Below are 230,686 nucleotides of genomic sequence, written 5' to 3'. Positions count from 1 at the left end.
GCGTCCTCCTCGTTCATCTCCAGAATCACCGCGAAGGACTGCCTGGTGCCTGCGGGTACCGGCATGCCCTCGATCGCGAAGACAGCGCCGTCCTCGGTGTCGGCGAGCCTCGTCTGACCGTTGGGGTTCACGAACGTCGGGCGCACGAGGGAGTTGGACGACTCGTCCATCCCTGGAAGGAGAATGCTGTGAACCTCGACGTCCGACCACCCGTCGTTGACGACGTGGAGACGAAGCACGCAGGTCATCCCGGGGACGACCTCGATCACGGGCGAGTAGAAATCCTCGTCCCACGCGAATCCGTTCTCGCCGGTGAAAGAGTCGGACGGCGACGGCGGATCGAGGCTCACCTTCGCCCCCTCACACGCGGTCGGACGCGCGTCATAGACGATGCGGACGCCGTCCACAGCCGACCGGGCAGCGACCTGCCACCCGGCGACCACGACCGCGGCCGCCACGAGCGCGATGCCCGCCGTGAACCACACCCTGCGTCGCCACCTCGGGCGCTCACCACCCGGAACCGGCTCGGGTCTCGTTGTGGTCGTTGGTTCCCCCATCCGTCGATCATGACAGAGGCGGTGTTTCCCCTACCTTCCCGGTGAATCGCCGTCCACCCCTTCCTAGATCCGGTGCCGGCGGGTCATGGTGATCGTGTGCGATTCGACGATGACCTCAGCGCCTGGGTGGCGCAGCAGCGCTGGTACGCGGGCAAAAGTCACGATCCACGGTTCCGCGTGCTCGATGCGCGGCCGGCGCCCGGTGGCGCCACCACATATCTCCTGATGGACGACGCCGGCGCCCTGCCGACGCTCTACAACGTCCCCCTCGCCGAGGTGAGCGAGCCGCCGGCCGAGGGCGCCGTCACCACGACGGACGACGGACGTCACGTGGTCGATGCCACGCGGCATCCCGCCTTCACGGTCGGACTCCTCGCCGAGATGGGCGTCGACACGAGCCGGGTGACCGGGTCGCGGGTGCTGACCGGCGAGCAGTCGAACACGTCGATCGTCTACGACGTCGACGGGTCGCCCGCGATCATCCTCAAGCTGTTCCGCACGCTGCACCACGGCGAGAACCCCGACGTCACCGTGCAGCGCGTGCTGAGCGATGCCGGATCCCCCTACGTGCCGCAGTTCTATGGCAGCGCGGATGCCGAATGGCCCGACATCGGCCGCGAATCCGGCTCCGCACACGGCACGCTCGGCTTCGCGCAGGAGTTCCTCCCCGGCGTCCGCGACGGCTGGGCCATCGCCCTCGACGCGGCCCGCGAGGGACGCGACTTCACCGACGCCGCCCGCGACCTCGGTGTCGCGGTCGCCGGCGTTCACGGCGCATTGAGCGACGCCCTCGAGTCCATGGATGCGGCGGCTGAACAGCTCGAGGCGGTGGGGCGCGCGTGGCGTCGCCGTCTGGCGATCGCCTCGGCGGAGGTCCCCGCCGTCGCCGACCGCCTCGCAGCGATCGATGCGCTCTACGCCGAGGCGCTCGACCGGCCGTGGCCCAGGCTCCAGCGGATCCACGGCGACCTTCACCTCGGACAGGTGCTCGCCGTGCCGCACGGCGGCTGGCGCATCGTCGACTTCGAGGGTGAACCGCTCCGCCCCATGGCCGAGCGCGCCATCCCCGACCTGCCGCCGCGCGATGTGGCCGGGATGCTTCGATCGTTCGACTACGCGGGCGCCGTGGGTGCGGGCCCGGATGCCGCGGCCTGGGCGGCATCCTGCCGTGAGGCCTTCCTGTCGGCCTACGAGACCGCCCCTGGTGCGATCGAACTCGACCCCGCGCTCCTGAGAGCCCTCGTGCTCGATAAGGCCGTCTACGAGTCGATCTATGAAGCACGGAACCGTCCGGACTGGCTGCCCGTGCCGCTCGCCGGGATCGACGCCGCGCTGTCCTGAGTCCCCGGGGGCCGCACATCGCGCTCCCGTCATACTGAAGTCATGGACTCCCGCAGACGAACGCGCGTTTCGTCTCCACTCCGGGCCCCGTTCACGCCGTCCGGCTCTCGGGTCGCTGCGACGGTGGCGATCATTGTCTTCCTTGCGGGGCTCCCGGTGGCGATCGTCGCTTTCGTCGCCGGCGCCATTCCCGTCGATGTCCTGGTGCTCTGGGTGGTCGGCGGTGGCGCGATGGTCGCGATCTTCATCGGCACTGCCGTCTTGGCACGCAAATACAACGCCGACACCGTCCCGACGCCCTCCGGCGACACCGACTAGACGCGACGACGCCGCGCCCGCCCGGAGGGGGCGAACGCGGCGTCGGATTCGTCAGCTCGTCGCGCCGCGCCCGGTCGCCTGCTGCAGACGGTCGATGTGCTCGGAGGCCTCGGCCTTCGTCAGGGTGGCGGGGATCTCCTCGCCCGCCTCGCGAGCCAGGGTGTCGAGGTAGCTGCGCTGCGCGCCGGTCATCGGCTCATCGCCGGTGACCCACTCCTCGGGGTCCTTCACCGCGGTGTCACCGCTCTGCCCGCCGAGCATCTCGGGCGCGTCAGCGTCGGTGGTGTCGGCCGGGTCGTTCTCGGGGATGCTGCTCTGATCGGTCATGATGCGACGGTACGCACCTCCCCCGACATCACGAGGGGGCTTGCGTACCGGCATCCGACCGGTCAGTCCTCCTCGGCCTGCGGGTGCAGGATGAGAAATCGCGCGCCGTACCCGGGGAGCGACACCGAGAAGCTCTGCAGGTCGTCGACGCGGCCGATGACCTCGTCGCTCGCGGCGTCGAGCACGTCGCTCTGCGGGGTGAGGTGCTCCGATCGCACGGTTCCCTCGATGGCGTCGGACGAGAAGTTCAGCACCGTCACCTGCAGCGGGGCGTCGGCGTCCGGGATCCCGTCGTCGAGGCGGTGGACGAGCACGAGCATGGCCGCGTGCGCGACTTCGGGGATGTCGACGGCCGTCGCCGTCGCGATGCCCGACTCGCGTCGCAGGTCGAGAATGGCCGACAGCCGCGACGCGAACGAATCGGGGTCGTCGAGCTGTGCCGGGAGCGGCCCGTAGAGCGCACGACCGCGCGGCATGCCCGACGTCGAGCGCGTCGCACCGGGGTCGGCGTCGAGCAGGTCGTGCGCGCCGCGCTCGATCCAGCGGGTGTCGCCGACGCGGATGAGGTCGGCGACCTCGTCGCCCGGGAGGGTCAGCATGCCGACGAGGTCCCAGCCCGACAGGGCGAAGACGCCGGGCTGCCAGGCGTTGTAGGCGCAGAGCAGCAGGTGGGCGTCGCGGATGGCGGGGATCTCGTCCTCGGTGATCGCATCGAGGGTCGGGATGCCTCGGGTCGCCGCGATGAGCGACGTCGCCGTGCAGGCGATGCCGTTCTGCGTGAAGACGCGGTTGTAGTCACCGGCATCCACCAGCTTCTCGGTCAGCTCCGCACGCACGATCTCGGCGAGCTCGCCGCCGGTGATCGTGCCGCCGCGGAAGCCGTACTCCTCGTCGGCGTGCCGCGTCGCCCAGTGCACGAGCTCGTAGGTGAGCTCGTCGTGGTTCTGCAGGCCGTGCACGAGCTGCACCGGCGCGACACCGAGAGCGAGCGACGATGTCAGCGCGAGGCGCAGGAACTCCGTCTGACCCGTCGCCAGGGCGTGGTGGTATCCCGGACGCCCGATGAAGTCGTACGACAGATCGGCGCCGACGGCGCCCGTGTCGCGGATGTCCTCCATCGTGAGGTTCAGCTCCTGGAACGTGAACCCGCCGACCTTGCGGACCATGCCCGCGATGATGTGGTTCGCGGCGTGGGAGAGCGGATGCCCCTCCGACCACGCGGGCAGCCCTTCGGCGCTCTTCTCGACGCCGAGGAAGCCGTTCGCGTCGAGGCGCAGCGCGCTGGTGCCGAGCTCGCCGAGCGAGTGCAGCGCATCGCCGATCACGAGCCGCATGCCCGCGAAGGTCGGGTCGAGCCAGTTGATCGAGGGCTGACCCTGCTTGAAATAGTGGAGGTAGACCCAGCGGCGCGTGACCCCGTCGGGGCCGATCGCGGGAGCGGTCGCGCTCCAGTTCGTCTCCTTCACGCCCGGCGTGTAGAAGATGACGCGCTGCAGCGCACCGATGATGTACCCGTGCTCGGCGAGCGTGTGCTCGGTCGCCGGGTCGAGATTGACGCTGTCGTACCCCTCGGGGACGTCAGGCAGCAGGTGCCAGTCGTCCGGCGGGATCGCGACCATGTGGTAGATCCCGGGGTAGTCCTTGAAGCCCATCTCGGCGAGGCGGAAGTCGGCGCCCTTGCCGGTGTGACCCGGCACGATGTCGTCGATGATGCTGCCGCCGTGCGACTCGGCGACGTCGCAGAGCGCGCGGAACTCGTCCTCCGTGCCGAAGGCGGGGTCGATTGCGGTGCTGATGCGGTCGAAGTGACCGTCGACACTGGGGGTCTCGCCCCAGCCTTCGATGCCACCGGCCCGCTTCACCGGGCCGGTGTGGACCGCCGTGATGCCGATCCGCTCGAACACCGACCACAGCTCGTCGTCGCCGAGGGCGGAGAGGAACGACTGTCCCGGCCGCGTGATGAGCGAGATGGGGTACGCGGTGAACCACACGTCACTCGTCGCGATCGCGCGGCGGGCGTCGGGGCGGGCGTAGGCGTTCCGCCACATCGTCGGCTGTCCCGACAGCTGGCGGGCCAGGACGTCGGCATCCTTCAGCATCGACTGACGCACCAGCCACTCGACGTACGACGGGTTCGTGCCGTTCGCCGTCCGCGGGTCGGTACGGATGCGGCGCACGCTGCTGCCGCGCAGGTTGTCCTTCGGGCGGAGCCGACGTGGCCGCGCGGGATAGCGCTGCTCGTCGTAGCTGATCTCGGGCATCTCGAGGTCCCCGTCCTCGGCCGCGGCGAGCGCAGCGAGGTCGATGGGTCCGGTGTAGAGATCTTCGGGTCGATCGTCGTCACGCGCCATGGAGTCCACGCTACGAAGTCGGAGCGGTCGGCAGGAAGGGGTGGTGCCGAGATTCTCGAACCGTTATGGGATGTCGCACTGCCACGCCATCGGATGCGCGTCAACCCGCGGCCCCGCGATGGATTCACGTGCATAGGCTGGAGGCATCCCTACGGCCACACCGCCGCACGGGCGCGTATCGAAAGGACCATCACCCATGACCACGACCGCCCACGCCGCCGTCCTCCACGACCAGGACGCTCCGTTCACCTTCGAGGACGTCACCCTCGACGACATCCGTCCCACAGAGATGCTCGTCAAGGTCGCCGCGACCGGCCTCTGCCACACCGATCTCGCCGTCCAGCATGGCGACATCCCCGCCCCCTTCCCCTACGTCCTCGGGCACGAGGGCGCCGGTGTCGTCGAGCAGGTCGGCGACGCCGTCACCGGTTACGCCGTCGGCGACAAGGTCGCCGTGTCGTTCGCTTCGTGCGGTCACTGCGCCAAGTGCGTCAGCGGCGAAGAGGCCTACTGCCGCAACTTCATGGCGCTGAACTTTGCCGGTGCTCGCGAAGACGGCTCGTCGACGATCACCGCAGCCGATGGCTCGGCCGTGCACGGCGCGTTCTTCGGGCAGTCCTCGTTCGCGAGCCACCTCATCGTCGAGGCACGCAACGCCGTCAAGCTCCCCGAGGACGCGGACGTCGAGATCGCCGGCCCCCTCGGCTGCGGCGTGCAGACGGGCGCAGGAACCGTGCTGAACTCGCTCGACGTCCCGGCCGGCGCATCGATCATCGTCAGCGGAACGGGCGCCGTCGGTCTCTCGGCCATCATGGGCGCCAAGGTCGCCGGCGCGACCACGATCATTGCGGTCGACATCCTCCCCGAGCGCCTCGCGTTCGCCGAGAAGCTCGGCGCGACCCACACGGTCAACAGCAAGGAAGAAGACGCGGTCGCCCGCATCCACGAGATCACCGGCGGCATCGGCGCGGACTATGCGGTCGACACGACCGCCGTGCCGGCCGTCGTCGAGATGCTCGCCGCTGCCACTGCCTTCGGCGCGAAGATCGCCCTCGTCGGCGTCCCGAAGCCCGGCGTCACGATCTCGCTCGGGTCGATCTCGGGTGCCGGCAAGAGCTACATCGGCGCGATCGAGGGCGACGCCGTGCCGCAGAAGTTCATCCCCGAGATGCTCGCCCTGCACGCCGAGGGCCGCTTCCCGTTCGACCAGCTGATCACGAAGTACGCCTTCGCCGACATCGAGCAGGCGATCGCCGACACTCAGTCCGGTGCCGCCGTGAAGGCCGTCCTGGTGATGCCCTGACACCTGTCCCCCGCGTCGAGCCGTCGCGGATGGTCGCTTTCCTCCGCCGAAATCGACCATCTGAGACGGCTCGACGGCGTTGATCCCGTGCGCGCGCGTCGACCCGACGCGAAGTCGGGTCGACGTCGTTGCTGGCTTACAGGCGCGGGTCGATCGGGTCGGACTCCAGGGCGAGCACGCCGAAGACCGCCTCGTGCACGCGCCAGAGCGGCTCCCCGGCGGTGAAGCGGTGGAGGGCTTCGACCCCGAGGGCGTACTCGCGCGCCGCGAGCGAGCGCTTGTGTCCGACGTTGCGGTCGCGCAGGCGCGCGAGGTTCGCGGGGTCGGTGTAGTCCGGGCCGTAGATGATCCGCAGGTACTCGCGCCCGCGCACCTTGATGCCCGGCTGCACGAGTCCCTTCTCGGTGCGCGTGAGGTTGGCGAACGGCTTGACGACCATCCCCTCGCCGCCCGCCGCGGTGAGTTCCTCCCACCACGCGACGGCGGCCGCGACGGATGCCTCGTCCCCGAGGTCCACGCGCCGTCGCCGCGTCGGCGCCACGAGGTCGGGTGCGGCGTCGACCAGGCGGTCGGCGACCCCCAGGTGCCAGCCGTGATCGCGGGTCTCGAACGTGGCATCCCCTGCGGCGAGCACCTGGAACGGCGCCACCCGCACCTCGTCGTCGCCGCCGACGTAGCGGCGATACGCAGCGCGGAACCCCCGCGCGCCCTCGGCGCGTGCCCGGTTCCGTGAGGCGAGGGCGCTGACGTCGATCCCGGATGCCGCGGCCCGAGCGAGCACCGCACCGGCGGCATCCGTCGCGGTCTCCGCCGCGGTCGCGACCGACGCGTACAGGTCGCGGACGAGCGCGCCGGCCTTGAGCGACCAGGGCAGGATCTCGGCGTCGAGGAGCACCCAGGACGCGCCGAGCTCCTCCCAGACGCCGGCCCGCTCGAGCGCCTCGTCGAGGCGAGCGAGCATGTCGGCTTCGACGTCGGGGGCGAAGAAGGGGCGACCCGTCCGCGTGTGGATCGCGCCCCGCCATCCCTCGGGCGCGGTGAACCGTGCCGGGTCGCGCGACACGAGCACGAGGGCGCGCGAGCCCATGTGCTTCTCTTCGGCGATGAGGTCGGTCACGCCGTTTCCGCGGTAGGTCGCGAACGCCTCGTCGGGGTGCTCGAGGTACCCCTCGCGCGCCGAGGTGTTCGGCGGCGACATGGTGGGCGGCAGGTGGATCAGCCAGCGCGGGTCGGTCGCCCAGCGGCTGATCGTCTCGAGGCCGCCCGCGGACTGCTCCTCCTGAATGCCGACCCGGCCGTGCAGGCTCGTCTGCACGATGAGCCTGCCCCGCACGTCGGCGAGGTCGAGGACCCCCGGCGCGCGCGTCGGCGCAGTGGGGACGAGCGGGCGTATCGGGTCGTACCAGACCTGCTCGGCCAGCACCGAGACGACCTCGCGCTCCGGGTAGCGCATCGCTGAGAGCGCTCCGCCGAACACGCACCCGGTGTCGAGGCACGCGGTGTTGTTCACCCATTCGACGGTCGGCACCGGCGTGTGCCCGTAGAGGACGACGGCCTTGCCCCGGTAAACCTGCGCCCACGGATGCCGCACCGGAAGGCCGTACTCGTCGGTCTCCCCCGTCGTCTCGCCGTACAGCGCGAAGGCGCGGACCCGTCCGGACGCCCGGCCGTGGTACTGCTCCTTGAGCCCGGCGTGGGCGACGACAAGGCGCCCCTCGTCAAGGATCAGGTGCGACACGAGGTCATGGCAGAACGCCTCGACCTGCTCGCGGAACTCCTCGCTCTCGCCCGACAGCTGAGCGAGCGTCTCCTCGAGGCCGTGCGAGACGGTCACCTTCGCGCCGCGGAGCGCGCGGACGAGCTTCGCCTCATGGTTGCCCGGCACGGCGAGCGCGCTGCCCGAGGCGACCATCCCCATCGCGAGGCGCAGCACCCCGACGACGTCGGGTCCGCGGTCGATGAGGTCGCCGAGGAACACGACACGACGCTGTTCGGGATGCCGCGCGTCGATCGCCCGGCCCTGCTCGTCGCGCACGAGCGCGTAGCCGAGCCTGCCGAGCAGAGTCTCGAGCTCGCTGCGGCATCCGTGCACGTCGCCGATCACGTCGAACGGTCCGCGCTCGTCGGTGCGGTCGGTGAGCAGACGCGTGCGTTCGATCGTCGCGTCCTCATCGGCCGTGCGGAGGACGTGTACCTTGCGGAAACCCTCGCGTCCGAGGTGGCGCAGCCCGCGGCGGAGCTGGTCGTTCTGCCGCTTCACGACGTGGGCGGGAATGCGACGGTCGGTGCGCACCGCGTTCCGCTCGACGGACACGGATTCGGGCACGTCGAACACGATCGCGACCGGCAGCACGTCGTGCGCCTTCGCGAGTTCGACCAGCGCGCGTCGGGCCTCGGGCTGCACGCTCGTCGCGTCGACGACGGTGAGCAGTCCCGCGTCGAGACGCTTACCCGCCACGTACTGCAGCGCGTCGAACGCGGCCGCGGTGGCGGACTGGTTGGACTCGTCGTTCGAGACGAGCCCCCGGAACGCGTCGCTTGAGAGCGTTTCGTAGGCGCCGAAGTGCTCCCGCGCGAACGTGGACTTGCCCGAACCGGATGCCCCGACGAGGACGACGAGCGACAGGGCGGGGATGTCGAGGACGGTCATGCCGCGACCTCCTTCCGGAACAGGGCGAGTTGGGTGGGCGCGCCGAGGTCGGCATCCGCGTCACCGACGGGGCGGAACTCGACCGCGTAACCGTGCCGGCCGGCGACCCCCTCGGCCCACGCGCGGAACTCGTCGCGCGTCCACTCGAAGCGGTGGTCGTCGTGGCGGAACGTGCCCGCCGGCAGATCGGGGTAGAGCGCGTTGTACTCGGCGTTGGGCGTCGTGACGACGACGGACCCGGGCGAGGCCGAAGCGAAGACGGCGTCTTCGAGCGCACCGAGTCGCGACGGGTCGACGTGTTCGATGACCTCCATGAGCACCATCGCGTCGAACCCGTGCAGGCGCTCGTCGCGGTAGACGACCGAGCCGTGGAGAAGGTCGATGCGTTCGCGTTCGGCGTCGGATGCCTCGGCGAGCTGCAGCATCCGCGCGGCCTGCTCGAGCGAGCGGGCCGACACGTCGACGCCGACGATCTTCGAGAACGCCCGGTCCTTCACCAGGCGTGCGAGGAGCGCGCCGGGCCCGCAGCCCATGTCGACGACTCGGTGCGCGCCGACGTCGGCGAGCGCGGCGAGGACCGCGTCGGCCCGGTGCTGGCTGAGCGGGGTGGGGCGTTCGTCGAGCACCGCGTCGGCCGTCTCGAGCAGAGCCCGCTGGTGCAGGAGGTACCGGCGGGTGATGAGCTCGCGCTCCGGGTGGGCGGGGAGCCAGCCTTCGCCCGCGCGTTCGAGCTTGCCGATCTCGTCGTCGCCGACCCAGTAGTGCTTGGCATCATCGAGGACGGGCAGGAGGACGTACAGCTGCCGGAGCGCCTCGGCCAGACGCACCTCGCCGGTGAGGACGACGGAACTGAAGCGGGAATCGCCCCACTCGGGGTGCGCGTCGTCGAGCGCGATGCGCTGCTCCTCGACCGTCCATCCGCACGGCTCGAACAGCCGACGCACGAGGCCGTCACCCCCGCCGCGAGCCGACACGACGGGGACCTCGATGCGAAGGGGCAGAGCGGATGCCGCCAGCTCCGGGTACGAGTCGCTCCGCCCGGTCATCGCGGTGCGGAACACCGTCCCGATCGCGACGGCGAGCATGCTCGAGGCGACGTACGGGCGGTCGTTGACGTAATGGCCGAGGGCCCCGGCATCCCCTCGGAACCGCTTGTTGCGGACGAGTGCGATCGGATCGACCTCGAGCATCATCGCGACGGTGCACCGCTCGGGCGTCGCCTCGGGGTAGAAGACGTGGATGTCACCCACCGGCGCCGAGAACGTCTGCACCTTCGCGGGGTGCTTGTACATGAGGAAGCCGAGGGCGGTCGCGTCCTGACCGTCCGTCGGCGTGTAGGTGATCGTTACGAGCATGATTGCCTCCCCCGTCGTGGCATCCGACTCACTCTAGGGTGGGCTGCGGCGGGGATGAAGGCCACGGCGTTCGGACCGACGCGGGGTCAGCCGGGCCGGGCGGCGAGCTGCGAGCGCAAACCGACGAGCAGGGCGTCGAGGCCGAGCGTGAAGGCGAGGTCGGCCGGCGCGACGCCGTCGCGGGCCGCAGTCTCCCGTCGCGCCTCGTATGCGGCCGCGAACACGGGCACATCGGTGCGTCCGCCGGGGTCGAGCATGTCCTGCGGCGCGGACGAGTCCAGCGCGGAGCCGAGGATGAACGACTCGACGGCGACGATGATGTTCATCGACTCGGCGGGGGTCCAGCCCGCGCTGACCAGCTGAGTCACGAGGTCGTTGTAGGCGACGCTGACCATCGAGCTCTCGCCGACGGGCAGCACGGCCAGCACTGCGACGGTGGAGGGATGCGCCGCGAAGGCCGCGCGGTAGGCGCGAGCCCAGTCGCGGAGCGCGACATCCCAGTGCGGTGACGGCGCGGCATCCTCACCGATGCGTTCGCTCAGGATCTCCCGGATCTCCGCGTAGACGGCGGACTTGCCCGACACGTGGTTGTAGAGCGACGAGACGCGGACGCCCAGCACTCGCGCGAGGTCCGTCATGCGGAACCCGGCGTCCTCGCCCTCGTCCAGGAGGCGCAGCGCCGTCTCTGCGATGAGGCGACGTGACAAGACGGAAACACGGGGGCGACCGACCGAGCGAGTCGTGGAAACCATTGGCCGCTATTGTACCCATCAATAAAAAGAACTACGTTCGTTTCCAATCCGGTCACCGACGACCGCGCTCGCCCAAGGAGCCCGCATGTCCCAGCGTTCCCAGACCCGACTCCCGCGCTCCATGGGTGTGGTCGGCCTGACCCTCTTCGGCATCTCGTACATGGCCATCGGCACCGTGTTCACCACGTACGGCATCGTCAACCAGCTGACCCAGGGCCATCTGGTCGCGTCGTACGTCGTCGCCCTCATCGTGATGCTGTTCACCGCGTCGAGCTACGCCGCGATGGTCCGTCGCTATCCCGTCGCCGGGTCGGCGTACACGTACTCGCAGCAGTCGTTCGGCGGCGGTGTGGGCTTCCTCACCGGCTGGGTGCTGATGCTCGACTACCTCTTCATCCCGATGATCAACTTCCTGATCCTCGGTCTCTACGCAAACGCTCAGTTCCCGTCGGTGCCCGCGTGGGCGTTCACCCTCGGGGCGATCATCGTCGCACTGGTGCTCAACCTCCTCGGCATCTCGATCGTGAGCAGAGTCAACACGGCCGTCGTGCTCGTGTCGTTCGCCGCAGTCGTGGTGTTCGCGTTCTTCGCGATCAAGATGGCCGTCGGCAACCCCGACGCTCCCGGCGTCTTCGACCCGTTCCTGCCGGGGAGCGACATGTTCAACCCGGTCCTCACGGGCGCGGCCGTCCTGTCGCTGTCGTTCCTCGGCTTCGATGCGGTGTCGACGCTCTCCGAAGAGGCGAAGCGCCCGCGGCGCGACATCCCGATCGCCATCATGGTCACGACGATCGTCGGCGGACTCCTCTTCGTCGTCACGGCGTGGGTGGGCGCCTTGGCGTACCACCTGGACGACTGGAGCAAAGCCCCCCAGGCGCTCCTCGACGCAGCCGGGTCGGTGCTGTTCTCGCACGTCGGCGGCGATGTCTTGGGCGTCGTGTTCGTCTACATCACCGTCGTGGGCACCCTGGGAGCCGGCCTCGCGGGGCAAGCCGCGGTCTCCCGCATCCTCTTCTCCATGGGCCGCGACGGGGTGCTGCCGCGCCCCCTCGGAACGCTCTCGAAGAGGTTCGGCACCCCGATCGTCGCGACGATCCTGGTCTCGGCCTTCGCGCTCGTCGGCCTGTTCATCACGCTCGCGCAGGCGGCGTTCATGATCAGCTTCGGAGCGCTCGTCGCGTTCGCGATGGTCAACCTGTCCGTCATCCGGACCTACCTGTTCCTGTCCCCCGCGAGGCAGGGGCCACTGACGGCAGGGCGCGTCGTGCGGTTCGGCGTCATGCCCGCGATCGGCTTCCTCTTGACGGTGTGGCTGCTGACCTCGCTCGAGGGGACGACCTGGATCGTCGGCGGCATCTGGGTGCTCGTGGGTGTGGCGATCCTTGCGATCAAGACCAAGCTGTTCCGCCGCCCCGTCCCCACGCTCGACTTCAGCGAGGTCGAGCCGACGACCGCCGCGATCGACCAACTGCCGCGAGACACGCTCTTCGAACGCCGCCCGTGACCGGCGCCCCGGCATCCCCCACCCGTATGTATGAAAGTGAGACCCTCTGTGCCTGACACCGTCGACCTGCTGATCCTCGCCGGGACGATCCTGACCCCGGAAACCGTCGAGGGGGATGCCGCGGGCCCGCGATTCGTGGCCGTCCAGGACGGCGTGATCGTCGGGGTCGGCGGCGCCGACGAGGCGAAGGCGTGGCGCGCGCGCGCGGAGCGTGTGATCGATCTCGGCGACGCGACGCTCTCGGCGGGAATCGTCGATGCCCACATCCATCCCGTGTCGGGCATCGGCCTGACCCGCGGGGTCGATCTGACCGGCGTGACCACGCTCGAGGACACCCAGCAGGCGCTCGCGCGCGAAGCCGCGGCGACGGACGACTGGGTGCTCGGTTGGGGGCTCGACCCCAACGTGTTCGGCGACGCGAGCCCGTCGGCGCACCTGTTCGACAACCTCCCGGCTGACCGTCTCGCGTTCGTGCAGCTGTTCGACGCACACTCAGCCGTGGCGTCGCGCGCCGCTCTCGAGCGCGCCGGCGTCACCGGCCGCGAGACGTTCGGAGATTCCTCATCGATCCCCGTCGACGCATCGGGCGCTCCGACGGGGTATCTGCTCGAGCACAGCGCGCTCGGGCTCGTGCAACGCCTCGTGCCGCCCCTCACCTTCGCCGCCCGCACAGACGCGCTGTTCGGCATCCTGCAGGGGATGGCGCAGACAGGTGTGACGATCGGCCAGATGCTGGATGCCTCCGACCCCGACGCGTTCGACCTGTTCGAAGCGCTCGAGGCGAGGGGTGAGCTGCCGATGCGCGTGCGGGTCTCGCCCATGGCGGTCCCCGGTTCGACCGAGGCGGACTGGGCGCGTCTCGTCGACCTGCAGGGTCGTGGCGGTCGGCGCTGGGAGATCCAGGGCATCAAGCTGATGATCGACGGCACGATCGACAACGGCACCGCGTGGCTGCGGGAGCCCGACACGCATGGCGAATCGACCGAATCGCTGTGGTTGAAGCCCGACGAGTACGCGGCGGCGATCGCGTACTTCCACGCTCGCGGCATCCGCACGACGACGCACGCGATCGGCGACCGCGGGATCGAGTTCGTCGCGAGGACTCTGCACGGTCTCGAGCGGACCGGCGTCACCCATCGCATCGAGCACATCGAGACACTGCCCGACGACGTGCTCGAGCTCATCTCCGAGGCGGGTCTCGCGGTGAGTATGCAGCCGACGCACTGCACGCACTTCACCCGCGCCGACCACACCGACAACTGGTCACGCCGTCTGGGTGACGAGCGTGCCGACCAGGGGTGGCGCATTCGCGATCTGCACGAGCGCGTGGTCGTCGCGCTCGGCTCGGATTGGCCAGTGGCACCTTACGACGCCCGCGGCACGCTCGCCGCTGCCGTCCTGCGTCGCCCTGCGGGCCGCGACGAGGTCACGCCCGTCGGGCCTGACCAGGCGCTCACCGCTGCCGCGGCCCTCGACGCGCACACCCGCGGCTGGTGGCGATCGGTCGGCGAGGCCGGCGGCACGATCGAGGTCGGGATGCCGGCCTATCTCACCGCGTTCGCCGCCAACCCGCTCACCGCGGAGCCCGACGCGTTCGCCGAGACCGAGGTGCTGCTGACCGTCGTCGGTGGTGAGGTGTCGGTCGACCGCACCTGAGCTCGAGCCGTCGCAGATGGTCGGCTCCCGGCATCCGGAACGACCATCTGCGACGCTTCGCGTGCGCTCGGGGGGCGCAGGGCCGGGGGGGACGCTAGGGTCTGGACTGTGACCGCAGACACCGTCCCCGCCGTGCGCCCGACCGCCCGTCGACGTGGGCTGAGCCGCGGGACGGTCATGGTCGTCGGCGCGGTCCTCGTCCCGCTGGCCCTGACGGTCATCTTCAACAGCTGGGGTCCCCTCACCGACGAGTCGGCCGTGCAGATGGCCTTCGCACGTGTCGCCGGACTGACGATCGCGATCCTCAGCTCCGTGACCATCGTCGTCATGACGGTTCGTCGACGTTCGCAGTGGCCGGCCGTCGCCGGCGCGCTCCTCGTCGCATCCCTCGTCGTCGCATGGTCGACCATGGGGCTGCAGAGCACGGCCGACGACCTCCTGAATCGCCTCGAGCTGGTCGAGAGCGTGCCGTCACCGGGCCGCTGACAACCCGCACGGAAAACAGAAAACCCCCGCATCAGCAGGGGTTTTCATGGCGGTGACGGTGGGATTTGAACCCACGGTAGGGGGTTACCCTACACAACTTTTCGAGAGTTGCACCTTCGGCCGCTCGGACACGTCACCGTCGTCCAGCTTACGACACGAGAGCGGATGCCGCGAACCGGGGCTCGTGGCGGCTCACCGAGGGGTCGCAGATGGTCGGTTTCCACTCGGAACGGCGACCATCGGCGACGTCTCGACGAGAGGGTGGGCGGGTAGCGTCGCGGTGTGATCACCACCGGAGTCGACCTCGCGGCGCAGCCGGCGCGCACAGCGGTCGCCGTCATCGACTGGCGAGACGGCGCAGCGGAGCTCCTGCACCTCAGCCTCGGCAACGACGACGACACCATCGTCCGACTGGCTGTCGACTCGACGCACGTCGGCGTCGACTGCGCGTTCGGCTGGCCCGACGACTTCGTCGCCTACGTCGCGGCGAATGCGCGGGGCGAGGCGCCCGCCCCGGACCTCCGCGGCATCGAGGGACGCCGCCGGCTCGCCTACCGCGAGACCGACCGCGCCACGCACCGGATCGCCGGGCGCCTCCCCCTCAGCGTCTCGACCGACCGCCTGGGACTCACCGCGATGCGGTGCGCCGACCTGCTCACCGCGTTCGCCGATGCGGGAGACGACGTCGACCGGTCGGGCGCGACGGGACGACTCGTCGAGGTCTACCCCGCGGCATCCCTCCGCCTCTGGGGGGTAAAGGTGTCTGGATACAAGACGGATACCGCGGCCCGGCTCGCGGCGACGTCGAACCTCCTCGCCGCAGCTCCGTGGCTCGCCGTCACCCCCGACCAGCGCGCACTGTTGGACGCATCCGACGACGCGTTCGACGCCGTCGTCGCCGCGCTCATCGCCCGCGCACACGCGCTTCACGCAACGCACCCCGTCCCGCCCGCCGAACAGGACCGCGCCCGCCGAGAAGGCTGGATCGCCCTCCCCTCCACCTCCCTCGCCGGCCTCGACCCGACGCGACCTGTCGCTTCACTGCCCGAATGACGACCGTTCCCATCGGCTCGAGCCCCGCCCGCCCCTGCCCGGCGTAACGTGAGCCTGTGAGCGCACCGACCACCTCCCCGCGGTTCGGCCTCGTCGTCGCCATCGCGGCGCTCGCGTCGGCCGTCGCGTTCCTCGACGGCACCGTGGTCAACGTCGCACTCCCCGCCATCCGCGACGAACTCGGCGGCGGTCTGTCGACGCAGCAGTGGGCGGTGGATGCCTACCTCCTCACCCTGAGCTCCCTCATCCTCTTCGCGGGGTCGGTGAGCGATGCGTTCGGGCGCGTGTTCGTCCTCCGCATCGGACTGATCGGCTTCGGCATCGCCTCGATCGGCGTGGGGCTCGCCCCCGACCCGGTCGTCCTCATCATCGCCCGGGCGCTGCAGGGCGCCGCCGGCGCGTTCCTGGTGCCGAGCTCGCTCGCGCTCATCACCTCTCTCCTCACCGGCCCCGCCCAGGCGCGGGCGATCGGTCAGTGGACCGCGTGGACGACGGGGGCGAACCTCGCCGGCCCCCTCATCGGCGGGCTGTTCGTCGACCTCTTGTCATGGCGATTCGCCTTCCTCGTCAACATCCTCCCGATCGCGGCGACCTTCTACCTCCTGTCGCGCCTCGGCCACATCGACCACCGGCGCGACGATGCGCGTATCGATCTCGTGAGCGCCGCGCTCTGCACGCTCGGGCTCGGCGGGGTGGTCTTCGCGCTGATCGAACAGCCCAACCTCGGGTGGGCACATCCGGCGATCTGGATGCCGCTGGCCGCCGGCATCCTCATGTTCACGGCGTTCCTCTGGCGTCAGCGCACCGTGCGCTCCCCGATCCTGCCGCTGGGGATCTTCCGCGTCCGGAACTTCTGGACAGGAAACCTCGCGACCTTCTTCATCTACGCGGCGCTCTCGCTGAACGGGTTCGTCGTCGGGGTCTACCTCCAGCAGGGCGCGGGCCTGAGCGCGACGCTCGCCGGCCTTTCGAGCCTGCCGACGACGCTGGCGCTCATCGCGTTGAGCTCGGTGGTCGGCGGATGGGTGAACAGGTTCGGACCCCGGCTGTTCATGACGGCCGGTCCGCTCGTCATGGCGGCGGGCGCGCTGATGCTGCTCGCCGTCCAGAAGGACTTCGACTACTGGACGCAGGTCCTCCCCGGACTGATCGTGTTCGGCCTGGGGCTGGGCGTCACGGTGTCGCCGCTGACGTCGACCATCCTCGGCTCGATCGGCGGCGAGCGGTCGGGCATCGCGTCAGCGACGAACAATGCGGTGTCGCGCATCGCCGGACTCGTCGTCATCGCGATCCTCGCCGTCATCATCGGCGGCGCGCTCGACCTCGACGGGTTCCACCGTGCAGCACTGGTCACAGCGGTCCTGATGGTCGCGGGCGCGCTGGTCTCGTTCCTCGGCATCCGCAGGCCTGCCACGGCTGACGCGCAGTCCATCTGATTTGCACGGCTGGATGCGGGCCGGCGGCATCCGTCGACTGCCACACTGACGGTATGAGCGTCATCGAGAACTCGAAACTCACCGTCGTCGGGGCGGGCGCCGTCGGATCGAGCGTCGCCTACGCCGCCCTCATCCGTGGGTCGGCGCGGCACGTCGCCCTGTACGACATCGCCGCCGAGAAGGTCGAAGCCGAAGTGCTCGACCTCGCCCACGGCTCGCAGTTCACGAACTCGAGCGACATCTCGGGCGGATCCGACGTGTCGGTCGCCGCAGGCTCGCACGTCGTCGTGATCACGGCCGGTGCCAAGCAGAATCCGGGGCAGACCCGCACCGAGCTCGCGGGGGTGAACGCGGGCATCCTCCGCCGGATGCTGCCCGAGCTTCTCGAGGTCGCCCCGAACGCCGTCTACGTCATCGTCACGAACCCGTGCGACGTGCTCACCGTCATCGGGCAGGAGGTCACCGGGCTGCCACCCGAGCGCATCTTCGCCTCGGGCACCGTGCTCGACACCTCGCGCCTGCGGTGGAAGCTCGCGCAGCGCGCGGGTGTGTCGACCTCGAGCGTGCACGCGTACATCGTCGGTGAGCACGGCGACACCGAGTTCCCGCACTGGTCGCGGGCGACGATCGGTACGGTTCCGATCCTCGATTGGCAGCCGCTCGACGGGCAGCCGAAGTTCACCGTCGAAGAACTCGACCGCATCGCCGTCGATGTGCGGGATGCCGCCTACACGGTCATCCGGGGCAAGGGGGCGACGAACTACGCCATCGGACTGTCGAGCGCTCGCATCGTCGAAGCGATCCTCAGCGACCAGCACGCCGTCATGCCGGTCTCCACGGTGTTGAGCGACTTCCAGGGCGTCGACGGCGTGGCCCTGTCGGTGCCGTCGGTCGTCAGCAGCCGCGGCGCCCGTCCGATCCTCGAGACGTCGTTCTCCACCGACGAGCTCGAGCTCTTCCACCGCTCCGCAGACGCCCTGAAGTCGGTAGCCGCGTCGCTCCGCTGACCCGAGCGGGTCAGACAGCGCGCCGGCGCCGCAGCGACCTCGGCTCGGGAAAGGTCCACCCGAACACGACCGCCACGACCCGAACGGCGACCGTCACCGCGATGCAGACCACGCCCGCGACGAGGATCGGGACGGCGAGGGCGTTCAGGACGACGAGCACCGCGACTCCCGAGGCTGCGGCGACCGCGTAGAGCAGCGCACCCTGCAGCCCACCCAGCCCCGCGGCGAGCAGCTCGACCCACAGGGGGACGGCGAACAGGGCGACGCTCATCTCGGCCTCTCCTCGTGTCGTCGGATGCCGGTCAGCGAGCAGACCCGGCGGCGTCGGCGATCACCTGAGCGACCGTCTCGGCCTGCGAGATGAACAGCGCGTGGCTGCCGGGGACGTTCGTGATCTGAGCTCCGACGCGCTCGGCCATGTGCTGCAGCATCGCTTGGTCGAACGCCTTGTCCTCGGTGGCGATGACGGCCCAGCTCGGCTTGTCGCGCCACGCCGCCGCCGTGACGGGCTCGGCGAAGACCGACATGTTGACGGGCACCTGGCTGTCGGCGAGGAAGGCGGCATCCGCTTCGTCGATGTCGGCGGCGAATCCGGCGCGGAAGTGGTCGCGGGCGAGGGAGCCGTAGCCGTCCTCGCGTACGTCGATCACGAACTCGGGGGTGGCGGCGAAGCCCCCGTACTGCTGGCCGCTCGACTCACCCATGTCGGGGATCAGTGCCGAGACGTAGACGAGCCCCGCCACGTTCGGGTGGGTGCCTGCCTGAGTGATGACCGTTCCGCCCCACGAGTGGCCGACGAGGATCGCGGGTCCGTCCTGCTGGTCGAGGATGCGCGTCGTGGCGGCGACGTCGGCCTCGAGTGAGGTGAGCGGGTTCTGCACGATCGAGACGCGGAAACCGCGCGCGGTGAGCAGGTCGTAGACGCGACGCCATCCCGAGCCGTCGGCGAAGGCGCCGTGGACGAGGACGACGTTGGTGATGTCTGCAGTGTTCATGGATCTCTTCCTTCTCGTGGGGCTCGGACCGAGCCGGTGTGTGATGCCTGTAACGCTCGCGATACGCAATATATTGCATACCCGTTGACGATGGCAATGGTGTCACCGAAGGGCTCGCGAGCGATGTCGGATGCCGCGATTAGCCTGAGGGCATGGCATCACGACGACCCGCCCCCACTGCGGCCTTCCGCTGCACCGAGTGCGGGTGGACGACCGCGAAGTGGGTCGGCCGTTGCGGCGAGTGCCAGCAGTGGGGCACCGTCGTCGAGGCCGGCACAGCGACCGGGATCACCGCATCGATCACGCCGATCACTCCCACGCGGAGCGCGCGCCCGATCACGCAGATCGACACGCGCGAGACGCCGCGCCGCTCGACCGGCGTCGGCGAGTTCGACCGCGTGCTCGGCGGCGGCATCGTCCCGGGGGCGGCGATCCTGCTCTCGGGCGAACCGGGCGTCGGCAAATCCACGCTGCTGCTCGAGGTCGCGGCGCAGAGCGCACGATCGGGGCGCCGCGTCCTCTACGTCAGCGCCGAGGAATCCCTCGGCCAGGTGCGCCTCCGCGCTGAGCGAACCGGAGCGCTGCACGACGAGCTCTACCTCGCGAGCGAGACCGACCTCGCGACGACGCTCGGTCACGTCGACGAAGTGCGCCCCGACCTCCTCATCGTCGACTCCGTGCAGACGGTCTCCTCAGGGCTCATCGACGGGGCCGCCGGGCAGCCGAGTCAGGTGCGGGAGGTGGCATCCACCCTCATCCGTATCGCCAAGGAACGCGACCTGCCGGTCGTACTCGTCGGGCACGTCACGAAAGACGGTCAGGTCGCCGGCCCGCGCATCCTCGAGCACCTCGTCGACGTCGTCTGCCACTTCGAAGGCGATCGCCAGACGTCGCTCCGCTTCGTACGCGCGCTCAAGAACCGATTCGGCGCGACCGATGAGGTCGGCTGCTTCGACATGGCCGGTGACGGCATAGCCGAGGTCCCCGATCCCAGCACCCTCTTCCTCAGCACGCGGCCGAGCGAACCCGGTACCTGCGTGACGGTCGCCCTCGAGGGCCGGCGGGCGCTGCCCGTCGAGGTGCAGGCGCTGACACTGCACACGACGGCTCCGAACCCCCGCCGGATCGTGAGCGGAGTCGACAGCGCGCGCGTTGCGATGGTGCTCGCCGTGCTCGAGAAGCGCGCCGGGATCAAGCTGTCCGACCAAGACGTCTACGTCTCTACTGTCGGCGGGGTGCGCCTCACCGAGCCCGCTGCCGACCTGGCCATCGCCCTCGCCATCGCCAGCGCCAGCGCGGCGACCGAACGCCCGAACCCGACGAAGTTCGCCGCGATCGGCGAGTTGAGCCTGTCAGGCGAGATCCGCAAGGTCACGCAGCACGACCAGCGTCGATCCGAAGCCGCTCGACTGGGCTACAAGGCCGTCATCGATGCGAGCGCCGGCACGCTGCGGGACGCCCTGAATCAGCGGGCACGGCACCACACCCCGCGGCACGACGACCGTCCCGACTTCTGAGCCAGGTGCACTCAGGCGTCGAGCGCGGCGATGAGATCGGCCGGCGACGCCTGCATGGCATGCGGCCCGGCGATGTCGAAGAACACCGTGGTGATCTCCTCGCCATACGTGCCGAGGAACGCCCGCAGCCAGCCCGGTGACTGCAGACCGACGCCCGGCGGCAATGTGGCGGGCTTGTTGGCCGCGTCGCTGAACAGCAGCAGTGCGACGTCGCCGGTGGCGGGGTCACGGTAGGTCCAGACCTCTCCCGAGTCGCGGGGGTCATCCCTCGCGCCGGGACGGAGGAGCGGCACGACGGTCGGCCCGTGTCGCAGCGCGAACGCGAGGGCTGCCATGTCCTGCGTCTGCAGCGCGTCCGCGAGTGCGGTGTTGCGGAACTCGAGCGGCTGCTTCTCGCGCTTCTTCCCGGCCATCCCCCCAGCCTAGGCCGGATGCGGGGGCGTACCGATCCTGCGGTCCCGGAACATAAGGGGGCCCTCTCGAACTCCCCATTGGGGACTGGAGAAGTCGAGAGGGCCCATCACTCACCGGCAGCCGGGGGAACCGAAATCCCACTTCTTGGGGGGGGTGGCGGGATTCCGTTGCTGGGGAACAACGGCGGTTGACCGCCGGGAGCTGACCCCAGGGTACGCACAGAGGGATCCCGCGGGACACCCCCGCAGGCGCGATGTCGGATGAGAAAGTTCTCAGAATGCGCTGAACGCGGCGGTGATTTTCAGCGCAACGTGAAAGACGCGGGCTCCGCGGAGCCTATTCCTCCGATCGTCACCGACAGGTTGTACCAGCCAGGAAGGGCCTTCTGACGGTCGCCGTCACAGGTGTCGACCGAGGAGCGCGTGCGGTCCCAGACGATCGGGGCGGCGCTCTTCACGGTCTTCCCCGCGTCGAGCGTGACGATCTGGTCGCTCGGCTTCGTCTGGCAGTCGGTCGAGCGCCACCAGGTGTCGCTTCCGCTGGTGACCTCGAACGTCTGGGCAGCAGTGCCGACGTTGATGAGACACGGCGAGTCGGTGTCGTTGACGAGCGTGATGGAGAGGTTCGGCAACTCACCCGTGCCGTAGGAGCTCTTGTCCGTGGTGGCGGTCACCGTCACGTCGCCGGTCGTACACGCCGCGATGTCGTTGTCATCCGACGCGCCGCCGTCACCGTCGGCCGACGACGTCACCCGGGGGGTCGGCGTCGCCGAGGGCGTCGGGGCTTCGCTCGGCGCTGCCGACGGCGATACCGACGAGGTCGGAGCGGGGCTCGCGGATGCCGGGGATCCGCCCGCGGGCTGCGACGTGGCATCCGTCATCGCCCGCCAGGGCTGCCAGACGACGAGGGCGACGATGCCGCCGACGACGAGGAGGGCGAGGAGCAGCACGGCGAGCCGACGGCGTCGATAGACAGCCGGCGACGGCCGACGGCGGGGGCTCTGGCTGCTCACGCGTCCAGGGTAAGCGCGGGCTCCACGCTCGCCCGCCCGGCGCGCCTACAACTGCTTCAGCATGCGGGTGTTCCCCAGAGTGTTGGGCTTCACGTGCGCGAGGTCGAGGAACTCGGCGACGCCCTCGTCGGCGCTGCGGAGCAGCTGCGAGTAGACGTCGGGGTCGACGACCTGCTCGCCGATCTCGGCGAACCCGCGGCGGGAGAAGAACGGCACCTCGAACGTGAGGCAGAAGAGGCGGCTGAGCCCCAGCTCCCGCGCGTTCTGCTCGAGCAGATCGACGACGGCGCCACCGACGCCGCGGTGCAGCCAGTCGTCGGCGACGATGAGCGTGCGGATCTCGCCGAGGTCCTCCCACATGACATGGAGCGCGCCGCACCCGACGAGGCGCTCCCCCGCTTCGGCGACGACGAACTCCTGCACGGTCTCGTAGAGGGTGACACGTTCCTTGCCGAGGAGGATGCGACGCTGCACCCACGGCTCGAGGAGTTCCTGGATGCGGGGAACGTCGGAGGTCTTCGCGCGCCGCACGGTGAAGGTGGCGTCCGGTCCCGTCATGCGTTCCACTGTATTCGCCCTGCACCCCGCTACTCGCGCGGATCGGCCGTCGCCTACCCCTACGCTGGACGAAGGAAGGTGACCCCGTGAGTGTGCTCCGTGACTATGCCGCGGCCGTGTCGCAACCGACGCTGTCGTTTTCGTCGACGGCGCCGCGCTACGACGAGGTCGTCGACCCCGACGGCACCCTCCGCCCCGCCTGGCAGGGACTCGCCTCACTCGCCCTCGGTCTGACCCGCGACGAGCTCGAGCGCGTCGACGGCGAGATCGCCCGCTTCCTCGCCGACGACGGCGTCTCGTACGCGCGCGCGGGCGACGACCTGCAGCCGTGGCAGCTCGACCCGATGCCGTTCGTCCTGGATGCCGCGGGATGGGCTCGCCTCGACGTCGGACTCGCGCAGCGCGCCGAACTGCTGAACGCCCTGCTCGCCGACCTGTACGGCCCGCAGGTCGTCCTTCGCGAGCGGATCGTGCCGGCCGCCGTCATCCTCGGTCACGCGGGATTCGTGCGCGCGATGGCGCGCCCCGCGGGCGACAGCCTGCCGCCCGATCTACTGCTCTCGGCGACCGACCTGGGCCGCGATGCGGCCGGGGAATGGCATGTGCTCGCCGACCGCGTGCAGGCACCCTCGGGCCTGGGGTACGCGGCCGAGAACCGTCGCGTCATCTCGCAGGTGCTGCCCGACCTCCTCGACGAGGGCACGCTGCACCGCATGGACCCCTACTTCGCCGCGCTCCGCGCTGCCCTGATCGCGGCGGCCCCCGAGGGAGCGAGTGCGCCGCGCATCGTCGTCCTCTCCCCCGGCCCGCTGTCCGAGACGGCGTTCGATCAGGCGTTCATCGCCAACGCACTGGGATTCCCGCTCGTGCAGGGCAGCGACCTCGTCGTCCGTGACGGTGCGGTCTGGATGAAACCCGCCGGCTGGCCGCAGCGCGCTCCACGCGAGCGCGTCGATGTCATCCTCCGCCGAGTGGACGCCGAGTGGTGCGACCCGCTGGAACTGCGCTCGGGATCTCGGCTCGGCGTCGCGGGCCTCGCCGAAGCGGTCCGACGTGGCCGCGTGCGCGTCGTGAACGGCCTGGGCGCCGGCGTGCTCGAGAACCCCGCGCTCCTCCCCTACCTGCCCGCCGTCTGCGAGCGGCTCCTCGGCGAGCAGCTGCGACTGCCGTCCGTGCCGTCGTGGTGGCTCGGCGACCCCGACTCGCGCGCGGAGGTGCTCCCGCGACTGAGCGCCGGTGACCCGACTCTCGAGGTGCGGCACATCGACGACCCTCGCCGCCGCCTCGGCACCGCTGACGCCGAGCTGCTCGCCCGCGTCGACCGCGAGCCGCACCGGTTCGCCGCCGTCGAGCAGCTGCCCCTCTCGCAGGTTCCCGTGTGGGATGCCGGGGGCGCGGCATCCGCTCTGCCCGTCACGCTGCGGGGCTTCGCGATCCGCTTCGGGTCGACCTACCGGCCGCTCGTGGGCGGTCTCGCCACGGTGCGGAGCGCGCAGGACGGTGCACCGCGAACGAAGGACGTGTGGGTCCTGAAATCCGACGAGGCCGAGGCGGACCAGGGGATCGTCGACGTGGCGACCCTCCCCACGACCCGGAGCGACCCGACCCTCGCGCCGCGCGCCCTGTCGGACCTCTTCTGGACCGGCAGATACGCCGAACGCGCCGAGGACCTGCTGCGCCTCGTGATCGCGACGCAAGCGGCGCTCGACCAGCCGGGAGCGCACCGGGCGACCAGTGCGGGTGAGAGCGTGCGTGTGCTGCTCGCGGCGCTCCATTCTCTGGCCGGTACGCGGGCGACGGATCCCGAGCAGGAGTTCCGATCGCTGCTGCTGGATGCGGCGCGCCCCGGATCCGCGGCGCACTCGATCGCCCGCCTCCGCGACGCGATGGAGGGTGTGCGCGACCAGCTGTCGGGCGACACCTGGCGCGTGTTCGCGAACATCGAGCGGGCCGTGCGAGCACTCCGGAGCGCACCGCGACCGCACCGCACGGCCGAGTCGGCCGGGCGCATGCTCGCCTCGATGCTGTCGCTCTACGGCGTGACGGCGAACATGATCCGCGACCCCGGCTGGCACATGATGGAAGCGGGTCGCTACCTCGAGCGCGGATTGCAGCTGACCGCCCTGCTGTCGTCGGCGCTCTCCGCGAGCCGCGGTCCCCGCACCGACCGCGAGGTTCTCGAGTCGCTGCTGTTGTCTGCCGAGAGTGTCGTCACGCACCGTCGGCGCTACCGCGGGGCCATGCGCGCGGCGGACGTCGCCGAGCTGCTGCTGCTCGACCGCGGCAACCCGCGTTCGCTGGCTTTCTCGCTGCAGACGCTGCGTGGCCACCTGGCCGCGATGCCCGCTTCGACCGGATCGTCGCGCGCCGAGCGCCTGCTCGACCAGCTCGAGACCGAGCTCGCCGAGATCGAGGTGCTCGAGATGACCGCGGTCGTCGGGGGTCGCCGCGAGCGGCTCGTCGAGGGCCTCGAGGGCGTGCGGGCGCAGCTCGAGCAGCTGTCGGACGCGATCGGCGACCTGCACTTCGAGGCCGGTCCGCCCGCGGTGTCGATGACCGAGCTGTCGCTCGTCGAGCTGATGGGCGCGCGGGCATGATGCGCTACCGCGTGTGGCACCGCACCGCCTACACCTACAGCGACGCCGTGCAGGACAGCATCGGCCAATTCCACTTGCGACCGCGCGAGCTGCCGTGGCAGCGGATCGCGGACTCCGGGGTGACGGTCGATCCCGTGCCGGGGGACCTCTCGCCGCGCACCGACTGGTTCGGCAACTCGTCGACGTACTTCCATGTGACCGATCCGCATGAAGCGCTGACGATCGAAGCGACGAGCGAAGTGACGGTGGCAGCTCCCGAGTACGACGCCGGGGCGCTCGCGCAGCCGTGGGAGCTCGCGCGGCCGCTGCGGCATCCCGACATCGAGGGCGCCGTCGAAGCCACCGAGTACGCGCTCGAATCTGCGCGGGTCGCCCACGATGCGGCGGCGATCGCCTACGGCGCCGAGTCGCTCACGCCAGGCCGGCCGGTCGGCGAGGCAGCGACCGATCTGATGCAGCGGATCTTCCGCGACTTCGATTACGACAAGACGGCGACGACGGTGACGAGCACGGTCGGCGACGCGATGACGAAGCGCGCCGGCGTCTGCCAGGACTTCGCGCACGTCGCCCTCGCGTGCCTCCGCGGTCACGGGGTCGCGGCCCGGTACGTGTCGGGGTACCTCGCGACGCAGCCGCCGCCCGGTAAGGAGCGCGTGTTCGGGGCTGATGCCTCGCACGCGTGGCTCGCGGTGTGGCTGCCCGGGACCGACCAGTGGCTCGCGATCGATCCGACGAACAACCAGTGGGCGAACGACCGGTACGTCACCGTCGCGTGGGGCCGCGACTACGGCGACGTCTCACCCGTGACCGGGATCATCTTCACCGAAGCGAAGACCTCGACCCTTCGTGTGCAGGTCGACGTCGCACCGCTCGACTGATTCGCGGTCGCGGGCGCAAGGGATCCGAGCCGACACGCCGGTCACAGAGCCTTGGATGCCGCGTGCCGCCCGGCATCCCTTGCATCCGTTACCGGCGCCGCCAGGCCACCGGCGCCCGGCACCGTCAGCCGAGGAAGCCTCGCAGCAGGGCTTCCGAGCCAGCGAGGTGGTCGAGCACGGCGGCTTCGGCGGCATCAGGTTTGCCGGCGAGGATCGCGGCGACGATCCGGTCGTGCTGCGCGTCGGAGTGCTCGATATTGCGCGGCAGCAGCGGGAACGTATCGAGCCAGGCGTTGATGCGGGCCCGGTTCTCGACGACGAGGGGAAGGAGCGACGGGATGCCGCTGGCTTCCGCGATCGCGACGTGCAGCAACGAGTCGAGCCGCCGATACTCCCCCTCGGCGGCCCCTACGGTCGCCTGGTGGCGTTCCGCGAGGGCGGCGCGGACGGCATCTGCCAACTCCCTCGATGCCGCGGCGCGGGCGGCTCCCGCTTCGAGTACGCGCCGGAGGCCCAGGATGTCCTCGAGCTCGGCGGCATCGATAGGACCCGCGTGCACCGGCAGCGGGTCGGCGACGAACGTCCCGCCGTACCGGCCGCGGCGCCGGACGACGTAGCCCGCGTCGGCGAGCTCGCCGATCGCCTGGCGCACGGTGTCTCGGCTCACGCCGTACCGCTCGGCGAGGTCGCGCTCCGAGGGCAGGGACTCCCCCGGCGCGACCACGCCGAGCCGCACGGTCTGCACCAGCCGCGCGACGGTGTCTTCGAGCGCGTTGCCGCCGCGCACCGGTCGGTAGACGGTGCGGCCGAGATCCGGCGACGACGCGGCGCGGGTCACAGCGGCGTCACGTAGGCGTTGGTGATGCCGCCGTCGACGACGAACGCGTTCGCGGTGATGAACGAGGAGTCGTCCGAGGCGAGGAACGCGACCGCGGCCGCCAGCTCCTCGGGCTCGGCGAAGCGGCCCATCGGCACGTGCACGAGGCGGCGCTGCGCGCGCTCGGGGTCCTTCGCGAACAGCTCCTGAAGAAGCGGCGTGTTCACCGGTCCCGGGCAGAGCGCGTTGACGCGGATGCCCTGCCGGGCGAACTGCACGCCGAGCTCGCGGGTCATCGCGAGGACGCCGCCCTTCGAGGCGGTGTACGAGATCTGCGACGTGGCCGAGCCCAGGAGCGCGACGAACGACGCCGTATTGATGATCGAGCCCTTGCCCGCCGGCACCATGTGGCGGAGCGCGGCGCGCGAGCAGAGGTAGACGCTCTTCAGGTTGACGTCCTGCACCTTGTCCCACGCGGGCAGCTCGGTCGTCTCGATCGAGTCGTCGTCGGCGGGCGAGATGCCGGCGTTGTTGAAGGCGATGTCGACCGAGCCCAGGTCGACGGCGACACCGTCGAAGAGCGCGTCGACGGATGCCTGGTCTGCGACGTTGACCTGGCGGAAGACACCGCCCACCTCGTCGGCGGCCTTCTGACCTGTCTCTGGATCGAGGTCCGCGATGACGACGCGGGCTCCTTCGGCGGCGAACCGGCGCGCGGTCGCGAGGCCGATGCCGCTGGCACCGCCGGTGATGATGGCGACGCGGTCGCGGAGGCGCTGGGTGAGGTCCATGGGGGTCCTTCCGGGTCAGGAGGTGGCGTAGAAGACGTTCTTGGTCTGGGTGAAGTGCTCGGCGGCGTCGGGGCCGAGCTCACGCCCGAGTCCCGAGGCCTTCATGCCGCCGAAGGGGGTCGTGTAGCGGACCGACGAGTGCGAGTTGACCGACAGCACACCGCTCTGCACGCCGCGGGACACTCGGATGCCGCGGCCCAGGTCGCGCGTCCAGATCGATCCGGCGAGCCCGTAGACGGTGTCGTTGGCGAGCGCGATCGCGTCGGCCTCGTCGTCGAACGGCAGCACCGCGACGACGGGTCCGAAGACCTCTTCCTTCGCGATACGGTCGCCGCGGTCGGCGAGCACGACGGTCGGCGCGAACCAGAACCCCTCGCCCTCGGGCGCCGATCCGCGGAACGCGACGTTCGCCCCGTCGACGTGAGAGGCGACCCGGTCGCGCTGGCCCGCGGAGATCAGCGGTCCCATCTCGGTCGTCTCGTCGTTCGGGTCGCCCACGCGCCACGCGGAGACCGCGGGCTCGACGAGTTCGAGGAACCGGTCGAACACCGAGCGCTCGACGAGCAGTCGGCTGCGGGCGCAACAGTCCTGGCCCGCGTTGTCGAAGACCGAGCCGGGGACGGCCGCGGCGGCCGCCTCGAGATCGGCGTCGGCGAACACGATGTTGGCGCTCTTGCCGCCGAGCTCGAGCGTCACGGGCTTCAGCTCGCGTGCGCACCCCGCAGCGACCTCGGTGCCAACGCGGGTCGACCCGGTGAAGACGACCTTGCGGACATCGGGATGCGTCACGAACCGCTCGCCGACGACGGGTCCGGCGCCGGGGATGACGGTGAAGACGCCGTCGGGAAGGCCCGCCTCGAGAGCGAGGTCGCCGAGCCGCATCGCGGTCAGCGGGGTCATCTCGGCGGGCTTCAGCACGACGGAGTTGCCGGCGGCGAGCGCGGGCGCGAAGCCCCACGCGGCGATCGTCATGGGGAAGTTCCACGGCACGATGACCCCGACCACGCCGTACGGCTCGTGGTAGGTGACGTCGAGTCCGCCCGCGACGGGGATCTGACTCCCGATCAGGCGTTCCGGTGCACCGGCGTAGTAGTTCAGCACCTGCGCGACGTGGGATGCCTCCCACCGGGCGGACGAGATCGGATGCCCCGCCTCGAGCACCTCGAGCTGGGCGAGCTCCTCGACGTGGTCCTCGACGACGCGCGCGAAGCGGCGGAGCGCGTCGGCCCGGGCGACGGGAGCGAGCTGAGCCCAGGTGCGCTGCGCACGGACGGCGCGGGCGATCGCGGCATCCGTCTCGTCGATCGACGCGAGCTCGACGTCACGGAGGGCGGCGCCGGTGGCGGGGTTGAGGACGGTGAAGACGCTCATGCGGAGACCCCCCGGTGCGAGACGGCGTAGGCGTCGGCTGCGGCGACGAGCCCGAGGAAAAGGCGGCGGTCGGCGGAGTTCTCCTCGGGGTGCCACTGCACCGCGACGAGGTAGTCGTCACCCGGCGCCTCGAACGCCTGCACGAGTCCGTCGTCGGTGCGGGCGGTCACGACGAGTCCCTCACCGAGACGGTCGACGCCCTGGTGGTGGTAGCTGTGGACGCCGTAGGGACCGGCGCCGATCAGGCCCGCGAGCTTCGTCGAGGCATCCACATCGACGGTGTTCTCGGCGAAGACGCCGCCGCCGATCTTGTACCGTTCGGTCCCGAGCGCCTCGGGCAGGTGCTGGTGCAGCGTGCCACCGTACGCGACGTTTATCAGCTGCAGACCGCGACAGATGCCGAAGACCGGGATGCCGCGCTCCCGCGCACCGGCCAGCAGGGCGAGCTCCCACTCGTCGCGGTCCGCACGGGCCGGGTCGGTGAGCGGATGCCGCGCCGCGCCGTAGAGCTCGGGCTGCACGTCGAGCCCGCCGGTCAGGATCAACCCGTCGAGACCATCGAGCACGACGGAGGCCGCGGCCTGCGCGGCCGGCTGCGGCGGGAGGAGCACGGCGACGCCGCCCGACGCGGTCACGGCGTCGAAGTACTGCTGCGGGAGGAAGCTGGCACGGACGTCCCAGACGCCCTGCGTCGCCCGTTCGAGGTAGGTGGTGAGTCCGATGACGGGGCGGCGGGCGCCCGCGGGATCAGAGACGTTCGAAGCCACGGATGCGCTCCCAGTCGGTCACGGCGGCGTCGTAGGCGAGGACCTCGACGCGCGCCTGGTGCAGGTAGTGGGCCACGACGTCATCGCCGAACGCCGCGCGCGCGATCTCGGACGTCTCGAAGAGGTCCGCCGCCTCGCGGAGGGTCGTCGGCAGGTGCTCGACGTCGGAGTCGTAGGCGTTGCCCTTCAGCGGCGGCGGTAGCTCGAGCTCGTTCTCGACGCCGTAGAGGCCTCCCGCGATGATCGCGGAGATCGCGAGGTACGGGTTCACGTCGCCGCCGGGAACGCGGTTCTCGACGCGCAGCGACTGTCCCTGGCCGACGACACGCAGCGCGCACGTGCGGTTGTCGACGCCCCACGCGATGCCGGTCGGGGCGAACGAGCCCTTCGCGAAGCGCTTGTACGAGTTGATCGTGGGCGCGTAGAGCAGCGTGAACTCCTTCAGCGTCGCGAGGATGCCGGCGATCCAGTGCTCCATCAGCGGGCTGAAGCCGTGCTCGCGGTCGCCGGCCATGACGGGGGTGCCGTCGTCGCTTCGGACGGAGAGGTGGATGTGGCAGCTGTTGCCCTCGCGCTGGTCGAACTTCGCCATGAAGGTCAGCGACTTGCCGTGGGCGTCGGCGATCTCCTTCGCCCCGTTCTTGTAGATCGTGTGCTGGTCGGCGGTCTCGAGGACCTCCGCGAATCGGAACGCGATCTCCTGCTGGCCGTCGTGACACTCGCCCTTGACGCCTTCGCAGTAGAGACCGGCGCCCTCCATACCCCGGCGGATGTCGCGGAGCAACGGCTCGAGCCGGGTGGTGGCGAGCAGGTTGTAGTCGACGTTGTAGTCGGTGGAGGCCTGCAGTCCCACGTATCCCTTGGCCCAGGCATCCCGGAACGAGTCGTCGAACACGATGAACTCGAGCTCGGTGCCCGAGTAGGCGACGAGGCCGCGGTCGGCGAGGCGCTGACGCTGCGCGTTCAGGATGCCGCGGGGCGACTGCGCGACCGGGTCGCCGCTCGTGTAGTCGAGCTCGGCCATGACGAGCGCGGTGGCCGGTTGCCACGGGATGCGGCGAAGCGTCGCCATGTCGGGGCGGAGGACGAGGTCGCCGTAGCCCTTGTCCCAGCCCGACATCGCGTACCCGTCGATCGTGTTCACGTCGACGTCGACCGAGAGGAGGTAGTCACAGACCTCGGCGCCGTGGCCGGCGACCTCGTCGAGCCAGAACCGGGCCGACACGCGCTTGCCGACGAGGCGTCCCTGGGCATCGGGGAACGCGACGATCACCGTGTCGATCTCGTCGGCCGCGATGGCATCCGCGAGCTCATTCACCGTCAGATTGCCGGGCATCGGTCGTCCTTCCGTCGTCCTGCGTGGGGGATCGTCGTGGGTCTGTAACGAGAACGCTACATGCCAAAGGTAGACATGGCATACCAATAGACGCCACACTCTTCCGCAAGGCGTGAGCCAGCGCGCCGACCCGACGACGCGCTCCGCGCCGACCCGCAGCCAGGAGGTCTCATGACGAATCCGAGCACCACTCCCCCCGCCACCGGCGGTGTCCGCTATGCACGAGCCGAGGAGGGCTACTTCGAGAAACGGACCCTGAAGAGGTCGGCCGGAGTCTGGGGGCTCTGGGGCCTCGCCGTCGCCGCCGTCATTTCGGGTGATTTCTCGGGCTGGAACTTCGGCATCGACTTCGCCGGGTTCGGCGGGATGCTGATCGCCTTCGCGATCCTCGTGCTCATGTACTACGGCCTCACCTTCTCGATCGGCGAGATGGCGGCCGCCATGCCGCACACCGGTGGCGCCTACTCGTTCTCGCGCTCGGCGATGGGGCCCTGGGGAGGGCTCGCAACCGGTCTCGCCGAGACGATCGAGTACGTCGCGACCACCGCCGTCGTCGTCTACTTCTCCGGCTCCTACGCCGATAAAGCCCTGAACCTGCTCACCGGTGTGAGCCTGCCGCCGTGGCTGTGGTGGGTCATCCTCTACGCGCTCTTCATCGGCCTGAACGCGGCCGGCGCGGCCGTCTCGTTCGGCTTCGCGATCGTCGTCTCGATCATCTCGATCGGCATCATCGTCGTCTTCGGTGTGATGGCCCTCGCCTCCGGCGCGTTCAGCTGGGACGCCCTGTGGGACATCCCCGCCGATCCGGCAGCGTTCGGAGCGTCGACCTTCCTGCCGCATGGCATCGGCGCCGTCCTCCTCGCCCTGCCCTTCGCGATGTGGTTCTTCCTCGGCATCGAGGAGCTTCCACTGGCGGCCGAGGAATCGCACAACCCGGCCCGCGACATCCCCCGCGCCGGGCTCTGGGCGCGCGGCACCCTCATCGTGACGGGCCTCATCGTCCTCTTCATCAACACGGGCGTGCTGGGTGCGAAGGCGACCGGCCCGTCGACTGAGCCGCTACTCGAAGGCTTCCAGGCGTTCCTGCCCGACCAGGCGGCGGCCATCCTGTCGCTGCTCGCCCTCATCGGACTGTTCGCCTCGCTGATGGGCATCATGTTCGCCTACGGGCGCAACATGTACTCGCTGTCGCGGGCCGGCTACTACCCGCGCTGGCTCTCGCTGACCGGCAAGCGTCAGACCCCGTGGGTCGCGCTGACCTTCGGCGCCGTGCTCGGCTTCATCGCACTCGTCATCCTGCAGGCCGCCGGCGGCGACACCAGCCCGGCCGGCGCGATCGTCCTGAACATCGCCGTGTGGGGCGCGGTGCTCGCCTACTTCCTGCAGATGGTGTCGTTCATCATCCTGCGCAAGAAGTTCCCGAACGCGAACCGCCCCTACAAGAGCCCGTGGGGCCTGTTCGGTGCCTACTCGGCCGGAATCATCGCCGCGATCGTGTTCGTCGGGCTGCTGTTCAACCCGGCGTACTTGCTCGCGATCGTCGCGATCATCATCGTGTACGTCGTGATCTTCATCGGCTTCGCCGTCTACGGCCGTACGCGGCTCGTCCTCTCGCCCGAAGAGGAGTACGCGCTCTCCGGCGGCCTCCACGGCGACCCGCAGAGCGAGGGCTACGACGCCATGGAGAAGGACGTGTTCGGAGACACGCGCTCCTGAAAGACCCGGACGGGCCGGGTGCTGCTGAGGGCGCACCCGGTCCGTTCGCACGTTCTGGCCGTGCGCGGATGCAAGAGATCGCGCGCGACACCCCTCGAAACCGACTCCGGATGCCGGGTGTCCCCCGGCATCCATTGCATCGGGCGACGGCGGCTCAGACCTCGCGGCGCAGGCAGACGAGTCGCTCGCGCGACTCCCACGACGGAGCTGGTTCGAAACCCTGACGCCCGTAGAGAGCGAGCGCCCCGATTCGCCAGTCCCACACCGACAATCGGAGCCCTGTCGCCCCGCCAGCGCGGGCGCGGGATGCGGCATCCGTCAGCAACGCCGACCCGGCGCCGGAGCGTCGACCCGCGGGCCCGACCCACAGGCGCTTGATCTCGGCATCCGAACCCGCGCGGTGCAGCACTGCCATCCCGATGAGCTCGGCGCCACGCTCGGCGACCAGAACCTCGGCCCCGGCGAACGCCGACGCGGGATCGCGCGCCTCGGCCGCGTACCGCTCCGGCAGCGGACCAGGTTCGGTGAGCCCGTTCTCCGCCTTCTCCGCCTCGGTCTGCGCGTGGTAGTCCGCGAGCATCGCGGCGACCGCATCTGCGTCGCGCTCGAATCGGGCCACGCGGACGGAGAGGGATGCGGCGACGGTCACCCCTCCATCCTTACCCGTGCGCGGGCCGGGCCACCGCGGTTGAATGGACGGATGCGCTGGACCACCCGCCCCTCGACGCCCGACGACGCCATCTGGATCGCGGAGCTCCGCGCGGTCGTCATGCGCCCCGACCTCGAGCGCCTCGGCGTCTTCAGTCCCGAGCGGGTGCGACAGCGGTTCCTCGACGCGTTCGACCCCGCGCTCACCCGCGTGATCGTGGTCGACGGGACGGATGCCGGTTCGATCGCCATCCGCCCCGCTTCGGACGACACCTGGATCGAGCACTTCTACCTCGACGAACGCGTGCAGGGCGCCGGCATCGGCACGCAGGTGCTGACTGCGATCCTCACCGAGGACCACCCCCTCCCCTGGCGCATCAACGTCCTACAGCAGAGCCCGGCCCGCCGCCTCTATGAGCGGCACGGCTTCGTCTTCGACAGCGAGGACGAGGTCGACGTCTTCCTGGTGCGCCGCGCCTGAACGACGACAGGGGTCGGATGCCCCTCGGCATCCGACCCCTGTCGTTCGTGTCGCTTACGACCCGGCGATGATGTCCGGGCTCGCGGTGATCTCACCTGCGGCGCCGACACCGACCGGCTCGCGGCCTTCCTGGCGCATCGTCTCGAAGACGAAGCTGTTGTTCTCGAGGTCGACCTTCACGTGGTCGCCCGAGTTCAGCTCGCCGCGGAGGATGCGCTCGGAGAGCTGATCCTCGATCTCGCGCTGCATGGCGCGGCGCAGCGGCCGGGCACCCAGCGTCGGGTCGAAACCGATCTCGATGAGGCGGTCCTTCGCCGCATCCGACAGCTCCACCGTCATGTCGCGGTCGAGCAGACGCTCGCTGAGGCGCTTGGTGAACAGGGTCACGATCTGGCGCAGTTCGGCCTTGTTCAGCTGCGGGAAGACGATGACGTCATCGACGCGGTTGAGGAACTCGGGCTTGAAGTGGCGCTTCAGCTCCTCGTCGACCTTGCCCTTCATCCGCTCGTAGGTCGTCTGCGAGTTGCCCTCGACCTGGAAGCCGACCGGACCACCGGCGATCGCCGACGAACCGAGGTTCGTCGTCATGATGATGACGGTGTTCTTGAAGTCGACGACGCGGCCCTGACCATCGGTCAGGCGACCCTCTTCGAGGATCTGCAGCAGCGAGTTGAAGATGTCGGGGTGAGCCTTCTCGATCTCGTCGAAGAGGACCACGGAGAACGGCTTGCGGCGCACCTTCTCGGTGAGCTGGCCGCCCTCTTCGAAGCCGACGAACCCGGGAGGGGCACCGAACAGTCGCGAGACCGTGTGCTTCTCACCGAACTCCGACATGTCGAGGGAGATCAGCGCGCCCTCGTCATCGAAGAGGAACTCGGCGAGCGCCTTGGCCAGCTCGGTCTTACCGACACCCGTGGGGCCGGCGAAGATGAACGAGCCCGACGGACGGTTCGGGTCCTTGAGACCGGCACGCTGGCGGCGGATCGTGCGGGAGAGGGCCGCGATGGCCTCCTCCTGACCGATGACGCGCTGGTGCAGAGCCTTCTCCATGAAGACGAGACGGCTCGTCTCCTCCTCGGTGAGCTTGAAGACCGGGATGCCGGTGGCCTGAGCCAGGACCTCGGCGATCAGACCCTCGTCGACGACCGCATGGGTCGCGACGTCGCCCGAACGCCACTGCTTCTCGAGGCGCAGACGCTCGGCCAGGAGCGACTTCTCCTCGTCGCGCAGAGAGGCGGCCTTCTCGAAGTCCTGCTCCTCGCTGGCGGCTTCCTTGTCCTCGCGGACCTTCGCGATCTTCTCGTCGAATTCGCGGAGTTCCGGCGGGCTGGACAGGATCGACAGACGCAGGCGGGCGCCGGCCTCGTCGATCAGGTCGATGGCCTTGTCGGGCAGGAAGCGGTCGGAGACGTACCGGTCGGAGAGGTTCGCCGCGGCCACGATGGCACCGTCGGTGATCTGCACCTTGTGGTGCGCCTCGTAGCGGTCGCGCAGGCCCTTCAGGATGTTGATCGCGTGGGGCAGGCTCGGCTCCGCCACCTGGATCGGCTGGAAGCGTCGCTCGAGCGCGGCATCCTTCTCGAAGTGCTTGCGGTACTCGTCGAGAGTCGTCGCACCGATCGTCTGCAGCTCGCCTCGGGCGAGCAGCGGCTTCAGGATGCTGGCCGCGTCGATCGCGCCCTCGGCGGCACCCGCACCCACGAGGGTGTGGATCTCGTCGATGAAGACGATGATGTCGCCGCGCGTGCGGATCTCCTTGGTGACCTTCTTCAGACGCTCTTCGAAGTCACCGCGGTAGCGGGAACCGGCGATGAGCGAGCCGAGGTCGAGCGAGTAGACCTGCTTGTCCTTGAGCGTCTCGGGCACCTCGCCCTTGACGATCGCCTGCGCGAGGCCTTCGACGACGGCGGTCTTGCCGACGCCGGGCTCGCCGATGAGGACGGGGTTGTTCTTGGAGCGGCGCGACAGGATCTGCATCACGCGCTCGATCTCCTTCTCGCGCCCGATGACGGGGTCGAGCTTGTTGTCGCGCGCGGCCTGGGTCAGGTTGCGGCCGAACTGGTCGAGGACGGCCGAGCCGCCCTGGGCCGTGGCCTGTGCCTGCTCGCCAGCGCCGGATGCGACGCCCGCGGGCTCCTTGCCCTGGTAGCCGCTGAGGAGCTGAATGACCTGCTGGCGGACCTTGTTCAGGTCGGCGCCGAGCTTGACGAGCACCTGCGCGGCGACGCCCTCGCCCTCGCGGATGAGCCCGAGCAGGATGTGCTCGGTGCCGATGTAGTTGTGGCCCAGCTGCAGCGCTTCGCGCAGTGACAGCTCGAGCACCTTCTTGGCGCGCGGCGTGAACGGGATGTGCCCCGTCGGCTGCTGCTGCCCCTGTCCGATGATGTCCTGGACCTGCTCGCGCACGGCGTCGAGCGAGATGCCGAGGCTCTCGAGGGCCTTGGCGGCGACGCCTTCACCCTCGTGGATCAGGCCGAGGAGGATGTGCTCCGTGCCGATGTAATTGTGGTTCAGCATCTTCGCCTCTTCTTGGGCGAGCACCACCACACGACGTGCACGGTCTGTGAATCTCTCGAACATCGTCTCCACCTCCACTCGACGCACTGGCGGCGTCTTACGTAGAGGCTAACCAGGGGCGGATGCCGGTATGCCCGTGTTCGCCGTGGGCATACCGGATCTGGGGCTTGTGGTCGCGGCATCCGTGGGCATAACGTTTTTCGATAACAACGAATGTCGTTATGGGGGAACAGGAATGTCTACGGGAACCGATACAGCGAGCGAGCGCGACACCGAAGGGCCGGTGTGACGTGGCGCGGTGGATGCTGATCGCGGGGGCGGTACTCGTCGTCATCCTCATCGTGGGGACGATCCTCGCGTTCGCTTTGGCGACGGCGAAGAAGCAGCGGGCGGGACAGGACCCCACGACTCTGGTTCGCGTCACCCGCGTCGTCGCAGTCGTCTGGGCAGTGGTCGCCGTGATCGGGGCCGCGGTCGCATTGTTGACCGGGCTGCTCGCTCCGGGTGTCGCCATCACGATGCCCATTCGCGAGTTCTGGCCGCAGCTGCCCGACACAGTGACCCTCGACGTGGATACGGCTCGTCGAGTGTCGGGCGGCTTCACAGAGGTGACCCTGACGGTCGAGGGCCTCGACGCCACCACACGAGTGCTGTGGGCAGTGAGTCAGGCGATCACGTGGGTCGTCCCCGGATTCGTGGCCCTCTTCGTCGCGGTCACCTGTTCGCGCCTCCTCTCGGGGGCGGCGTTCACTCCGGTCGTGGCGAAGATGGCGGTCACGACCGGCGCCGTCATCGCGCTGGGTGGCGTCGCGGCGCAGGTCATGGGGGACATCGCTGGCAGCATCGCCTCGATGCAACTGTTCGGCGCGAAGGGCGGCGGATGGGAGGGCGACTTCCCCGGTATCGACAACGTGTTCGACGCCTGGCTGCCCTCTGCGACCCTGCAGATCTCCTTCCCGTTCTGGCCCATTGCCATCGGGCTGGCTTTCGCGGTGCTGGCTGCGGTCCTCCGCTACGGCTCACGCCTGCAGCGCGACACCGAGGGGCTCGTGTGAGTCCCGCCGAGGAGGACGAACTCACCGGCATCCACTGTCGGCTCGACGAGCTGCTCGCCGCGCGGGGGATGACGCTCACCCGTCTGTCCGAGATCGTCGGCGTCTCGGTTGTGAACCTGTCGATCCTCAAGAACGACCGCGCCCGTGCGATCCGGTACTCGACCCTGTCAGCGATCTGCCGAGCCCTCGACTGCGAGGTCGGCGAGCTGCTGGTGCGGGCGGACTGAGCCGGGGCGTTCAGTTCCGGGGACGCGATGTGTCGCCTCGTACGGGCGAACGCGGCAGATTGCGTCCCTGGAACGGCAGGCGCCCGCGCTCCGGGGACGCCTCTCGTCGCCTCGCGTGCACGCAAGCGACATCTTGCGTCCCCGGAACGCATCACCGCGCGAGCGCCCGACGCACGCGCGCGACGATGCCCTCGGAATCCCGGAACAGGTGCTCCTTCGTGACCCGGATGACCACCCACCCCGCCGCGGCGAGCGCCTCGTGCCGGTCGATGTCTCGCGACCACTGGCGCGCGTCCACCGCGTGATGACCACCTTCGTACTCGAGGGCGACACGCCCGCGCGGGTACGCGAGGTCGACGCAGGCGATCGCGCGCCCACCGACGACGACGTTCCAGTTGAGTTCAGGCTCCGGCAGACCGCCGTCGATCAGCCCGAGGCGGCACCACGTTTCGGGGCGGGATGCCGACCGTTCCCGCACGAGCGGAAGGGCCTCGCGCAGGCGGCTCACCCCGTGCCGGCGACCCGAATCGACGGCCGCGGCGAGCTCATTCACCGTGGCGAGAGCGGGCGGATCGCCGCGGAACATCGGCACCCGAACGCTCGCATCGCCCACGGCGACGAGGTCGCGCATGTCGGGGAGTGCCGCCCCGAGCGCAGCCCACGTGCACGCCGGGCTCAGCAGCCGCACGCCGAGATTCGGGTGGACGCGCACCTCGGTCGTGCGGTGCACGAGGCGATGCCCGCGGACTCCTGCGCTGCGCGGCGTGCGGTCCGGGGTGAGGACACCGATGTCGGGCACCGCTCCGTCGAGAGCCGTGGCAGGTACGGGTAGACCCCAGAGAGCCGCGGCGGTGAGGTGGCTGAAGAACTGCGAGGCCGGCATCCGCGCGGCGTACGCCAGCGCAAGACGAACGTGCGCGGACACGGCATCGGGCGGTGCGGCTTCGGGGCGAACTCGCACCCCGCGGAACGGCCGGTCGAGGTCGCGGGAACGCAGCCGGCGCGGCGAGACTCCGGCATCCGTCGCGGCCGTCACGGAGAAGATGGGTCCGAGCGACATCGGCAGTGGTCGTGATCGCACGCGACGATGATCGACCGCCGCGAGCGCGTGGCATCGCAGCCAGGCGACACTGGGGATGAGTCGGACGCGCGCATCCGTGGGGAGAGGATGCCGCGCATCGCGTCCCCGGAACGAACGGCGCCCGCGCTCCGGGGACGCGTCGTGCCGCCCCGCGCGACGCCGCGCGACACATCGCGTCCCAGGAACCGAACAACCGTCAGCGGATCGGAACGGTCCCCGCCGCGTCCAGCACACCGAAGCTCAGCGTCGCGTCGCGGTTCACGTCGGTGTCCGGATCGAGTTGCACGATCGTCAGCTGCGGTGCGACGTCCGCGGTGCACATCTGGTCGGCATCCGGCACGACGAAGCGGACGACGACGGATGCCGGTGACTCCGCCCGCGTGTCCGCGACGACCGGCGGGCACGTCGACGATCCCCACGTGCGGAGGGCGATCGTGCGGTCGCCGACCCACGCGGCGGAGGGGGTGAACTCCTCGACCGGCCCACCCGAGTACGCGCCGAGGTCGACCTCGGCGGACGAGTCACCGAGCGACACCCGAAGCCGCAGACCGTCAGCCGGCTCGACGGCCGACGGCGTCGCGATCTCGAGCGGCCGGGCCACGAGGTCGTCGGTGCACGGACCCGGTTCGGGTTCGCGCAGCGACACCACCAGCACCCCGCTCTTCAGGGCGGTCTCCCCAACCGCGGGCACGCACGACGAACTCCCCCACGTCACGAGCGCGATCGTCTTCGCGCCGTCGAGCCAGCCTGCGCCGACCTGCACCTCCGGCGCGGAGTCGGCTTCCCCGGGATCCGGTGCGGAACCGCTCGCCGCGGGAGTCGCACACCCCGCGAGGAGGCCGGCGGCCAGAATCGCCCCGGCGAGCGCGGCGAAGACTCGGGTGCGCATGCGTTCCCCTCTCAGACAGCGGATGCCGCGGCATCCACCCTCTGAGTGTCACCAGCCGCTGGGTCGTCTTACTGCAGCGCCGAGGTCAGCCGGGCGAGGTTGTCGAGGATGACCGAGCGGATCGGGCGCTTCTCCCACTCCTCGATCGTGAGTTCGCGGGACATGCCGCGGTACTGGTCTTCGACGTTGCGGAGCTGATCGACGAACTCGCTGCCGCGGACGAGCATCGTCACCTCGAGGTTGAGACCGAACGAGCGCATGTCCATGTTGCTCGACCCGACGACCGCGACCTCGTCGTCGATCGACATGGACTTCGAGTGCAGGATGTACGGCCGCTTGTACATCCAGATCTTCACGCCGGTGGCCAGCAGCTGCTCGTAGTAGCTGCGCTGTGCGTGGTAGACCATGGCCTGGTCGCCCTCTTCGGAGACGAACAGCTCGACCTCGACGCCGCGGTGGCACGCGGTCTGAATCGCCAGCAGCAGCCCTTCGTCGGGGACGAAGTACGGGCTGACCATGACGATCTTCTTCTTCGCGCCGAAAATGAGACTGAGGAACAGCTTCAGGTTGTTCTCGTACTCGAAGCCCGGGCCGCTGGGGACGATCTGGCAGTCGAGGTCGCCGGTGCCGGCATCCATCAAGAAGTCGGACTCGACGACGAACACCTCACCGGTCTCGCCGTACCAGTCCGAGACGAAGACGGCCGCGAGCGACGCCACGACCGGCCCGTCGACCCGGACCATGAGGTCCACCCACTGCAAGCCGCGTCGCAGGTTGGTCTTCAGGTTGTAGCTGCGGTCCGTGACGTTCTGCGAGCCGACGAACCCGACGGCTCCGTCGATCACGACGAGCTTGCGGTGATTGCGGAGGTCGGGTCGCTGGTACTTCCCCTTCAGGGGCTGCACCGGCAGCATGAGATGCCACTGCGCACCCATTCGCTCGAGGCGCGAGATGGTCGCGTGGTAGTTCGGCTTCCAGCGGTTCGCCCAGTGGTCGAGCAGCACGCGGACGGTCACGCCGCGCGCTGCCGCACGCTCGAGCGCCGAGAAGAACTCATCCGTCGCACCGTCGGACTGCAGGATGTAGAACTCGACGTGCACGTAGCGGGTGGCGCGGTCGATCTCGGCTGCCATCGTGTCGAGGCTGCCCTGGTAGTCGGAGATGATCTGGGCGCCGTTGTCACCGGCGATAGGGAGGGCCCCGAGCTTGCGGTTGAGCCCGACGAGCTGCGTGAACCACTCGGGGGCGTCGGGGCGCAGCGTGCCGAAGTCGAGCCCCTCGCTCGCCTTACGGAACGCGTCGTTGATCGACTCCTGCTCCTTGCGACGTTTGCGCGGAAGCCGCGGGTTGCCGATGAGAAGGAAGAGCAGGATGCCGACCACGGGGATGAAGTAGATGGCCAAGAGCCAGGCCATCGCCGCTGTCGGGCGCCGGTTCCGCGGAATGATGAACACCGCGATGACACGGATCGAGATGTCGAACGCCAGGACCAAGACGATCCACCACGTCCACGTCCAGTCGACGCTGATGCTGATCACGATGCCCCCAGAGAGTGTGGGGTCAGCCTATCGATGGGCGGATCGACCGGCGGTTTCGTCGCGAGGTGGCAGGCCGCGCTTGAGCCGTTCCTCGGCCTCGACCTGCGCGTAGAGCTTGCGTTCGGTGCGGTCCATGCGGAGGATGCTGCGGATCACGAAGGCGAACAGGCCGGCGACGACGATCGTGGGAATCAGTCCCCAGACGATCGCGCCCCATATCTCACCCATACCTCCATCGTAATGTGCCTGCGCCCGCCCACAGGCCGCGGCGTTCTGCACCGTCCCTGTTCCGGTGCGGCTCATCCCCAGACGAGGGGACGGCCCCCCGCCGCGCTGCCCGGTCGCTCAGCGTGGGGCCATGTCGACCATCGTCACCGTCGCGGATTCCGCTCACTTCCTCGCCCTCGTCCCGCGCCTCCTCGGGTTCACCCCGACCGAGAGCCTCGTCGTCGTCCCGATGCATCGCGGACGGAGCCTCGGCGCCTTACGCATCGATCTCCCTCCCACGGGTACGCCCCTTGACGCCGTCGCGTCGACGGTCGTCGGCATGCTCTGCCGGGTGTCGGGTGCCGATGGTTTCACCGCCGTCGTCTACACCGCGGCATCCGCCCACCCGGACCTGCCCGGAGCGGACCTCGCCGAAGCGCTCGAACGTTCGGCGGGAGCGTGCGGGCTCGGTGTCGTCGATGTGTTGACGGTCGCAGGGACGGGGTGGGGATCGCACTACGACGACCGGCTGCCGGACGGGGGGCGTCCGCTTGCCGCTCTCGAGCGACACCTCCCGCCCGTCGACGGCGATCAGCACGGCGGCGCGACGCTGCCCGCCGTGGAGCCGGCGGCTGTCGCGGGGGTCGGCGCCGCCCTCCTGTCGCTCGAGGCGGCGCTGGCGGTGCTGTGCGGCATCCCTGCCGTCGACGGCTCACCTGATCGGATCGACCCCGCCGCGCTCGAAGCCGGGTGCGCGCTCGACGATCTGCCCGGACTGTACGAGGACTGCCTCACGTGGGATGCCGCGACCCTCGACCCGATGCGGGCGGCCGTGATCGCGTGGTGCCTGGCTCGCCCGTCGCTCCGCGACGTCGGCCTCGTGCAGTGGGCGAGCGACCGCGCGGGCGGCGACACCGCGCTCGACGCGCAGCGCCGGTGGGAGGACGGCGAGGAGTACCCCGCGGACCTCGCGTCGGTGATGTGGGGCGAGAGCGACCGACCCGATCCGATGCGCCTCGAGGCGGCGCTCGAGCTGGTGCGGAACGTCGCGGTCCGAACTCCCGAGCCGCAGCGTGCGGGCGCGCTCGCGACCGCCGCCTGGCTCGCGTGGTCGCTCGGCCGATCGACGCACGGCGACCGCTACGCCGCAGCGGCGCTCCGCATCGAGCCCGAGCACGGCCTCGCCGAGATCGTGCGGTCTTTCGTCGCACACGCCCACCTGCCCGACTGGGCATTCCGACGTTGACCGGGTCGCAGCGCACGCCGCGACCCGGTCGGATCGTCAACGTTCGACGATCGCGAAACCACCCGCCGGAAGGGTGAGCGCCCCGAACCGGTCCTTCTTCGCGCGCACCTCGCGGCCGCGATCGTCGTACACGGCGACGCGACCCGCCCCGACGGTCACCTTCTGGGGCGACCGGGCCGCAGAGTGCACGAGCTCGGTCCGCGCTCGACCGTCGCCTCCGAGGACGAGCCGGGAGACGAACGGACGGATGAGGATGCCGTCCAGCTGCAGCTCGCCACGCGTCGACTGGACCCGGACCTCGTCGCGGAAACCGGGCAGCGCCCGCGGGAGCGTGTGCGGATGCATCGCACCCGCCGTCGGGGAGATGCCCTGCGCAGGTCCGGTGAGCTGGAGAGTGCCGAGCTTCGTGCGACCGCTCGTCCACGTCGAGGACGTCCGCTCGCCGACCTCCGACCAGACGACCGGTTCGATCCACCGGTCCGCGCCGGCCGTGCCGACGTCGAAGATGGCGGTGTCGCCTCGCGAGAGGGTCAGCTTGTCTCCCGACCAGCTGGACTCCCCCGTCCACGACTCCGGTGTCGAGACCTCGCCGGTCGTGGTCACCGCGCCCTCCGCCTCCATCCACGTCAGCCCCTCGCGGTCGGCGACCTCGGTCAGGGAGAGCGCCTGCCGCTTCACCCCGGGGTGTGCGTCGAGGGCGAGTGCGGTAAGCAGACCGTGGATGGTCGACTCCGCGCCGCTGTTGCGGTTGACGGTACCGTCGGGCTGAAGGCCGTCGTAGGTGACTCCCGTCGCCGGGTCGTACATCTGCTGTCCGGCGTGGTTGGCGCCGAAGAACCAGGCCGCCTGCATGGCCGCGAGATCTTCGAACCCCTCCGACCCGGTGGCCTCGGCGACGCCGAGCAGCGACTGCACTCGCGAGTCCGCGCCGTAGGCGATCTGCACCCGATCGAACGGACTCGGGTTCCACCCGTTGTCCGGCCCACCGGCGGTCAGGAGCGTGGTCGTGAAGGTCGTCGCGTCGGCGACGGCGGGGCGGGCGAGCGAACGGTCGCCAAGGACAACGGATGCCGCGGCCAGCGCCGCCGGCATCTGCGAGCCCCAGGCGTGCCAGATCGCCGGCGACTCCGCCCACGGGAGCACGGCCCGGTACGGCCACTCCCGCGTCGAACCGTCCGCCATGGCGGCGATACCTTTCGCGAGCTGGCGGAGGGCGGTCGCGGCGGCCCTGTCGGGGCCGGCATCGACACGGGCGGCGAGGCCGAGCGCGGCTTCAGCCGAGGCATCCGCCCCGTTCGTGATCAGCCACGTCGGGACGCGCTTGCCGTCGGAGACCGTCCACTGCCCGTAGTTCGAGAGGACCTGACGGTTGAGAGCACCGAGCGAGAGGTCGAGTCGCTCGTCGAGGAAGGCGGCGAACTCCGGGTCCTCGTCCTTGAAGGCGGCGTACCCCTCGCCGAGAGCCCACAGCGTGCGCGCGAGCCAGTAGCTCGGCCCGCTGTCCGACGGGTCGGGGAGCTCGATCGGCTCGGCGGAAGGATTGAGCGTGCCGTCGGGCTGCATCCAGAGGACGACGTTGCCGGCATCCGGCCCTTCGGTGGTCTGGAAGTAGGCGACCGACCGCAGGAGCTCGAACGCCTTGTCGCGACTGTCGTCGTCGCCGGTCAGCTCGAAGTGGCGGATGTAGACCACGGCGGCGCGGGTGACGTCGTCGGCGTTGTATGCCCCCTGCCCCCAGTACCCGGTCTCGGGGTCGAGCGGTCCCCCACCGACCCGTTCGAACGTGCCGCCGTCGCGCGCGTCGGCGTAGGTCCACGGCAGGGTCAGGGTCGGCTCTTCGTCCTGGCGGTAGGTGCTGTGCCCGTCGACGTCTGCGGGAGGCGTCGCCTCGTCGAGCAGGAAGTCGAGGTGAGCGAGGTTGGTCACGGCGGTGGATGCCGGGGCCGCGGCGGCGGCAGTCGCGCCGAGCGGGAAGGTCAGGGCGAGCACGGCGAGCGCCGTGATCCCGACGGTTCCCGCACGACGGTGTGCGGAAGTGTTCACAGGGGTGTGTTCCTTTCGGTGGGTGTGCCGTTCTCCGGATGAATCGACCGCGCGCGACCCGCACGGGCCGGCGCACGCGCGTCATCCGGAGAACGGCACGCGATCAGTCGGTGCGTTCCAGCAGGGCGACGCCGATCTTCGAGTCGGCCATGCCGTAGAACACGAACAGGCGGCCGTCGACCTCTTCGATCGCGGTCGGGAAGACGACGTTCGGCACGATGCCGCTGCGTTCGTCGTCTGTCTCCGGGGCTAGGAGCGGCTCCGGAGTGCGGGCGACGACCTTCGACGGGTCGTCGGCGTCGAGGATGATCGCCCCGGCGGCGTAGTTGACTTTCTGCTGTTGCGCGAAGGCGCTCTCGAGGACGCCGGTCACCCCGTGGTGGAGGACGAGCCACCCTTCGGGGATGCGGCGAGGAGGCGGTCCGCCGCCGATCTTGAGCTCCTCGAACGGGAATGCGGGCCCGGCGACGAAGCGGTGCTGCTCCCAGAGCGTCAGGGCGGCGAGGTCCTCGCGCACGTCGTCGAGCGGGATGTAACTGATCCAGATCGACTGGCGCTCGTCGTCGATTCCCGCCGGCACATGCACACCCTGGCCGGGCTTCGTCTCGCCGAGGTCCCACATGGGACGGTGCAGCACGGCGAGGGCCTCCCCCCCATCCGGTGCGGTGACCGGTTCGGGGAAGAACACGGTGTCCTTGTTGTGGAACAGGTTGAGGTCCATATCGAGGTCGTCCTGGTAACGGAAGAGCGCCGGCCCGAGCCGTCGCCACTCCCGCAGATCGCTCGACACCGCCACGGCGGTGCGAGGCCCGAGCGGCCCGTACGCCACGTACGTCATGACGTGCAGCCCCAGCGTCTCGACCCAGGTGATCCGCGGGTCTTCGACGCCGGCGTTGCCGACCCCGCGTTCCCAGCCGCGATCGGGCTCGAGCACGATTCCCTCGCGCTCGACGGCGACGGGGATGCCGTCCTCAATGACGACCCGGGCGAGCCCGACCCGCGAGACGTTGCCGTCGGCGACCAGACGCGGCAGCAGGTACAGCTCGCCGTCGGGTCCGCGGCCCGAGCCGGGGTTCAGCACCCCCTCGGCTTCGTTCGGATCGCCGTCGGCGGGGGTCATCACCACCCCCATACGGGTGAGGCGGTAGGGGACGTGGGTTTCGGCGGGCATGGTCATCCTTTCACTCCGGATCCGATGTCATTGGAGGTGAAGTAGCGCTGGAACACGAGGAACAGCGCCACTGCGGGGGCGGCGAGCACGACGGCACCGGCCATCATCGCCCCGAATGGATTCGCGGTGGATGCCGCGATGTTCGAGATGAAATTCGCCAGCGACACCGCGAGCGGCTGCATGTCGGCATCCTTCGTGATGAGGAACGGCCACAGGAACTCGTTCCACGGCCCGATGAAGGTCAGCAGCACGACCGTCAGCAGGGCGGGTCGGACGAGCGGCAGGGCGACGCTCCACAGCAGCCGGAACTCGTTCGCGCCGTCGATCCGGGCGGCGTCGAACAACTCCTTCGGCAGCTGCAGGAAGTACTGCCGGAAGATCACCACCGCGGTCGAGTTGATGAAGAACGGCAGGATCATCCCGAGGTAGTTGTCGGCGAGGCCGTAATCGCGGGCGATCATGACGTACAGCGGGATCATGAGCAGCTGGAACGGCACGACCTGCACGAGGAGCGCGAGGGCGAACGTCGCCCCGCGTCCGCGCCAGCGGAGCACGGCGAGCGCGTACCCGGCGAGGACTCCGAACACGACGGTGCCGAGGATGACGCCGCCGGTGAAGATCCCCGAGTTCGCGAGCCCCTGGAGGAGATCGATGCGCCCGTTGATGGCGGAGTAGTTGTCGAGGGTGAGGTTCGCCGGATTCGGGAACGCGCCCGCCGGGGTGGGGTCGACGTTCGTCTGCAACGAGCCGACCACCATGTAGAAGAACGGGAACAGGAACGCGAGCGCTCCGATCGACAGCCCGACGTACATTGCGATCTTCGAACCGAGTGCACGCTTCATCGCTCCTCCCCTCCGACCAACTTGCGTTGCAGCAGAGCGATGGCGAGCACGAACACGATGAGCACGACGCCGATCGCGGCCGCGACATCCGGGTTCTGCTGCTCGATGCCGCGCTGGTACATCAGCAGCACGGGCGACGTGGACGCACCGTTCGGCCCACCGCCGCCGGTGAGCAGGTACGGCTCGGTGAAGAGGTTCGCTCCCGTGATCGTGGCGAGCAGCACCACGAGCAGCGTCGCCGGCCGCACGCTCGGCACCGTCACCGCGAAGAACTGGCGGAGCTTGCCGCCGCCGTCCATCGACACCGATTCGTAGAGCTCGCGCGGCACGTTCTGGAGCGCCGCGAGATACAGGAGGATGTAGAACCCGAGGCCCTTCCAGGTCACGAAGACGGCGATCACCGGCATGGCGAGCGATGAGTTGACGAGCCACGACGGGTCGGGGGCGAGCGGCCCGAGGACGTTGTTCACGAGCCCGCCGCGGGCAAAGAGGAACAGCCACACCGCGACGACCGCGACGGATGCCGTGACGTACGGGACGTAGTAGCTCACCCGGAAGAAGGTCCGCGCCTTCGTCACCCGGTCGAGCGCGGTCGCCAGGAGGATCGACAGCACCACGGTCAGCGGCACGTTGATGATCAGGAAGATACCGACATTGCCGAACGAGCGCCATACCTCGGGGTCGCTCAGCGCCGTGACGTAGTTGTCGAACCCGACGAACGGCCGGTCGACGACAGCACCGGGAGCGGCGAAGAAGTAGTCCTGGAACGACATCCACACCGCGAAGACGACCGGGTACGCGAAGACCACCAGGACGAACACGATGTAGGGCGCCGAGAAGAGAAGCCCGTGAGGCTGCGCGCCGAGGAGGCGGTGCAGGATGCCGCGGCGAGGCGCGGCATCCTTCCCGTCCTTCTCGGGGGAGGCACCACGCGTCGCGCCGGGACCGGCGCGACCGGGGACGACGGCGGTCATCTCAACCCGCCGAAGCCAGCTTGTCGATCTCTGCCGACGTGTCGGAGAGGAACTGGTCCACCGGCGTCTCGCCGAAGATGACCGACTTCGAGTAGCCGTCGCGGAACGCCTGCCAGATCTCCACCGAGCCGATCACGTTCGGCACCTCGACGGTGCGAGCCGCCTGGTCACCGAACTGCTGGTAGGCGGGGTTGTCGGAGAAGTAGTCCGGGTAGGTGCCCGTCAGGTCCTGCCGCAGCGGCATCTGCCCCGTCGCCTCGAGCCAGGCGCCGTCCTGCTCCTCGCTCGTCGCGAACTTCAGGACGTCCCAGGCCGTCGCCTTGTTGTCGCACGCGGTGAACATGCCGACGTTCTTGGCGTCGCTGAAGGTCCAGGTGTCGCCCGCCGGCGTGCCGTCCTTCGTCGGCACCGGCACCGAACCCCATTTGATCGCGTCGCCGTAGACGCTGATCGCCCACGGACCGACGATCGCCATCGCGGCGTAGCCGTCGGCGAAAGCGTCGCCCTGGTACTGCTCGTTCCCGGCGAGGTTCTCGTCGTAGAGGGTCCGCCAGAAGTCGGCGACGGCCTTTCCGTTGTCATCGTTGAACGTGGCCTTGCCGTCTTCCAGCAACTGCGTGCCACCGGTCTGGGCGGCGTACAGCGGGTAGAAGTCGAACCAGGGCTGGAAGAACTCGCTCGTCGGAGCCGGGTTGATCGCGTACTCCGAGACGCCCGCCTCCTTGAGTGCGCGAGCCGTCTCGAGGAACTCGTCGTAGGTCGAGAGCTTCGGGTTGTCCGGGTCGAGGCCGGCTTTCGCGAACAGGTCCTTGTTGTAGAAGATCATGACCGGGTTCGACTTCCACGGGAGCTGATAGAAGTCGCCGTCGTCGGAGCGGTACTGGTCGGCCAGCTCGCCGCTGCGGGCCGTGATGTAGTCGTCGCCGTCCTCGAACTTCGACAGGTCGACGAGACCGCCCTGGCGTTGGAAGCCGGGAACCGCGGCCGGAGACGTGTTGAACACGAGGCAGGGAGCGTTGCCGGCGGTGATCGCCGCGCCGATGACCTCTTCGCTCGATGCGCCCGCGGGAATCTCCTGCGCCTTCACCTGCTCGTCAGGATGGTCGGCGTTCCACGCCTCGACCATCGCCTTACCCCAGCCGATCTCGGCTTCGTTGTTGGAGTACCAGATGGTGATGTCGCCCCGCCCCTCGAGGTCGCCACCACCTCCCCCTCCCCCGCCGCCGCTGCAGGCGGTGAGGGCGAGCACGCCGGATGCGGCTGCTGCTGTGATGAGGATGCGTCGTTGCATGTCTCTCTCCTTCGTGGTGCGGTCGCGGTCAGTCCGCGGCCAGGGGTGGCGGTGCCGTCGATCCCCGGACGGCGAGGGTGGGATCTGCGAGCGCGATGCGCGCGGGCGGTTCGCCGGCGATCGCGCGGAGAAGCGTTCGCGCGGCGACGAGCCCCCATCCGCGGGCGTCGGTGGTGACGCTGGTGAGCGCGGGGTGGACCCAGCGGCCGATCTCGGTGTCGTCGAAGCCCGTGATCGAGAGGTCCTCGGGCACCCGGATGCCCCGCTGCTGCGCGACCGCCATCCCCGCGACGGCCATGCCGTCGTTCGAGTAGACGATCGCCGTCGGAGAGTCGGCCGCATCGAGCAGGGCGGCGGTCGCACGAGCGCCGTCTGCCGCGCTGAAGTCGGTCTCGACGATGCGGGAGCGAAGGCCCGCGGCATCCGCTGCGGCCTGGAAGGACTCGCTGCGGCGGCGGGCGTGCAACATGGCGTCGGGCCCTGCGACATGGGCGACGCGGCGGTGGCCGAGGGTGGCGAGGTGATCGACGGCGAGGCGGATGCCGACCCCGTCGTCGGCGGAGACCGCGGCGAACGGCGACGCGACGTCGGGGACGCCGAGGGTGACGGCGGGAATGCCGAGTTCCTGCAGGAGCGGGATGCGCGGGTCATCGACGCGGATGTCGGTGAGGATGACCCCGTCGACACGTCGATCCGTCGCGAGCGCGCGGTAGGTCTCGGCTTCCTTCCGACCCGGGGTCGCGACGGCGAGGACGAGAGCCTGCCCGGTGACGGAGAACTCGTCTTCGAGGCCGGCGATGAAGGTCGGGAAGAACGGGTCGGCGGCGATGACGTCGGGGCTGCGGCCGATGACCAGCCCGCAGGCGAACGCGCGTCCCACGCTGAGCGAGCGTGCGCTGAGGCTCGGGGTCCACCCGAGTTCGGCGGCCGCGGCGAGTATCCGCGCGCGGGTGTCCGGTGCGACCCCCGGCCGGTCGTTCAACGCGAACGAGACGAGCCCCTTGCTGACCCCGGCGGCGCGCGCGACGTCCGCGATGGTGGGGCGGGTCTGCGGGGGCATCCTTCACTCCTTCGTGCCGAACAGGCTCTACTAAACCGGTTCAGACGAGGGGAATGCAAGGGGTTGACGAGCCCGGGGAGTCGGGCGTACGGCGTCTCAGCGCGTCGGCAGCTCGACCCGAACGCGCCAGCGCGCGCCGTCGGGTCCGGCCGCGAACGTGCCCCCGAGAACCTCGACCCGCTCGCGAAGCCGCGCGAGCCCGAACGCCGGCCCCGGCCGCGTCTCGGCCGTCGGGCGGTGCGGATCGTTCGCGACCACGAGGACCACGGTGTGCGATGTGAGGACCAGCGAGAGGTCCACCGTGACCGCCGGAGCGCCGTGCTTGACGATGTTCGTGACGGCTTCGCGGGCAGCACGCGTGAGGGTCGTGTCGATGATGCCGGCGAGCGGGGCCTCGCCCGTCACCTCGACCTGCACCTCGTGCCCGAGGTCCCGGAGCTTCTTCGCCAGGGAGTCCAGCTCACGCCCGATGCCGGGGGCACCGGCATCCGTCACACCGTCCGTTCCCGACCGGCCGTGGATCAGCTGCAGCACGCGCCGCGTGTCGGTAAGCGCCTGAGCGGATGCCGCGACGATCGCGCGCTGCGAGCTCACCCGCGTCTCGGGGTCGTCGGTGCGCTCCAGCACCCGCGCGTGCATGACGGTGATGGAGATCTCGTGGGCGATGACGTCGTGCAATTCGTCCGCGATCCGGTTGCGCTCAGCGACGAGTGCCGCATCGAGTTGGGCTTCGTGAGCCTCGACCTGGGAGGCGAGCGCGACGTTACGGCTGACGACTCGACGGAGGCCCCGGCCGACAGTCGCCGACAGCAGGCCGATGACGAACACGGCGACCACGCCACCGACCTCGAGGCCCGGCGGCATCGTGGCGATCGCAGCCACCCAGGCGACCGCGGCGACGCCGTACGCCACCGAGAACACCGCGCTGCAGCAGTAGAAGACCACCCCGATGCTCATGGCGACGGCCGTCAGGTATTCACCGCTGTGCCCCGCGGCGATCGCGACGAACCCGGCGAGCATGAGGATGCTCGCGCCCCAGATGGGTCGCCAGGCCATCGCGATGATCGCACCGTTCATCAGGAGGGCGGTCGCGAACACCGGCCAGGATGTCGGCGGCCCCGATGTGAACCCCGTCCACAGCGCGTCGACCGCGGCGACCAGCGGGAGCAGCACGATGAACGCGCGGGCGAGCACCGGGGGGAGGACGTGATCCCAGACGTCGCGAAGCGCCGTGCGAGACCCGGGACGGGCGTCCGATTCCGGTGAGACCACGGGAGCGGTCGCGGACTCGCCCCCAGGTTCCATCCCCTCATCATGACGCGGAACATTGCGTTGCGCGCTCCTGCTCGAGACGCAACTGCCTCATCGCAGGACGGACGAGGCGACACCTAGGCTGATCGCATGCCTCCCATCCGAGTCCTCATCGCTGACGATGAGGCTCTCGTGCGACGTGCGCTCGAGGTGTTCGTGAACGCGGAAACCGGGATGACCGTGGTCGGCGAGGCGAGCGACGGCCCGAGCGCCGTTGAGCTGAGTCTGGATCTGAAGCCCGACGTGGTGTTGATGGACATCCGGATGCCGGGCGGCGACGGCATCCGCGCCATCGAGCGGCTCTCAGCCGAGCTTCCGTCGGCGCGCACCATCGCCATCACCACCTACAGCTCGGACGAGACCGTGGCGACCGCGCTGAGTAAAGGGGCGGTCGGTTTCCTCGTGAAGGATTCCGAGCCTGAGCACATCACGGCGGCCGTCCGCAGCGCCCACCACGGCGGGTTCGTCCTCTCCTCGATCGCAGGGCAGGACATCGTGCGGCGCATCTCCACGTCCGCCGCCAGTCAGGCGACTGTCACGCTGAGCCCCGCGGAACAGCTGACGCCCCGCGAAATCGACGTCCTCCGCCTCCTCGCCAAGGGGATGTCGAACGCCGAGATCGGCCGGGAGCTCTTCCTCTCCGAGGCGACGATCAAATCTCACCTGCGGCGCATCATGACCAAGTGGGACGTGCGCGATCGGATGCAGGTCCTCCTCTTCGCGGCGCGAGCGGGCATCATCCGCATCCCCTCGACGCCCTGACCCGTCACGCTGGCCCGCGATTGCGTCTGGGGACGCAACTCGATTGCGTCCCCGCGTCGCAGGGCAGTGCCTTTCGGCTCACGCGCGCCGTCTTAGCGCGTCGCTAGCGTCACTCCTGAGGGAAGGACGGGCTGCGTATGGATCACGGTCTGGGCACCGGCATCCGGGTCCGCAGCGTCAGCAAGTCGTACGGCGGCAAGCGGGTGCTCGATGACGTCTCCTTCGACATCCCCGCCGGGATGGTCACCGGGCTGCTCGGGCCGAACGGCTCCGGCAAGTCCACGGCCATGCGATCGATGCTGGGGCTGACGATCGCGGACGCGGGTTCGACGACTTTCGACGGCGTCCCATATCGCGACCTCGCCCAGCCCGGGCGGACGGTCGGCGCGCTGCTCGACCCGGGCGCGCACCATCCGGGGCGCAGCGTCCGCGACACGCTTGCGAGCGCCGCCATCCTCGCCGGCGTTCCGCTCGAACGGGCACGCGAACTCACCGGGACCCTCGGGCTCGCCACCGCCGAGCGTCGCCGCTTCGGTGCCCTCTCGCTCGGGATGAAGCAGCGTGTCGCGCTGGCGCTGGCCCTCCTCGGCCGCCCCCGACACCTCATCCTCGATGAGCCCATGAACGGCCTCGACATCGAGACGGCGGACTGGCTGCGGGAGACCCTGGTCCACCACGCGCACACGACGGGTGGATCCGTCCTCGTATCGACGCACCTCCTCCAGGAGCTGCAGACGTTCGCCGACCGGATCGTCGTCCTCAGCGAGGGCGCGATCCGCTACTCCGGCGACGTGAACGAGCTGACCAGCGGCAGGAACGCCACGGTGGTCGCCGTGGACCCCGATCTGATGCGGCGAGCGCTCACCTCCCGCGGCATCCCCTTCACTACCGATGCCGATGGCAGCCGGTTCGCCGTGGGCGTCGACCCTCGATCCCTCAGCCAGATCTGCATCGCGGACGCCATCGTCATCGATGAGCTCGCCGAGGATCGCGAGTCGATCAGCGATCTGTACCGTCGCCTCACGCGCGGCCAGTACCACGTGGAAGGTGACGTCCTTGACCTCCGTTGACGCCGAACCGACGGCATCGGGGCGCTTCGCCCGGAGCCTCCGCGCCGAACTCCGGAACGTCCGGACGACGCGCGGCACCCGGTGGGCGCTCGGGCTCACGGCTTCGCTCTGGGTGATCGTCGGCGCCGGGTTCGCGCTCATCGCGGTCCTGCTCGACGCGACCACGGTCAGTGTCGGCGCCGCCCTCCTCGGTATGGGATCGGCCGTCACCATCTTCATCCCGATCCTGGCGATCTTCATCATGGCCGCCGACTGGCAGTCACGGGACGTGCTGACCACCTACGTACTCGAGCCGCGGCGGCACATCGTGTTCTTCGCGAAGGTGCTGGCGGCTGTCATCGTCTGCGCCACCCTCGTGCTCGCCGCAGCCCTTCTCGCGGTCGTCTTCACCGCCGTCCTCGCTCTCGTCTCCGGCGCTGCGATCACCTGGAATGCGGATGCCGAGACCATCGCGGTCCTGCTGTGGAGCGCCGCCGTCGGCACCGTCTCGGGCATCGCCTACGGCGCAGCCACGCAGCGCGTCGCGATCGCGATCGTGTTCTCCCTCGTGCAGGGGTTCGTGATCGATCCCCTGCTGACGCTCGTTCCGCACGGTGTCGGGAACTGGTTCCGCCTGAGCGCGATCGCGGATGCCGGCAGTAGCGGTGGGGCTATCGGGCCGGCTCTCACGGCCGGGGTGCTGTGGCTGGTCGTGCCGCTCGCCGTCGGCTTCGTCCGCAATCAGCGGGCGGACGTGCAGTGAGGATCCGGGTCAGCGAGAGACCCGCGCCGTCTTCGCGGACTCGCGCGTGGTCTTCGCCCAGCCGGATCCGGTGGCGACGACCTGAACGCTGATGCGCGCGCCTACCTGCCCCTTCCGCACGGTGAGCTTCGACGAGGTCGCGCCGCTGATGGATTTTCCGTCGGCTTTCCAGCGGTAGCTGTAGACGACACCCTTCGTCTTCGGGTGGGCCACCGTGAGCGACGAACCGACCCGGGCGCGCCCCGAGACGGTCGGGGTGCCGACGGGCACGTAGGCGGCGAGGACGGCATTGCGCGTCATGGTCTTCCCGGGTTCCACCCAGGTCGAGTCGAACTCGAAGCCCGAGCCCTTCGAACGCCACCAGTCCGCCTTGTGAGCTGTCGACGAGGTTCCGCTGATCTTCAGCACGTAGCTACTGACGGGCAGATTCGGGATGCGGTACGCCCCGCCGCTGTCCGCCGTGACTGTCGCGACTGCACGGAGGCGATCGAATCCCTGCACCGTTCGCTCGGCGTAGTAGGCCGTCACACGCGCGCCGCGCACCTTCTTCCCCCGGGAATCCGTCACCGTGCCGCGGATCGCGCCGATCTTCTCGGTCCGGAGCATGAACGATGACTCCGAACCGGCGTACACGCGCGCGGTCGCGTCAGTCCAAGGGGAATTGCAATCCGGGGGCTCTTGCGCGTAGCCGCGTGCGGGGGCGACCTTCAGACAGTAATTGCCGGGCGTGAGGCCGGCGATGCGCACGTGGCCATCGGCATCGGTCACCCTGCTGGTGACTTCCACCGGGGTCGCGTACGCCGATCCACGTCCGGTGCGGAATACCGTCACCTTCGCCCCTACGAGCTGTCCGCCGTTGCGGGCGACGAACCCTTCGAGAATCCCCGCGGCCTGCCCGGTCGGGGTCCCCGCGCCGGCGGCACTCACGATCTGCGGCGCCCCGGCGTTCTGGAGTGTCGACCCGAATAGCCCGGCTCGGCCGCCCGAGGTGAGGTGCAGGAGGAGGGTCTCGTACCCCGGACGGGTCGCCGTCACGACGGCGCCGAGGTTCATCGTCGTGTGCGGCCGCGGCAGCAGCTCGAACTGACGGCCGGTGGCGCCTTTGACGGGCAGCTCGTCGATGACCCACTGATGCGTGAGCTTCGTTCCCGCCGGCCACCCTTTCGCTGCAACGGCGAACCGTGAGTTCCCGGACTCCGGATTGATCGGAAGGCGCACGCCCTCGACGACGCCGGCTTTGATCACGCGCGGAGTCTCGAGAGAGGTTGCCGTCACCACGGGACCACCCTCCGGCATCCGTGCGGTCACCCGGAAGGAGAGCTGCTTACCGGTCAGAGCCGACCTGATGTCGAGGGAGCCCTCGGTGGCGCCCGCGATGGGCTTGCCGTCGGCCAGCCACTGGTAGCTGTACCGGGCGATCGGACGCGGATACTGCACACCCCCGCCGTTCTCATGGGGTGCGAGCGGCGCCATGCCGTGCTCGACCGTCACCTGCCCACCGACCGCCGCCGTGCCCAGGACGAGGGGGATGCCGACGCGCGGCTCCGCCGCAGCGGACGCACTCGAGCGTTCAGCGGCGACACCCACCTGTCCGCCCGACAGCGTGAGCGCGATCGCCATCGCGACCGCAGCGATCATCCGGTGTCCTCGACCGCGTCGTTTACGGCGCGGATCCCCCGCCGACTCCCCCCAGAGCGTCATACCCGCACAATAGCGGGTCAGGCGCCCTACTTGACGAGCGGGAAGAGGATCGTCTCGCGGATGCCGAGGCCCGTGATCGCCATCAGCAGGCGGTCGATCCCCATGCCCATGCCACCGGTGGGCGGCATGCCGTGCTCGAGCGCCCGCAGGAACTCCTCGTCGACGCGCATCGCCTCGTCGTCGCCGCGCGCGGCGAGCTTCGCCTGCTCGACGAACCGCTCGCGCTGGATGACGGGGTCGACGAGCTCGGAGTAGCCGGTGGCGAGCTCGAAGCCGCGGACGTAGAGGTCCCACTTCTCGACCACGCCCGGGATGGTGCGGTGCTCGCGCACGAGGGGTGAGGTGTCGAGCGGAAAGTCCATGACGAACGTCGGGCGCTCGAGGCCGCCCTTCACGAAGTGCTCCCAGAGCTCCTCGACGAGCTTGCCGTGGGTGGCGATCTTCTCGGGCACCTCGACTCCCGCGTCGGCGGCGAGAGCCTGCAGCTCCTCGAACGACGTCTCCGGCGTGACGCGCCGACCGGCGGCATCCGACAGCGATTCGTACATCGAGATGCGGTCCCACTGCCCACCGAGGTCGTACTCGGTGCCGTCGGCCCACGTCACGGTGGTGGAGCCTGCGACCGCGATCGCGGCGTTCTGAATGAGCTCCTGCGTCAGGTCGGCGATGCCGTTGTAGTCGCTGTAGGACTGGTACGCCTCGAGCATCGCGAACTCGGGGCTGTGCGTGGAATCGGCGCCTTCGTTGCGGAAGTTGCGGTTGATCTCGTACACCCGGTCGATGCCACCGACGACGGCGCGCTTGAGGAAGAGCTCGGGGGCGATGCGGAGGTACAGCTCCGTGTCGAACGCGTTCGAGTGGGTGACGAACGGGCGAGCTGCCGCGCCGCCGTGCTGCACCTGCAGCATGGGGGTCTCGACCTCGAGGAAGCCGTGCGCATCGAACGTGCGACGAAGCGACGCGTTGACCTTGGCGCGGGCGACGACGGTCTCGCGAGCCGTGTCGCGGACGATCAGGTCGAGGAACCGCGACCGCACGCGGCTCTCTTCGCTGAGCTCGGTGTGCAGGTTCGGGAGCGGGAGCAGCGCCTTCGCGGCGATCGTCCACGCGGAGACCATGATCGACAGCTCGCCGCGGCGGCTCGAGATGACCTGACCGGTCACCGACACGTGGTCGCCGAGGTCGACGAGCTCCTTCCACGCCTGCAGTGACTCCTCGCCCACCTCGGCGAGGGAGACCATGGCCTGGATGCGGCTGCCGTCGCCGGCCTGCAGGGCGGCGAAGCAGAGCTTGCCGGTGTTGCGGCTGAACACGATCCGGCCGGCGACCGAAGCGGTCTCGCCGGTCTCGTCGCCCGCCTCGAGCGAGGCGAAGCGCTCGCGCAGCGCCGCGATCGTGTCGCTGACGGGAACCGAGACGGGGTACGCGCCACCGGCGGCATCCGTCCGTTCGCTCAGCAGCCGTTCCCGCTTGGCGAGGCGGACCGCCTTCTGCTCGAACACATCGGCGAGGCCGTTCTCATCGGTCGTCTCGGCGGGCGTGGGCGCGTCGGTCATGTTCGGGGGCTCCTCGGGGATTCGACCCTTCAGTCTATCGACGGGCTCCCGCGCGGTTCCGCCACGGCGAGTGGATGGCGGTGGTCACGGATGCAATGGATTGTCGCCGACACCCCGCGGCCCGGCATCCGTCACCGGCGCGCCGCGCAGGATCCATTGCATCCGCGAACAGAAACGGACGGGCTCATCCGCGAACGGCACAGCGGCGGACGGGTCCGTCCGCGAAGGGCTCAGCGCCGCGGCGTCCACCCCGGTGGGCGCGGGTCGCCACCCGCGGCCCGCTCGGCGTCGAACGCGGCCGACCAGCCCTGCGCGGCATCCACCGCGTCGAAGCCACCCCGCGCGACGCGGAACCCGACGTCGTCGTGCGTCATTCGCGGCCCGCCGCCGCGGCGCGTGCCGGCGCGGACGCTCCAGGCGTCGTCGGCGAACCCGCCGCCCCGGAAGACGCGGTAGTCGTCGTATCGCTCGGTGTCGAGGAAGTCCCAGCACCACTCCCACGCGTTCCCGAGGGTGTCGAAGAGCCCGTGAAGGTTGGGAAGTTTGCCCCCGACCGGCTGCGGCGAGCTCACGCCGTCGCCGGCGGTCCAGGCCACCTCGGCGAGCGGGCCGTAGTGCGGGCCTGTTGATCCCGCTCGGCAGGCGTACTCCCATTCGGCCTCGGTCGGCAGGCGGAACCCCTCGCTGTCGACGTGCCAGCGCACCTCTTCGCCGTCCACCGCGTACGCCGGATCGAGGCCCTCCCACTCCGACAGCGCATTGCAGAAACGCACGGCGCGCTGCCAGCTCACATGGACCGCGGGGCGGCGGGGGTGGGATGCCGCGACCCCCAGAACCTCCGACAGCTGCTCCTCGGTAACGGGGTAGACGCCGATCTCGAACGGCTCGAGCGCCACGGTCCAGCGCGTGCGACGCCGCGCATCGTGCAGCTCGACGCTGCCCGCAGGTATCCGCGCCAGCTCGACGTCACTCACGACAGGACCGGCGGCCCGTCACCGAGCGAGGGGGCCGAGGCGCTGAGAGCTCGGTCGATCGTCGTGTGGACGAGCGCCGACAGGTACCGCGAGGGGTCGTCGATGCCGGCGCTCCGGAGGAGGTCGGCCGACTGCTGCACGATCGACGCCGAGAACGCCGTCGCCGTCGAGATCGCCTCCCCGTAGGCGGCGCGGTCGGCGTCGGCGACGACGATCGGCTCGCAGCCCATCTCGACGGCGAGCGCCTGCGCGATCGGCAACACAGCAGCGGGTGCGGTGACCGCGGCATACGCGTCTTTCAGCGCGCGCAGATCGGTCGACGTCCCCGTGAAGGCGATGGCCGGATGGATCGCGATCGGAATCGCACCCCGCGAGGCCGCGGGGGCGAGCACCTGTATGCCGTGCGCGGCATCCGTATGCATCACGATCTGCCCGACCTGCCAGGCGCCGAGCTCGGCGAGACCCGCCACGAGCCCGGGAAGCTCGTCGTGCGGCACCGCGATGACGACGAGCTCACTCCGACGGATGACCTCCTCGGCGCTCACACGCGGGAGGTCGGGGAGGATCGCATCGACTCGGTCGTCGTCCGACCCAGGGGTGATTCCGGTGAGGGCATGCCCGGCACCGGCCAGCGCAGCCGCCACGACAGGGCCCACCCGACCGGCGCCGATGACCCCGACCCCGAGTCGTCCCTCGCGCGTCATGGCTGCTCCGGCGGGAGCATCTGCGGGGACACGGGCGGCGGGGGCGTCAGCGACGGAGGCGTCAGCGACGGCGCGACCGGTGCGATATCCGACGACGGCGCGACCGCGGCATCCGACATCTCTTCGTCGGCGGCGCCGGCGGTCTCGTCAGACGCGGCAGCCACTGCTGCGGCGGTGATCGCGTTCCACTGCTCATAGGCCTGCACGTGGTCGAGGGATTCGACCGTGCCCGAGACGGGCCCCATGACCGTGTGACCGGTGATCGTCGCCAGCCCCAGTCGACGATCGAGCGGACCTTGCGACAGCCGCACCGACTGCAGCCGCGCGAGGGGCAGGATTGTGAGCTTCGGCCAGAGGCGCCCGGTGCGCATGAGTACCGCCTGCGGCGTCACGAGGATGCCGTTCCGCCGCCACGTGAGCGGATCGATGACGCGTGCGCGGGGCGAGGACGTCGTGTAGCCGTCGCCGTCGCGCGGTCCCTTGAGGCCCGCGCCGAGCAGAGCGGCGTCGATGGGGATCGACGGCAGCAGAAGGCGCAGTACCCGCTCGACGTCGGCCTGCGTCCCGATGGGGAGGACATCGCCCATCTGCGCCGCCGACGTATCGCTCGCTGAGCGGCCCGAGAGCTTGTTGACCCGGATGCGGTACCAACCGCCGCAGCGCCAGAGGATCGGCTGCCGGATGTCGACGGCGTGCACCCGGCCCGGGGGCAGGGTCTCGGTGACGGTGGTCAACAGGCCGAAGGTGACGCGCACTCCCGCCGACGACGGTGCGATCGAGTAGCGGACCGTGCGGATGAACTGCCGGATCGCGTACGCGCCGAAACCGATCGCCGCCGGGATCGACGCGCCGAGCGCGGGGATGATCCAGATCGGTTGCAGGACCAGGCCGACGATCGCCGCGACCACGACGAGGATGAACCAGATCGTCGAGCCCGACAGCAGCCCCGCGAGAATGAGGCGCGACATGGGCACGCGCACGATCGATTCGGGCTCCGCCTCGTCCTCGTCGACACCGGCGATGATCTCGCCGATGCCCGCACCGATTCGAGTCGGCAGCGGAGCACCGCCGGGCGCCACGCGGACCGCGGCATCCTTCTTCCGGTGCCCGGACGCGAGGCGGAGGATGTCGCCGCGCACCGTCTCGGCATTGCGCGTCGACAGGTACTCGAGCTTCACGTTCGCATCGAGACCGGCGCCGACGACCTCGAGCTTGGCGAGCCCGACGAGGCGGGCGAGGGCCGGGCGAGTGAGGTTGACGCCCTGCACCCGGTCGAGCGGGGCGCGACGGTGCGTGCGGAACAGCACGCCGCTTCGCACCTCCACCTCGTCGCCCGTGATCCGGAAGGTGTGGAACCGCCATGCAGTCCAGAACAGGGCGATGAGGATGACGAGGCCCACCGCCACGACGACGATCGCCTGCAGCGCGATGCCGTTCTGCAGGACGAAGTCGACCGGGTCCTCCTCGTCGTAGCGGAAGTTCTCGGGCAGGAAGAACGTGATGAGGCGGTCACGCAGGTTCGCGACGAGGATGCCGAGGATCACGAGGAGCGTCAGTCCGCCGCGCAAGAGCGGCGACAGTGGATGCATCCGGTGCCACTCGCCGTCGCTCATCTCGGAGCGCACGGCGGCAGGGGGCGGAGCCGAGCCCGCCGGAGCCTCCGGCGCCGGGACCTGCGGGTCGAGGTCGCTCACAGACCCGTCCGCCGGGTCTCGGCCACCTCGATGAGCGTGTCGCGCAACTGCTCCGCGTCGCGCTGCGGCAGACCGGGGATCGTGACGCCGGTGGATGCCGCGGCGGTGACGAGCTTCAGCTGGGCAATGCCCAGCATCCGATCGAGCGGTCCGTGCGTGATGTCCACGAGTTGCAGCCGTCCGTAGGGGACGGAGACCATGCGCTGCCACAGGATGCCCCGGCGGAAGACGAGGTCGTCCTCACGCAGTTGATAGCCGATCGAGCGCGCCTGCCGGGGCGTGACGATGAGCGTCAGAAGGAAGATCGCGAAGAGGATGCCGCCGGGGATGAACGGCCACGTCGCCTCGAACATGAGCCAGAGCGTCAGGACCGCGGCCGCGATCAGCAGCAGCGCGACCACGTAGCCGATGATCTGACCGATCACGTATTTGCGGGAGAGCTGACGCCAGCTCCCGTCGCCGAGCGGCAGCCGGTGGTCGCCGCGGGGTTCGAGGATTCGGGTGAAAGTCTCGTCAGTCGGAGTGGGAGAGCCCGTAGCCGGGTTCGTCGGGTCCGGGCTGGTCGTCATCATCGTCCTTCCGGATGGTGCACAGGTGTTCGGCGACGAGCGCACAGGCGACGAGGAGCAGCCCGCCCCCCACCGCGGCGATCACCGCACCCGTTGAGCCTAACGAGGGCGACACGGGTCGTGTGAGCACGAAGGCGAGGAGTCCTCCGCCGAATCCGGCGATGAGGGCGCCGACGATGCTCGACGCCTTGGCCAGCATCGCGATGCGGAGCGCGCGGAAGGGGTCGACGGGCGCCGCGGTCCCGGCGGTTGCGCGGCGGACCGGGATGGCGGCGAGGACGACGGCCGCGCCGAGGGCGACGAGGAGGATCGGCAGCAACGGCGAGGGGGTGAAGCTCGGATGCCCCATGCCGGTGAGCATCTGATCGACGAAGAACCCGACCACCCCCGCGACGACGGCGACGGTGACCAGGAGCAGCGGATTCGTGCGCGTCACGCGGTGCCTCCCGGCAGCGCGGCGCGAAGATCGGCGACGGTACCGACGCCCGGGAGCACCGCATCCGGGTCGATGCTCAGCCACGGATCGAGGACGAACTCGCGTTCGGCCGCGCGCGGATGCGGCAGCACGAGGGCGGGCTCGTTCGAGCGCACGTCGCCGTAGGCGATGAGATCGAGATCGAGGGTGCGGCTCCCCCACCGTTCGCGACGCTCTCGGCCGTGACGGCCCTCGATCGCGTGGAGGTAGCCGAGGAGAAGGCTCGGGGCCAGTCGGGTGTCGACGAGCGCGACGGTGTTCAGGTAGCGGGGGGCGTCGGCATCCGGCCCCCCGAGGGTGATTGCGACCGATTCGATCGGTTCGGCTGCGGCGACGAGCGAGGTCATCGGCAGGCGGCCGAGGTCGGCGATCGCCTCGGCGATCGTGTCGGCCCGCTCCCCGAGGTTCGCGCCGAGAGCGATGACAGCGCGCTGAGCCGGGCCGGCGGCGCGCGGCGGCGTCGGCGGCATCCCTTCGGCCAGTCGGCGACTCATGCGCGCGACCTCCTCACGGTGACGGCGACGTCGCCGAACGGAACGGGAATGGGCGCTGCGGGCTTGTGCACCGTGATCGTGACGGCGTCGACGAGCGGCCAGCCGGTGAGCACAGCGGTCGCGATGCGGTCGGCGACCGTCTCGATGAGGTCGACGGGATCGCCCGCGAGGATCGCGGCGACCCGCTCGGCGACCTCGCCGTAGTGCACGGTGTCGGCGACGTCGTCACTCGCCGCCGCCGCCGCGAGCGAGAGCGACAGCACCACATCGGCGACGAACTCCTGGCCGTCACGGCGCTCATGGTCGTACACGCCGTGGAACCCGGTGGCACGGATGCCGGTGATCGAGATCTCGTCGGTCATCCTTCACCCTCCCATGCCATCCGCACGGCGAGGGCCAGACGGGTCGCGGCGACGTCATGCACGCGGACCGCCCACACGCCCGCCTGAGCCGCGAGGACGCTCGTGACGGCCGTGGCGAGGTCGAGGCGGTCCTCGCCCGTGAGCTCGATGCCGACGCCGGATGCGGCGACCGCCAGCATCCGTTTGCGGCTCGTCCCGATGAGAACCCGATGCCCGTCGCCGACGAGCTGGTCGAGGCCGCGGACGACCTGCCAGTTCTGCTCGGGCGTCTTGCCGAAGCCGAAGCCCGGGTCGACCACGATGCGATGATCCGGGATGCCGGCGGCCCGCGCCGCGGCGACGCGCTCACCGAGCTCGCCGACCACTTCGCCGACGATGTCGTCGTAGACGGCGGTGCCGTACATGTCGGCGGAGTGGCCGCGCCAGTGCTGCAGGACGACATCCGCGTCCGTCGCAGCGACGACCGCGAGCATGTCGGAGTCGGCGAGACCGCCCGAGACGTCGTTCACGATGCGCGCACCCGCGGCGACGGCCGCCGCGGCCGTGGTCGAGTTCATCGTGTCGACGCTGATGGTCGCGCCCTCGGCCGCGAGCGTCTCGATGACGGGCAGGATTCGGGCCTGTTCCTCGGCCGGCTCCACCCGGGCCGCCCCGGGTCGGGTCGATTCGCCGCCGATGTCGAGCAGGTCGGCACCGTCCAGCCACATCGCTCGACCGTGCGCGATGGCCGCCTCGTGGGTCGCGTACCGGCCGCCGTCACTGAACGAGTCCGGCGTGACGTTGACGACTCCCATGACGAGAGTCACGTGCGGCCGCCCGTGAGGAGCGCAATGGCCTCGGCGCGGTCCGCGGGCTCGGTGAACACGCCCCGCGCGGCGATCGTGACGGTGGATGCCGAGGGCTGCCGTCCCCCGCGCATCGTGACGCACTCGTGCACCGCGTCGAGCACGACGAGCACACCCCGGGTGTCGATGGAGCCGGCGATCGTGTCGGCGATCTGTTCGCCGAGGCGCTCCTGCACCTGGGGGCGGGCGGCGAGGATGTCGATCACCTTCGGCAGCGCACCGAGGCCGACGACCTGCTCTCCGGGCAGGTAAGCGACGTGCGCGTACCCCGCGAACGGCAGCAGGTGGTGCTCGCAGACGGAGCGGAAGCGGATGTCGCGGAGCATGACCGCCCCCGACGGGAGCGTGTCGGGCGCGGGGCCCCGCGTGACCGAGATCGTGTGCGCGAGCGGGGCCGCGGCATCCTCACCCACACCCGAGAAGAATTCCGCATACGCGTCGGCGACGCGTTGCGGAGTCAACTTCAGGCCGGGGCGTTCCGGATCCTCACCGATGGCCTCGAGGAGTTCCCGGACCAGTTCGGAGACGCGCTTGCGGTCGACCGCCATGCGCGCCGCCTCAGGCCGTCGCGGGTCGAGCCTGTCCCGTCGCGTGGCGCGCGGGGGAAGCCTCGGGGGCCGTCTGCTCAGCCTCGGTGCTCGCCGCGATCGGGGCCTCCGCACGACGGGGGACCTCGACGGGGGGAAGCGTGGAGACGGGGCGCTCGCTGCTCGAAAGCCACTGCGGGCGCGGGGGCAGGCGCTTGATGTCCTTGAAGATCTCGGCGAGCTCGATGTGGTCGAGCGTCTCCTTCTCGAGGAGCGCGAGCGCCAGGCGGTCGAGGACGTCGCGGTTCGCGTTCAGTACCTCGTAGGCCTCGTTGTGCGCCTGCTCGATGAGTCCGCGCACCTGAGCGTCGATGCGCTCCGCGATGCGCTCGCTGAAGTCACGGCCGTGACCCATGTCGCGACCCATGAAGACCTCGCCCGACGACGAGCCGAGCTTGACCGGACCGACATCGGTGGTCATGCCGTACTCGGTGACCATCTTGCGGGCGATGCCGGTGGCCTTCTCGATGTCGTTCGACGCACCCGTGGTCGGGTCGTGGAAGACGATCTCCTCGGCGACGCGGCCACCCATGGCGTACGTCAGCTGGTCCTGCAGCTCGTTGCGGGTGATCGAGTACTTGTCGTCGAGCGGCAGCACCATCGTGTAGCCGAGCGCCTTGCCGCGGGGAAGGATCGTCACCTTCGTGACGGGGTCGGTGTTGTTCATCGCCGCGGCTGCGAGGGCGTGGCCGCCCTCGTGGTACGCCGTGATGAGCTTCTCCTTGTCCTTCATGACGCGCGTGCGACGCTGCGGACCGGCGATGACGCGGTCGATCGCCTCGTCGAGGGCACGCATGTCGATGAGCTGCGCGTTGGAGCGAGCCGTCAGAAGAGCGGCCTCGTTCAGGACGTTGGCGAGGTCGGCGCCGGTGAAGCCGGGCGTCTTGCGGGCGATCACGGCGAGGTCGACCGAGGGCGACAGCGGCTTGCCGCGGCCGTGCACCTCGAGGATGCGCTGACGGCCCTTGAGGTCGGGGGCGTCGACGCCGATCTGACGGTCGAATCGGCCGGGACGCAGGAGAGCCGGGTCGAGGATGTCGGGGCGGTTGGTGGCCGCGATGACGAGCACCGACACCTTGGGATCGAAACCGTCCATCTCGACGAGCATCTGGTTCAGCGTCTGCTCGCGCTCGTCATGACCGCCGCCCATGCCGGCGCCGCGGTGGCGACCGACGGCATCGATCTCGTCGATGAAGATGATGGCCGGCGCGTTCTCCTTGGCTTCCTTGAAGAGGTCGCGGACTCGGCTCGCGCCCACACCCACGAACATCTCGACGAAGTCCGATCCCGAGATCGCGTAGAAGGGCACGCCCGCTTCGCCGGCGACGGCGCGTGCGAGGAGCGTCTTGCCCGTTCCCGGAGGGCCGTACAGCAGCACACCCTTCGGAATGCGGGCGCCCACGGCCTGGAACTTGGCCGGGTCCTTCAGGAAGTCCTTGATCTCCTGCATCTCCTCGATGGCCTCGTCGGAGCCGGCGACGTCGGCGAAGGTGACCGTGGGGGTCTCCTTCGTCACGAGCTTCGCCCGCGACTTGCCGAACTGCATGACCTTGCTGCCGCCGCCCTGGGCGCTGGACAGCAACCACCAGAAGAGCAGACCGAGGATGAGGATGGGCAGAAGAATCGAGATGAGGCTGCCGAACCAGCTCGTCTGCGGGACGACGTCGTTGAATCCGTCCTTCGGCGCAGCGGAGTCGACCGCCTGGACGACCTGCTCGGCGCGCTGGGCGACGTAGTAGAACTGCACATTCGTCGAGCCCTCGAACGCCTTGTCGAGCGTGAGGTCGACGCGCTGATCACCGTCGGTGAGAACGGCCTGCGAGACGGTGGTGCCGTCGAGGAGCTTGAGGCCCTCCTGCGTGGTGATCTGCTTGGCGCCGGTGAGGTTCGAGATCAGCGTCATGCCGATGATCAGAAGAACGCCGATCAGCACCACGTAGACGAACGGGTTGCGGGAGAGCTTCTTGACGTTCATGGTGCGTTCAGGCTACCCCCGCAGGGCTATGCGAGGTCTGTGCGTTCGTTTTGGGCGTACGAGGCGGATTCAGGAGTAGACGTGGGGCGCGAGCACCGCCACATCGCGGAGGTTGCGGTACTTCTCCGCGAAGTCCAATCCGTACCCGACGACGAACTCGACGGGGATATCGAAGCCGACGTAGCGGCAGTCGATCTCGACCTTGGCCGCCTCGGGCTTGCGCAGCAGCGCCAGCACTTCGATCGACTCGGCACCGCGCGAGGCGAAGTTCTCGAGCAGCCAGCTGAGGGTGAGGCCGGAATCGATGATGTCCTCGACGATCAGAACGTGCTTTCCGGAGATGTCGGTGTCGAGGTCTTTGCGGATCTGGACGACACCGCTCGACTTGGTGCCGGCACCGTAGGACGACACCGCCATCCAGTCCATCTCGATCGGGCGCTTCAGGGAACGTGCGAAATCGGCCATGACCATGACGGCGCCCTTCAGCACGCCGACGAGCAGCAGATCCTTGCCCTCGTAGTCCGCTTCGACCTGGCGGGCGAGCTGTTCGAGCTTCGCCTGGATCTCCTCCTCGGTGACGAGGACATCGGTGAGCTGGTCGGCGATCTCGGCTGCGCGCATTGCAGAAGTCTAAAGACCCCGATCGGATGCCGGGACCGCAGGCCCGGCGCCTGCCCCCGTGAACTCGATCATCGCGCCGATGCGGCGGGCGCGGCATCCCGGCAGGTCGATGGGTCCCTGCCCCGACCAGTCGGTGACGAGGCGGGCGACCTCGAGGGTCTGCGTGCGGGTGAGCGAGACGTGGAACTCGCTCGCCACGACGTGGCGGATGATGCGGTGCCGGAGCGCGGGCGGATTTGCGGCGAGCGCGGCGACGGAGACGGCGATGCCCGCCTCGGCGGGCTCCACGATGTCCTCGATCGTCTCGTCGATCATCTCGTCGAATGCCTCGGCATCCTCCCGCAGCTGCGCGGCGGTGCGGACGAGAGCCTCGGCGATGCCCGGCCCGAGCTCGGACTCGAGCATCGGCAGCACCGTCTCGCGGACACGGACGCGCGCGAACCGCGGGTCGAGGTTGTGGGGGTCGCCCCACGGCTCCAGCCCCTGGGCCGCGCACGCTTCGCGGGTGGTCGCCCGCCGCACCCCGAGGAGCGGGCGGAGGAGGGCGACGCCGTCGAGATCGGATGCCGCCGCCATCCCCTGCAGGCTGCCCGCACCGGATCCGCGGGCGAGGCCCAGGAGCACCGTCTCGGCCTGGTCGTCGAGGGTGTGCCCTACGAGGACAGCCGCAGCACGGACGTCGCGCGCGGCATCCCGGAGCACGCCGTATCGCGCATCGCGCGCTGCCGACTCGGGGCCGCCCTCGGTCCCGACGGTGACACGCACGATGAGCGGGTCGAGTCCGAGTGCGGCGGCCGCGCGGCCGGTGCGGACCGCGATGTCGGCAGAGTCGGGCTGCAACGCGTGGTCGACGGTGACGGATGCCGCTCGGAGTCCGAGCTTCGGCGCCTCGAAGCCGACCGCGGCCGCGAGTGCGAGGGAGTCGGCGCCGCCGGAGAGCCCCACGACGACGACGGCGCCCTCGGGAAGACCCGTCAGGGCGGCACGAACGGCACGGCGGACCTCGGCGACAGCGGGATGGAGGGACGGCACCGCTCCACCGTACCGACGGGAGCCTGGGCCGGCCCCGGGCCTCCGGACCGTTCTCCGGATGAACGCCCGGACTTCGCCCTCAGGAGGGGGGGGAGGGCAGATCCATCCGGAGTACGGCACGGGCAGCCGCGCAAGTAGGCTTATGCCCGCATCCCACCGGACTTTCAAAGGAGCACAGGTATGGGCGCCTACGACGCCGTCATCGAGATCCCGCGCGGCAGCCGCGTGAAGTACGAGGTCGACCACGGCACAGGCCGCGTCTTCCTCGACCGCGTTCTGTTCACCCCCATGGGGTACCCCGCGAACTACGGCTTCTTCGAGAACACCCTCGGCGAGGACGGCGACCCGCTCGACGTGCTCGTCCTCCTCGACCGCGAGATCTACCCGGGCGTCCTCGCCAAGGTCCGCCCCGTGGCCGTCCTGAAGATGAGCGACGAGGCCGGCGGCGACGACAAGGTCGTGGCCGTGCTCGCCAAGGATCCGCGCTGGGCGCACATTCAGGACGTCGACGACATCGACGAGTGGACCAAGGGCGAGATCGGCCACTTCTTCGAGCGCTACAAGGACCTCGAGCCGGGCAAGTGGGTCAAGGTCGACGAGTGGGCCGGTGCCGCTGAGGCCGAGCGCCTGGTCGGCGAGGCTTTCGAGCGCTTCGAGCAGCACGAGGGCGAGACTCGCACGCAGGGTGAGGGCGAAGCCCCCAGCACGCTCTGACGTGAAACGGAGAACGGTCGGATGCCGCTCGGCATCCGACCCTTCGTCGTTCTCGGCGAGATGGCGTCACGCGCGCGCCGTGCCGTCTCGTCACGTCAGACGCTGATGCCGCGGTTCCGCAGGAATGGGGCGGGGTCGACGCGGATGCCGCCGCGGTAGACCTCGAAGTGCAGGTGGCACCCGGTGGAGGCGCCGGTGCTGCCGATGTAGGCGATCGTCTGGCCGGCGCGGACGTAGTCGCCGTAGCCGACGTTGTAGCCGCCGTCGATGATGTGCGCGTAGCCGGTGACGGTTCCGTCGCTGTGCTGAACCCGGATGTAGTTACCCCAGGCGCCGCTCTCGCCCGCAAAGATGACGGTGCCGGATGCCGCGGCGTAGATGGGCGAGCCGCACGGGTTGGCGAAGTCGATTCCGCGGTGTCCGCTGGCCGTGCAGCCGCCTGAAGAGCAGATGCTGCCTCGGACGCCGAACCACGAGCTGATCCAGCCGTGCGCGGGTCGCACCCAGCCGGAGGCCTGGACGACACCGCCGCTTCCGCCGCTGCTGCTTCCGCCACCACCACCGCCGCCGGACGATCCGCCGCCGCCTGATCCGCCGCCACCGCCGCTGTTCGCGGCTGCTTCGGCTTCGCGGCGACGCTTCTCCTCCGCGAGGCGGCGCTTCTCTTCTTCGCGCGCCTTGCGGGCTGCTTCTTCGCGCGCCTTGCGGGCGGCTTCTTCGCGGCGCTTTCGCTCCGCCTCGACGCCCGCCTTGTAGGCGACGACAGTCTTCGCTGTGGTGTCCTGCAGCGCCTGCAGCTGAGCTTCGAGGACCTCGCGGTGCTCGTTCTGCGCGGCGAGCGCGGCCTGTGCGGCTTGCGCGGCATCCTGCGCGGCCTGCATCTTCTGCTCGGCCTCGACCTTGCGCTTGTCGCGCTCGTCGCGGGCGACCTGCGCCTGATTGGCCAGGTTCTTGGCGCTGTCGCGCGCACCAACCGCTTCGGCGTAGACGTCGCGGTTGGCGTCGACGAGGCGATCCATCGTGCCGAGTCGGCCGAGGAGGTCATCCGCGCTCGTGGAGGAGCCGGAGAAGAAGAGATCGAGGGTGGCGTCGCCCTTGCCCGAACGGTACTGCTGGGCGGCGAGGACGCCGAGCTTGGCGGCCGCTTCGTCGGCGACGGCGGACTGCGCGTCGGCCTCGGCCTGCAGCGACTCGGCGCGGGTGGCGGCATCCTCGAAGGCGATGAGGGCGTCTTGGTACTCGACACCGAGCCGCTCGGCCTCGGCCTGCTTCGCGACGACATCGTTCTGAAGCGATGAGATGAGGTTCTGGATGCGGGTGATCTCAGAGCCCTTGGCTGCTTCGTTCTTGCGGGCCTTCTCGACGTCGTCCCAGCTCGGGTACGAGGTGGCGGCGAAGGCCGGGAGAGCGAGGCCGAGACCGCCGGATGCCGCGGCGAAACCAAGGACTCCGAGTCCCAGGGCGTTGCGGCGGCTGATGCGCGATCCGAACGAACGCACCTCGTCGGCGGTCGGCGCGCAGCCGCAGTCGGCTCCGGTTGCTTCGGGTAGGTCGATCACTGCACACACCCTTCCCTCGGCCAGACGGCGTGCTGATCCGCACATCACAGTAGCAACACTGTTCACATTCGTCACAGGAGAGTCCACTGTGAGCACCGTCATCCTGCCCCGGTTTCGACGCCGAGAACGATGGGCGCGCCCTCGATTGGCACATTCGTCAGGGATCACATATGCTTGACCCTCGGTAAGCGTGATCCCCTCGGGGTCGCTCGGCCCCATCGTTTAGCGGCCTAGGACGCCGCCCTTTCACGGCGGTAGCACGGGTTCGAATCCCGTTGGGGTCACTCCCACAATTTAATAAGCATGGCCCTGTAGCGCAGTTGGTTAGCGTGCCGCCCTGTCACGGCGGAGGTCGCGGGTTCAAGTCCCGTCAGGGTCGCTCTAAGCGACGAGCCCTTTGTTTTCAGAGGGCTTTTCGTCTAAGACGTGGCACTTCTGATGCCATGAGGCTCTGTAGCTCAGTTGGTAGAGCGCACGACTGAAAATCGTGAGGTCACGGGATCGACGCCCGTCGGAGCCACACGAACCGTCGTTACAACGGTTCTAGGAACCCTCGCGAAGCTTCTATTCGCGGGGGTTTCGCCTTTTCAGGCGCTCAGCGTCTCGCCATCCTCCGGGACCTCGACGGACTCCGCGATCCCGTGCGCCCCGGCCGTCGCGCGTACATCGGCGCGGGTGACGGTGCAGTGATCGAGTGCTTCCATGTGCACGGCGACGATTCGGGCGTCCGGCGCGAGGCGGTGCACGCGGACGACGTCCTCGGCCCCCATCAGGATCGGGTCGAGGCCGGGCAGAACGGCCTCCCCGGTGTTCAGGACGATGACATCCGGCTGGTGGGCGGCGAGCGCCTCCTCCACCGCGGGGTGATAGACGGTGTCCCCGGCGATGTACAGCGTCTGCTCATCGGGGTGGGCGATCACGACACCCATGACCTCGCCGAGGTCCGCGGCGGCGACCGTCGCCTCCGAGCCGTGCAGACCTCCCGTGCGTGTGAACGTCACGCCCCGCATCGTCGTCGGCTCGTCGAGGACGCTCACCTGCGTGAAGCCCGCCTCCTCGAGGACGGCGGCATCCGCAGTGTGCTGAACAAGCACGGGAACCTCACGAGGGAGGAGGGCGGCGGCCGCGGCATCCCAATGATCGGAATGGGTGTGCGTGACGACGACGATCTCCGGATCGAGCAGGTCCGCGAGGGGCACGACCAGGTCGACAAGCGGATTGCGGCGAGCGCTGGCGAAGCCGGGCTGCGCACCCTTCGCGCCGAGCATCGGATCGACGAGGATGCGGGTTCCCCCAACCTCGAGCAGAAGAGTCGCGTTGCGCACCTGGGTGATCTTCACCCCCGGATCGTCTCACGCGCCGTCATCGAGGATCGCTTTCACGAAGGGCGGGCGAAGCCTGCTGTTATCCGCGATCTGCTCGGCAGTGAGCCCCGACTCGGAGAGAGCACGCACGATCGGAGCAACATTGGCGGCTAGGAGCGATATGTCGTGAGACCGCCCGCGCGTCGGGGGCAGCTCGGCCTCGAGATCCTGAAAGAGCTTCTGCTGCTGCCCGGTGAGGTGTCGCTCCTCGGAAGCGGGGATGCGAATCGTCCAGTCGGGTGGGTCGCTGCTCATACCGCCGCATACTGACACACACACCTCACGCGGTCAGAGCGGCGCGGCCGATCGATAGCCTCGCAGGATGACCCGGACGACCGACGCGTACTCGAACCGGGCGTCGGAGTACGTCGATCTCCTCGGATCCGTGAGCGCGATGCACCACGCCGACCGCCATCTCATCGAGACGTGGGGAGCCGCGGCATCCGGTCGGCTCATCGACGCGGGATGCGGGCCGGGCCACTGGACGCAACACCTCGCGGAGCGGGGCGCCGACATCCGCGGTATCGACCTCGTGCCCGAGTTCATCGACCACGCCCGCGCGACCCACCCCGGCGTCAGATTCGACGTCGAGAGCATCGAGTCGATCGACGAACCGGATGCCGCCCTGGGCGGTGTCCTCGCCTGGTTCTCGACCATCCACCACGAGCCGTCCGGCATCGCGGCTCCGCTCGTCGAGTTCGCACGAGTGCTGCGACCCGGTGGTTCGCTGCTCCTCGGCTACTTCGAGGCGGAGGAGACCGAGGCGTTCGACCACGCGGTCCTGCGCGCGTACCGGTGGCGCGCGACCGATCTGCAGCGCGAACTCGAGACCGCAGGATTCCAGGTCGTCGAGATCCACCGGCGTGCGGAACGGGGTCAGCGGCCGGTCGGCGCCATCGTGTGCGAGCGCAGCACGGACTGAGCCTCAGCGCGGCTCCGTCACGCGCACCAGCCCGCAGTCGAGGCACGACCACGCGACGGTGAATCGCTCGTCGTCGAGGATCTCGAACCGGAGCGGATCGCCGCAGGTCGGGCACATCACCGCCGCACGCTCGCTCACCGTTCGAGCCTAACCGCGGGGCCAGGACGGCGGCCCGGCTACCCTGATCGCATGCCGCAGTTGCTCAGCGCCGAACGGCGGTCGCTCCTCGTCGAGATGCTCGCCGAGTCCGGCAGCATCCGACTCGAGCCGGCCGCCGAGGCTCTCGGCGTCTCGGCGATGACGGTGCGCCGCGACCTCGACGACCTCGTCCGCGACGGCCTCGCGCGGCGCGTCCGCGGCGGCGCGGTCGCCGCCATCGCGCCGCAGGACTTCACCGCCCGGATCGCCGCACGCGGCGGCGCGAAGGCCGAGATCGCGCGCAAAGCCCACGACCTCCTCCCCCACGGTGGCGCCGCGGCGATGGATGCCTCGTCCACCGTCGGGGCCCTCATTGCCACCCTCGACGACAGCCACGAACTGCTCGTCGTCACGAACTCGTACGACAACCTCCGCACCGCCCAGGGCCGCCCCGCGGTCGACGCGATCCTCCTCGGCGGGCGCCTCGAACCACGCACCGGTAGCTTCGTCGGCGCGCAGGCCTGCGAGAGTGCGGCCCGCTTCCACTACGACCGCTTCTTCACGAGCGCCGCCGCCCTCGACCCGTCCTTCGGCACCAGCGAAACGACCCTTGAAGAGGCCGAGGTCAAGCGGGTCCTCTCGACTCACGCCGACGAGACCGTCGTGCTCGCCGACTCATCGAAGCTCGAACGCCTCGCCGTCGCGCGCGCCCTCGAGTGGGGCGATGTCGACATCCTCGTCACCGAGCTCGACCCCGCCGATGACCGCCTCGCGGCCTTCCGAGGGCTGGTCGACATCCGTTGACTCTGTTAGATTGTGAAAGGTTTCACAACATCTTTCACGTCTGAGCTCGCAGGAGAGTCGATGTCTTCCACGCCCACCGCCGCCGCCGAACTCATCGCGCGCAGCAATCGTCTCGGCTCCGACCCGAAGGTCACGAACTACGCCGGTGGCAACACGTCGGCCAAGGGCGTGGCGACCGACCCCGTCACCGGCGAGCCCGTCGAGCTCCTCTGGGTCAAGGGCTCCGGCGGCGACCTCGGCACGCTAGGGCCCGAGGGCCTCGCCGTCCTCCGCCTCGACCGCATGCGCGCCCTCGTCGATGCCTACCCCGGCGTCGAGCGCGAAGACGAGATGGTCGCGGCCTTCGACTACTGCCTGCACGGCAAGGGCGGCGCGGCTCCCTCGATCGACACCGCCATGCACGGATTGGTGGATGCCGCACACGTCGACCATCTGCATCCCGATGCCGGCATCGCCATCGCCACCTCCGCCGACGGCGAGAAGCTGACCGCTGAGATCTTCGGCGAGAAGGTCGCGTGGGTGCCCTGGCGCCGCCCCGGCTTCCAGCTCGGCCTCGACATCGCCGCCATCAAGGCGGAGAACCCCGACGCCGTCGGCTGCATCCTCGGCGGGCACGGCATCACCGCCTGGGGCGACACGTCTGACGAAGCAGAGCGCAACAGCCTCTGGATCATCGAGACCGCGCAGGCCTACATCGACGCCCACGGTGCGGCGCAGCCTTTCGGCGACGTCCGCACCGGCTTCGAGGCGCTGCCCGACGCCGAGCGCCGCGCGAAGGCTGCGGCCCTCGCGCCCACGATCCGCGGCCTCGCGTCAACGGACAAGCCGATGGTCGGCCACTACACCGACAGCGACGTCGTCCTCGACTTCCTCGCCGCCGAGAAGGCACCGGCACTCGCGGAGCTCGGCACCAGCTGCCCCGATCACTTCCTGCGCACGAAGGTCAAGCCGCTCATCCTCGACCTCCCGGCATCCGCCTCTGTCGAGGACTCGATCGCCCGCGTCCGTGAACTCCACGAGGCTTACCGCGCCGACTACCAGGCCTATTACGACGCGCACGCGACCGCGGACTCCCCCGCGATCCGCGGCGCCGACCCGCTCATCGTCCTCGTCCCGGGCGTCGGCATGTTCAGCTACGGCGCGAACAAGCAGACCGCCCGCGTCGCCGGCGAGTTCTACGTCAACGCGATCAACGTCATGCGCGGCGCCGAGGCCCTCTCGACCTACTCCCCCATCTCGGACGCCGAGAAGTTCCGCATCGAGTACTGGACCCTCGAAGAGGCGAAGCTGCAGCGGATGCCGAAGCCCAAGACCCATCAAGGGCGCATCGCCTTCGTCACGGGAGCGGCATCCGGCATCGGCAAGGCGATCGCCACCCGCCTGGCCGTCGAAGGCGCGTGCGTCGTCGTCGCCGACCTCGACCTCGAGAAGGCACAGGCCGCAGCAGCAGAGCTCGGCGGGACGGACGTCGCGATCGGCGTCGCGGCGAACGTGGCGGATGCCGCGGGTGTGCAGGCCGCGATCGATGCGACCGTCCTCGCCTTCGGGGGTGTCGACCTCGTCGTCAACAACGCGGGCCTGTCTCTGTCGAAGCCGCTGCTCGAAACCACCGAGAAGGACTGGGACCTGCAGCACGACGTCATGGCGAAGGGCTCGTTCCTCGTCGCGAAGGCCGCAGCGAAGGCGCTCATCGAGCAGAAGATGGGCGGCGACGTCATCTACATCTCGTCGAAGAACTCCGTCTTCGCCGGCCCCAACAACATCGCGTACTCCGCGACCAAGGCAGACCAGGCCCACCAGGTGCGCCTGTTGGCCGTCGAGCTCGGCGAGCACGGCGTGCGCGTGAACGGCATCAATCCCGACGGCGTCGTCCGCGGCTCCGGCATCTTCGCCGCCGGTTGGGGCGCCAACCGCGCCGCGACCTACGGCGTCGAGGAAAAAGACCTCGGCCAGTTCTACGCGAACCGGACGATCCTCAAGCGCGAGGTCGTCCCCGAGAACGTCGCCGACGCCGTCTACGTGCTGACCGGCCCCGAACTCTCCCGCACGACGGGACTCCACATCCCCGTCGACTCCGGCGTCGCCGCCGCGTTCCTGCGTTAAACCCGGCCCGCGTCGAATCACCCCAGAGGAAGATGGTCGTCATGGTGCAGCGTCAATTCCCGAAGCCGGTCGAGCTGCTCGAGCTCATGCAATTCAAGAAGCCCGAGCTCAACGGCACGAAGCGCCGACTGGATGCCGCGTTCACGATCGCGGACCTCCGCACGATCGCGAAGCGACGCACCCCCAAGGCCGCGTTCGACTACACCGACGGCGCCGCGGAGGGCGAGACCTCGCTCGCCCGCGCACGCCAGGCGTTCGAGGACGTCGAGTTCCACCCCGACGTGCTCCGCCCTGCCGAGAACGTCGACACGTCCGTCGAGATCCTCGGCGGGCCATCCGCCCTGCCGTTCGGCATCGCACCGACCGGGTTCACCCGGCTGATGCAGACCGAGGGCGAGGCCGCCGGCGCGGGAGCGGCGGGGGCCGCCGGCATCCCGTTCACCCTGTCGACCCTCGGAACGACCTCGATCGAGGGCGTGAAGGCGGCGAACCCGCACGGGCGCAACTGGTTCCAGCTCTACGTCATGCGTGAGCGGGAGATCTCGTACGGGCTGGCGAAGCGCGCCGCCGAGGCCGGGTTCGACACGCTGCAGTTCACCGTCGACACCCCCGTGGCCGGCGCGCGTCTGCGCGACAAGCGCAACGGGTTCTCGATTCCGCCGCAGCTCACCCTCGGCACGATCGTCAACGCGATCCCGCGGCCCTGGTGGTGGATCGACTTCCTCACCACCCCGAAGCTCGAGTTCGCCTCTCTTTCTGCCACCGGCGGCACCGTCGGCGACCTGCTGAACGCGGCGATGGACCCGACGATCAGCTACGAGGACCTCGAGATCATCCGCGGCATCTGGCCCGGCAAGATCGTCGTCAAGGGCGTGCAGAACGTGGCCGACGCGAAGCGCCTCATCGACCGCGGCGTCGACGGCATCATCCTGTCGAACCACGGCGGACGCCAGCTCGACCGCGCCCGCATCCCCTTCCATCTGCTCCCCACCGTGGTGCGCGAGGTCGGCAAGGATGCGACCGTCATGGTCGACACCGGCATCATGAACGGCGCCGACGTCGTCGCCGCGATGGCGCTCGGCGCGAAGTTCACGCTCATCGGCCGCGCCTACCTTTACGGCCTCATGGCGGGCGGGCGCGCGGGCGTCGACAAGACGATCGAGATCCTCCGCAGCGAGATCGAGCGCACCATGAAGCTGCTCGGCGTCGCCTCGATCGCCGAGCTCGAGCCGCGCCACGTCACGCAGCTCACGCGCCTCGCGCCGATGCCCCGTACCGACGCATGAGCCTGCGCGCTACCCTGGCGCGGTGAACGCAGCGGACGAGACCGGCCCCTCCTTCCACGGCACGAAAGCGGACCTTCAGATCGGCGACTTGCTGACCGCGGGGCGCACCTCGAACTACCGGCCGTCGATCGTGATGAACCACATCTACTTCACGGCGCTGCGCGACCCCGCGGGTCTCGCCGCCGAGCTCGCGGCGGGCGACGGCGAACCGCGCGTGTACGAAGTCGAGCCGACCGGCCCGTTCGAGGACGACCCGAACGTGACCGACAAGAAGTTCCCCGGCAACCCGACCCGCTCGTACCGCAGCACCGCACCGCTGCGCGTCGTCCGCGAGGTGACGGATTGGCCGAGGCTGACCCCCGAGGCTCTCGCGGACTGGAAGCGCCGCATCGCGGCGATCGAAGAGTCCGGCGGCGAGATCATCAACTGATGTCGGACGTCGTCCGCTTCTGCCGCAGCCGCAGCGCCGGTCGCCGCTGCACGCGGCCCCTCGACCACCCGGGCCTTCACCGGCACCGCACCATCATGTGGACGGATGCCGCGGCCGACCCCGCCGGCTGCCCCGGTTCCGGGCGGCCCGGCGAACCCGCCGCCCCGCTCGACGACGGCTGGCCGCAGGGTCGCGCCCTCTGCCCCGTCTGCCACCGCTTCGTCCCGCTCGAGGGCGGTCTCCTCGCCGAGCACACCACCTCCGACGAGGGCGAGACGGATGCCGAAGCATCCCACCGCCGGGACTGGCTCAACACCCACGGGTGGTGACGGCCCCGCCCTCCGGCACGCGTGACATGCTGACGGGATGCGCATCGCCGTCACCGGTTCGTCCGGAAAACTCGGGTCCGTCGTCGTCCGCGAACTCGCCGCCGCCGGCCACCAGGTGATCGGACTCGACCAGCACGGCACCCGCGGACCGGGCTTCGTGCAGATCGACCTCACCGACCACGGACAAGTCGTCGACGCACTGACCGGAGTCGGCGATCAGCACGACGGCATCGACGCGCTCGTCCACCTCGCCGCGATCCCGGCCCCCGGCATCCGTCCCGATGTCGCGACGTTCCACAACAACATCACGACCACGTTCAACGTGTTCTGGGCGGCGCTGCGCCTCGGGATCACGAAGATCGTCTACGCCTCGAGCGAGACCGTGCAGGGACTGCCGTTCGACGTGCCGCCGCCCTACATCCCCGTCGACGAGGGCTACCCGGCGCGCCCCGAGTCGGTCTACTCGCTCGTGAAGCACCTCGAGGAGCAGATGGCGATCGAGCTCACGCGCTGGTACCCGGCGGCATCCATCACCGCTCTCCGGTTCTCGAACGTCATGTGGCCCGAGGACTACGCGGAGTTCCCGTCGTTCGACGCAGACGCGCGCCTGCGCAAATGGAATCTGTGGAGCTACATCGACGCGCGCGACGGGTCGCAGGCCATCGAGCGGGCGCTCGAGGTCGCGGCGCCCGGTTTCGACCACTTCCTCATCGCCGCAGCCGACACCGTCATGAGCCGCGCGAACGACGAGCTCGTCGCCGAGGTCTTCCCCGGGGTCGAGATCCGCGGCGACCTCGGCGTCAACGACTCGCTGTTCTCGACCGCCAAGGCGCAGCGGGTTCTCGGCTACCGGCCGCAGCACTCCTGGCGCGACCACGTGGGCTGAGCTCGACCGCCGACGGTCAGGAGAGCCAGAACGTACGCCGGGGACATCCTCAGGCCCGGTCAGCGGTGCCCGGTTAGGCTGAGACGTCCCGTGCCCTCCGAGCATCACGAGCCCCGCCATGGATCTGTCGATCATCGTTCCGACCTTCAACGAAGGTCCGAACGTCGACGAGCTGCTGCAGCGCATCGGGGATGCTCTCGACGGCCGCATATTCGAGGTCATCTTCGTCGACGACTCGACCGACGACACCCCCGCGATCATCAACGTCGCGGCGAACAGTTCCCCGTTCCCCGTTCGTCTGATCCACCGCGAGAACGCCGACGCGGGCCTCGGCGGCGCGGTCGTCGCGGGGTTCCAGGCGGCCACCTCGCGCTGGTGCCTCGTCATGGACGGTGACCTGCAGCATCCGCCCGAGGACATCCCGCGGCTCATCGACCGCGCCGAGCGCGGCGACGTCGACGTCGTCATCGCCTCGCGCTACGCGTCGGGCGGCACCTCGAAGGGCCTCGCCGATGCGACGCGCACGGCGGTCTCGCGCGCATCGACCGCACTGACCAAGGCCATGTTCCCCCGCAAACTCGCGAACTGCTCCGACCCGATGACGGGGTTCTTCCTCGTCGACACCGAGGCCGTCGACGTCGAGGCGCTCCGGCCCCGGGGGTTCAAGATCCTGCTCGAAGTGCTCGCCCGACGGCAGCTGCGCGTCGACGAAGTGCCGTTCGACTTCGCCGAGCGCCACGCCGGCACGTCGAAGGCGACGTTCACGCAGGGGGTGCGCTTCCTCACCCAGCTCGCGATGCTCCGCTTCGGACGGATGTCGGCCTTCGCCCTCGTCGGCGGGTTCGGCGCCATCGCGAACCTCGTCATCATGTGGGGCCTGATCCGGATCGGCATGGACTACGTCCCCGCCGCCATCATCGCCAGCGTCATCACGATCATCACGAACTTCCTGCTGCTCGAGTACCTGGTCTTCGCCGACATGCGCTCCGAATCGGGGCGGATGCTGACCCGGTTCCTGAAGTCGTTCTCCTTCAACGGGCTCGAGGCGATCATCCGCATCCCGATCCTGTCGATCCTGGTCGAGGGAGCCCACATTCCGGCTGTCCTCGCCGCAGCGCTCACCCTCGTGGCCGCCTTCGTGCTGCGCTTCGTCTTCCACGCCCTCGTCGTCTACGCGCCGCGCCGATCGGGCCGCCCTGCGGGAGCACCCGAGGCCGCGCCCGCAGCAGCGGGCAGGCGTACGCTGGAGTGATGACCGACACGTCCACTCAGATCACGATGTTCGGCGCCGAATGGTGCCGCGACTGCCGCCGCACCAAGGCGCAGCTCGACAGCCTCGGAGTCGATTACCGGTACGTCGACCTGGAGGCCGAGCCCGAAGCCGCCGACGTGGCCCGCGAGATCTCGGGACGCACCAACATCCCCGTCGTCGTCTACCCCGACGCCACCCACCACGTCGAGCCCAGCAACGACGACGTCGCGGCGAAGCTCCGCGAGCTGTCGCTGATCTGACGCCGACGACACCGCGACGATGACGACGACGTCACCGTCCGCGCCGCGGGAGCTCTCCCCCGACGCCGACACCCGCGCCACCCTCGACGCTGCACTCACGCGCCTTCGGGCGGGCGCGGCTGCGTGGACCGATGTTCCCGCCGCGGGACGCCGCCACCTGCTGCGTGAGGTGCGCGCCGCAGTAAGCGCCGCGGCGGACGATTGGGCGCGGATCGCCGCCGCCAGCAAGGGACTCGACCCGCGGCATCCGCTCGCGGGCGAGGAATGGCTGGCAGGGCCCTACGCCGCCATCGTCGCGCTCGACGCGTACGCCGACACCCTCGACGCACTGGCCCGCGGTCGCAGTCCGCTCGCCGGCATCCGCACCAGCACCGCCCCCGGTGGTCGCACGGTCGTGCACACATCCCCGCTGCGGGTGTCCGACCGCATCCTGCTCTCGGGGTACACGACCGAGGTCTGGTTGCGCCCCGGGGTCACCTCCCACGAAGCGCGGGATGCCGCGGGCCTCGCCTCGCGGCATCCGCTTCGGAGCACCGGGGTCGGTCTCGTCCTCGGCGCCGGCAACGTGACGTCGATCCCGTTCCTCGACGTGCTGTACGAACTGCTCGCCGAGGGGCGCGTGGCGCTGTTGAAGGTGAACCCCACGCAGGACACGCTGGTGCCCGTCTTCGAGCGGGCACTCGCGCCGCTCATCGAGGCAGGCTTCGCGGCGGTCGTGAGCGGAGGTGGCGACGTCGGGGCGTACCTGACGCGGCATCCCGAGATCGATCACGTGCACATCACCGGGTCGGAGACGACCTTCCGCGCGATCGTCGGCTCGGGCGAGGACCGCCTCCGCGTGCCGATCACAGCCGAACTCGGCGGGGTGTCGCCGATCATCGTCGTACCCGGTCGGTGGACGAAAGCCGATCTGCGGTTCCAGGCCGAGCACGTCGCCACGATGCGCCTGCACAACAGCGGCCACAACTGCATCGCCGGCCAGGTCGTGCTGCTCAGCCGCGACTGGGACCAGCGCGAGGACTTCGAGAGAGAGCTGCGCCGCGCCTTCGCCCGCACGCCACGGCGTCCCGTCTGGTACCCGCACGCTCTCGAGCGCCTGCGGCGCGTGCGCGACACCTACCCCGACTCGGAGTGGTTCGCCGGCGACACCCGGGCGATCGTCTCGGGCGACGGTGAGATCGAGACGACGGAGTACTTCGCGCCCGTCCTCGGCATCATCGACCTGCCCGGCACCGGAGCCGCCTTCCTCGACGCCGCAGTCGCGCATGCGAATGATCGACTGACCGGGACGTTGGGGGCGAATCTCCTGATCGACCCGACCACCCAGAGCAGCCTCAGGTCGGGGTTCGAGGCGGCGATCGCCCGCCTGCGCTACGGCACCGTCGCGGTGAACGGCTGGACAGCGTTCGGGTTCCTGACCCCGACCGCGACCTGGGGCGCGTTCCCCGGCGGCACCGTCGACGATGCACCGAGCGGAATCGGGATCGTCCACAACGCTCTGCTCCTCGACGATGTCGAGCGAACGGTCGTCCGCGGGCCGTTCCGCCCGTTCCCCCGATCCCTCGGCCGCGGCCGGTTCTCGGTGCTGCCGAAGCCGCCGTGGTTCGTGACGTCCCGCACCGGCGGCGCCGTGTCGCAGGGGTTCGCCCGCTTCCGGATCGATGGGCGGATCGGGCCGCTGCTGGTGACCCTGGCTCGCGCTTTCGGCGCCTGAGGCGCACGCGCCGCGGGGGTCGCGGCATCCGGTCGAGATGAACGACGGGTTTACAACGAGTTTACGTTGCGCGCTCGCACGACCGTCCGACGCGCGCTACAGTTGCCCTCGAGTGGATCGCGCGGCCGGGGGGTTGCGCGGAGGTTCTTGGGGAACCGCGAAGCTCATTTGGGGAGATTTGCAGCCGTTTCGGCGACTGCAGTGATCGCACATTGCTTGGGGGCATGATGCGGACACAGTCCGTTGTCTGTGGGGGCGCTCAGTGAGCGCAGTCGAGGGCCTTTCGCCCTCGTTCACGCTGCCCGGGCTCAGCCCGCTGTCAGCAGTACGCGGCCTGGCCGGTGAAGCTCCGCGCGCGTCGGCGGGTCTCGTCAGCCGGCAGCAGTGGGAGCGTCGCTTCCGCCTGCGACTCCGGTTGAGCGATGTTGCCGTCGTCGCGCTCTCGTGCGCCTTCGCGACCGCCGTCTCGCTGACGATCGGCGGTCAGCCCGGTGTCGCCCCCCTCACCTTCAGCGCCGCCGCGATCTCCATCGCGACGGCGACGCTCTGGCTCGCCGCTCTGCTGCTGTTCAACACCCGCTCCACGAGCGTGATCGGATCGGGCGCGGCCGAATACGCCCGCGTCGCCCACGCGACGGGGCTCGCCTTCGGCCTGTTGGCGATCCTGTTCGTCCTCTTCGAGTGGGAGGGAATCCGGGTTCAGCTCTTCACCGCGCTTCCGCTCGGCACCCTCGCGCTCCTCGTCTCACGGTGGGCGTGGCGGCGGTGGCTCATCGCGCAGCGATCCGAGGGCCGCTACGCCTCACGGACGGTCGTCGTCGGATCCCGGGATGACGTCGAGTACGCGATCCGGACCCTCGGGCCCGCCGGACAGCTCGGGTATCTCGTCGTCGGCGTCGCGCTCCTCGACGACTCCGACGACTCGGTGAGCGTCGACGGTGTCGACTACCTCGTGACGCGCGGTGAAGACGCCGTCCTCCGGGCAGCAACGATCCATGAAAGCGACACGATCGTCGTCGCGAGCCAGCCGGCCGGCGATCCGACGTATGTGAAGCGGCTCGCCTGGGCACTCGAAGGCACCGCGGCGGAACTTGTCATCTCGAGTCGGATCGCCGACGTCGCCGGCCCGCGCATGTCGCTCCGCCCGGTGGAGGGCATGCCCCTCATCCACGTCAAGATCCCGAGCTTCGAGGGCGCGACCTACTACGTGAAGCGTGCGCTCGACATCATGGCCTCGCTGGCCGCGCTGGCCCTCTTCGCGCCGATCGCGCTCGTGATCGCCCTCGCCATCAAAACCGACGACGGCGGCCCCGTCTTCTTCCACCAGGCTCGCGTGGGTCGGGACGGTCGCGAATTCGCGATGCTCAAGTTCCGGACGATGCGGGTGAACGCCGAGGCCGAACTCGCCGCCCTGATCGAGCAGAACGAGGGCTCGGGTCTCCTCTTCAAGCTGAAATCCGATCCCCGCGTCACACGCGTCGGCCAGTTCCTCCGGAAGTTCTCGCTCGACGAGGTGCCTCAGTTCTGGAACGTTCTGCGCGGCGACATGAGCGTCGTCGGTCCGCGGCCGCCACTGCCCTCCGAGGTGATCGCCTACGACGGCACCGTTTCGCGGCGTCTCTACATCAAACCGGGCATCACCGGTCCGTGGCAGGTCGGCGGCCGCAGCGACCTCTCCTGGGAGGAGAGCGTCCGACTGGACCTCCGCTACGTCGAGAACTGGACTGTCATGACCGATCTCGTCCTCATGTGGCGAACGGCGAAGGTCATGATCTCGCCCGAGGGAGCGTACTGATGACGTTCGAGTCGACCGGGCAGATGGATGCCGCGGCGAACCCGGTGGCGGTCGAGAACCGAAGCCCCGCGACGCGCACCCTTCAGATCGCGATGATCGGCACGCGGGGCGTTCCCGCGTCGTACGGAGGGTTCGAGACGGCGGTCGAGGAGATCGGTCGACGGCTCGTGGAACGCGGTCACGCGATCACCGTGTACACCCGAGGCTCGGAGAGCCGCGAGCGGGAGTACCTCGGAATGAAGGTCGTGCACCTCCCGGCCGTGCCCGTCAAGCAGCTCGAGACGCTGAGCCACACCGGCCTCTCGGCGGTCCACGCCGTTTTCGGCCGGCGGCCCGATGCCGCGTTCGTGTTCAACGCGGCGAACTCGCCTTTCCTCCCCGTGCTGCGAGCCCGAGGCATCCCGACCGCTCTGCACATGGACGGTCTCGAGTGGAAGCGTTCGAAGTGGGGACGCCGCGGCAAGGCGTACTACCGCTGGGCGGAGGAGTTCGGGGTGCGCACCGCGGATGCCCTGATCGCGGACGCGCCCGGGATCGGCGAGTACTACGACCGCGAGTTCGGCGTGCCGACGGAGCTCATCCGGTACGGCGCCCCGATCCTCGAGACCGCTCCGACCGACGGCATCCGTACGCTCGATCTCGAACCGGACGGCTACCACCTGGTCGTCGCCCGATTCGAGCCCGAGAATCATGTCCTCGAAATCGTGGAGGGCTACCGCGCGAGTTCCGCGACGAAGCCGCTGGTGGTCGTCGGGTCGGCACCCTACGCGGCTGAGTACACAGAGCGGATCCGCGCGGCTGCCGGCGACGATCCCCGCATCCGCTTCCTCGGCGGGGTGTACGACCAGGACCTGCTCGACGCCCTCTACTTCCACGCGTTCACATACGTGCACGGTCACTCCGTGGGGGGAACCAACCCGTCGCTCCTCCGGGCGATGGGGGCGGGAACGGCTGTCCTCGCGTACGACGTCGGGTTCAATCACGAGACCCTCGACGAGCACGGGCTCTTCTTCGCGGATGCCGCGGAGGCGACGGAGCGATTCACCGCTCTGGAGGAGGACCACGAACGAACCGTCGCCTCGGGCGTGCAGGTGCGAGAGCGCGCCGCGGTGGCGTTCCGCTGGGATGATGTGGCGAGCGCCTACGAGGACCTCGCCCTGCGACTGGCCGACCGGGAATCCATGCACGATCTCGGACGCCGGGCGCGACGACGCTCCGGCGCCGCCCTCTGACACGAACCCCCACCGTCGGCCGCAGATGCTCCGCATCGCGCCGACGGGCGGAAAGGACACCGAATGCGCATCCTCCTCGCCTGGACGGACGAGACCTCACCCAATCTCGGCGTGCGCGCACTCGGGCGCGGCTCACGCGATCTGCTCAACCAGATCTGGCCCGACGCCGAGTTCGCCTACATGAACTACGGCACGAAGCCCGAGGCCGTCACCTGGTCGCCGCGCGGTCTGGTGCGCGAATGGGTGACCGGCCGGCGCGGAATGCGCGACTGGCTCGGGGGATTCGACCTCTACTGGGACACCCGGTCCGGCGACAGCTTCTCGGACATCTACGGACTCCCCCGCCACACGACGATGTCGATGATCCACGAGTTCGCCGCTCGGAGTCACGTTCCGACGGTCCTCGCCCCGCAGACCATCGGTCCGTTCGGTTCGCGCCGTTCGCGGCTGCTGGCGCGGCGGGACGTGAATCGATCCCGCCTCGTCCTCGCGCGTGACCCGATGAGCGCGAAGGCGTCGGCCTCGCTCGGCCGCCCTGTCGACCTGACGACGACGGACCTCGTGTTCGGCATCCATCAGCCGGTGCCCGAGCCGGGAAACGACGTGCTGCTCAACGTCTCGGGCCTGCTGTGGCGGTCGCCTCATCACGGCGATCCGCTCGTCTACCGACGTCAGATCGAGTCGGTGATCGATGGGCTCCACGCCCGCGGGCGATCCGTCACCCTGTTCCCGCACGTGCTCGACTCGGCTGACGCCGATAACGACGTCCCGGTCGCGATCGAGCTGCAGGAGAAGTACGACGGACGCCTCGGTCTCGTCATTCCGCGCGACCTCGAGCACGCCCGCGCAGTCATCGCGGGGGCGTCCGTCGTGATCGGCGCACGCATGCACGCCTGCCTGAACGCGCTGTCGACCGGCACTCCCGCGATCGCGATGGCCTACTCACGAAAGTTCGCTCCCCTGATGAGCGAGCTGGGCTGGCCGCACGTGGTCGACGCCGGTGTCACCGAGGATGCTGCAGCCCGCATCCTCGCGGCCGTGGACGATCCGCTGTTGTCGGAACAGGCACTCCGTGCGCAGCAGCGCGGCCAGCAGCTGCTCGCCGCTGCGCGGGACCTCATCGGGTCGATGCGATGAGAACTCCACTGACCTTCGTCACCGTGGTGTTCGAAACGGAGACACCGCTTCTCGAGCTCCAGGCACGATCGATGTCGATCCACCTCGACCCCGAGGAGATCGACCGGATCCTCATTCTCGACAACTGCGTCCTGGGGATGACGCCGATCACCCGGCATCGCGTCCTCCGGGAATACGGCGCCCTGAAGTCCCGCGTGCACATCGTGCGGACCAAGGAGCTGATCGACCCGGGCGCGACCGGCGGCTGGCGAAGCCAGCAAGCGGCCAAGCTCGCGATCGCGAGCCGAGTCGACACACCGCACTACGTCGTCCTCGACGCCAAGAACCACTTCACCCGCGCCACCACAGCCGCCGAATTCGTCGACGACGAGGGACGCGCCTTCGGGCGGTCGCATCCCTACGACTCGCACCCGCTCCGCGACTCGCTGGTCTCGACGCTCCGGTACCTGGATGCGGGTGCCGACCTCCTCGAGCGTGCCCTCGCCGCGTTCCCGCCGACGGCGACGCCGTTCGTCTTCGACACCGCGACCGTCCGAACGCTCATCGACGACGTGGAACGTCGGTCGGGCCTCGCCTTCGGCGAGGAGTTCGAGCGCCGCCAACTTCTCGAGTTCTTCCTCTACGCCGGGTGGGTCGAGACGAGGGGACCGGGCCTCGTTGCCCTTCGCAACGACCTCCCCATCCCGTCCCCGACGATCTGGCCGAAGGCTGCGTCCGAGCGGGGGGTGCGATCGGCAGCCGCCGAGCACGAGTCGGCGAACGCGGCGGTCTTCGCCGTGCATCGTCAGGTACTCGGCAAGGCCGACCCTGCCACGAGGGACCTCATCGCCGCACGGTGGACGGACTTCGGTCTCTTTCCCGATGTCCCGTCAGCCCGCGCGTTCATCCGGCGCTTCCGACGCCGTTACCTTCCGTCGCTCATCTGGACCCGGGGAGTGGAGCGACTCCGCCGCTCCTTCCGGAACGCCGGTCACGGGAAGCGTGCTCCCAAGCTCACCTCGCCCGAGCTCAGGTCGGAGACGTCGGCGATCTGAGTCGGCACGGGCACCGCAATCGACTTCTGCTGCGACGCGGCCGAAGACCGGAGCGAGTAGTCGGCGTTGACGGGCGACGTCGCCTGCTCGAGCAGCACCGACCGCTTCTCCCGCCCGGTGGCAGCGATGAAGTCAGCGAGCGTCGTGAATGTCTGCGACGGTCCCGCCTGTCCCTGTGCGTAGATCGCGAACGATCGCGGCGACGTCAGCGACGTTCGGTGATACAGGTTGCCGTCGGCTCGCGTCACCATCTGTGCGCCGGTCAGGGCTCGCGAGCGGTCGTCGATGCAGACGATGCAGCTTCCCTCCGGTTCTGCAGCGACGTTGTTCGCGATCACGGTGTTCTTGCTCAGCCACGGGATCGTGAGGTTCTTCGACCTCCGCGAATCCTGGGTCACGGCGATGTTGCGCTCGTTGCCGACCGCCGTGTTGTTCCAGATGGCGGCGCCGCCGGCATTGACGATGTAGATCCCGTTGATGCCGTTGTCGGCCACCAGATTGTCCGCGATCACCGCATCCTCGGACAACTCGAACACCAGTCCGTTGCCGGTGTTGCGAAGGCTGTCATTTCCCGTGAACACGACGCCGTCGTTGGACTCGTCGAACCACGGTCCCTGTCCGTAGTTGTCCGCGAACACGCTGTCGGAGACGACGACGTCGGAGGAGCTGTGGATCTTCAGCGCTCCCGATACCGGCGCCCTGTTGAACCGCTCCCGGTTGTTGCCCGAGGAGAACAGCCGGATGACCTCGAGGCCGTCCGCCTGCGAGGCACCGGCGCCGAGCAAACCGTTACCGATCACCGACACGTCCGACAGGGTCGTGTTCCGCGCCCATGTGTAGAGCCCCGTCGTCGCGTTCTCGCGGACGGTGACATCCGAGACCGTGACGTCGTCCGCAGCCACGATGATGGTTCCCATGGACGGGACACTCGTCGCGTATCGCCGAACCCCGATTCCCTTGACCACAGAGCCCTCCGACCGGATGGAGAGACCGCGGATGAGCGTGCTCACCTCCACGTCCTTCCCCGCGGGATTCGTCCCCAGAACGAGCTGATCTGCGGACTCATCCACGTAGAAGCGACCGGCCGATACCTGCGAGCGGGACGCGACCTGCGTCAGCTGTCGCCCATCGACCCACATCTGGTCGGGGTGGGCGGCCATGGGGTAAGCCGGGTCGACGAATCGCCAGCCGTCCGACGTGCCGTCGGGCGCTCCCCTCTTGTAGGTGGGGCTGGAGTCGAGTGACTGCGTCCAGCCGGAGCGAACCCAGAGAGAGCCGGACTCGCGGAACCCGCCGACGGCCTCCGCTCCGTCGAGCCACGCCGCTTCACCGCGGTAGGGCTGAAGAGTGATCCGCTTCTGCGGCGGGATGATCACCGTCTCGTGATACGCGCCGCCCCTCAGGGCGATGGTCCCGCCGTTGGGCACCTTGCGGAGGGCGGCGGCGATCGTCTGAACCGGTGCGCCGACCGTACCCGCTGCAGAGTCCCTGCCGTTGGGAGCGACGATGATCGCGTTCGCGGGCACCGTGTAGTCGACGGTTCCGGGTTCGTTCGCCCCTGCCGCCGCGCGGGCACCCGCGGCCGGCGCGCCGTCCACCGGTCCGGGGTTCGGCCCGGGGGCGGGCGCCGGCTCCGGCGTGGGCGCGGGCGTGTCGACAGCGGGTGCCGCGATGGTGAGGTTGTCCACACCGACCGGAAGAGCCTTGGTCGACGCTGACGTGAACAGCGAGAACTCGGCTCCGCCAGCGCCCGCGAGCCGCTTCGATGACGCATCCGTGTACCTCAGGGTACGAGCGTTCGATTCCGCGGCGCCCGCGACCCAGGCTTTCGCGACGAGGGAGACCGACGTCGATCCGGTCGCCTGGATCCGCACGTTCAGCGTGCCGTTGGGGATGAAGCGTTCCTTCATCCGGATCGTCTCGAAGGAGCTGACCGATGATCCGGTCCGCTTCTGGAGACTCAGCTCAATCGTGCCGCCGACCATGACGCGGACGCCGACGAGGTAGGCGCTGTCCGTCGTTGCGCGAACACCGTGCGACAGGTAGAGACCGCTTCCGGTCGTCGGCATCGCGGGGAGCGTCATCGTGAACCGAGAATCGACATCGCGCGTCGAGGCGGGCAGCGACAGGCGCGACGTACGACCGGGGCGAGGGCTCGTCACCCAGCCTTTGCCCGCGCTGACGGATGCGACGGTGCTGGGCAGCATCGTCCATGCGCCACCCACCTCCGCCTTACCCCACCCGGAGGCGAGGGAGCGAGACATCGAGTCCTGAGCAGAGATCGAACCGGCTGCTGCGGCGGGAGCGGCGGGTCCGCTCATCACTCCGACGGCGACGACAAGGGCCAGAGTCAGCCCGAGGGCACGTCTGGGGAAGGGGAGCATGGGGGCCTCGATTTCGCCGCGGGGGACGGCCGGGATGAACGACGGTGAACGACGCGCGTACACCGGGGAAAGTGTCGCTGACGCTAGCAAAGCAATTCTCGGGTTTTGAGCCGGATGAGAGCTCCCTCATGCGCATCATGGCGGCCGTCGTGTATGTTTCTCGGCCGTTATCGTGTTCTGCCGCCGCCCCAGAGGTGCGATCTGTGTCGGGGAGCGACCCGCGCCGGTAGAGTAGGAGCACTTTGGGGGAGGGGGAACCATGGCGGAAACCGCGCCCTGGTCCGGCCATTGGTTGCTGAGCGCACTGCGGAAGTTCTGGTGGGGGGTCGCTGTCTGTGCCGTTGTCGGCGCCACGGCTGCCTTCGGCCTGTCCGCATTGGAGACACCGCAGTACCAATCGACATCGTCGCTGTACTTCGCACTCAACCAGGGGGCGAGCGCGTCGGACCTCAACCAGGGGTCCGCCTACACCCAGAATCAGATGCTCTCGATCGCCCAGTTGGCGACGACCTCCCGCGTTCTCGAGCCGGTGATCGAAGAACTCGGACTCGACACGACGCCACGAGACCTCGCACGCTCTCTCGATGTGTCGATTCCGCAGGACACGGTCATCCTTCGGGTCACGTCCACGACGACGAACGCCGATCGCGCCGCTGCGCTGTCGAACGCCGTCGCCGCCGAATTGGCCGACGTCGTCCTGCAGATCTCGCCCAAGGGCGCCGAAGGCGCTCCGACGATCACGGCGGAGACGATCGACAAGGCCGTTGCTCCCTCGTCGCAGTCGTCTCCGAACAAGCCCCGGGACGCCCTGCTCGGCCTTCTGATCGGTGCGCTGCTCGGGATCGCCGCCGCCCTCATCTTCAGCGCCGCCGACACGCGCGTGCGGAACGAGGACATTCTGGCGCGGGTGAGCGGAACCCCCGTCCTCGGCGTCATCACGCGCGCACCGCTGCTGGCTCACCGCGCCGCCGGAGTCGCTCAGGAGCCCATGGGGCGATCGGCGGAGGAGTTCCGACGCCTCCGATCGGCACTCACCTACGCCAACGTCGGCTCGCGCGTCTCGACGCTGCTCGTCACGTCGGGCTCCCCTGGCGAGGGCAAGTCGACCGTCGCCGTGAACCTCGCTTTGACACTGGCCGACCTCAACCACCGTGTCCTGCTGATCGATGCCGATCTGCGACGCCCGCAGGTGCATGTGTTCTTCGGGATCGAGGATGCGGTGGGGCTGACGTCCGTGCTGCTGAAGATGCACGACTTCGACACCGCCAAGTACCCGTTCCGATCGTCGACGCTCGACGTCCTGCCGTCCGGCGGCACCCCGCCCAACCCGGCGGAGATCCTCGCTTCGCAGGCGATGGCTGATCTCCTCGAGGAGTCGGCCGCGCGGTACGACTTCGTCGTCGTGGACGCGCCCCCCATGCTGAATGTCGCCGATGCGAGCCTGCTCGCCCCGTCCGTCGACGGTGTCCTCTTCGTCGTCGACGCGACGAAGACACGCCGACCGAACGCTGCGAAGTCGATCAAGCTGCTCGAGGGTGCGGGGGCCCGCATCCTGGGCAGCATCCTGAACCGTGGTCGGCATGACAAGAAGGCCGGCGACTACTACGGTCCGGTGACTCCTGGTCGCGCCGCGATCAATCCCGCCCCCGCGGCAACCGCGGATGCGGCCCGCGACTGAGCGCGACGATCAGGAACCGAGCAGCTGAAGGCGCTGCGCGAACGCGCTCAGCTGAGCGTGCAGCGCGATGGTCTCCACCTGCACCGTCCGAAGGGCCCGCTGGTGATCACGCGCGCGCCGGTGGTGCGCGTCCGCGATGTCGACATCGTCGGCGCGACCGCGGCGGTGCAGCCAGTGGCTCCGGCTGGTCTTGTTCTCCGCACGAACGCTGCCGCGATGGCGATCGAGGGACTCGGCGAACGCGGTGAGGACGTCCCCCGGGGTCGCACCCGTACGGGTGGCGGCGGTCAGCGGCTCGATCTGAGCGAGCGCGACCGCCTCTCGCAGCGTGTACGTCCGCGAGCGCATGGCAGGCAGGAGCAACGCCACTTCAGCGCGTTCGGCCCGCGTCGCCGTGATGACCAGGCCGGCTTCCTGGAGAAGACCGTGGTCGAGCTGGACGGCACCCCGGTCGGCTCGCCGGGACCGGGCCCCGAGAGGCGATTCCGCCGCAAGGGCGACGACCTCCTCGCACGGCGAGTGCCCGACCGCCGCTGCGACGCCTGCGCTGGCCGCAGGCCATCGCTCGTCGCCTTCGGCCTTCTCCGCGGCGCGGAACTCGTGTTCCATCAACCGCGATCGGCAGACGTTGGCGTGGCAGAGGAAGAGCACCCCGTAGGTCATAAGACTCCCCCACTGTGCATCTCGCTGAGCCATGGATCGATCAGTGCGAGCCGCTGGTCGAACAGGGTCGGAAATCCGCCGGGGATTCCGGCGTCGTGATCACGTACGGCTGCGAATGCCGCCCGGGCGACGAGCGCGCCATCACGCTGAGCCGCATCCCGCGACCACTCGAGACCGGCGGCCGCCCACAGTTCCGCGAGTTCTGCGTCGAACTCGCCGCGGCGGAACGCCTCGAGTACCTCGCCACCCGCTGCGATGAGGACACCGAGCGGGTAGACGAAGAACGGTTGCATCTGGAGGTCGCCCAGGTCGATCGGGACCGGCCGCTGCCCCCGCGAGACCATGAGGTTCTTCGCGGTCGCTTCGTACGCACTCGGGATCCACGACATCCTGTCCGTCAGATCGCCGACGTCCGCGGCCCTCCATCGGGCCTCGCTCGACGGATCAAGGTCATCGATGACGCCGGAGAGCAGTTCTCGCAGCCCCGGCCCGTCGGCACCGGCATCCGCTGTCAACTGCGCGTACTCCGAGATCAAGCGACGGATGGTCGCCACGCGCGCCGCCGGAGGAACGTCGAGCAGATGCTCGCCCACGACCAGCTCCTCCACGAGGAAAGCCCTGTCGCCGCCCACCACGAAGGCGGGCGCACCGACGTGAGACGTGAATACCGTCCGCATCCGGACGTACTCCTCCGTCACGGGACCGCTGCCGTAACGCCGGATGACGCGGTGCGCGGCCGTGTCGAAGAGAACAGTGCCTCCGTCGTGGGCCGCCACCGCGGCGTCCGCCGTGCCGGAGCCGCGAGTGACGACGAATGCGTGACGCAGATCACGCACCCAGGCGAGCGTCTGCCGGGACGTCAGCGCGGACGCGACGCCTTTCGTCGACGAAGCATGGCCGGGAACGGATCCCGATCCGATGCGGCGCCACATGAGCGGGCCGGCCTTGACCCAGAGCCCGGGGCGCAGGTCACCGCGGACGGCTCTCACCCGGTCGCGCCCCATTCGTGACGACACAGTGACCATGAGCTCAGCCCCGCGGCGATCGACGCGGGAGGCCGGGCGTCGCCGCCCGCCCCGATATCGCGCTGACTTCGCTGAAGTAGGAGTTGGTCACGACGAGGTTCTCCGCCGTGTCGAAGGCCGCAATCGTGCCGTCCGAGACCACCATGACGCGGTCGCAGATCGCCAGTGTCGACAAGCGGTGCGCCACGAGGAAGACCACCGTCTCGCCGGCAAGCTCCTGCAACGAAGCCTGGACGGATTCCTCGGACTTGACGTCCAGGGCGCTCGTCGGCTCGTCGAGGATCATGACGGCCGGACGCGCGGCGAGGGCGCGGGCGAGCGTGATCCGCTGCCGCTGCCCGCCGGAGACCAGGGAGGCGCGTGCTCCCACGATCGTGTCGTACCCCTCGGGCAGGCGCAGGATGTCCTCGTGGATGTGCGCTCGGCGAGCGGCATCCTCGACCGCCGCGTCGTCGATGTCGTCTCGGAAGAACCGGATGTTCTCGCGGACGGATCCGTAGAACAGCTGCGGCGACTGCGGGACGTACGTCACCATGCGCCGCCAGTCGCCCCTGTCGATGTCGGATGCCGAAACTCCGTTGACCGAGTAGGTACCGCCGCTCGGCTCCCGGAGCCGGAGCAGAAGCTGGACGAGCGTGGACTTGCCCGCACCGGACGGACCGACGATGCCGATGATCTCGCCCATCTTGACCGAGAACGAGACGTCACGGAGGACCTCCTCGCCGCGGTCGTAGCGGAATCCGACTCCGCTCATGGTGAGGTCGCCGATGTGATCGGCCGCCTGTCGGCCCGTCTCCTGGGGCTGGGATTCGTACCGCTCGATCGCGTCCGCGAGGTGGTGAACGAAGGGCAGCTTCTCGTCGACCGACGTGATCGATGTCTGCACGCGCTGCCCGTACGTGACGGCGCGAACCAGGATCAGGACGACTGCACCCAACGTGGCGACGTTGCCGGCGCCGAGCAGCGCCACGACACCGAGGGCGAGGACGAGGACGAGGAGAGCCACGCTCTGGTACAGAGCCGGAACCGCTCCGGAGAGATAACGGACTCGCTGGAACGGCACCTGGACCGCACGCAGCTGAGAGTAGAAGCGCTCGCGGTACGCGGTGCTGGCACCGAACACCTCAGTCTCCTCGGCGAGGGCCGCCACCTCCTGGGTGGTCTTGGCGTACTCGATGTTCTCCGAGCTCAGGATGGTCGAGCTCTTGCGAAGTGACCGGGCGAGGGGGCGGAGCACGGCGAAGAGGGCGAGCGACACGACAGTGATCACGGCGGCGGCGGGCGGGCTCATGACGACCGCCGAAGCCAGCAGGCTCAGGAACATCAGGCCCGAGGAGATGACGCCGGCGATGAGGATGATGGTCTCGGACGTTGCGCGGACCTGGTTGAGCATGACGGACTGGAAGCCGCCATCGCGCTCGGAAGCCTTCGACGGCCACGCTGCGCCGACGAACGCATCGAAGAGCCGGGTGCGGAGGTCGACCATCGCCTGGCCGCTCATGACGGCCGGCAGGTAGGCGACCCACAACTGCAGGACACCCCGCAGAACGGCCAGCGCGACTCCGAGGCCCAGCGCCAGCGGAATGCTCAGGTCAGCGCCGATCCCGATCAGGTCGATCCGGACCTCGCGGCTCTCCGCGAGGGCGAGGGCGAGGGCGGCTATCAGCGTCAGGAGCGCTGCTTCGAGAAGACCCGCAACCACGGAAGCCACCGCGATCAACACGATCTTCCCGCGGGACTTCGTGAAGAAGGGCGCGATTCGGCGCCATGCGGCGACCGACTCCCGCGCCGTCGACAGGACGGATCTCTTGGGCTTACCTTCGCGACGTGATGACAAACTCATCTCCCCCTTGATGACGAGCCGAACCCGGCGCCGTCCATGATCATGATCTCCTCGCGTGAGCGGTCGGCCGTCTCCGGCACATCCGCCTCCTTCGTCGAGGACGTGAGCGAACCGGCCACCGCGACACCGACGACGAACCACAGCAGGACGCCGTACTGGGTGATGAACGCCACAGCGAAGAGCCCCGGCAGCTGGGCGACGATCGCCACGGCGGCCGGCGACATGCGCTGAGTACGGATGGCGAAGATGACGGCACCCGCGAGAGCGGCGAACAGCGCCGCGGTCGGCAGGTATCCGTACCGCAACAGCACCGAGATGAACGCGTTGTCCGTCGACGCCGTGAAGCTACCCAGATAGACGTCGCCGACGACCAGATCCTCCCACCCCGTCGCCCCGCCGATCAGGTGGACCTGGCTGAGCAGCACCGTGAGGCTGCCGCGGTAGTCCGCGCTTCCCCCGGCTTCGCCGCCCGCGTCGAGGAACACCGTGTCGAGGAACGGCACCAGGACGAGCAGCCCGACAGTCAGGAGTCCCGCGACCAGCCACCTCGTCGTCGTTCCCACGCTCCGGAGCACGAGGATCGAGAGGACGACGGACAGGACGAAAGTGATGATGCCGATTCGGCTGAACGTGAGGACGACGGCGATTCCGACGACGCTCAACCCCACGATCTTCGCCCACGCCCGCATCTGTGCGGCCAGGACGAAGGCGGCGGACATCGCGAGCACTCCACCGAGAGCGATGGAGTGACCGAAGGCGCCCTCGACGCGCAGGAACCCCGCGCGGGGCTGCAACGGAGCCCACGTCGCCCTGAGCGGCTCATAGCCCGGAATCAGGACGAAGAAGTTCGACCCGGTGAGGAACTCGATGATCGCCAAGAACGCAACGCCCACGGCGGCGCCCGCGATCCATGCCGCGACGGTGCGGGAGCCCACGCGCTCGTAGATGATGCGACCCCAGAAGTACGGAAGGGCCAACTCCAGGAGGCCCGAGACGAGGTAGGTCAACTCGACTTGCTTCGCCGCGAACAGCAGGGCGATCATGCCGACGAACAACAGCATGAAGACGTCGGGGCCGGCGAGGCGGAAGCGACCACTGTGAAGCACGACAAGGCCGAGGGTGAGGAGCGTGATCGCGGACATGAAGAAGCCCACATTGAGCCCGACCCACACGGGAAGGAGGAACGCGGCGAGGATCCAGACGGCGAAGCTCAGCCTCGGCGCGCGACTGAGGAACATGGCGGCGAGGCCTGCCGTGAGGCACGCCGTCAGCGCGGCGATGACCAGCATCCCGTTCGACATCCGTTCTCACCTCCCCCAAACGAGGCGGCCCGCCGCACGCGCGTTCGCGTACCGGCGGGCCTTCTCATTGTCATCCGATCGGCGCGACCCGGAAGTCGTCGACCGACACGTTCACCGCAGTCGTCGAGGACGACGCACGGTTCGCCCGTACACCGACCGGCGCCGCAGCCTGCAGGTCACTCGTCGTGTCGCTGACACTGACCTGCCACGCCGTCGGCTCCGTCGTGCCCTTCGTCCACAACTTCGCCCGCAGCTCGGTCGTTCCTGCGGCGCCCGAGGATTCCACCTTGAGCGCGAAGGTGTCGCCCGCCTTGTAGGTGAGACCGCTCAGAGTCGACGTCTGCAGCACGGTCGAACCGCGCTGGGCGACGAGCCAGACCTTGCCGTCGGATCGCAGCCACGCGTGAACGACGTAGTAGCTGCTGCCGTTGTGCCGGGCGACGATGCCGACGTAGCTCGAGCCGGTCGCCGGCGCCGCGTCGATTGTGAAGTCGGACGTCGCCGTGAAGTTCCGCAGCGGAGTCTGCGAGAGCAGCGCCGTGCGAGTACCGCCTGCGACAAGGGCGAACCTGCCCGTCCCCCCGCTGACGCTCGCCGCGGAGGTGGCACCGCCGCTGATCGTCCAGGCACCGCCCACCTCGGCCGCACCCCATCCGTTGGTGGCGGTCCGCTCGAAGCCGTCCCGGGCGAGGACGTCCGCCGGAGCGGGAGCGGTGACCGTCACGGACTTCGTGGCCGAGTGGGTTGCGCCGTCGTCGTCGGTGACGGTGAGGACCACGTCGTAGGTACCCGCCGCGGTGTACGAGTGCGAGGCGGTGGCGCCCGACGAGGTCGGTGTCGAATCGCCCCAGTTCCACGAGTACGACGCGATCGAACCGTCGGCATCCGTCGACCCCGAACCGTTCACCGCGAGAGTGAGGTCGGACGCCGAGGAGGTGAAGCTCGCCACCGGCGCCTGGTTCGGCGCGGGCGCCGTCGTGGTCACGGTCTTGGTCACGGAGTGCGTGGCACCGTCATCGTCGACGACCGTCAGGGTGATCTGACGTTCGCCTGCTGATGCGTAGGTGTGCGAAGCCGTGGCACCTGTCGAATCAGCTGAGCCGTCGCCCCACTTCCAGGAGTACGAGGCGATCGAGCCATCTGCATCGGTCGACCCGGAACCATTCACCGAGACGGTGAGGCCGGACGCCGAAGAGGTGTAGCTCGCTACCGGTGCCTGATTCGGCACGGCCGGACCCTGGGTGTCGCGAACCGTCAGGTTGTCGAAGGTGACGGTTCCCGGCGAGGTCGCGCTTGCGGCGAGGGCGTAGTGCAAGACCGGCGCGCCGGCTTCCTGCATACCCGCAGTGGAGTCGGTCGTCTCGAGCTGCCATGACGCGGGCTCGGTCGCTCCCTGCTTCCACACCTTCGCGCGGATCGCCGTAGGGCTGGCGCCCGTGACGTCGACTCGCAGGGAGAAGGTGTCGCCCGCGGCCCACGTGAGGCCGCTCACGGCCTTCGAGGTGATGACCGTGCTGCCGCGCTGCGCGACGAGCCAGACAGCGCCGGTGTCACGGTGCCAGACGCGCACGTTGTAGAAGCTCGAGCCGATGCGCCGGGCGCCGAGCCCGACGTATCCCGCGCCCGCCGAGGGAGCGTTGGTGAGCGTGTAGTCCACACGGCTCTCGGAATCGCGCACCGTCGACGACAGCGCGAGGTTCCGCGTCTGTCCCGCCGGGAGCGTCAGCTGACCCTTGCCGCCCTGGACGGATGCCACCGAGGTGGTGCCGCTCAGCACGGACCACGCACCGCCGACATCGGCGCTGCCCCAGCCGGACGACACGGTCCGGCCGAAGGCATCCGAGGCCACGAACGTCTGTACCGGCGTCGATGCGACCGACACGGTGCGCTGAGCCGTCGACGTCGCGCCGAGGCTGTCGGTCACCGTCACAGTGATCGTGTAGTCGCCGTTCTGGGTGTATGCGTGCGTAGCCGTCGCGCCACTCGAGTGAGCGGAGCCGTCGCCCCAGTTCCAGTCGTACGACAGGGTCGCACCGTCGGATGCCGTCGAGCCCGAGGCATCCGTCGTCACCGACAGCTCCGTGGCCTGCGAGGTGAACGCCGCCACGGGAGCCGCATGGGTGACCGTGACGTCCTCGGCGTGCTGAGTGGATCCGCCGCGACCGTCCGTCACCGTGAGGGTCACGCGGTACGTGCCGGCTGCGGCGAAACGGTGCGAAACCGTCGCGCCGGTGTCGGAGGCGTCGTCGCCGAAGTTCCACTGGTACGTGAGGGGGTCCCCGTCGGGGTCCGTCGCGCTGCCGGTGAATCCGACGGTGAGGCCGCTCGCATCGGCGGTGAAGGCGGCATCCCGAGGCTGTCCGTTGGGCGCCTGCTCGCCGGATCCGATGCGGAAGTGATCCGTCACCTGGGCCGGAGTGAGCGCGGTCGGGTAGACCGCGGCCTCGTCGAGGGAGCCCGTCCAGTAGGTCGCGCCCTCCCAGCCGTTGTCGCCGCCGATGCGCCAGTAGCCGCTGTAATTCTGGGCGGTGGTGATGTCGTTCTGGTCGACGAGCTGGCCGTCGAGGTACAGGCGCATGCCCGCAGCCGACTGCGTGGCCACCAGGTGGTGCCAAGCGCCGTTGTTGAACCCGGGCGCGCTCTGCACGATCCCGGCCCATCCGTTCCAGACACCGAACTTCACGACGCCGTCGCCGCTCATGTAGACGTGACGGTCGTAGCTGCCGCTCTCTCCGGTGCGGTTGCTGCCGAACCCGATCAGCTTGCCGCCGTTCGTGCTCGTCGTCTTGAACCACGTCTCCATCGAGTAGGTCGACGGGTTGAAGACCTGCTTGTCGCCCGTCACACCGGTCTGACCGTTGGGGCTCAGAGAGATCGACGTGCCGGCGCCGGTCGCGAGTGCGCTCGGCGCCCCCTTGGTGACACCGCCGAAGTAGGTGCCGGGGTAGGCGTAACCCGCACCGCTCGCGTCAGCCGCGGCGTTGCCGGTGGTCTCGTCGAGACGCCAGTAGAGCGAAGGCTTCAACGCGTACACCGACTTGCCGTAGGCGTCGGTCGGCGCCGCAGCAGGTGCCGTGCCTCGACCGCTCGCGAAGTAGTGACGGTTGACGGCGTCGATGCTCAGCGCCGACGGGTACACGGCGACGTCCGAGATGGAACCGGCGAGGTAGTTGCTGCTGCCTCCATTGGGCCAGCCACCGGTGTTGTCGCCGCCGATCTTCCAATAGCCGTTGTACCCCTGCGCCGAGGTGACATCCGTACGTCCGCCGACGAGCGCGCCGTCGAGGTAGAGGGTCATCCCCGCAGAAGAGAGCGTGCCGACGACGTGGTGCCACGTGCCGTCGTTGTAGCCGGTGCCGCTCTCGAGCGTCTGGACGCTGTTCGGATAGACACCGAACGTCACGCGTCCGTCGTTGCTGAGGTAGACGTGCCGGTCGTAGCTGCCGGACGTACCGGTCGAGTTGTCGCCGAAGCCGATGATCTTTCCACCGGAGGTACTGGTCGTCTTGAACCAGGCCTCGACGGAGAACGTGTTGGACCCTGCCTCGGAAGACACGGTGGAGGCGAATGAACCGTCCGCGCCTGCGAAGTCCGTGGCCTTGGTGCTCGTGGTCTGGTTCTGTCCGGGCAGGCCGCGAGTCGCGCCGTTCACCGTCAGATCGTCGCTTCCGGCCCAATCGAAGCCGGCCGTTCCCGAGTCTTCTCCGAGGGGCCAGTAGTGCGAGGCGCTGTCGTCGATGACCGCGGTCGCGTACGCCGAAGCGGACTGCGAGGCGATCGTGACGCTGGCGGGAGAACTCTGCACAGTGTTCCCGTTCGCGTCCTTGGCCACCACCGTGTACGTGTACGTCTGTCCGGCCACGACGTCGGTGTCCTTGAGGACGATCCCCGGTCGCTGCCACCAGGTGGATGCCACGGTCGTCGTCGCCACGGGAGTCGAGCGCCCACTGCGGCGGAGCTCGTAGGTCAGATTCATGTCATCGCGGTCCCAGTTGGCCTGGATCTGCACCCGAGCCTCACCTGCCGAGATCGAGCGTGCGCTCGGAGTCCACGCCGCCGTCGCGATGCGAGGACCCTGCTTCGCACCGGTCGAGGGCTTCGTGGAGAAGCGCACGATTCCCTGGTAGCGCCCGTTGTTCACGCTGCCGAACTCGCCGGCGACGGAGATGAAGTCCCCTGCACCCGTAATGGACAGACCAGCCTGCCCCAGTCCGGACGTCGAACCGACGGTGAAGTCGGGGTACCAGGCGTAGGCCGACGGGGAGGGCGTCCCTGCCCAGTTCTTGTAGATGTTGCTCTCGCTCGGCGTCCGTGACAGCGTGCCACGTGCATCGGCGGTGTACGCCTCGATGTAGCGGTACTGACGCTTGGGCTGCTCGGGCCAGAGGTTGACGGTGTCGCACTGGTGCGTGTGGCTCGTCGAGTACACGACCTTGCCGGTGGAGTAGACCCCGTAGTGGTCTCCGTGGCAGTCGGCGAGCCAGCGGAGATCTCCCGCGCCGGCGTTCACCGCGAACGTCCCCTCGATGTTGCCCGTCGCGACATCGGCGTACGTCCACCCGGTGCCGTAGACACCGCCCGCGTCCGCCGCGAGCGTGAAGATTCCGCTGCGGCCCGCGTTCGGGCCCTCGGCGTAGCCGTTCTGGATGACCGAGGTCACTGCCCACGGGACAGTCTGGCCGGTGGCGGGGTCGAGGGCGGCGATGCCGCGCTGCTGGCCGCCGACACCGTTGACGGTGTAGAAGCGGCCGGCGACGATCACCTTCTGGTTTCCGGGCTCCATGACCATCGCATCGACCTGGAGGTCGGTGGTCGGCGCCCATGACAGGAGCGCGCCGTTGGCCGCGCTGAACGCCGCCAGATTGCCGCGAGCGACGCCGTTGCCCTGCGTGAAGCGCCCACCGACGTAAACGGTGTCGCCCGTTGCGGCGAGCGCGTACACACCGGTGCCGCCGACAGACGGAGAGAAGCCGGAGACGAGGGCGCCCGACGTCGCGTCGAGGGCGGCGAAGTTGTAGCGCGTGGCGCCGTTCACCTGATTGAACGATCCGCCGATGTAGATCCGGCTGCCGTCGGGCGAGGCGGCGATCGCCTTGATGACGCCGTTGACCTGCGGCGCGAACGACTTCAGGTTGCCGGTCGTGATGTCGTAAGCGAGGATGTTCGACCGCGGAGTGAGGCTCGTCCCCGGCGCCGCCAGGGCAGCGCGCGCGTTCTTGAAGGAGCCGGCTGCGTACACCGTGGTGCCGATCGTGGTCTGCGCCCACACGTAGCCGTCGTCGATCTGCACCGTCGGAAGCGCGTCAGCGGTCGCGACGTCAGCGTCGCGCTGCAGCAGCGGTGCAGTCTGGGGCGAAACGGGCTCGGCGGCCTGCGCAGCCGGCGACACTGCCAGCACGCCACCGCCGACGAGCACCGCCGCCGCGAGCACACTCACCGCCCGAGCAAGCCTCGAGGGCTTCCGAGTCGTTGTCCGTGTCATCATCAGTCCGTCTTTCCCGAGAATTCGGCGACAGGCTGTCCCGCCGAGTAGTTGACGCTCACGGTCACGGCGCGGTTGGCCGCCCGGTCGAGCATGAAGACATAGGAACCGGTCGCCGAGGACCCCGGCTCGAGTTCACCGGCGAGGGGCTTGTTCGGCCCCGCGGTCGTGCCGACGCCGTACTCCCCGTCGGCTGCCGTGAGCGTGACGACGGCGGAGTCGAGATCCGCGGCCTTCCGCGAGTCGTTGCGCGCGATCACGCGGACCACGACGGCCGACCCGGACACTTCGCCCGGAGTCGCGGCCTCGACGGTGGTCGACGACACGGACTCGAGCTCGACGACGAGCCCCGTGGACAGGTCGATCGGGCCGTCCAGGGAGCCCGTCTCGACCTCGGCGTCGGGCGCCTTCGTCGGAGCATCCGCCTCTTCGGTCGGCTGCGGAGCAGGCGCATCCGCGTCGATCGGTGTCGGCGAAGCGCTCGCCGGAGCGTGGACGGCCGCCGGTTCGGCGATCGTCACGGCACTGCAGCCTGTCAGGAGGGCCGCGCCAGAAAGCGCGAGCACCGCTCCGAGCTGCGGCCGGCGCATGAAACGCCAAGCATCATTTGTCCCCACGAAAAACCCCGACCCCCAAGTCGATTCTCGTTCCCCAACGAGAGATCCCACCCCCAGCAGGATCGTGCACAACATACGTCCTCCCGGCCCCCGGCGCAAGTGTTGTGTTCCGAGAACCCCGAGCGGTGCTCGTAGGATGACCCCGGGGGGGACTATGCGAGTGATGTTCGATGCCTTCTGGTGGGCCCGGGGACCGGGAGCCAACCGGACGGTCCAGCGGGAATTCATCCAGGCCTGGGCCGACGCTTTCCCGGACGACGAGATCGTCCTCGCGCTTCGGAAGGATGCCGACGCGTCCGATGTCCCCGCAGGCGCGGAGGTCGTCCGCACGAGCCTGTGGCCGCACTCCCTGGCCAACCGGTGGCAGCTGCCGCGCCTCGCGCGAGCGTCCCGCGCCGACGTGAGCGTGGTCCACAACTACGCACCGAGGGCCGGGCGATCCGTCGCGTTCGTGCACGACGCGATGTTCCACGACAACCCGGAGTGGTTCTCCCGCCGGGAGCGGCTCTACTTCGCCCCCATGCTGCCTTGGGCGCGGCGGGCCGCGGTCGTCACGACATCCAGCGAGACGGAAGCGAGACGGATCTCGCGTCTCGCTCCGCGCCTGTCCCCCGTCGCCGTGGGGCTCGGCATCCCCTCGGCCCTGACGAGCGCGGAGCCGCAGCGGCCGGATGCCGTGCCCGCCTCATCCGAGTTCGCCGTCACCGTCGGCCGGTTGAACGTGCGGAAGAATCTCGCGGCGATCATCGGTGGCGCCCGGCTCGCGTCGTCGATCACGCCGCGGACTCCGCTGTACATCGTGGGGGGAACGGCGCACTCCGGTGTGAGCACAGACGTGCCCGACGACGTGCGAGCCGCCGTCACCGAGGGCCGCGTGGTCTTCTTGGGGTCGCTGCCCGACGAGGAGGTCGCCTGGCTCTACGCCCAGGCATCCCTCGTCATCAGCCTGAGTCTCGACGAGGGTTTCGGGCTTCCCGCCGTGGAGGCGGCCTGGTTCGGAGCGCCGCTCCTCGCGAGCGACATCCCCGTCTTCCGTGAGACGGTCGGCTCGTACGCGCACTTCGTCGCCCCGTCGGCTCCCCGCGAGAGCATCGCCGCGGCGATCGACGGCGCGTGGGGAAGGCGCCCGGATGCCGCGGTCCGCGACGCGACAGCCGCACGCCACACGTGGCGTTCCGCGGTGGAACGTCTCCGCGCGGCGGCGCAGAACGCCTGAACGAGCGCTACCGCACCGACGCTGAGCGGAGGGCGCGGCGTCCGTCGCGGATGCCGCGCAGCAGAGCGCGCCACGGGGCGACGGTGCGCAGCTGCGCGCGGCCGCCTTGCATCAGGATCTGCCACGAGACGCGGGGCGTCGCCCGCCACCACCGTCTGATCGTCTCGGCATCCCCGTGCTTGGCTGCGTAGAGCAGCCGGTTCCGGATGTTGTGGTAGTAGTACGTCTCGGATTTGGCGCGCCCGCGCACCGCGTCGACGTGGGTCTGCCCCTCATCGTGGACCGCCGTCGCGGCGAGGGTGCGGAGAGACCCGCCGAGGTCGAGCACCCGGCGCGACAGGTCGACGTCCTCCCAGTAGAGGAAGTACTCCTCGTCGAACCCGCCCAGACGTTCCCACAGCTCGGCGGACATCGCGAAGCAGGCCCCCGTCGCCCACTCGTGTCGCGGTCGACCCGTTCGCTCCACCCGACGCCGGATGCCGGCGATCGAGCCGTCATCGAGGTACAGATCGCTCCCGCCGAACCAGACACCGCCGGCACCGTCGACGATGGTCGGCGATACGAGTGCGCTCGGATCCTCGGCGGCGGTCCGAGCCAGCTGGACGAGACTGTCGGGATCGATCGTCGCGTCGGGGTTGAGCCCGACGATGACTTCGGCTCCGCGTTGCAGGGCGGCAACCGCACCCGCGTTCGTGCCGCCGCCGAACCCGGCGTTCTCGGCAAGCATCACGGGGACCCACCCGTGACGCGCGCACGCAGCCTCGACGCGCTGACGCTCGCTGGCTGAGCTGAAGCAGTCCACCACCACGACGAACCCCCCGCCGGGCGGGGAGACGTTCGCCGCATTGGGTTCCAGGATCCCGATGGCGCCGTAGTTCACGATCACTACTGCCGTGCGCGGGATCACGGGGCCGCGACCTCCAGTGCGCGGATCTCCCGATGCCACTTCACGGCGGCCGCGGCCAGGAAGACGCCGTTCGCGATCATGAGAAGCGTGTAGACGGTCAGGAAGGCCGGCGGGAATCCCCACAGCACGAAGACGAGGCACAGGAGCCCGAAGTCGGTCGGGAGCAGGATCGTCGACCGCAGCGCCGTGCCACCGCCGCGGGCGTGCGTCGAGTCGACGCCCTTCTTGCCCTTCAGCAGGTCGTTGAGAAGCATCCCGAAGAATGTCACGACGGCGATCACGCAGTACGCGAGCGGCACGATCAGCCAGAGCGTGTCACGCAGATCGGTGTGCCACCAGAGCGCGACCAAGACGCAGAGATGCAGGGATGCCGTCTTGAAGGCGTCCACGAAATGGTCGAGCCACTCGCCCGCGAGGCTCCCGCCGCCGCGGAGGCGTGCGAGCTGTCCGTCCGCCGAGTCCCAGGCGTATCCGAGCACGAGGAGGAGGGCCACGAGGCATCCCGTCCACCACTGCGCCGGGCCGACCACCAGAAGGACGAGCGCACCGAACGTGTGCAGCGCGCTGATGCCCGTCGCACCGTCGGGGGTGATCCCCCACTGGTGCGCGGCGGCCGCCATGACCCGGCCGATCCGCCTGTTCACGTACACCGAGTAGGCGGGCGCTCCCCGGGCGTGGCCCTTTTGCGCTGCCGCCAACCGACTGTACGAATCCCCGAATGTACTCATCGTCGTATGCCCCATCCCCCGACCAGATGCATCGTCCCCGCGACTGAGCATAGGGGGTCCGTCGACCTGCCAGACTGTCCGTCATGTCGACCGGTGACCGCCTGCGAGTGATGCAGTCCTTCGGCGCGCCGCGCGCGACGTCCAATCCCTACGTCCACATGCTCGATGCCGCGCTGGCCGCGGCACCGGGATTGGAGCACCTGCGCTTCGACCGTCGGACGGCATTGGTGGGCAGGTACGACGCTCTGCATTTCCACTGGCCGGAGACCCTTTTCGGAGGCGCCACCCCCGCCAAGAAGTTCGTGCGCCGACTCTTCGGCACGCTGCTCATCGCGCGCCTGCGCCTCACTCGTACAGCTATCGTGCGCACCCTCCACAACGTCGAGCTCCCCGACGTGGACTCCCGCTGGGAGCGCCTCCTCCTCCGCTGGATCGACCGTCGTGCCGACTTCCACATCCGCCTCAACGAGTCGACTCCGGTCCGCCCCGGCATCCCGTCGGCGGTGATCCCCCACGGCCACTACCGCGACTGGTTCGCGTTCGTCCCACCGACGCCCGCCGTCCCGCGCTCGCTCGGCTTCGTCGGGCTCGTCCGGCGGTACAAAGGCGTCGAGTCGCTCATCGCACGCTTCGGCGAGACCTCGCCCGGCCTCGCGGACTGGACGCTCCGGATCGCGGGCAACCCGTCGACAGGCGAGCTCGCCGACGAGATCCGCACGCTCGCCTCGGCTGACGAACGCATCTCCCTCGACCTCCGGTATCTCTCCGAGGAGGACTTCGCCCGGGCCGTCCTGTCCGCCGCGGGAATCGTGCTGCCCTACCGGTTCATGCACAATTCGGGAACGGCGCTCGCGGCGCTCTCCCTCGGCCGGCCCGTGCTCGTTCCCCGCAACGAGGTGAACGAGGCACTCGCGATCGAAGTCGGGGAAGGCTGGGTCTCGATGTTCGACGGCGACCTCACGGCCGACGATCTCGAACGGTTTTCGCAGACGGCGGCCGCGCCCCCGGCGACCGCGCCGCAGCTCGACGATCGCGGGTGGTCGCTCGTCGGCATCCGCCATCGCGACGCGTTCGCGCGGGCCGTCCGGGCCCGACGAGGAGACGCATGATCGGGCCGGACACGAGCATTCTGATCGCGGTCCCGTCGTACCGACGCCCCGACCGCCTCGCTCGACTCCTGACCGCCCTCGCGGGACAGCGCCACGACATCCCGGCGCAGGTGGATGTCGTCGTGATCGACAACGACCCGGCGGGGACCGCCGCGGACGCCGCCGCAGCAGCCCGGGCCCACTACCGACTCGAGCCGCGGCCCGGCCTGGCCGCGGTCCGCAACAGCGCCCTCGACGAAGCGATCACGCGGGGGGCCGACGCTCTGGTCTTCATCGACGACGACGAAGTGCCCGCGCCGGGATGGCTGCAGGCGCTGGTCTCGCCGTGGTCGGCCGGCACCGCCGATCTCGTGTCGGGTCGCGTGGAGTCCGAGTTCGACGTCCCTCCCGCTGAGTGGATCGTCGCGGGTGGTTTCTTCCGTCGGGTCCGGTTCGCCGATGGCGAGCGGATGCCGGCGGCCCCCACCAACAACCTCCTGATCGACGTCTCGATCCTCCGCTCGACAGGCATCCGCTTCGACGAGGAGTTCGGCCGCACGGGCGGCGAGGACATCCACTTCACGTCCGCGCTGACACGGCGCGGCGCACGCATCGTCGCCGCCCCGCGGGCTGTCGTCATCGATCACGTGCCGGCTGATCGCGCCACGCCGTCGTGGGTGCTGCGCCGCGCGTTCCGCGTCGGCACGACGACGGCCCGCAGCGACATCCGGCTTGCAGATGGGGCGGTCCGCACACTCCGACGCCGGCTCCGCTGGCTGGCGGTCGGCCTCGCGCGCGCCCTGGCGGGCGTCGGACGCTGGGCCATCGGGGCCGTCACGCGCTCCACGGTGCACCGGGCGCGAGGCGCTCGGCTCGCCGCGCGCGGGATCGGCATGGCCGCCGGCGGCACGGGATTCCGCTACCTCGAGTACCGCCCACGCACCCCGCAGTGACGCTCGCGCCCACCGTGGTGTAGTGTCCAGGAATCGGGCTTTGGGGGCCTGATTCGAGTTGGGGCTCGATTTAGCAAGCTGGGGAGCTCGCTATGACTGTGCGTATCGGCTATGCCGCGGGGGCGTTCGATCTGTTCCACGTGGGACACCTGAACATCCTTCGCCACGCGAGGAATCACTGCGACATGCTCGTCGCCGGGGTGGTCAGCGACGAAATGCTGCACGAGGTGAAGGGCGTCGACCCGTTCATCCCGACAGCGGAACGCGCGGACATCGTCCGCGGCATCCGCTTCGTCGATCACGTTCACATCGAGCGGGTGCCCGACAAGCTCGCCGTGTGGCGGGAGGTCGGCTTCACGCACTTCTTCAAGGGCGACGACTGGCGCGGCACCGAGAAGGGCAACCGCCTCGAGCGCGAGTTCGCCGAGGTGGGAGTCGAGGTCGTGTACTTCCCGTACACGGCCCACACCTCCAGCACCCAGCTCCGCCGTGCGCTCGAGGTCGCCTCGGCTGAGACGCTCTACGACCACGAACTGCGTTCCGAGTCGGCATGACCCCGGCGCGCGATGACAGCGCGCGATCCGCGGGTTCCGACGGCGTCATCGAGCTGTTCGTCGGGCAGGTGCTCGCCCTGTTCCCGCTGCGGGTGAAGGGCGGACCGACATCCGGCCTCCCGCCGCCGGCGCTGCGTCGCATCTTCCCCCGCTCCCGCGACCCCGGGCATTCCCCGCGGTCGGGAGCAGACCCGGCGCGCGTGCGCGCCAGGACGTACACCGTCGTCGCCGACGCGCCCGGACACGGCTTTCTGACACTCGGCGACTACCAGGTCGAGGTCGTCATCCTCCCCCTCGACGTCTCCACGCCGCCGCAGGCGACCGTGTTCCGCATCGCGTCGATCTCCGGCCGGGTCATCAAGGTCACCGGCGCCGTCATCGATCCGTTGATGGATGCCGCGGGCTGAGCCGTCCTCCCCGAAATCACACGCGGAAACGCCGAGAGCCGCACCCCGAGGAGGGATGCGGCTCTCGATGAGACGGCGAGGTCAGCGACCAGCGCGGCGACCTGCGCCGTTCTGGCGCACGACCGATCCGACGCTCAGACCGCCACCGGTCGCACGGCGACCGGTGCGACGCGCGCCGCCGGTCGGAGCGGATTTCGGGGCGCCCTGCGCCGCGGTCTGACCGCCCGAGGCGTGTCCGGCCCCGCGAGTCGGCTGCGCGTCGCGACGCGGCGCATCGGTGCTGCGGCCCTGGCCACGGCCACGGCCGCCACCACCCTGACCCGAACGACCGCGGTCGCCCTGGCCTTCACGGGCGGCGCGCTTGCGCTGCGCGTTGGCGCCCTGGCTCTGCCCGCCGCCGCGAACCTGCGGCTGCTCGGGTGCCGGCGTGACGTGCGCGGCGACCTGGCCGACGAGTTCGACGACCGACGGGGATGCCGCGGTCACGGTCTCGGGCGTGACGGAGATCGCGGCCTTGCGCAGCAGCGAATCGACGTCGCGACGCTGCTCGGGAAGCACGATCGTGACGACGGCGCCCTCGGCGCCGGCGCGGGCGGTGCGGCCCGAACGGTGCAGGTACGCCTTGTGCTCCATGGGCGGGTCGACGTGGACGACGAGCTCGACGGCGTCGACGTGCACACCGCGGGCGGCGACGTCGGTCGCAACGAGCACGCGGGCCGTGCCGGCCGAGAAGGCTGCGAGGTTGCGGTCACGCTGCGGCTGCGACAGGTTGCCGTGCAGGTCGACCGAGGGGATGCCCTGCGATGTCAGCTGCTTCGCGAGCTTCTTGGCGGCGTGCTTGGTGCGCAGGAACAGGATGCGGCGACCGGTGCCCGAGGCGAGGAAGCGCACGAGCTCCTTCTTTTCGTCGGAGCCGGGCACGTGGAACACGTGGTGGGTCATCGCCGTGACGGGCGAGTGCGCCTCGTCGACCGAGTGCAGCACTTCGTTCTGGAGGAAGCGGCTGACCAGCTTGTCCACGCCGTTGTCGAGCGTGGCGCTGAACAGCATGCGCTGCGAGCCCTGGGGCGTCGCGTTCAGGATGCGGGTGACACCCGGCAGGAAGCCGAGGTCGGCCATGTGGTCGGCCTCGTCGATGACGGTGATCTCGACGGCATCCAGGCTCACGAGCTTCTGCTGCATGAGGTCCTCGAGACGGCCCGGGCAGGCCACGACGATGTCGGCGCCGGCGCGGATGGCCTCGACCTGCCGGTTCTGGTTGACACCGCCGAAGACCGTCGCGGTCTTCATGCCGTAGGCCGCAGCGAGCGGTGCGAGGACGCGGTCGATCTGCGTCGCGAGCTCACGGGTCGGAGCCAGGACCAGGCCGAGGATGCGTCCGCGGCGGCGGTTGCCGCCGGCGAGCTCCTGCCCGAGACGGGCGACCATGGGGATCGAGAAGGCGAGCGTCTTGCCCGAGCCGGTACGCCCGCGGCCGAGCACGTCGCGACCGGCGAGCGTGTCGGGGAGCGTGTCGATCTGGATCGGGAACGGAGTGGTCTTGCCGTCCGCGGCGAGCGCGGCGATGAGGGGAGCGGGCACGCCGAGCGTGCCGAACGTGGGTTCAGTCATGAGAGAACTAACTCGGGCGTGTTCGCCCGGATCGGTGTCCCGAGTGCGAATGCGCAGACGGGTTCGCCGTGAGAATGGTCGCCAGCGACGATCTGTGGATCGGCAGCGGATGATGCGTTCTACGACGCGAGGGGCACCAGGAAAGGCGCCGCAACTCCTTCAGCCTAGCAGTCGGCTCTCTCAGGAAGCTGCGAAGCGGTCGGTCGCCCTCCGGAGGGCCGCCGCGATACCCGGCTCGCTTGCCGAGTGACCGGCGTCGTCCACGACGACGAATTCCGCCTCGGGGAGCGCCCGATGCAGGTCCCAGGCCGTCATCATCGGCGTGCACATGTCGTAGCGGCCCTGCACGATGACGGTCGGGATGCCACGGATCGCGTCGACCCCGGTGATGAGCTGGTCGTCTTCGAACCACCCCTTGTTGACGAAGAAGTGGTTCTCGATGCGGGCGAAAGCGGTGGCCCGGGCATCCCCCAGCATCGATGCGACCAGCTTGGGGTCGGGGTGGAGCGTGAGAGTGGATGCCTCCCACGTCGTCCACGCGACGGCCGCCGGTACGTGCACGGCGGGGTCCGGGTCGAACAGCAGCCGGTGGTAGGCGTCGATCATGTGCGAGCGCTCCGACACGGGGACCGGCTCGAGGAACTTCTCCCACAGGTCGGGGAAGACGGCGGCCGCGCCCCCCTCGTAGAACCACTCGAGCTCGTGGCGGCGGAGCGTGAAGGCTCCCCGCAGGACGAGTTCCGACACCGACTCCGGGTGCGTCTCGGCATAGGCGAGTGCGAGTGCGCTCCCCCACGATCCTCCGAACACCTGCCACGTCTCGATGCCGAGGTTCTTCCGGAGCAGTTCGAGGTCGGCGACGAGGTGCCACGTCGTGTTGTGACGGAGGTCGGCGTCGGGTTCGCTCACGTGGGGCGTGCTGCGACCGCATCCACGCTGATCCATGAGGATGATGCGGTAGCGCTCGGGATCGAAGAATCGGCGGTGCCAGGGCGAGGTGCCCGCCCCGGGGCCCCCGTGCAGGAACACGACCGGCTTGCCGTCGGGGTTGCCCGACTCCTCCCAGTACACGCGCTGGCCGTCGCCGACGAGCAGCTCGCCCGTGCGGTGCGGCTTGATCTTCGGGTACAGGATGCCGTCGAGTCGGGTCTGCGTCTTCATAGGTCCCTTCCGGAGACCGCGAACGTGTCGCACGCGGTGCGACCTTCACGGTATCCGGTCATGAACCACCTCTGCCGCTGCTCACTCGAGCCGTGTGTCCAGCTCTCCGGGTTGACCTGACCCGACTGCTGCTGGATGTGGTCGTCGCCGACGGCGGCTGCGGCCGAGAGCGCGTCGTCGATCTGAGCCTGAGTGGGCGTCATCAGATACGACTGACCGTTCGAGTCCTTCTGCTCGGGCGCCTTCGCCGTCCACGCTCCCGCGTAGCAGTCGGCCTGCAGTTCGGTGCGGACGGAGTTGCTGTCCTCACCGGTACCGTCGCGCGGGTGATCCTCGAAGACACCCTCCAGGTGCTGCACGTGGTGTCCGTACTCGTGGGCCAGCACGTACAGCTGCGCGAGGTCGCCGCCCTCGGCGCCGAGCTGGCTGCGCAGGATCGACCAGAACGTCGGGTCGATGTAGACCGTCTGATCGGTGGGGCAGTAGAACGGACCGGTCTGATTGGATGCCGTGCCGCACGGCGTCTGCTGCTGCCCGTCGACCAGCCGGAGATCGGGCGCCTGGTAGCCCGAGAGCTCCTTCTCCCAGTACGAATTGATGACCTCTTCGCCGGCGTCGAGCCGGCAGGAATCGTCGTTGTTGGCATCGCTGCCCGTCGCGCAGCCTTCGAGAGCGGTCCCCTCACCACTGGAGCCGGCACCGGGCGAGCCGCCCAGGAAGCCGCTGAGGTCTTGGCCGGTGAAGAGCGAGATGAGCAGCACGGCGATGCCGACGACTCCGACGCCGGCGCCGCCGGCGATGATCGGGCCGCGACTGCCGCCGCGGGTCGCGCTCTTACCCCGCACATCCGCGTTCGGGTTGAAGGTCATGCCCGGGACGGTACTCCGACGGGAGCCGCAAGACACACGGGTTGCATCGATGCCCGAATCCGTGCTCGCGGCTTCCGCCCTCGGCACGGTCGGACAGAATGGGGCGATCGGACACAATGGAGTGCGACGGCGCTGACCGCGTCATCGCTCGCGGAGGAGATCACAGTGGACGCACGCGCGGACGAACCGGCGCCCGGAGACTACGCCGAGTCGCGCACGATCGCGATCCCCGACGACCCGACGGCGGATGCCCCCGGCTTCGCGGCCCTCCAGCCCAGCCCCGAGTGGTGGCACGCGCTCCCCGCGGGTTCGCGGCTCGTGGGCCTCGTGGTGTCACGACCCGACATGCCCAGCATCGTCGCCCAGCGCGAGGCGCTCGCTCGGTTCGGTGTGCCGATCGAGGGATTCCGGCATCCCGCCCCCGACATCGGCGAGACGTGGGAGGAACGACTCACCCGCCTGTTCGGACGTCTCGGAGCCGGCGACGTCCTCGTCGTGACGGACGTGAAGGCGCTCGGCCGCGACGCGCACGAAGAGACCCGGACGGTCGCCGAACTCCGCCGCCGGTCGGTCATCGTGAAGGTGCTCGACCGGAGCTGACCGTTCGATCAGGACGTCGCGCAGATGCGCAGCGGGTCGCTCGTCGCGCCGTTCTCGCGTCGCACACTGACGTCGATGCAGACCTGCGTGTCTCCATTGAGCGGCACCGACACCTCAGCGGTCCGGACGTTCGCTGACGTCGCCTCGCCGCCGTCGAGTCGAACCTGCTGCCAGAGGTACGTGTCGCCCTGCTGCGGATCGGGGTTGATCCACTGGAAGATCGCGTTGCCGTTCTGGATGCGGCTCGCACCCTCCTTCGGCGCCGCGATGAACTCCGAGACGGGGTCCTGCGGCTTCGGAGGGGCAGCCGAAGTCGTCGGCTGCGGTCCCGTTTCCGTCTCGGGCGGAGTCAGCAGCGACGCGATGACGACGGCGCCGATCACCAGGACGGCGACGACCGCGGCGGCGATGAGCCCGATCCACAGACCCCTGCGGGACTTCGCCGGCGGCGCGGTGTGTCCGGTCGGGGTCCCGGCGGTCTGCGCCTCGGAGAGCGGTGCGGTCGGCGGGGTCGCCGGGCCGGTCGTGATGCGCTGCGGCCCGCGGACGATCGTGCCCTCGTCGGCGGCGGTCGTCACAGGCGCCGACGGCGGGATCGCCGTCGGCGGGCGCATCATGGTGGCGTCAGTTCCGGGATCGGATGCCGGGGCGGGCGCCGCCGCCCCCGGTGCCCACGCGGAGGTGTCCCGGCGACCCGTGGCATCCACTCCGGTGCCGAAACCGGCGGCGAGCGCCGAGCGCTCCCACGTCGGTCCCGCGGCGGGGGCGGTGTGCGGGTCGATGCTGACGATGCCGCGGACGCGAGTGAGCTCGCCGTCCTGCTCCTCGTCCTCGACCGGCGGGGAGTCATCGAGGATGTCGATCGGGGTGACCGAGTGGGCGAGCTCGATCTGCACCTTCTGCAGGGCGCGCGCGAAGGCGACGGCGGACTCGTACCGGTCGCCCGGTCGCTTCGCCATCGAGCGCTCGAGCACCTGGAAGAGCGAGGCGGGAACGTCGGCGCGCTCGAGGCGGGCGAGCGGCTCGGACTCGATACGGCGGATCAGATCCGCGCCGCCGTTGCGGCCACCGGGCACCTCGAACGGGGACCGGCCGGCGAGCAGGTTGTAGACCGTCGCCGCGAGGGCCCAGACGTCGGAGCGGACTGTGAAGTCGGGCGTGTCCGCGAAGGACTCGGGCGGGGACCACGGGATCGACATACCCGCCGACGGGTCGACGCCGTCCGCAGTGGTCGCGATGCCGAAGTCGGTGAGCGCGGGTCGGTTGTACTCGGTGACGAGGATGTTGGCGGGCTTGATGTCGCGGTGGAGGATGCCGGCGCGGTGCGCCGTCTCGACGGCGGCGGCGACCTGGATGCCGACGCGCAGCGCCTCGGCGACCGAGATGGGAGCCGACCGGGCCCGCACCTGAAGGTTCGGCTTGGAGCAGTACTCCATGACGAGGTACGACCGGCCGTCTTCGGCGACGCCGGCCTGATAGATCGTGACGATGGCCGGATGCGTCGAGAGCATCGCCATGACGTTCGCCTCAGCCTGGAACTGTTCCGCCAGGCCGCCCGACATCTTGTCGGCGAGGAGCACCTTGACGGCGACGCGGCGACGCGGCAGCGCCTGCTCGTACAGATAGACGTCGGCGAAGCCGCCGGAGCCGAGCACCTGGACGTAGGAGAACCCGGGCAGCTGCGGCGGAGCCGCGGGCGCGCGCTTCGAGCTCACGGAAGATCCTCGAAGGTCACGGTGACGCCGTCGCCGAGGTCGAGCACGTCGGCGTCGATGACCATCGTCGGCTCATTGGGGTGCAGCCGGACCGGGTCGTGTCCACCACGGAGGAGGACGGTTCCGTTGGTGCTCGCGAGGTCGACGGCGAGCACGTGCTCACCCTCGGCGCGGATCTCGACGTGGTTGCGCGAGATGTCGTGCTGCGGTCCGTCGACGGCGACGAGCGTCGGCAGATCGTTCTCCGCAGGCCGGGTCGATCGCGGGCGGCGACCGATGATGACGGTGCGCTCCAGTTCCACGACGCGACCGTCGCCGAGACGGATGCGCCCGCGGGAGGGGCTCCGCGGCGGGACGTCGTCGATCGAGTCGAAAGCGGATGCCGCGCGCATCGCCCGCGCCTCGGCGACCGACACCGTGGCGCCGTCGTGATCGCCGAGCTCGGACGACTCGGGCAGCGGCGGCACGGGCGGAACGGACAGGTGCGGCGGGACGAACGGCGGCAGCGCCGGGACCGGTGCCGTGCCCTGCGCAGCCGTCCGAGGGCTCGCGATCGTGGCCCCCAGCACGGGGTCCTCGTCGATGCCGGCGATCGTCTCCGCATGATCGGTCGGAGCAAGCCCCTCGCGTTCGCGGTGCTCCCGCACCGGGGCGGACACGGGCGATCCGCCGAGCGTATGGATGGGCGGCACCCCGGTGACGAGACCGAACGCGTCGGGCTCCGGCTCGGGTTCGCGTTCAGGCTCCTTCGCGAGGGTGCGCGACGACGCGATGGTCTCGCCGAGCTCCTCGGACGGGTCCGCGTCGGCCTCGGCTTCCGCCGCGGGTGCGACGGAGTCGACGACGGGTTCCGCCTCGACAGCGGATTCGGGCTCGGCGGAAGGCCCCTCCTCCGGCTCGGCCTCTGCGACGGGCTCAGGCGCGGACGCGACGGGCTCGGCGACCGCGACAGGCTCGGGAGCAGGAGCCGGTGCAGCAGCAGCAGGACTCGCTGCAGCAGTGGCCTCCCGGTCGGCCAGGTCGAACACGATCTCGGCGGCAAGGACGACGCCCGACTCGATGGGCAGCATGTCGGCATCCGTGCCCGTCCCGAGATCGACGCTCACGCGCGTGGCGCCCGACAGGAACCGTTCGGTCCACGTCGCCACTCCGGCACCAGAGACGGCCTCGACGCCGCCCGTGGTCTCGACGACGAGGGTCACGGGTCCGCGGACCGCGACCCGGACTCCGTCGCCTTCCGCGACAGCGAGCCCGAACGGCGGGATCGCCGCGAGCGAGGTACCGAAAGCGCCCGTGAGCGACTCGAGCACCGCTCCGATGCCGCCGCTCTCGAGGCGGCGCCAGACTCCCTCGACGGCGTGCGGTGTGACAGCCGGCGGCAGCACCGCGAGCGCTGATCCGGTCACGGCCGCGCGCCAGGCCTCCGCGTTGCCGTCCGGCCGATATCGCACTGCGCGCATCAGACGTCTCCTCCTGCCGCTGCACGCGGCCGTGTGTCTTCATCGGCATACGACGCGCCCCGAGCGGGCGAGGTGTCGTACGCATCATCATCTTGCCCCGCCACGCGGACCGCATCGACCACAACAGCCGTGATGTTGTCGCGTCCGCCGTGGAGCATCGCCTCATGAACGAGGCGGGTGGCAGCTTCCTGAGGGTCGACGACGTCGCGGAGGATGCCGCTGATGCGTTCCTCGGGGACCTCGCCCGACAGTCCGTCCGAGCAGATGAGCATGCGGTCGCCGGGTTCTGCGGCGACGAGCCAGAAGTCGGCCTCGCCGCCGCTGCCCGCACCGATCGCCCGCGTGATCTCGTTACGCCGCGAGTCGTGACCCGCCGCTTCGCCCGTCAGCTGGCCGGCGTCGATGAGCTCCTGGACCACGGAATGGTCCACGCTGATCTGCTCGAGCTCACCGTCCGCGAAGCGGTACGTGCGGGAGTCGCCAACGTTGATCGCGAGCCAGTAGCCGTGACCGCCGACCTCGGTGACCGCGACACCGGTGAGCGTCGTGCCCGCAGCGCGCCCCGCGTGCCCGATGCGATCGACCGCGGTGCGGGCGCGGGCCAGGGCCCGCCGCATCCCCTCGATGCCGACGGAGTCCTGACCGACGAGAGAACGGAACTCGGCGACGACGGCGGCGCTCGCCGCGGCCCCGGCGTCGTGCCCGCCCATGCCGTCGGCGACGAGGAAGAGCGGGTAGTCCGACAGGTGAGAATCCTCGTTGACGCGACGGCGAAGGCCCGGATGCGTCGCGGCGCCCGCCTGCACATCGATCGCGGTCATCGGGCGCTCTCGACGGTCAGTCGCCGATCGCCGAGTTCGAGCACGTCGCCCGACCAGATGCGGGCGGGCTGACCGGGCAGGAGGCGCTGCGGCTGTCCGCCGCGGACAATCACCACGCCGTTGAGCGAATGCCGGTCAACGACCCACGAGCCCTGCTCGTCGGCACGGATCTCGAAGTGGGTCTTGGACAGCGACAGGGTCTCGTCGCGGACGGGAACGCTCCGCCGTCCCTCCTGCTGGCCGGGACCGCGCCCGAAGAGGCTGGCGTCGTAGACCGTGTGGCGGGTTCCGTCATCCCATCGGAGGATCGCGATCACGGGAGGAGCGACCTGCTCGACCGATGCCGGCCGGCCGTCGCGGTGCGGCACGCCCGGAATGGTCGAGATCACGTCGACCGGCAGTGTCCGTGGGATGCCGCGGCTCGGGGAGACGGAGGCCGGCGCCCAGGCCGGATCGGGCCGCGACTCGTCCTTCGGCTCGGGGTCGGCGATGACGACCGGTGCCGCCGGGGCGGTGGTGACGACCGGGGCCAGCGAGGGTGCGGGAGCGGCGGCCGGCACGGATGCGACGCGTTCGACCACCGGTACGGGCGGCGCGGAGACGGCCACCGCGGCCACCGGGACGCGCTCGATCGGAGCGGGCCGGCGCGGTGCGGCAACGGGGACGGCGTCGGTCATGACGGCACCGACGGCGAGGTCGTGCCACCCCCGCCGCCACCGCGACGCGTCGAAGAGAGGCGAGAAGAAGCCGACGATGACACTGCCGGTCAGGGCCCAGACGAGGTTGCGTCCAAGGGCGCGGCCGAAGCCGAGACCAGCGTCGTCGGCCGCGTGCTCGAGGCGCAGCCCCATGAACCGCATGCCGATCGACCCCCGTGCGCCCTGCATCGCCGTGTGGAGGAGGAACCAGACGACGGACGCCGTGGACACGGCGGGCAGGAGAGCGAACAGCGACACGGCGCCCGCAGTCAGGACCGACAGCGTCACGACGACACCTGACACCACCGCGACGACGGCACCGCCGATCGCGGAATCGACGACGACGGCGAGGACGCGGTGGCGCATCGTCGCGGGGGAGCGCTCGGTCATCGCCGTCGCACCCAACGGTTCGTGCTGGTCCGGCGCAGTGACCGCAGGCTCAAGCGAGCCCGCAAGCGCTGCCAGAACGTCGCGCCGCCCGCCATGCTGGCGACGATGACATCGACCTCGCGCCAGAAGTTGTCGACGTCCTCGGGGCTCGGGTCGCCGGGGCCGTACACGTCGGCGTCGGCCTGCTGGGCGAGCGTCGCGACACGGGCGCCGTCGAATGCCTCACCGACGACGCTCGCGCTCTCGGCGCGGGTGGATCCCGCGGGAACCGCGACCCGGTAGTCGACCGCACGGTCGACGAGCTCGTCCCACCCACCCGACACTCGGTCGGCGGTGCGTTCCGCGCGGAGGCGTCGGGTGCGTCGGGAGGCCTTGATCCCACCGATGATGAGGAACGGCGACATGAGCAGGAGGATCGTGCCCAGGCCGCCAGCGGTCCACAGCAACACCGGGCCGAGCCAGTCGAGATTGGCGTCCTTCTCGTCGTCCTGGTCCCGCTCCTCGGCCAGTGCGGGCGGCAACTCGGCCGGCTCCTGCGCGGGCGGCGGCGGCTGCAGCACCTGCGGCTTCGGGTTGGCGCGCGGCTTCGTGTTCTGCTGGCTCGGCTCGTTGTCCTCGTCGGGCGTCGGGTCGAACGGGACCCAGCCCTTGCCCTCGAAGGCGATCTCGACCCAGGCGTGCATGTTCTCGCCCGTCGCGGTGAAGACGCCACCGGCATCCTTCTCACCCTCATCGGGGTGCCATCCCATGACGACACGCGCGGGCATGCCGAGCTGGATCGCCATGAGCGCCATCGTGACGGCGTACTGCTCGTCGTCGCCGACCATCTGCTCGTTCGAGACGAGCGTGGTGATGCGGGCGGCGCCGTGTCCGGACGGCGAGTACACGTCGTCGGCGAGACCGTGACTGAAGTACCCCTCGGTCTGCAGGTAGCTCTGGAGCGCGCGCGCCTGGTCGATCGGCGTCTCCGCGTCTTCCGTCGCGTTCGAGGCGAGCTCGCTGAGCGACTGCGGGATGCCGCTCTGCTTCGGCATCTTCAGGGGCGCGAACGGAGTGTCTGCGAGCTGCTCGTCCTCGGGGACGATGGGGACGATCGTGTCGATCGTGTACGCGTCACCCGACTGCACTCCCGACGTGACGACGGCGGTGCCGGTCGCGTCGTTGAAGTGCGCTCCGCGCCGGAGGTCGGTCGCGCGGTCCCCGGCGAAAGTGATGTCGCGCGCGGATCCCACAGACGGGAGCCAGACCCCCTGGAGGTTCTCGATGTCGATGCGGACCTTCGTCTCGTCGCCCGTCGCCTGCGGCGACATGTTCGAGCGGATCGAGGTGAACGCACTCGACGACCCGGCGCCGTCCTCAGCGACGTTGTAGACGACGCCGTCGTAGGAGTCCATCGTGGCGAGGCGCACGCGTCCGTCCTTCGGGAGCCCCGTGACGGTGAACAACGGTTCGGTCTTGAAGTCGCGGACGTACTTGCGCCACGCCTGCAGCGGGCTCGCGTAGTCGTGGATGTCGAAAGGCGGGACGACGAAGTCGCGGAGGATGTACCGCTGCGTCGGCGGTGCCGCGGTGGCCGCGACGGCGGCACCGGCTCCCGTGGCCAGGGCGAGGACAATGCCCCCCGAGACGAGGCGGCGCAGCCGCGCGGCGCGCGAGGCATCCGCTCCGGGGGTCGCCGCCTCGACCGCGGTGTGCTCGGGGCTCCACATGGTGCGAAGCGACAGCCACACCACGGCGACGATGACGAACAAGGCACCCTGTACGAGGGGAGCGACGGCCTGCGCGGTGCCCATCAAGATCTCGCCGGCGATGTAGAGCGACGCCGGGATCAGCGCCCACGCCGCGCGGCGGAGGCGAAGGGCGAGCGACGCCGTCAGGACCGTGGCCAGGAGGGTCATGAGGAACGGCACGATCAGGTGCCCGTCACCGGGAGCGACCGGCGGCACCGTGGTGAGCAGGTCCTTCCACGACGTGACGATGCCGACCGCCAGCTGACGCCAGGTCTCGAGCGTCGGCACGAAACCGAGGAAGCTCGTGTGCGGGAGGGCGAGCACCCCGCCGAAGACGAAGTACACGGCGACCGTCGCGCCGGCGACCGAGAGGATGCCCCATCGCCACCGCGCGCCGACCCACGCGAGCGCGAGTCCGAGGACGAGGGCGCCGATCGCGGCGACGAGGTACGCCGGACCGTCGAAGGTCGCCGCGAATCCGACGATGCCGACGGTGAGGAGGAGGACGACAGCACCGACGTCGGCCACGAGACGGCGCCAGGACGCACCGGGCAGCAGCAGGAAAGCCAGACGCTTCATGAGAGGACCTTGCGCATCGCGTTCGGGAGCTGGTCGAGGTCACCGAGCGCGACGACGTCCGCGTCGCCCACGCGGCGGAGCACCGGAGAGTCGAGACGGGAGTCCGCGATGACCGCGAGGGTGCGGACACCGAACGGCACGCGCGCGCAGGCGAGCCGGAGCTGGCCCGCGTCGACGGTGGAACCGCACAGGAGGACGGCGACGGCGGCATCCGGCGAATGCGCAGCCAGGATGCCGGCGAGGGCCACGATTCCGCCGTCGCGGGGCTTGGTGGTCTCCAGCGCGGCGAGCGAGTCGAGGTAGCGGCGTCCGGTCTGGGCGCGCATCTTGCCCGCCGACGTGCGGACGTCGAGCGTGCGGGAATCGCGGAGCGCGCGGAGTCCGATGGACCCGGCGACGGAGATCGCGGTCTCGAACTCCGCAGCGTCGCGGTACTCGCCCGGGTGGGTGGAGAGAGCGACGACGAAGTGCGACCGGCGGGTCTGCTCGTACTCGCGGACCATGAGGGTGCCGGTGCGGGCCGTCGACTTCCAGTGCACGTGGCGGAGGTCGTCGCCCGGCTGGTAGTCGCGGAGGGCGTGGAACGAGACGTCGTCGCGAGCGAGGTGCTGGTCGGGGAGACCCTCGAGGTCGCGCATCTGACCGAGGGAGAGGCCTTCCAGCGGAACCGTCCGCGGGTGGACGAACAGGTCGACGGCCTGGCGGCGGTCGTGGGTGCGCTCGAAGAGGCCGAGCGGGTCGCCGCGGAGCACGCTCACGGGACCGACCGCGAGCACGCCGCGGTGGGTGGTGGGGATGGCGAAGAGCTCTTCGTGCTCCTCCCCCGACTGCAGACGCGGGACCTGGAAGAGGCCTCGGCCGGATCCGACGGGGAGGACGATCTCGGCCGGAAGGAGGGAACGCGACGTCCGGTTGGCGAGCTTCAGCGCACCGACGGCGCGCTCGCCCACGACGACGCGGGTGCGTGTGAGGTCGAGGTCGACCTCGTACGCGGTGCGGCCGAAGAGGAACGCGACGCAGAGAAGGGCGAGGACGGTCGCCACGATCGCCGCGACGAGAGCCTCCTGCCACCCGAGGGCGAACGCCGTGATCCAGAGAATGAGGGCGATGCCGATGACCACCCAGCCGGTGACCTGGATGACTTCGGCGATGATCGCCGCCCGGGCGCGGACGCGACGCGCCCACACCCCGGCATCCTCCCGCAGCTTCTCCCACCGCGTCGCCTCACGAGGCGCGAGCTGCGGCGCGTCCTCGGCGGCATCGTCGGGCGCGCCGGAGGGGCCGGGCGCGTCCGGCGCTTCGGCGACTGCCTCCGGCGTCATGGTCATCAGGCGGACGCCCGTGCCAGGGGAGCTTCGATCTGACCGAGTGCGCGTTCGATGATCGACTCGGACGTGGTGCCCGAGAATTCGGCCTCGGGGTCGAGGATGATGCGGTGGGTCCACACGGGTGCCGCGAGCGCCTTGACGTCGTCAGGGATGACGTAGTGACGGCCCTGGGATGCCGCGACGACACGCGCCATGCGCATCATCGAGATGGCGCCACGAACCGAGACGCCGAGCTTGGTGTCATCGGACGCGCGGGTGGCCTCGACCAGCTGCGCCGCATAGCGCGCGACAGCGGGGTCGACGTGGACGGTCGCGGCGAGGTCCGCCATGTCGGCGACGGCCTTCGTCGTGATGACGGGGCTGAGCTTCGACGACGGGTTGCGATCCACCTCGCCGGCGAGGATCCGCTCGGCGACGGCGAGCGACGGGTAGCCGATCGACGTCTTGATCATGAAGCGGTCGAGCTGGGCCTCGGGCAGCTTGTACGTGCCCGCCTGTTCGATGGGGTTCTGCGTCGCGATCACGAGGAACGGGCGACCCACCTCGTGGGGCACACCGTCGACCGTCACCCGCGACTCCTCCATGACCTCGAGGAGCGCGGACTGCGTCTTCGGCGAGGCACGGTTGATCTCGTCGGCGAGCACGATCGACGCGAAGACGGGCCCCTTGTGGAACTCGAACTTGTGGTTCTGCTGGTCGTAGATCGTGACACCGGTCACGTCGGAAGGCAGCAGGTCGGGCGTGAACTGGATGCGGGTGGACGAGCCCTGCACGCTGGCGGCCAGGGCCTTCGCGAGGCTCGTCTTGCCGGTGCCGGGGGCGTCCTCCAGCAGGACGTGGCCTTCGGCGAGCATGGCGGCCAGCACCAGGCCGACGACCTCACGCTTGCCCATCAGGGCCAGGTCGACGTTGTCGACGAGTCGCGTGAACGTGTCGCGGAACCAGGCCGCCTGTTCGGGGGTCATGCTCATTCGTTCAGTCCTTGCTCTCGAAATCGTTCATCGAATCACCCACGGGGCCACCACTGCTTCTCGGTGTCGACGGCGCCGCCCCAGCCCTGCAGGTCAACCCAGACGTCATAGCCGTCCGCGCCGAGCCAGCATTCGATCTGCTTCGAGCCGTTCGCGGGGAGGTCGTACGCGTAGAAGTTGTCGCTGACGTTGCCGCCGCTGTACTTGCACGCGATCCGGTAGTTGCCCGCCGGGAAGTCACGCGTGTTGACGACGAACTTGTAGCACCCGTTCGCACAGCTCTGCGGTGCGCGGTCCCCTCGGGTGACCCACACGCGGGGCTGCGGGGGCGGCGGAGCGTCGACGCTCCGGGCGCTGGCCTGAGCCGTCGTGGTCTGGCTGCCGTCCGCTCTGGTGCGCACCTCGATGGTCCGCGTCGTGCTGTAGTCCACGCGGTAGTCCTCAGTGCCCGATGCGGCGACTGTTCGCCAGCCGCGACCGTCACCGGTGCGGATCTCGGTGGTCACGGGTCGTCCGTTGGCGGCCGGCGAGGACCAACTCATCGAGATCGTACGGCCGTCACCGGTGCGGGATGCACTGGCGGCGGGGTTGCCGATCTGGCCGTAGGGGCGGACCTGGTTGGATGCCGCAGACGCGGGCCCCTCGTAGGTCGTGCCGTCGGCGGTCGCCACGGCCCGGATCTGGATCGTGTACGCGCCGTTGTTGTTGACCGCGCCGTTGCCGATCGTGCCGCGCGTCGCTGACCCGCCGCCGGCGACCCAGTCCGCACGCCATCCGCCGCCGTTGACGTTGTACTGGTACTGGATCTCGTTCGCGTTGGCGCCGTTCGATGCTCCCGGCTGCCAGCTGACGTTGACCTGGTTGTCGCCCTCTTGCGCCGTGACACCCGTGGGCGCTCCCGGCGGCGTGAACGCGCGCCGCGGTGCAGACTGCGGGCTCATCTCGCCCCAGCCCGCCTTGTTCCGTGCCCGCACACTGTACGTGTAGTCGGTCTGGGAGGTGTCGACGACGACGGCCTGGCTCGTCTCACCCGGCGACACCGAGATCGTCCGGACGACGCTGCCGCCACGGATGACGCTCAACTCGTATTCGGCGATGGCGTCGCCGTTCGATTCCGGAGCGTTCCACGACACCCGCATCTGCGCACGGTCACCCACCGGCTCCATGCGCGCGACAGTCGGCGCGCCGGATGCGGCGGGTGGCGCGGCCGGGATCTCCCCGGCGGACCACTGCGAGAAGTCCGAGGGCTCGGGGGCACGGTTGTGAGCCCGCACGCGTACCTGGTACTCCGTACCGTTCTGCAAGCCGTCCCACGTCGTCTTGGTCCCGGTGACACCGGTCTTCTGGGCGACTCCGGATGGCGGCGCGGGCGAGATCTCGAGGGTGTAGCTCTCGACCGGAGAGCCCTCGGTGCGCGGGGCCACCCACGTGATGTCGAGGCTGCGGTCGCCGAACTTCAGGGAGGGCGGCGCCGGCTGGTCGGGTCGCACGTCGGGACGCGCGGTCTCGGAGGGCACCGACGGGTCGGACTCGCCGACGCTGTTCGTCGCGGTCACGACGAAGTTGTACTCGACGTTGTTGGTGAGTCCGTCGAGGGTGCACGTCGTGGACGGGCACTGGCGCGTGTACCCACCGGCCGTTGAAGTGACGGTGTACGTCTCGATCCGTCGGCCGTTGTCGACGGGAGGCGTCCAGCTGAGGACCACCGTCCGACTCTCGACCGCGGTGACGGTGGGTTTGCCAGGCGCGTCCGGGCGGCCCTGCACCGTGATGCGGACACGACCGTCGACCTGACGGTCGGCATCCCCCGTTGCGTCCTGGACCGTGTAGCGGACGACGACGTTGCCGACGAACTCACTGCCGGTCGTGACGCTGACGCTGTCGCCCGACGATGCCACCTTCGTGACGTCACCCGTTTCGACCTGGGTGTTCACGATCTTCAGGGGCGTGTCCGGGAACGGGTTGACGTCGTTCTTCAGCACGTTGACGGTGATCGTCTCACCCTGGTCGGCCTGGGCGACGACATCGTCGTTCACCGACGGCAGTTCGCGCGTCGATGCCGTGACGGTGACCTGGATGTTCGCCTGGACAGGATCGGTCTCGCCGTCGGTGACCTGCACCGTGAGCGAGAAGCTCGTTCCCTTGGCGACATCCGGCTGCGCCGAGACCTGGAGCGTCTGATTGTCGATCGACGCGTTCACGCCCGACGGCGGGTTGTTGACGGGGGAGAACTGCAGCTTGTCCATGTCGCCGGGGTCGGGATCGGTGACGAGCTCACGGAGGCCCAAGGTCGCGGGGTCCTCACCGGGCGCCACCGAGATCGAGGCACCTGTCATCGTGGGCGGCTCGTTGTCGGGCGGCAGGACCTTGATCGGGATCGTCAGGGTCGCCTTCCGGCCGTTCTCATCGTCGGGCCCGTTGCCGTCGGTGACCTCGAACGTGAGGGCGTCCGAACCGAAGTACCGCTCAGCAGACGTGTAGGTCAGCGTCGACTCGTCCTTGACGAGGCTCGCGCCGTTGCTGTGCGCGGCCGAGACCTTCTCGGTCTCGGTGATCACGAGTGTGCCGCCACCGGCGGCGCGGACGTACTCGGACAGCGGCAGGTCGATTGTCTCGCCGCTCTTGACCGTCACCTCGTCGGTCGAGATGAGGGTCGGCGGCAGGTCGGCGAGCGCCGGAACGTGGATGAACGCAGCCGCGACCTGGTCGTCCTCGTCCTTGACGAGGTAGGTGATGAGCTGACGCTTGTCGGTGACGGTCAGGCTGACTCGGCCGCCGGATCCGACGCGCGCGTTGTCTCCCCCTTCACCGAGCGACACCTGCAGCGCCGAACGCGTGCCGTCGGGGTCGTCGTCGTTCTCGAGAACGTCGACAGTGACGGTGCCGTCTTCTTTGACCTGTTCGGCCAGCACCCGATCGTCGCGCGCGATCGGCCGGGCCAAGGGCACGTCGGGGTCGACGGTGATCTGCACGGACGTCGTCGCGCGGAGTCCGCGCTCATCGGCGATCGTGTACAGGACGCTGGTCTGCATCGGCTTCTCGGGCGCCGTGATCAGCAGCTGCTGACCCGACACCTTCGCGGCAAGTCCGGGAACGTCCGGGACTTCGATGCCGTCCTCGGCGAAGTTGAACTTGTCGCCGTCGGGGTCGGAGTCGTTCTGCAGCACGTCGACCGCGACGGTGCGGCCGGGCCGCATCGTGATGGAGTCGCGGACGGCGTAGGGAGCCTGGTTCGTCGACTCTGCCGGGGCGATGCCGACCTCGACAACCGCGGTCGCCTCCTTGCCGAGGGCGTCACGCACCCGATAGCGGAAGCGATCGACACCGACGGAGTCCTCGAAGGCGGTGTAGGTGAAGGAGTCGGCCTCGATCGCCGAGACCTTGCCCTTCTGGGGCGACGACGCGAGGCCGACGAGCTCTACCGAGTCGCCGTCCGCGTCGATGCCGTTGAGATCGATCGGGACCGTCACGGCCGATCCGCTGAGTGCGCGGACCGTCACGTCGCGGGGGCGCGGTGCGGCGTTGGAGTCGTCGTCGCGGGGCAGGATGCGGATGGTGACATAACCGGCATCCCGCTGACCCGTGGAGTCCTCGACCTCGTACGTCGCGTTGACGGTCTTCGGCTCGGACCCGGCGCGGAAGCGGAGGGTGTCCTCCGAGACGAACAGGTCGCCGTCGGCCTCGTCGACGAGCGGCGGGATCAACTCGGGCGAGATGTGGATCTCGTCACCGTTCGGGTGGTAGTCGTTCTCCATCACGGGGATGGTGACGACGTCGCCGACGCGGACGACGACTTCGTCGTCGACGGCGATCGGCGGACGGAGCTTGGGGGGCGCCGGCACCGGGATGACGATGACCTCCCCCTGTGCGGACTGCGACCCATTGGAGATCGTGTACTTCAGGCGGACCTGCTTGTCGAGCGAGGCCTGGTCGCTGACGCGGATGGTCTCGTGCCCGAGAACAGCAGCCGCGATGCCGCTGCCCTCGTCGACGCTCACGGATTGGACGACGAGGATGCCGCCGGCAGGGTCGGTGTCGTTGCCGAGGACGTTGACCAGGACGTCGCCGCCGGCGGGCAGGAGCGCGACATCGCGGACCGCGATCGGCGCGACATCGGCGTCCTCTTCGGGGAGGACGTCGATGCGCACGATGCCGGGGGCGGAGTTGGCCCCCGCCGACGCCAGGTAGGTGGCGTAGTAGGTGCCCGTCTTGGACGCCTCGAAGGTAAAGGACTTGTCCGGGTAGTCGCGCGTCACGGTGCCGCCATCGACGTCGTCGACGCGCGTGAGGCGGAGCTGTTCACTGCCGGTGCTGGTGTCGTTGCTCAGGGGCCGGACCGTGACGGGCCGATCGGGCCGCGTGACGACGTGGTCGGCGTTGGTGACGGGGAGAGTGGTGCCGAGGGGACGGATGTCGTACCGCGCGACGCCCTGACCGGTCTCGGTGCCGTCCGACACGGCGACCGGGACGTCCTTGCGCCCCTGCGTCCCACCGATCGCCCGGTAGGTGATCTGGCCGTCCGAGGTGAACTCCGCCTCGTCGCCTCCATCGGGGGTGACGGACTTGAGGAAGATGTCATCGCCGTCCGGGTCGACCCAGTCGGTGAGGACGTTGTACGAGACGACGCCGCTGTTCTCGACCGTGATCGCCGTCTTGCGCTTCTGCACCGGCGGCGAGTTCTCGCTCAGGGGCCGGACTGTCAGGGAGACGCGCGCGGTATCCTTGCCACCGCGGCCGTCGGAGACCTCGTAGGTGAAGGCGGTCGTTCCGGTCGCGTCGTCGGGGAGGGCGATCTGGAGCGCCGTGCCGTTGTAGATGGGGGTGACCTCGCCGATCGACGGCTTGGCGGTGACCTTCGCGACGAGGACGTCGCCGTCGGCATCGAGGTCGTTCTCGAGGACCGGGAGGACCGTGGTGCGGCCCGGACGGACACCGTAGCGGTCATTCTCTGCCACCGGAGCGGTGTTGTTCTCGGTGCGCTCGGGAAGAGTCGACTGGATCGTCTCCTCGGTCGTCTCCTCCTCCTCTTCGCCTTCGCCCTCGGGAGGAGTGATGTCCTCCCAGTTGTCGACCTGCTGCAGGGCGTCGCTGGCCATCCAGGCCGACCCGCCGAAGATGTCGTTGAGGACGACGACGTCGCGATTCACGCGGAAGCGGAGCTGGCTCGCGGGGTCGATGCCCTTGATGGTCTTCTGCACATCGTCGGCGTCGCTCTCGCAGTCGCGGACGAATGCGCCGGTGCCCGACCAGGCACCGTAGGCGCAGCCGGCGACATAGACGGGCTGCGCCGGCGCGCCGCCTTCAGCACCGGCATCCTTCACGACGGGGTCGCCGCCGTCGAGCGGAACACGGATCAACTGCGACGGTGTCGCGAGCGTGACGGTGTCGGTCACGTTCGACGGCTGCTGGAGGACCGCGTCGTTCGGGACCTTGGTCTGCATCCCGTCGCTCGTGTACAGCATCGACGTGGTGCGATCGAGGACGACACTCACTCCGCCCACGGAGGTGATGGCGAGCTCGTCTGCGGCGTCGATGCCCTCGAGTTCCTTCTCGGCGGTCTGCACGAAGGCGGCCTCGGCGTTCGGCCCGTAGGCGAAGAGCTTGCCCGACTTGGCCGAGACCGCGTAGACGACGCCGGCGGTGCTGACGGTCACGGCGGCGCCGCGACCGAGCTCGGCGATCGGGTCGCCGGCTTCCTTGCCGACCGCGGCGATGGAGGTGAAGGGGGCGGCACGCAGCGCGCCGCCGTCGTCCAGCGCGGCCACCGTGGGGCCGCCGAGCACCACCGTGCTGTTGGAGGGAAGATCGGCGCTGTCGGAGAGCACGACGCGCGCCGGATCGATCGCGGTGGCGGTGTTCTCGGTCTGATCGGTGACGAGGACGCGGTTTCCCGCCTGCTGGATGTCGTACTCGTTGGAGACGGTGCGCAGGCCTCCATCGAGCAGGCGCGATTCGTTGTTGAAGTGTCCGACGAGCAGACTCGTCTGCTTCGTCAGCCACACACCTCCGTCATTGAGCTCGACCTCGGTCGTCGGCTCACCTTCGTACGTGAGCGCGAGGACACTCACCGCGACGACGGCCGCAGTGAGCGCACCGATGGACGCGAGCGTCTTGGGACGGGATCGGAGCCAGGCGAACGACCTCATGAGTGTGCTGACTCCCCCCGAGGCAGTACGGACGCCGTCCGGTCGGAAAACCGGGCTCGACGATGTGCGTGGACGATGTTAAGACTAAGCGAGCGATGAATTTCCGGCGAGCGCGTGACGTGGGGAGTTCTCCCCATCTATGCTCTTGCGTTCGGCCCCGATCGGCGCCCGATCAGACCGCACCGACGTATCGCGCGAGGTGCGCCCCCGTCAGCGTGCCGCGCGCCGCGACCAGCTCCGCCGGCGTCCCCTCGAAGACGATGCGGCCGCCGTCGCGACCCGCCCCGGGGCCCAGGTCGATGAGATGGTCGGCGTGGGCCATGACCGCCTGGTGGTGCTCGATGACGATCACGGAGTTGCCCGCATCCACCAAGCGGTCCAGGAGAGCCAGGAGGTTGTCGACGTCGGCGAGATGCAGCCCCGTCGTCGGCTCGTCGAGGACGTAGATCGCGCCCTTCTTCGCCATCGCGATCGCCAGCTTCAACCGTTGCCGCTCGCCACCGGAGAGCGTGTTGAGCGCCTGCCCGAGCGTGATGTAGCCGAGGCCCACATCGATCATGCGGGCGAGCGTCGTCTTCGCCGGACCCGTCGTGAAGCCGTGCGCTTCTTCGGCCGACATCGCGAGGACCTCGGCGATGTTCTTGCCGTCGAGGGTATAACCGAGCACGGCGTTGCTGAACCCGGACCCTTCACACACCTCGCACCGGGTCTCGACACTCTGCGTGAAACCGAGGTTCGTGATGATGACGCCGAGCCCTTTGCACGCCGGACACGCGCCCTCGGAGTTCGCGCTGAACAGCGACGCCTTCACGCCGTTGGCCTTGGCGAAGGCGGTGCGGATCGCATCGAGCACTCCCGTGTACGTCGCGGGGCTCGAGCGGCGGGACCCCTTGATGGGCGACTGGTCGACGACCACGACGTCGTCGAAGGCCGGGACGTTCCCGTGGATGAGCGAGGACTTGCCCGAGCCGGCCACGCCCGTGACCACCGTCAGGACGCCGAGCGGGATGTCGACGTCGACACCGACGAGGTTGTGCTGCGTCGCGCCGCGGATCTGCAACGCTCCGATCGCGGGCCGGGAGGTGGGCTTGAGTGCCGCGCGGTGATCGAGGTGACGCCCGGTGAGGGTGTCGGAGGAGCGGAGGCCCGCGACATCTCCCTCGTACATGATCTCGCCGCCCCGCGAGCCGGCACGCGGCCCCAGGTCGACCACGTGGTCGGCGATCGCGATCACCTCGGGCTTGTGCTCGACGACGAGCACCGTGTTGCCCTTGTCGCGAAGCAGCAGGAGGAGCTCGTTCATCCGCTGGATGTCGTGCGGGTGGAGGCCCGCCGTCGGCTCGTCGAACACGTAGGTCACGTCGGTGAGAGCCGAGCCGAGGTGGCGGATCATCTTCGTCCGCTGCGCCTCGCCGCCCGAGAGCGTGCCGGAGGAGCGATCGAGCGACAGGTAGCCGAGCCCGATGTCGATGAACGAGGCGATGACCTTCTTGAGCGAGGACAGCAGCGGGCCGATGGCCGTGGGGTCGACCGTATCGAGCCACGAGGCGAGGTCGGTGATCTGCATCGCCGACACCTCTGCGATGTCGACGCCGCCGATCTTCGAAGAACGGGCGCCCTCGTTCAGGCGGCTGCCTCCGCACTCCGAGCAGGGCAGGAACTTCACCGCACGGTCGACGAAGGCACGGATGTGGGGCTGCAGCGCCTCGCGGTCCTTCTGCAGGAACGACTTCGTGATCTTCGGAACGAGACCTTCGTAGGTCATGTTCATGTTCTGGAGCTTCACCTTGGTGGGCTCCTTGTAGAGGAAGTCCGCGCGCTCCTGGTCGGAGTAGTCGGCGATCGGCTTCGCGGCATCCAGGAAGCCGGATTCGGTGAAGATGCGCACCATCCAGCCGTCGACGGTATATCCAGGCACCGTGATGGCGCCCTCCGACAGCGACTTCGACCGGTCGAACAGCTCATCGAGGTCGACGTCGCTGACCTCGCCGAGCCCCTCGCACCGCGCGCACATGCCGCCGGTCACGGTGTCCGCACCCGGCGCGGACGGGATGTTGAACGAGAACGCTTGCGGGGACCCGACGTGCGGCTGCCCGAGACGACTGAACAACAGGCGGAGCATCGCGTACGCGTCGGTCACGGTGCCGACGGTGGAGCGCGCGTTCGCGCCCATCCGCTCCTGGTCGACGATGATCGCCGGGCTGATGTTCTCGAGGCCATCGACGTCAGGACGGCTCAACTGACCCATGAACTGCTGCACGAACGTCGGATACGTCTCGTTGATGAGCCGCTGCGACTCGACCGCGATCGTGCCGAAGACGAGCGAGGACTTGCCCGACCCGCTCACACCGGTGAAGACGGTCAGGCGGCGCTTGGGGATCTCGACATCGAGGTTCTTGAGGTTGTTCTCCCGAGCCCCGAGGACGCGGATGACGTCGTGCGCGTCGGCGACGTGCGAATCGGATGCCACGGCTCAGGCTTCCGGAGTGGGCCAGGGCATCGGCCGCTCAGCACGCGAGGAGTCGGACGGCAGGTGGGGAAGCTCCTCCCCGCCCGCGCGGATGCAGAGCCACCGGAGCTCGCCCGGGCTTTCGGGATGCGCCCGCCACGTGCGCCACACGCCCTGGCCGACGCGGACGACCGAGCCCGGACCGACGTCGACGAGGTCGTCGTCGAGTCCCATCTGACCTCGCCCTTCGAGGAAGACGTAGAGCTCCTCGACCTCGGAGTGGGTGTGCCAGTAGCCGGCCTGCTCCCCCGGCTCGAGCGCGTTGGCCGTCAGCCCGATGAACTGCATCGCGAGCTCGTGATCGACGACGCGCCTCCCGTCACGGGAGCGTGCGGGCGCGAACCCGCCGAAGTGGTCGCGCCACTGGTCGAGCCCGCCGATCTCGGTGATCTCGTAACCTGTCATGTCCGCCTCCCGATCGCCGTCACCACATGATCCCGGGAGCAGACCTCACGGGGCAAGGCTGGGTGCGGCGGACTCGAACCTCGCCGCCGCAGCGATCGAGTCGAAGAGGTTCAGCATGGCGTCGTGCAGATGACCGAGCGGCGTCGCGAAACTGGCGAGCACGACGCGCTTGGAGTCCGGAACGGCGAACCAGTAGTCAGCCTCCAGCCGCTGCACCGGCGTCCTCACGGGTGGCGCCTCGGCGGGGGTCACCTCGGCCGTCTCGGCGATGCGGCGGTGGATGCGCAGCGCTCCCCCGTCGGGCGCCGGCACGCGAACGGCGGTATCGATCCCCGCCACCTCCAGCGTCTGAAGACTGCGATGAAGGGTGTCGAGTACGGCGGCCGACGCGGTGCCGACGGTGGGGGTCATCGACATCGCCGAGGGCGCGTGCACCGTGAGCGTCGCGGGCAACCGCACTCCGGGCGCGACCTCGAGGCACAGGAAGACACCCTGCGCCCCCGACGTCCGGGCCGCCTCGACAACGGTCCGGAGTTGATCGCGCAGCCGCCGTCGGGCCGTGGCAGCGTCGTCGGCCGCTCCCACGATGTCGCGGACCGCGGCGTCCACCCGGTCGAAGGATGCCTCTTCATCTCGCGGATCGATCGCGAGCCACGTGCCCGGCAGAGCGAAGGCGAGCCGTGAGGTCACGCTCACTCCGCCCCGGCGAGCGCTCGCAGTTCGTCCGGTGAGACGAGCAATTGCCGCTTGCCGGCATCGGTCACCCCGAGCGTCGTCGCGATCTCGGGCGCGAGCCCGATGACGTCGCGGTTCGCCTCCCCGCGGGCGGTGTAGTCGCGTCGCTGCCCGTCGATGAAGGTGAGGCCCACCGCGTCGGCGTCTGCCACGGCGTCATCGGCCGACAGGACGGGGGCGGCGGCGCGCACGGCGTCGACCACGCCGGCATCCGACGGGTCGTCGAGGAACAGCATCACCTGCACCCGCGTCACCCACGGCGCGTTGGGATGCGTCGTCCACACGAACGCGCCGTTGACGCCCTCGACCGACGAGAGCTCGTTCTCGAGTCCGGCAATGTCGGGATCTGCGGCAGCGGCGCATCCGGAGAGGCCGAGCGTTCCGGCGCAGACCGTGATCGCCGCGAGGGCGAACATGGTCAGGGAACGGCGCTGACGGGTCATGCGATCCTCACGATCCTCGGGTGTACTCGGCGACGTAGACCTCTTCGCTGCCCGAGTCTCCCTCACCCGCGAAGAAGATGTCGTCCCCGGGCCGCGGTTCGGGGAGATACCGCTCGGCGGCGTCGCCGTACATCGTGGCATCGTGCATCGGCCAGCTGAGGGGCCGGTACGTCTGCCAGTCCTGGTCCAGCCGGAGGTAGTCGTCGATGCCGAGGCCGAAGAACTCCAGCGTGTGGACCGGATCGATGCCGTTGTTGAACTGCGTCACGCGGACGTCGGGAGGCATGTCACTGTAGTGCTTGTCGATCGCCGAACCCGCCGTCACGACGGACTCGACACGGTCGGACACGCGCGAATCCGTCGCCATCTCGCCTGCCATCATGCCGCCCAGCGACCACCCCGTGAACATGATCGGTGCGTCGCTGTCGAAGACACCGGCATCCGTCATCGCCTGCCACGCGGCCTGCTCGTACTGCGTCTGCAGCTCGGGGAACATCGACAGCATGACGTCGGTACGCAGGTCGTTGAGCGGTCCATCGGTGTTGGAGGGCGACCACTGCTGCGTGCTCGGCAGCTGGACACGCCAGGCGACGATCTCGCCGGACGCGTCCCGCACAGCGACGACCCGGATCTCGGTGTAGTCCTCGCCGCCCGCACCGTCCTGCGCGGCGAGCTCGCCGAACAGGTCGCGGTAGTCGCGGGGTTCGAGGTCGTCCGACACCTCGAAGCGGTCGGTGCGCTGCACGACGGGCGGCGCCATCAACTCGCGGATCGCCATCGTCATGAGGGATGCCGAGACGAGAGCGATGAGCAGGAGCAGACCCGCGCCGCCCAGCGTCAGGTAGACGAAGCCGAGCGCCACCACGCCGACGAGGATCATGACCGCGACGACGGCGGCGGAAACGAGGGCGCTGACCATCTCCGCCAACTCGAACACGATCGCCGCGAGGACACCTTCGGCCCAGTCCGCGACGATCGCGAACACCTCGCCGACGCCCTCCCAGAACTGGTTCCAGTTGTCCCCGAACGAGTCGGCACCCTCCTCGATCGCGGTGGATATCTGGTCTCCGGCGCGGTCGGCGGCGTCCCATAGCCGCCGTCGCGCCGAGGTCAGGGTCTGCCGCGCGTCCTCCGCTGCCGCCATCGCCGCGCTGAGAGCGGAGCGCGCCTCCCCCAGGCGGTCCTCGATCGTGCTCGTCGACTCGCCCTTCGCGACCGCGAGCGTGAGCGCGTTCTCGAGGTCGTGGATCTCCGCCTCCTGCAACGGGATCTGGCTGAGGTGCGCGTCGCCCTCCTCGATGGCGGCGCGGGCCTCGCGCTGGATGTCCCCCAACTCCACGGCATACGTCACGAGCGCAGTCGATGTCCCCTGATATCGATCCTGCGCGCGTTGCAGTCCCGCGGCGGCCTCGCTCGAGGCTGTGCCCGCGGCATCCGTCGACAGACTGTGCTGCTGCTGGACGAGGTTCCGGAGAGCAAGGGCAGCCGAAGCGATCGCCTCGGCCGTGCGCCCCAGATCCCGAGCCCGGCTCTCGAGGTCATCTGGACGACCGTCGAAGAGGTCCTCGAACTCAACGGACAACGCGCTCACGGCTGGCGTCCCCCCTCAGCGTCGAGCTCCGTGAAGGAGTCGACGATCGCCGTGAGCAGATCGCGTACGGTGACGAGCTGGTCTTCGAGCTTTCCACGGTTGTAGTCCCAGTTCGCCGCGAAGTCTCGGACTTTGCCCGCCAGCCGCGCCTCGCCGGTGAGGTCGGCGAGGTCCCCGCTCACCGTGTCCGCCGACGAGAAGGTGTCGTATGCGCCGATCGCCCGGTCCCTGGCTGCGGCCAACTCCGCCAGGTCCAGCTGCACGTCGCTCATCGTCACCCCCGATCGGCATCGACGCTACCGATCGGGCACCGAGCTGCCCATGGGGACTCCTCCCCACTTCAGGGGCGCGGTCAGTCTGCGGCGCGGTGGCACCCGGCGACGTGATCGTCGACCATGCCGGAGGACTGCATGAGGGCGTACATCGTCGTCGAACCGACGAACCGGAACCCGCGCGCGCGGAGACCCTTCGACAGCGCGTCGGAGTCAGGGGTGGTCGCCGGGACATCCGCGAACGATGTCGGTCGACGGTGGGATGCCGGCGCGAACGACCACATGAAGGCGTCCAACTCGCCGGGAGCCATCTCGGTGGCCAGGCGGGCGTTGCCGATCGTCGCGAGAATCTTGGCGCGGTTGCGGATGATGCCCGCATCGTCCATCAGCCGTTCGACGTCCGCGTCGTCGAAGGCGGCCACGGTCGCGGGCTCGAACCCGGCGAACACCTCACGGAAGCGTGGCCGCTTGCGGAGGATCGTGATCCACGACAGCCCGGCCTGGAACCCCTCGAGGCTCATCTTCTCGAACAGGGGGCGGTCGCCGTGGAGCGGCCGACCCCACTCTTCGTCGTGATAGCGGCGGTACTCGGCGTCGTCACCCACCCACCCGCAACGCAGGAGGCCGTCGGGCCCGAGACGCAGTTCCACGCGTTCAGGCTATCGACGGCCTCCGACGTTCACTTCTTCTTCTTGAGCGACTTCTCCGGGATCGCCGCCTCGCCGCGCGCGGCGAGGTCTGCGTAGTAGGCGCGCGCCTCGTCCTGCCGCTCGCGTTCGACACCCGACGCGATCGGTGCGCGGACGTGCTCGGGAGCGAGCCCGAAAGCATCCACGAGGTCCTGCGCGTGCGGACGCAGCCGCGCGCAGAGCCGGTCGATGTATTTCGACACCGCCGCCCCGCGCTGAGTCGACAGACGTCCGTTGATGAGGTGCCACGCCAGGTGCTTCTCGATGAGCACGAGACCGAAGAGGTCGCGCAGCCACGTCAGGACCTGGCGCGTGCCGTCGTCGGCGGTCGTCTTCACCGCGTCGGAGAACGCCTCCCACTGCAGCAGCTCGCCGTGCGCGCGAGCCGCCTCGATGAGCTCGGCCTGGTGCTGATTGAACAGCGCGGCCGCCTGGTCGGAGGGCAGCTTGGATGCCGGGCGCAGCGCCCCCGCAATGTCGGAAACCATCTGCTCGACGCGACCCGCGAGCAGCTCGTGCTGCTGCTCGGCACGCAGGCCCAGTTCGACCGAGCGTGCCGTCGAACCGAAGTCGGCGACCGTCTGGCCGAGGCTCCGCAGGCCCGCGCCGTGAAAGATGTTGCCCGCGGTCTGGCCGACGGCGAACTTGGCGAGGGTCGCGGCATCCGCCCCCTTGAACTGCTTCGCGAAGTCCGCGAGCAGTCGCTTGCCGACGAGCTGCAAGAGGACGTTGTTGTCGCCCTCGAAGGTGACGTAGACGTCGAGGTCGGAGCGGAGACCGACGAGACGGTTCTCGGCCATGAACCCCGATCCGCCGCAGGCCTCGCGGGCCTCCTGGATCGTGTTCAGCGCGTTCCAGGTGCTGAGGGGCTTGAGCGCCGCGGCAAGCGTCTCGAGGTTCTCGCGCTCGGCGGAGGTGTCGGTCTTGCCGCTGAACACGCCGTCGAAGGTGCGGAGCAGCTCGTCGTGCGCGAAGTACTGCGCGTAGTTCTGGGCGAGGAGGGGGAGGAGGCGCCGCTGGTGCTTGCCGTAGTCGAGCAGCGTGACCTCGTCGGTACCGGCGCCCGAGTCGAACTGACGCCGCTGGTTGGCGTAGGTGAGCGCGATGTGGAGGGCGAGCGACGAGGCGATCGTCGCCGAACCGTCGAGCGACACGCGACCCTGCACGAGGGCACCGAGCATCGTGAAGAAGCGCCGGCCCGTGCTCTCGATGGGGCTCGAGTACGTGCCGTCGGCGGCGACGTCGCCGTAGCGGTTCAGAAGGTTCGTCCGCGGTACGCGGACGTGGTCGAAGGCGAGACGGCCGTTGTCGATGCCGTTGAGGCCGCCCTTGACCCCGTCGTCCTCGCTCTGGACGCCCGGCAGCAGTTCGCCGTCGGGCGTGCGAATGGGAACGAAGAAGCAGTGCACCCCGTGGTTCACCCCGTTCGCGATCAGCTGCGCGAACACCGTCGCCGCCTGTCCGTGCTTCGCGGCGTTGCCGAGGTAGTCCTTCCACGCCGCGCGGAACGGCGTGTGGATGACGAACTCCTCGGCTTCGGGATCGTAGGTCGCCGTCGTGCCGATGGCCGCGACATCGGAGCCGTGCCCGATCTCGGTCATGGCGAAGGCTCCGGGGAGGTCGGCGTCGCGGATCGCCGGAATCCACTTGTCGTGGTGTTCCTTCGTGCCGAGCTGCAGGACGGCGGAGCCGAACAGACCCCACTGCACGCCGGACTTGATCTGCATGCTGGGATCGCCGAGGACGAGCTCCTCGAAACCGGCGAGGTTCGCGCCGTTGTCCTCCTCGCCGCCGTACTCCTTGGGCAGGGCGCGAGTGGAGCCGCCGTTCTTCGCGAGCAGCCGGACCTGGCCCATGACGCGCTCGCGGTGCTCGGCGACACTCTGCCCGTCGATGCGCCAGTACGCGGGGTCCTTGATCAGCTCGCGGACGGTGAGGCGGGTCTCTCCCCACGTGCCGCGGAGCATCGCGCCGACGGCGTCGATGTCGATGCGGGCCTCGTGAGCTTCATCGGCGGAATGGGGCGCGACAGGAGCACCGCCTGCGGGCGTGCGCTTGTCGGTGGCGGGGGTGGAGGAGCGGACGACGGTGTCGGTCATCACTGGCCTTTCTGAGGACGCCGGGTAAGGCGACGGGACAGGGAAGTTCGACAGTCACGGTAGGAGTCCTCTAACGCCTGACCAACTTGGTTGTGCAGGAGTGACAACAGCGAGGGCGGACGTGGTCCCAGGGCATTGTGCGGCGCCTACACGCCGAGGTGTGTGCACGTTCCCAGAGTCCTGTCACACTTGTGGGATGCCCGTTCTCCCCTCCGACGCGAGCGTCGTCCACCTTCGTTCCGGCGGCACGAGCGTCGTCGTCGACCTGCTGCCCGGCAGCATGCCCTCGATCGTCCACTGGGGCGAAGACCTGGGCGACGCACCGCACGACACGCTCGTCTCGCTTGCGACCTCCTCGCGTCTGCAGCGGATCTCGGGCGGACTCGATCGCACGGTGCGGCTCGGCGTCGTGAGCACCGCGGCATCCGGCTGGGCGGCGACGCCCAGCATCGAGGGTCACCGCGACGGGGAGGACGTCAGCACCCTCTTCGCACTGACCGGCCTGCACGCGACCGACGAATCGCTCGAGCTGCACTTCGCCGACTCCGAAGCGGAGCTGTCGGCGTGCTACGAACTGCGGGTCGCGGCATCCGGCCTCGTGCGGGTCCGGACGACGCTCCGCAACGACGGCGCGGGCGTCTACACGGTGCAGGCTCTGCACACGACGCTGCCGCTGCCGTGGGACGCGACCGAGATCCTCGACACGACAGGGCGCCACCTGCGCGAGCGGTCGGCGCAGCGCCACGAGCTCACCTTCGGCACGCACCTGCGCGAATCGCGCCGCGGCCGCCCCGGCGCCGATGCCACCCTGCTGCTGGCGGCGGGCGTTCCCGGATTCGGGTTCGAGCGGGGCCTCGTCCACGGAGTGCACCTCGCCTGGAGCGGCAACTCGCGCGTCTTCGCGGAGCGGACGCCGACGGGCGAATCCTTCCTCGGTGCAGGTGAGCTGTACCTGCCGGGCGAGGTCCGCCTCGCCGCCGGCGAGGAGATCGCGACGCCCGAACTCCTCGGCTCGTGGGGCGACGGACTGGACGAGCTCGCGGTGCGCTTCCACGAGGAGTGGCGCGCACGTCCGCAGCACCCGACCCGGCCGCGACCGATCACCCTCAACACGTGGGAGGCGGTCTACTTCGACCACCGCCTGCCGAAGCTCGTCGCCCTCGCCGACGCGGCCGCCGAGATCGGCGTCGAGCGGTATGTCCTCGACGACGGCTGGTTCCGCCACCGTCGCGACGACACCGCAGGGCTCGGCGACTGGTACATCGACGAGACGGTCTGGCCCGACGGTCTCCATCCCATCGCCGACCACGTCGTGGGGAAGGGCATGGAGTTCGGCCTCTGGTTCGAGCCCGAGATGGTCAACCCCGACAGCGACCTCGCCCGCTCGCATCCCGACTGGATCCTCCGCGGCCGCACCGACCTGCCGCCGTCCGCGCGGCAGCAGCAGGTCCTGAACCTCGCGCACCCCGAGGCGTACGACTACATCCTCGGCGTGATCTCCGCGATCCTCGACGAGTACGCGATCTCGTACATCAAGTGGGATCACAACCGCGACCTCGTCGACGCGGCGGCCGGTCCCGGCGGCGCGGCACGCGTGCACGCGCAGACCCTCGCGGTCTACCGCCTCATCGACGAGCTCAAGGCCACCCACCCGGGTCTCGAGATCGAGAGCTGCGCATCGGGCGGTGCCCGGGTCGACCTCGGCATCCTCGACCGCACCGACCGCATCTGGACGAGCGACTGCCTCGACCCCGTCGAGCGCCTCGAGAACCAGCGGTACACCGCGCTCGTCGTCCCGCCCGAGATGATGGGCATGCACCTCACCACCCCGCATGTGCACTCCACGGGGCGCACCGTGTCGCTCACGATGAGCGGCGCCGTCGCGCTCTTCGGCCACTTCGGCATCGAGTGGGACGTGACGACACTGTCCGAGACGGATGCCGCGGCTGTCGGCGCGTGGGTCGCGCTCGCCAAGCGCGTGCGCCCCCTCGTCGCGACGGGCCGCCTGGTGAACGCGGACGTCGCCGACCCCGGACTCGACGTCCGCGGCGTGGTCGCAGCAGATGCGGCATCCGCGTTCTTCACGATCACGCAGACGCAGACGCTGATCTCGTCGCCCGCGGGCCGCGTGCGGTTCCCGGGTCTGGACGCAGATCGGACGTACCGAGTGCAGCTCGTCACGCCCGGCGGGCTCGTGCAGACCCCTGCGCAGTCGCCGCTCGAGTGGGCACACCACGAGACGGTGCTGACGGGACGTCAGCTCGCGGTGGTGGGCGTCCGACCGCCCGTGCAGAACCCGCAGCAGTCGGTCGTCGTCGAGCTCACCGCGCTGTGAGTCGTCAGATCCGCTCGAGCTGGTCGAGGAACTCGTCGGCCATCTCGACCTGACGGCTGAGCTTCTCGCGCCGCGCCGCGGCCTCCGCGCGCACACCGTCGAGGCGGGCGCGTAGCTGCGGGTCGTCGGCATCCCCCGCGATCGCGTCAACGACGTCGAGGAGCTCCCGCATCTCGTCGAGCGTGAACCCGAGCGGCTTCATGCGCCGGATCAGGAGGATGCGGGCGACGTCGCCTTCCGTGTAGAGGCGGAAGCCGCCATCGGTGCGCTCGGACGGCGTGACGAGTCCGATCTCGTCGTAGTGACGGAGGGTGCGGAACGAGAGTTCGGTCCGCTCGGCGACCTCGCCGATGCGCATCGTGCTCTCGGCCACGTTCTCCCCTTCGAATGGACGCAAACCTCACGTTACGTTAGGTTTGTTCTTGCGCGATCTACGCGCCCCCATTCTTCCGCGTCGCCGGCACCGCGCACGCATCCCGATTCATCGGAGTCCCATGACCACCACCGCACCCGCGCGCCACCGGATCGAACCGACCGTGCTGCAGGCACTCCGCAGCCCCCGTCTGCTCACCCGCGAAGTCCTCGCCGGACTCGTCGTCGCCCTCGCCCTCATCCCCGAAGCGATCGCCTTCTCGATCATCGCGGGCGTCGACCCGCGCGTCGGGCTCTTCTCGTCGTTCATCATGGCCGTCGCGATCGCGTTCCTCGGCGGCCGCCCCGCGATGATCACCGCCGCAACCGGCGCCGTCGCCCTCGTCATCGCCCCCGTCGTCCGCGAGTACGGGATGGACTACTTCATCGCGACCGTGCTCCTGGGCGGGGCCATCCAGATCCTGTTCGGTGCCGTCGGCGTCGCGAAGCTCATGCGGTTCATCCCCCGGAGCGTGATGGTCGGCTTCGTGAACGCCCTCGCGATCCTGATCTTCCTCGCGCAGCTGCCGCAGCTGTTCGGCGACGGCATCCCCTGGCTCGTGTGGCCGCTGCTGGCGGTGGGACTCCTCATCCTCTACGCGATGCCCCGACTCACGAAGGCGGTCCCCGCTCCCCTCGTCACGATCGTGCTGATCACCGCCGCCGTCGTCGTCTTCGCGTGGAACGTACCCACCGTGGGCGACCAGGGCGAGCTCCCCGAGAGCCTCCCGTCGCTCTTCATCCCGAACGTGCCGCTGACGCTCGAGACCCTGCAGATCATCGCCCCGTTCGCCATCGCGATGGCGGTCGTCGGGCTGCTCGAATCCCTCATGACCGCGAAGCTCGTCGACGACATCACCGACACGCACTCCTCCAAGACCCGTGAAGCCCTGGGGCAGGGCGCCGCGAACATCCTGTCGGGAGCGTTCGGCGGCATGGGCGGCTGCGCCATGATCGGCCAGACGATGATCAACGTGAAGGCGTCGGGCGCGCGCACGCGCATCTCGACCTTCCTCGCCGGCGTGTTCCTGCTCATCCTCGTCCTGGCGCTCGGGGATATCGTCGCGATCATCCCCATGGCCGCGCTCGTCGCCGTCATGATCATGGTCTGCATCGGCACCTTCGACTGGCACAGCGTGCGAATCTCGACGCTTCGTCGCATGCCCAAGAGCGAGACCGCCGTCATGGTCATCACCGTCGTCGCCACCGTCTGGACCCACAACCTCGCGATCGGCGTGGTCCTCGGCGTCCTCGCCGCGATGGTCATGTTCGCCCGCCGCGTCGCGCACTTCGTGACGGTGACGCGAACAGTGGATGCCGCGGAATCCACCGCGTATTACGCGGTCGACGGTGAGCTGTTCTTCGCCTCGAGCAACGACCTGACGACGCAGTTCTCGTACTCGAGCGACCCTGCCGACGTCGTGATCGACATGTCGCGCTCGCACGTGTGGGATGCCTCGACGGTCGCCGCACTCGACGCGATCGTCAGCAAGTACGACCGGATCGGGACGACGGTGACGATCGTCGGGCTGAACGACACAGCATCCGCGTTCCACGGCCGACTCAGCGGCAGGCTCGGCGCGGGTGAGTGAGGCGACGGGGTTGACCCCGATGCGCGAGACCTGAAGGATGCCGGGGCGCCCTGTTCGGGCGCGTCACGACGAAGGGGTCTCATGACGGAGCCAGCACGATTCGCGATCGTCGGCACGGGCTGGCGCTCGGAATTCTTCCTGCGGGTGGCCGCTGCGGCGCCCGCACGCCTGCAGGCCGTGGGCGTGCTCGCACGATCCGACGCTTCGGCGGCCCGGGTCGCCGGATGGGACGTGCCGGTGCATCGCTCGCTCGACGACCTCCTCGCCGCGCGACCCGACTTCGTGATCGCGTCGGTGAGCTGGCCGGCGATGCCGGGGGTCATCGCCGAGCTCGTGCAGCGCGGAGTGCATGTGCTCGCCGAGACGCCGCCGGCGCCCGACGCCGAGGGCCTCCGGAAGCTGTGGCATGACGTCGGCGCGAGTCACCTGGTGCAGGTGGCGGAGCAGTACATGCTGATGCCCGGTCACGCCGCCCGCCTGGCGGTGGCACACTCGGGTGCGCTCGGAACCATCGGCGGGGTGCAGGTCTCGTCGACGCACCTGTACCACGCGACCTCGATGATCCGGACGTTCCTGGATGCCGGTATGTCCGGGGCGACGGTGTCTGCCCGGACCTTCACCGCGCCACTCGTCGACCCGCTGACGCCGGCGGGTTGGTCGGACGATCTCGCCCCGAAGGAGCGGACGACGACGCTCGCGACGCTCGACTTCGGCGACGGACGGATGGGGCTCTACGACTTCGTCGACAATCAGTGGTGGAACCCGATCCTGTCGCGCCGAATCGTCCTTCGCGGCTCGCACGGCGAGCTCGTCGACGACACCGTGCGCCGCTTCGAAAACGGCGAGGTGATCACCTCGCCGATCACGTACCGCCGCACGGGTGTCGATCTGAACCTCGAAGGCAACGACGTCGTGTCGGCCGCCTTCGAGGGCCGCATCGTCTACCGGAACCCGTGGGTCGGAACGCGCCTGTCGGAGGACGACATCGCGGTCGCCTCGCTGCTTCAGCTCACCGGCGAGTGGGCTCGAGGCGACGGGCCCGAGCCCTACCCGCTCGCGGACGCCTGCCAAGACCACCTGCTGGGACTCGCGATCGGGGAGTCGGCCCGAACGGGCGCCGATGTGCGGGTCGAGCGAGACGTCTGGAGCTGACGGGCTCACGCCTTGTCGTGGAGGGTGATCCGGTAGCCGTCCGGGTCGGCGAAGGTGAACGTCCGGCCGAAGGGGCCGTCGATGGGCGCTGCGACGATCTCGTGGCCGTCGGCGGCGAGCGCGTCGTGGATGTCCTGCACGTCCGTCGCCCGCAGCCAGACAGCGGCACCCATTCCGGGGTACTCCGCCGAGGCAAGGTCCGTACCGGGCACGATGTCGCGGAGTGCGAAGGCGATCGGCGCGGTGTCGAACACGACGGCGTGGGGAGGTCCGGCGGGTGAGCGGACGAGGCCCAGGTAGTGCTCGTAGAACCGCTGCGAGGCGTCGAGGTCGGTGACCTGCAGGGAGATGAAGTCGGGTCCGATGGCGGGCATGAGGCATCCTTTCGTGATGTCAGTTATCTGACACTCCCGAGTGTATGTCAGAATACTGACATGGGCCAGCCTGAGGAAATCGATCTGCCGACGTCGCTCGGGTATCTCCTGAAAGTGGCTGCAACCGCGCTGCGCGTCGCGATGGAAGATGCGCTCCGTCCGCTCGGATTGACCGTCACCGCGTACTCCTGCTTGGAGCTGCTCGCCCAGCGGCCGGGCCTGTCGAACTCCGACCTCGCGCGGGGTGCCTTCGTGACGCGGCAGAGCATGAACGTGCTGCTGCAGACGCTGGAGCGCGAAGGTCTCGTGACGCGAGCGGCGACCGCTGTGGAGGGGCGCGTGCTGCCCGTCACGTTGACCGAGGCCGGGCTCCGACGCCGCGAAGAGGCGAGTGCGCGCGTGAAGAGCGTGGAGGATCGGATGCTGTCCGACCTCTCGGCATCCGATCGCACTCAGGCGTTCAGCCTGCTCACCCGCATGACTCGGGCGCTGCAGGAGGGGTGAGCGGGCGGGTCAGGCGTTCGCGGTGTTTCAGGCGTTCGCGATGACGGCGACGACGGCCTCGCCGTACGCCTCGCGCTTCTTGGCGCCGATGCCGGTGATGCCATCGAGGTCGGACACCGACCGCGGCCGGTGCTCGGCGAGGGCGCGCAGGGTCGCGTCGCCGAAGACGATGTAGGCGGGAACCCCCTGCTCTTTCGCCTGCTCGGCACGCCACGCGCGGAGCGCCTCGAAGAGGTCGCGGTCGCCCTCGGGCAGCGCGTCGGCGGCCGACTGCTTCTTCGCGCGACTCGATCCACCACCGGTGCGGCCCAGCACATCGCGGCGCAGCGGCACCGGCTCCTCGCCGCGGAGCACCGGCGTGCCCGCGTCGCCGACGGCGAGAACGCCGTACTCCCCCTGCGCGACGAGGATGCCGCGGGCCAGCAACTGCCGGACCACGGAGCGCCAGTCCTGCTCGGACAGATCGTTCCCGACCCCGTAGGTCGAGAGCTTGTCATGGCCCTGCTGGCGAATGCGCTCCGTCGAGGCGCCGCGGACGATGTCGATGAGGTGCCCGGCGCCGAACGCCTGGTTCCGCTCGCGCTGCAGTCGCACGATCGTGGAGAGGAGCTTCTGAGCGGCGATGAGACCGTCCCAGGTGTCGGGCTTCGTGAGGCATGTGTCGCAGTTGCCACAGGCATCCGAGGACTGCCCGAAGTAGTTCAAGAGGTTCTGACGACGGCACGAGACCGTCTCGCAGAGGCCGAGCATCGCATCGAGGTGCTGCCCCATGCGCAGCTTGTAGGTGCGGTCGCCGGGCGACTGGTCGATGAGGCGGCGCTGCTGCACGACGTCGCCGAGGCCGTAGGCCATCCACGCCACCGCGGGCTCACCGTCGCGGCCGGCTCTACCGGTCTCCTGGTAATAGCCCTCGACGGACTTCGGCAGGTCGATGTGCGCGACGAAACGAACGTCGGGCTTGTCGATGCCCATGCCGAACGCGATCGTGGCGACCATGACGACACCGTCTTCGCGAAGGAAGCGGGACTGATTGCGGGCGCGGATGCCGGCATCCAACCCCGCGTGGTAGGGCAGCGCATCGAGGCCCTGCGTGCGCAGGTACTCGGCGGTCTGCTCGACCGACTTGCGGCTGAGCGCGTACACGATGCCGGCGGAGCCCTCGGGCTGGGAGCGGACGAACTGCACGAGCTGGCGGCGCATGTCGACCTTGGGCTCGATCCGGTACTGGATATTCGGCCGGTCGAAGCTCGCGACGAAGTGGCGCGCGTCGGGCAGGTGCAGGCGCTCGGTGAGCTCGGTGTGCGTCGCGCGGGTCGCGGTGGCGGTGAGCGCCATGCGCGGGACGCCGGGGAACCGTTCGGCGAGGTCGCCGAGCGCGAGGTAGTCGGGGCGAAAGTCGTGACCCCACTGCGACACGCAGTGCGCCTCGTCGATCGCGATCACGCTGAGCTGCGCGCGCTGCAGGAGCGCGGTGGTCGCGGGAACGGAGAGACGCTCGGGCGCGACGTAGATGAGGTCGAGTTCGCCGTCGAGGAGCGCCTGCTCGACACCGGCGCGCTCGGCGGGACTCTGCGTGGAGTTCAGGAAAGCCGCACGGACGCCGTTGGCGATGAGCGCCTCGACCTGGTCGTGCATCAGCGCGATGAGGGGGCTGACGACGAGTCCCGTGCCGGGACGCACGAGCGCAGGCACCTGGTAGGTGATCGACTTGCCGCCACCGGTGGGCATGAGGACGACCGCGTCACCGCCGGCGATGACGTGCGAGACGATGTCGCCCTGATCGCCGCGGAAGGCGGTGTAGCCGAAGACCTCGGTCAGGACCTTGACCGGATCGTCTCCGACGTGATCACGTCGTTCGAGTTGCAGGACGGATGCCGGGGGTCCGGCGGGGCGGGCGGGCTGAGCGCGGGCGGGGCGCACTTGTGCGGGCGGCGTGGGCTCGGCGCGCGAGGCGCGTGCGACGGATGCGGCGTAGTCGTCGTACCGCGGGTCGGGCGGCGGCGGTGAGTCGTCGTCCTCTGGCGGCGCGACGTCGTCGGGATCCCACACGAGATCGGCGTAGGGGTCGTTCTGCCATCCGCCGTCACTCACCCGGTCAACCCTAGCCGCGGCATCCGACACGTTCTGCGGGTGTGGAGAGCATCGGCGCCTTTGCGAGGATGGGGAGGAGGGGCGGGCATGGAACTGATCAGGTGCACGGCGGCGGATGCGGCGGAAGTCGAAGCGTTCCTGCGCGAGGTCGACCTGACCGTGACGGGTCTCGATGCGCCGGCAGTGCGCCTGTGGGTCGAGCGCGACACCGACGGTCGGATCGTCGGGAGCACGGGGTACGAGCTGAGCGGCGACGGGCAGCACGCGCTGATCCGGAGCGTGGCGGTCATCCCGGAGGGGCGCTTGGCCGGGCGCGGACGCGAGCTGGCGACGTGGGCGCTGGAGCGGGCCGCCGAAGAAGGGGCGACCACGGCGTGGCTGTTCAGCCGCCGGTCGGGTGGGTTCTGGCAGTCGCTCGGATTCGCCGCCGCAGATCGCGCGGAGCTCGCGGGCGTCCTCGCGGAGACATACCAGGTGCGGACGTTCGTCGAGACCGGGCAGTTGGCGCGCGAGGTCGCGTGGGCGCGGGAGCTTTCGGCGTAGATCGCGCGGTGCGTTCGGGGGCGCTCTCGCCTGTCAAGACTCGCCGTCGAGAGCTGCAGTGTGCGACAGGGGAAGCGCGGATGCCGCTCGGTGTCGCTCCCCTGTCGCAACACGCCGCGAGGTGCTGCAGTTTGCGACGGGGGAAGGGGAAGGGATGCCGGGGGTCAGCGGACGGTGAGGTCGCGGGCGTACCGACGGCACACGTAGACCCGCCGATATCGCGCGCGGAGGTCGGCTTCGTCCTCGATGCGTCCGTGCACGAATACGGTGACCGGACTGCTCAGACCGTCCGGCGTGGTGAAGTCGGACGGATCGTCGCCGTCGCCGAGGTAGACGTGGAGGTAGCGGGTGGTCTCCGCGAAGCCGTTCCGCTGATACCAGCGATTCGCGGCAGCATCTTCTCGGGTCCACGCATCGAGGGTCCGGACGCCGCGGCCCTCGAGCACGACCAGCGCATGCGAGAGAAGCCGCGTGGCGACGCCCGCATGCTGCCATCCGGGACGCACCGCGACGGAGTCGATCGTGGCCTCTGCGCCGTCGACCTCAATGTCGAGGATGCCGACGATCCGACCGCCGTCCGCCACTGCGACGAGCTCGATCGCACCATCGGGAAGTCGAGTCCGCGACGGCTTCACATCGTCGTAGTACTGGGTCTGCACGAAGCTCAGCACCCGGCACGTGACCCAGCCGTCGGCGTCGGATTCCCGGTAGTCGCGGATGGTGACGAGAGCTGCGTCGGCGTGAGGCATCGGGGGATCCTTTCGGGGTGCACCGCACCTGGAACACCGTGGTCACGGTAGCGGATGCGGCGGTTCCCCCCTCCGGAGGCGATGTCGGAACCCCCTCCTAGTCTGGGACTATGTCCGGTGATGAGGAGTTCGAGCGGTGGCCCACCCAGGTGCCGCCCGACGTCCCATCGACCCTGGACTGGGTGGTGATGTGCGCGGATATGGCGACCGTCCACGCAGCGCAGCGCTATCGGTGCCTCGTCGAGTTGTGGGACGACGCGGTCGCTGAGGAGCACCGGAACGACCGTGACGCAGTGCTTGTGGAACGGTCGGTGCGGCTCGAAGTCGCGAGCGCACTGCGAATCACCGAGCACGCCGCCGGACGCTTGATGGGCCTCGGGCGCGCTTTGGTGTACCGGTACCCGGCGGTGCTCGACTCGATGAGTCATGCGGGCATCACCGACACGCACGCGACGATCATCGTCGACGGGCTCGACCAACTCGAGAGCGTGCGCGACGAATTGGTCGCGGAAGTGCTCGGGGCGGCGGAGGAGATGGCAACCGGCCCTTTCCGCCGATACGTGCGACGGATCGTGGACCGCGAACGCGAGGCGGCACTCGCCGACCAGCACGCCACCGCCGTGACACACCGCCACGTGCGCGTCGATGCAGGCGTCGACGGGATGGCCTGGCTCACCGCGCACCTGCCCGCGGTCGAAGCGCACGCGATCCTCGGCAGGCTCACCGCCATCGCGAAAACCCTCGACGATGACGAACGCACCCTCGACCAAAAACGCGCCGACGTGTTCGGAGACCTCCTCATCGACGGGGAAACCACTTCCCTTCCAGACACCGCGCGCGGAATCCGCCCGACCGTCGCGATCACCGTCCCCGCCCTGACGCTCCTCACCGGCAACGGCCCGACCGCACAGGTCGACGGCGTCGGCCCCGTCCCCCTCGACCGGGCTCGGGAACTGTGCGGTGCGGCATCCGGGTGGATGCGGGTGCTCACCCACCCCGAAACGGGTGTCGTCCTCTCCGTCGGACGCGAGCAGTACCGGCCACCCGCAGACCTCCGACGCCTCGTTGCCTGGCGCGCGGCGCGGTGTATGGCGCCGGGATGCGGGATCCCCGCCGACCGGTGCGACATCGACCACACCGTCGACTGGCACCACGGCGGCCACACCGACGCGGCAAACCTCGCCCCGCTCTGCCGCGGGCATCACACCCTCAAACACCACACCGACTGGCGGGTCAGAGCGAAACCCGGCGGAGCCCTGGAATGGACCTCACCCGCAGGCAGGGTTTACCTCGTGCAACCCGAACGACGCATCCCGCAGTTCACCACCGACCCACCACCGTTCTAGGACGCGGACGCGAGTTCGTTCAGCCGCGCCACGAAAGCGGTCATCGCGCTGGCGCCGATCACGCCCGTGAGAGTGTCACCGAACCAGTGCTGCCACACGCGGTCGACATCCTGCGACGACACGCTGCCTTGTTGCGCGAGTATCCCGGCAAGCTCCGACGCCTCAGGGGCATACTCGTCCGACGGAGCGCCATCCGGCTCACCCGGCGCCAGCCCATACGGGTCTACGTCGTTCAGCGCCGCGATCACAGCATCCACCCCGGCGGTCACCGGACCATCCTCGCCTCGACGATCCCCGGGGTGCCGGGGTCGGACTGCTCCGCGCCGTCGAACGCGAAACCGTTGCGACGGTAGAACGCGATCGCCCGCGGATTCTTGGTCGCCACCCACAGCGACGCGGGACCCTCACCGAGCACCGCGTCAAACAACGCCTGCCCCACGCCCGTCCCGTGATGTGCGGCCAGCACGTACAGGATGTACAGCTGCGCGCCGTCGTCGTCCGACCTGCCGGACATCGCGAAGCCGATCAGGCCCCCGTCCGCCTCCGCCACCCGCACGGTGTGCTCCGGCCGCCGCGTCGACAGGATCTGCGACCACATCCGGCGTCGCATGTCCGCCACGTCAGCGGTGAAGAACCCCTCCGGAAGCAGGTGCTCGTACGTCTCGCGCCACGTCGCCACATGGAGCGCGGCGATCGCCTCGGCATCCGTCATCTGCGGCTCGCGCACCACGAACGTCACGCGTCGCACCACTTCTCCGCGAGGGTACGGATGACGTTCGCGTTGCGGTTCGTCGCGACTCCCAGCAGCTTCGCGGCACTCAGCGGATCGACGGCGCCCTCCTGATATCCCGGCTCCAGCAGCGCATGCGCGGCACGCCCGCTCACCATCATCCGACCCCGCCCGTCGGCGCGGGCCTCGACGTCCGCGACCTGCCCCGGGGTCAGCTCGTCCTTCAGCAGATAGACGTAGTGCCGCGCGATCCCCGGGTGCGCGTCGGCCAGTTCACGCGTCTGCTGAGCGACGGCCCGGAACTCCGCGGCCGAATACACGATCGTCGGCACCTCGAAACCCCGGTCCGCCATGAACGCCTTTTCCAGGACCCGCTCGATCCGCTCCCGGGAGCGCATCCGCGACTCGAACCGCACGTTCCCCGTGTTGATGTGCGTCTCGACGCCCTCGAAACCGGCATCCTCGACGACACGCCTGATGTCACCCTTCGGGAACACGCGCTTCACACCCAGATTGATCGCCCGCAGGAACGCCAGATACGTCGTCACCCGCTCAGTCTGCACGCTCGGCCCGACGCGACGCGAGGGAGCAGGATGGACAGCATGAACGAGCTCACGCGCTGGCTCCGCGAGCAGCCCTCCCTCATCGGGACCCCGCCGCCGCTCGACGCCGCCGAGCTCCCCACAGACCCGCACGAGCTGTTCGACACCTGGATCCGGCACGCATCTCTCGCCGGCGTCGCCGAACCGCGTGCCACCACCCTCGCGACAGCGGATGCCGGTGGTCGCCCCGACGCGCGGACCCTCATCCTCAAGGGCGTCGACACCGATGGCTGGCAGTTCGCCGGCCCGCGATCGTCGGCGAAGGGCGCTCAGCTCGCCGAGAACCCTGCCGCCGCCCTGAACTTCTGGTGGCAGCCCGTCATGCAAGCCGTGCGCGTTCGCGGCACGGTGAACGAGGCGGCACCGGAGGAGAGCGCGTCCGACATCAGCGGCAGCCCCGCGGGCGCACTCCTCGCACCCGGCGAGTGGGTACTGTGGCGGCTCGTCCCCGAGCGCATCGAGTTCTGGCAGGGATCGCCTGACCGTCGACACGTCCGCATCGTGTACACGCGCCGCGGCGACAGCTGGACCCGCGAGGGCTAGAGCCGCACGACCTCGGTCACGCGCACCACGGCGGCGCCCTCTTCAACGGAGGTCTCGAGGTCGACCTCAGCGCGGATACGCCAATCATGGTCGCCGGCCGGGTCGTCGATGATCTGCTCCACGCGCCATATGCCTGTCGCGGCATCCGACTCGTCGAAGATGCACAGCGCGGGGCTGCGGGCGGCGCCGCCCGTCAGGATCTCGTCGTGGTCACCGAAGTAGCGGTCGAGGACGTCGGGCCAACCGGCATCCGGATCCAGCTCGACCAGCGCGTCGTCGTTCTGCAGCGCCGCCAGCTGCACCCGTCGGAACATCTCGTTGCGCACCAGCACGACGAACGCGCGCCGGTTCGCGATGATCGACGGCGGCGCGGGCGGAACCACCGGCGCCTCAGGGTCGGCGACCGGGTTGATCAGCGCCTGCCACTCGTCGACGAGACTCGAGTCGACCTGACGCACCAGCTCGCCGAGCCACTCGATGAGATCGAGCAGTTCGTCGGTGCGGGCCTCGGCCGGCACCGTCTGCCGGATCGCGCGGTACGCGTCGGACAGGTACCGCAGGACGAGTCCCTCGCTCCTGCCGAGCTGGTAGAACGACACGAACTCGCCGAACGACATCGCCCGCTCGAACATGTCGCGGACGACCGACTTCGGCGACAGCTCGAAGTCCCGCACCCACGGCTGGCTCGACGCGAACGTCTCGTAGGCCTGCGCGAGGAGTTCCGCGAGCGGCTTCGGCCACGTCACCGACTCGAGCAGCTCCATGCGCTCGTCGTACTCGATGCCGTCGCGCTTCATCGCGCCGACCGCCTCGCCGCGCGCCTTGTACTCCTGCTGCGACAGGATCGCGCGCGGATCGTCCAGCGTCGACTCGATCACGCTCACCACGTCGAGCGCATAGTGACCGCTGCCGACGCCGGCGTCACCGGCATCCGGATCGAGCAGGTCGATCGCGGCGAGCGCGAACGGCGACAGGGGCTGATTGAGTGCGAAGTTCGGCTGCAGGTCGACGGTGAGACGGATGCCGTCCGCATCGGCCACGACGATGTCCGCCGCCACGAGCGTCCGGAACAGCGCGATCGCCCGGCGGGCCAGGTCGTACTGCCGCGCCTTCGGCTCATGGTTGTCGAAGACGAGCGATCGGACGTTGCCGAACACGTCGCCGCCCCGCCCGATCACGTTGATGAGCATCGCCGTCGTCAGCTTCAGCTGCGGGGAAAGCGGCTCGGGCTCGGCCGCGACCAACCGTTCGAAGGAACCTTCACCCCAATTCACGACACCCGTGGGCGCCTTCTTGCGGACGATCTTCTTGCGCTTGGCGGCGTCGTCGCCGGCCTTCGCCAGCGCGACGGCGTTCTCGATCTCCCACTCCGGCGCCAACACGACGACGCTGCCGCGCGTGTCGTACCCGGCACGTCCTGCGCGACCGGCGATCTGGTGGAACTCACGCGCCGAGAGCTGCCGCATCTTCGTGCCGTCGTACTTCGACAGCGCCGTGATCAGCACCGTCCGGATGGGGACGTTGATGCCGACACCGAGGGTGTCGGTGCCGCAGATGACGCGGAGCAGCCCGCGCTGCGCGAGCGTCTCGACGAGCCGCCGGTAGCGCGGCAGCATCCCGGCGTGGTGCACTCCGATGCCCGCACGGACGAGACGGGACAGCGTCTTGCCGAACCCCGTCGTGAAGCGGAACCCGCCGATGGCCTCGGCGATCTCGTCGCGCTGCTCGCGTGTCGTGATCTTCACGCTCGACAGGGCCTGCGCACGTTCGAGCGCCGCGGCCTGCGAGAAGTGGACGATGTAGACGGGCGTTTCGCGGTTCTCGAGCAGCCCCTCCACCACCTCGTGCACGGGCCGCCGGGCGTACGAGTAGTCGAGCGGCACGGGGCGCTCGACGCCCGCGATGTGCGCGACCGGCCGGCCGGTGCGCCTCTCGAGGTCAGTCTTGATCGCAGAGACGTCGCCGAGCGTCGCCGACATCAGGAGGAACTGCGCCTTCGGGAGGAGGAGGAGCGGCACCTGCCACGCCCACCCTCGGTCGGGATCGCCGTAGTAGTGGAACTCGTCCATCACGACCTGATCGATCTCGGCGTCGGGACCGAGGCGCAGCGCAACGTTCGCCAGGATCTCGGCGGTGCAGCAGATGATCGGCGCGTCGGGGTTCACCGACGAATCGCCCGTGACCATGCCCACGGCATCCGGTCCAAAGATGTCGACGAGGGCGAAGAACTTCTCGCTGACGAGGGCTTTGATGGGAGCCGTGTAGTACGTGCGACCGCCGCGGGCGAGGGATGCCGTGTGTGCCGCGACGGCGACGAGGGACTTACCCGTGCCGGTCGGCGTCGCGAGGATCACGTGCGAGCCCGAGGCGAGCTCGAGGACCGCCTCATCCTGCGCGGGATACAGGTCGATGCCGCGCTCGATCGTCCACTCGAGGAAGCCCTCGTAGACGGCGTCAGCAGTCGACCCTTCCGGGATCCGGTCCCGCAGCGTCGAACTCATCCCTCGAGTCTGCCTCACGGGGGGTCGGTCGGCGTGCCCGGTGCAGGTCAGATCAGCTCCGAACGCCGCCGAAGGGGCACGAAAGGCGCCTGAGCCTGACCTCGGCACGCGACAGGAACGTCACGGCATGTCGGCCTTCGCGGCGAGCACTCTGGCTGCGGCGGCGTCGACCTGCGCGGCGAACTGAGGGTCGCGCAAGGCGCGCGCGAGGACCGCGTCGTACATCGCAGGGAACACCGATGCGTCCTCGGCGACGAGCAGCACGTCGACTCCCGCGGAGATCGCCTTCACCGCTCGGTCGGCGGGCGACCAGGCCGACACCGCGACGGCCTGCGACAGATCGTCCGAGAAAAGGACGCCCGAGAAGCCGACCTGGTTGCGGAGGACGTCCACGACTTTCGACGAGAAGACCGCCGGGGTGGACCCATCGATGCGGTCGTAGATCGCCGACGACACCATCACGGCCGACGGGCCCGCCTGGGTCAGCGGCCGGTAGACGTCGATGTCCGGCCCGTTCGTCGTCACGACGGTGTCGACGACGTCGGCCGTCGTGTCGGTGTTCGCCGACACGTGGCCGAGGCCCGGGAAGTGCTTGAACGTGGGCAGGATGCCGGCATCCCGCATCCCCTCGGCGAAAGCGCCGGCTTTGTCGGCGACGGTCGATTCGTCGTACCCGTACTGGCGGCCGAACGCACCGATCGGCGGATTGTCGAAGCGGGTCGCCTTGCTCGTGACGATGTCGGCGATCGGAGCGAGGTCGACGTTGACGCCCGCCGCGGCGAGCTCACGCCCCCACCTCTCGGCAGACGCGCGGAGCTGATCGTCGGAGAGGTCGGCCTGGCGGATGCCGTAGGGCATCGCGTCGAACCCCGGCCCGTGGAGCACCTGCACCTCGCCGCCCTCCTGGTCGGTCGCGACCCACAGGGGTGTCTGAGTCCCCGCGGCGGCGGTGAAGCGGTCGACGAGATCGGCCGTCGCCTGCACGCCGGCGTGCGACCGACCGCTCAGGAACACGCCGCCGGCGTGGCGGTCCTCGACGGCCGACAGGGTCACCGGTGAGGCGGCGGTGGCTTTCGTCCCGACCATGAACAGCTGACCGACCCGCTCTTCGAGCGTGAGGGAGTCAACCGGGCTCTGTGTCGGCGAGGGTGAGGGCGTCGCCGATGGGGTGGCGGGCGGCGCCGGAGAAGAGACCGACGGTGTGGATGCCGACGGGCTCGACGCGGGCGGCGGGGAGGCCGCGGGCGACGCCGAGCACCCGGCGAGGATCGACGCGGCGAGCACCGCGCCGAGGGCTGACCATCTCAGTGACCGACGCACAACGACATTCTGCTCCTGCACGAGCGTGCCGTTCTCCGGAGGAAACCGGTTGTCGCACGGCGACCCCGGTGGATCCGAGCGTTTCTCCGGAGAACGGGACGCGGAACGGCCCCGGAGAACGGGACGCGGGGCAGTCCGCGGGTCAGCCGCGGCCCGGCGTATGCAGGCGGGCGAGGTAGGCGCCCGTGCTCACCGGCGCGCCCGCGCGGTCGGTCAGCGACACGACCACGGTGACGACGGTGGCGAGCGGGATGGTCCACGCCGCCGGCTGGGCGAGCAGTGGCGCCGCGAGTCCGACGCCGCCGACCGCCGCGTGCACCAGGAACGCGACCCCACACGCCGCCGCCCCCGTCACCATCCCCGCCACGGCGCCCCGCGCCGTCAGCCGCGACCACCAGATCGACAGCAGCAGGACGGGCGATAGAGCGGATGCCGCGAACACGAACACGATGCCGACCGAGGCGACCAGCCCGGCCGGGGCGGTCAGCAGTGCGATCGCGAGCGGAACGAGCGCGACGACGGCGGCCGACAGTCGGAAGGAGCGGACGGACCCCGAGAAGACGTCCTGACTGATGACGCCGGCGAGCGAGACGGTGAGTCCCGCCGAGGTGGCGAGGAACGCCGCGAACGCGCCGGCGACGACGAGCGCGGTCAGCAACTCGCCGATGATCCCGGGGAAGACGCGCGCCGGCAGGACGAGCGCGACGGTATCGGCGACTCCGGGCCGGGCGAGGTCGGGCGCGACCACGCGCGCGAGCAGTCCGATGACGCTCGAGACGGCGTAGAAGACGCTCACCATGACGATGACGAGCACCGTCGTCCGCCGCGCGGAGCCGCCGGTCGGGCTCGTGTAGAACCGCACGAGGACGTGCGGGAGCCCCATCGTGCCGAACAGCAGGGCGAGCAGCAGCGACCCCGCCGCGTAGGCATCCAGCCCCGACGGCCCCGCCTCGGGCGGGAACACGACCCGGGGATCGATGTCCGGTGCGCCGCCGTTCACGGCGAATACGATCAGCACCGCGGGCACGAGCAGCGCCGTCAGCTTCAACCAGTACTGGAACGCCTGCACGTAGGTGATGGCCCGCATCCCGCCCGCGGCCGCGGCCGCCGCGACCAGCACCGCAACGAGGACCGCGCCCACCCACGGCGGGATGTCGGCGACGACCTGCAGGGTGATGCCGGCGCCGTGCAGCTGCGGCACGATGTACAGCCATCCGATGAGCAGGCATCCTGCACTCGTGACCCGACGGGCGAAGCGCGACTCGAGTCGCGCCTCGATGAAATCGGGGATCGTGTAGGCGCCGCTTCGGCGAAGGGGCGCGGCGACGAACAGCAGCACGAGCAGGTATCCGGCGGCGTATCCGATGGGGAACCAGAACCCCTCCGCACCGCTCAGGAGCACGAGTCCCGACAGACCGAGGAACGTCCCCGCCGAGAGGTACTCCCCGCTGATCGCCGAGGCGTTCCACACCGGGCGGACGGTGCGGGATGCCACGAAGAAGTCGCTCGTGGTCCGCGACACCCGCAGCCCGTACGCCCCGATGAGGACGGTCGCCCCGACGACGGCCGCGACCGCGACGAGGTCGAGCAACGCGTTCACGCGCCCTCGTCGCGGAGCGCCCGCCAGCGCCGTTCGTTGCGGTTCGCTCCGCGGACGTAGAGGATCGCGAACCCCGCGATCACGGGATAGAAGCCGAACGCGTGCAGCAGCCACGACAGTGGCACGCCGAGCAGCACGATGTCGTCGAGCTCGGGGATCAGGGTGAGCGCGCCGAGCAGCACGAGCGTCACCGTCACGAAGCCGAGCAGAGTTCCCACCGCAAGGCGCAGCTGCGAGCGGCGCAGTGCCCGCGCGTAGGCCGCCTCGGCATCGTCGACGGGCGCACCCGGCAGGGCGATCCCGCGCGTGGGTGCACCCGGGCGTCCCGCTCCCGCGGTGACGCGCACCCGCTCGCGGGTCACGATCCGCCCCGCCCGACGAGCGCCTCGCGAACCGCGGGGAGCAGGCGCCGGCTCACCGGCAGCGCCGTGTCGCCGATCCAGACAGTCGGTTCGGCTCCGGAGAGGCGCACCTCGGTGACGGATGCCGCCCGCACGAGGAACGAGCGATGGACCCGGACGAAGCCGGCATCCACCCACCGGGTCTCGAGCTCCGAGATCGGGATGCGGACGAGGTGCCCCGACGCGCCGTCGGTGTGGAGCCGGGTGTAGTCGCCCTCGGCGCGCACCCAGCGGACGTCGCTGCGGTGCACGAACCGGACGGCCGAGCCGACGGTGACGGGCAGCACCTCGTCGGACTCGGCGGGACGGTCGTTGAGGGCGATCCGGTCGACAGCCCGCCGCAGCCGCTCGATACGCACCGGCTTGAGGAGGTAGTCGAGTGCCCGCAGCTCGAACGCGTCGACCGCGTGGGCGTCGTCGGCGGTCACGAACACGATCGCGGGAGGCATCGCAAGCCCGCGCAGCGCACCGGCGAGCTCGAGCCCCGTGATCCCCGGCATGTGGATGTCGAGGAATGCCGCGGCGACAGGTCGTTCGGTGAGCAGGCGCAGCGCCTCGGCGCCCGACGATGCCGTGAGGACCTCGCCGATGCGGGCGTCGGCGCGCAGGAGGAAGGCGAGCTCGTCGAGAGCGGGCTTCTCGTCGTCGGCGACCAGGACGTCGATCACGACGCTCACTCCTCGCCCCGCGCCAGGTGATGCGGCTGCGATTTCGGGATCCGCATGCGGACGAGAGTACCGGCGCCCGGCGCGGTCTCGACGACGAGCCCTCCCTCGGCGCCGTACAGCTGGCGGAGGCGGGTGTCGACGTTCCGCAGGCCGACGTTGCGGCCGTCGTCGGCGCGGGTCAGGAGCGCGTGCAGCTCTTCGGGATCCATGCCCGCGCCGTCGTCCTCGACGGTGATCTCGGTGTGGGTCGCGGCATCCTCCGACGCGATGAGGATCGTGCCGCCGCCCTCCCCGGGCTCCAGCCCGTGTCGGACGGCGTTCTCGACGAGGGGCTGCACCGACAGGAACGGGATGACCGTAGCCAGCGTCTCGGGCGAGATCCGCAGCGTCACCGACAGCCTCCCGCCGAAGCGCGCGTGCTCGAGCTCGAGATAGGAGTGGATGCTGCGGAGCTCTTCGGAGAGCGTCGTGAACTCCCCCTGGCGCCGGAACGAGTAGCGCGTGAAGTCGGCGAACTCGAGCACCAGTTCGCGGGCGCGCGGTGGGTCGGTGGAGATGAACGAGGCGATCGCCGTGAGCGCGTTGTAGATGAAGTGCGGCGAGATCTGCGCGCGGAGCGACCTCAGCTCGGCCTCGGCGAGCGCTGCCCGCGACGCGTCGAGTTCGCCCAGGGTGGCCTGCGCCGCGCACCAGTCGGCGACTTCACCCGCGGCTCGCACGAGCGCCGCGCGGACGGGCGAGGCGAAGGCGATCAGCACCCCCGCGACGGCGCCGTCGACCCGGACGGGCGCGCCCACCGCCTCGAGCCCGTCGCCGCCGTCGGCTCGAGGGAAGACGCGGCGCTTGCCGGTCTCGGCGACCTGCGACGCGATGCGACGGGCCGCGGCATCCAGCCCCTCGGTCTGTCCATCACGGGCCACGACGACATCGCCGACCACGAGCATCACGGCGGGGCTACCGAGGACGGCGCGGAGGTGCCGCGCCGCGCGAGCGACGTCGGCCGTGTCGAGCCCGCCGCGCAGGTAGGGGGCGGCGAGGCTCGCCTGGTGGAGCGCCCGGTAGGTCGCCTCCTCGGCTTCGCTCCCGAGCCCGCCCGGCCCGCGCGCGTACCGCCGGGCGAGGAGCAGCAACCCCGACAGCACGATGCCGCCGACCACGCCGAGCACAGCGGCGAGGACGACGGCATCGGTCATGCGACGAGCCTAGATCGCGGGCGTCAGCAGCAGCGGGCGCCCGGGTTGCGGTCCTGGTCGTCCATCTTCTGACGCCAGAACTGCCGCTCGGTCATGGGCTCCTCGTCGGGGTGCACCCGATGGTGGTGCGCGACGTAGGTCGCGTAGGCGGTGTCGCCCATGAGGGTGGTCATGTACCAGCGGATGCCGCGGCCCGCCCGCAGCACGAGGTCGATCATCGCTCGCATCGGCGAGGCCGCGGCATCCGTCCGTGTACTCATGTCAGTGCCGGTTCGTCGCGCGCTCGTCGGCCAAGAGTGGCTCCCACTGCTTCTCGAGCTCCCGCTCCGTCGGCGATGCGACGAACCCCGCGGGGGCGAAGCGGCGCGAGGGCACCGGCTCGTCCTCGTTGTTCTCGCCGCCGCCGCGGCGGATGGCGGCGATCGTGACGCACACCGCGGCGATGATGACGATGATCGCGAGGGTCACGAACACGATCGACAGGGTGCCCTGCACGAAGGTGTTGCGGATGACGGCCTCCATGACCTTCGGCTCGCCGAGTTCCGTGTTCCCGGCGGCGAGGGCGTCGCGGTAGCGGAAGTGGTTCGACCAGTATCCGATCGCCGGGTTGGGCGAGAAGATCTTGTAGGCCGAGGCGGTGATCGTGACGACGGCGGCGAACGCGAGCGGCAGGGCGACGATCCACAGCCACTTCACGAACGACGGACCGCGCTTCGCGATGATCGCGAGCACCACGGCGAGCGCGATCGCGGCGAGCAGCTGGTTGGCGATGCCGAACAGCGGGAAGAACGTGTTGATGCCGCCGAGCGGGTCGGTCACACCGAGGATGAGGATCGCTCCCCAGCCGGCGACCATGATCGCCGTTGTGATCCACACGCCCGGACGCCACGAGACATCGCGGAACTTGGGGACCCAGTGGCCGATCGAGTCCTGCAGCATGAAGCGCGCGACGCGCGTACCGGCATCCACTGCCGTCAGGATGAACAACGCCTCGAACATGATCGCGAAGTGGTACCAGAACGCCATCATCGCCTGGCCGCCGAGGGCCTGCTGCATGATGTGCGCGAGACCGAGCGCGAGGGTCGGTGCGCCGCCGGTGCGCGAGACGATCGACTCCTCGCCGACCGCCGCCGCCGTGCTCGTCAGCATGTCGGGAGTGAGGTTCACCCCCGTGATGCCGAGCGAGTTGACGAAGGCGACCGCACCCTCCACGGTGCCCATCGTCGATGCCGCCGAGGCGTTCATCGCGTAGTAGATGCCCTGGTCGATCGAGATCGCGGCGACGAGCGCCATGATCGCGACGAAGGACTCCATGATCATGCCGCCGTAGCCGATGAAGCGCGTCTGACGCTCCTTCTCGACGAGCTTCGGGGTCGTGCCCGACGCGATGAGCGCATGGAACCCCGACAGCGCACCGCACGCGATGGTCACGAACAAGAAGGGGAAGAGGGGACCGGCGAACACCGGTCCGGTTCCTGCGATCGCGAAGTCGGTCACCGCCGGCACCGTGATCTCGGGGCGGACGAGGACGATCGCGCCGGCCAGCATCACGATGACGCCGATCTTCATGAACGTCGACAGGTAGTCGCGGGGAGCGAGCAGCAGCCAGACGGGGAGCACCGCGGCGATGAAGCCGTAGATGATGATGCCCCACGCGATGACGGTGCGGTCGAGGTGCAGGTACTCCTGGCCCCAGGCCGTCTCCGCGACCCAGCCGCCGGCGACGATGGCGCCGATCAGCAGCACGAAGCCGATGATCGAGACCTCGGTCACCTTGCCGGGGCGCAGGTAGCGCAGGTACAGCCCCATGAAGAGGGCGATGGGGATGGTCATCGAGACCGAGAAGACGCCCCACGGGCTCTCGCCGAGCGCGTTGACGACGACGAGCGCGAGGATCGCGACGATGATGAGCATGATCAGCAGCGATGCGACGATCGCGGCCGTGCCGCCGATGCGGCCGAGCTCCTGACGGGCCATCTGGCCGATCGTCCGGCCGCCGCGACGCATCGAGAAGAAAAGCACCGTGTAGTCCTGGACGGCGCCGGCGAGCACGACGCCGACGATGATCCAGATCGTGCCGGGGAGGAAGCCCATCTGCGCGGCGAGGACCGGGCCGACGAGAGGGCCGGCGCCGGCGATGGCAGCGAAGTGGTGGCCGTAAAGGACACGGCGGTCGGTCGGGACGTAGTCCTTGCCGTCCTGCTTGACCTCGGCCGGGGTCGCCCGACGGTCGTCGGGACGCAGCAGGTGCTTCTCGATGACCTTCGAATAGAACCGATATCCGATGAGGTAGGTCGCGACGGCCGCGAACACGAACCAAATCGCGTTGACGGTCTCGCCGCGGACGATCGCCAGCATCGTCCAGCCGAGACCACCGGCGAGGGCGATCAGCGCCCAGATGACGATCTTCAGCGGCGTCCAGCGGCTGTCCTTGGCCGTCTGCTCCTCGGTGAGGGCGACGGGGGGAAGCGAGGGATCCGGCTCGAGCGTGGCGGCCTTGCCACGGCGCGACGGTGCAGACATGGGCGACTCCTTCTGGGCGCGTCTTTGCGTACAGGTCAGGGTAGGAAGACGGATGCCGCGGCGCTCGGCCCCTGGCGAGGTCGCTGCGACGAGCGGCGCGACCGCTGCGACGAACGGCGAGCCCGGGCGCGTCTGGCGGGAAGGCTCGCGCGGCGTTTACGGTTGACCCACACGACAGAGGGAGTCCCCGTGGCACACGACGCCGCACCGACGGTCACGCGCAACGACGAGAAGAATCGCTACGAGATCCACGTCGACGGGGCGGTGGCGGGCTACACCCTCTTCACGGTCGATGAATGGGGTCGCACCGTGATGCCCCACACCAAGATCGACCCCGCCTACAAGGGGCAGGGCCTCGGCTCGACGCTCGTCGCCGACGCGCTCGCCGACCTCGCCCGCCGCGACGCGGAGGTCGTGCCCCAGTGCCCGTTCGTCGCGGGCTACCTCGAGAACCACGCCGTGCCCGGACTCACCGTCGCCTCACCCGACGCGGAGTAGGGATGACGCGCCTCGACACCGATCCGACCGAGTCCGTCGACTCCCCGCCGTCCTGCGACGGCCCACGGTCGCTGCTGCTGACGGCACGCGAGGTCCCCCTTGGCGGCGTCCGCGGCATGCAGGTGCACCGCGCCCTGCCGCAGCGCGAGCTGCCGATGGTCGGAGCCTGGTGCTTCCTCGACCGTTTCGGCCCGCAGGTGACGACGATGCGCGTCGAACCCCACCCGCACATCGGTCTGCAGACGGTGACGTGGCCGTTCGCCGGCGAGACCCGCCATCGCGACACGATCGGCTCCGACGTCGTCATCAAACGCGGCCAGCTCAACATCATGACGAGCGGCGCCGGCATCGCCCACTCGGAGTACTCGATGGGCGACGAGCCGACCGTCACCGACGCCCTCCAGCTCTGGGTCGCCCTCCCCGAGTCGCGGCGCCACGGCGAACCCGACTTCGAGCGCCACACCGACCTTCCCATCGTGGAGCTCGGCGAGGGAGCCGCGGCCGTCGTCGTGGTCGGCGAGCTCGCCGGCATCCACTCTCCCGCCACCATGTACACGCCGATCGTCGGGGCCGAGGTCTACATCCCCGCCGGCGCGCGCATCCGGATCCCCCTGAACCCGGCCTGGGAGCACGCGATCGTCGGGGTCGACGGGGCACCGCTCGTCCATACCGGCGACGAGCCGGTCGCCCTCGGCGATCACGACCTGCTCTACCTCGGCCTCGACCGCGACGTCATCGAGATCGCCGCGCCGACCGACGTCACGGTCTTCGTCCTGGGTGGTGAACCGTTCGAGAGCGACATCGTCATGTGGTGGAACTTCGTCGGTCGCAGCCACGACGAGATCGTCTCGGCACGTGAGGAGTGGGAGGCGGATTCCCCGCGCTTCGGCCACGTCGTCACCCACGGCGACGAGCGCATCCCGGCGCCCCCGCTGCCGACCGTGCGGTTGACGAAACGGCGCCGTCGCACCTGACTCGGCGCCCGCGGTTTTTGCACGGCCCGGGCCCCGCTCGCCCGCGGATAGCCTTGGATCCGTGGCCCGAATCCCCCTGCTCTCCACGCGCGTCCTGCTCGTGTGCGCGGCGCTCGGCGTGGCCACAGGCATCCTCGGCGGAGTAGCCGGGCTCGTGACACCCGCGGTCCTCGCCCTGGCGCCCTGGGCGTACGGCGCCGTGCTCGGCTCGCACGTGTTGCCAGGCATCATCGCGCAGCAGGTTTTCCGGATGCCCCTCGTCGCCCTCACGACGCATGTGCTGGCCGCGCTGGTCGCCAGCTCCGTGAACCCGGCCTGGATCGGACGCTTCCTCGGCACCGCACTGCTGTTCGGGGCCATCCAGGAGGGAGTGGCTGCCCTCACCCGTTATCGCGTCTGGGGACGCTGGCGCTTCTACGTCTCGGCTGTTGCCATCGGGGTCGTGGTGGCCGGGGTCGTGGCGGTCGCCGCCGACCTCACGGTGCTCCCCACCTGGGCGCAGATCGCGTACTTCGTGGTCTCGATCTTCGGGCCCGTCGCCTGGACCGCCGCCGGCCTCGGCGTGGGCTCGGGTCTGCGTCGGGCGGGTGTCGCACGACCGACCGTCACCCGCAGGTAAGGGTAGGCTAACTTGGGAGTACCCCTCCCTCGTTTGGACTCCCGTGACCTCTGCCGACCCCGGCGCGCCCGACGTCCCGCTCGCCCCGGGAACGCCGCCGGCGCTCCTCCGCGTCCGCGATGTCGCGATCGTGCACGAAGGCGCGCACACCGCGGTACCGGCATCCGTCTCGTTCGATGTCGCACCGGGTGAGGTCGTGCTCCTCCTCGGACCGAGCGGCTCGGGCAAGTCCACCCTTGCGCTCGCCATGAACGGACTGATTCCGCAGGCAGTGCCGGCCGAACTGACAGGCACGGTGTCGGTCGCGGGCCTCGACGCGACGACGACGCCCGTGGCCACGCTCGCTTCACACGTGGGCATGGTCTTCCAAGACCCGGACGCGCAGCTCATCACGGGCACCGTCCTCGACGACGTCGCCTTCGGCCCCGAGAACCTGCGGCTCCCGGTCGACGAGGTCCTCGCCCGCACCGAGGCAGCGCTCCGTCGGATGGGCCTCTGGGAGAGGCGCCACGAGAACCCCGACCGCCTGTCAGGTGGGGGCAAGCAGCGTCTCGCCATCGCGAGCGCCCTGGCGCTCGGCTCCGACCTGCTCGTCCTCGATGAACCGACCGCCAACCTCGATCCGGCCGGCATCGAGGATGTCTACGATGCTCTCGCCGCCGTCGTCGCGGACGGGCGATCGATCCTCCTCGTCGAGCACAACCTCGACGCCGCCGTCACGCTCACCGACCGGGTCGTGGTGCTCGACGCCGACGGTCGCACGATCGCCGACGGCACCGTCGACGACGTCCTCCGCGAACGCGCCGAGGAACTGCACGCGCTCGGCGTCTGGCTCCCCGTGTCGGCGACGGCAGCACTCGCGCTGCGCCGAGCGGGCTGGAACCTCCCCCGCCTTCCGCTGACCCCGACCGAACTGCGCGAGACGCTCGAGGCGACCGCCCCGCTCGTGCCCAGTGCAGGTTCAGCGGCGCCGGACGGCCCGGAACGGGCCACCGACCTGCGCCTGGACCTGCACTCGGCACGCCCGGTGATCGAGGTGCGGGGGCTCACCCTCCGCCGCGGCCGACGCGAGGTGCTCCACGACGTCGACCTCACGATCGCCGCGGGCGAGTTCGTCGCGGTCGTCGGGGCGAACGGGGCCGGAAAGACGAGCCTGCTGCAGGCGATCGCGGGGGTCATCCCGCCGCCGCGCGGCGCGGTGCGGGTGGCGGGGACGGATGCCGCGCGCATCCCGCTCCGCGATCTCTCGAGGCGTATCGGGTTCGTGTTCCAGAACCCCGAGCACCAGTTCATCGCGCACACGGTCTTCGATGAGCTGGCTCACGGCCTGCGCGGCCGGCACCTCGACGAGGAGGAGATCCGCGCGCAGACGATGGCGTTGCTGACGCGCTTCGGGCTCGAGGACAAAACCGACGTCCACCCGTTCCTGCTCTCGGGCGGGCAGAAGCGGCGCCTGTCGGTGGGGACCGCGCTCGTCGGGGGCGCCCCGATCCTCGCGCTCGACGAGCCGACCTTCGGGCAGGACCGCGCCCGCGCCGACGAGCTCCTGCGCCTGCTGCAGGGGCTCAACGACGGCGGCACCACCATCCTCGTCGTCACCCACGACATGCAGCTCGTCTCGGAGTATGCGACCCGCACGATCGTCGTCGACGACGGGCGGATCGTCGCCGACGCACCCACGCGGGACGTGTTCGCCGACGAGGCGCTGCTGCACCGATCCGGACTGCGGACGCCGCCGCTCGCCGCCGCGCTGCGCGGTGTGACGCGGCATCCGTCCCTCACCGGACTCACCCGCCTCGCCGACCTCGAGGCGGCGCTCGGATGACCGCGACGATCGACCCGTACGCGGTCGGGGCGCCCGCGCGCGGGTTCCTCGCACGACTGAGTCCGCTCGCCAAGCTCGCCGGGCCGCTCCCGGCGATGCTGCTGCTGATCTTCACGCGCGACCTCGCCACCCCGGCGGTCTTCCTCGGCCTGGCCTACGTTCTCGTGCTCGCGGGGGCGCGCCTGACCGGCCGTATCGCGCTGCTGCTGTTCGTCGCGGTGCCGGTCGGGGCGGCGGTCATCGGCTTCGCGCTGTCGCTGTGGGCCGACCCGTCGCGGGTCGACCGGTCGGTGCCGATCGTCACTCTCGGCGACTGGACGCTGTACCTCGGGGCGATCGAGATCGGGCTCGCGACGGGAATCCGCCTCGCCGCGATCCTCGCCCTCGGGTTCATCGCCGGGCTCACGACGACCGGCCCCGACCTCGTCCGCGCGCTCGTGCAGCAGCTGCGCGTGCCGTACCGCATCGGATACACCGCTCTCGCCGCGTTCCGCTTCGTGCCGCGCTTCGGGTACGAACTCGAGGTCATCCGGCAGGCGCATCGGGTGCGCGGCGCGCACGGCGGCCGCGGTCCGTTCGCGGCGGTCGCCCGGTGGTGGGGGTACATCGTGCCGCTGCTGGCGGGGGCGATCCGCCACGCCGAGCGCGTGGCGCTGGCGATGGACGCCCGCGCGTTCGGCGCCCACCCCGACCGCACCGAGCGGTACCTGCTGCTTTGGCGTCGGCGCGACACCGTCTTCACGGCACTGTTCTGGATCGCATCGACTGCGGTCCTCGTCGCCCTGTTCCCCTGGACCCTGTAAGAGAAGGAACCCGTCATGGCCCGCGCCAGCACCCTCGTGAAGCCCGAGGTGCAGGAACTCCTGCACCTCACCGTCGTCCGCACCGAGCGGATCGCCCCGCACTGGATGCGCGTCACCCTCGGCGGCGGCGAGATCGACCGGTTCACGTTCCGCGGCTACGACCAGTGGTTCCGACTGTTCCTGCCGATCGGGGGCGAGGAGGGTCTCGACCGGATCCCCGCCAAGGCGAACGGCCTGCTGGGCTATCTCCGTTTTCTGCGCATCCCCGAGGGGGTCCGCCCCGTCATGCGCAACTACACCGTGCGCGCCTATCGCGCGGCATCCACCGATCGAGGTGCCGAGATCGACGTCGACTTCGTCCTGCACGGACACGGGGATGCCGCGGGCCCGGCATCGGGATGGGCCGAGCGCGCGCAGCAGGGCGAGAGCGTCGTGATCATCGACGAGGGTCTCGGGTTCAACCCCGCCCGCGGGGTGGAGCGGGTCGTGCTCGTCGCCGATGAGACGGGGGCTCCGGCGGTCGCCGGCGTGTGCGCGTCGCTGCCGGCATCCGCCACGGGCGTCGCGCTCGTCGAGGCGCCGAGCGCCGAGGACACCCTCGCCTTCGAGGCCCCGGCCGGCGTCGACGTCCGCTGGCTCGTGCGCAACGCGGACGCCGTACCCGGCTCGCTCGCCCTCGCCGAGCTCGAGCGGCTCGCACCCACACCGGAAGCGCATCACTTCATCGTCGGCGAGCAGCACCTGCCGACCGCCGCGCGCCGCCACCTCGTGGCGCAGGGCGTCGACAAGGCCGCGATCAGCTTCATCGGGTACTGGCGCACCGACCGCACCGCCACCGGCGGTCGCGTCGCCACCGCACAGACGGGACACTGACCATGGGCAAGATCACCACCGCCTACCTGCTCACCTGCGCCGCGATCGGCGTCGCAGGTGGCATCGTGCTCGCCGTCGGCTGGTGGGTGTCGCTCGGCCTGTTCGCTACGGTGCCGTTCGCGAGCGTCGCGATCGCGGGTCTGTGGGTCATGCCGGCCGTCATCGCGCTCCGCCTGCTCAACCGGCCGTTCGCGGGACTGCTCGTCGGCGTCATCTCCGGCCTCGTCCTCACCCCGTTCTGGACGATCTCCGCCGTCGCGACGACCGTCTTCTGGTCGCTCTTCCCCGAGCTCCCCTTCCTGGTGACCCTCTACCGGCGCTGGTCGACCTGGCTCCACTACGCCGGCGGCGCGGCCATCGGCATCGCGTACCCGATCCTGGCGGCGCAGTCGTTCGACCTGTGGTCGATGACGCCGCCGCTCGTGGTGCTGTTCATCGCGCTCTGCACGGTGAGCTGCCTGGCGGGGACATGGGCGGGCATCCGTATCGCGGACCGGCTGCGGGCCGCCGGCGTGGCCCGGTTGGCGCGACGACGGGCGCCCCAGACCGCCTGAACGGATGCCGCGCGCCGACGCTCGTGCGCCCGGGATCGTCGGTGCTAGGGTGAGGCAACTTTCCCGCAGGGCCCCGGCTCCCGATGCCGCAGGCCGCACCCGATCGCGGGAGCGGCTCGCGTTTCTGAGGAGGCCCGCGTGACCACGACGCCCGTTCATCTGACCCGCCAGGACGGCAAGGGATTGGCCTCGGGGACCCTGGGTCTCTGGGGTTCCACCGTCATCGGGTTGGCCTCGACCGCCCCCGTGTACTCGCTCGTCGCCACGCTCGGCTACGTCGTCCTCGCCGTCGGCGGGCAGGCGCCGATCGCGTTCGTCATCGCGTTCATCCCGATGCTCCTGATCGCCTTCGCCTACCGCGAGCTCAACAACGCCGTCCCCGACTGCGGGACGGCGTTCACATGGGCGACGAAGGCCTTCGGACCGTGGGTCGGCTGGATGGGCGGCTGGGGGGTCGCGATCGCCGGGATGATCGTCCTCGCGAACCTCGCCCAGGTCGGCTCGATCTACTTCTGGGCGCTCCTTGGTAAGGAGTTCGCGGAGCCGAACGACTGGCGGATCGTTGTCGTGGCCGTCCTGTTCATCGCCGCGATGACCTGGATCTCCTGGCGCGGCGTCGAGATCGGCGAGCGCATCCAGAACATCCTGCTCGGCATCCAGTACCTCGCCCTCATCATCTTCGTCATCGCAGCCCTCACGCAGTTCTTCAGCGGCACGGCGCCCGGCGCGACGCCCTTCAGCTGGGAGTGGCTGAACCCGTTCGCGTTCGGCGACTGGGGCGGTTTCGTCGAAGCGATCTTGCTCGCGATCTTCATCTACTGGGGCTGGGACACCTGCCTCGCCCTGAACGAGGAGACGAAGGACCCCAAGCGCATCCCCGGCCTCGCTGCACTTCTCACCTGCGTGCTCCTGCTCGTCACCTACGTCTCGGTCACGATCGCCGCGATGATGTACGCGGGTCTCGGCGAAGACGGCGGCGGGCTCGGCAATGTGGACAACGCCGACGACTTCTTCCTCGGCATCCGCGACGGACTGCTGGGTCCCTGGGGCTGGCTGCTGGTGGTCGCCGTGCTGATCTCGGCGGTCTCGTCGACGCAGACGACGATCCTCCCGACCGCCCGCGGCACCCTCGCGATGGGCGTCTACCGGGCCCTGCCCGCCAAGTTCAAAGACGTCCACCCCGACTACCGGACGCCGTCATTTTCGACCCTCGTCATGGGAATCGTCGCGATCGTGTACTACGTCGTGATGACCTCGATCAGCGACGCCATCCTGCAGGACACGATCCTCTCGCTCGGCCTCGCCATCGCGTTCTACTACGCCCTCACCGGGTACGCCTGCCTCTGGTACTTCCGGGCGGACCTGTTCCGCTCGGCGCGCGACTTCTTCTTCAAGGGGTTCTTCCCGCTGGTCGGCGCGCTCATGCTGACGTACGCGTTCATCCAGTCGGCGATCGACATGCTGAGCCCCGACTACGGCTACTCCGGTGCGATCCTCGGCGTCGGCTCGACGTTCGTCGTCGGCATCGGCGCCCTCGCGCTGGGAGCGGTGCTCATGGTCGTGTGGTTCTTCTTCCCCCGGGCCAAGCGCTTCTTCCGCGGCGAGAGCCTCAACCGCGAAACCCCGGTCCTCGTCCCCGACGACACGAGCTCCCTCCCCCGTTCGATCGACGGCGGCATCTGACCGTCCGAAAGGAATCCGCATGCGCATCCTCATCATCGGCGCGGGCGGTGTCGGCAGTGCTGCCGCCCGCATTCTCCGCCGCCGCGACTTCTTCGACGCGGTCGTCATCGCGGACTATGACCCCGCCCGACCGCAGTCCCTCGTGGACGAGCTCGGCGACGAGCGGTTCGGCGCAGCGCACGTGGATGCCTCGAACGCCGAGTCCGTGGCATCCCTCATCCGCGAGCACTCCGCCACCCACGTGCTCAACGCGGTCGACCCGCGCTTCGTCATGCCGATCTTCGACGGCGCGTTCGCGGCCGGCGCGATGTACCTCGACATGGCCATGAGCCTGTCGGTGCGGCATCCGGAACGCCCCTATGAAGAAGTGGGCGTGAAGCTCGGTGACGACCAGTTCGCGAAGGAGCAGGAGTGGAAGGATGCCGGGCGCCTCGCGCTCGTCGGCATCGGCGTCGAACCCGGCCTCTCGGACGTCTTCGCGCGCTACGCGGAGGACGAGCTGTTCGACGAGATCGACGAGCTCGGCGTCCGCGACGGGGCGAACCTCGTGGTCGCCGGGTACGACTTCGCGCCCTCGTTCTCGATCTGGACGACGATCGAGGAGTGCCTCAACCCGCCCGTCATCTACGAGGAGGGGAAGGGCTGGTACGTGACCGAGCCTTTCAGCGAGCCCGAGGTGTTCGACTTCCCCGACGGTATCGGACCCGTCGAGTGCGTCAACGTCGAGCACGAGGAGGTGCTCCTGATGCCGCGGTGGACGAAGGCCAAGCGGGTCACCTTCAAGTACGGCCTCGGCGACGAGTTCATCGAGGTGCTGCGGGTCCTGAACAAGCTCGGGCTCGACAAGACCGACCCGCTGAGCGTGAAGGGCGTGCAGGTCTCGCCGCGCGACGTGGTTGCCGCCGCCCTCCCCGACCCGGCGACCCTCGGCGACAAGATGAGCGGCAAGACGTGCGCGGGCGTGTGGGTGACGGGCACCGGCAAGGACGGTCAGCCGCGCTCGACGTACCTGTACCACGTGGCCGACAACGAAGAGACGATGCGCGAGGACAACTCGCAGGCCGTCGTGTGGCAGACGGCCATCAACCCGGTCATCGCGCTCGAGCTGCTCGCCCGCGGCACGTGGTCGGGCACGGGCGTGCTCGGTCCCGAGGCGTTCGACGCGAAGCCGTTCCTCGACCTGCTCGCCGCCCCGAAGCCCGAGGGCTACGGCTCGCCGTGGGGCATGCGCGAGCAGCCGCATCCTGTGCCGTCCGAGGCCTGACGGCGCTCGAGGTCACGACGTCAGGTCAGGTCGACGGCGACGGACACGCCCTCGGTCGCGGAGCGCTGCGCGGCGTCGGCCAGCAGCAGGGCAGCGCGGCCGTCGTCGAACGTCGGGCTCGTCGAGGCTTCGCCGCGCACGAGCGCGATGAACTCCGCGAGTTCGGCCCGGTATGAGGGGGTGTAGCGGGTGACCATGGATGCCTCGAACGGCGCACCGGCAGCGACGCCGTTCGCGTTCGACAGGCTCACGAGGCTCGTGCCCTGGTTAGCGACGGTCAGGTCGCCCTCGCTGCCGTAGACCTCGATGCGCTGGTCGTAGCCGGTGGTGCTGTGGCGTGAGTTCACGATCGTGACGAGGGCGCCCGAGGCGGACTTGAGGATCGCGGTCGTGGTGTCGAAGTCGCCGTGCTCGCGGGCGCCGTCGTCGAACGTCGTCGTGCCGAAAGCGGTGACCTCGATGATGTCGGGCAGGAAGAAGCGCGCCATGTCGAAGTCGTGGATCGTCATGTCGCGGAAGATGCCGCCCGAGACGGCGACGTAGGACGCCGGCGGTGCCGACGGGTCGCGGCTGATGATCGTCAGCTGCTCGAGGCGGCCGATCTCGCCCGCGGCGACGCGGTCACGCGCCGTGCGGAAACCGGGGTCGAAGCGGCGGTTGAACCCGAGCGCGACGGGCACGCCGGCCGCGGCGACGACGGGACGGAGCGCCTCGACGCGGGCGATGTCGAGGTCGATCGGCTTCTCGCAGAGCACCGGGATGCCGGCCTCCACGGCCGCGCGGATGAGGTCGACGTGCGTGGGCGTCGGCGACGCGACCAGTACGGCGTCGACGTCGCCCGAGGCGAATACCTCGGCGGGATCGGTCGTGGTCTTGCCGCCGTACTGCGCGGCCAGGCGCTCGGCGCCGTCGATGAACGGGTCGGCGATCCACGCCAGCTCGGCGTCGGGCGACGCGGCGATGCTCGCTGCGTGCACCTGACCGATGCGTCCGGAGCCGAAGAGTCCGAAGCGGACGGGGGTGGCGGTCATGTCGTTCCTGTTCATGGAGGGAGGGAAAGTGGTCACACCCACGCGCGCAGGGCGTCGCGGTTGGTGAGCTGATCTGCGGAGCGGGCGGAGACGAAGGCGTCGAGGGCGACGTCTGGTCCGTTGAGCACATCCTGCTCGACGACGACCCAGCCCTCGTAGCCGCGGGCATCGAGGGCCGACATCACTGACGCGAGGTCGATGTCGCCCTGGCCGAAGGCGACGAACGATCCCCCGGACCAGACCTCCGGCATCCCGCCGCCCGCGGCGAGCACCCTGCGGAGGGCGGCGAGGTCGACGTCCTTGAGGTGCAGGTGGTTGATGCGGTCGCCCCAGCGTTCGACGGCGGCGAGCGGGTCGCCGCCCGCGATGAAGAGGTGGCCGGTGTCGAGCGTCAGGTCGACGTCGGTGTCGGCGACGAAACGGTCGATCTCGTCGGGCGACTCGACGAAGGTCCCCGCGTGGTGGTGGAACGTCGGCTCGAAGCCGGCGTCTCGAACGATGCGCGCGGCGCGGGCGACGTTGTCGGTGAGGCGGCCCCAGGCATCCGCGTCGAGGGCATCGACCTCGACGCCGCGGCCGGGGGCGGCGCGGCGGAGCGACGAGCCGTCGTCGGCGAGGGTCGGGAGCGGCAGAGGTCCGGCGCCGGCCTCGGCACCCGCCGAGAACTGCCGGAGCGCGGCGCGCAGGTCGGGGAGGGCCGCAGCGAAGGCCTCGTCATCCGAGAACGGCAGCTGCACCCAGCCGCCCGCGAGTCCCAGCCCGAACCGCTCGAGGCGGTCGCGGAGGACAGCGTTCTCGCCCAAGAAGCCGAGCGGGCCTAGGTCGATGCCGGCGTAGTCCGCCTCGGCGAGCGCCGCCATCATCGCGTCGGGCGAGATCGTCTCAGCGCCCTCGGGGGTCAGCTCGAACACGCCGAAGCTGACCGGTGCGCCGGCGACGACCGCCTTCATCGGGCACCTCCGCCGAGGAGCGGGCGCTGAGCGGCTCGTTCACCGATGTAGGCCTCGCGGGCCTGCTGCGTGGACTCGATGGTCGACACCTCCGGAACGGGCACGTCCCACCACCCGGCGTTGTCGGGCGCGTAGACGAGCGGATCGCTGTTGATGTGAATGAAGGTCGACCGATCGGATGCCTTCGCGGCGGCGACCGCGGCGGTCAGGTCGGCCGCGGCATCCGGTCCTTCCGCGATCTCGACCACGTCGAGGCCGTAGCTGCGGGCGTTCATCGCGAGGTCGACGGGGAGGACGTCGCCGCCCTGGAAGTTCTTGGCCGCGGGGTCGTAGGTGCGGTACTGCGTGCCGAAGCGCTGCGACCCGACCGTCTCGGAGAGGTGGCCGATCGAGGCGAAGCCGTGGTTCTGGATGAGGACCACGATGATCTTGATGCCCTCGGCGACCGCCGTCACGAGCTCGCTGTTGAGCATGAGGTACGACCCGTCGCCCACCATCACGATGACGTCGCGGTCGTCGCCCGCGGCTTCGAGGCCGCGCTTGGCACCGAGCCCGCCGGCGATCTCATAGCCCATGCACGAGAACGCGTACTCGACGTGGTACCCGAGCGAGTCCCGCACGCGCCACAGCTTGTGGAGGTCGCCAGGCAGCGATCCGGCCGCCTGCACGATGACGTCGCGGGGGTCGGTGGCGGCGTGGACGGCGTGGATGATCTCGGGCTGACCCGGGCGGTCGGCGCCCGACCGCGCGAAGGCGCCGTCGACGATCTCGTCCCACTCGCCCTTCTGCCGCGCGATCTGCTCGGCGTGGTCGGCCGTGACGCGGAAGCCCTCGAGCTCCCGAGCCAGCGCGACGAGAGCCTCACGGGCATCGGCGATGACCGGCAGTTCCGACCCGTGCTTGTAGGCGTCGAAGGCGGCGACGTTGATGTTGACGAAGACGACGTTCGGGTTCTGGAACGCGGTACGCGAGGCGGTCGTGAAGTCGCTGTACCGGGTCCCGATCCCGATGACGACGTCGGCCTCGGCCGCGAGTCGGTTGGCCGCGAGCGAGCCGGTCGCACCGACGCCGCCGAGGTACTGCGGGTGGTCCCAGGCAAGGGATCCGCCGCCCGCCTGCGTCGTGCCGACGGGGATGCCGGTGGCCTCGACGAACGCACGGAGCTGCTCCTCGGCCTCGGAGTAGATGACGCCGCCGCCCGCGACGATGAACGGCGTCTTCGCGGAACGGATCGCCACGACGGCGCGCTCGAGGGGTCCGCGCTCGGGAAGCGGCCGGCGGATGTGCCACTCGCGGTCCTGCAGGAACTCGATCGGAACGTCGAGCGCCTCGGCCTGCACGTCCTCAGGGAGGGCGATCGTCACGGCACCGGTCTCGGCGGGGTCGGTGAGCACCCGCATCGCGGCGAGCGCGATCGAGTACAGCTGCTCGGGCCGCTGCACGCGGTCGAAGAACTTCGAGAGCGGGCGGAACGCGTCGTTGACGGTGAGCCCGATGTCCCACGGCTGCTCGAGCTGCTGCAGCACGGGGTCGGCGACGCGGGTCGCGAACGTGTCGCTCGGCAGCAACAGCGCGGGCAGGCGGTTGGTCGTGGCGAGGGCCGCTCCCGTGAGCATGTTGGCCGCGCCGGGACCGACGGAAGCCGCGGCCGCGTACGTGCCGCGGCGGCGGTGCATCCGCGCGTAGCCGACGGCCTGGTGCACCATCGCCTGCTCGTTGCGCGCCTGGTGGTACGGCATGAGATCGGGGTCGTGGACGTTCAGCTGCGTCAGCGCCTGACCGATGCCGGCGACGTTGCCGTGACCGAAGATGCCGAAGACGCCGGGGATCGTGCGCTCGCGCACGTCGCCGTCGACCGTCCACTGGTGGGCCAGGAACTCGATGAGCGCCTGGCTGACCGTCATCCGCTTCGTCTCTGCCATCAGGATCGGCCTTCCTCGGTCGGGTACGGGAGTCGCGGATCGACGTCCTGCTCCGTCCAGGTGTCACGGACCCACGCGTGCGCGGGGTCGTCGCTGATGAGCCATGCCCGGTCGGGGTCGGGCCCGGCCATGACGTTCAGGTAGTAGAGGTCGTAGCCCGGAGCCGCGACGGCGGGGCCGTGGTAGCCGTAGGGCACCAGGGCGATGTCGCCGGTCCGGACCAGCGCGGCGATGTCGATCTCACCGGCGGGCGACGAGTAGGTGCTGAACATCCCGAAGGCGGTCTCAGCGGATGCCGCGGACCCCGCCACCGGCGCGGACTCGAAGTAGTAGATCTCCTCGAGGCGCGACTCGTGCCCCGGAACGTGCTCGTCGTGCTTGTGCGGCGGGTACGACGACCAGTTGTCGGCGGGGGTGATCACTTCGCAGACGATGAGTCGGTCGGCATCCAGCGCTTGCGGCGTCCCGAAGTTGTGCACCTGGCGGCTCGACGATCCCGCCCCGCGGAGCTCGACCGGAGTTTCTGCGGCGGCGATGTAGCGCCACGGGTGACGGACGGATGCCGGGGCCTCCGCAACAGCCACGCGGCCACGACCCGTGAGCGTCGCGGTCCGCCCGAGCGGCAGGTAGAGCACGTCGGTCGGGCCGTCGAACACCGACCGACGGCCGTGCAGGGTCGTCCACTCGCGGTCGGCGCCGTGTGCGTGGTCGGCATCGACGTGGACGACCTCGAACGATCCCGCGAGCGGCACGATGATGCGCTCGACATCGGTCTCTGCGAGTTCCACCGCGTCGCCCTCGGCGAGGTCGGCGACACGGATGCCGGTGTGCTGCCAGCCGGGCGTTTCCCGACCGACGACGCCCTCCCAGCCGTCGCGGGACAGGTCGCCGCGGCGATGGAACCAGGTGTTCTCGATGCTCATCTTCGCGCTCTCGGAATGCCGCCGCCCGGCGGCGTGCGATCAGTTGTTCTGGGGGAAGCCGAGGTTGATGCCACCGTGGCCACCGAGGTCACGCGTGGCGGGGTCGAGCCACCGGCTGGTGATGGCCTTCTCTCGGGTGAAGAAATCGAACCCCTGGACACCGTAAGCCTTCGCGTCGCCGAAGAGGGACTTCTTCCAGCCACCGAACGAGTGGTACGCGACGGGCACGGGGATCGGCACGTTGATGCCGATCATGCCGACCTGCACCTCGTGCTGGAACCGGCGGGCGGCGCCGCCGTCGTTGGTGAAGATCGCGGTTCCGTTGCCGAACTCGCCCGAGTTGATGAGGGCCAGACCCTCGTCGTAACTCTCGACGCGGATGACCGACAGGACAGGTCCGAAGATCTCCTCCGTGTAGGCGCGCGACGTGGTCGGGACGTTGTCGAGCAGGGTCGGCCCGAAGAAGAAACCGTCCTCGTGACCGTCGACCGTGAAGCCGCGGCCGTCGACGACGACTGTCGCCCCGTCGGCCTCGGCGATGTCGACGTACGACGACACCTTGTCGCGGTGGACGTCGGTGATCAGCGGGCCCATGTCGGGCTCGACGCCGTCCTGGCCCGCGCCGTTACCGATGGTGAGCTTCGCGATGCGCTCGGTGACCTTCGCGATCAGTTCGTCTGCGACGGGCTCGACGGCCAGCACGACGCTAATCGCCATGCACCGCTCCCCCGCCGCGCCGAAGCCGGCGTTGACGGCCTGGTCGGCGACGAGGTCGAGGTCGGCGTCGGGGAGCACGAGCATGTGGTTCTTGGCACCGCCGAGCGCCTGTACCCGCTTGCCGTTGCGGGATGCCGTCTCGTAGATGTACTGCGCGATCGGGGTCGAGCCGACGAACGAGATCGACTGGACGACGGGGCTGTGGAGCAGGCCGTCGACGGCGAGCTTGTCGCCCTGCAGCACGGTGAAGACGCCGGCGGGAAGGCCCGCCTCGTGCCACAGCTCAGCGAGCCAGAGCGCCGCCGAGGGGTCCTTCTCGCTGGGCTTGAGGACGACGGAGTTGCCCGCGGCGATGGCGATCGGCGCGAACCACAGCGGCACCATGACGGGGAAGTTGAACGGCGAGATGACGCCGACGACCCCGAGCGGCTGCTTGATCGAGAAGACGTCGACACCCGTCGAGGCGTTCTCGGAGAACGCGCCCTTGATCAGGTGCGGGAAGCCGGTCGCGAGCTCGACGACCTCCTGGCCGCGGAGAATCTCGCCCATCGCGTCGGAGACGACCTTGCCGTGCTCACTCGTGATGATCTCGGCGAGCTCGCCCTTGCGTGCGTTCAGCAGCTCACGGAACGCGAACATCACCGTCTGACGCTTCGCGATCGAGAACGCCGACCAGGTGCGGAAGCCCTCCTCAGCGGCGGCGATCGCGGCGTCGATCTCCGCCTGGTCGGCGAGGGCGACCTCGGCCTGCACGGCGCCGGTCGCGGGGTTGTAGACGGAAGCCGTCCGTCCGCTCGTGGACGCGCGGTGCGCGCCGCCGATCCAGTGGCCGATGACACGGTTCTGGGTGGAGGAGGTGCTCATGACTGTTCCTTCGTGAGGAGGGAGGAGTGGACGAGGCCCGCGGCGATGTCGACCGCCGCCGCCGTGTCGCCGTCAGGCGGGTAGAGAAGGGTGCGGCCGACGGTGAGACCGCGGACGCCGGGCAGCGAGAGGGCGTCCTGCCACGAGGCGAACGTCTCGTCGGGGTCGTCTCCCGAGTCGCCGCCGAGGAGCAGGGTCGGCAGGGTCGTCGCCGCCATGACCCGCTCCATGTCGGGGACGACGGGCAGCTTCATCCAGGTGTAGGCACTCGATCCGCCGAGGCCCGCAGCGATCGCGACCGAGAGGACGACGGCATCCGTCGACAGGTCGTTGACGATGCGGCCGTCGCGCCACGAGCTCATGAACGGCTCGAGCATGATCGGGATGCCGGCCCCCGCTGCCGCCGTCACGGCACGCGACGTCGCCTCGAGGGTGGCTGCGGTCGCCGGGTCGTCGAGGTTGATGCGGACGAGGGCCTTCGCGAAGTCGAGGTTCGCGGAGATCATCGACGGCACGTCGTACGCCCCGTAGCGGTCGTCCATCTCGAAGGAGGATCCTCGGAGCCCACCGCGGTTCATCGACCCGACGACGATCTTGCCGTCGAGGAGGCCGAGGGCGGCGAGGTCGTCGACGATATCGGGCGTTCCGAGCACGCCGTCGACACCGGGACGGCTGAGGGCGATGGCGAGGCGCTCGATCAGTTCGTAGCGGTCGGCCATGGCCGTGGCATCCGACCCCACCGCGAGAGCGCCTCGTGCCGGGTGATCCGCGGCGACGATGAACAGCCGCCCGTCTCCGCTGTCGAGGTGACGGCGGGTGCGGGTCGCGACGGCGTGGCGGATCGACTCGGGGTCGAAGGCGCGCAGCTCCCGGAGCCGCGCGAACGCGGCCTGGCTGATGACTCGGTCGCTCATGCCGCGCTCCCCGCGCTCAGGATCGCCTCGACCTCGTCGGCCGTCGGCATCGCCGTCGAACATTCCAGCCGCGAGGCCACGATGGCGCCCGCCACGTTGGCGAAGCGCAGGATCCGCTCCAGGTTCCAGCCGCTGAGCAAGCCGTGGCAGAGAGCCCCGCCGAACGCGTCGCCCGCGCCGAGCCCATTGACGACGTCGACGAAGTGCGGCGGCGCGACGACGGTCTCGTCACGCGTCTTCGCGAGGACCCCGTCGGGACCCTGCTTCACGATCGCGAGCTCGAGGCCGCGTTCGAGGAGCGCATCCGCGGCGCGCATCGGGTCGGCCTCACCGACCGCGACCTCGCACTCCTCGCGGTTGCCGACGGCGACCGTGACGTGCTCGAGCGCGGCGGAGACCTGGGCGCTCGCCTCGGCCGGATCGGGCCAGAACATGGGCCGGTAGTCGAGGTCGAGGATCGTGTGCCGCGCCCGACCGCGACGCTGCAGGGCATCGAAGTGCGTGGCACGGCTCGGCTCCTGACTGAGGCCGGTCACCGTGAGCCAGAAGATCTCGGCATCCTTCAGCACCTCGTCGGGCAGCTGGTCGGGCGTGACCTCGAGGTCGGGCGCCTTCGGCTCCCGATAGAAGTAGAGCGGGAAATCGTCGGGCGGGAAGATCTCGCAGAGCGTGAGCGGAGTCTTGTAGGTGCTGTCGACGGCGACGAGGCCGGGGTTCACCGACAGCCGGTCGAGCTCGGCTCGGAGGTATCGACCGAAAGGGTCGTCTCCCACGCGGGAGACAAGCGAGACATCATGTCCGTAGCGGGCGGCGGCAACGGCGACGTTGGCGGCGCTGCCGCCGAGGAACTTGCCGAAGCTCGAGACCTCTTCGAGGCCGACGCCGGTCTGGAGCGGGTAGATGTCGACGCCGAGTCGTCCGATCGAGAGGACCTCCGGGGCGGTTGCGCGAGAGGTCATCCGGCGGTCGTGTCTCGTGGCGCGAACATGTCCTAACAATAACACAATCACCAATCCTGAGACCAGAGCGGATGTGCCGTTAGCCTGGCACGTGATGTTGTCGGTACATATGCCGGCGGCACCCGTCATCCATCTGAAGGAGCGTGAGGGCTGTGGTCGACGCCGACACCTACTGGCCCGCGGAACTCTTCGCTGACCTCGATCGAACCGGCCCGGTGCCCCTGTACTTCCAGGTCTCCAGCAGGCTCGAAGCCGCGATCCACTCCGGCGCCATCCCCGCCGGCGGACGCCTCGAGAACGAGATCGCGATCGGTCAGCGTCTGGGGCTGTCGCGGCCGACGATCCGTCGCGCGATCCAGGAGCTCGTCGACAAAGGGCTGCTCGTGCGTCGGCGGGGTATCGGGACCCAGGTCGTCCAGGGCCAGGTCACCCGCGCCGTCGAACTGACGAGCCTCTACGAAGACCTCAAGAACTCCTCGCACGTCCCCGCGACGCGCGTCCTCGGCCACGAGGTCATCCCCGCCACCGAGGTCGTCGCGCGGAGCCTCGGCCTCAACCCGGGAGACGACGTCGTCTTCGTGCGGCGTCAGCGGAGCACCGACGGCGTGCCCGTCGCCGTGCTCGAGAACTACCTGCCGCCGGAGTTCGCCGACATCACGCGCGAGCAGCTCGAGGAGCACGGCCTGTACGAGATCATGCGCGCGCGGGGCGTCACCATCCGCGTCGCGAAGCAGAAGATCGGCGCCCGGAGCGCCCGCGGCGACGAGGGTGAACTGCTCGACATCGACTCGAACGGCCCGGTCCTCACGATGGAGCGCGTCGCGTTCGACGACTCCGGACGCGCGTGCGAGTACGGCCACCACTGCTACCGCCCCGACCTCTACAGCTTCGAGACGACCCTCGTCGCCAAGTAGTCGCGGGCCGAGTCGCGCCTGACGCGCCGAGGTCCCGATCGAGCCGGGTAACCACGCAGGTTTTCCGGCCCGATCGGGACCTCGGTCGTCAGGTCAGCGCTTGCCGGCGATCTGGCGCGACACGATGTCGCGCATGATCTCGTTCGTGCCGCCGTAGATGCGGTGGACGCGGGCGTCGAGGAAGGCACGGGCGATCGGGTACTCCATGATGTAGCCGTACCCGCCGTGGAGCTGGACGCAGGCGTCGAGCACCTCCCACTCGCGCTCGGTCGCCCAGAACTTGACCTGTGCGGCATCCTCTGCCGAGAGCTTGCTCTCGCCGTAGAGGGCGATCGCCCGGTCGATGTAGGCCCACATGACGTCGACCGTCGTGACGAGGTCGGCCATCGTGAAGCGCGTGTTCTGGAAGTCGATGATCCGCTGACCGAAGGCCTCGCGGTCCTTCGTGTAGGCGATCGTCCACTCGACGCCGGCCTGTGCGGCTGCGGCGCCCGCGACGCCGATCGAGAGGCGCTCGAGCGGCAGGTTCATCATCAGCTGGATGAAGCCCTTGCCCTCCTCGCCGCCGATGAGGTTCGCGTCGGGAACGAAGACGTCGGTGAAGCTGAGCTCGGCGGTGTCGTGCCCCTGGAAGCCCATCTTGTGCAGCTTCTTGCCGTGGTCGAACCCGGCCATGTCGGCTTCGAGCAGCAGCAGCGAGAAGGCGTCGGGCCGGTTGCCCTCGCCCGTCTTCACGAAGACGACGAAGATGTCCGCGGTCGTCCCCGACGAGATGAATGTCTTCGCGCCGTTGACGATGTAGCCGCCGTCGGTCTTCTTCGCCGTGGTCGAGATGCCGCGGAGGTCGGATCCCGCGCCGGGCTCGGTCATGGCCAGCGCGCCGAGGACCTCACCGGTCGCCATGCGGGGCAGCCAGGTCTGCTTCTGCTCCTGGGTGCCCATGTGCACGAGGTACGGGACGGCGAGGTCGTCCTGGATGCCGAAGGCGCCGGCGAGCGAGCCGGCCCCCGCCCGGATGATCTCCTCGTTGACCACCGTGCGGAAGCGATAGTCCTGCAGCATGCCCGCGCCGCCGAACTCCTCGGGGACGCTCAGGCCGATGACGCCGGCCTCGCCCGCCGCGAGCATCGTCGCGCGGTCGATCTCACCCGCGGCATCCCACTGTTCGCGCTTCTCGTTCGTGACGTAGCGCTTGATGAACTCTTTGACGACGTCGCGGAACGCTTCGTGGTCCTCGTCGTAGATGTTCCGCTCCATGCGCGGACCCCCTTCGTGTCGGCGCGACACTGCGCTCGTGGGCGGCGTCGCCAGCCACCACTGTACGCGCCCCGTGGGATTGAATGCCAGGGTGAGCGCGACTGAGTTCCGTCTCGTCAGTGGTAGTCGGGAGCGGGCTCTAGGCCGAAGAACTCCTCGAGCGTGTGGAAGCCACCCTCGGCGTACGCAGCCGCGAGCTCCTGACCGACGAAGCGCAAGTGCCACGGCTCCGCGGAGTACCCGGTGGTATCGGTGTGACCCTCTTCGTAGCGGACGATGAAGCCGTACCGCCACGAGTTCGCGGCGATCCACTCCGACTGCGGGGTGCCGCCGAAACCGTCGTGGTCGCCGCATCCGGAATCGCACGCGACGACGTCCACGGCGAGACCCGTCTGGTGTTCGCTGTGTCCGGGGCGGGCGCTGCGGAGGTCGGCGGCAACCTTGCCTCGATTGGCGACGTGGCGATTGTAGGTCTCGACTTGGAAATCGTAGGGGCGGAAGCCGCTGCTCACACCGATCTTGCCGGCCCCCGCGGCGACGAGGTCAGCCGACAACTCGTCGAGGGCGGCAGCGGTCTCCGCGAGCAGCGAGCCGCCCGAGACGATCCGGACGTCCTGCGGTCGCGCCTGCGGTGACGGCCAGTGGTCGATGGGACTGAGCGGATGCCGCTTGTTCGCGACGACCCAGAGGCGGCCGGCCTCGTGCAGGTCGATGCACGGTGCCGTGCCGTCGGCGACCGCACGGCGGAACGGTTCGCCGCCCCCGAAGGCGGTGATCACGTCGGCGTCGGAACCCTCGGCGAGCGCCGAGACCACGGCATCCGTCTCGCAGATCGGCGGGGTCGCTTCTGCGGGGTCGGCGGCAGGCGGGGAGGACACGGCAACGGGTGACGACGCGGCCGGAACGGGATCGGATGCCGGGTCTGCGACGGCGTCGTCAGGTGCGATCGCCCGGGTGACGACCACGACGAGCGTGACGATCAGGGCCGTGGTGAGCGTCAGGAGCAGGAGCGCTCGGCGCTGACGGCGCCTGCGGAGCACCTGCCGCCGGGCGGCGCTCCTCGTCTCAGACACCTGCCCAGTCTCGCAGTGGACCCCTCGCGTTCCCGGTGTTCGATCATCCCGCGTGTATCGTTGACAGTCTTTCGAAGCTGTGTTCGACTATAGAGATGCGTTGGCAGGGTCAGAACATCTCGGCGGTCGACGAGGCCGCCCTGCCCGGCCTCGAGTCCATGGGTGGACTCGTTCGCTCGGTCACGACGCCGGAGTTCGCGGGGATGACCTTCCACGAAGTCGTCGCGAAGTCCGCGCTCAATCACGTGCCGAGCGGATCGGCGATGCCGTTCTCCTGGTCGGTGAACCCATACCGGGGGTGCCAACATGCATGCGCCTACTGCTTCGCTCGCAACACGCACACCTACCTCGACCTCGACGCCGGCGCAGACTTCGATTCGCAGATCGTCGTGAAGGTGAATGTCGCGGAAGTCCTCGCGCGCGAGCTCGCCAAGCCGTCGTGGCGTCACGAGCCGGTCGCCCTCGGCACGAACACCGATCCGTACCAGCGCGCAGAGGGCCGCTACACGCTGATGCCGGGGATCATCGACGCGTTGACGGCGAGCGGCACGCCGTTCTCGATACTGACGAAGGGAACGTTGCTGCGCCGCGACCTGCCGCAATTGACGGATGCCGCGACTCGCGTCCCGATTCACATCGCCATGTCGATCGCCATTCCGCACGAGCCGTTGCGGCAGCTCCTCGAACCGGGGGCACCATCGTTCCAGGCGCGCCTCGACACGGTGAAGGCGGCGACGGATGCCGGGTTCTCGACCACGGTCTTCCTGATGCCGATCGTGCCTCACCTGACCGACGGGATCGACGTCCTCGACGACGCGATCGCACGGATCGCCGCATCCGGAGCCCGTCGGGTCGTGTTCGGCGCGTTGCACCTGCGGCCCGGCGCCAAGGAGTGGTTCTGGGCGTGGCTCGAGCGGGAGTGTCCCGACCTCGTGCCCGCCTATCGGGGCCTCTACCCGGGCTCGTCGGTCTCGGCGCCCACAGGCTACCGCTCGTGGCTGTCGGCGCGTGTGCGTCCGATCCTCCAGCGCCACGGTCTGCACGGGCGCCTCGAGGAGGAGGACATGCCGCCCCGAGCGGGCCTCGGAGCCGTGCGGACCACCGGCGCAGTGCGGACCACGGGGCCCGTCATGAAGAAGGCGACCCGGGAACAGGCATCCGCGATGCTCTTCTGACTCAGTCGTCGGGTATCAGGCGCTTGCCGAGGACGGACGTCGCGTCACGCGCGTAGCCGATGGCACCGTAGAAGTCGGTGACCGCGTCGTTGCCCTCACGGACCATCAGCATGACCTTCGGACAGCCAAGTGCTTCGAGTCGCTGCTCGGCTTCGGCGACTAGCATCCGCCCGATGCCTTCGCCGCGGCGATCGGGATCGCTCGCGAGGTAGTACAACCACCCGCGGTGTCCGTCGTAGCCGGCCATGACGGACCCGACGACACGAGCGCCGTCGGCCGCGACCAGCAGGAGGTCGGACCAGACGGCGCGGGCACGCGCGATGTCGCGGTGCGGGTCGTTCCAGGGACGCGTCAGCCCGACCGCGTGCCACAGCGACACGACCGACTCGACGTCGGGATCACCGAGGGGGCGGATGACGATCGGCATCCGCCCACCCTAGTGAGAACGCTCAGGCGTCGACGTTCGCGGCCTGACGACCCGTGATCTCCTCGAGCACGTCGTCGCCGGCGCGAGCCTCGTCAAACGGCGCGTCGATCTCGGCGCGCTCGAGCATCTCGGTCATGCGCCGACGACGCTGACGCGTGATCAGCGTGACGACCGTGCCCGTGCGGCCCGCGCGACCGGTACGGCCGGAGCGGTGCGTGTACGTCTTGTACTCGTCGGGCGCGTCGGCCTGGACGACCAGGTCGATGTCGTCGACGTGGATGCCGCGAGCCGCCACATCCGTCGCGACGAGCACGTTGACCTTGCCGTCGGTCAGACGCTGCAGGTTGCGGGTGCGCTTGGCCTGGTTGAGGTCGCCGTGGAGGGCGACGGCGGCGATCCCGGCATCCTCGAACTGCTCGACGAGCATCTCGGAGTACGCGCGGGTCCGCGTGAAGACGAGCGTCTTGCCGTCGCGGTCGACGAGCGAGGTGAGGATCTCGGCCTTGTCCCGGTGGTCGATGACGAGCACGCGGTGATCGATCGTGCTGGTCTCCTGCGTCTCACCGGCGACCTCGTACACGGCCGGGTTCACGAGGAACTCGTCGACGAGAGCGGCGACCTCGCGGTCGAGCGTGGCGGAGAAGAGCAGCTTCTGCGCGTCGTCCTGCACGAGGCGGAGGATGCGCTGCATCGGCTCGAGGAAGCCCAGCTCGCTCATGTGGTCGGCCTCGTCGAGGACCACGATGCCGACCTCGGACAGGTCGAGCTTGCCCTGCTTCTCGAGGTCTTCGATGCGGCCCGGGGTACCGATGATGATGTCGACACCCTTCTTGAGCGCACCGACCTGGCGGCCCTGCGGGACGCCACCGTAGATCTGTGTCGTGAACAGGCCCACGCTCTGCGCGAGCTCCTGCACGGTGCGGTCGATCTGCAGCGCGAGCTCACGCGTCGGCGCGAGGATCAGAGCCTGCGGCGAACGGCCCCAAGCGCGGCGCTTGCCGGCCTGACCTCGGAGCACGCGCTCGACCAGCGGAGCGCCGAAGGCGATCGTCTTGCCCGAGCCGGTGCGGCCGCGGGCGAGGACGTCGCGGCCCTCGAGAATCGGACCGACGGTCGCAGCCTGAATCGGGAAGGGGGCCTTGGCGCCCAGCCCCTCGAGGGTGCGGACGAGGTTCTGGCCGAGGCCGAGGTCGCTGAACGATGCCTGCTCGACGGATGCGGCATCCACCGCTTCAGCCTGGAGACGCTCGTGCACGACGTCGACGTGGTCCTGGTGGGCCTTCGACTTCTCGTCAGCCTTCCAATCTCCACGGTTCGGACGGTCGTCACGGCGGGGACGGTCGTCGCGACGGGGACGGTCGTCGAACGAACGAGCGGGGCGCTCGGAACGGTCGAAACGGGGACGCTCGGTCCGGTCGTCGCGACGGGGGCGATCGTCGAACGAACGAGCGGGGCGCTCGGTCCGGTCGAAACGGGGACGGTCGGCGCCACCGGCACGGTCGAAGCGCGGACGCTCGGTGCGGTCATCGCGACGCGGACGGTCGTCGAACGAACGAGCGGGCCGCTCGTTGCGGTCGAAACGCGGACGCTCAGTCCGGTCGTCCCGGCGGGGACGGTCGTTGAACGAACGCGCAGGACGCTCGTTGCGGTCGAAACGAGGACGCTCCGCGCCGCCGGCACGGTCGTAGCGGGGACGCTCGCCACCGGCGGGACGGTCATCCCGACGAGGACGGTCATCGAACGAACGAGCGGGACGCTCGCTGCGGTCGAAGCGCGGACGCTCGGCGCCACCCGCACGGTCGAAACGCGGACGCTCGGTGCGGTCATCCCGACGAGGACGGTCATCGAACGAACGAGCGGGACGCTCGCTGCGGTCGAAACGAGGACGCTCCGCGCCACCCGCACGGTCGAAGCGCGGACGCTCGCCACCGGCGGGACGGTCACCACGGTCGCTGCGGGCGTGAGAGCGGATGCCGCGCGCCTCGGCGCGGCCGGCGCGGTCCTGCTCGGTCCAGCGGCCCTTCGTGGCGCCACCTTCCTCTGCGGCGCGGTACCCGCGGTGCTTGGGGCTCGAGCTGCCGGCGGTACCGGCGGAGGCCTGACCGGGGCGACGCTTCGCGTCCTGGTAGGAGGTCTTCTTGCCGAAGCGGGGCTCGAAGTTCTGAGCGCGGCCGCCGGCCGGCTTCTTGTTCTTGGGCATGCGTGTGCTTTCTGAGTTCTCGCACGAGAACAGCGCCGTGCGCGTACGCACGGTGAAACCCGGACTTCCGTCGGCCGGGGGCCATTCCAGTTACTGGTTGCGACACCGCGGATCGGGCGTCGCGATCGGCCCCGAGGACTACACAGGATGCCCGCGCACAGCGCGGTGTCCTCCGCCGACGTGACTACGCTACCGGTCCCACCTGGGAACCCGCCGCGCCGATACGCTGACGGCATGGCCGCCGATCCCACCGGAACCCGTTTCTCCCTCCGCGCCGCCGACGTGTCGGCCGAGATCGCCGAGGTCGGCGCCGCACTCCGCGCACTCCGCGTCGGTGGGGTCGACCTCGTGCCCGATTACCCCGCCGACGTGCCGACACCAGCGGCATCCGGCATCGTCCTCGTCCCGTGGCCGAACCGCATCCGCGACGGACGCTGGGAGGACGACGGCGAGCTCCGCCAGCTCGCGATCACCGAGCCGAAGTTCGGCAACGCGTCGCACGGGCTGCTCCGCTTCGCTCCCTACCGGGCTGAAACGCAGACGGATGCCGCGATCACCCTGCGCGCGGATGTCTTCCCGCAGTCGGGGTACCCGTACCACCTCGAGAACCGCGTGACCTACAGGCTCGTCGCCGGCGGGCTCCGCGTCACGCACGAGATCACGAACGTCGGGTCCAGTGACGCGCCCGTCGCCGTCGGAACGCACCCGTACTTCCGCATCTCGGATGTCGACACCGCGGATCTGTCGCTGCAGCTCGAGGCCCGCACCTGGTTCCGCCTCGACGAGCAGAACATCCCCGTGGCCGAGGAGCCGATCGACGACGAGCACGACCTGAGCGCGCCGCGCCGCGTCGGCGACCTCGCGCTCGACGTGGCCTACGCCGGCCTCCCCCGCCGCGAGGGACGCATCGAGGCGCACCTCATCGCACCCGACGGCCGCCGCCTGAACGTCTGGGCGGGCGAGGGGTTCGAGTACGTGCAGGTGTTCACGACCGACCGGTTCCCCGGCCACGACCTCGCCGTCGCGATCGAGCCGATGACGGCGCCTGCCGACGCGTTCAACTCCGGCCGGAGCCTCCGCCGGCTCGCGCCGGACGAGACCTGGACGCTCGACTGGGGCGTCGACCTCGTCGGCTGAGCCTCAGTCCCGACGCTCGGAGTCGCCCCGCGGCTCGTTCAGCGGGATCTCGACGTCCGGTGCCTCCTCGATGACGAGGGCGGTGTCGACGGCTGCGGCACCGGTGACGGCGGTGGATGCCGCGCCCCGCCGTGCCCGACGCGTCATCGGCGCCTCGCTCGCCGCCACCGCGGGAGCGACGTCGCCGCGCTTCGCGGCGCGACGCTCCTTGGCGCCCTCGACCAGGTTGTAGAGGGCCGGGAGGACGAGCAGCGTCAGGACGGTGGACGACACGAGTCCGCCGATCACGACGATGGCGAGGGGCTGCGAGATGAAGCCGCCATGCCCCGTGATGCCGAGGGCCATCGGGGTGAGCGCGAAGATCGTCGCGAGCGCCGTCATGAGAATAGGCCGCAGACGCCGAGCACCACCGGCCATCACCGCCTCGGGGGTCGACAGACCCTTCTCCCGGTACTGGTTGACGAGGTCGATGAGGACGATCGCGTTCGTCACGACGATGCCGACGAGCATCAGCACACCGATGAGCGATGCCACACCCAGCGGAACGCCCGACGCGATCTGCAGCAGGATGGCGCCCGTCGCCGCGAACGGCACCGACACGAGCAGCAGCAGCGGCTGGCGGAGCGACTTGAAGGTCGCGACCATGACGATGTAGACGATCAGGATCGCGGCGAGGATCGCGAGTCCGAGCTGAGCGAACGCGTCCTGCTGCTGTGTGACGACGCCGCCGATCGCGGCATCCGCTCCCTGCGGCAGGTCGGCGGCGGCGAGTGCCTGGGTGACCGTCGCGTTCGCGGCGTTCAGGTCGTCGCTCGACGGAGTGACGGTGATGGATGCCGTCCGCTGTCCACGCTCGCTCGTGATCGACGAGGGGCCCTCGGACTCCGTGATGGTTGACACCTCGTCGAGTCGGACGAGACCCGACGCACTGGCGATCTCGAGCCCGCGCAGCTGGTCGATCGTCTTCGGGATCTCCGACGCCCGCAGGTAGACCGTGAGCGTGGAATCGTCGATCTCGACGGTGCCGATCTGGCGCGGCTGCATCGTGTTCGACACGAGGCCACCGACGGCGACCTCCGACAGCCCGAGGTCTGCGGCCTTGGCACGGTCGACCGCCACCGAGACGAATGGGAGGGATGCCGAGAGGTTCGAGTCGACCTGGTCGATGCCGTCGGCATCCTTCAGCTTCGCGAGGACCTTGTCGGTCGCGTCACGGAGGACGCCCGCGTCGGGGGCCGTCACGTCGACCTCGATGTCACTGGAACCGAACCCGCCCTGCGACGCGGCGACGGTGACCTCGCCGGCATCCTTCAGGTCGGCGACAGCGTTCTGCACGTCGGTGCGGATCTGCTCCTGATCGGCGTCGGGGTCGGTCGTGATCGAGTAGGTGATGCCGGTACCGCCGCCCGAGAACGCGTCGCGGAGAGCCGAGCCCGAGGAGCCGATCGAGGTCTGCACGGTGTCGATGCCGTCGACGTCGAGGAGGACCTTCTCGACCCGCTCGGCCGCGGCGTCCTGGGTCTTCAGGCTCGCGGTCGCGCCCACGTTCTGCGTCACGGTGAAGGTGTTCTGACCCGAGTCGCCGAGGAAGTTGACCTTCATGAGCGGCACGGCGGCGATGGTGCCGCCGAGCACGACGACGGCGAGCAGCAGGGTGACGACAGAGTGGCGGAGCGTCCAGCGGAGCACCGGCAGGTAGGACTCCTGCAGGCGGGTCGGCGGTGCGGTCGGATCCTCGGGGTCGATGGCCCGGCCCGCGGCATCCAACACCGGCTTGCCCGGTCGCAGGAACCAGTACGCCAGCACGGGCACGATCGTGAGCGCGACGAACAGAGACGCGAGCATCGCGATCGTGACGGTGAGTGCGAACGGTCGGAACAGCTCACCGGTCAGATCGCCGACGAAGGCGATGGGCAGGAAGACGGCGACCGTGGTGAGGGTGGATGCCGTGATGGCCGCCGCGACCTCGCGCACGGCCAAGAGGATCGACTGCAGCTTGTCCGCGTCGCCGACGTAGTGCCGCTTGATGTTCTCGATGACGACGATGGAGTCGTCGACGACACGACCGATCGCGATCGTGAGCGCGCCGAGCGTGAGGATGTTGAGCGAGTAGCCGAACGCCTGGATGCCGACGAAGGTGATGAGCACGCTCGTCGGGATCGAGATGGCGGTGACGAGGGTCGAACGCACCGACATCAGGAAGATCAGGATGACGACGACGGCGAAGGCGAGACCGAGGAGGCCCTCCTGCGCGAGCGCCTCGATCGACTGCTCGATGTAGGGCGCCTGGTCGAAGACGACCGTGATGGTCGCACCGCTGCCGAGGGCGTCCTTCAGCTCGCCGATGGAGTCGCGGACGAGGTGCGAGACGTCGACCGTGTTGGCGGCGGGGAGCTTCGTGATGGAGACCGTCAGGGCGGGCTCGCCGTCGACGCGCGAGATGGACGTCACGGGGTCGGTGTCGAGCACGACCTTGGCGACGTCGCCGACGGTGAGGGAGCCCGCGGCGATCTGGGCGGCATCCGTCGGGACGAGCGGGAGCTTGGTGATCTGATCGACTGAGTCGAGCTTCGTGCCGGTCTGGACGGTGAGGGTCTGATCGCCCTCGTTCACCGTGCCACCGGGGAAGAGCTTGCCGTTCTGGTCGAGCGCGTCGGAGATGGCGGCCTGCGTGTACCCCGCAGCGGCGAGCGCGTCCTGGTCGGGGGTGATCGTGACGCGCGAGGTGCGGCCGCCGACGATCTGCGCTGCGGCGACGCCGTCGAGGTCTTCGATGTCGGGGACGACGGCGTTCTCGAGCCGGGACTGCACCGCGGCCTCGTCGTCGTACCCGGTCACGGCGAGCGAGATGACGGGGAGGTCATCGGTCGAGAAGGCGAGGACGCTCGTGTCGATGCCGTCGGGCAGGGTGTCGTCGATGCGGTTGATCGACTGCAGGATCTTCTGCTCGGCGGTCGCGAGATCGGTGCCGTAGGCGAAGGATGCCCGGATGATCGACGCGTTCGTCGTGCTCGTCGACGAGGTGGACTCGAGGTCGGGTACGGCCTGGATCGCCTGCTCGATGGGCGTCGACACATCGTTGTTGACGACGTCGGGGGACGCACCGGGGTAGGTGGTGAGGATCGACAGCTGTGGCAGCTGGATCGGCGGGATCAGCTCCTGCTTCAGGCTCGTGAGTGCGAGCCCTCCGAAGATCGCCGCGACGATCGTGATGAGGGCGATGAGCGCGCGGTTCTTGAGGCTCAGGACGGCGAGGTGAGACAACGAAAGCCCATTTCCACGGTGCAGGGTGAAGATTCCCACTATCCCACGCCCTGCGGGGCCCGAGGCTGAGAGGGATCGTCAGGCGAGGATGAGCGTCCGGATCGCCGATTCGGGCGAAATCGTGGTGTCGAGAAGGATGCCGCGCCGGTACCGGTCGAACACCCTCGGGTCGATGTACGAGCTGCGGGCGACCGCGGGGGTGTTGCCGAGCGTCTCCGCCGTGGTCTTCACTGCGAGCACCTCGGCCCGCTTGAGGTCGGACTTCTTCGAGGCGGGGCCGATCCGCGCAAGCGCGTCGGCCGCGGTGATGGTTCCGCGGAGCGTGCGGAAGTCCTTCGCGGTGAAAGTGCCGCCCGTCATCGACCGGACATACGCGTTGACGTCGTTCGGGCTGAGGGCGACCCGACGACGACCGCGGAGGTAGGCGAGAAGAGGCGAGCTCGGTCGCCCGCTGACGAGCAGTTCGACGGCCGCGGCGAGGTCGGCGTCGTCGACCTCCATCTCCTGACGCTGCCCGCTCTTGCCCGGGAATTGGAGCGCGACGACGGTGCCGGCGACCTCGGCGTCGCGCCGCAGCAGCGTCGTGAGACCTCGGCTGCCGTGCTTCACGAGGTACCGCTCGGCACCCACGCGGGGGGCCGCGAGGTCGAGCAGGCGGAACGCGGCGGCGAGCACCCGCTCCTGATCGAGGTCCTCCCGCCGGAGCGACGTCGTCACACGCCCCCGCGCCCGAGGCAGCGCCTCGGCGAGCTGGAGGGCACGCGCGTACTTGCCGCGGTCACGACCGGCGGTCCACTGCGGGTGGTAGCGGTACTGCACGCGGCCCGCTTCATCGACCCCGGTCGCCTGGATGTGCCCGTTCGGCACGGCGGAGATCCAGACCTCCTGCCACGCCGGGGGCAGGACGAGGGCGCGCACACGCTCGGCTTCGTCCTGCGGGAGGGGGTTGCCGTCGGCATCCACATATCGGAAGCGCGGCGGCGAACCCAGCCGGCGGTAGCCGAGGTCGGTGCCCGGCCTCACCCGTTTCAGTCGCGGCACGTCAGTGCGATCGGAGCATGTCGATGAGGTCCGCCTTGCGGGCACCGGAGTACCCACGGATGCCGAGCTCTTTGGCGCGAGCGCGAAGGTCGGCAACGGTCCAGTCCTCGTAGTCGCCGGCTGCGCCGCCGCGACTGCCGACGGCCTTCCGACCGTCGCGGGCGGCAGCGTTCGAGATGCGTGCCGCCTTCTCCTTCGATGCGCCGTCAGCGCGGAGCTCCTCGTACAGGTCCGGATCCTTCAGGCTGTTCGAGCCGCGTCCTGCCGGCATGGTGCACCCGCCTCACGTATTCCTGCGGACTGGGATCGTCCGCGTGCGGCCACGGTATGTCATCGCCCGTGTCACCTGTCAAGGGCCTGTATTCGGCTGGGAGAACGCTGATAACAATGATGAGACGCACACCCGCGTCACCCCCGCCTCGGCGGACAACGGAGACAAACAGAGGGAGCCTCCAATGAACCTCGCACTCATCATCATCATCGTGATCGCCATCGTTTTGGCGATCGTGGGTGGCATCACGGAAGGCCTCCAGTTCCTGCTCTGGGTCGCCATCATCGTCGGTGTCATCGCGCTGATCGCGTTCTTGCTGCGGGTACTTCGCAAGAACACATGATCGTCTGACGCGCACCCCCAGGCGTGTCAGCGGCGCTCTCCCCCAAGGAGCGCAATGAGGCCCCCTCCCGAAACGGTAGAGGGGGCCTCTCACATGTGTGGGGCACCTCACTCACTCACGTGGTGGCGAAGCACCTCCCTCACGAATTTCGCGCCGTGGCCACCGCCGTAGTCGGCGCCGAACCGGTCGTCCGCGACATACATGTCGGCAAGTCCGAGGACGTAGCCGCGCAGATCTCCGCCGTCGGACGCGGGTGTTCCCGGGATGCTCCGCAGCCAGGCGACGTGTCGGGCGGCGAGCTCCCGCGCTTCGGCGGAATCGGGACGGATGCCGCGACCCGCCGCATCCGCCCAGTCCGCCGCAAGGCGGGCAGACGCATCTCGCTGCTGCGCCTTCTCCTCGGGCGACAAGTTCCGCCACCACGCGTCGGAACGCGCGTAGGTATCCGCGCCCCACCGCTGGATGACCTCCTCGCGGTGGACGGTGTGATCAAAGCCGTCGAACATCGTCTCGGCCATGGGTTCTTCTCCTTCTTTCCGTGCGTCGATCGTCGACGCGACGGCGGCGATCTGCCGCTCGATGCGAGCCCGCTCGGATTCGAGCCAGCCCAGGTGCGCAGAGAGCGCGTCGCTTTCGGGCACGTCGCGCGCCAGGACTTCGGCGATCCGCGGCAGTCCCAGCCCGAGGTCGCGCAGGAGGAGGATGCGCTGCAGCCTGCGAAGTGAGGCGGTGTCGTAGAAGCGGTATCCGTTCGCCCCGACCCTCGACGGCGTCAGCAGCCCGGCGTCGCCGTAGTGCCGAAGGGTGCGGCTCGTCGTCCCGGCGAGCCGCGCCACCTGCTGGATCGTCCACTCCCGCGTCATGGGTCCCACGGTAGAAGTTGACGCAGCGTCAAGGTCAAGAGTCGGCGTAGAGAAGATCTCGACACTCGCGATATATCGTGTTATCTTGCTTGCAACGCGATATATCTCGATTCGCCCTCTATACGCAGGAGACAACATGACTCTCGAGAAGTGGTTGGTTCAGCCCGGGGAGACCCGCATCATCGACCTCGACGGCATCCGCCGCCTGAAAGTGGGGATGGTCGGCGGTCAGATCGACGTCGTCTCCCACGACGAGCCCGGCGTGCGCATCGAAGTGCACTCGGTGACTCAGAAGGAACTCCGCATCGAGGCGCAGGACGGTGCGATCGAGATCGATCATGCTCAGCTGCGCTGGGACAACTTCCTGGCCTCGTTCCGCAACTTCGGCAGCGGCGGACCGCAGGCCGAGATCAGCATCGCCGTCCCCCGCGACATCGCGCTGACCCTCGGCGTCGTCAGCGCCAGCGCACTCGTGGCAGGTCTCGTCTCGGACGCGAAGCTCAACACCGTGTCGGGCGACATCATCGTCGACGGCCTGACCGGTGACGTGACCGCCAACTCGGTGTCGGGTGACGTGCAGATGCGCGGACTGACCGGAGCTATCAACGCCAACGCGGTGTCGGGTGCCATCACGGCCATCGGCACGATCCGCACGGCCTACGCCGACACCGTCAGCGGCGCCGTGCTCATCGATTCGACGGGGCCGACCCAGAACGTGTCGTTCAACACCGTCAGCGGCGCCGCGACCGTCCGCCTCGACGAGAGCGTCCCCGCGAAGTACGCCCTCCGCACGGTGAGCGGCAAACTCCGCGTCGACGGCATCGAGCGATCGCAGAGCGGCATCGGATCGAACTACGCCGGCACCACCGGCGAGCTGAGTGGGTCGTTCGCCGACGTCCGCGCCAACACGGTCTCGGGCGATGTCACCGTCATCCGCCGTGTGACGGCCGCGATCTCGGACGACGCGCCCGTCGCAGAGGAGTACTGAGATGCCCCCCGTCTTCTCGCACGGCGACCTGCGCCTCTACCTCCTCAACCTCCTCCACGAAGCGCCGCGTCACGGGTACGACCTCATGCAGGCCCTGTCGGATCGCACCGGCGGGACGTACACACCGAGTGCGGGCACCGTATACCCCCGGCTGTCGAAGCTCGAGGAGGAGGGGCTCGTGACGAAGACCGTCGACGGACGCAAGACCGTCTACGAGATCACGGATGCCGGTCGCGCCGAAGTCTCCGCTCGTTCAGGTGACCTCGCCGGGATCGAAGCCGGCCTCGCGGACAGCGTGCGTCTCATCGCCGACGAGGTGCGCGCAGGCGTCCGCGAAGCGATGCGCAGCCTGCAGGCCGACCTGGCCGCGGCATCCAGCGCCCCGTCCCGCCCGACGGAGCCGTCCGCATCCGACGCGCGCACGTCCGCCCGCGAGCAGGTGCGCCGCGCGGATGAGTTGCTGAGCGAGTTCCGCACCGAGGTGCGGGCCGACCTTCGGAGCCATGTCGCACGCGGCGGCGACCTGGCGGCATCCGTCATCGATGATCTGAAATCCGCGCTCGACGAGGCGGCCGCGGCCGTGCGTCGCGCGACGCGAGGCTGATCAGCCGCCTGGCCAGAGTTCCTCGGGCCAGGGCTGCCGCGCGGGCCACGGGTCCTCGTCGTCCTGCACCGGTTCGCCGATCGGGACGACGAGTACCGGGCGCGGTTGCCGGTGTGCGAGGCGCGCCGCGACGGACCCGGTGAAGAACTCACGGATGGACTCACCGATCCCCCGCTTGCGCGTACCCACCACGATCAGGCGGGCATCGGTGCGTTCGGCGAGGTCCTTCATCGCGAGCGCCGGATCACCGGCGAGCATCTCGAGCTGCCAGGCGATGTCGACACCGGAGAGGGAGCGGGCCGCTTCATGGCGGAGTTGGGTCTCGAGAGCCTCGCTGGGAATTGCGTCGAGATTGATCGGAGCCGTGTGGACGTAGCCGTCGGGGTCTTCGTAGGACACGAAGCGGGTGACGTCGACGTGAGTGATGAGCAACGCTGCGCCGTGCAGGCGGGCGTACTGGGCGGCTTCGCGGAGGACCCGTGCGGACTGACCGGGCACGATCCCCACGATGACGGGTCGGTGCGGACGGCGGACGGTCGGCTGCGAGGCGGCATCGGACATGTCGGATCACCTTTCCCGCTCCCCACGCCCGCGAGGGCGACGGGAACGCACCGTGGTAGCCTGAATGCTACTCTTCCCGGCCACTGCCGGACTGTGACTGCGTCGGGCTGCCGGACCAAGCCCGCACTCGTGAAATGAGGGGTTACGCATGGGGCGTGGCCGTCAAAAGGCGAAGAACACCAAAATCGCCCGTGAGCTGAAGTACGACACCTACAGCTTGAACATCAACGCGCTCGAGCGTGAGCTCGGCGCGCCTGGTGACGAGCAGTACGAGGACAAGTGGGCCGACCAGTACACGGATGAGGACGACGAGGACGACGAGTCCGAATCCCCCTCTCCGTCTCTCGAGAAGGCCTGACTCCTCCGGTCGTCCTCACCACGGACCGTGGCGTAGCTCCCACTCCTGTTCGACCGTCTTCCGTCGCGCGATCACCACGCCCGCGGGGAGCGCGAGCAGTGAGATTGCGACCAGGATGATTAGCGGACCCGTCCAGGATCCGCTCGCGTCGTGCATCAGTCCGACGCTCAACGGGATGAACATCGTCACGCCGTAGCCGAGGCTCTGCGCGAACGAGCTGAGGGCGACCGTCGCGTCGTGCGTGCGCGTGCGGAGTCCCACCGACGTCAGCACCAGCGGGAACAGCAGCGGCAGCGTACCGAGCAGCGACACCCACAGCCAGGGAGCGGATGCCGGGGCCACCAGCAGTCCCCCGGCGCCGAGCACTCCCGCGACCGAAGCGATGACGAACAGGGGCATGACGATGCCGCGCCGCGCGACGAGCGCCGGCACCACGAGCGACGCCGGCAGGCCGATCAGGGCGAACAGCGACAGCAGGATGCCGGCGACCTGGGGCGTGACGCCCGCCGTGTCGACGAGGATCTTCGGCAGCCACGCGAACGACGTGTACGCGACAGAGCTTGAGGCGAAGAAGGTGACGGCGAGCGCCCATGCCGTCGGAAGGCGCCACAGGCGGGCGAACACGCGGGTGCTGACCGGCTCGAGGTCGACATCGACCGCGGCCCGGCGCGCACGGACGGCGAGCACGATCCAGGGCGCGAGCCCGGCGAGGGCGAACACCGACCAGACTCCGAGCGAGACGCGCCACCCGGCGGCATCCGCGATGGGCACAGCGACCAGGGGCGGCATGAAGGTCGAGATCGCCATCATCGTCGAGTAGACGGTGGTGAGCAGACCGATGCGGTCGGGGAAGTACTTCTTCACGAGCGCCGGCAGGAGCACGTTGCCGACACCGACGCCGGCGAAGATGACCGCCGAGCCGAGGAGCAGTCCGTAGGCGTCGGTCGCTGCACCGCGGGCGACGAGCCCGACCGCGACGGCCCCGAGCGCGACGAGCGCCGTGCGTTCGAGGCCGAAACGCCGCTCGAAGCCCGAGGCGAGGAGGCCGAACACGGCGAAGCACAGCGGCGGAACGGTGCCGATGAGGCCGAGGACCGCCGCGGGGAGGGTGAACTCCGCACCGATCGCGTCGAAGAGCGGCGACAGCGAGGCGACCGCCGACCGCAGCGAGAACGCGAGGAGGACGATGCCGACGAGGGCGAGGATCCGACCCCGTCGCTGGGCGCGGGGATCGGAAGACGTCACCTGATCCAGCCTAGGCCGGGTCAGGACTCCTGGGTGCCCTCGACCCAGGCGAGGTACTCATCGCTCACGGTGCCCGTGACGTACCGGCCGTCGAAGCAGCTCATGTCGAGATCCTCGACGTCGGGAGCACCCTCGAGGATGGCCGCCTTGAGGTCTTCGATCTCCTGGTAGACCAGGTAATCGCAGCCGAGCTCCTCGGCGATCTCGGGGATCGTCCGGTTGTAGGCGACCAGTTCATGACGGGACGGCATGTTGATGCCGTACACGTGCGGGAAGCGGATGGGCGGCGCCGCCGACGCAAACGTGACCGACTTCGCCCCGGCATCCCGTGCCATCTGGATGATCTCTCGCGAGGTCGTCCCCCGCACGATCGAGTCGTCGATGAGGAGGACGTTCTTGCCCTTGAACTCGGTCGACATCGCATTGAGCTTCTGTCGCACGCTCTTCTTGCGGATCGCCTGGCCGGGCATGATGAACGTCCGGCCGATGTAGCGGTTCTTGTAGAAGCCCTCGCGGTACTCGATGCCGAGCTTGCGCGCGACCTGCATCGCGGCGGGGCGCGACGAGTCCGGGATCGGCATGACGACGTCGATCGACCCCTCGGGCGTGTACTTCGCGATCGTGTCGGCGAGACGCTCGCCCATCCGCAGCCGCGCCTCGTAGACCGAGATGCCGTTCATGACCGAGTCGGGCCGGGCGAGATAGACGTACTCGAACGAGCAGGGGATGAGCTTGGGGTTCGGCGTGACCTGCTGGGTGAACAGGTTGCCCTCGAGGTCGATGAAGATCGCCTCACCCGGCTCGACGTCGCGGACGACCTCGAAGCCGCCGTTCTCGAGGACGAGCGACTCGGAGGCCACGGTCCACTCGTAGTGCCCGTTCTCGGCCTTGCGGGTGCCGAGGATGAGAGGACGGATGCCGAAGGGATCGCGGAACGCGAGCAGGCCGTAGCCGGCGATGAGCGCGATGGCGGCGTACGAGCCCTCGACGCGCTGGTGCACGCGGGTCACGGCCTCGAAGATCTGCTCGTGGTCGAGCTCGAGCCCCGAGATGACCTGCTGCAGTTCGTTGGCGAGGACGTTGACGAGCAGCTCGGTGTCGGAACTCGTGTTGAGGTGGCGACGATCGGTGCGGAAGAGCTCCTCCGTCAGTTCGCGCGTGTTCGTCAGGTTGCCGTTGTGCACGAGGACGATGCCGTACGGAGCGTTGACGTAGAAGGGCTGCGCCTCTTCCTCGTTCGACGCCGTGCCCTTCGTGGCGTACCGCACGTGTCCGAGGCCGATCGTGCCGAGCAGCGAGCGCATGTCGCGGGTGCGGAACGCCTCACGCACCATGCCGCGGTTCTTCGCGATGTGGAAGATCCCGCTCGACTCGGCCGTGGCGATGCCGGTCGAGTCCTGCCCGCGGTGCTGCAGCAGCAGCAGGGCGTCATAGACCTCTTGGTTGGCGGGTCCCTGAGCGACGACGCCGACGATTCCGCACATTGGTGTAGCTCAGTCCGTTTCTGCGTAGGAGCCGACCAGGCGCACTGCGCCACCGTCGACGCCCTTCGCGCCCTGCTCGTAGTCGCCGGCGGGCAGCGTCGTGTCCGACACCGTCCCGACCTGCCAGGTGTGGATGCCCTCCGCAGAGAGAGTGGATGCCGCGGCCTCGGCGACATCGGCCGATACGACCGCGAGGAAGCCGACGCCCAGGTTCCAGGTGCCCTCGGTCTGCTCCAGCGACAGCCCGCCGATGTCGGCGAGGACGCGGAACACGGAGGACGGCGACCAGGTGGAGCGGTCGACGTCGACCCATGTGCCGACGGGCAGGACGCGCGCGAGGTTGGCCGCGATGCCGCCGCCCGTGACATGGCTCAGCGAGTGGATCGCGCCGGGGTGCGCGTCGATCGCGCGCAGCAGCGGTGAGGTGTAGAGCCGCGTCGGCTCGAGCAGTTCCTCGCCCCACGTGCGACCGAAGTCGGCGGCGTTGTCGCCGTAGCCGATGCCCGCGTTGGCGATGATGTGGCGGATCAGCGAGTAGCCGTTGGAGTGCGGGCCGCTCGAGGCGAGGGCCAGCACGACATCGCCCGAGCGCACTCGATCGGCGCCGAGGACGGCATCCGCTTCGACGACACCCGTCGCCGCGCCCGCGACGTCGTAGTCGTTGATGCCCAGGAGTCCGGGGTGCTCGGCGGTCTCGCCGCCCACGAGCGCGGTGCCGGTGGCCGTGCAGCCGTCGGCGATGCCGCGCACGATGTCGGCGATGCGCTCGGGGAACACCTTGCCCGTGGCGATGTAGTCCGTCATGAACAGCGGCTTGGCGCCGACCACGACGATGTCGTCGACGACCATGCCGACGAGGTCCTGGCCGATCGTGTCGTGCTTGTCGATCGCCTGCGCGATCGCGACCTTCGTGCCGACACCGTCGGTCGAGGTCGCGAGCAGCGGCTTGGCGTAGCCGAGCAGAGCGGATGCGTCGAAGAGGCCTGCGAAGCCGCCGACGCCACCGAGGACCTCAGGGCCCTGGGTTCGGCGGACGGCCGATTTCATCAACTCAACGGCGAGGTCCCCCGCCGCGGTGTCGACGCCGGCAGCGGAATAGGGATTGGTGGGGGTGGAGGCCACCCGCACAGCCTACCGGCCACCGGGCCCCCTCATCCGCCACTCGGCTGACGGGACGCTGAGCACAGCCGAGCCATAGGATGTGCGCATGAGTGGGGCTGAGCGGCCCGAGTGGGTCGTGCGGGAAGACGCGAGCGCGACGGTGATCGTCGCGCTGTTCGTGCGCCAGGCCCTCGGCATCCGTGCTCCGGAAGAGCTGCCCCACCTGCGCGGCGCACCGAGCGCGCAGCCCGAGGACGACGACGACGCGCGCCTGTTGGAGCGGCAATGGCTGGCGTATTGGGCGATGGCTGTCGAGCCCCAGGCTCACCCCTCCCCCGTGCCCCTCGACCTGGTGGACGGGTTCGAGACCCTTGCCGTCCTCCCCGTCGACGGATTCGACGAGCTGCGCGCCGCCATGGCGCCGCTGGCTGAGGCCGCGGTGGCGTTCGCGCGCCGGGCGAGCGATCGCTACGCGCTCCAGGCGCGATCGGGATCGGCCAGCAGCTACCGCGCCTACGCCAGCGCGATCGCGGAGCACGAACGCCGGGTCGGGCGCCGGGCCCACTCGTTCGAACTGAACGTGCAGGTGCTCCCGCTGACGCAGCGCGGCGTCTGGTGGATCGGGTCTCTCACGATCGCGGTGACGGACGGGCTCCGCGGCGACGTGGCCGCGTTCGATCCGGCGATTCAGCCGATCATCGCCGAACTCGCCTGAGATCCGGTCACTCGTCGGTTTCGACCCGCTCGCGCTCGATCTGCACGGTCCGCTGTCGGCGTCCGAGGACGCGGTCGAAGACGAGCGCGACGACACCGCCCAGCGCGACACCGACTGGTACGCAGCCCAGCAGCAGGAAGCCGAACACCTGGCTCTGCGAGTAGCGCGCTCCCGTGCTCTCGCTGATCTGACCGTCGCCGAACGCGAAGGTCAGGATGAGGGCGATGAGGATGCCGAGCGCCGCTCCCACACCGAAGAACGCAGCGAACCGGGGGCTCCGCCGCAGTTCCGCGGACTCGACGTGCGTTTCGGAATGCTCGGCCATGAGTCCATTGTCCACCCCCGCCTCACGGAAGCGGGTCGTGCACCTGCTCCGGCTGCGCCGCGCGAGCGCTGTTGCGCTTGCGGCGCTGGACCGATCCGACCGCGAGGAGCGCGGCCAGGAGAGCGGCGACCCCCACCACGATGACCGGGACGAGGATGCCGGTGCCCCCGGCATCCTCCTCCGCGTCCGCGGGAGCGGGGGCGGCCGAGGGCCCGGTCGAAGCCTCAGCGGTGGCGCAGTCGGCGGCGATGGTGAGATCAATGCCGCCGAGCATGCCGGACCACAGCACGTCGCGTCCCTGACCGGTCGGGTCGGTGGCGGCCCCGACTCCATCGAGGTTGAGGGCGTCACCCGACTCGGAGACGGCAGCGGCGCCGAGGTCGACGTCGGCCAGCGGCGCCTGCGGGACGAGGTCGGTGCCCTCGGGCTGGACGTCGAAGAGGAGCGTCCCCCGGGTGCCGTCGATCACGATGGTCGGTGCGGACAGGGTCGTCTTCACGCCGGCCGCGCTCGTGTAGACGAGGGTCCCGTCGAAGCTGATGCTGCCGGTCGGACCGACGGGTTCGACCACGCCGGTTCCGTCGGTGAAGGTGAGGATGCCGTCGGCCGCCGCGACGGCGCCGCCTGCCTCGACGTCGGATGCACCGGCATCCCATACGGCTTTCGCTTCGGAGACGATGCAGCTGCGCGCTGCCGCGTGGGCCGGTTCCACCGCGCCGAGGACCGGCGCGAACGCCACGGCGAGCGCGAGCGCGAAGATCGGGGAACGAGCGTCCACCCCGGGGTGCCGTGCGTGCATGCCGTTCCTCTCCGCAGGCGATCGTACCGGGGGGAGGAGCTACGGACGGATCCCGGAAGAGCTCATCACGGCCTCAGCGGGAGGAGCCCGTCGAGGTTCGCCCGGACGCCCGATGCGTGGACGGTGCCGGCGGTGACGGCGTCGGCCCACGTGGTTCGTCCGGTGGCGAGCGCGATCCAGGTTGCGGCATCCGTCTCGATGACGTTGGGCGGAGTGCCGCGCGTGTGCCGCGGGCCCTCGACGACCTGGACGGCGCCGAAGGGTGGCACGCGCACCTCGACCGAGTTGCCCGGGGCCTTCTCGACCAGCAGCTGAAGGAGATAGCGGACCGCGGTGGCCAGTTCGGCTCGCGCTGCCGAGCCGGTGGCGACGGCGGCGAGGGCGTCGCGACCGTCACCGGTGCTGATGGTGCGGGGCATGGATGACACCGTAACGCGCGAGCGCCGGTCGGTAGTCTGACGGGGTGAAGATCCTGGTCCTCGGCTCGGGCGCGCGCGAGCACGCCATCATCCTCGCTCTGGTCGCCGAAGGCGCCGGGCACGAGATCTTCGCGGCTCCCGGCAACGCCGGCATCGCCGCGAACGCGACGCTCGTGGCGGATCTCGACCAGAACGATCCCGCCGCCGTCACCCGGTATGCGAACGAGGAGCACATCGACCTCGTCGTGATCGGCCCCGAAGCCCCCCTCGTCGCCGGTGTCGCCGACGCCCTGCGCGAGCGCGGCATCCCCGTCTTCGGTCCCGGCAAGGCTGCGGCGCAGATGGAGGGGTCGAAGGCGTTCGCGAAGCGGGTCATGGATGCCGCCGGTGTCCCGACCGGACGCGCGGCACGCGCGCAGACCCGCGACGAGGTGGCCGCGGCGATCGACGAGTTCGGTGCCCCCTACGTCGTGAAGGCCGACGGCCTCGCCGCCGGCAAGGGCGTCATCGTGACGTCCGACCGCGACGCGGCCCTCTCCCACGCCGACACGTACCTGCCGAGCGGCCCCGTGCTCGTCGAGGAGTTCCTCGCCGGCCCCGAGGTGTCACTCTTCTTCCTCAGCGACGGCGACACCGTTCGCGCGCTCAGCCCCGCCCAGGACTTCAAGCGGGCACTCGACGGCGACGAGGGCCCCAACACGGGAGGCATGGGCGCCTACTCCCCGCTCCCCTGGCTCGCCGACCGCTTCGGGAGCGAGGATGCTTTCGTCGCGCAGGTGACCGCCGAGGTCGCCGAGCCGGTGATCCGTCAGCTGGATGCCGAGGGGACGCCGTTCATCGGACTGCTCTACGCGGGCCTCATCCTCACCGACGCGGGCGTCAAGGTGATCGAGTTCAACGCGCGCTTCGGCGACCCCGAGACGCAGGTCGTCCTGCCGCGACTGCGTACGCCGCTGTCGCGCCTCCTGCTCGCCTCGGCGAGCGGAACGCTCGAGTCGGAGCCGGCGCTCGAGTTCGCGTCCGACGCCGCCGTCACCGTCGTGCTGGCGAGCGAGGGATACCCCGAGAAGCCGGTCACCGGTCGCCCCCTCACGGGAACGGAGGCCGCGGCATCCGTCGACGGCGTGCACCTCGCCCATGCGGCGACGGCTCACTCCGACGGCGAGCTCATCGCGACCGGCGGACGTGTGCTGAACGTCGTGGCCGTGGGCAGCGACCTCGCCGACGCGCGCGACCGGGCGTACGCGGCCCTCGAGCAGATCTCACTCGAGGGCGCGCACTACCGGCGCGACATCGCCCTTCGCGCCGCGGGCTGAGAACAGCGCGCCGCGGGCTGAAACCCCGGCGCTGAGGGCTCAGCGCTGCGCGAGGTGCGCGGGGCGGCGCAGGAACAGCACCATCACGACGCCGAGCGCGATGACGGCGGCCGGCAGCAGCATGGACTGACCCATGGCGGTCGAGAATCCCTCGGCGATGGCCGGCGGCATCCCTTCGCCAGCTCCGAAGTCGCCACTGGCGGCGCCACCCGCGCCGGGCAGGTTCGCCTCGAGGCGGGACTGCATGACGCCGGCGATCGCGGCAGAGCCGATGACCGATCCGATCGTGCGGGTCGTGTTGTAGATGCCCGAGCCGGCGCCCGCCTGCTGCGGCGGGAGGTTCCGCGTCGCGGTCGTCGCGAGCGGGCCCCACATGCCGGCGTTCGCGACACCGATGATCGCCGAGGGGATGAGCAGCAGCAGGATGGGCGCGTCGGTGTTCATCAGCAGCACATAGCCGACCAGACCGATCACCATGAGCGACAGCCCCGGCACCAGGAGCACCCGCGGGTCGACACGGTCGAGGATGCGACCCGCGAAGGGGGCGAGCACACCCGACAGCACCGCCATCGGGATGAGGAGGAGTGCCGACTCGGTCGGGGTGAGACCGCGGGCGAGCTGCGTGAAGAAGGCCATCGGCAACGCCATGCTCGTGACGGTGAAACCGACTGCCGCGATGGCGAGATTGGAGATCGCGAAGTTGCGGTCGCGGAACAGGTCGAGCGGCACGAGCGGTTCGCTCTTCGTGCGCGCCTGCGTCCAGATGAAGACGGCGAGGACCACGACGCCGGCAGCGATCATGCCCCACACCCACGGCGCCCAGTCATAGTGGTCGCCCTCCTGGAGCCCGAAGACGATGAGGAACAGCGCGACGGCGCTGAGCACGACGCCCAGGATGTCGAAGCGGTGCGGGTGGGTCGGCAGCTGCGGCACGAGACGCCACGCGAGGACGAAGGCGATGACACCGACCGGGATGTTCACGAAGAAGATCCACTCCCAGCCGAAGCCGTCGACGAGCAGACCGCCCGCGAGCGGCCCGACGAGGGTGGCGACACCGGCGGTCGCACCCCACAGGCCCATCGCCGCGCCGCGCCGCTCGGCCGGGAAGGTGCGGGTGATGACAGCCATCGTCTGCGGGGTCATGAGCGCGGCGCCCAGGCCCTGCGCCGCACGCGCGGCGATGAGCATCTCGAGCGAGCCCGACAGCCCGCAGGCGAGCGAGGCGATCGTGAAGATCGCGAGCCCGATGAGGTAGATGTTCTTCGGCCCGAAGCGATCACCGAGACGGCCGGTCACGAGGAGCGGCACGGCGTAGGTCAGCAGGTAGGCCGACGTGACCCACACCACGTTGTCGAGATTGCCCGTGGAGGGATCGAGTGCAGCCTTGATGGCGGGGTTCGCCACCGAGACGATCGTCGTGTCGACGAGGATCATGAAGAACCCGATGACGAGCGCCCAGAGGGCGGGCCAGGGATTCTTCGGAGTTGCGGATGCGCCCGGGGTGCGGACGGTGGTCGTGCTCTCGCTCATGCGCGTGCGGCTTCTCTCTGTGCCAGATAGCGGTCGGTGACGGGGATGTCGACGACACCCCAGACGGTGTCGGGACGACGGATGAACTCGACCGCTTCGTCGAGCCAGGCGATGTCGGCGGCGAGCAAGGCTGCCTGCCGATGGACTTCGATGAGGAACTGGGGATGCGATCCGTGGGAAACGGCGCGATCGCGGGCGCTGCGGTGAGCCTCGAGGGATGCCACGAGGAGCTCCCGGCGCTGCGCGAACAGCGGGATCACCTCGCTCCTCGCGAGGTTGTGCGCCTCCGTCAGCGCGATGCGGAATCGCTCGGGGTCGTCGATCGAGACGAGCTCGCGTCGGATCCAGTCGAGGAGGGCGGCGCCACCGGCATCCGTCAACGTGTACGTCGTCCGTTCAGGGCGATTGCCGGCACGGTCGCTGCCGACCTCGGCGATGTGACCCTGCCGTTCGAGGCGCGCGACCGTGTGGTAGATCGTCCCGTGCGTCAGGGCGATCATCCGATCGGCTCGGCGTTCGCGGAGCAGCCGGACCATCTCGTAGGTGTGCATGTCGTCCTCGTGCAACAGCGCGAGCAGCATGATCGCGGTCGGGGTGAGCCGCGCGATGGCATCTGCCATGGGACTCCCTCCGGTCGATTAGTCCATATGGACTATACGCCTAGGAGCGGACACGTCAGTCGGCGGGCTGCAGCACCGCCCACGCTCGGGCCGCGTCATCGGTCACCAGCGAGATCTGAACGCCGACCATCCGGTTGACACGAATTCCCGTCGCGCGCCCCGAGGCGCTGCAGCCGTGCGTCACCGAGACCGGCCCGGTGACGGTGGCCGGCGGATCGTCCTCTCCCGCGGCCGGCGATAGCGACAGCGTGATCGAGGCGTCGCTCGGGGTGCAGTCGAATTCGAGGACGTAGTCCTGGCCACGCACGGCACTGCTCGCCACGTTCAGGGACGTCACGGGGTCGACGCCGACCGCGTCGCGTTCGAAGACCAGGCGGGACGCCTCCAGCGGCGCCTCGGCGGGGATCCGGTAGGAGGGGTCTGCCGAGGCCTCGGGTTCCGGCGTCGGCGTCGGCGTCGGCGAGGGCGAGGGCGAGACGGTCGGCGTCAGCGACGGGGTCTCGTCATCCACCCCTGTCGTCGAGATGCATCCGCTCAGTCCGAGCGAGAGCGCGAGGGCGGCCAGGGCGAGCAGTGGTCGGCGCATGACGCCAGGGTACGCACGGGGCATCGCGCCCGCGATAATGGCCAGGTGACGGATGCCGCGACTTCCCTGCCCGGATGGACCCACGTGTACTCGGGCAAGGTCCGGGACCTCTACCGCCCCGCAGACGGCGATGAAAGACGGATGCTCGTGGTCGCCAGCGATCGCGTCAGCGCCTTCGACCACGTGCTCGACCCGGGCATCCCGGGTAAGGGCGAGCTCCTCACGCGACTGAGCCTCTGGTGGTTCGCACAGCTCGCCGGCGGCGACGGCGGCCGGTCGATTCCGAACCACCTCGTGGACGGCGTGGAGCCGCCCGCCGAGGTCGCCGGTCGGGCCATGGTCGTCCACGAGCTGGACATGCAGCCGATCGAGTGCGTCGTTCGCGGCTACCTGACGGGATCGGGCTGGGCCGAGTACCAGGCCGACGGCACGGTGTGCGGGATTCCCCTTCCCGCGGGCCTCGCCAACGGCGACCGCCTGCCGGAGCCGATCTTCACCCCCGCCTACAAGGCGCCGCTCGGCGAGCACGACGAGAACATCTCGTTCGAGCGCACCGTCGAGCTCGTCGGCGAGGCTCGTGCCACCGAACTGCGCGACGCGTCGCTTGAGATCTACCGCCGCGCTGCCGCGCTCGCCGAGGCGAACGGGCTCATCCTCGCCGACACGAAGTTCGAGTTCGGGGTGGATGCCGACGGCGTCCTGACCCTCGGCGACGAGGTGCTCACGAGCGACTCGTCGCGGTACTGGGACGCCGACGCCTGGCGAACCGGCGCGACCCCGGCCGACCGCATGGCGAGCTTCGACAAGCAGATCGTCCGCGACTGGCTCGCCGCGAACTGGGACAAGCAGGGCACGCCGCCCACCGTCCCGGCCGATGTCGTCGAGCAGACCGCCGCGAAGTACCGGGAGCTCCTGGACCGACTCGCCGCTGCGTGACGCCGTCGCTCCCACGCGCTCAGCCGACTCCCAGGTAGCCTGACCCCAGGCATCCCCCCACCACCTGAGGAGCACGCGCATGCCCATCTGGACCCTTCACGGTGACGGCCGCCGCGTCGCCCCCGGAGCCGTCGTCACCCCCAGCGAGCGACTCGGCTGGGGCAGCACGATCGCCATCGGCGCCCAGCACGTCGTCGCCATGTTCGGCGCAACGTTCCTGGTGCCGCTGCTGACCGGTTTCCCCGTGAGCACGACGCTCCTCTTCTCGGGACTCGGGACGCTCCTTTTCTTGATCCTCACCCGTAACAAGCTCCCCAGCTACCTCGGGTCGTCCTTCGCCTTCATCGCGCCGATCACGGCCTTCGGTCCCGGTCAGGGCAAGCCGCTCGACAGCCCCGAGCAGATCGGCCAGGCGCTCGTCGGCGTCTTCGTCGCCGGCATTTTGCTCGCGGGCATCGGCTTCCTCGTACAGGCCACGGGCACCCGCTGGCTCGAGAAGCTCATGCCGCCCGTCGTCTCCGGCGCGATCGTCGCGCTCATCGGCCTCAACCTCGCTCCGGCGGCGTGGAACAACTTCAAGACCGACGCGGTCCTCGCGACCATCACCCTGGTCGCGAGCATCCTGTGCGCAGTGCTGTTCCGCGGCATCCTCGGCCGCGTCTCGATCTTCCTCGGCGTCGTCGTCGGCTACATCGCCGCGCTCATCATGGGGCGCGTCGACTTCGCGCCCGTGAGCGCACTCATCAAGAGCAACCAGTGGATCGGTCTGCCGACGTTCCATCTGCCGTCCTTCGGCGATCCTGTCGCGTGGGGTCTGCTGCCGATGTTCCTGCCGGTGGTCCTCGTCCTCGTCGCCGAGAACGTGGGACACGTCCGCGGCGTCGCGACCATGACCGGCGACGCGACCGTCAACACGCGCACCGGTCGCGCCCTCCTCGCCGACGGACTCGCGACGACGCTCGCGGGCGCTTTCGGCGGCTCGGGCACCACCACCTACGGCGAGAACATCGGCGTCATGGCGGCGACCCGCATCTACTCGACCGCCGCGTACTGGGTGGCGGGCATCATCGCCGTGCTCCTGTCGTTCTCGCCCGTCGTCGGCGCGGTGCTGTTCACGATCCCGAACGGCGTCATCGGCGGCGTGACGACGGCGCTCTACGGCCTCATCGGTGTCATCGGCATCAAGATCTGGGTCGACAACCAGGTCGACTTCTCGCGCCCCGTGAACCAGTACACGGTCGCCGTCGCCTTCGTCATCGCGATCGCGAACTTCACGATGGACCTCGGTCAGCTGCAGTTCGGCGGCATCGTGCTTGGTACCGTGGCAGCGCTCGTGATCTACCACGCCGGCAACGCGATCGCCCGCGCTCGCAAGACGGGTGCGGATGACGGCGGCCCGATCGTCCCGATCGGTCAGCTCGGCGGCGACCCCGACTGACGGTCACCGCGGGAATGAAAAGCGGTCCGGCGCGTTACCCATTCATATGAATGCGTCTGCCCCGGACCGCCTTGCGGCCACCACCTCGATGGGCGCGGTGACTCTGCTCGTCGGCGACCTCGACGCGATGACCCGGTACTACCGCGACGTGGTCACTCTGCAGGTCATCGCCGCCGAGGGTGACACCGTGACCCTCGGCCGCGCGGGACGTGCGATCGTCATCCTTCGCCACGAGGCGGGGCTTCGCCACGCGCCTGCCGGTGCGGCGGGACTCTTCCACACCGCCATCCTGTTCGAATCGCAGACGGCACTGGCCGCCGCGCTGTTCTCGCTCGCCCAGCACGCACCCGGAACGTTCACCGGCAGCGCCGACCACCTCGTCAGCCAGGCGTTCTACGCAACCGACCCCGAGGGCAACGGCATCGAGCTCTACTGGGACCGCGACCGCAGTGCCTGGTCGTGGACCCACGGACAGGTCGAGATGGCCACCCTGCACCTCGACCCGAACGCCTTCATCCGAGACCACCTGACGGATGCCGCGGCTGCGGGATCGACGGCCGCCGATGCGGCATCCGTCGGTCACGTCCACCTGTCGGTGGGGGACGTGACCACCGCACGCGCCTTCTACGTCGACACCCTCGGTTTCGACGTCACCGCCGAACTCGACGGTTCGGCTCTCTTCGTGAGTGCGGGCGGGTACCACCATCACATGGCGATGAACGTGTGGAACTCGCGCGGAGCGGGTCCGCGGATGCCCGCGCTCGGCCTGGGACGAGTCGACCTCGCGCTGCCCGACCGCGACAGCCTCGGCGAACTCAGCGAGCGCCTGCGCCACCACCGCGTCGAGATCGAGGACGACGGACGCACCACGACCTTCACGGACCCGTGGCGCAACACCCTGCACGCCAGTGTGGCGTGAGCGCGTTCAGGCGGATTCGCGCACGATGAGCTGCGTCTCGAGCAGCGTCTCGTGCTCGGGGAACCCTCCCGCGAGGAGGGTCAGCAGGATGTCCGCCATGACCTCTCCCTGCACGAGCGACGGCTGACGCACTGTCGTCAGAGTCGGCGACACCGAGGTGGCGACGGGTGAATCGTCGTAGCCGACGATCGCGACGTCCTCGGGGACGCGAAGCCCTGCGCGCGCCAGCTCGACGAGCACTCCGCGCGCCATGAGGTCACTGGCGACGAAGAGGCCGTCGAACTCGACGCCCGACTCGATCATCCGCTTGGCGGCCGCAGCGGCGGCCGCGGCGGTGAAGTCGCCGTCTTCGATGGCGACGGATGACAGGCCCGCGGCATCCAGCGCCTCACGGAAGCCGGTCAGGCGGTCTATTCCACCGGGCATGGTCGTGGGACCCGTGATCGTCGCGAGACGCGTGCGCCCCTGGTCGATGAGGTGCTGCGTCGCGAGGCGCGCTCCCTCGACGTTGTCGACGTCGACGTAGTAATCACGCTCACGCTGCCGGACGGGGCGGCCGCCGTAGACGACGGGCATGGCCGCGGCGATGCGGTCGATGAACGCGTCGCTCGTGTGGTGGGAGACGATGATCGCGCCGTCGACGGCCCCGCTACGGAGGTACTCCGTCGCCTTGTCGTGAGGGTCGTCGCTCGCGATGATCAGGTTGAGGACGTAGTCGGACTTCGAGACCCGCTTGTTGATGCCGCTCACGATCGCCGCGAAGAACGGATCGCCGAAGAACCGGGTCGTGTCCTCAGGAACCACGAGCGCGACCGCCATCGTGGCGCGACTCGCCAGGGACCGCGCGGCCCGGTTGGGCACGTAGTTGAGCTCGTCGATCGCCTGGCGAACGGCCGCGAGGGCCGCCGGGCTGACCGCCGTCGAGCCGTTGACGACGCGCGAGACGGTGGAGCGCGAGACCCCTGCCGCGCTGGCGACCTCTTCGATCGTCACCGGGGAGGCGCTCGTCACCGGGGAGTGAAGGGTTTCGGACACGGCCACCTCGGGGAGTGCAGTCAATCGATCGCTCGGGCAGCGATGACCCGACGATACTCCAGAGCACTGTCCTTGAACGTCCGTTCCTGCGTGGCGTAATCGACCCGGATCAGGCCGAACCGCTTGTCGTACCCCCACGCCCACTCGAAGTTGTCCATCAGCGACCAGTAGAAGTAGCCCCGCACGTCGACGCCCGCATCGGCGGCGTCGAGGATCGCGCCGAGGTGACCACGGAGGAATTCGACGCGATCGGCGTCGTGCACCCGCACGTCACCGTCTTCGACCACGGTCTCGTCGTCGAAGGCGGCGCCGTTCTCGGTCACGAACAGCGCCGTTCCGGCATCCTTCGCGTACTCGTCCCAGACCCGCTCGAGGAGCACGGTCAGGCCCGCGGGCTGCACTTCCCAGTGCATCGCCGTTCGCGGCAGGCCGCGCTCATACCAGTGGATGCCGTCGCCCGCCGGCCAGGGCGAACCCACCACGCGGTCGGTCGGCGCATCGCCGGGAAGGGGCGGGTCGGCCGGGGCGCTGCCGCCGACGAACTCGCCGTGGTAATAGTTCACGCCCAGCACGTCGAGGCGCTGAGAGATCGTGTCGACGTCGCCCGGGTGCACGGCGGCCTCGAAGCGGGCGACCGCGTCGGGGTCGACGGCGCGGATGTCCGAGACGATGTCCTCGGGGTAGCTTCCCCGGAAGATCGGGTCGAGGAACCACCGGTTGAACTGGCCGTCGATCCGGCGCGCGGCGTCGACGTCGTCGGGCTTGGCCGGGTCGGCGGCTTCGGCGACGGTGAGGTTCAGGGTGATGCCGAGGTTCAGCGCGGGGTCGCGGCGCCGGAGCTCCTCGACCACGAGGCCGTGCCCGCGGAGCAGGTGGTGGGATGCCAGCATCCCGTCACCGATGCTGAACCGACCGGGGGCATGGATGCCGCCCGTGTAGCTGAGGAACGACGAGCACCACGGCTCGTTGAGGGTCGTCCAGTCCGACACCCGATCGCCCAGCGCGTCGTGGACCGACAGGGCGTACTCGGCGAACCGCTCGCTCGTCTCGCGCACCGTCCACCCGCCCTGCTCTTCGAGCGTCTGCGGCAGGTCCCAGTGGTACAGCGTGAGCCACGGACGGATGCCGGCCCTCAAGAGCTCGTCGACGAGGCGCTCGTAGAAGTCGATGCCCTTCGCGTTGACCGGTCCGCCGTCAGGACGGACCCGCGACCACGAGGTCGAGAACCGGTATGTCTCGAGGCCGAGGTCCTTCATGAGCGCGACGTCGCCCCGGTAGCGGTGGTAGTGGTCGCACGCGACGTCGCCGTTGTCGGCTCCGATGACGGCGCCCGGGACCCGGCTGAAGGCATCCCAGATCGAGGCGGTCCGGCCGTCCTCGAAGGCTGCACCCTCGATCTGGTAGGCGGCGGTCGCGGCACCGAAGAGGAAGTCGGTCGGGAAGGGGCGTGAGACGGAGGCGGGCACGGGGGCAGAGTACTCCTGCGAAAGCACGTTCACGGGATGCCCGTCAGCCCTTGACCGCGCCGGCCATGATGCCGCTCACGAGCTGCTTGCCGGCGAAGACGAACAGCAGGATCAGGGGCACGGTGGCCAGCAGGACGCCCGCGAGGACGATGGAGTAGTCGACGAAGTAGTTGGCCTGCAGGAGCGACAGCGCGACCGGAAGCGTCGGGCTCTGCCGGTCGAGCACGATGAACGGCCAGAAGAACTGGTTCCAGGCACCGACGAACGTGAACAGGAACAGCATCGCCGCGGCGGGACGTGCGGCGGTGACACCGACGGTCCAGAAGGTGCGGATCTGGCTCGCACCGTCGACTCGCGCCGCCTCGATGAGCTCATCGGGAACGGTCTGGCCGATGTACTGCGTCATCCAGAACACCCCGAATGCGCTCGTGAGTGCGGGGACGATGACCGCGCCGATGGTGCCCGTCCACCCCATGTCGGCGAAGAGGATGTAGAGCGGAACGACACCGAGCTGCATCGGCACCGCCATCGTCGCGACGACGAAGGCGAGCAGGAATTTGCTCCCGCGGAAGCGCAGCTTGGCGAAGGCCCAGCCCGCGAGCGTCGAGAAGACGACGACGGATGCCGCGATCACCGTCGAGCTGAAGATCGAGTTCCAGAGCGCGAGCCAGAAGTTGACGGCCGGATCGTTCATGACCGAGAGCGCGTTCGACACGAAGTTCGCGCCGGGGATCCACGACATGTTCGGGTCGTTGATCGTGAACTGGTCGCCGGAGCCGATGAGGAACGACCAGTAGTAGGGGAAGATCGCCGAGACGGCGACGACACCGAGTCCGACGTAGACCCAGAAGCCGGCGCGGACGCCGCGGATGCGGGTGGTCCGCTCGCCACGGCGACGTCGCGCCGCGTTCGGGATGTTCTCTTCGACGATGGCCAGGGGCGGCTCGCTGATGGTGGTCATCGTCCGGCATCCTTTCGTGCGCGTCGCGGCATCTTGACGCCGCGGCCACCCTCGTCACGGACGAGGCGGCGGGTGATGAGGAGGTTCACGAGGCCGATCACCACGATGATGATGAACAGGATCCACGCGAGGGCGGCGGCGCGACCGAAATTGAACTCGCCCCAGCCGATGTTGTAGAGGTACAGCGTGATCGTCAGCCATTGCTGAGCCGCACCACCCTCACCCGTGTTGTCGAACATGCGGGGCTCGTCGAAGATCTGCAGACCGCCAATCGTCGAGGTGATGATGACGAAGATGAGCGTCGGCCGGAGCGACGGGAGCGTGATGCTGACGAACTGCCGGAGGGCGCCGGCGCCGTCGACCGTGGCCGCCTCGTAGTACTCGCGAGGCACCGCCTGCATGGCGGCCAGGAGGATGAGGGCGTTGTAGCCGGTCCAGCGGAAGTTGACCATCGTCGCGATCGCGACGTGGCTCCAGAACGGATCCTTGTGCCAGGCGATCGGTTCGAGTCCGAGCGTGCCGAGCGCGTTGTTCACGAGGCCGTGCACGTCGCCGAACATGTTGCTGAAGATCAGTGCGACGGCGACGGGGGCCATGACGAAGGGGAGCAGCACGCTCATGCGCCAGAACGTTTTCGCCCGGATGTTGCGGTCGAGCATCGCGGCGATGAACAGCGCCAGGAGCAGCTGCGGGACGGTGGACAGCAGGAAGATGCTGAAGGTGTTGCGGAGGGCGACCCAGAACTTGGGGTCGTTCAGGATCCAGGCGTACTGATCGAACCCGACGAAGGTGCCGGAGTTGCGGATCAGGTCCCATTCCTGGAACGAGATGACCGCCGTGAAGCCGATCGGGAAGAGCCCCACGACGGCGAACATGAGGAAGAACGGGGAGATGTAGAGGTAGGGCGAGACCTTCACGTCCCACCGGCTGAGCCGCTGGCGGAAGGAGAGCACGCGGATCGGACGGTCCGTGGCAGCGGGCCGGTCCTCGAGGGGGGTCCGGGGTCGGATGTCGGTGGTGGTCACGTGGCGTCTCTCCGTCGTGGTCGAGCGATGGTGGGGATGCCGGCCGCCGCAAGCGCGGCCGGCATCCCGGTCAGGGACGGATCAGAAGGCCTCGACCTCGGCGACCCAGGTCTTCCACGCGGCATCCTCGGACTCCGACTTGTCGAAGACACGGTTCACGGCGTTCTGCAGTGCGTCGTGGTACTTGAAGTAGTCGGCGCTCTTGAACGGCAGGACCGTGACGGCCTCTGCGCGGTCTGCACCGATCTCTCCGGTCTTGGCACCGTTGTAGTAGTCGTTGACGTAGCCCTGGAGGTCCGGGTTCTCGTACGCGTCGACCTGGCTCGGGAAGGCGCCCACGTTGACGAACGCCTCGACCTGCTGCTCGGGCGCGGACAGCCACTCAGCGAGCTTCTGCGCTTCCTCGACGTGCTTTCCCTTGGCGGGGATGGTCAGGTAAGAACCGCCCCAGTTGCCGCCACCATTGGGGAAGGTGTTCGCGATCTTCCAGTTCTTCTGGTCGGGCGCGTAGCCCGAGATGATGCCCTGCATCCAGCCGGGGCACAGCACGGTCGCGAAATCATCGCCCTGGAAGGACGCGATCCAGTCATCGCCCCACTGAGCCGAGTAAGCGGAGTTGGGAACCGCGCGCTCGATGACGCTCTTGTACGCGTCGGCGATCTCGGGGTTCGAGGTCGCGATGACGGACCCGTCGGGCTTGTCGTAGGTGTACTCGATCTGGTTGACGATGCCCTGCAGAACAGAGTTGGCCGAGTCGATCATGGACTTGCCCGACGCCTCGCGGTACTTGTCGGCGACGTCGAAATAGTTGTTCCAGTCGCCGTCGAACAGCGCCTCGACCTCGGCGGGCTCAGAAGGCAGGCCGGCAGCCTCGAAGAGGTCCGAGCGGTAGCAGATGGCCTGCGGGCCGATGTCGGTGCCGTAGCCGATGAGGTTCCCCTTGGGGTCTGTCGCGGCCTTCTCCTTCCAGTCCAGCCAACGGCCCTTGAGGTCGTCGGGGACGGGAGTGAGCAGGTCGGAGTATTGCATGGCTTCGCTGAGCCAGTCGACCTCGACGGCCTCGATGTCGGCGAGACCGCCCTTGCCGAGCTTCTGGAAGAAGTTCTTGCGGGCATCGCCCGACTCGGCCGCCTTGTTGTGGACGATTGTGACGTTCGGGTTCGCGTCCTCGTACTTCTGGAGGAATTCGTCGGTGTAACCGAAGTTGTTGAAGGTCGCGATGGTCAGCGTGACCTTCTCGCCTTCTGCTCCGGTGCCGCCCTGGTTGCCGCCGCCGGCACAGCCGGCGAGGACGAGAGCGGAGGTGGTGGCGACGCCGGCGATCAGTCCGACGCGGCGCAGGGCGCGTGCGTTCACAGAACACTCCTTTGTGGTGTGGCGAGAGCGAGGTGCAGGCCTCCCTGTGTGGGAGCGCTCTCATCGAGTGGTGCCGACGCTATGGGATCGCTCCCAAACGTGTCAAGGGAGCGCTCCCACGGGTGCGGTCACGGTTTGGTCACGGCGGGCGACGGCGGGAAACGGTGAGGTGGCGCGCGGGCCCTAGACTTGACCCGCACCCCTGCCCGCGACATCCCGGAGCTTTCTGATGCCCACCATCGTCGTCGACGTCATGCCCAAGGCCGAGCTCCTGGACCCGCAGGGGAAGGCCGTCGCCGGAGCCCTGCACCGCCTCGGACACGCCGGTTTCGGCGACGTCCGCATCGGCAAGCGCTTCGAGCTCACTGTCGACAGCGCCGACGAGGCGACCCTCGCCGCCGTCAAGACGATCGCCGAAGAGATCCTGTCGAACTCGGTGATCGAGGACGTCGTCGGCATCGAGGTTGTCGAGTGACCGTTCGCGTCGGGGTCATCACCTTCCCCGGCTCGCTGGACGACGGCGACGCGCGCCGCGCCGTCCGTCTCGCCGGCGCCGAGCCCGTCGCCCTCTGGCACGGCTCGCACGACCTCGAGGGCGTGGACGCTCTCGTCCTCCCCGGCGGCTTCAGCTACGGCGACTACCTGCGCGCCGGCGCCATCGCCGCGCTCGCCCCGATCATGTCCGAGGTGAAGGATGCCGCGGCCAAGGGCATGCCGATCCTCGGTATCTGCAACGGCTTCCAGATGCTCGTCGAGGCGCACCTGCTGCCGGGCGGTCTGATCCGCAACGCACACCAGCAGTTCATCCGCCGCGATCAGCGCCTCGTCGTCGAGAACGCCGACACCGCCTGGACGAGCGAGTTCCGCCGCGGGCAGGAGATCGTCATCCCTTTGAAGAACGCCGACGGCGGCTACATCGCCTCCGACGAGACGCTCGCGCGGATCCAGGGGGAGAACCTCATCGCCTTCCGGTACGCGGGCGTCAACCCGAACGGGTCGATGGACGACATCGCCGGCCTCACGAACGAGCATGGCAACGTCGTGGGCCTCATGCCCCACCCCGAGCACGCGATCGAGCCCGGGTTCGGTCCTGACACCTCCGCGGCTATGCGGTCGGGCGTCGACGGCCTGCAGTTCTTCACGGCGGCCGTCTCCGCCGTCGTGCATTCGGCGGCCTGACGCCGCGAGAAGGGCTCCCGCGACCTCAGCCGGCGACGCTCACGCGCCGAGTCGGCGCGCGAGGTGCGGAGCGGTGCGGCTGTCGGCATCGGCGGCCACCGCATCGGGGGTTCCTGCCGCGACGATGCGACCACCGGCATCTCCGCCGGACGGCCCCAGGTCGATGACCCAGTCGGCCGCCGCAACGACGTCCATGTCGTGCTCGACCACGACGACCGTGTCGCCGGAGTCGACGAGGGCGTGCAGCTGCGCGAGGAGCCGCCGGACGTCGGCCGGGTGCAGACCCGTCGTCGGCTCGTCGAGCAGGTAGAGCGTGTGTCCGCGCCGCGCGCGCTGCAGTTCGGTCGCGAGCTTGATGCGCTGCGCCTCGCCGCCCGACAGCTCGGTCGCGGGCTGGCCGAGGCGCAGGTAGCCGAGGCCGACGTCCTGCAGGGTTCGGAGGCTGCGGGATGCCACAGGCACCGCCTCGAGGAACGTCGCCGCCTCGTCGACCGTCAGCGCGAGGACGTCGGCGATCGTCTTACCGTCGTAGATGACCTCGAGGGTCTCGGCGTTGTAGCGCGCACCGTGGCAGGTCGGGCACCGGCCGTAGCTGCCGGGGAGGAAGAGGAGTTCGACCGAGACGTAGCCCTCGCCGAGGCACGTCTCGCACCGACCGCCCGCGACGTTGAACGAGAACCGGCCCGCCGTGTAGCCCCGCTCTCGGGCGAGGTCGGTCGCCGCGAACACCGAGCGGACGCCGTCGAAGAGCCCCGTGTAGGTTGCGAGGTTCGACCGCGGGGTGCGGCCGATCGGCTTCTGATCCACGCGGACGAGCCGGTCGATGCGCTCAAGCCCTGAGACGTTCCCGACCCGCAGGGTGTCGACGGATGCCGCTGGCAGAGCCGCCTCGGCGAGCCCCTCCGGCGCGTCGTCGGGGTTGTCGGCCGAGTCGTCGGCATCCGTCGCCGCTCCGCCGCGCAGGTGCCGCTCGACGACCTCGCGGAGAACGCGGCTGACGAGGGTCGACTTGCCCGACCCCGAGACGCCCGTGACGGCGACGAGGGTGCCGAGCGGGAATTCAGCGTCGAGGCCGTCGAGGTTGTGGAGCGAGACGCCCTCGAGCGACAGCGTGCCGTCTCCCCTCCGCCGCTCTCGCCGAAGGGGCGCGGCGTCGTCGGGGAACAGGAACGGACGCGTCGCCGACTCGGTGATCTCGGCCAGGCCGTCGACCTCGCCGGAGTAGAGGACGGCTCCGCCGGCTTCACCGGCACCGGGGCCGACATCGACGATCCAGTCCGCACGACGGACGACGTCCATGTTGTGTTCGACGACGAAGACGGAGTTGCCGGAGGCGCGAAGCTGCTCGAGCACGTCGAGGAGCGGGGCCGCGTCGGCGGGGTGCAGGCCGGCCGACGGCTCGTCGAGCACATAGACCACGCCGAAGAGCCCCGACCGCAGCTGCGTCGCAAGGCGCAACCGCTGCATCTCGCCGGGCGAGAGCGTCGTCGTGACCCGGCCGAGGCCGAGATAGCCGAGGCCGAGGTCGAGGAGCACCTGGATGCGGGCGACCAGGTCGGTCGTGAGGGCGACGGCGACGTCGGTCCGCTCGCCGGATTCGGTCGTCGGGAGGGCGGGCGCGGCATCGTCGATCAGCGTCGTCGGACGGAGGACCTCGGCGAGCTCGCGGATGGGGAGGGCATTCAGTTCGGCGATCGTGTGCCCGGCGAAGGTGACGGCGAGCGCTTCGCGGCGGAGACCGGTGCCCTGGCAGAGCGGGCACACGCCGGTGCGGACGAAGGCGAGCACCTTGGTGCGCATCGACGCGCTCTTCGAGTCGGACAGCGTGTGGAAGACGTACTTCTTCGCGCTCCAGAACATTCCGTTGTAGGGCTTCGCAACGCGGTCGCGCTGCGGTGTGATCTGCACGACGGGCTGCTCGTCGGTGAAGAGCAGCCAGTCGCGGTCGGCCCGGTCGAGCTCGCGCCAGGGGCGGTCGACGTCGTAGCCGAGCGCGATCGTGATGTCGCGGAGGTTCTTGGCCTGCCAGGCCCCCGGCCAAGCGGCGATGGCACCCTCGCGGATGCTGAGTGATGGATCGGGGACGAGGGTCTCCTCGGTCACCGTGTGCGCGACGCCGACGCCGTGACATTCGGGGCAGGCGCCCGCGGCGGTGTTGGGCGAGAACGCGTCGGAGTCGAGCCGCGTCGTGAATCCGGCGGGAAAAGTACCGGCGCGCGAGAAGAGCATGCGCAGCGAGTTCGACAGGGTCGTCACCGTGCCGACGCTGGAGCGCGAGCTGGGGGCGCCGCGACGCTGCTGCAGGGCGACCGCCGGCGGGAGGCCGCTGATCGAGTCGACGTGCGGGTCGTGCCCCTGCTGGATCAAGCGCCGCGCGTACGGCGCGACCGACTCGAGGTAGCGACGCTGCGCCTCGGTGAAGATCGTCCCGAATGCCAACGAGGACTTGCCCGAGCCCGAGACACCGGTGAAAGCGACGATCGCGTCACGCGGCACGTCGACGTCCACGTTCCGGAGGTTGTTCTCGTTCGCTCCCCGCACGCGGACGAAGGCATCAGGGTTTTCGGGCATCGGACAAGCCTATGCGCGGGCCGGGCACCCGGGGCCGCGCGCTAGCCTCGGTCGCATGGCTTCGATCAGCGTCAGCGTCCCGTCCGCCCGCCTCGCCGAGGAACTCTCCGGCATCGACGGGGCGGACGTCTTCGTCTGGAAGATGGATGCCGCGTCGCCGCGCCCACGCATCGACATCGTCGTCCCGCCCTACATGTCGGGAAACCCGCTCGGATGGCTCGAGGGCGTGGAGGTGGGCCTCGTCCAGGGGCAGGCCATCGGGTACGACGGCATCGAAGATCGCCTCCCCGCCGGCGTGGTCTTCGCGAACGCAGCGACCGTGCATGAAGCCGCCACCGCCGAGCTCGCCGTAGCACTGACGCTCACCGCGCAGCGCAGCATCGACCGGTTCGTCCGGGCGCAGGCATCCGGTGACTGGGGACAGATCTCGACGGCGGGCCTCGCCGATCGGCGCGTCATGGTGCTCGGGTACGGCGGCGTCGGCAAGGCCGTCGCCGCCCGCCTCGCCCCGTTCGAAATCGACCTGGTAGCGGTCGCGTCGAGCGCGCGCGACGAGAACGGCATCCACGTCCACAGCGTCGACGAGCTCCCCGACCTGTTGCCCGGCGTCGACATCGTCATCGTCACCCTGCCTGGGGGCGACGCCACCCGGCACATCGTGGATGACGGGTTCCTGTCGGCGCTCGCCGAGGGAGCCCTCGTGGTCAACGTCGGCCGCGGGACGCTCGTCGACACGGATGCCCTCGTTGCACATGTGAAGAGCCGCGGCATCCGTGCGGCCCTCGACGTCACCGACCCCGAGCCGCTTCCTGCCGATCACCCGCTGTGGTCGCTCGAGGGTGTCGTGATCGCGCCGCACGTGGGCGGCGCGACCGACGCGATGCACCCGCGGATCGTGCGCCTGCTGCGCCGTCAGATCGGGCATGTCCTCGCGGGTGAGGCGCCCGAGAACGTCGTCATCCGCACCTGATCAGGCGGTGGACAGCCTGATCAGACGATCGACACTGCTCAGACGGTGAACACGCTGTGCACGGGGCCGCAGACCTCGCGGCCCTGCAGCGCAGAGAGCTCCATCAGCACCGAGGTGCCGGCGAGGGTGTAGCCGAGCTGCTCGAGCAGCTGCTGGCCGGCGCGGAGCGTGCCCCCCGTGGCGAGGACGTCGTCGACAAGCAGGACGCGTGCTCCGGCGGCGAGGTCTCCCGACATCTCGATCGTCGCGCTGCCGTACTCGAGGTCGTAGCTCACCGCGCCGGCCGGGCGCGGCAGCTTGCCCGCCTTGCGGATGGGCGCGAGCCCGGTGCCCGAGGCGATCGCGATCGCACCTGCGAGCAGGAACCCGCGCGCCTCGACCCCGGCGACCACGTCGAAGGAGCCGACGAACGGCTCGGCCATGGCCATCGCGATGGTGCGGAGGCCCGCGGCATCCGCCAGCAGCGGCGAGACATCGCGGAAGAGGATGCCGGGCTCGGGGAAGTCGGGGATCGTCGCGATGAGCGATTCGGCTCGGGCGAGTGCGTCGGGATTCACTGGGTCGAGATTACGCGACCGCACCCGCACGGCACGTCCTGCGTCGCGGATTCGGACATCCGCGCGGGATTCGGAGGGGCACGCGCTTGCGCATCCGAATCCGCGCCTGATCTCCGAATCTGCGAGGGTGGCGAGGGCGAGGCGGGGGGCCGCGGGCAGGGTGGCGAGGGCAGGGTGGTGAGGGCGGATGCCGCGTGCGCAAGCGCTTGCACTAGGCTGGCGCGCATGACCTCGACCCCCTCCTCGACCGCCACGTCGACGCTGGCCCCGATCGGCGAGAGCCGCCCCGGCGCCGAGTGGTGGCGCACCGCCGTCATCTACCAGATCTACCCCCGCTCGTTCGCCGACGCCTCGGGCGACGGCATCGGCGACCTGCCCGGCATCACGGCGCACCTCGACGACCTCGCCTCGCTCGGCGTCGACGCCGTGTGGCTGAGCCCCTTCTTCACCTCTCCGCAGAAGGATGCCGGCTACGACGTCGCCGACTACCGTGACGTCGACCCGCTCTTCGGCACCCTCGGCGACTTCGACGACATGCTCGAGGCGGCGCACGCCCGCGACATCCGCGTCATCATCGACCTGGTCCCGAACCACTCCTCGGACAAGCACGTCTGGTTCCAGCAGGCCCTTGCTGCCGGTCCGGGCAGCCCCGAACGCGGCCGCTACATGTTCCGCGACGGCACGGGCGAGAACGGCGAGCTGCCCCCCAACAACTGGGAGTCCGTCTTCGGCGGCCCGGCATGGACCCGCATCGAGCCCACCTCCGCAGAAGATCCGGGCCAGTGGTACCTGCACCTCTTCGACAGTTCGCAGCCCGACTTCGACTGGAACAACCCTGAGGTCCGCGCCGCGTTCGAGAAGACGCTCCGCTTCTGGCTCGACCGCGGCGTCGACGGCTTCCGCGTCGACGTGGCCCACGGCCTGATCAAGGCAGACGGCCTGCCCGACTACACCCCGCCGGCCGAGGCCGACTCGATGGGTGGCGCAGAGCCGGTCCCGTACTGGGGCCAGGACGGCGTGCACCAGGTCTGGCGTGAATGGCACCGCGTGCTCGACGAGTACGAGGGTGACCGCGCCCTCTGCGCCGAAGCGTGGCTTCCGACGGTCGACGAGACTGCGAAGTGGGTGCGCTCCGACGAGATGCACCAGGCCTTCAACTTCCCTTACGCGATGAGCGAGTGGGATGCCGCGCAGCTGCGCGTCGTCATCAGCGAGTCCCTGCGGGCCTTCCCTGCCGTCGGCGCCCCGGCGACCTGGGTCCTCTCGAACCACGACGTCATCCGCCACGCGACCCGCCTGGCGATGCCCGGCCACCCGCAGGGCCACGGCGTCGGACCCAGCACTCCCGGCAAGCCCGACCCCGCCGTCGGGCTGCGCCGCGCCCGCGCGGCGACGGCGCTCATGCTGGCCCTGCCCGGCTCGTCGTACCTGTACCAGGGCGAGGAGCTCGGCCTCCCCGAGGCGATGGAGCTGCCCGACGACGTCCGCCAGGACCCGACCTGGTTCCGCACGAACGGCGAGCGCTACGGCCGTGACGGATGCCGCGTCCCGCTTCCCTGGACCGCCGATCAGAGCGCGTTCGGCTTCAGCCAGACGGGCGAGAGCTGGCTGCCGCAGCCGGCGGAGTGGACCGCTCTGGCCCGCGACGTGCAGGAGGACCAGCCCGACTCGACGCTGTGGCTCTACCGCACGCTGCTCGCGACGCGACGCGCCCACGACCTCGGCGCGGGGTCGCTCGAATGGCTCGACGGTTTCGGCGACGACGTCATCGCGTTCCGCAACGGCGACGTGACCGTCATCGCGAACGTCGGCACGACGCCCGTCGCACTCCCGAAGGGCACGCTGCTGGTCGAGAGCGACGCCTTCGCGGGACGCGAACTGCCGGCCGACACCACCGTGTGGATCGCCGCGGACTGACGTGACCGGCATCGACGACGTCGCCCGCGCCGCAGGCGTGTCGGCGGCGACCGTCTCACGCGCGCTCAGCGGGCGCGGGCGCATCTCCGATGCGACCCGCGTCCGCGTGCGCGCTGCCGCCGCCGAACTCGGCTACGTCGTCTCGGCCGCGGCATCCGCTCTCGCGACCGGACATGCGGCGAACATCGGCGTCGTCGTGCCGTTGCTCGACCGCTGGTTCTTCGCGAACGTGCTCGACGGCATCGCGAGCCGTCTGGCACCGCGGGGCTACGACATGACGCTGTACAGCATGAGCGAGGACCCTTCCCAGCGCGACGGCGTGCTCGACGTGTCCCTCCGTCGCGGCCGGGTCGACGGGCTCATCGTCCTGTCCCTCACGCTCGCCGACGACGAGGTCGATCGGCTCCTCGCGCTCGACCTGCCCGTCGTGGGACTCAGCGCGACGAGCGCACGCCTTCCGGCATTGCGCGTCGACGAGCTCGCCGTCGCGCGTGCCGCGACCGAGCACCTGCTGCGCCTCGGACACCGGCGCATCGCGCACATCGGCGCGGGGCACGACGGCGAGCCGGGGCTCGACATCCCCTCGCTCCGCCGGCACGGGTTCCAGTCCACGATGGCGGATGCCGGCATCCCGAACGCCCCCTTCACGCCCGCGGACTTCACGATCGAGGGCGGCCACCGGGCGGCTCTCGCACTCCTCGACGGTGCCGAACCGCCGACGGCGATCTTCGCGGCGTCGGACGAGATCGCCTTCGGAGCGCTCTTCGCGGCGCGGGACCGCGGCCTCGACGTTCCCGCGGACCTCTCCGTCGTCGGCGTCGACGGGCACGAGATGGGCGACTTCTTCGGCCTCACGACGATCGCGCAGTTCCCGCACGAGCAGGGCGAGCGCGCAGCGGATGCCGTCCTCGCCGCACTCGAGGGACGCGATGAGCTCGGCGATCTGGCCTTCCGACTCGTCGAACGCAGCTCCACGAGCCGTCCCCGTGGAGGAGTCGCTGAGGTAGCCGGGACCTCCGCGCCGTAGGCTCGACATCATGTCCCTCGATCTCGAAGCGATCTACACCGATCTGCACCGGCACCCGGAACTGTCGTTCCAGGAGACCCGGACGGCCGGAGTCATCACACGCGAGCTCGCTGCGCTCGGCCTCGACTACGAGGAGGGCGTCGGTCGCACCGGTGTCGTGACGGTCATCCGTAACGGCGACGGTCCCGTCGTCTGGCTCCGCGCCGACATGGACGGCCTCCCCGTCGCCGAGCAGACCGGACTCCCCTACGCCAGCACGGCGCGCGGTGTCGACCCCGCCGGGCAGGATGTCCCCGTCATGCACGCGTGCGGACACGACATGCACGTCACGGCGATGCTCGGCGCCCTCGAGAAGCTGAATGCGTCGCAGGACGAGTGGTCCGGCACGGTCGTCGCCGTCTTCCAGCCCGCCGAGGAGTACGGCGCCGGCGCGCAGGCGATGATCGCCGACGGCGTCTTCGACCGGTACCCGAAGCCCGACATCGTGCTCGGCCAGCACCTGACGCCGCTCCCCGCCGGCACGATCGGTGTGCGCCCGGGGACGCAGATGGCGGCATCCGACGGCATCACGGTCGTCCTGCACGGCCGCGGCGGCCACGGCTCGCGGCCGCACTCCACGATCGATCCTGTCGTGATGGCGGCGGCGACGGTCATGCGGCTGCAGACGATCGTCTCGCGCGAGGTCGACCCCCGCGAGATGGCTGTCGTCACCGTCGGATCGATCCACGCGGGCCTGAAGAACAACATCATCCCGGCCGAGGCGACGCTCGAGCTGAGCCTGCGCTACCCGAACGACACGGCGCGCGCCGACGTCCTCGAGCGCGTCGAGCGGGTCGTCCGTGCCGAGGCCGCGGCATCCGGTGCGGAGCAGGAACCCACGATCTCGACCCTCCACACCCTGCCGCCGACGATCAACGACGCGGACTCGACCGCGCGACTGACCGCGGCGATGGACCGCGCCTTCGGCGAGGGCACCGTCGTCGACCCGGGCATGTTCACCGGCAGCGAGGACGTCTCGTGGTTCGCCCGTGACAGCGGCGCTCCGCTCGTGTACTGGTTCTGGGGCGGGGTCGACCCGCAGCAGTACGCGGATGCCGTCGCCGCCGGCACGATCTCGCGCGACATCCCGACGAACCACTCGCCGTACTTCGCACCCGTCCTGCACCCGACCATCGAGCGCGGCGTCGACGCCCTGACCGTCGCTGCGCGGGAGTTCCTCACGTGAGCAACGACGACTGGCTGCCGTTCGCCCCGCTCGACCCGCAGGAGCACCAGAAGCCGCCGCGTCCGGAGAACCCGAACCGGGTCCCGATGATCCTCGGTGCGGTCGCCGGTGTTCTGCTGGTCGCCGTGATCGTCGTCGTCAGCGTGTACCTGCTGCGCGCGACCGAGCCGACGACGGCGGCACCCGCCCCGACACAGAGCTCGCAGGCCCCGCCGCAGCCGACTCCCTCGACACCGCAGGAGCCGGAGCAGTCGGAGCCCGCCGAGGAGGAGCCGCCCGTTGCGGCATCCACCGTCGTGATGAACGGGGCGGGCTTCACCGTGAAGACCGCCGACGGCGAGGTCTCCCACAAGTGGGCGGATGACGCGGCTCCCGCGATCGCCGCTCTGACGAAGGCCTTCGGCACCGCGCCGAAGGAGGACTTCGTCAACGGCGACGCCGAGAACTGGGCCTACGACATCTACGTGTGGCCGGGCTTCCGCCTGTACGACGTGTTCCTCGGCGACGGCGGTCGATCTCGCAGCGAAGTGCCCGCACCGACCTGGGTGACCGTCAGTTCGGGAGTGCCGCAGGACGTGCAGATCACGAACGAGTTCGGCGTCGCCGTCGGCGACAGCCTCGACCAGGCCCGCAGTAAGGGGCCCTTCGACGAGTTCGCTCTCCCGAACGGGCACGTGCGCCTCACCTTCGGCGAGGGCCGCGGCACGTTCTACAGCAACGGCAAGCGGGAATTCAGCGCATTCGTCGACTCCGACGAGTCCGCGCAGAAGGTCGCCTCGATCACCTACACCTTCCGCGCCCGCGGTCAGTGAGGTGCCGGTGCGCTCGACCGCGCGTCGACGAGCTCGCGGCCGGTGACGAGCCCGGGAAGTCCGCGTCCGGCGCGCGTCGTGAAGAGCAGCACCGTTGACGTGACGAAGAACACGAAGACGAGGATGCCGGCGTCGCCGAAGATCTGACCGAGAAGCAGGTAGCCCCCGATACCGCCGATGAAGCGGAGCAATCGGGCGGCGAGCTCCGGGAGGCGGCCTCCCTCGTAGCGGAGTTCGACTGCGAGGTCGCCGATCGACCGGCCGGTGGCGAGGACGACCCCGAGCCAGAGCACGATCGGTACCCATCCCGTCGCGATGTCGGCGATGACGGCGTCGGCGACCAGGTCCTCCCGGCACAACGCGAACTGCAGGAACAGCTGCACGACCGTGCCGACGGCGCCGCCGACGATCGTGGCGCCGAGGAGGTCGCAGACGGCACCGAGGAGGCGCCGGCCGCGGGTGACGGGGCGAGGAGCACCGGCATCCGCTGCCTTCTCGACACCGCGCAGCCGCGACGGGACGAGGAGGCCCAGGATCGACCCGACGAGAGCGCCCAGGGTATTCGTCAGCAGGTCACCCACGTCGAAGAGGCGGTAGCCGCAGGGGAAGATCCCCCAGACGCCGGTCAGCTGTGTCGTCTCGATGAGGAGCGACAGGACGAAACCCGCCAGAACGCCGACGACGATCCCGCGGCGCCCGACGACACGGATGAGGACGCCGAGCGGAATGAAGAGGAGAACATTGAGAACGACCTGGAGCAGCCGTATGTCCGTGAATGGCGAACCGTCGGCGAACGCACCGACGACGTCGTTCACGGTGGGTTCGAGCGACAGCACAGCGCCCACGCAGCGGTAGTCGTCCGAAGCCGGCAGCGGGAGGAGGGTGTAGGTCCAGATCGCCATGAAGTAGACGAGGGATGCCGCCCAGAACGCCATCCGGCCCAGGGTCAACCGGCCGCGCCGACGGTAGCTGACAGCCACGAGCGGGACGAAGAGCAAGAGCCCGACGAGGCCGCCGAAGAGGATCGCGACCACCGCGGGGAATACTTGTCCGCCCATGCGGGGAGTCTAGGGAATGGAGCGCGACTCGCTCGCGTTGCGGCGGGTTCGCGGGAGGCGTAATGTCGCCCGCCGTGACCAATGACAGCCGCGATCCGAACGCGGCCCCCTCTCCCACCGTGAAGCGGATGCTGATCGGTGAGCCCCTCGACTCCGAGAAGCTCGACGCGCAACTCCTGCCCAAGAAGCGCGCCCTCCCGATCTTCGCGTCCGACGCGCTCTCCTCGGTGGCCTACGCGCCCCAGGAACTGCTGATGATCCTGCTCATCGGCGGCACCGCATTCATGGCCTTCGCGCCGCCGGTCGCCGCCGCGGTCGTGGTGCTCCTCGTCGTCGTGGTCCTCAGCTACCGCCAGCTCATCAAGGCCTACCCCTCGGGCGGTGGCGACTACGAAGTCGCCCGCACGAACATCGGCGAGAAGGCCGGCGTCGTCGTCGGCTCCGCCCTGCTCGTCGACTACGTCCTGACCGTCGCGGTCTCGGTCTCGTCGGGTGTCGACAACATCATCTCGGCGCTTCCCGGCCTTAACCCGTGGCGCGTCGAACTGGCGGTCACCTTCGTCATCCTGCTGGTCATCGTCAACCTCCGCGGCGTGCGCGAAGCGTCGCAGGCCTTCGCGATCCCCACCTACGTGTTCATCGGCTCCGTCGCGCTCATGATCGGCACCGGTCTGTTCCGGTGGGCGGTCGGCGACGCCCCGGTGGCTGCGAGCGCGGCGTACACGGTCGAGCCCGAGAGCCTGTCGCAGGTCGCGTTCGTCCTGCTGCTCCTCCGAGCGTTCTCGAGCGGCTGCTCCGCGCTCACCGGTGTCGAGGCCGTGAGCAACGGCGTTCCCGCGTTCCGCACGCCGAAGGTGAAGAACGCGCAGACGACCCTCGTGCTCATGGGCGGCATCGCGATCGTCCTGTTCGCCGGGCTCACCGCTCTCGCGCTCATCTCGGGAGTGCATTACGCCGAGAACCCCTGCTCGCTGATCGGGTTCGACTGCAAGGCGGGCCCCCAGCCGAGCCTCATGGCCCAGGTCGCCGCCGCGACCTTCGGCGGCGACTCGATCTTCTTCTTCATCATTCAGGCGGCGACCGCGTGTGTGCTGCTGCTCGCCGCCAACACCGCGTTCAACGGGTTCCCGCTCCTCGGCTCGGTGCTCGCCCGCGACAGCTACGCGCCCAAGGCGCTGAACTCGCGTGGCGACCGCCTCGTGTTCTCCAACGGGATGCTGATCCTCGGCGGTGCGGCCATCGCGATCCTCGTGGTGTTCCAGGCCAACCTGACGACCCTCATCCAGCTCTACATCATCGGCGTCTTCGTCTCGTTCTCGCTCGGCCAGATCGGCATGGTCCGCCACTGGCGCCGCGAGCTGAAGCTGCTGAAGGGGAACACCCCGCAGCGGCGCGCGGCGCTGTCGGGTCTCGTGATCAACACGGTCGGCGCGGCGTTCACCGTCGCGGTGCTGGCGATCGTGACGATCACGAAGTTCACCCACGGCGCGTGGCTCGTCTTCCTCGCGATGCCCGTCCTCGCGTTCCTCATGATCGGCGTCAACCGGTACTACCGCGACGTCGAGCACGAGATCGAGATGGACGACACCGTGAAGTACGGCTCGTCGGGCGACCTCGCGATCATCCTCGTCGGCAAGCTGCAGAAGCCGGTCGCGAAGGCGATCGACTACGCCCTCGCGGCCAAGCACGAGAAGACGCTGGCCGTGCACGTCGCCGTCACGTCCGACGACATCGCCGAGCTGAAGGCCGATTGGGAGTACCACCGGATGCGGGTGCCCCTCGTCGTCGTCGACTCGCCCTACCGCCACTACGGCTCGCCGCTGATCGGTTTCATCGAGAAGTACCGCGAGAAGAACGGCCCCGCGGTCGTGACCGTCTACATGCCGCAGTACATCGTGGGGCACTGGTGGGAGACCCCGCTCCACAACCGTCGCGCGCGCCGGATCGCGCAGCAGCTGATGATGGTGCACGGGGTCACCGTGACCCTCGTGCCCTGGCTGCTCGACTCGTCCGAGATCGTCTACGGCCGGCGCTCCCGGCCGCTTCCGGGCGATGACCGCGGTGGCCGCATCGACCAGCGTCATTACGGTTTGGTAGAGCATTCCGGCGACTGATGGACGAAACCCGCCGGACTGCCAAGATGAGCGCATGTCCGACGGTCGACGCCCCCGTGCGCTGCTGCTCCTCTTGACGACGGCCGGCGTGCTCGCCATCGCCGTCGCGGTGGCGATCGTTCTGCTGGTCGGCAGGATGCCGGCCCCCGTCGCCGCTCCCGCGCCGAGCTCGCCCGCACCGGCGGCTTCGACCGGCCCGTCGCCCACTCCGACCGAGGTCGAGGAGCCGACGGCGAGCGCGGTCGTCTTGAGCGGGGGCGGTTTCTCGATCGTCGCGACAGACGGGTCGGACCTCTACAGCTACGACTGGCACGACGACGCGGCCCCGGCTGTCACCGCTCTCGCCGAGGCGTTCGGGGTGGAGCCGTCCACGTCGACGATCGAGGGCGACGGCACGCACTTCCCCGACTACACGTCGTACGACTGGGACGGATTCGCTTTCCGCGACATGGTCGCCGCCGACGGCGGCAAGCCGCGCGACGAGTACTTCCAGCCGTCGTACGTCCAGATCACGTCGAAGGCCGTCGGGGACATCGCGGTGACTCCGGAGTTCGACCTGCAGGTCGGGATGCCGTCGGACGAGGTGCGCTCGCTCGGGCCCGACGAAGAGGTCGCTGCTGCCGACGGGTCGCCGCGATTCTTCTTCGCGATCGACCGCTCCTTCGACGACGATGTCGAGAACCCCACCCCGGAGGAGTACGCCCTCTGGGTGAGGACCGATCCCACCGATCAGACGGTGACGGCGATCACCTACCGCCCCCACTCCGCTCTCTGAGCGTTACGGCCCACCGGCCGGGGGAGGCTGCACCGGCGTAGCCTAGAGGGGTGACTTCCCCCGCCCTGTCCGAGTCGACCACGCTCGACGCTGTCCGGCTGCGCGAGGACTTCCCGATCCTCCAGCAGGAGGTGAACGGGCACCCGCTCGTCTACCTCGACTCCGGCGCGACGAGCCAGAAACCGCGCCAAGTGCTGCAGGCCGAGTACGACTTCCTCACACGCAGCAACGCAGCCGTGCACCGCGGAGCGCACACGCTCGCCGCCGAGGCGACCGACCTGTTCGAGGATGCCCGGTCCACCGTCGCTCGCTTCGTCGGGGCCCGCGAGGAGCAGCTCGTCTGGACCAGTGGCGCGACCCTGGGCCTCAACCTCGTGGCGTACTCGATCGGCAACGCGACGCTCGGTCGGGGGGCACCGGCATCCGCTCGGTTCGCGCTGCAGCCCGGCGACGAGATCGTGGCGACGGAGACCGAGCACCACGCGAACCTCATCCCCTGGCAGGAACTCGCCGCCCGGACCGGTGCCGTGCTGCGCCACATCCCGGTGCAGGACGACGGCCGTCTCGACCTGGACGCTGCCGCCCAGCTCATCGGCGAGCGCACCCGGATCGTCGCGTTCTCGCACGTGTCGAATGTGCTGGGGATCGTGAACCCGGTGGCCGAGATCGTCGCCCTCGCGCAGAAGGTCGGCGCTCTCACGGTGCTGGATGCGTGCCAGTCCGCTCCGCACATGCGTCTCGACCTGCCGGCCATGGGGGTCGACCTCGCTGTCTTCAGCGGTCACAAGATGCTCGGGCCCTACGGAATCGGCGGCCTGTATGGGCGGAGCGATGTCCTCGAGGCGCTGCCGCCGTTCCTCACCGGTGGGTCGATGATCACGACCGTGACCCTCGACGAGGCGGGCTACCTGCCGCCGCCGCAGCGGTTCGAGGCCGGCACGCAGCCGATCGGCCCTGCCATCGGCCTCGCCGCCGCCGTCTCGTACCTCGAGAACGCCGGCATGTCCTCCGTGCACGCGCACGAGGTCCGACTCGCCGAGCGGATGCGGGAGGGGCTCGTCGACATCCCCGGCATCCGCCTGCTCGGCGATGCACCGGGCGCCGAGCGCGTCGGACTCTGGAGCTTCGTGGTCGACGGTGTGCACGCGCACGACGCCGGTCAGTTCCTCGACGCGCAGGGCATCGCCGTGCGGGTCGGGCACCACTGCGCGGCTCCGCTTCACCGGCGGTTCGGCGTGACGGCATCCGTCCGCGCCTCCGCCGCCCTGTACAACACCGACACCGACGTCGATGCCCTGGTCGATGCCGTCAGCGGCATCCGGTCCTATTTCGGAGTGAACGAATGAACGGTCTCGACTCGCTGTACCAGGAGCTCATCCTGGACCACTCGAAGCACCCGCACGGGCAGGGTCTGTCTCCGGAAGAGGGACGCACGGCGAGCTCGCATCAGCACAACCCGATGTGCGGCGACGACATCACGCTGCGCGTGCGCGTCGACGACGTCGGCGAGCGGATCGTCGACCTGTCGTGGGAGGGCTCGGGCTGCTCGATCTCGCAGGCGTCCGCGTCGATGCTCGCCGCACTGATCGAAGAGGACGGCGGCGAGGCCGGCCTGCCGCGCGAAGCCGCCGTCGCGCTCATCGACGGGTTCCGGGAGGCGCTGCGCTCGCGCGGTGCGATCCCGCTCGACGAGGAGACGTTCGCCGATGCCGCGGCCCTGTCGGGGGTCTCGAAGTTCTCGGCGCGCGTCAAGTGCGCGATGCTCGCGTGGGTCGCGCTCGAGGACGCCCTCGCCCGGGCCTGAGCCGGCGGACGAGGACGTCGCTTCGGCCAGGCGTCACGCCGCCTGCAGCACCTCGCGCTCGAGACGAGCGTACGACGCTTCCATACCGTCGGCCATGCCGGTGGCGAGGATCATGTCGCGCGTCTGGATGTCGGGGTATTCGATGAGGAGCGTCAGCAGCGTGGCGCCGTCCTCCTCGTAGAACTGCATGTCGTTCGTCGTCGAGGGGCCGTCCATCCCGATCATCTTCTCGGTGCTGACGGAACGCCGCGGCTCGTCGAGGAGCAGCGTCTCGCCCTCGAAGCCGAAGCGCGTCTCGGGGTCGCCGTCCTGTTCCCAGACGTTCCGGTAGTGCTCACCGACGACGCACTCGACCATCGACCACCCGTCGGGCCCCAGCATCCACTTCTTCATCAGCTCGGGGTCGTTGTGCGCGCGCCACACGAGATCGCGCGGACCGTCGACGAGGCGCGTGATGCGCACGTGGACGTCATCGAGGAGCTCGACGTTCGTGCCCTTGCCCTGGAACCACTCGCGGAGGTCGTGCAGCACGGTGTCGAGCTGGTTCATCGCGAGGCGCGAGCCTTCGACAGCGCCCATCGCGACGACCTGCTCGAGGGCCTCGACGGACGTGAAGTAGGTGATGTTCGAGAGCCGCGAGCCGGTCGCGGTCTGATCGAACGAGAAGCGCATCCGCATCGACGGGAACTCGGCGAGCGGCTCCCCGTTCTCGTCGGCGAACGCATCGAGGACCTCGAAGCTCCGCCCCTCGTCGATCGCGAGGAATTCCCACGTGCCGCGCGAAGACTCACCCGTCGGGCTCGTCATCGCGTAGTGCGCGTGGCCGCCGACGGCGAAGTCGAACGCGGTGAAGGTGGCCGGCCAACCGGGAGGACCCCAGAACCGCTCGAGCTGGCGCGGCTGCGTGAACGCGCGCCACAGACGGTCGACGGGGGCGTCGACATCGGCGGTGAGTGTCATCGTGAGGTTGTCGGTGTCGGTCGTGATGTCGGTGACGGGCATGTCCTACTCCTTCGTGGGATGGGTCAATTCTCGGGCTCGGCCAGAAGAGCGTCGAGCCGGTCGATGCGCGAGCGCCACAGCTCTTCGTACTGGCCGAGGAGCGCGCGGGCTCGGGCGATCATGTCGGGGTCCGCTCGGATGAGACGCTCGCGCCCCTCGGCCCGCTTGACGACGAGCTCTGCCGCCTCGAGCACGGCGATGTGCTTCTGCACCGCCGCGAACGACATGTCGTAGTCGGCCGCGAGCGTCGAGATGGACTGTTCGCGCTCGAGAGTCCGACGCAGGATGTCGCGCCGCGTCGCCGTCGCCAGCGCGTGGAAGACGCGGTCGATCTGTTCATCGGTGAGCTCATTCGCCATTCGTGCAACCATTTGGTTGTACGTTAGACCGGCGGATGCCGCCCGTCAAGAGGTGTTCTGTGTTCCTGCACTATCGCGAGCGAATGCTCTCAACGAGATGAAGAAACCCTCATCTTCGGGGGTGCGCACAACGTGTCCGTTCGGCGGATTTCGACGCCTTGATGTCGGTGGTTGGTGCAAGAGTGAAGGTATGACGGACGCGATGGAAACCCCCGGTGGCGAGAACTATCTCGCCACCCTGGCGGGCATCGTTTCTGATGTGGGCGACGTCGCGGTCGAGATGGCCCGGGTGCAGGTCCGCGAGCTTCGAGTGCTGGCCGCGGCCGGTCGCCTGGCGGAGGAGCAGGCCGCGCCGAGGAACGCGAAAGTGCGCCTCCACGACATCGCGCTCCGGTCGATCGCCGCGGAGGTCGGTGGGGTTCTGCGGGCGACGGACCGCACCGTGCAACGCCGGATCGGCGAGGCCCGCACGATCATCGAAGGGTTTCCCGCCGCGGTGGTGGCGTGGGAGTCGGGTCGGATCGTCCGGGAGCACGTGCGGGCGATCGTCGATGCCGGGACGACACTGCCCGCAGAGATGTGGGCCGAGTTCGAATCGATCGCGATCGAACGGTGCGAGAAGGAGACGCCGAACCGCGTGCGGGGTGAGCTGGAGATCGTCGCGCACCGGATGCACCCGCGATCGTTCGCGGAACGCCACGAGGAGGCCGCAGCGGGCCGGTGCGTGCGGCTGATTTCCGGGCGAGATGGGATGAGCGATCTCATCGCGACGCTCCC

At 69.6% G+C, this 230,686-nt stretch carries 207 protein-coding genes and 4 tRNA genes (1 of these 211 cut by a window edge); 85 read left to right on the top strand and 126 right to left on the bottom strand.

Going from position 1 to position 230,686, the window contains the following annotated elements:
- Positions 1–485, bottom strand: the 5' portion of a protein-coding gene (locus MO1_RS01040; RefSeq protein WP_255209197.1) for a hypothetical protein. Its footprint begins 139 nt before the window's first position; the window shows 485 of its 624 coding nt (coding positions 1–485); it begins with the start codon at positions 483–485; its stop codon lies beyond the left edge, outside the window.
- A 168-nt stretch (positions 486–653) separates the two neighbouring features.
- Here MO1_RS01040 and MO1_RS01035 point away from each other — a divergent pair, with 168 nt between their 5' ends.
- Positions 654–1,898 carry a maltokinase N-terminal cap-like domain-containing protein gene (locus MO1_RS01035; protein WP_060914969.1) on the top strand — a complete coding sequence of 415 codons (1,245 nt, stop codon included), beginning with the start codon at positions 654–656 and terminating at the stop codon, positions 1,896–1,898.
- 123 nt (positions 1,899–2,021) lie between these two features.
- Positions 2,022–2,216: a hypothetical protein gene (locus MO1_RS14555; protein WP_157526335.1), complete on the top strand. Its 195-nt coding sequence runs from the start codon at positions 2,022–2,024 to the stop codon at positions 2,214–2,216.
- 51 nt (positions 2,217–2,267) lie between these two features.
- On the opposite strand, the gene MO1_RS01030 is transcribed toward MO1_RS14555, so the two are convergent.
- Both MO1_RS01030 and treS read right to left on the bottom strand, forming a co-directional pair.
- On the bottom strand, positions 2,268–2,543 hold the full coding sequence (locus tag MO1_RS01030; RefSeq protein ID WP_036310737.1) for a DUF3072 domain-containing protein: 276 nt from the start codon (positions 2,541–2,543) through the stop codon (positions 2,268–2,270).
- A gap of 62 nt (positions 2,544–2,605) precedes the next feature.
- Positions 2,606–4,894 carry a maltose alpha-D-glucosyltransferase gene (gene treS, locus MO1_RS01025; RefSeq protein WP_060914968.1) on the bottom strand — a complete coding sequence of 763 codons (2,289 nt, stop codon included), beginning with the start codon at positions 4,892–4,894 and terminating at the stop codon, positions 2,606–2,608.
- A 196-nt stretch (positions 4,895–5,090) separates the two neighbouring features.
- On the opposite strand from treS, the gene MO1_RS01020 reads away from it, so the two are divergent.
- The gene (locus MO1_RS01020; RefSeq protein ID WP_060914967.1) at positions 5,091–6,197 is read left to right on the top strand and encodes an NAD(P)-dependent alcohol dehydrogenase; all 1,107 of its coding nucleotides are present in this window, start codon (positions 5,091–5,093) and stop codon (positions 6,195–6,197) included.
- A 136-nt stretch (positions 6,198–6,333) separates the two neighbouring features.
- Here the strand turns inward: MO1_RS01020 and MO1_RS01015 are convergent, their stop codons facing one another.
- The 3 genes from MO1_RS01015 to MO1_RS01005 form a co-directional block, all read right to left on the bottom strand.
- Positions 6,334–8,847, bottom strand: coding sequence for a polynucleotide kinase-phosphatase (locus MO1_RS01015; RefSeq protein ID WP_060914966.1), 2,514 nt, complete (start codon positions 8,845–8,847; stop codon positions 6,334–6,336).
- On the bottom strand, positions 8,844–10,202 hold the full coding sequence (locus MO1_RS01010; protein WP_060914965.1) for a 3' terminal RNA ribose 2'-O-methyltransferase Hen1: 1,359 nt from the start codon (positions 10,200–10,202) through the stop codon (positions 8,844–8,846). Before MO1_RS01010 ends, MO1_RS01015 begins: the two co-directional genes overlap by 4 nt.
- 86 nt (positions 10,203–10,288) lie before the next feature.
- Positions 10,289–10,954 (bottom strand): TetR/AcrR family transcriptional regulator C-terminal domain-containing protein, encoded by a 666-nt coding sequence (locus MO1_RS01005; protein WP_060914964.1) that lies wholly within the window; start codon positions 10,952–10,954, stop codon positions 10,289–10,291.
- An 85-nt stretch (positions 10,955–11,039) separates the two neighbouring features.
- Here MO1_RS01005 and MO1_RS01000 point away from each other — a divergent pair, with 85 nt between their 5' ends.
- The 3 genes from MO1_RS01000 to MO1_RS00990 all read left to right on the top strand — a co-directional run bounded on the left by MO1_RS01000 (position 11,040) and on the right by MO1_RS00990 (position 14,600).
- Positions 11,040–12,458 carry an APC family permease gene (locus MO1_RS01000; protein WP_060914963.1) on the top strand — a complete coding sequence of 473 codons (1,419 nt, stop codon included), beginning with the start codon at positions 11,040–11,042 and terminating at the stop codon, positions 12,456–12,458.
- A 48-nt stretch (positions 12,459–12,506) separates the two neighbouring features.
- Positions 12,507–14,114: an amidohydrolase gene (locus MO1_RS00995; protein WP_060914962.1), complete on the top strand. Its 1,608-nt coding sequence runs from the start codon at positions 12,507–12,509 to the stop codon at positions 14,112–14,114.
- A 108-nt stretch (positions 14,115–14,222) separates the two neighbouring features.
- On the top strand, positions 14,223–14,600 hold the full coding sequence (locus tag MO1_RS00990) for a hypothetical protein (RefSeq protein ID WP_060914961.1): 378 nt from the start codon (positions 14,223–14,225) through the stop codon (positions 14,598–14,600).
- Between the two features lie 47 nt (positions 14,601–14,647).
- Here MO1_RS00990 and MO1_RS00985 read toward each other — a convergent pair.
- Positions 14,648–14,738, bottom strand: a tRNA-Ser gene (locus tag MO1_RS00985).
- A gap of 144 nt (positions 14,739–14,882) precedes the next feature.
- On the opposite strand from MO1_RS00985, the gene MO1_RS00980 reads away from it, so the two are divergent.
- From MO1_RS00980 to MO1_RS00970, 3 genes are read left to right on the top strand one after another with little or no spacing between them, the layout of a single operon-like run.
- A complete protein-coding gene (locus MO1_RS00980; RefSeq protein ID WP_060914960.1) occupies positions 14,883–15,653 on the top strand; it encodes a DUF429 domain-containing protein in 771 nt (256 codons plus the stop codon).
- A gap of 56 nt (positions 15,654–15,709) precedes the next feature.
- On the top strand, positions 15,710–17,089 hold the full coding sequence (locus MO1_RS00975) for an MFS transporter (protein WP_060914959.1): 1,380 nt from the start codon (positions 15,710–15,712) through the stop codon (positions 17,087–17,089).
- A gap of 53 nt (positions 17,090–17,142) precedes the next feature.
- On the top strand, positions 17,143–18,096 hold the full coding sequence (locus MO1_RS00970) for an L-lactate dehydrogenase (RefSeq protein ID WP_060914958.1): 954 nt from the start codon (positions 17,143–17,145) through the stop codon (positions 18,094–18,096).
- Positions 18,097–18,106: 10 nt separating this feature from the next.
- Here MO1_RS00970 and MO1_RS00965 read toward each other — a convergent pair whose 3' ends face one another.
- Positions 18,107–18,367, bottom strand: coding sequence for a hypothetical protein (locus tag MO1_RS00965; RefSeq protein WP_036310651.1), 261 nt, complete (start codon positions 18,365–18,367; stop codon positions 18,107–18,109).
- 31 nt (positions 18,368–18,398) lie between these two features.
- Positions 18,399–19,091 carry an alpha/beta fold hydrolase gene (locus MO1_RS00960; protein WP_036310652.1) on the bottom strand — a complete coding sequence of 231 codons (693 nt, stop codon included), beginning with the start codon at positions 19,089–19,091 and terminating at the stop codon, positions 18,399–18,401.
- A 152-nt stretch (positions 19,092–19,243) separates the two neighbouring features.
- Here MO1_RS00960 and radA point away from each other — a divergent pair, with 152 nt between their 5' ends.
- The gene (radA, locus tag MO1_RS00955) at positions 19,244–20,608 is read left to right on the top strand and encodes a DNA repair protein RadA (RefSeq protein WP_060914957.1); all 1,365 of its coding nucleotides are present in this window, start codon (positions 19,244–19,246) and stop codon (positions 20,606–20,608) included.
- A gap of 11 nt (positions 20,609–20,619) precedes the next feature.
- Here the strand turns inward: radA and MO1_RS00950 are convergent, their stop codons facing one another.
- From MO1_RS00950 to MO1_RS00940, 3 genes are all read right to left on the bottom strand, one after another.
- Entirely contained in the window at positions 20,620–21,021 is a 402-nt protein-coding gene (locus tag MO1_RS00950) for a hypothetical protein (protein WP_036310656.1), read from the bottom strand.
- 302 nt (positions 21,022–21,323) lie between these two features.
- Positions 21,324–22,034: a hypothetical protein gene (locus MO1_RS00945; RefSeq protein ID WP_255209196.1), complete on the bottom strand. Its 711-nt coding sequence runs from the start codon at positions 22,032–22,034 to the stop codon at positions 21,324–21,326.
- Between the two features lie 45 nt (positions 22,035–22,079).
- A complete protein-coding gene (locus MO1_RS00940; protein ID WP_036310659.1) occupies positions 22,080–22,592 on the bottom strand; it encodes an amino-acid N-acetyltransferase in 513 nt (170 codons plus the stop codon).
- An 86-nt stretch (positions 22,593–22,678) separates the two neighbouring features.
- On the opposite strand from MO1_RS00940, the gene MO1_RS00935 reads away from it, so the two are divergent.
- Positions 22,679–25,189 (top strand): circularly permuted type 2 ATP-grasp protein, encoded by a 2,511-nt coding sequence (locus MO1_RS00935; protein WP_036310660.1) that lies wholly within the window; start codon positions 22,679–22,681, stop codon positions 25,187–25,189.
- The gene (locus MO1_RS00930) at positions 25,186–26,067 is read left to right on the top strand and encodes a transglutaminase family protein (RefSeq protein ID WP_060914955.1); all 882 of its coding nucleotides are present in this window, start codon (positions 25,186–25,188) and stop codon (positions 26,065–26,067) included. Before MO1_RS00935 ends, MO1_RS00930 begins: the two co-directional genes overlap by 4 nt.
- Positions 26,068–26,191: 124 nt before the next feature.
- On the opposite strand, the gene MO1_RS00925 is transcribed toward MO1_RS00930, so the two are convergent.
- The 5 genes from MO1_RS00925 to MO1_RS00905 are packed head-to-tail and all read right to left on the bottom strand — an operon-like array spanning position 26,192 to position 31,149.
- Positions 26,192–26,905: a FadR/GntR family transcriptional regulator gene (locus MO1_RS00925; protein ID WP_036310662.1), complete on the bottom strand. Its 714-nt coding sequence runs from the start codon at positions 26,903–26,905 to the stop codon at positions 26,192–26,194.
- On the bottom strand, positions 26,902–27,675 hold the full coding sequence (locus MO1_RS00920) for a 3-oxoacyl-ACP reductase (RefSeq protein WP_036310663.1): 774 nt from the start codon (positions 27,673–27,675) through the stop codon (positions 26,902–26,904). The genes MO1_RS00925 and MO1_RS00920 overlap by 4 nt, the downstream gene beginning before the upstream one ends.
- A gap of 15 nt (positions 27,676–27,690) precedes the next feature.
- A complete protein-coding gene (locus MO1_RS00915; RefSeq protein WP_060914954.1) occupies positions 27,691–29,046 on the bottom strand; it encodes an aldehyde dehydrogenase family protein in 1,356 nt (451 codons plus the stop codon).
- A complete protein-coding gene (locus MO1_RS00910; RefSeq protein WP_036310665.1) occupies positions 29,043–29,813 on the bottom strand; it encodes a gamma-glutamyl-gamma-aminobutyrate hydrolase family protein in 771 nt (256 codons plus the stop codon). The genes MO1_RS00915 and MO1_RS00910 overlap by 4 nt, the downstream gene beginning before the upstream one ends.
- Positions 29,794–31,149: a glutamine synthetase family protein gene (locus tag MO1_RS00905; RefSeq protein WP_060914953.1), complete on the bottom strand. Its 1,356-nt coding sequence runs from the start codon at positions 31,147–31,149 to the stop codon at positions 29,794–29,796. Before MO1_RS00905 ends, MO1_RS00910 begins: the two co-directional genes overlap by 20 nt.
- 171 nt (positions 31,150–31,320) lie before the next feature.
- On the opposite strand from MO1_RS00905, the gene MO1_RS00900 reads away from it, so the two are divergent.
- A complete protein-coding gene (locus MO1_RS00900) occupies positions 31,321–32,865 on the top strand; it encodes an amino acid permease (RefSeq protein ID WP_060914952.1) in 1,545 nt (514 codons plus the stop codon).
- Positions 32,866–33,019: 154 nt separating this feature from the next.
- On the opposite strand, the gene MO1_RS00895 is transcribed toward MO1_RS00900, so the two are convergent.
- On the bottom strand, positions 33,020–33,514 hold the full coding sequence (locus MO1_RS00895; protein ID WP_244604309.1) for a GNAT family N-acetyltransferase: 495 nt from the start codon (positions 33,512–33,514) through the stop codon (positions 33,020–33,022).
- Between the two features lie 51 nt (positions 33,515–33,565).
- Here MO1_RS00895 and MO1_RS00890 point away from each other — a divergent pair, with 51 nt between their 5' ends.
- On the top strand, positions 33,566–33,994 hold the full coding sequence (locus tag MO1_RS00890) for a GNAT family N-acetyltransferase (protein ID WP_060914951.1): 429 nt from the start codon (positions 33,566–33,568) through the stop codon (positions 33,992–33,994).
- A 54-nt stretch (positions 33,995–34,048) separates the two neighbouring features.
- On the opposite strand, the gene MO1_RS00885 is transcribed toward MO1_RS00890, so the two are convergent.
- A complete protein-coding gene (locus tag MO1_RS00885) occupies positions 34,049–36,574 on the bottom strand; it encodes an ATP-dependent Clp protease ATP-binding subunit (RefSeq protein ID WP_036310743.1) in 2,526 nt (841 codons plus the stop codon).
- Positions 36,575–36,813: 239 nt separating this feature from the next.
- Between MO1_RS00885 and MO1_RS00880 the strand changes: the two genes are divergently transcribed.
- On the top strand, positions 36,814–37,566 hold the full coding sequence (locus tag MO1_RS00880) for a hypothetical protein (RefSeq protein ID WP_060914950.1): 753 nt from the start codon (positions 36,814–36,816) through the stop codon (positions 37,564–37,566).
- Complete coding sequence (locus MO1_RS00875) at positions 37,563–37,793, top strand: helix-turn-helix domain-containing protein (RefSeq protein ID WP_036310673.1); 231 nt, start codon at positions 37,563–37,565, stop codon at positions 37,791–37,793. Before MO1_RS00880 ends, MO1_RS00875 begins: the two co-directional genes overlap by 4 nt.
- Positions 37,794–37,944: 151 nt before the next feature.
- Here MO1_RS00875 and MO1_RS00870 read toward each other — a convergent pair whose 3' ends face one another.
- From MO1_RS00870 to MO1_RS00855, 4 genes are all read right to left on the bottom strand, one after another.
- Positions 37,945–38,874: an endonuclease domain-containing protein gene (locus MO1_RS00870; RefSeq protein WP_060914949.1), complete on the bottom strand. Its 930-nt coding sequence runs from the start codon at positions 38,872–38,874 to the stop codon at positions 37,945–37,947.
- Positions 38,875–39,070: 196 nt separating this feature from the next.
- Positions 39,071–39,763, bottom strand: a complete 693-nt coding sequence (locus MO1_RS00865; RefSeq protein WP_060914948.1) for a hypothetical protein — start codon at positions 39,761–39,763, stop codon at positions 39,071–39,073.
- Positions 39,764–39,831: 68 nt separating this feature from the next.
- Complete coding sequence (gene cls, locus MO1_RS00860; RefSeq protein ID WP_060914947.1) at positions 39,832–41,301, bottom strand: cardiolipin synthase; 1,470 nt, start codon at positions 41,299–41,301, stop codon at positions 39,832–39,834.
- 27 nt (positions 41,302–41,328) lie between these two features.
- Positions 41,329–41,529, bottom strand: a complete 201-nt coding sequence (locus MO1_RS00855; RefSeq protein ID WP_036310676.1) for a hypothetical protein — start codon at positions 41,527–41,529, stop codon at positions 41,329–41,331.
- A 130-nt stretch (positions 41,530–41,659) separates the two neighbouring features.
- On the opposite strand from MO1_RS00855, the gene MO1_RS00850 reads away from it, so the two are divergent.
- Positions 41,660–42,754: a DUF4192 family protein gene (locus MO1_RS00850; protein ID WP_060914946.1), complete on the top strand. Its 1,095-nt coding sequence runs from the start codon at positions 41,660–41,662 to the stop codon at positions 42,752–42,754.
- 36 nt (positions 42,755–42,790) lie between these two features.
- Here the strand turns inward: MO1_RS00850 and MO1_RS00845 are convergent, their stop codons facing one another.
- From MO1_RS00845 to MO1_RS00815, 7 genes are all read right to left on the bottom strand, one after another.
- Complete coding sequence (locus MO1_RS00845) at positions 42,791–44,797, bottom strand: hypothetical protein (protein ID WP_060914945.1); 2,007 nt, start codon at positions 44,795–44,797, stop codon at positions 42,791–42,793.
- A 103-nt stretch (positions 44,798–44,900) separates the two neighbouring features.
- On the bottom strand, positions 44,901–45,968 hold the full coding sequence (locus MO1_RS00840; RefSeq protein WP_060914944.1) for a glycoside hydrolase family 130 protein: 1,068 nt from the start codon (positions 45,966–45,968) through the stop codon (positions 44,901–44,903).
- 2 nt (positions 45,969–45,970) lie between these two features.
- Positions 45,971–46,810, bottom strand: coding sequence for a carbohydrate ABC transporter permease (locus MO1_RS00835; protein WP_036310680.1), 840 nt, complete (start codon positions 46,808–46,810; stop codon positions 45,971–45,973).
- Positions 46,807–47,784, bottom strand: coding sequence for a carbohydrate ABC transporter permease (locus MO1_RS00830; protein ID WP_036310682.1), 978 nt, complete (start codon positions 47,782–47,784; stop codon positions 46,807–46,809). The genes MO1_RS00835 and MO1_RS00830 overlap by 4 nt, the downstream gene beginning before the upstream one ends.
- Position 47,785: 1 nt before the next feature.
- Positions 47,786–49,075: an extracellular solute-binding protein gene (locus MO1_RS00825; protein WP_060914943.1), complete on the bottom strand. Its 1,290-nt coding sequence runs from the start codon at positions 49,073–49,075 to the stop codon at positions 47,786–47,788.
- Positions 49,076–49,103: 28 nt separating this feature from the next.
- Positions 49,104–50,135, bottom strand: a complete 1,032-nt coding sequence (locus MO1_RS00820) for a LacI family DNA-binding transcriptional regulator (protein ID WP_036310761.1) — start codon at positions 50,133–50,135, stop codon at positions 49,104–49,106.
- A 96-nt stretch (positions 50,136–50,231) separates the two neighbouring features.
- Positions 50,232–51,440 (bottom strand): sensor histidine kinase, encoded by a 1,209-nt coding sequence (locus MO1_RS00815; RefSeq protein WP_082724344.1) that lies wholly within the window; start codon positions 51,438–51,440, stop codon positions 50,232–50,234.
- A gap of 96 nt (positions 51,441–51,536) precedes the next feature.
- On the opposite strand from MO1_RS00815, the gene MO1_RS00810 reads away from it, so the two are divergent.
- The 3 genes from MO1_RS00810 to MO1_RS00800 all read left to right on the top strand — a co-directional run bounded on the left by MO1_RS00810 (position 51,537) and on the right by MO1_RS00800 (position 54,020).
- Positions 51,537–52,208: a response regulator gene (locus tag MO1_RS00810; protein WP_036310764.1), complete on the top strand. Its 672-nt coding sequence runs from the start codon at positions 51,537–51,539 to the stop codon at positions 52,206–52,208.
- A gap of 137 nt (positions 52,209–52,345) precedes the next feature.
- Positions 52,346–53,278: an ATP-binding cassette domain-containing protein gene (locus MO1_RS00805; RefSeq protein WP_060914942.1), complete on the top strand. Its 933-nt coding sequence runs from the start codon at positions 52,346–52,348 to the stop codon at positions 53,276–53,278.
- Positions 53,265–54,020: an ABC transporter permease gene (locus MO1_RS00800; protein ID WP_036311639.1), complete on the top strand. Its 756-nt coding sequence runs from the start codon at positions 53,265–53,267 to the stop codon at positions 54,018–54,020. The genes MO1_RS00805 and MO1_RS00800 overlap by 14 nt, the downstream gene beginning before the upstream one ends.
- Before the next feature lie 9 nt (positions 54,021–54,029).
- Here the strand turns inward: MO1_RS00800 and MO1_RS00795 are convergent, their stop codons facing one another.
- From MO1_RS00795 to tilS, 14 genes are all read right to left on the bottom strand, one after another.
- Positions 54,030–55,658 (bottom strand): carboxypeptidase-like regulatory domain-containing protein, encoded by a 1,629-nt coding sequence (locus MO1_RS00795; RefSeq protein WP_036310766.1) that lies wholly within the window; start codon positions 55,656–55,658, stop codon positions 54,030–54,032.
- A gap of 89 nt (positions 55,659–55,747) precedes the next feature.
- The gene (gene lysS, locus MO1_RS00790) at positions 55,748–57,277 is read right to left on the bottom strand and encodes a lysine--tRNA ligase (protein ID WP_036310767.1); all 1,530 of its coding nucleotides are present in this window, start codon (positions 57,275–57,277) and stop codon (positions 55,748–55,750) included.
- A gap of 230 nt (positions 57,278–57,507) precedes the next feature.
- Complete coding sequence (locus MO1_RS00785; RefSeq protein WP_036310769.1) at positions 57,508–58,251, bottom strand: formylglycine-generating enzyme family protein; 744 nt, start codon at positions 58,249–58,251, stop codon at positions 57,508–57,510.
- Entirely contained in the window at positions 58,248–58,955 is a 708-nt protein-coding gene (locus MO1_RS00780) for a DUF2520 domain-containing protein (RefSeq protein WP_036310771.1), read from the bottom strand. The genes MO1_RS00785 and MO1_RS00780 overlap by 4 nt, the downstream gene beginning before the upstream one ends.
- A complete protein-coding gene (locus MO1_RS00775) occupies positions 58,952–60,649 on the bottom strand; it encodes a PH domain-containing protein (protein WP_060914941.1) in 1,698 nt (565 codons plus the stop codon). Before MO1_RS00775 ends, MO1_RS00780 begins: the two co-directional genes overlap by 4 nt.
- Complete coding sequence (locus MO1_RS00770) at positions 60,646–61,218, bottom strand: PH domain-containing protein (protein WP_036310773.1); 573 nt, start codon at positions 61,216–61,218, stop codon at positions 60,646–60,648. Before MO1_RS00770 ends, MO1_RS00775 begins: the two co-directional genes overlap by 4 nt.
- The gene (locus tag MO1_RS00765) at positions 61,163–61,654 is read right to left on the bottom strand and encodes a DUF3180 domain-containing protein (RefSeq protein WP_036310774.1); all 492 of its coding nucleotides are present in this window, start codon (positions 61,652–61,654) and stop codon (positions 61,163–61,165) included. Before MO1_RS00765 ends, MO1_RS00770 begins: the two co-directional genes overlap by 56 nt.
- On the bottom strand, positions 61,651–62,187 hold the full coding sequence (gene folK / locus MO1_RS00760; protein WP_060914940.1) for a 2-amino-4-hydroxy-6-hydroxymethyldihydropteridine diphosphokinase: 537 nt from the start codon (positions 62,185–62,187) through the stop codon (positions 61,651–61,653). Before folK ends, MO1_RS00765 begins: the two co-directional genes overlap by 4 nt.
- Entirely contained in the window at positions 62,184–62,549 is a 366-nt protein-coding gene (gene folB, locus MO1_RS00755; protein ID WP_060914939.1) for a dihydroneopterin aldolase, read from the bottom strand. Before folB ends, folK begins: the two co-directional genes overlap by 4 nt.
- A complete protein-coding gene (folP, locus tag MO1_RS00750) occupies positions 62,546–63,355 on the bottom strand; it encodes a dihydropteroate synthase (protein ID WP_060914938.1) in 810 nt (269 codons plus the stop codon). Before folP ends, folB begins: the two co-directional genes overlap by 4 nt.
- A complete protein-coding gene (folE, locus tag MO1_RS00745; RefSeq protein WP_036310782.1) occupies positions 63,352–63,942 on the bottom strand; it encodes a GTP cyclohydrolase I in 591 nt (196 codons plus the stop codon). Before folE ends, folP begins: the two co-directional genes overlap by 4 nt.
- A gap of 10 nt (positions 63,943–63,952) precedes the next feature.
- A complete protein-coding gene (gene ftsH / locus MO1_RS00740; RefSeq protein ID WP_036310784.1) occupies positions 63,953–65,956 on the bottom strand; it encodes an ATP-dependent zinc metalloprotease FtsH in 2,004 nt (667 codons plus the stop codon).
- A gap of 69 nt (positions 65,957–66,025) precedes the next feature.
- On the bottom strand, positions 66,026–66,577 hold the full coding sequence (gene hpt / locus MO1_RS00735; protein ID WP_036310786.1) for a hypoxanthine phosphoribosyltransferase: 552 nt from the start codon (positions 66,575–66,577) through the stop codon (positions 66,026–66,028).
- Positions 66,578–66,586: 9 nt separating this feature from the next.
- Positions 66,587–67,609 carry a tRNA lysidine(34) synthetase TilS gene (tilS, locus tag MO1_RS00730; protein ID WP_060914937.1) on the bottom strand — a complete coding sequence of 341 codons (1,023 nt, stop codon included), beginning with the start codon at positions 67,607–67,609 and terminating at the stop codon, positions 66,587–66,589.
- 180 nt (positions 67,610–67,789) lie between these two features.
- Here tilS and MO1_RS00725 point away from each other — a divergent pair, with 180 nt between their 5' ends.
- Positions 67,790–68,323 (top strand): inorganic diphosphatase, encoded by a 534-nt coding sequence (locus MO1_RS00725; protein WP_036310790.1) that lies wholly within the window; start codon positions 67,790–67,792, stop codon positions 68,321–68,323.
- A gap of 95 nt (positions 68,324–68,418) precedes the next feature.
- Here MO1_RS00725 and MO1_RS00720 read toward each other — a convergent pair whose 3' ends face one another.
- The gene (locus MO1_RS00720; protein WP_060914936.1) at positions 68,419–69,882 is read right to left on the bottom strand and encodes a M23 family metallopeptidase; all 1,464 of its coding nucleotides are present in this window, start codon (positions 69,880–69,882) and stop codon (positions 68,419–68,421) included.
- Positions 69,883–70,093: 211 nt separating this feature from the next.
- Between MO1_RS00720 and MO1_RS00715 the strand changes: the two genes are divergently transcribed.
- The 3 genes from MO1_RS00715 to MO1_RS00705 all read left to right on the top strand — a co-directional run bounded on the left by MO1_RS00715 (position 70,094) and on the right by MO1_RS00705 (position 70,402).
- Positions 70,094–70,166 (top strand) — tRNA-Glu (locus MO1_RS00715).
- 21 nt (positions 70,167–70,187) lie between these two features.
- Positions 70,188–70,261: transfer RNA gene (locus MO1_RS00710), tRNA-Asp, on the top strand.
- A gap of 68 nt (positions 70,262–70,329) precedes the next feature.
- Positions 70,330–70,402 (top strand) — tRNA-Phe (locus MO1_RS00705).
- A 67-nt stretch (positions 70,403–70,469) separates the two neighbouring features.
- Here the strand turns inward: MO1_RS00705 and MO1_RS00700 are convergent.
- Positions 70,470–71,222: an MBL fold metallo-hydrolase gene (locus MO1_RS00700; protein ID WP_060914935.1), complete on the bottom strand. Its 753-nt coding sequence runs from the start codon at positions 71,220–71,222 to the stop codon at positions 70,470–70,472.
- Positions 71,223–71,234: 12 nt separating this feature from the next.
- Positions 71,235–71,501: a hypothetical protein gene (locus MO1_RS00695; RefSeq protein WP_060914934.1), complete on the bottom strand. Its 267-nt coding sequence runs from the start codon at positions 71,499–71,501 to the stop codon at positions 71,235–71,237.
- A 67-nt stretch (positions 71,502–71,568) separates the two neighbouring features.
- Between MO1_RS00695 and MO1_RS00690 the strand changes: the two genes are divergently transcribed.
- Positions 71,569–72,168 carry a class I SAM-dependent methyltransferase gene (locus MO1_RS00690; RefSeq protein WP_060914933.1) on the top strand — a complete coding sequence of 200 codons (600 nt, stop codon included), beginning with the start codon at positions 71,569–71,571 and terminating at the stop codon, positions 72,166–72,168.
- A gap of 3 nt (positions 72,169–72,171) precedes the next feature.
- Here the strand turns inward: MO1_RS00690 and MO1_RS14820 are convergent, their stop codons facing one another.
- Positions 72,172–72,306 (bottom strand): hypothetical protein, encoded by a 135-nt coding sequence (locus MO1_RS14820; RefSeq protein ID WP_255209195.1) that lies wholly within the window; start codon positions 72,304–72,306, stop codon positions 72,172–72,174.
- Positions 72,307–72,357: 51 nt separating this feature from the next.
- Here MO1_RS14820 and MO1_RS00685 point away from each other — a divergent pair, with 51 nt between their 5' ends.
- The 13 genes from MO1_RS00685 (at position 72,358) to MO1_RS00625 (ending at position 86,568) form a co-directional block, all read left to right on the top strand.
- Positions 72,358–73,110, top strand: a complete 753-nt coding sequence (locus tag MO1_RS00685) for a DeoR/GlpR family DNA-binding transcription regulator (RefSeq protein ID WP_036310804.1) — start codon at positions 72,358–72,360, stop codon at positions 73,108–73,110.
- A gap of 60 nt (positions 73,111–73,170) precedes the next feature.
- Positions 73,171–75,213, top strand: coding sequence for a bifunctional rhamnulose-1-phosphate aldolase/short-chain dehydrogenase (locus MO1_RS00680; RefSeq protein ID WP_060914932.1), 2,043 nt, complete (start codon positions 73,171–73,173; stop codon positions 75,211–75,213).
- 41 nt (positions 75,214–75,254) lie between these two features.
- Positions 75,255–76,499 (top strand): alpha-hydroxy acid oxidase, encoded by a 1,245-nt coding sequence (locus MO1_RS00675; RefSeq protein ID WP_060915131.1) that lies wholly within the window; start codon positions 75,255–75,257, stop codon positions 76,497–76,499.
- Positions 76,500–76,521: 22 nt separating this feature from the next.
- A complete protein-coding gene (arr, locus tag MO1_RS00670) occupies positions 76,522–76,929 on the top strand; it encodes an NAD(+)--rifampin ADP-ribosyltransferase (RefSeq protein ID WP_060914931.1) in 408 nt (135 codons plus the stop codon).
- Positions 76,929–77,258: a hypothetical protein gene (locus MO1_RS00665; protein ID WP_060914930.1), complete on the top strand. Its 330-nt coding sequence runs from the start codon at positions 76,929–76,931 to the stop codon at positions 77,256–77,258. Before arr ends, MO1_RS00665 begins: the two co-directional genes overlap by 1 nt.
- 37 nt (positions 77,259–77,295) lie before the next feature.
- Entirely contained in the window at positions 77,296–78,144 is an 849-nt protein-coding gene (locus MO1_RS00660) for an NAD-dependent epimerase/dehydratase family protein (RefSeq protein WP_060914929.1), read from the top strand.
- A gap of 118 nt (positions 78,145–78,262) precedes the next feature.
- On the top strand, positions 78,263–79,396 hold the full coding sequence (locus MO1_RS00655) for a glycosyltransferase (RefSeq protein ID WP_060914928.1): 1,134 nt from the start codon (positions 78,263–78,265) through the stop codon (positions 79,394–79,396).
- A complete protein-coding gene (locus MO1_RS00650) occupies positions 79,396–79,656 on the top strand; it encodes a glutaredoxin family protein (RefSeq protein ID WP_036310822.1) in 261 nt (86 codons plus the stop codon). The genes MO1_RS00655 and MO1_RS00650 overlap by 1 nt, the downstream gene beginning before the upstream one ends.
- Positions 79,657–79,675: 19 nt before the next feature.
- Positions 79,676–81,370 (top strand): aldehyde dehydrogenase family protein, encoded by a 1,695-nt coding sequence (locus MO1_RS00645; RefSeq protein WP_060914927.1) that lies wholly within the window; start codon positions 79,676–79,678, stop codon positions 81,368–81,370.
- 262 nt (positions 81,371–81,632) lie between these two features.
- A complete protein-coding gene (locus MO1_RS00640; protein ID WP_060914926.1) occupies positions 81,633–83,165 on the top strand; it encodes a sugar transferase in 1,533 nt (510 codons plus the stop codon).
- Positions 83,166–83,188: 23 nt separating this feature from the next.
- Positions 83,189–84,397: a DUF1972 domain-containing protein gene (locus MO1_RS00635; protein WP_060915130.1), complete on the top strand. Its 1,209-nt coding sequence runs from the start codon at positions 83,189–83,191 to the stop codon at positions 84,395–84,397.
- Positions 84,398–84,460: 63 nt separating this feature from the next.
- Complete coding sequence (locus MO1_RS00630; protein ID WP_060914925.1) at positions 84,461–85,534, top strand: polysaccharide pyruvyl transferase family protein; 1,074 nt, start codon at positions 84,461–84,463, stop codon at positions 85,532–85,534.
- Complete coding sequence (locus MO1_RS00625; protein ID WP_060914924.1) at positions 85,531–86,568, top strand: DUF6492 family protein; 1,038 nt, start codon at positions 85,531–85,533, stop codon at positions 86,566–86,568. Before MO1_RS00630 ends, MO1_RS00625 begins: the two co-directional genes overlap by 4 nt.
- Here the strand turns inward: MO1_RS00625 and MO1_RS00620 are convergent.
- Positions 86,505–88,952, bottom strand: a complete 2,448-nt coding sequence (locus MO1_RS00620; RefSeq protein ID WP_255209194.1) for a right-handed parallel beta-helix repeat-containing protein — start codon at positions 88,950–88,952, stop codon at positions 86,505–86,507. The two genes, MO1_RS00625 and MO1_RS00620, sit on opposite strands and share 64 nt — an antisense overlap.
- A gap of 259 nt (positions 88,953–89,211) precedes the next feature.
- On the opposite strand from MO1_RS00620, the gene MO1_RS14930 reads away from it, so the two are divergent.
- Positions 89,212–90,630 carry a tyrosine-protein kinase domain-containing protein gene (locus MO1_RS14930; protein ID WP_060914923.1) on the top strand — a complete coding sequence of 473 codons (1,419 nt, stop codon included), beginning with the start codon at positions 89,212–89,214 and terminating at the stop codon, positions 90,628–90,630.
- A gap of 9 nt (positions 90,631–90,639) precedes the next feature.
- Here MO1_RS14930 and MO1_RS00610 read toward each other — a convergent pair whose 3' ends face one another.
- From MO1_RS00610 to MO1_RS00585, 6 genes are all read right to left on the bottom strand, one after another.
- Complete coding sequence (locus MO1_RS00610) at positions 90,640–91,326, bottom strand: arsenate reductase/protein-tyrosine-phosphatase family protein (protein WP_082724342.1); 687 nt, start codon at positions 91,324–91,326, stop codon at positions 90,640–90,642.
- Positions 91,290–92,318 carry a hypothetical protein gene (locus MO1_RS00605; RefSeq protein WP_152540133.1) on the bottom strand — a complete coding sequence of 343 codons (1,029 nt, stop codon included), beginning with the start codon at positions 92,316–92,318 and terminating at the stop codon, positions 91,290–91,292. Before MO1_RS00605 ends, MO1_RS00610 begins: the two co-directional genes overlap by 37 nt.
- A 4-nt stretch (positions 92,319–92,322) precedes the next feature.
- Entirely contained in the window at positions 92,323–94,161 is a 1,839-nt protein-coding gene (locus MO1_RS00600; RefSeq protein ID WP_255209193.1) for an ABC transporter ATP-binding protein, read from the bottom strand.
- Positions 94,158–95,462 carry a hypothetical protein gene (locus MO1_RS00595; RefSeq protein ID WP_036310834.1) on the bottom strand — a complete coding sequence of 435 codons (1,305 nt, stop codon included), beginning with the start codon at positions 95,460–95,462 and terminating at the stop codon, positions 94,158–94,160. Before MO1_RS00595 ends, MO1_RS00600 begins: the two co-directional genes overlap by 4 nt.
- A gap of 70 nt (positions 95,463–95,532) precedes the next feature.
- Positions 95,533–100,899 carry a PKD domain-containing protein gene (locus MO1_RS00590; RefSeq protein WP_255209192.1) on the bottom strand — a complete coding sequence of 1,789 codons (5,367 nt, stop codon included), beginning with the start codon at positions 100,897–100,899 and terminating at the stop codon, positions 95,533–95,535.
- 47 nt (positions 100,900–100,946) lie between these two features.
- Positions 100,947–101,534 carry a hypothetical protein gene (locus MO1_RS00585; RefSeq protein WP_060914918.1) on the bottom strand — a complete coding sequence of 196 codons (588 nt, stop codon included), beginning with the start codon at positions 101,532–101,534 and terminating at the stop codon, positions 100,947–100,949.
- Positions 101,535–101,724: 190 nt separating this feature from the next.
- On the opposite strand from MO1_RS00585, the gene MO1_RS00580 reads away from it, so the two are divergent.
- Positions 101,725–102,777 carry a glycosyltransferase family 4 protein gene (locus MO1_RS00580; protein ID WP_060914917.1) on the top strand — a complete coding sequence of 351 codons (1,053 nt, stop codon included), beginning with the start codon at positions 101,725–101,727 and terminating at the stop codon, positions 102,775–102,777.
- A gap of 7 nt (positions 102,778–102,784) precedes the next feature.
- On the opposite strand, the gene MO1_RS00575 is transcribed toward MO1_RS00580, so the two are convergent.
- Both MO1_RS00575 and MO1_RS00570 read right to left on the bottom strand, forming a co-directional pair.
- Positions 102,785–103,684, bottom strand: a complete 900-nt coding sequence (locus MO1_RS00575) for a glycosyltransferase family 2 protein (RefSeq protein ID WP_052009425.1) — start codon at positions 103,682–103,684, stop codon at positions 102,785–102,787.
- Complete coding sequence (locus MO1_RS00570) at positions 103,681–104,412, bottom strand: CDP-alcohol phosphatidyltransferase family protein (protein WP_095996050.1); 732 nt, start codon at positions 104,410–104,412, stop codon at positions 103,681–103,683. The genes MO1_RS00575 and MO1_RS00570 overlap by 4 nt, the downstream gene beginning before the upstream one ends.
- A gap of 83 nt (positions 104,413–104,495) precedes the next feature.
- Between MO1_RS00570 and MO1_RS00565 the strand changes: the two genes are divergently transcribed.
- The 4 genes from MO1_RS00565 (at position 104,496) to MO1_RS00550 (ending at position 107,414) form a co-directional block, all read left to right on the top strand.
- Positions 104,496–105,521 carry a glycosyltransferase family protein gene (locus MO1_RS00565; RefSeq protein ID WP_036310840.1) on the top strand — a complete coding sequence of 342 codons (1,026 nt, stop codon included), beginning with the start codon at positions 104,496–104,498 and terminating at the stop codon, positions 105,519–105,521.
- On the top strand, positions 105,518–106,453 hold the full coding sequence (locus tag MO1_RS00560; RefSeq protein ID WP_060914915.1) for a glycosyltransferase family 2 protein: 936 nt from the start codon (positions 105,518–105,520) through the stop codon (positions 106,451–106,453). Before MO1_RS00565 ends, MO1_RS00560 begins: the two co-directional genes overlap by 4 nt.
- Positions 106,454–106,545: 92 nt before the next feature.
- Complete coding sequence (locus MO1_RS00555) at positions 106,546–107,007, top strand: FAD synthase family protein (protein ID WP_036310845.1); 462 nt, start codon at positions 106,546–106,548, stop codon at positions 107,005–107,007.
- Entirely contained in the window at positions 107,004–107,414 is a 411-nt protein-coding gene (locus MO1_RS00550) for a hypothetical protein (protein ID WP_036310848.1), read from the top strand. The genes MO1_RS00555 and MO1_RS00550 overlap by 4 nt, the downstream gene beginning before the upstream one ends.
- Before the next feature lie 81 nt (positions 107,415–107,495).
- Here MO1_RS00550 and MO1_RS00545 read toward each other — a convergent pair whose 3' ends face one another.
- The 3 genes from MO1_RS00545 to ypfJ all read right to left on the bottom strand — a co-directional run bounded on the left by MO1_RS00545 (position 107,496) and on the right by ypfJ (position 111,055).
- Positions 107,496–109,025 (bottom strand): DEAD/DEAH box helicase, encoded by a 1,530-nt coding sequence (locus MO1_RS00545; protein ID WP_036310850.1) that lies wholly within the window; start codon positions 109,023–109,025, stop codon positions 107,496–107,498.
- 180 nt (positions 109,026–109,205) lie between these two features.
- Complete coding sequence (gene pip / locus MO1_RS00540) at positions 109,206–110,186, bottom strand: prolyl aminopeptidase (RefSeq protein WP_060914914.1); 981 nt, start codon at positions 110,184–110,186, stop codon at positions 109,206–109,208.
- Positions 110,183–111,055, bottom strand: coding sequence for a KPN_02809 family neutral zinc metallopeptidase (gene ypfJ, locus MO1_RS00535; protein WP_060914913.1), 873 nt, complete (start codon positions 111,053–111,055; stop codon positions 110,183–110,185). Before ypfJ ends, pip begins: the two co-directional genes overlap by 4 nt.
- A gap of 165 nt (positions 111,056–111,220) precedes the next feature.
- Between ypfJ and MO1_RS00530 the strand changes: the two genes are divergently transcribed.
- Positions 111,221–111,655: a recombinase family protein gene (locus tag MO1_RS00530; protein ID WP_036310858.1), complete on the top strand. Its 435-nt coding sequence runs from the start codon at positions 111,221–111,223 to the stop codon at positions 111,653–111,655.
- Positions 111,656–111,663: 8 nt separating this feature from the next.
- Here MO1_RS00530 and MO1_RS00525 read toward each other — a convergent pair whose 3' ends face one another.
- The 16 genes from MO1_RS00525 to MO1_RS00450 form a co-directional block, all read right to left on the bottom strand.
- Positions 111,664–113,370 (bottom strand): serine/threonine-protein kinase, encoded by a 1,707-nt coding sequence (locus tag MO1_RS00525; protein WP_060914912.1) that lies wholly within the window; start codon positions 113,368–113,370, stop codon positions 111,664–111,666.
- On the bottom strand, positions 113,367–114,830 hold the full coding sequence (locus tag MO1_RS00520) for an FHA domain-containing protein (RefSeq protein ID WP_060914911.1): 1,464 nt from the start codon (positions 114,828–114,830) through the stop codon (positions 113,367–113,369). Before MO1_RS00520 ends, MO1_RS00525 begins: the two co-directional genes overlap by 4 nt.
- On the bottom strand, positions 114,830–115,651 hold the full coding sequence (locus MO1_RS00515; protein ID WP_060914910.1) for a PP2C family protein-serine/threonine phosphatase: 822 nt from the start codon (positions 115,649–115,651) through the stop codon (positions 114,830–114,832). Before MO1_RS00515 ends, MO1_RS00520 begins: the two co-directional genes overlap by 1 nt.
- Positions 115,648–116,739, bottom strand: coding sequence for an RDD family protein (locus MO1_RS00510; protein WP_157526331.1), 1,092 nt, complete (start codon positions 116,737–116,739; stop codon positions 115,648–115,650). The genes MO1_RS00515 and MO1_RS00510 overlap by 4 nt, the downstream gene beginning before the upstream one ends.
- Positions 116,736–119,048, bottom strand: a complete 2,313-nt coding sequence (locus MO1_RS00505; protein WP_060914908.1) for a transglutaminase TgpA family protein — start codon at positions 119,046–119,048, stop codon at positions 116,736–116,738. The genes MO1_RS00510 and MO1_RS00505 overlap by 4 nt, the downstream gene beginning before the upstream one ends.
- A complete protein-coding gene (locus MO1_RS00500; protein ID WP_036310868.1) occupies positions 119,045–120,376 on the bottom strand; it encodes a DUF58 domain-containing protein in 1,332 nt (443 codons plus the stop codon). The genes MO1_RS00505 and MO1_RS00500 overlap by 4 nt, the downstream gene beginning before the upstream one ends.
- Positions 120,376–121,347, bottom strand: coding sequence for an AAA family ATPase (locus MO1_RS00495; RefSeq protein WP_036310870.1), 972 nt, complete (start codon positions 121,345–121,347; stop codon positions 120,376–120,378). The genes MO1_RS00500 and MO1_RS00495 overlap by 1 nt, the downstream gene beginning before the upstream one ends.
- 35 nt (positions 121,348–121,382) lie before the next feature.
- Positions 121,383–127,493 carry an Ig-like domain-containing protein gene (locus MO1_RS00490; RefSeq protein WP_036310872.1) on the bottom strand — a complete coding sequence of 2,037 codons (6,111 nt, stop codon included), beginning with the start codon at positions 127,491–127,493 and terminating at the stop codon, positions 121,383–121,385.
- 172 nt (positions 127,494–127,665) lie between these two features.
- Positions 127,666–129,963, bottom strand: a complete 2,298-nt coding sequence (locus MO1_RS00485) for an ATP-binding cassette domain-containing protein (RefSeq protein WP_036310873.1) — start codon at positions 129,961–129,963, stop codon at positions 127,666–127,668.
- Between the two features lie 3 nt (positions 129,964–129,966).
- Positions 129,967–130,407 (bottom strand): cupin domain-containing protein, encoded by a 441-nt coding sequence (locus MO1_RS00480; RefSeq protein ID WP_036310876.1) that lies wholly within the window; start codon positions 130,405–130,407, stop codon positions 129,967–129,969.
- A gap of 45 nt (positions 130,408–130,452) precedes the next feature.
- Positions 130,453–131,097 carry a hypothetical protein gene (locus MO1_RS00475; protein WP_060914907.1) on the bottom strand — a complete coding sequence of 215 codons (645 nt, stop codon included), beginning with the start codon at positions 131,095–131,097 and terminating at the stop codon, positions 130,453–130,455.
- A 2-nt stretch (positions 131,098–131,099) separates the two neighbouring features.
- A complete protein-coding gene (locus MO1_RS00470; protein WP_060914906.1) occupies positions 131,100–131,585 on the bottom strand; it encodes a hypothetical protein in 486 nt (161 codons plus the stop codon).
- A gap of 7 nt (positions 131,586–131,592) precedes the next feature.
- Positions 131,593–133,176: a hypothetical protein gene (locus tag MO1_RS00465; protein WP_060914905.1), complete on the bottom strand. Its 1,584-nt coding sequence runs from the start codon at positions 133,174–133,176 to the stop codon at positions 131,593–131,595.
- Entirely contained in the window at positions 133,173–133,448 is a 276-nt protein-coding gene (locus tag MO1_RS00460) for a hypothetical protein (protein WP_244604218.1), read from the bottom strand. The genes MO1_RS00465 and MO1_RS00460 overlap by 4 nt, the downstream gene beginning before the upstream one ends.
- A gap of 80 nt (positions 133,449–133,528) precedes the next feature.
- A complete protein-coding gene (locus MO1_RS00455) occupies positions 133,529–134,098 on the bottom strand; it encodes a DNA-3-methyladenine glycosylase I (protein ID WP_060914903.1) in 570 nt (189 codons plus the stop codon).
- A 29-nt stretch (positions 134,099–134,127) separates the two neighbouring features.
- A complete protein-coding gene (locus tag MO1_RS00450; protein ID WP_060914902.1) occupies positions 134,128–136,236 on the bottom strand; it encodes an acyl-CoA dehydrogenase family protein in 2,109 nt (702 codons plus the stop codon).
- A gap of 196 nt (positions 136,237–136,432) precedes the next feature.
- Here MO1_RS00450 and MO1_RS00445 point away from each other — a divergent pair, with 196 nt between their 5' ends.
- The gene (locus MO1_RS00445) at positions 136,433–138,571 is read left to right on the top strand and encodes an alpha-galactosidase (RefSeq protein ID WP_060914901.1); all 2,139 of its coding nucleotides are present in this window, start codon (positions 136,433–136,435) and stop codon (positions 138,569–138,571) included.
- Between the two features lie 4 nt (positions 138,572–138,575).
- On the opposite strand, the gene MO1_RS00440 is transcribed toward MO1_RS00445, so the two are convergent.
- Positions 138,576–138,944 carry a MerR family transcriptional regulator gene (locus MO1_RS00440; protein ID WP_060914900.1) on the bottom strand — a complete coding sequence of 123 codons (369 nt, stop codon included), beginning with the start codon at positions 138,942–138,944 and terminating at the stop codon, positions 138,576–138,578.
- A 121-nt stretch (positions 138,945–139,065) separates the two neighbouring features.
- On the opposite strand from MO1_RS00440, the gene MO1_RS00435 reads away from it, so the two are divergent.
- A complete protein-coding gene (locus tag MO1_RS00435) occupies positions 139,066–140,574 on the top strand; it encodes a SulP family inorganic anion transporter (protein ID WP_060914899.1) in 1,509 nt (502 codons plus the stop codon).
- A gap of 81 nt (positions 140,575–140,655) precedes the next feature.
- The gene (locus tag MO1_RS00430) at positions 140,656–141,726 is read left to right on the top strand and encodes a Gfo/Idh/MocA family oxidoreductase (protein ID WP_060914898.1); all 1,071 of its coding nucleotides are present in this window, start codon (positions 140,656–140,658) and stop codon (positions 141,724–141,726) included.
- Positions 141,727–141,731: 5 nt separating this feature from the next.
- Here MO1_RS00430 and MO1_RS00425 read toward each other — a convergent pair whose 3' ends face one another.
- The gene (locus tag MO1_RS00425) at positions 141,732–142,100 is read right to left on the bottom strand and encodes a VOC family protein (protein ID WP_036310895.1); all 369 of its coding nucleotides are present in this window, start codon (positions 142,098–142,100) and stop codon (positions 141,732–141,734) included.
- A 60-nt stretch (positions 142,101–142,160) separates the two neighbouring features.
- Here MO1_RS00425 and MO1_RS00420 point away from each other — a divergent pair, with 60 nt between their 5' ends.
- Entirely contained in the window at positions 142,161–142,604 is a 444-nt protein-coding gene (locus tag MO1_RS00420) for a MarR family winged helix-turn-helix transcriptional regulator (RefSeq protein WP_060914897.1), read from the top strand.
- A 27-nt stretch (positions 142,605–142,631) separates the two neighbouring features.
- Here MO1_RS00420 and recQ read toward each other — a convergent pair whose 3' ends face one another.
- Complete coding sequence (gene recQ / locus MO1_RS00415) at positions 142,632–144,695, bottom strand: DNA helicase RecQ (RefSeq protein ID WP_060914896.1); 2,064 nt, start codon at positions 144,693–144,695, stop codon at positions 142,632–142,634.
- Between the two features lie 87 nt (positions 144,696–144,782).
- Here recQ and MO1_RS00410 point away from each other — a divergent pair, with 87 nt between their 5' ends.
- Positions 144,783–145,238, top strand: a complete 456-nt coding sequence (locus MO1_RS00410) for a GNAT family N-acetyltransferase (protein ID WP_060914895.1) — start codon at positions 144,783–144,785, stop codon at positions 145,236–145,238.
- 164 nt (positions 145,239–145,402) lie between these two features.
- Here the strand turns inward: MO1_RS00410 and MO1_RS00405 are convergent, their stop codons facing one another.
- Positions 145,403–145,987, bottom strand: coding sequence for a GNAT family N-acetyltransferase (locus MO1_RS00405; protein ID WP_036310902.1), 585 nt, complete (start codon positions 145,985–145,987; stop codon positions 145,403–145,405).
- A gap of 110 nt (positions 145,988–146,097) precedes the next feature.
- On the opposite strand from MO1_RS00405, the gene MO1_RS00400 reads away from it, so the two are divergent.
- A complete protein-coding gene (locus MO1_RS00400) occupies positions 146,098–147,333 on the top strand; it encodes an HNH endonuclease signature motif containing protein (protein WP_036310903.1) in 1,236 nt (411 codons plus the stop codon).
- On the opposite strand, the gene MO1_RS00395 is transcribed toward MO1_RS00400, so the two are convergent.
- The 3 genes from MO1_RS00395 to MO1_RS00385 are packed head-to-tail and all read right to left on the bottom strand — an operon-like array spanning position 147,330 to position 148,611.
- Positions 147,330–147,602 carry a hypothetical protein gene (locus MO1_RS00395; RefSeq protein ID WP_036310905.1) on the bottom strand — a complete coding sequence of 91 codons (273 nt, stop codon included), beginning with the start codon at positions 147,600–147,602 and terminating at the stop codon, positions 147,330–147,332. The two genes, MO1_RS00400 and MO1_RS00395, sit on opposite strands and share 4 nt — an antisense overlap.
- Complete coding sequence (locus MO1_RS00390) at positions 147,599–148,045, bottom strand: GNAT family N-acetyltransferase (RefSeq protein WP_370670632.1); 447 nt, start codon at positions 148,043–148,045, stop codon at positions 147,599–147,601. Before MO1_RS00390 ends, MO1_RS00395 begins: the two co-directional genes overlap by 4 nt.
- Positions 148,046–148,068: 23 nt before the next feature.
- The gene (locus MO1_RS00385) at positions 148,069–148,611 is read right to left on the bottom strand and encodes a DUF1697 domain-containing protein (RefSeq protein ID WP_060914893.1); all 543 of its coding nucleotides are present in this window, start codon (positions 148,609–148,611) and stop codon (positions 148,069–148,071) included.
- Positions 148,612–148,665: 54 nt separating this feature from the next.
- Between MO1_RS00385 and MO1_RS00380 the strand changes: the two genes are divergently transcribed.
- Positions 148,666–149,208 carry a pyridoxine/pyridoxamine 5'-phosphate oxidase gene (locus MO1_RS00380; RefSeq protein WP_060915128.1) on the top strand — a complete coding sequence of 181 codons (543 nt, stop codon included), beginning with the start codon at positions 148,666–148,668 and terminating at the stop codon, positions 149,206–149,208.
- On the opposite strand, the gene MO1_RS00375 is transcribed toward MO1_RS00380, so the two are convergent.
- The 8 genes from MO1_RS00375 to MO1_RS00340 all read right to left on the bottom strand — a co-directional run bounded on the left by MO1_RS00375 (position 149,205) and on the right by MO1_RS00340 (position 159,414).
- A complete protein-coding gene (locus MO1_RS00375; protein WP_060914892.1) occupies positions 149,205–151,709 on the bottom strand; it encodes a DEAD/DEAH box helicase in 2,505 nt (834 codons plus the stop codon). The two genes, MO1_RS00380 and MO1_RS00375, sit on opposite strands and share 4 nt — an antisense overlap.
- A gap of 120 nt (positions 151,710–151,829) precedes the next feature.
- The gene (locus MO1_RS00370) at positions 151,830–152,993 is read right to left on the bottom strand and encodes a glycoside hydrolase family 3 N-terminal domain-containing protein (RefSeq protein ID WP_060914891.1); all 1,164 of its coding nucleotides are present in this window, start codon (positions 152,991–152,993) and stop codon (positions 151,830–151,832) included.
- Between the two features lie 178 nt (positions 152,994–153,171).
- Positions 153,172–154,629: a sodium/solute symporter gene (locus MO1_RS00365; protein ID WP_060914890.1), complete on the bottom strand. Its 1,458-nt coding sequence runs from the start codon at positions 154,627–154,629 to the stop codon at positions 153,172–153,174.
- Positions 154,626–154,991, bottom strand: coding sequence for a hypothetical protein (locus MO1_RS00360; RefSeq protein ID WP_036310919.1), 366 nt, complete (start codon positions 154,989–154,991; stop codon positions 154,626–154,628). Before MO1_RS00360 ends, MO1_RS00365 begins: the two co-directional genes overlap by 4 nt.
- Positions 154,988–155,707 (bottom strand): LytR/AlgR family response regulator transcription factor, encoded by a 720-nt coding sequence (locus MO1_RS00355; protein WP_082724338.1) that lies wholly within the window; start codon positions 155,705–155,707, stop codon positions 154,988–154,990. The genes MO1_RS00360 and MO1_RS00355 overlap by 4 nt, the downstream gene beginning before the upstream one ends.
- On the bottom strand, positions 155,704–156,891 hold the full coding sequence (locus tag MO1_RS00350) for a sensor histidine kinase (protein WP_036310921.1): 1,188 nt from the start codon (positions 156,889–156,891) through the stop codon (positions 155,704–155,706). The genes MO1_RS00355 and MO1_RS00350 overlap by 4 nt, the downstream gene beginning before the upstream one ends.
- Positions 156,892–156,914: 23 nt before the next feature.
- Positions 156,915–157,151: a YbdD/YjiX family protein gene (locus tag MO1_RS00345; protein WP_235186086.1), complete on the bottom strand. Its 237-nt coding sequence runs from the start codon at positions 157,149–157,151 to the stop codon at positions 156,915–156,917.
- Between the two features lies 1 nt (position 157,152).
- Positions 157,153–159,414 carry a carbon starvation CstA family protein gene (locus MO1_RS00340; RefSeq protein WP_036310923.1) on the bottom strand — a complete coding sequence of 754 codons (2,262 nt, stop codon included), beginning with the start codon at positions 159,412–159,414 and terminating at the stop codon, positions 157,153–157,155.
- Between the two features lie 189 nt (positions 159,415–159,603).
- On the opposite strand from MO1_RS00340, the gene MO1_RS00335 reads away from it, so the two are divergent.
- From MO1_RS00335 to MO1_RS00295, 9 genes are all read left to right on the top strand, one after another.
- On the top strand, positions 159,604–159,912 hold the full coding sequence (locus tag MO1_RS00335; RefSeq protein WP_036310925.1) for a GNAT family N-acetyltransferase: 309 nt from the start codon (positions 159,604–159,606) through the stop codon (positions 159,910–159,912).
- Positions 159,913–159,914: 2 nt separating this feature from the next.
- Positions 159,915–160,886: a pirin family protein gene (locus tag MO1_RS00330; RefSeq protein ID WP_060914888.1), complete on the top strand. Its 972-nt coding sequence runs from the start codon at positions 159,915–159,917 to the stop codon at positions 160,884–160,886.
- A 61-nt stretch (positions 160,887–160,947) separates the two neighbouring features.
- Entirely contained in the window at positions 160,948–161,505 is a 558-nt protein-coding gene (locus MO1_RS00325) for an ECF transporter S component (RefSeq protein ID WP_060914887.1), read from the top strand.
- A gap of 43 nt (positions 161,506–161,548) precedes the next feature.
- Positions 161,549–163,330, top strand: a complete 1,782-nt coding sequence (locus tag MO1_RS00320) for an ABC transporter ATP-binding protein (RefSeq protein WP_060914886.1) — start codon at positions 161,549–161,551, stop codon at positions 163,328–163,330.
- Positions 163,327–164,133 (top strand): energy-coupling factor transporter transmembrane component T family protein, encoded by an 807-nt coding sequence (locus MO1_RS00315; RefSeq protein ID WP_060914885.1) that lies wholly within the window; start codon positions 163,327–163,329, stop codon positions 164,131–164,133. The genes MO1_RS00320 and MO1_RS00315 overlap by 4 nt, the downstream gene beginning before the upstream one ends.
- 15 nt (positions 164,134–164,148) lie before the next feature.
- A complete protein-coding gene (locus MO1_RS00310; RefSeq protein WP_060914884.1) occupies positions 164,149–165,006 on the top strand; it encodes a siderophore-interacting protein in 858 nt (285 codons plus the stop codon).
- 2 nt (positions 165,007–165,008) lie between these two features.
- Entirely contained in the window at positions 165,009–165,560 is a 552-nt protein-coding gene (locus MO1_RS00305) for an ECF transporter S component (protein ID WP_060914883.1), read from the top strand.
- Positions 165,561–165,698: 138 nt separating this feature from the next.
- A complete protein-coding gene (locus tag MO1_RS00300; protein ID WP_060914882.1) occupies positions 165,699–167,243 on the top strand; it encodes an APC family permease in 1,545 nt (514 codons plus the stop codon).
- Between the two features lie 19 nt (positions 167,244–167,262).
- Positions 167,263–168,507, top strand: a complete 1,245-nt coding sequence (locus MO1_RS00295) for a saccharopine dehydrogenase family protein (protein WP_060914881.1) — start codon at positions 167,263–167,265, stop codon at positions 168,505–168,507.
- A gap of 20 nt (positions 168,508–168,527) precedes the next feature.
- On the opposite strand, the gene iolG is transcribed toward MO1_RS00295, so the two are convergent.
- Genes iolG through iolC form a run of 7 tightly spaced genes read right to left on the bottom strand, consistent with a single transcriptional unit; the run spans position 168,528 to position 176,787 of the window.
- Positions 168,528–169,538 (bottom strand): inositol 2-dehydrogenase, encoded by a 1,011-nt coding sequence (gene iolG / locus MO1_RS00290; protein WP_018187946.1) that lies wholly within the window; start codon positions 169,536–169,538, stop codon positions 168,528–168,530.
- Positions 169,539–169,570: 32 nt separating this feature from the next.
- Positions 169,571–170,488, bottom strand: a complete 918-nt coding sequence (locus MO1_RS00285; RefSeq protein ID WP_060914880.1) for a sugar phosphate isomerase/epimerase family protein — start codon at positions 170,486–170,488, stop codon at positions 169,571–169,573.
- A complete protein-coding gene (gene iolD, locus MO1_RS00280; protein WP_060914879.1) occupies positions 170,485–172,410 on the bottom strand; it encodes a 3D-(3,5/4)-trihydroxycyclohexane-1,2-dione acylhydrolase (decyclizing) in 1,926 nt (641 codons plus the stop codon). Before iolD ends, MO1_RS00285 begins: the two co-directional genes overlap by 4 nt.
- On the bottom strand, positions 172,410–173,333 hold the full coding sequence (gene iolB, locus MO1_RS00275; protein ID WP_060914878.1) for a 5-deoxy-glucuronate isomerase: 924 nt from the start codon (positions 173,331–173,333) through the stop codon (positions 172,410–172,412). The genes iolD and iolB overlap by 1 nt, the downstream gene beginning before the upstream one ends.
- A 39-nt stretch (positions 173,334–173,372) precedes the next feature.
- Positions 173,373–174,914, bottom strand: coding sequence for a CoA-acylating methylmalonate-semialdehyde dehydrogenase (locus MO1_RS00270; RefSeq protein WP_036310946.1), 1,542 nt, complete (start codon positions 174,912–174,914; stop codon positions 173,373–173,375).
- Positions 174,911–175,828 (bottom strand): class I fructose-bisphosphate aldolase, encoded by a 918-nt coding sequence (locus MO1_RS00265; protein ID WP_036310949.1) that lies wholly within the window; start codon positions 175,826–175,828, stop codon positions 174,911–174,913. The genes MO1_RS00270 and MO1_RS00265 overlap by 4 nt, the downstream gene beginning before the upstream one ends.
- Positions 175,825–176,787, bottom strand: coding sequence for a 5-dehydro-2-deoxygluconokinase (gene iolC, locus MO1_RS00260; protein ID WP_036310950.1), 963 nt, complete (start codon positions 176,785–176,787; stop codon positions 175,825–175,827). Before iolC ends, MO1_RS00265 begins: the two co-directional genes overlap by 4 nt.
- A 152-nt stretch (positions 176,788–176,939) precedes the next feature.
- Between iolC and MO1_RS00255 the strand changes: the two genes are divergently transcribed.
- On the top strand, positions 176,940–177,701 hold the full coding sequence (locus MO1_RS00255) for a GntR family transcriptional regulator (RefSeq protein ID WP_060914877.1): 762 nt from the start codon (positions 176,940–176,942) through the stop codon (positions 177,699–177,701).
- Between the two features lie 93 nt (positions 177,702–177,794).
- On the opposite strand, the gene MO1_RS00250 is transcribed toward MO1_RS00255, so the two are convergent.
- Complete coding sequence (locus MO1_RS00250; RefSeq protein WP_036310954.1) at positions 177,795–178,958, bottom strand: acyl-CoA dehydrogenase family protein; 1,164 nt, start codon at positions 178,956–178,958, stop codon at positions 177,795–177,797.
- A gap of 116 nt (positions 178,959–179,074) precedes the next feature.
- Entirely contained in the window at positions 179,075–180,031 is a 957-nt protein-coding gene (locus tag MO1_RS00245) for a M15 family metallopeptidase (protein WP_255209191.1), read from the bottom strand.
- 95 nt (positions 180,032–180,126) lie between these two features.
- On the opposite strand from MO1_RS00245, the gene MO1_RS00240 reads away from it, so the two are divergent.
- Positions 180,127–181,206, top strand: coding sequence for an Rv2578c family radical SAM protein (locus MO1_RS00240; RefSeq protein ID WP_060914875.1), 1,080 nt, complete (start codon positions 180,127–180,129; stop codon positions 181,204–181,206).
- Between the two features lies 1 nt (position 181,207).
- Here MO1_RS00240 and MO1_RS00235 read toward each other — a convergent pair whose 3' ends face one another.
- Entirely contained in the window at positions 181,208–181,633 is a 426-nt protein-coding gene (locus MO1_RS00235; protein WP_060914874.1) for a GNAT family acetyltransferase, read from the bottom strand.
- Positions 181,634–181,655: 22 nt separating this feature from the next.
- Complete coding sequence (locus tag MO1_RS00230; protein ID WP_060914873.1) at positions 181,656–183,833, bottom strand: DEAD/DEAH box helicase; 2,178 nt, start codon at positions 183,831–183,833, stop codon at positions 181,656–181,658.
- A gap of 234 nt (positions 183,834–184,067) precedes the next feature.
- Here MO1_RS00230 and MO1_RS00225 point away from each other — a divergent pair, with 234 nt between their 5' ends.
- Entirely contained in the window at positions 184,068–184,970 is a 903-nt protein-coding gene (locus MO1_RS00225) for an aldose 1-epimerase family protein (RefSeq protein WP_060914872.1), read from the top strand.
- Between the two features lie 3 nt (positions 184,971–184,973).
- Here MO1_RS00225 and MO1_RS00220 read toward each other — a convergent pair whose 3' ends face one another.
- The 3 genes from MO1_RS00220 to MO1_RS00210 all read right to left on the bottom strand — a co-directional run bounded on the left by MO1_RS00220 (position 184,974) and on the right by MO1_RS00210 (position 189,546).
- The gene (locus tag MO1_RS00220) at positions 184,974–188,234 is read right to left on the bottom strand and encodes an efflux RND transporter permease subunit (RefSeq protein ID WP_060914871.1); all 3,261 of its coding nucleotides are present in this window, start codon (positions 188,232–188,234) and stop codon (positions 184,974–184,976) included.
- Positions 188,235–188,312: 78 nt separating this feature from the next.
- Positions 188,313–189,275, bottom strand: a complete 963-nt coding sequence (locus MO1_RS00215; RefSeq protein ID WP_174520532.1) for a DNA topoisomerase IB-related protein — start codon at positions 189,273–189,275, stop codon at positions 188,313–188,315.
- 1 nt (position 189,276) lies between these two features.
- Positions 189,277–189,546 carry a DUF7218 family protein gene (locus tag MO1_RS00210; RefSeq protein ID WP_036310967.1) on the bottom strand — a complete coding sequence of 90 codons (270 nt, stop codon included), beginning with the start codon at positions 189,544–189,546 and terminating at the stop codon, positions 189,277–189,279.
- A 184-nt stretch (positions 189,547–189,730) separates the two neighbouring features.
- On the opposite strand from MO1_RS00210, the gene MO1_RS14675 reads away from it, so the two are divergent.
- Positions 189,731–189,889: a hypothetical protein gene (locus MO1_RS14675; protein ID WP_164499361.1), complete on the top strand. Its 159-nt coding sequence runs from the start codon at positions 189,731–189,733 to the stop codon at positions 189,887–189,889.
- A gap of 107 nt (positions 189,890–189,996) precedes the next feature.
- Here the strand turns inward: MO1_RS14675 and MO1_RS00205 are convergent, their stop codons facing one another.
- Positions 189,997–190,752 carry a MerR family transcriptional regulator gene (locus tag MO1_RS00205; protein ID WP_060914869.1) on the bottom strand — a complete coding sequence of 252 codons (756 nt, stop codon included), beginning with the start codon at positions 190,750–190,752 and terminating at the stop codon, positions 189,997–189,999.
- Between the two features lie 136 nt (positions 190,753–190,888).
- Here MO1_RS00205 and MO1_RS00200 point away from each other — a divergent pair, with 136 nt between their 5' ends.
- A complete protein-coding gene (locus MO1_RS00200) occupies positions 190,889–191,740 on the top strand; it encodes a DUF4097 family beta strand repeat-containing protein (RefSeq protein ID WP_060914868.1) in 852 nt (283 codons plus the stop codon).
- 1 nt (position 191,741) lies between these two features.
- Positions 191,742–192,344, top strand: a complete 603-nt coding sequence (locus tag MO1_RS00195; RefSeq protein ID WP_060914867.1) for a PadR family transcriptional regulator — start codon at positions 191,742–191,744, stop codon at positions 192,342–192,344.
- Here MO1_RS00195 and MO1_RS00190 read toward each other — a convergent pair whose 3' ends face one another.
- On the bottom strand, positions 192,345–192,905 hold the full coding sequence (locus MO1_RS00190) for a universal stress protein (protein ID WP_060914866.1): 561 nt from the start codon (positions 192,903–192,905) through the stop codon (positions 192,345–192,347).
- Positions 192,906–193,053: 148 nt separating this feature from the next.
- On the opposite strand from MO1_RS00190, the gene MO1_RS00185 reads away from it, so the two are divergent.
- Complete coding sequence (locus tag MO1_RS00185; protein ID WP_036310981.1) at positions 193,054–193,263, top strand: DUF3073 family protein; 210 nt, start codon at positions 193,054–193,056, stop codon at positions 193,261–193,263.
- A gap of 15 nt (positions 193,264–193,278) precedes the next feature.
- Here MO1_RS00185 and MO1_RS00180 read toward each other — a convergent pair whose 3' ends face one another.
- Genes MO1_RS00180 through purM form a run of 3 tightly spaced genes read right to left on the bottom strand, consistent with a single transcriptional unit; the run spans position 193,279 to position 197,120 of the window.
- Positions 193,279–194,508: an MFS transporter gene (locus MO1_RS00180; RefSeq protein ID WP_060914865.1), complete on the bottom strand. Its 1,230-nt coding sequence runs from the start codon at positions 194,506–194,508 to the stop codon at positions 193,279–193,281.
- 20 nt (positions 194,509–194,528) lie between these two features.
- On the bottom strand, positions 194,529–195,992 hold the full coding sequence (gene purF, locus MO1_RS00175; RefSeq protein ID WP_036310985.1) for an amidophosphoribosyltransferase: 1,464 nt from the start codon (positions 195,990–195,992) through the stop codon (positions 194,529–194,531).
- Positions 195,993–196,001: 9 nt separating this feature from the next.
- A complete protein-coding gene (gene purM, locus MO1_RS00170) occupies positions 196,002–197,120 on the bottom strand; it encodes a phosphoribosylformylglycinamidine cyclo-ligase (RefSeq protein ID WP_036310987.1) in 1,119 nt (372 codons plus the stop codon).
- 79 nt (positions 197,121–197,199) lie between these two features.
- Here purM and MO1_RS00165 point away from each other — a divergent pair, with 79 nt between their 5' ends.
- Entirely contained in the window at positions 197,200–197,808 is a 609-nt protein-coding gene (locus MO1_RS00165; RefSeq protein WP_036310989.1) for a hypothetical protein, read from the top strand.
- Positions 197,809–197,815: 7 nt separating this feature from the next.
- On the opposite strand, the gene MO1_RS00160 is transcribed toward MO1_RS00165, so the two are convergent.
- The 3 genes from MO1_RS00160 to MO1_RS00150 all read right to left on the bottom strand — a co-directional run bounded on the left by MO1_RS00160 (position 197,816) and on the right by MO1_RS00150 (position 199,351).
- Positions 197,816–198,133, bottom strand: coding sequence for a hypothetical protein (locus MO1_RS00160; RefSeq protein WP_036310991.1), 318 nt, complete (start codon positions 198,131–198,133; stop codon positions 197,816–197,818).
- Between the two features lie 22 nt (positions 198,134–198,155).
- Positions 198,156–198,932 carry an HtaA domain-containing protein gene (locus MO1_RS00155; RefSeq protein WP_082724337.1) on the bottom strand — a complete coding sequence of 259 codons (777 nt, stop codon included), beginning with the start codon at positions 198,930–198,932 and terminating at the stop codon, positions 198,156–198,158.
- 65 nt (positions 198,933–198,997) lie between these two features.
- Positions 198,998–199,351 (bottom strand): sterol carrier family protein, encoded by a 354-nt coding sequence (locus tag MO1_RS00150; RefSeq protein WP_060914863.1) that lies wholly within the window; start codon positions 199,349–199,351, stop codon positions 198,998–199,000.
- 44 nt (positions 199,352–199,395) lie between these two features.
- On the opposite strand from MO1_RS00150, the gene purD reads away from it, so the two are divergent.
- Positions 199,396–200,667 carry a phosphoribosylamine--glycine ligase gene (purD, locus tag MO1_RS00145; RefSeq protein WP_036311000.1) on the top strand — a complete coding sequence of 424 codons (1,272 nt, stop codon included), beginning with the start codon at positions 199,396–199,398 and terminating at the stop codon, positions 200,665–200,667.
- A gap of 39 nt (positions 200,668–200,706) precedes the next feature.
- Here purD and MO1_RS00140 read toward each other — a convergent pair whose 3' ends face one another.
- Genes MO1_RS00140 through MO1_RS00130 form a run of 3 tightly spaced genes read right to left on the bottom strand, consistent with a single transcriptional unit; the run spans position 200,707 to position 203,403 of the window.
- Positions 200,707–202,197, bottom strand: a complete 1,491-nt coding sequence (locus MO1_RS00140) for an MFS transporter (protein WP_060914862.1) — start codon at positions 202,195–202,197, stop codon at positions 200,707–200,709.
- Positions 202,194–202,817, bottom strand: coding sequence for a PadR family transcriptional regulator (locus MO1_RS00135; protein ID WP_036311004.1), 624 nt, complete (start codon positions 202,815–202,817; stop codon positions 202,194–202,196). Before MO1_RS00135 ends, MO1_RS00140 begins: the two co-directional genes overlap by 4 nt.
- Positions 202,818–202,872: 55 nt before the next feature.
- Positions 202,873–203,403, bottom strand: a complete 531-nt coding sequence (locus tag MO1_RS00130) for a hypothetical protein (protein WP_060914861.1) — start codon at positions 203,401–203,403, stop codon at positions 202,873–202,875.
- A gap of 45 nt (positions 203,404–203,448) precedes the next feature.
- Between MO1_RS00130 and MO1_RS00125 the strand changes: the two genes are divergently transcribed.
- From MO1_RS00125 to MO1_RS00115, 3 genes are all read left to right on the top strand, one after another.
- On the top strand, positions 203,449–204,339 hold the full coding sequence (locus MO1_RS00125) for a phosphoribosylaminoimidazolesuccinocarboxamide synthase (RefSeq protein WP_036311006.1): 891 nt from the start codon (positions 203,449–203,451) through the stop codon (positions 204,337–204,339).
- 79 nt (positions 204,340–204,418) lie between these two features.
- Positions 204,419–205,777 (top strand): uracil-xanthine permease family protein, encoded by a 1,359-nt coding sequence (locus MO1_RS00120; RefSeq protein WP_036311008.1) that lies wholly within the window; start codon positions 204,419–204,421, stop codon positions 205,775–205,777.
- 46 nt (positions 205,778–205,823) lie between these two features.
- On the top strand, positions 205,824–206,696 hold the full coding sequence (locus MO1_RS00115) for a VOC family protein (RefSeq protein WP_060914860.1): 873 nt from the start codon (positions 205,824–205,826) through the stop codon (positions 206,694–206,696).
- A gap of 6 nt (positions 206,697–206,702) precedes the next feature.
- Here MO1_RS00115 and MO1_RS00110 read toward each other — a convergent pair whose 3' ends face one another.
- The 5 genes from MO1_RS00110 to MO1_RS00090 all read right to left on the bottom strand — a co-directional run bounded on the left by MO1_RS00110 (position 206,703) and on the right by MO1_RS00090 (position 212,539).
- Positions 206,703–207,707 (bottom strand): LacI family DNA-binding transcriptional regulator, encoded by a 1,005-nt coding sequence (locus MO1_RS00110; protein ID WP_036311012.1) that lies wholly within the window; start codon positions 207,705–207,707, stop codon positions 206,703–206,705.
- Between the two features lie 44 nt (positions 207,708–207,751).
- Complete coding sequence (locus tag MO1_RS00105; RefSeq protein WP_060914859.1) at positions 207,752–209,197, bottom strand: GH1 family beta-glucosidase; 1,446 nt, start codon at positions 209,195–209,197, stop codon at positions 207,752–207,754.
- Between the two features lie 43 nt (positions 209,198–209,240).
- Positions 209,241–210,158, bottom strand: a complete 918-nt coding sequence (locus MO1_RS00100) for a carbohydrate ABC transporter permease (RefSeq protein WP_060914858.1) — start codon at positions 210,156–210,158, stop codon at positions 209,241–209,243.
- The gene (locus tag MO1_RS00095; RefSeq protein ID WP_036311019.1) at positions 210,155–211,183 is read right to left on the bottom strand and encodes a carbohydrate ABC transporter permease; all 1,029 of its coding nucleotides are present in this window, start codon (positions 211,181–211,183) and stop codon (positions 210,155–210,157) included. The genes MO1_RS00100 and MO1_RS00095 overlap by 4 nt, the downstream gene beginning before the upstream one ends.
- Before the next feature lie 81 nt (positions 211,184–211,264).
- A complete protein-coding gene (locus tag MO1_RS00090) occupies positions 211,265–212,539 on the bottom strand; it encodes an ABC transporter substrate-binding protein (RefSeq protein ID WP_060914857.1) in 1,275 nt (424 codons plus the stop codon).
- Positions 212,540–212,768: 229 nt separating this feature from the next.
- Between MO1_RS00090 and purS the strand changes: the two genes are divergently transcribed.
- Both purS and purQ read left to right on the top strand, forming a co-directional pair.
- Positions 212,769–213,014 (top strand): phosphoribosylformylglycinamidine synthase subunit PurS, encoded by a 246-nt coding sequence (gene purS / locus MO1_RS00085; protein ID WP_036311023.1) that lies wholly within the window; start codon positions 212,769–212,771, stop codon positions 213,012–213,014.
- Positions 213,011–213,718 carry a phosphoribosylformylglycinamidine synthase subunit PurQ gene (gene purQ / locus MO1_RS00080; RefSeq protein ID WP_036311026.1) on the top strand — a complete coding sequence of 236 codons (708 nt, stop codon included), beginning with the start codon at positions 213,011–213,013 and terminating at the stop codon, positions 213,716–213,718. Before purS ends, purQ begins: the two co-directional genes overlap by 4 nt.
- A 39-nt stretch (positions 213,719–213,757) precedes the next feature.
- Here the strand turns inward: purQ and MO1_RS00075 are convergent, their stop codons facing one another.
- A complete protein-coding gene (locus MO1_RS00075) occupies positions 213,758–216,289 on the bottom strand; it encodes an excinuclease ABC subunit UvrA (protein WP_060914856.1) in 2,532 nt (843 codons plus the stop codon).
- A gap of 55 nt (positions 216,290–216,344) precedes the next feature.
- Between MO1_RS00075 and MO1_RS00070 the strand changes: the two genes are divergently transcribed.
- Positions 216,345–217,259, top strand: a complete 915-nt coding sequence (locus MO1_RS00070; RefSeq protein ID WP_060914855.1) for a 2-hydroxyacid dehydrogenase — start codon at positions 216,345–216,347, stop codon at positions 217,257–217,259.
- Positions 217,260–217,297: 38 nt separating this feature from the next.
- Here MO1_RS00070 and MO1_RS00065 read toward each other — a convergent pair whose 3' ends face one another.
- Positions 217,298–217,816: an adenine phosphoribosyltransferase gene (locus MO1_RS00065; RefSeq protein ID WP_060914854.1), complete on the bottom strand. Its 519-nt coding sequence runs from the start codon at positions 217,814–217,816 to the stop codon at positions 217,298–217,300.
- A 225-nt stretch (positions 217,817–218,041) separates the two neighbouring features.
- Here MO1_RS00065 and MO1_RS00060 point away from each other — a divergent pair, with 225 nt between their 5' ends.
- From MO1_RS00060 to MO1_RS00045, 4 genes are read left to right on the top strand one after another with little or no spacing between them, the layout of a single operon-like run.
- A complete protein-coding gene (locus MO1_RS00060; RefSeq protein WP_060914853.1) occupies positions 218,042–219,733 on the top strand; it encodes a glycoside hydrolase family 13 protein in 1,692 nt (563 codons plus the stop codon).
- 1 nt (position 219,734) lies between these two features.
- Positions 219,735–220,760 carry a LacI family DNA-binding transcriptional regulator gene (locus MO1_RS00055; protein WP_036311037.1) on the top strand — a complete coding sequence of 342 codons (1,026 nt, stop codon included), beginning with the start codon at positions 219,735–219,737 and terminating at the stop codon, positions 220,758–220,760.
- A 10-nt stretch (positions 220,761–220,770) separates the two neighbouring features.
- On the top strand, positions 220,771–221,985 hold the full coding sequence (locus tag MO1_RS00050; protein ID WP_060914852.1) for an amidohydrolase: 1,215 nt from the start codon (positions 220,771–220,773) through the stop codon (positions 221,983–221,985).
- Positions 221,982–222,797: a hypothetical protein gene (locus MO1_RS00045; RefSeq protein WP_060914851.1), complete on the top strand. Its 816-nt coding sequence runs from the start codon at positions 221,982–221,984 to the stop codon at positions 222,795–222,797. The genes MO1_RS00050 and MO1_RS00045 overlap by 4 nt, the downstream gene beginning before the upstream one ends.
- On the opposite strand, the gene MO1_RS00040 is transcribed toward MO1_RS00045, so the two are convergent.
- Positions 222,791–223,855: a VanZ family protein gene (locus MO1_RS00040; protein ID WP_060914850.1), complete on the bottom strand. Its 1,065-nt coding sequence runs from the start codon at positions 223,853–223,855 to the stop codon at positions 222,791–222,793. The two genes, MO1_RS00045 and MO1_RS00040, sit on opposite strands and share 7 nt — an antisense overlap.
- Before the next feature lie 62 nt (positions 223,856–223,917).
- Between MO1_RS00040 and MO1_RS00035 the strand changes: the two genes are divergently transcribed.
- The 4 genes from MO1_RS00035 to sufU are packed head-to-tail and all read left to right on the top strand — an operon-like array spanning position 223,918 to position 228,548.
- Positions 223,918–225,969: an APC family permease gene (locus MO1_RS00035; RefSeq protein ID WP_060914849.1), complete on the top strand. Its 2,052-nt coding sequence runs from the start codon at positions 223,918–223,920 to the stop codon at positions 225,967–225,969.
- Between the two features lie 34 nt (positions 225,970–226,003).
- Positions 226,004–226,744, top strand: a complete 741-nt coding sequence (locus MO1_RS00030; RefSeq protein ID WP_060914848.1) for a hypothetical protein — start codon at positions 226,004–226,006, stop codon at positions 226,742–226,744.
- Between the two features lie 50 nt (positions 226,745–226,794).
- Positions 226,795–228,090 (top strand): SufS family cysteine desulfurase, encoded by a 1,296-nt coding sequence (locus tag MO1_RS00025; protein ID WP_081416975.1) that lies wholly within the window; start codon positions 226,795–226,797, stop codon positions 228,088–228,090.
- On the top strand, positions 228,087–228,548 hold the full coding sequence (sufU, locus tag MO1_RS00020) for a Fe-S cluster assembly sulfur transfer protein SufU (protein ID WP_036311050.1): 462 nt from the start codon (positions 228,087–228,089) through the stop codon (positions 228,546–228,548). The genes MO1_RS00025 and sufU overlap by 4 nt, the downstream gene beginning before the upstream one ends.
- A gap of 33 nt (positions 228,549–228,581) precedes the next feature.
- Here the strand turns inward: sufU and MO1_RS00015 are convergent, their stop codons facing one another.
- Both MO1_RS00015 and MO1_RS00010 read right to left on the bottom strand, forming a co-directional pair.
- The gene (locus MO1_RS00015; protein WP_060914847.1) at positions 228,582–229,550 is read right to left on the bottom strand and encodes an SRPBCC family protein; all 969 of its coding nucleotides are present in this window, start codon (positions 229,548–229,550) and stop codon (positions 228,582–228,584) included.
- Between the two features lie 23 nt (positions 229,551–229,573).
- Positions 229,574–229,909, bottom strand: coding sequence for an ArsR/SmtB family transcription factor (locus MO1_RS00010; RefSeq protein ID WP_370670630.1), 336 nt, complete (start codon positions 229,907–229,909; stop codon positions 229,574–229,576).
- Between the two features lie 190 nt (positions 229,910–230,099).
- Between MO1_RS00010 and MO1_RS00005 the strand changes: the two genes are divergently transcribed.
- Positions 230,100–230,686 (top strand): DUF222 domain-containing protein (locus MO1_RS00005; RefSeq protein ID WP_157526329.1); only part of this gene is annotated, 587 nt, incomplete at its 3' end.

The organism is Microbacterium oleivorans NBRC 103075 (genome assembly GCF_001552475.1).
Lineage (GTDB): Bacteria > Actinomycetota > Actinomycetes > Actinomycetales > Microbacteriaceae > Microbacterium > Microbacterium oleivorans.
The sequence above is the reverse complement of the archived record's forward strand: the minus strand, read 5'-3'. Positions and strand labels throughout refer to the sequence as shown.

Excerpts from the sequence above, each read along its gene's own strand:
- MO1_RS01030 (WP_036310737.1), bottom strand. The coding sequence starts at position 2,543 with ATGACCGATCAGAGCAGCATCCCCGAGAACGACCCGGCCGACACCACC.
- treS (WP_060914968.1), bottom strand. The coding sequence starts at position 4,894 with ATGGCGCGTGACGACGATCGACCCGAAGATCTCTACACCGGACCCATC.
- MO1_RS01020 (WP_060914967.1), top strand. The coding sequence starts at position 5,091 with ATGACCACGACCGCCCACGCCGCCGTCCTCCACGACCAGGACGCTCCG.
- MO1_RS01015 (WP_060914966.1), bottom strand. The coding sequence starts at position 8,847 with ATGACCGTCCTCGACATCCCCGCCCTGTCGCTCGTCGTCCTCGTCGGG.
- MO1_RS01010 (WP_060914965.1), bottom strand. The coding sequence starts at position 10,202 with ATGCTCGTAACGATCACCTACACGCCGACGGACGGTCAGGACGCGACC.
- MO1_RS01005 (WP_060914964.1), bottom strand. The coding sequence starts at position 10,954 with ATGGTTTCCACGACTCGCTCGGTCGGTCGCCCCCGTGTTTCCGTCTTG.
- MO1_RS01000 (WP_060914963.1), top strand. The coding sequence starts at position 11,040 with ATGTCCCAGCGTTCCCAGACCCGACTCCCGCGCTCCATGGGTGTGGTC.
- MO1_RS00970 (WP_060914958.1), top strand. The coding sequence starts at position 17,143 with ATGAGCGTCATCGAGAACTCGAAACTCACCGTCGTCGGGGCGGGCGCC.
- MO1_RS00965 (WP_036310651.1), bottom strand. The coding sequence starts at position 18,367 with ATGAGCGTCGCCCTGTTCGCCGTCCCCCTGTGGGTCGAGCTGCTCGCC.
- MO1_RS00960 (WP_036310652.1), bottom strand. The coding sequence starts at position 19,091 with ATGAACACTGCAGACATCACCAACGTCGTCCTCGTCCACGGCGCCTTC.
- radA (WP_060914957.1), top strand. The coding sequence starts at position 19,244 with ATGGCATCACGACGACCCGCCCCCACTGCGGCCTTCCGCTGCACCGAG.
- MO1_RS00950 (WP_036310656.1), bottom strand. The coding sequence starts at position 21,021 with ATGGCCGGGAAGAAGCGCGAGAAGCAGCCGCTCGAGTTCCGCAACACC.
- MO1_RS00940 (WP_036310659.1), bottom strand. The coding sequence starts at position 22,592 with ATGACGGGACCGGACGCCACCTTCACCGTGCGGCGCGCGAAGACCTCC.
- MO1_RS00930 (WP_060914955.1), top strand. The coding sequence starts at position 25,186 with ATGATGCGCTACCGCGTGTGGCACCGCACCGCCTACACCTACAGCGAC.
- MO1_RS00920 (WP_036310663.1), bottom strand. The coding sequence starts at position 27,675 with ATGGACCTCACCCAGCGCCTCCGCGACCGCGTCGCCATCATCACCGGC.
- MO1_RS00915 (WP_060914954.1), bottom strand. The coding sequence starts at position 29,046 with ATGAGCGTCTTCACCGTCCTCAACCCCGCCACCGGCGCCGCCCTCCGT.
- MO1_RS00905 (WP_060914953.1), bottom strand. The coding sequence starts at position 31,149 with ATGCCCGGCAATCTGACGGTGAATGAGCTCGCGGATGCCATCGCGGCC.
- MO1_RS00900 (WP_060914952.1), top strand. The coding sequence starts at position 31,321 with ATGACGAATCCGAGCACCACTCCCCCCGCCACCGGCGGTGTCCGCTAT.
- MO1_RS00890 (WP_060914951.1), top strand. The coding sequence starts at position 33,566 with ATGCGCTGGACCACCCGCCCCTCGACGCCCGACGACGCCATCTGGATC.
- MO1_RS00885 (WP_036310743.1), bottom strand. The coding sequence starts at position 36,574 with ATGTTCGAGAGATTCACAGACCGTGCACGTCGTGTGGTGGTGCTCGCC.
- MO1_RS00880 (WP_060914950.1), top strand. The coding sequence starts at position 36,814 with ATGCTGATCGCGGGGGCGGTACTCGTCGTCATCCTCATCGTGGGGACG.
- MO1_RS00865 (WP_060914948.1), bottom strand. The coding sequence starts at position 39,763 with ATGCGCACCCGAGTCTTCGCCGCGCTCGCCGGGGCGATTCTGGCCGCC.
- MO1_RS00855 (WP_036310676.1), bottom strand. The coding sequence starts at position 41,529 with ATGGGTGAGATATGGGGCGCGATCGTCTGGGGACTGATTCCCACGATC.
- MO1_RS00850 (WP_060914946.1), top strand. The coding sequence starts at position 41,660 with ATGTCGACCATCGTCACCGTCGCGGATTCCGCTCACTTCCTCGCCCTC.
- MO1_RS00840 (WP_060914944.1), bottom strand. The coding sequence starts at position 45,968 with ATGCCCGCCGAAACCCACGTCCCCTACCGCCTCACCCGTATGGGGGTG.
- MO1_RS00835 (WP_036310680.1), bottom strand. The coding sequence starts at position 46,810 with ATGAAGCGTGCACTCGGTTCGAAGATCGCAATGTACGTCGGGCTGTCG.
- MO1_RS00830 (WP_036310682.1), bottom strand. The coding sequence starts at position 47,784 with ATGACCGCCGTCGTCCCCGGTCGCGCCGGTCCCGGCGCGACGCGTGGT.
- MO1_RS00825 (WP_060914943.1), bottom strand. The coding sequence starts at position 49,075 with ATGCAACGACGCATCCTCATCACAGCAGCAGCCGCATCCGGCGTGCTC.
- MO1_RS00820 (WP_036310761.1), bottom strand. The coding sequence starts at position 50,135 with ATGCCCCCGCAGACCCGCCCCACCATCGCGGACGTCGCGCGCGCCGCC.
- MO1_RS00815 (WP_082724344.1), bottom strand. The coding sequence starts at position 51,440 with ATGGAACCTGGGGGCGAGTCCGCGACCGCTCCCGTGGTCTCACCGGAA.
- MO1_RS00810 (WP_036310764.1), top strand. The coding sequence starts at position 51,537 with ATGCCTCCCATCCGAGTCCTCATCGCTGACGATGAGGCTCTCGTGCGA.
- MO1_RS00805 (WP_060914942.1), top strand. The coding sequence starts at position 52,346 with ATGGATCACGGTCTGGGCACCGGCATCCGGGTCCGCAGCGTCAGCAAG.
- MO1_RS00795 (WP_036310766.1), bottom strand. The coding sequence starts at position 55,658 with ATGATCGCTGCGGTCGCGATGGCGATCGCGCTCACGCTGTCGGGCGGA.
- lysS (WP_036310767.1), bottom strand. The coding sequence starts at position 57,277 with ATGACCGACGCGCCCACGCCCGCCGAGACGACCGATGAGAACGGCCTC.
- MO1_RS00780 (WP_036310771.1), bottom strand. The coding sequence starts at position 58,955 with ATGACGCGCGAGGGACGACTCGGGGTCGGGGTCATCGGCGCCGGTCGG.
- MO1_RS00770 (WP_036310773.1), bottom strand. The coding sequence starts at position 61,218 with ATGACGACCAGCCCGGACCCGACGAACCCGGCTACGGGCTCTCCCACT.
- folK (WP_060914940.1), bottom strand. The coding sequence starts at position 62,187 with ATGAGTCGCCGACTGGCCGAAGGGATGCCGCCGACGCCGCCGCGCGCC.
- folB (WP_060914939.1), bottom strand. The coding sequence starts at position 62,549 with ATGACCGACGAGATCTCGATCACCGGCATCCGTGCCACCGGGTTCCAC.
- folE (WP_036310782.1), bottom strand. The coding sequence starts at position 63,942 with ATGGCGGTCGACCGCAAGCGCGTCTCCGAACTGGTCCGGGAACTCCTC.
- ftsH (WP_036310784.1), bottom strand. The coding sequence starts at position 65,956 with ATGAACGTCAAGAAGCTCTCCCGCAACCCGTTCGTCTACGTGGTGCTG.
- hpt (WP_036310786.1), bottom strand. The coding sequence starts at position 66,577 with ATGCGCGCAGCCGAGATCGCCGACCAGCTCACCGATGTCCTCGTCACC.
- MO1_RS00725 (WP_036310790.1), top strand. The coding sequence starts at position 67,790 with ATGGGCGCCTACGACGCCGTCATCGAGATCCCGCGCGGCAGCCGCGTG.
- MO1_RS00695 (WP_060914934.1), bottom strand. The coding sequence starts at position 71,501 with ATGAGCAGCGACCCACCCGACTGGACGATTCGCATCCCCGCTTCCGAG.
- MO1_RS00690 (WP_060914933.1), top strand. The coding sequence starts at position 71,569 with ATGACCCGGACGACCGACGCGTACTCGAACCGGGCGTCGGAGTACGTC.
- MO1_RS00685 (WP_036310804.1), top strand. The coding sequence starts at position 72,358 with ATGCCGCAGTTGCTCAGCGCCGAACGGCGGTCGCTCCTCGTCGAGATG.
- MO1_RS00680 (WP_060914932.1), top strand. The coding sequence starts at position 73,171 with ATGTCTTCCACGCCCACCGCCGCCGCCGAACTCATCGCGCGCAGCAAT.
- MO1_RS00675 (WP_060915131.1), top strand. The coding sequence starts at position 75,255 with ATGGTGCAGCGTCAATTCCCGAAGCCGGTCGAGCTGCTCGAGCTCATG.
- MO1_RS00665 (WP_060914930.1), top strand. The coding sequence starts at position 76,929 with ATGTCGGACGTCGTCCGCTTCTGCCGCAGCCGCAGCGCCGGTCGCCGC.
- MO1_RS00660 (WP_060914929.1), top strand. The coding sequence starts at position 77,296 with ATGCGCATCGCCGTCACCGGTTCGTCCGGAAAACTCGGGTCCGTCGTC.
- MO1_RS00655 (WP_060914928.1), top strand. The coding sequence starts at position 78,263 with ATGGATCTGTCGATCATCGTTCCGACCTTCAACGAAGGTCCGAACGTC.
- MO1_RS00650 (WP_036310822.1), top strand. The coding sequence starts at position 79,396 with ATGACCGACACGTCCACTCAGATCACGATGTTCGGCGCCGAATGGTGC.
- MO1_RS00645 (WP_060914927.1), top strand. The coding sequence starts at position 79,676 with ATGACGACGACGTCACCGTCCGCGCCGCGGGAGCTCTCCCCCGACGCC.
- MO1_RS00635 (WP_060915130.1), top strand. The coding sequence starts at position 83,189 with ATGGATGCCGCGGCGAACCCGGTGGCGGTCGAGAACCGAAGCCCCGCG.
- MO1_RS00630 (WP_060914925.1), top strand. The coding sequence starts at position 84,461 with ATGCGCATCCTCCTCGCCTGGACGGACGAGACCTCACCCAATCTCGGC.
- MO1_RS00625 (WP_060914924.1), top strand. The coding sequence starts at position 85,531 with ATGAGAACTCCACTGACCTTCGTCACCGTGGTGTTCGAAACGGAGACA.
- MO1_RS00620 (WP_255209194.1), bottom strand. The coding sequence starts at position 88,952 with ATGCTCCCCTTCCCCAGACGTGCCCTCGGGCTGACTCTGGCCCTTGTC.
- MO1_RS14930 (WP_060914923.1), top strand. The coding sequence starts at position 89,212 with ATGGCGGAAACCGCGCCCTGGTCCGGCCATTGGTTGCTGAGCGCACTG.
- MO1_RS00610 (WP_082724342.1), bottom strand. The coding sequence starts at position 91,326 with ATGGCTCAGCGAGATGCACAGTGGGGGAGTCTTATGACCTACGGGGTG.
- MO1_RS00605 (WP_152540133.1), bottom strand. The coding sequence starts at position 92,318 with ATGGTCACTGTGTCGTCACGAATGGGGCGCGACCGGGTGAGAGCCGTC.
- MO1_RS00600 (WP_255209193.1), bottom strand. The coding sequence starts at position 94,161 with ATGAGTTTGTCATCACGTCGCGAAGGTAAGCCCAAGAGATCCGTCCTG.
- MO1_RS00595 (WP_036310834.1), bottom strand. The coding sequence starts at position 95,462 with ATGTCGAACGGGATGCTGGTCATCGCCGCGCTGACGGCGTGCCTCACG.
- MO1_RS00585 (WP_060914918.1), bottom strand. The coding sequence starts at position 101,534 with ATGCGCCGGCCGCAGCTCGGAGCGGTGCTCGCGCTTTCTGGCGCGGCC.
- MO1_RS00580 (WP_060914917.1), top strand. The coding sequence starts at position 101,725 with ATGTTCGATGCCTTCTGGTGGGCCCGGGGACCGGGAGCCAACCGGACG.
- MO1_RS00570 (WP_095996050.1), bottom strand. The coding sequence starts at position 104,412 with ATGAGTACATTCGGGGATTCGTACAGTCGGTTGGCGGCAGCGCAAAAG.
- MO1_RS00565 (WP_036310840.1), top strand. The coding sequence starts at position 104,496 with ATGTCGACCGGTGACCGCCTGCGAGTGATGCAGTCCTTCGGCGCGCCG.
- MO1_RS00560 (WP_060914915.1), top strand. The coding sequence starts at position 105,518 with ATGATCGGGCCGGACACGAGCATTCTGATCGCGGTCCCGTCGTACCGA.
- MO1_RS00555 (WP_036310845.1), top strand. The coding sequence starts at position 106,546 with ATGACTGTGCGTATCGGCTATGCCGCGGGGGCGTTCGATCTGTTCCAC.
- MO1_RS00550 (WP_036310848.1), top strand. The coding sequence starts at position 107,004 with ATGACCCCGGCGCGCGATGACAGCGCGCGATCCGCGGGTTCCGACGGC.
- MO1_RS00545 (WP_036310850.1), bottom strand. The coding sequence starts at position 109,025 with ATGACTGAACCCACGTTCGGCACGCTCGGCGTGCCCGCTCCCCTCATC.
- pip (WP_060914914.1), bottom strand. The coding sequence starts at position 110,186 with ATGAAGACGCAGACCCGACTCGACGGCATCCTGTACCCGAAGATCAAG.
- ypfJ (WP_060914913.1), bottom strand. The coding sequence starts at position 111,055 with ATGACCTTCAACCCGAACGCGGATGTGCGGGGTAAGAGCGCGACCCGC.
- MO1_RS00520 (WP_060914911.1), bottom strand. The coding sequence starts at position 114,830 with ATGCGCGCAGTGCGATATCGGCCGGACGGCAACGCGGAGGCCTGGCGC.
- MO1_RS00515 (WP_060914910.1), bottom strand. The coding sequence starts at position 115,651 with ATGACCGCGATCGATGTGCAGGCGGGCGCCGCGACGCATCCGGGCCTT.
- MO1_RS00510 (WP_157526331.1), bottom strand. The coding sequence starts at position 116,739 with ATGACCGAGCGCTCCCCCGCGACGATGCGCCACCGCGTCCTCGCCGTC.
- MO1_RS00505 (WP_060914908.1), bottom strand. The coding sequence starts at position 119,048 with ATGAAGCGTCTGGCTTTCCTGCTGCTGCCCGGTGCGTCCTGGCGCCGT.
- MO1_RS00500 (WP_036310868.1), bottom strand. The coding sequence starts at position 120,376 with ATGACCATGACGCCGGAGGCAGTCGCCGAAGCGCCGGACGCGCCCGGC.
- MO1_RS00495 (WP_036310870.1), bottom strand. The coding sequence starts at position 121,347 with ATGAGCATGACCCCCGAACAGGCGGCCTGGTTCCGCGACACGTTCACG.
- MO1_RS00490 (WP_036310872.1), bottom strand. The coding sequence starts at position 127,493 with ATGAGGTCGTTCGCCTGGCTCCGATCCCGTCCCAAGACGCTCGCGTCC.
- MO1_RS00480 (WP_036310876.1), bottom strand. The coding sequence starts at position 130,407 with ATGACAGGTTACGAGATCACCGAGATCGGCGGGCTCGACCAGTGGCGC.
- MO1_RS00470 (WP_060914906.1), bottom strand. The coding sequence starts at position 131,585 with ATGACCCGTCAGCGCCGTTCCCTGACCATGTTCGCCCTCGCGGCGATC.
- MO1_RS00460 (WP_244604218.1), bottom strand. The coding sequence starts at position 133,448 with ATGAGCGACGTGCAGCTGGACCTGGCGGAGTTGGCCGCAGCCAGGGAC.
- MO1_RS00450 (WP_060914902.1), bottom strand. The coding sequence starts at position 136,236 with ATGACCGACACCGTCGTCCGCTCCTCCACCCCCGCCACCGACAAGCGC.
- MO1_RS00445 (WP_060914901.1), top strand. The coding sequence starts at position 136,433 with ATGCCCGTTCTCCCCTCCGACGCGAGCGTCGTCCACCTTCGTTCCGGC.
- MO1_RS00435 (WP_060914899.1), top strand. The coding sequence starts at position 139,066 with ATGACCACCACCGCACCCGCGCGCCACCGGATCGAACCGACCGTGCTG.
- MO1_RS00430 (WP_060914898.1), top strand. The coding sequence starts at position 140,656 with ATGACGGAGCCAGCACGATTCGCGATCGTCGGCACGGGCTGGCGCTCG.
- MO1_RS00425 (WP_036310895.1), bottom strand. The coding sequence starts at position 142,100 with ATGCCCGCCATCGGACCCGACTTCATCTCCCTGCAGGTCACCGACCTC.
- MO1_RS00420 (WP_060914897.1), top strand. The coding sequence starts at position 142,161 with ATGGGCCAGCCTGAGGAAATCGATCTGCCGACGTCGCTCGGGTATCTC.
- MO1_RS00410 (WP_060914895.1), top strand. The coding sequence starts at position 144,783 with ATGGAACTGATCAGGTGCACGGCGGCGGATGCGGCGGAAGTCGAAGCG.
- MO1_RS00405 (WP_036310902.1), bottom strand. The coding sequence starts at position 145,987 with ATGCCTCACGCCGACGCAGCTCTCGTCACCATCCGCGACTACCGGGAA.
- MO1_RS00400 (WP_036310903.1), top strand. The coding sequence starts at position 146,098 with ATGTCCGGTGATGAGGAGTTCGAGCGGTGGCCCACCCAGGTGCCGCCC.
- MO1_RS00390 (WP_370670632.1), bottom strand. The coding sequence starts at position 148,045 with ATGACGGATGCCGAGGCGATCGCCGCGCTCCATGTGGCGACGTGGCGC.
- MO1_RS00380 (WP_060915128.1), top strand. The coding sequence starts at position 148,666 with ATGAACGAGCTCACGCGCTGGCTCCGCGAGCAGCCCTCCCTCATCGGG.
- MO1_RS00375 (WP_060914892.1), bottom strand. The coding sequence starts at position 151,709 with ATGAGTTCGACGCTGCGGGACCGGATCCCGGAAGGGTCGACTGCTGAC.
- MO1_RS00350 (WP_036310921.1), bottom strand. The coding sequence starts at position 156,891 with ATGACCGATGCCGTCGTCCTCGCCGCTGTGCTCGGCGTGGTCGGCGGC.
- MO1_RS00345 (WP_235186086.1), bottom strand. The coding sequence starts at position 157,151 with ATGAGTACACGGACGGATGCCGCGGCCTCGCCGATGCGAGCGATGATC.
- MO1_RS00340 (WP_036310923.1), bottom strand. The coding sequence starts at position 159,414 with ATGTCTGCACCGTCGCGCCGTGGCAAGGCCGCCACGCTCGAGCCGGAT.
- MO1_RS00330 (WP_060914888.1), top strand. The coding sequence starts at position 159,915 with ATGACGCGCCTCGACACCGATCCGACCGAGTCCGTCGACTCCCCGCCG.
- MO1_RS00315 (WP_060914885.1), top strand. The coding sequence starts at position 163,327 with ATGACCGCGACGATCGACCCGTACGCGGTCGGGGCGCCCGCGCGCGGG.
- MO1_RS00310 (WP_060914884.1), top strand. The coding sequence starts at position 164,149 with ATGGCCCGCGCCAGCACCCTCGTGAAGCCCGAGGTGCAGGAACTCCTG.
- MO1_RS00305 (WP_060914883.1), top strand. The coding sequence starts at position 165,009 with ATGGGCAAGATCACCACCGCCTACCTGCTCACCTGCGCCGCGATCGGC.
- MO1_RS00295 (WP_060914881.1), top strand. The coding sequence starts at position 167,263 with ATGCGCATCCTCATCATCGGCGCGGGCGGTGTCGGCAGTGCTGCCGCC.
- iolG (WP_018187946.1), bottom strand. The coding sequence starts at position 169,538 with ATGACCGCCACCCCCGTCCGCTTCGGACTCTTCGGCTCCGGACGCATC.
- MO1_RS00285 (WP_060914880.1), bottom strand. The coding sequence starts at position 170,488 with ATGAAGGCGGTCGTCGCCGGCGCACCGGTCAGCTTCGGCGTGTTCGAG.
- iolD (WP_060914879.1), bottom strand. The coding sequence starts at position 172,410 with ATGGCAGAGACGAAGCGGATGACGGTCAGCCAGGCGCTCATCGAGTTC.
- iolB (WP_060914878.1), bottom strand. The coding sequence starts at position 173,333 with ATGAGCATCGAGAACACCTGGTTCCATCGCCGCGGCGACCTGTCCCGC.
- MO1_RS00270 (WP_036310946.1), bottom strand. The coding sequence starts at position 174,914 with ATGAGCACCTCCTCCACCCAGAACCGTGTCATCGGCCACTGGATCGGC.
- MO1_RS00265 (WP_036310949.1), bottom strand. The coding sequence starts at position 175,828 with ATGAGCGACCGAGTCATCAGCCAGGCCGCGTTCGCGCGGCTCCGGGAG.
- iolC (WP_036310950.1), bottom strand. The coding sequence starts at position 176,787 with ATGACCTCTCGCGCAACCGCCCCGGAGGTCCTCTCGATCGGACGACTC.
- MO1_RS00250 (WP_036310954.1), bottom strand. The coding sequence starts at position 178,958 with ATGGAGCGGAACATCTACGACGAGGACCACGAAGCGTTCCGCGACGTC.
- MO1_RS00240 (WP_060914875.1), top strand. The coding sequence starts at position 180,127 with ATGCGTTGGCAGGGTCAGAACATCTCGGCGGTCGACGAGGCCGCCCTG.
- MO1_RS00235 (WP_060914874.1), bottom strand. The coding sequence starts at position 181,633 with ATGCCGATCGTCATCCGCCCCCTCGGTGATCCCGACGTCGAGTCGGTC.
- MO1_RS00230 (WP_060914873.1), bottom strand. The coding sequence starts at position 183,833 with ATGCCCAAGAACAAGAAGCCGGCCGGCGGCCGCGCTCAGAACTTCGAG.
- MO1_RS00225 (WP_060914872.1), top strand. The coding sequence starts at position 184,068 with ATGGCCGCCGATCCCACCGGAACCCGTTTCTCCCTCCGCGCCGCCGAC.
- MO1_RS00210 (WP_036310967.1), bottom strand. The coding sequence starts at position 189,546 with ATGCCGGCAGGACGCGGCTCGAACAGCCTGAAGGATCCGGACCTGTAC.
- MO1_RS14675 (WP_164499361.1), top strand. The coding sequence starts at position 189,731 with ATGAACCTCGCACTCATCATCATCATCGTGATCGCCATCGTTTTGGCG.
- MO1_RS00205 (WP_060914869.1), bottom strand. The coding sequence starts at position 190,752 with ATGACGCGGGAGTGGACGATCCAGCAGGTGGCGCGGCTCGCCGGGACG.
- MO1_RS00200 (WP_060914868.1), top strand. The coding sequence starts at position 190,889 with ATGACTCTCGAGAAGTGGTTGGTTCAGCCCGGGGAGACCCGCATCATC.
- MO1_RS00195 (WP_060914867.1), top strand. The coding sequence starts at position 191,742 with ATGCCCCCCGTCTTCTCGCACGGCGACCTGCGCCTCTACCTCCTCAAC.
- MO1_RS00190 (WP_060914866.1), bottom strand. The coding sequence starts at position 192,905 with ATGTCCGATGCCGCCTCGCAGCCGACCGTCCGCCGTCCGCACCGACCC.
- MO1_RS00185 (WP_036310981.1), top strand. The coding sequence starts at position 193,054 with ATGGGGCGTGGCCGTCAAAAGGCGAAGAACACCAAAATCGCCCGTGAG.
- purF (WP_036310985.1), bottom strand. The coding sequence starts at position 195,992 with ATGTGCGGAATCGTCGGCGTCGTCGCTCAGGGACCCGCCAACCAAGAG.
- MO1_RS00165 (WP_036310989.1), top strand. The coding sequence starts at position 197,200 with ATGAGTGGGGCTGAGCGGCCCGAGTGGGTCGTGCGGGAAGACGCGAGC.
- MO1_RS00160 (WP_036310991.1), bottom strand. The coding sequence starts at position 198,133 with ATGGCCGAGCATTCCGAAACGCACGTCGAGTCCGCGGAACTGCGGCGG.
- MO1_RS00155 (WP_082724337.1), bottom strand. The coding sequence starts at position 198,932 with ATGCACGCACGGCACCCCGGGGTGGACGCTCGTTCCCCGATCTTCGCG.
- MO1_RS00150 (WP_060914863.1), bottom strand. The coding sequence starts at position 199,351 with ATGCCCCGCACCATCAGCACCGGTGACGGTCGCGACGCCCTCGCCGCC.
- MO1_RS00140 (WP_060914862.1), bottom strand. The coding sequence starts at position 202,197 with ATGAGCGAGAGCACGACCACCGTCCGCACCCCGGGCGCATCCGCAACT.
- MO1_RS00135 (WP_036311004.1), bottom strand. The coding sequence starts at position 202,817 with ATGGCAGATGCCATCGCGCGGCTCACCCCGACCGCGATCATGCTGCTC.
- MO1_RS00130 (WP_060914861.1), bottom strand. The coding sequence starts at position 203,403 with ATGCGCCGACCACTGCTCGCCCTGGCCGCCCTCGCGCTCTCGCTCGGA.
- MO1_RS00120 (WP_036311008.1), top strand. The coding sequence starts at position 204,419 with ATGCCCATCTGGACCCTTCACGGTGACGGCCGCCGCGTCGCCCCCGGA.
- MO1_RS00115 (WP_060914860.1), top strand. The coding sequence starts at position 205,824 with ATGAATGCGTCTGCCCCGGACCGCCTTGCGGCCACCACCTCGATGGGC.
- MO1_RS00100 (WP_060914858.1), bottom strand. The coding sequence starts at position 210,158 with ATGACCACCATCAGCGAGCCGCCCCTGGCCATCGTCGAAGAGAACATC.
- purS (WP_036311023.1), top strand. The coding sequence starts at position 212,769 with ATGCCCACCATCGTCGTCGACGTCATGCCCAAGGCCGAGCTCCTGGAC.
- MO1_RS00075 (WP_060914856.1), bottom strand. The coding sequence starts at position 216,289 with ATGCCCGAAAACCCTGATGCCTTCGTCCGCGTGCGGGGAGCGAACGAG.
- MO1_RS00070 (WP_060914855.1), top strand. The coding sequence starts at position 216,345 with ATGGCTTCGATCAGCGTCAGCGTCCCGTCCGCCCGCCTCGCCGAGGAA.
- MO1_RS00060 (WP_060914853.1), top strand. The coding sequence starts at position 218,042 with ATGACCTCGACCCCCTCCTCGACCGCCACGTCGACGCTGGCCCCGATC.
- MO1_RS00050 (WP_060914852.1), top strand. The coding sequence starts at position 220,771 with ATGTCCCTCGATCTCGAAGCGATCTACACCGATCTGCACCGGCACCCG.
- MO1_RS00040 (WP_060914850.1), bottom strand. The coding sequence starts at position 223,855 with ATGGGCGGACAAGTATTCCCCGCGGTGGTCGCGATCCTCTTCGGCGGC.
- MO1_RS00035 (WP_060914849.1), top strand. The coding sequence starts at position 223,918 with ATGTCGCCCGCCGTGACCAATGACAGCCGCGATCCGAACGCGGCCCCC.
- MO1_RS00030 (WP_060914848.1), top strand. The coding sequence starts at position 226,004 with ATGTCCGACGGTCGACGCCCCCGTGCGCTGCTGCTCCTCTTGACGACG.
- sufU (WP_036311050.1), top strand. The coding sequence starts at position 228,087 with ATGAACGGTCTCGACTCGCTGTACCAGGAGCTCATCCTGGACCACTCG.
- MO1_RS00015 (WP_060914847.1), bottom strand. The coding sequence starts at position 229,550 with ATGCCCGTCACCGACATCACGACCGACACCGACAACCTCACGATGACA.
- MO1_RS00010 (WP_370670630.1), bottom strand. The coding sequence starts at position 229,909 with ATGGCGAATGAGCTCACCGATGAACAGATCGACCGCGTCTTCCACGCG.